164 protein-coding genes, 2 tRNA genes, 4 pseudogenes and 1 riboswitch are annotated in these 192,929 nt (G+C 61.0%); of the genes and pseudogenes, 124 read left to right on the top strand and 46 right to left on the bottom strand.

The annotated features are described in order from the left end of the window. Nucleotides 1-186 precede the first annotated feature (186 nt). Nucleotides 187-816: pseudogene (locus AB5Z20_RS00850) on the top strand (DUF4143 domain-containing protein); the annotation flags it as partial. A gap of 137 nt (nucleotides 817-953) precedes the next feature. On the opposite strand, the gene AB5Z20_RS00845 reads toward AB5Z20_RS00850, so the two are convergent. Continuing rightward, a complete protein-coding gene (locus AB5Z20_RS00845; protein WP_255413426.1) occupies nucleotides 954-1,079 on the bottom strand; it encodes a hypothetical protein in 126 nt (41 codons plus the stop codon). Nucleotides 1,080-1,345: 266 nt separating this feature from the next. Between AB5Z20_RS00845 and AB5Z20_RS00840 the strand changes: the two genes are divergently transcribed. Next, nucleotides 1,346-2,080, top strand: a complete 735-nt coding sequence (locus tag AB5Z20_RS00840; protein WP_368155874.1) for an exonuclease domain-containing protein — start codon at nucleotides 1,346-1,348, stop codon at nucleotides 2,078-2,080. 110 nt (nucleotides 2,081-2,190) lie between these two features. On the opposite strand, the gene AB5Z20_RS00835 is transcribed toward AB5Z20_RS00840, so the two are convergent. The 3 genes from AB5Z20_RS00835 to AB5Z20_RS00825 all read right to left on the bottom strand — a co-directional run bounded on the left by AB5Z20_RS00835 (nucleotide 2,191) and on the right by AB5Z20_RS00825 (nucleotide 4,721). Next, nucleotides 2,191-2,613, bottom strand: coding sequence for a hypothetical protein (locus AB5Z20_RS00835; protein WP_368155872.1), 423 nt, complete (start codon nucleotides 2,611-2,613; stop codon nucleotides 2,191-2,193). A gap of 8 nt (nucleotides 2,614-2,621) precedes the next feature. Continuing rightward, nucleotides 2,622-2,712: riboswitch (SAM riboswitch) on the bottom strand. Nucleotides 2,713-2,952: 240 nt separating this feature from the next. Then, nucleotides 2,953-3,945 carry a hypothetical protein gene (locus AB5Z20_RS00830; protein ID WP_368155871.1) on the bottom strand — a complete coding sequence of 331 codons (993 nt, stop codon included), beginning with the start codon at nucleotides 3,943-3,945 and terminating at the stop codon, nucleotides 2,953-2,955. A 122-nt stretch (nucleotides 3,946-4,067) separates the two neighbouring features. After that, nucleotides 4,068-4,721, bottom strand: a complete 654-nt coding sequence (locus AB5Z20_RS00825; protein ID WP_368155869.1) for a transcriptional regulator — start codon at nucleotides 4,719-4,721, stop codon at nucleotides 4,068-4,070. 277 nt (nucleotides 4,722-4,998) lie between these two features. On the opposite strand from AB5Z20_RS00825, the gene dpaL reads away from it, so the two are divergent. The 6 genes from dpaL (at nucleotide 4,999) to hydA (ending at nucleotide 12,375) form a co-directional block, all read left to right on the top strand. Further along, nucleotides 4,999-6,213 carry a diaminopropionate ammonia-lyase gene (gene dpaL, locus AB5Z20_RS00820; protein WP_368155867.1) on the top strand — a complete coding sequence of 405 codons (1,215 nt, stop codon included), beginning with the start codon at nucleotides 4,999-5,001 and terminating at the stop codon, nucleotides 6,211-6,213. Nucleotides 6,214-6,450: 237 nt separating this feature from the next. Further along, on the top strand, nucleotides 6,451-7,836 hold the full coding sequence (locus AB5Z20_RS00815) for a YgeY family selenium metabolism-linked hydrolase (protein ID WP_117746608.1): 1,386 nt from the start codon (nucleotides 6,451-6,453) through the stop codon (nucleotides 7,834-7,836). Nucleotides 7,837-8,037: 201 nt separating this feature from the next. Continuing rightward, on the top strand, nucleotides 8,038-9,240 hold the full coding sequence (ygeW, locus tag AB5Z20_RS00810; RefSeq protein WP_195544492.1) for a knotted carbamoyltransferase YgeW: 1,203 nt from the start codon (nucleotides 8,038-8,040) through the stop codon (nucleotides 9,238-9,240). A 14-nt stretch (nucleotides 9,241-9,254) separates the two neighbouring features. Continuing rightward, nucleotides 9,255-10,205: a carbamate kinase gene (arcC, locus tag AB5Z20_RS00805; protein ID WP_368155866.1), complete on the top strand. Its 951-nt coding sequence runs from the start codon at nucleotides 9,255-9,257 to the stop codon at nucleotides 10,203-10,205. Between the two features lie 178 nt (nucleotides 10,206-10,383). Continuing rightward, nucleotides 10,384-10,998 (top strand): nucleotidyltransferase family protein, encoded by a 615-nt coding sequence (locus tag AB5Z20_RS00800; protein WP_368155864.1) that lies wholly within the window; start codon nucleotides 10,384-10,386, stop codon nucleotides 10,996-10,998. A gap of 9 nt (nucleotides 10,999-11,007) precedes the next feature. After that, entirely contained in the window at nucleotides 11,008-12,375 is a 1,368-nt protein-coding gene (gene hydA, locus AB5Z20_RS00795) for a dihydropyrimidinase (RefSeq protein ID WP_368155863.1), read from the top strand. Between the two features lie 48 nt (nucleotides 12,376-12,423). Here the strand turns inward: hydA and yqeC are convergent, their stop codons facing one another. Then, complete coding sequence (gene yqeC, locus AB5Z20_RS00790) at nucleotides 12,424-13,161, bottom strand: selenium cofactor biosynthesis protein YqeC (protein WP_368155861.1); 738 nt, start codon at nucleotides 13,159-13,161, stop codon at nucleotides 12,424-12,426. A gap of 102 nt (nucleotides 13,162-13,263) precedes the next feature. Between yqeC and yqeB the strand changes: the two genes are divergently transcribed. The 24 genes from yqeB to AB5Z20_RS00670 all read left to right on the top strand — a co-directional run bounded on the left by yqeB (nucleotide 13,264) and on the right by AB5Z20_RS00670 (nucleotide 29,269). Next, on the top strand, nucleotides 13,264-14,058 hold the full coding sequence (yqeB, locus tag AB5Z20_RS00785) for a selenium-dependent molybdenum cofactor biosynthesis protein YqeB (RefSeq protein ID WP_368155859.1): 795 nt from the start codon (nucleotides 13,264-13,266) through the stop codon (nucleotides 14,056-14,058). Between the two features lie 9 nt (nucleotides 14,059-14,067). Beyond that, entirely contained in the window at nucleotides 14,068-15,111 is a 1,044-nt protein-coding gene (locus AB5Z20_RS00780) for an XdhC family protein (protein WP_368155857.1), read from the top strand. Nucleotides 15,112-15,238: 127 nt separating this feature from the next. After that, the gene (locus tag AB5Z20_RS00775) at nucleotides 15,239-16,552 is read left to right on the top strand and encodes a uracil-xanthine permease family protein (RefSeq protein ID WP_368155856.1); all 1,314 of its coding nucleotides are present in this window, start codon (nucleotides 15,239-15,241) and stop codon (nucleotides 16,550-16,552) included. 306 nt (nucleotides 16,553-16,858) lie between these two features. Then, a complete protein-coding gene (gene rplE / locus AB5Z20_RS00770; RefSeq protein ID WP_006235260.1) occupies nucleotides 16,859-17,416 on the top strand; it encodes a 50S ribosomal protein L5 in 558 nt (185 codons plus the stop codon). A gap of 79 nt (nucleotides 17,417-17,495) precedes the next feature. After that, the gene (locus AB5Z20_RS00765) at nucleotides 17,496-17,681 is read left to right on the top strand and encodes a type Z 30S ribosomal protein S14 (RefSeq protein WP_022094280.1); all 186 of its coding nucleotides are present in this window, start codon (nucleotides 17,496-17,498) and stop codon (nucleotides 17,679-17,681) included. Nucleotides 17,682-17,800: 119 nt separating this feature from the next. After that, nucleotides 17,801-18,199 carry a 30S ribosomal protein S8 gene (rpsH, locus tag AB5Z20_RS00760; RefSeq protein WP_006235262.1) on the top strand — a complete coding sequence of 133 codons (399 nt, stop codon included), beginning with the start codon at nucleotides 17,801-17,803 and terminating at the stop codon, nucleotides 18,197-18,199. Between the two features lie 33 nt (nucleotides 18,200-18,232). Then, nucleotides 18,233-18,769, top strand: a complete 537-nt coding sequence (rplF, locus tag AB5Z20_RS00755; RefSeq protein ID WP_006235263.1) for a 50S ribosomal protein L6 — start codon at nucleotides 18,233-18,235, stop codon at nucleotides 18,767-18,769. Nucleotides 18,770-18,844: 75 nt separating this feature from the next. Then, nucleotides 18,845-19,213: a 50S ribosomal protein L18 gene (rplR, locus tag AB5Z20_RS00750; protein ID WP_055252235.1), complete on the top strand. Its 369-nt coding sequence runs from the start codon at nucleotides 18,845-18,847 to the stop codon at nucleotides 19,211-19,213. Nucleotides 19,214-19,227: 14 nt separating this feature from the next. Then, a complete protein-coding gene (rpsE, locus tag AB5Z20_RS00745) occupies nucleotides 19,228-19,752 on the top strand; it encodes a 30S ribosomal protein S5 (protein ID WP_195364328.1) in 525 nt (174 codons plus the stop codon). Between the two features lie 2 nt (nucleotides 19,753-19,754). After that, on the top strand, nucleotides 19,755-19,937 hold the full coding sequence (gene rpmD, locus AB5Z20_RS00740) for a 50S ribosomal protein L30 (protein WP_006235266.1): 183 nt from the start codon (nucleotides 19,755-19,757) through the stop codon (nucleotides 19,935-19,937). A 3-nt stretch (nucleotides 19,938-19,940) separates the two neighbouring features. Further along, complete coding sequence (rplO, locus tag AB5Z20_RS00735; RefSeq protein WP_006235267.1) at nucleotides 19,941-20,390, top strand: 50S ribosomal protein L15; 450 nt, start codon at nucleotides 19,941-19,943, stop codon at nucleotides 20,388-20,390. Beyond that, nucleotides 20,384-21,670, top strand: a complete 1,287-nt coding sequence (gene secY / locus AB5Z20_RS00730) for a preprotein translocase subunit SecY (RefSeq protein WP_118270229.1) — start codon at nucleotides 20,384-20,386, stop codon at nucleotides 21,668-21,670. Before rplO ends, secY begins: the two co-directional genes overlap by 7 nt. Before the next feature lie 18 nt (nucleotides 21,671-21,688). Continuing rightward, on the top strand, nucleotides 21,689-22,315 hold the full coding sequence (locus AB5Z20_RS00725; RefSeq protein ID WP_006235269.1) for an adenylate kinase: 627 nt from the start codon (nucleotides 21,689-21,691) through the stop codon (nucleotides 22,313-22,315). Next, complete coding sequence (map, locus tag AB5Z20_RS00720) at nucleotides 22,312-23,100, top strand: type I methionyl aminopeptidase (protein WP_368155854.1); 789 nt, start codon at nucleotides 22,312-22,314, stop codon at nucleotides 23,098-23,100. Before AB5Z20_RS00725 ends, map begins: the two co-directional genes overlap by 4 nt. A 104-nt stretch (nucleotides 23,101-23,204) precedes the next feature. Continuing rightward, the gene (infA, locus tag AB5Z20_RS00715; protein WP_035137443.1) at nucleotides 23,205-23,423 is read left to right on the top strand and encodes a translation initiation factor IF-1; all 219 of its coding nucleotides are present in this window, start codon (nucleotides 23,205-23,207) and stop codon (nucleotides 23,421-23,423) included. Nucleotides 23,424-23,570: 147 nt separating this feature from the next. Further along, nucleotides 23,571-23,684 carry a 50S ribosomal protein L36 gene (gene rpmJ / locus AB5Z20_RS00710; protein WP_006363204.1) on the top strand — a complete coding sequence of 38 codons (114 nt, stop codon included), beginning with the start codon at nucleotides 23,571-23,573 and terminating at the stop codon, nucleotides 23,682-23,684. Between the two features lie 14 nt (nucleotides 23,685-23,698). After that, a complete protein-coding gene (rpsM, locus tag AB5Z20_RS00705; protein ID WP_022094275.1) occupies nucleotides 23,699-24,073 on the top strand; it encodes a 30S ribosomal protein S13 in 375 nt (124 codons plus the stop codon). Nucleotides 24,074-24,087: 14 nt separating this feature from the next. After that, the gene (rpsK, locus tag AB5Z20_RS00700; protein WP_006235274.1) at nucleotides 24,088-24,492 is read left to right on the top strand and encodes a 30S ribosomal protein S11; all 405 of its coding nucleotides are present in this window, start codon (nucleotides 24,088-24,090) and stop codon (nucleotides 24,490-24,492) included. Between the two features lie 19 nt (nucleotides 24,493-24,511). Further along, the gene (gene rpsD / locus AB5Z20_RS00695) at nucleotides 24,512-25,108 is read left to right on the top strand and encodes a 30S ribosomal protein S4 (RefSeq protein WP_006235275.1); all 597 of its coding nucleotides are present in this window, start codon (nucleotides 24,512-24,514) and stop codon (nucleotides 25,106-25,108) included. 32 nt (nucleotides 25,109-25,140) lie between these two features. Further along, nucleotides 25,141-26,082 (top strand): DNA-directed RNA polymerase subunit alpha, encoded by a 942-nt coding sequence (locus AB5Z20_RS00690; RefSeq protein WP_006235276.1) that lies wholly within the window; start codon nucleotides 25,141-25,143, stop codon nucleotides 26,080-26,082. Nucleotides 26,083-26,112: 30 nt separating this feature from the next. Then, on the top strand, nucleotides 26,113-26,580 hold the full coding sequence (gene rplQ / locus AB5Z20_RS00685) for a 50S ribosomal protein L17 (RefSeq protein ID WP_368155853.1): 468 nt from the start codon (nucleotides 26,113-26,115) through the stop codon (nucleotides 26,578-26,580). A 92-nt stretch (nucleotides 26,581-26,672) separates the two neighbouring features. Further along, nucleotides 26,673-27,497, top strand: coding sequence for a tRNA pseudouridine(38-40) synthase TruA (gene truA, locus AB5Z20_RS00680; protein ID WP_368155852.1), 825 nt, complete (start codon nucleotides 26,673-26,675; stop codon nucleotides 27,495-27,497). 161 nt (nucleotides 27,498-27,658) lie between these two features. Next, the gene (locus tag AB5Z20_RS00675) at nucleotides 27,659-28,699 is read left to right on the top strand and encodes a glycosyltransferase family 2 protein (RefSeq protein WP_368155850.1); all 1,041 of its coding nucleotides are present in this window, start codon (nucleotides 27,659-27,661) and stop codon (nucleotides 28,697-28,699) included. A 132-nt stretch (nucleotides 28,700-28,831) separates the two neighbouring features. Continuing rightward, a complete protein-coding gene (locus AB5Z20_RS00670) occupies nucleotides 28,832-29,269 on the top strand; it encodes an arginine repressor (protein WP_368155849.1) in 438 nt (145 codons plus the stop codon). A gap of 176 nt (nucleotides 29,270-29,445) precedes the next feature. Here AB5Z20_RS00670 and AB5Z20_RS00665 read toward each other — a convergent pair whose 3' ends face one another. Next, the gene (locus AB5Z20_RS00665; RefSeq protein ID WP_368155848.1) at nucleotides 29,446-31,629 is read right to left on the bottom strand and encodes a transglycosylase domain-containing protein; all 2,184 of its coding nucleotides are present in this window, start codon (nucleotides 31,627-31,629) and stop codon (nucleotides 29,446-29,448) included. 165 nt (nucleotides 31,630-31,794) lie between these two features. Here AB5Z20_RS00665 and AB5Z20_RS00660 point away from each other — a divergent pair, with 165 nt between their 5' ends. The 4 genes from AB5Z20_RS00660 to AB5Z20_RS00645 all read left to right on the top strand — a co-directional run bounded on the left by AB5Z20_RS00660 (nucleotide 31,795) and on the right by AB5Z20_RS00645 (nucleotide 38,204). Further along, nucleotides 31,795-33,798, top strand: coding sequence for a U32 family peptidase (locus AB5Z20_RS00660; protein ID WP_368155847.1), 2,004 nt, complete (start codon nucleotides 31,795-31,797; stop codon nucleotides 33,796-33,798). Nucleotides 33,799-33,894: 96 nt separating this feature from the next. Further along, nucleotides 33,895-35,106, top strand: coding sequence for a tyrosine--tRNA ligase (gene tyrS, locus AB5Z20_RS00655; RefSeq protein WP_035137437.1), 1,212 nt, complete (start codon nucleotides 33,895-33,897; stop codon nucleotides 35,104-35,106). 281 nt (nucleotides 35,107-35,387) lie between these two features. After that, complete coding sequence (locus AB5Z20_RS00650) at nucleotides 35,388-37,208, top strand: adenine deaminase (RefSeq protein WP_368155845.1); 1,821 nt, start codon at nucleotides 35,388-35,390, stop codon at nucleotides 37,206-37,208. Nucleotides 37,209-37,409: 201 nt separating this feature from the next. After that, nucleotides 37,410-38,204, top strand: coding sequence for a Cof-type HAD-IIB family hydrolase (locus AB5Z20_RS00645; RefSeq protein ID WP_368155844.1), 795 nt, complete (start codon nucleotides 37,410-37,412; stop codon nucleotides 38,202-38,204). A gap of 107 nt (nucleotides 38,205-38,311) precedes the next feature. Here the strand turns inward: AB5Z20_RS00645 and AB5Z20_RS00640 are convergent, their stop codons facing one another. The 6 genes from AB5Z20_RS00640 to AB5Z20_RS00615 form a co-directional block, all read right to left on the bottom strand. After that, on the bottom strand, nucleotides 38,312-39,154 hold the full coding sequence (locus AB5Z20_RS00640; protein ID WP_368155842.1) for a Cof-type HAD-IIB family hydrolase: 843 nt from the start codon (nucleotides 39,152-39,154) through the stop codon (nucleotides 38,312-38,314). Nucleotides 39,155-39,241: 87 nt separating this feature from the next. Continuing rightward, entirely contained in the window at nucleotides 39,242-40,660 is a 1,419-nt protein-coding gene (locus AB5Z20_RS00635; protein WP_368155840.1) for a citrate synthase, read from the bottom strand. Between the two features lie 77 nt (nucleotides 40,661-40,737). Continuing rightward, nucleotides 40,738-41,025, bottom strand: a complete 288-nt coding sequence (locus tag AB5Z20_RS00630) for an ACT domain-containing protein (RefSeq protein ID WP_006235289.1) — start codon at nucleotides 41,023-41,025, stop codon at nucleotides 40,738-40,740. A 234-nt stretch (nucleotides 41,026-41,259) separates the two neighbouring features. Continuing rightward, a complete protein-coding gene (locus AB5Z20_RS00625) occupies nucleotides 41,260-42,018 on the bottom strand; it encodes a site-specific integrase (protein ID WP_368155838.1) in 759 nt (252 codons plus the stop codon). Beyond that, on the bottom strand, nucleotides 41,919-42,170 hold the full coding sequence (locus tag AB5Z20_RS00620) for a helix-turn-helix domain-containing protein (protein WP_368155836.1): 252 nt from the start codon (nucleotides 42,168-42,170) through the stop codon (nucleotides 41,919-41,921). The genes AB5Z20_RS00625 and AB5Z20_RS00620 overlap by 100 nt, the downstream gene beginning before the upstream one ends. A gap of 9 nt (nucleotides 42,171-42,179) precedes the next feature. Beyond that, on the bottom strand, nucleotides 42,180-42,692 hold the full coding sequence (locus AB5Z20_RS00615; RefSeq protein WP_368155835.1) for a hypothetical protein: 513 nt from the start codon (nucleotides 42,690-42,692) through the stop codon (nucleotides 42,180-42,182). 134 nt (nucleotides 42,693-42,826) lie between these two features. On the opposite strand from AB5Z20_RS00615, the gene AB5Z20_RS00610 reads away from it, so the two are divergent. The 10 genes from AB5Z20_RS00610 (at nucleotide 42,827) to AB5Z20_RS00565 (ending at nucleotide 56,243) form a co-directional block, all read left to right on the top strand. Next, on the top strand, nucleotides 42,827-45,052 hold the full coding sequence (locus tag AB5Z20_RS00610) for a hypothetical protein (RefSeq protein ID WP_368155833.1): 2,226 nt from the start codon (nucleotides 42,827-42,829) through the stop codon (nucleotides 45,050-45,052). Beyond that, entirely contained in the window at nucleotides 45,049-45,798 is a 750-nt protein-coding gene (locus tag AB5Z20_RS00605; RefSeq protein WP_368155831.1) for an ABC transporter ATP-binding protein, read from the top strand. The genes AB5Z20_RS00610 and AB5Z20_RS00605 overlap by 4 nt, the downstream gene beginning before the upstream one ends. Before the next feature lie 279 nt (nucleotides 45,799-46,077). Further along, on the top strand, nucleotides 46,078-47,766 hold the full coding sequence (locus AB5Z20_RS00600; protein WP_368155830.1) for an ATP-binding cassette domain-containing protein: 1,689 nt from the start codon (nucleotides 46,078-46,080) through the stop codon (nucleotides 47,764-47,766). A 1-nt stretch (nucleotide 47,767) separates the two neighbouring features. Continuing rightward, nucleotides 47,768-48,112: a hypothetical protein gene (locus AB5Z20_RS00595; RefSeq protein WP_006235302.1), complete on the top strand. Its 345-nt coding sequence runs from the start codon at nucleotides 47,768-47,770 to the stop codon at nucleotides 48,110-48,112. A gap of 367 nt (nucleotides 48,113-48,479) precedes the next feature. Then, entirely contained in the window at nucleotides 48,480-48,905 is a 426-nt protein-coding gene (rpmE, locus tag AB5Z20_RS00590; protein WP_006235303.1) for a 50S ribosomal protein L31, read from the top strand. Nucleotides 48,906-49,246: 341 nt separating this feature from the next. Continuing rightward, nucleotides 49,247-52,054, top strand: coding sequence for a preprotein translocase subunit SecA (gene secA, locus AB5Z20_RS00585; RefSeq protein WP_368155829.1), 2,808 nt, complete (start codon nucleotides 49,247-49,249; stop codon nucleotides 52,052-52,054). Beyond that, nucleotides 52,054-53,202, top strand: a complete 1,149-nt coding sequence (prfB, locus tag AB5Z20_RS00580; RefSeq protein ID WP_368155827.1) for a peptide chain release factor 2 — start codon at nucleotides 52,054-52,056, stop codon at nucleotides 53,200-53,202. The genes secA and prfB overlap by 1 nt, the downstream gene beginning before the upstream one ends. Before the next feature lie 130 nt (nucleotides 53,203-53,332). Then, a complete protein-coding gene (locus AB5Z20_RS00575; protein WP_138375120.1) occupies nucleotides 53,333-54,223 on the top strand; it encodes a YitT family protein in 891 nt (296 codons plus the stop codon). Nucleotides 54,224-54,469: 246 nt separating this feature from the next. Next, nucleotides 54,470-55,300, top strand: coding sequence for a transketolase (locus AB5Z20_RS00570; protein WP_006235308.1), 831 nt, complete (start codon nucleotides 54,470-54,472; stop codon nucleotides 55,298-55,300). Nucleotide 55,301: 1 nt separating this feature from the next. Further along, nucleotides 55,302-56,243: a transketolase family protein gene (locus AB5Z20_RS00565; protein ID WP_368155825.1), complete on the top strand. Its 942-nt coding sequence runs from the start codon at nucleotides 55,302-55,304 to the stop codon at nucleotides 56,241-56,243. Nucleotides 56,244-56,359: 116 nt separating this feature from the next. Here AB5Z20_RS00565 and AB5Z20_RS00560 read toward each other — a convergent pair whose 3' ends face one another. Together AB5Z20_RS00560 and AB5Z20_RS00555 are read right to left on the bottom strand one after the other, a co-directional pair. Beyond that, on the bottom strand, nucleotides 56,360-57,541 hold the full coding sequence (locus tag AB5Z20_RS00560) for a hypothetical protein (RefSeq protein ID WP_368155882.1): 1,182 nt from the start codon (nucleotides 57,539-57,541) through the stop codon (nucleotides 56,360-56,362). Between the two features lie 21 nt (nucleotides 57,542-57,562). After that, nucleotides 57,563-57,628, bottom strand: a pseudogene (locus AB5Z20_RS00555) (zinc-ribbon domain-containing protein); the annotation flags it as partial. Between the two features lie 417 nt (nucleotides 57,629-58,045). On the opposite strand from AB5Z20_RS00555, the gene ftsE reads away from it, so the two are divergent. From ftsE to AB5Z20_RS00525, 6 genes are all read left to right on the top strand, one after another. After that, complete coding sequence (gene ftsE, locus AB5Z20_RS00550) at nucleotides 58,046-59,266, top strand: cell division ATP-binding protein FtsE (protein ID WP_368155824.1); 1,221 nt, start codon at nucleotides 58,046-58,048, stop codon at nucleotides 59,264-59,266. Continuing rightward, nucleotides 59,253-60,173 carry a permease-like cell division protein FtsX gene (ftsX, locus tag AB5Z20_RS00545; protein ID WP_368155822.1) on the top strand — a complete coding sequence of 307 codons (921 nt, stop codon included), beginning with the start codon at nucleotides 59,253-59,255 and terminating at the stop codon, nucleotides 60,171-60,173. The genes ftsE and ftsX overlap by 14 nt, the downstream gene beginning before the upstream one ends. A gap of 191 nt (nucleotides 60,174-60,364) precedes the next feature. Next, on the top strand, nucleotides 60,365-62,500 hold the full coding sequence (locus AB5Z20_RS00540) for a ribonuclease R family protein (protein ID WP_349089765.1): 2,136 nt from the start codon (nucleotides 60,365-60,367) through the stop codon (nucleotides 62,498-62,500). Between the two features lie 174 nt (nucleotides 62,501-62,674). Beyond that, complete coding sequence (locus AB5Z20_RS00535; RefSeq protein WP_368155820.1) at nucleotides 62,675-63,280, top strand: recombinase family protein; 606 nt, start codon at nucleotides 62,675-62,677, stop codon at nucleotides 63,278-63,280. A 120-nt stretch (nucleotides 63,281-63,400) separates the two neighbouring features. Further along, a complete protein-coding gene (locus AB5Z20_RS00530; protein WP_368155880.1) occupies nucleotides 63,401-63,967 on the top strand; it encodes a VanZ family protein in 567 nt (188 codons plus the stop codon). Further along, entirely contained in the window at nucleotides 63,919-64,449 is a 531-nt protein-coding gene (locus AB5Z20_RS00525) for an arsenate reductase family protein (protein ID WP_368155819.1), read from the top strand. The genes AB5Z20_RS00530 and AB5Z20_RS00525 overlap by 49 nt, the downstream gene beginning before the upstream one ends. Nucleotides 64,450-64,494: 45 nt before the next feature. Here the strand turns inward: AB5Z20_RS00525 and AB5Z20_RS00520 are convergent, their stop codons facing one another. Continuing rightward, nucleotides 64,495-64,905, bottom strand: a complete 411-nt coding sequence (locus AB5Z20_RS00520) for a hypothetical protein (protein WP_368155817.1) — start codon at nucleotides 64,903-64,905, stop codon at nucleotides 64,495-64,497. A gap of 276 nt (nucleotides 64,906-65,181) precedes the next feature. Between AB5Z20_RS00520 and AB5Z20_RS00515 the strand changes: the two genes are divergently transcribed. From AB5Z20_RS00515 to AB5Z20_RS00490, 6 genes are all read left to right on the top strand, one after another. Beyond that, nucleotides 65,182-65,255, top strand: a tRNA-Gln gene (locus AB5Z20_RS00515). A gap of 17 nt (nucleotides 65,256-65,272) precedes the next feature. Beyond that, nucleotides 65,273-65,346, top strand: a tRNA-Glu gene (locus AB5Z20_RS00510). A gap of 98 nt (nucleotides 65,347-65,444) precedes the next feature. Continuing rightward, nucleotides 65,445-66,362 carry a hypothetical protein gene (locus tag AB5Z20_RS00505; protein ID WP_368155815.1) on the top strand — a complete coding sequence of 306 codons (918 nt, stop codon included), beginning with the start codon at nucleotides 65,445-65,447 and terminating at the stop codon, nucleotides 66,360-66,362. Further along, nucleotides 66,352-66,822 carry an SsrA-binding protein SmpB gene (gene smpB, locus AB5Z20_RS00500; protein WP_006235325.1) on the top strand — a complete coding sequence of 157 codons (471 nt, stop codon included), beginning with the start codon at nucleotides 66,352-66,354 and terminating at the stop codon, nucleotides 66,820-66,822. Before AB5Z20_RS00505 ends, smpB begins: the two co-directional genes overlap by 11 nt. A gap of 209 nt (nucleotides 66,823-67,031) precedes the next feature. Further along, on the top strand, nucleotides 67,032-67,535 hold the full coding sequence (locus AB5Z20_RS00495) for a flavin reductase family protein (protein ID WP_117746556.1): 504 nt from the start codon (nucleotides 67,032-67,034) through the stop codon (nucleotides 67,533-67,535). A gap of 89 nt (nucleotides 67,536-67,624) precedes the next feature. Continuing rightward, the gene (locus AB5Z20_RS00490; RefSeq protein ID WP_055251878.1) at nucleotides 67,625-67,768 is read left to right on the top strand and encodes a rubredoxin-like domain-containing protein; all 144 of its coding nucleotides are present in this window, start codon (nucleotides 67,625-67,627) and stop codon (nucleotides 67,766-67,768) included. A gap of 308 nt (nucleotides 67,769-68,076) precedes the next feature. On the opposite strand, the gene AB5Z20_RS00485 is transcribed toward AB5Z20_RS00490, so the two are convergent. Then, nucleotides 68,077-69,333, bottom strand: coding sequence for an Nramp family divalent metal transporter (locus AB5Z20_RS00485; protein ID WP_368155813.1), 1,257 nt, complete (start codon nucleotides 69,331-69,333; stop codon nucleotides 68,077-68,079). Nucleotides 69,334-69,855: 522 nt separating this feature from the next. Here AB5Z20_RS00485 and gltB point away from each other — a divergent pair. From gltB to AB5Z20_RS00460, 5 genes are all read left to right on the top strand, one after another. Further along, on the top strand, nucleotides 69,856-74,556 hold the full coding sequence (gene gltB / locus AB5Z20_RS00480; RefSeq protein ID WP_368155811.1) for a glutamate synthase large subunit: 4,701 nt from the start codon (nucleotides 69,856-69,858) through the stop codon (nucleotides 74,554-74,556). A gap of 5 nt (nucleotides 74,557-74,561) precedes the next feature. After that, nucleotides 74,562-76,043: a glutamate synthase subunit beta gene (locus AB5Z20_RS00475; RefSeq protein ID WP_368155810.1), complete on the top strand. Its 1,482-nt coding sequence runs from the start codon at nucleotides 74,562-74,564 to the stop codon at nucleotides 76,041-76,043. Nucleotides 76,044-76,408: 365 nt separating this feature from the next. Further along, nucleotides 76,409-77,116, top strand: coding sequence for a hypothetical protein (locus AB5Z20_RS00470; protein ID WP_368155808.1), 708 nt, complete (start codon nucleotides 76,409-76,411; stop codon nucleotides 77,114-77,116). Between the two features lie 232 nt (nucleotides 77,117-77,348). After that, nucleotides 77,349-78,386: a hypothetical protein gene (locus AB5Z20_RS00465; RefSeq protein ID WP_368155806.1), complete on the top strand. Its 1,038-nt coding sequence runs from the start codon at nucleotides 77,349-77,351 to the stop codon at nucleotides 78,384-78,386. Nucleotides 78,387-78,713: 327 nt separating this feature from the next. After that, nucleotides 78,714-80,084 (top strand): amidohydrolase family protein, encoded by a 1,371-nt coding sequence (locus AB5Z20_RS00460; protein ID WP_368155804.1) that lies wholly within the window; start codon nucleotides 78,714-78,716, stop codon nucleotides 80,082-80,084. 99 nt (nucleotides 80,085-80,183) lie between these two features. On the opposite strand, the gene AB5Z20_RS00455 is transcribed toward AB5Z20_RS00460, so the two are convergent. From AB5Z20_RS00455 to AB5Z20_RS00440, 4 genes are all read right to left on the bottom strand, one after another. Continuing rightward, nucleotides 80,184-80,657: a hypothetical protein gene (locus tag AB5Z20_RS00455; RefSeq protein WP_346963759.1), complete on the bottom strand. Its 474-nt coding sequence runs from the start codon at nucleotides 80,655-80,657 to the stop codon at nucleotides 80,184-80,186. 114 nt (nucleotides 80,658-80,771) lie between these two features. Next, nucleotides 80,772-81,041, bottom strand: a complete 270-nt coding sequence (locus AB5Z20_RS00450; RefSeq protein WP_229071458.1) for a metal-sensing transcriptional repressor — start codon at nucleotides 81,039-81,041, stop codon at nucleotides 80,772-80,774. Nucleotides 81,042-81,178: 137 nt separating this feature from the next. Further along, on the bottom strand, nucleotides 81,179-81,400 hold the full coding sequence (locus tag AB5Z20_RS00445; RefSeq protein WP_225093789.1) for a heavy-metal-associated domain-containing protein: 222 nt from the start codon (nucleotides 81,398-81,400) through the stop codon (nucleotides 81,179-81,181). A gap of 79 nt (nucleotides 81,401-81,479) precedes the next feature. Further along, complete coding sequence (locus AB5Z20_RS00440) at nucleotides 81,480-83,825, bottom strand: heavy metal translocating P-type ATPase (RefSeq protein WP_368155803.1); 2,346 nt, start codon at nucleotides 83,823-83,825, stop codon at nucleotides 81,480-81,482. 560 nt (nucleotides 83,826-84,385) lie between these two features. Here AB5Z20_RS00440 and AB5Z20_RS00435 point away from each other — a divergent pair. The 8 genes from AB5Z20_RS00435 to AB5Z20_RS00400 all read left to right on the top strand — a co-directional run bounded on the left by AB5Z20_RS00435 (nucleotide 84,386) and on the right by AB5Z20_RS00400 (nucleotide 95,858). Then, nucleotides 84,386-86,635, top strand: coding sequence for a DEAD/DEAH box helicase (locus AB5Z20_RS00435; protein ID WP_368155801.1), 2,250 nt, complete (start codon nucleotides 84,386-84,388; stop codon nucleotides 86,633-86,635). Between the two features lie 668 nt (nucleotides 86,636-87,303). After that, nucleotides 87,304-88,065: a 4Fe-4S binding protein gene (locus AB5Z20_RS00430; RefSeq protein ID WP_346963756.1), complete on the top strand. Its 762-nt coding sequence runs from the start codon at nucleotides 87,304-87,306 to the stop codon at nucleotides 88,063-88,065. Between the two features lie 339 nt (nucleotides 88,066-88,404). Next, the gene (locus AB5Z20_RS00425; protein ID WP_040359255.1) at nucleotides 88,405-90,237 is read left to right on the top strand and encodes an NAD(P)-binding protein; all 1,833 of its coding nucleotides are present in this window, start codon (nucleotides 88,405-88,407) and stop codon (nucleotides 90,235-90,237) included. Continuing rightward, nucleotides 90,231-92,042 carry a [FeFe] hydrogenase, group A gene (locus tag AB5Z20_RS00420; RefSeq protein ID WP_438861062.1) on the top strand — a complete coding sequence of 604 codons (1,812 nt, stop codon included), beginning with the start codon at nucleotides 90,231-90,233 and terminating at the stop codon, nucleotides 92,040-92,042. The genes AB5Z20_RS00425 and AB5Z20_RS00420 overlap by 7 nt, the downstream gene beginning before the upstream one ends. Before the next feature lie 2 nt (nucleotides 92,043-92,044). Next, complete coding sequence (locus AB5Z20_RS00415; protein WP_368155799.1) at nucleotides 92,045-93,100, top strand: ABC transporter substrate-binding protein; 1,056 nt, start codon at nucleotides 92,045-92,047, stop codon at nucleotides 93,098-93,100. A gap of 3 nt (nucleotides 93,101-93,103) precedes the next feature. Continuing rightward, nucleotides 93,104-94,483, top strand: coding sequence for an ATP-binding cassette domain-containing protein (locus tag AB5Z20_RS00410; RefSeq protein WP_368155797.1), 1,380 nt, complete (start codon nucleotides 93,104-93,106; stop codon nucleotides 94,481-94,483). 215 nt (nucleotides 94,484-94,698) lie between these two features. Beyond that, nucleotides 94,699-94,920 (top strand): type II toxin-antitoxin system RelB/DinJ family antitoxin, encoded by a 222-nt coding sequence (locus AB5Z20_RS00405; protein ID WP_161144799.1) that lies wholly within the window; start codon nucleotides 94,699-94,701, stop codon nucleotides 94,918-94,920. 23 nt (nucleotides 94,921-94,943) lie between these two features. After that, on the top strand, nucleotides 94,944-95,858 hold the full coding sequence (locus AB5Z20_RS00400; RefSeq protein ID WP_368155796.1) for a lysostaphin resistance A-like protein: 915 nt from the start codon (nucleotides 94,944-94,946) through the stop codon (nucleotides 95,856-95,858). 8 nt (nucleotides 95,859-95,866) lie between these two features. Here AB5Z20_RS00400 and AB5Z20_RS00395 read toward each other — a convergent pair whose 3' ends face one another. Beyond that, the gene (locus AB5Z20_RS00395; RefSeq protein WP_368155794.1) at nucleotides 95,867-96,859 is read right to left on the bottom strand and encodes an AraC family transcriptional regulator; all 993 of its coding nucleotides are present in this window, start codon (nucleotides 96,857-96,859) and stop codon (nucleotides 95,867-95,869) included. A gap of 153 nt (nucleotides 96,860-97,012) precedes the next feature. Here AB5Z20_RS00395 and AB5Z20_RS00390 point away from each other — a divergent pair, with 153 nt between their 5' ends. Then, nucleotides 97,013-98,491 carry a family 1 glycosylhydrolase gene (locus AB5Z20_RS00390; RefSeq protein ID WP_161144796.1) on the top strand — a complete coding sequence of 493 codons (1,479 nt, stop codon included), beginning with the start codon at nucleotides 97,013-97,015 and terminating at the stop codon, nucleotides 98,489-98,491. An 11-nt stretch (nucleotides 98,492-98,502) separates the two neighbouring features. Then, nucleotides 98,503-99,873 (top strand): PTS transporter subunit EIIC, encoded by a 1,371-nt coding sequence (locus AB5Z20_RS00385; protein WP_368155792.1) that lies wholly within the window; start codon nucleotides 98,503-98,505, stop codon nucleotides 99,871-99,873. A 126-nt stretch (nucleotides 99,874-99,999) separates the two neighbouring features. On the opposite strand, the gene AB5Z20_RS00380 is transcribed toward AB5Z20_RS00385, so the two are convergent. Beyond that, on the bottom strand, nucleotides 100,000-102,135 hold the full coding sequence (locus AB5Z20_RS00380) for a YgiQ family radical SAM protein (protein ID WP_368155790.1): 2,136 nt from the start codon (nucleotides 102,133-102,135) through the stop codon (nucleotides 100,000-100,002). 268 nt (nucleotides 102,136-102,403) lie between these two features. Between AB5Z20_RS00380 and AB5Z20_RS00375 the strand changes: the two genes are divergently transcribed. The 3 genes from AB5Z20_RS00375 to AB5Z20_RS00365 all read left to right on the top strand — a co-directional run bounded on the left by AB5Z20_RS00375 (nucleotide 102,404) and on the right by AB5Z20_RS00365 (nucleotide 106,100). Then, nucleotides 102,404-103,120, top strand: a complete 717-nt coding sequence (locus AB5Z20_RS00375; protein WP_118377270.1) for a YoaK family protein — start codon at nucleotides 102,404-102,406, stop codon at nucleotides 103,118-103,120. Nucleotides 103,121-103,285: 165 nt separating this feature from the next. Further along, nucleotides 103,286-104,452 carry a lactaldehyde reductase gene (gene fucO / locus AB5Z20_RS00370; RefSeq protein WP_022094861.1) on the top strand — a complete coding sequence of 389 codons (1,167 nt, stop codon included), beginning with the start codon at nucleotides 103,286-103,288 and terminating at the stop codon, nucleotides 104,450-104,452. Nucleotides 104,453-105,056: 604 nt separating this feature from the next. Continuing rightward, complete coding sequence (locus tag AB5Z20_RS00365; protein ID WP_368155788.1) at nucleotides 105,057-106,100, top strand: M42 family metallopeptidase; 1,044 nt, start codon at nucleotides 105,057-105,059, stop codon at nucleotides 106,098-106,100. Between the two features lie 146 nt (nucleotides 106,101-106,246). Here AB5Z20_RS00365 and mnmA read toward each other — a convergent pair. Beyond that, nucleotides 106,247-107,350: pseudogene (gene mnmA, locus AB5Z20_RS00360) on the bottom strand (tRNA 2-thiouridine(34) synthase MnmA); the annotation flags it as partial. 179 nt (nucleotides 107,351-107,529) lie between these two features. Continuing rightward, nucleotides 107,530-108,468: a cysteine synthase A gene (gene cysK, locus AB5Z20_RS00355; protein WP_055250951.1), complete on the bottom strand. Its 939-nt coding sequence runs from the start codon at nucleotides 108,466-108,468 to the stop codon at nucleotides 107,530-107,532. 253 nt (nucleotides 108,469-108,721) lie between these two features. Between cysK and AB5Z20_RS00350 the strand changes: the two genes are divergently transcribed. Next, a complete protein-coding gene (locus tag AB5Z20_RS00350) occupies nucleotides 108,722-109,150 on the top strand; it encodes an Rrf2 family transcriptional regulator (RefSeq protein WP_368155786.1) in 429 nt (142 codons plus the stop codon). 144 nt (nucleotides 109,151-109,294) lie between these two features. Here AB5Z20_RS00350 and AB5Z20_RS00345 read toward each other — a convergent pair whose 3' ends face one another. After that, a complete protein-coding gene (locus tag AB5Z20_RS00345) occupies nucleotides 109,295-109,654 on the bottom strand; it encodes a phage holin family protein (protein WP_055285729.1) in 360 nt (119 codons plus the stop codon). A gap of 325 nt (nucleotides 109,655-109,979) precedes the next feature. Between AB5Z20_RS00345 and AB5Z20_RS00340 the strand changes: the two genes are divergently transcribed. The 14 genes from AB5Z20_RS00340 to AB5Z20_RS00275 all read left to right on the top strand — a co-directional run bounded on the left by AB5Z20_RS00340 (nucleotide 109,980) and on the right by AB5Z20_RS00275 (nucleotide 135,688). Then, nucleotides 109,980-110,279 carry a YerC/YecD family TrpR-related protein gene (locus tag AB5Z20_RS00340; RefSeq protein ID WP_022094855.1) on the top strand — a complete coding sequence of 100 codons (300 nt, stop codon included), beginning with the start codon at nucleotides 109,980-109,982 and terminating at the stop codon, nucleotides 110,277-110,279. A 183-nt stretch (nucleotides 110,280-110,462) separates the two neighbouring features. Beyond that, complete coding sequence (locus AB5Z20_RS00335) at nucleotides 110,463-113,558, top strand: PD-(D/E)XK nuclease family protein (RefSeq protein ID WP_368155784.1); 3,096 nt, start codon at nucleotides 110,463-110,465, stop codon at nucleotides 113,556-113,558. A 3-nt stretch (nucleotides 113,559-113,561) separates the two neighbouring features. Next, the gene (locus tag AB5Z20_RS00330) at nucleotides 113,562-117,188 is read left to right on the top strand and encodes a UvrD-helicase domain-containing protein (RefSeq protein WP_368155783.1); all 3,627 of its coding nucleotides are present in this window, start codon (nucleotides 113,562-113,564) and stop codon (nucleotides 117,186-117,188) included. A gap of 136 nt (nucleotides 117,189-117,324) precedes the next feature. After that, nucleotides 117,325-117,834, top strand: coding sequence for a DUF3284 domain-containing protein (locus AB5Z20_RS00325; RefSeq protein WP_250787438.1), 510 nt, complete (start codon nucleotides 117,325-117,327; stop codon nucleotides 117,832-117,834). Nucleotides 117,835-117,937: 103 nt separating this feature from the next. Next, nucleotides 117,938-119,137: an MFS transporter gene (locus tag AB5Z20_RS00320; RefSeq protein ID WP_368155781.1), complete on the top strand. Its 1,200-nt coding sequence runs from the start codon at nucleotides 117,938-117,940 to the stop codon at nucleotides 119,135-119,137. Between the two features lie 240 nt (nucleotides 119,138-119,377). Beyond that, entirely contained in the window at nucleotides 119,378-123,181 is a 3,804-nt protein-coding gene (dnaE, locus tag AB5Z20_RS00315) for a DNA polymerase III subunit alpha (protein WP_195361074.1), read from the top strand. A gap of 38 nt (nucleotides 123,182-123,219) precedes the next feature. After that, on the top strand, nucleotides 123,220-126,684 hold the full coding sequence (locus tag AB5Z20_RS00310) for a DEAD/DEAH box helicase (protein ID WP_368155779.1): 3,465 nt from the start codon (nucleotides 123,220-123,222) through the stop codon (nucleotides 126,682-126,684). 150 nt (nucleotides 126,685-126,834) lie between these two features. Next, on the top strand, nucleotides 126,835-127,197 hold the full coding sequence (locus AB5Z20_RS00305) for a desulfoferrodoxin family protein (protein WP_117786690.1): 363 nt from the start codon (nucleotides 126,835-126,837) through the stop codon (nucleotides 127,195-127,197). A gap of 117 nt (nucleotides 127,198-127,314) precedes the next feature. Beyond that, nucleotides 127,315-129,300 (top strand): hypothetical protein, encoded by a 1,986-nt coding sequence (locus AB5Z20_RS00300; RefSeq protein WP_368155777.1) that lies wholly within the window; start codon nucleotides 127,315-127,317, stop codon nucleotides 129,298-129,300. Nucleotides 129,301-129,437: 137 nt separating this feature from the next. Further along, a complete protein-coding gene (gene ruvC, locus AB5Z20_RS00295) occupies nucleotides 129,438-129,959 on the top strand; it encodes a crossover junction endodeoxyribonuclease RuvC (protein ID WP_368155776.1) in 522 nt (173 codons plus the stop codon). Further along, nucleotides 129,959-130,579, top strand: coding sequence for a Holliday junction branch migration protein RuvA (ruvA, locus tag AB5Z20_RS00290; protein WP_117735947.1), 621 nt, complete (start codon nucleotides 129,959-129,961; stop codon nucleotides 130,577-130,579). The genes ruvC and ruvA overlap by 1 nt, the downstream gene beginning before the upstream one ends. Further along, complete coding sequence (gene ruvB, locus AB5Z20_RS00285; RefSeq protein WP_368155774.1) at nucleotides 130,579-131,646, top strand: Holliday junction branch migration DNA helicase RuvB; 1,068 nt, start codon at nucleotides 130,579-130,581, stop codon at nucleotides 131,644-131,646. Before ruvA ends, ruvB begins: the two co-directional genes overlap by 1 nt. Nucleotides 131,647-131,792: 146 nt before the next feature. Continuing rightward, nucleotides 131,793-133,460, top strand: a complete 1,668-nt coding sequence (locus AB5Z20_RS00280; RefSeq protein ID WP_368155772.1) for a formate--tetrahydrofolate ligase — start codon at nucleotides 131,793-131,795, stop codon at nucleotides 133,458-133,460. A gap of 191 nt (nucleotides 133,461-133,651) precedes the next feature. Continuing rightward, on the top strand, nucleotides 133,652-135,688 hold the full coding sequence (locus AB5Z20_RS00275) for a zinc ribbon domain-containing protein (protein ID WP_368155771.1): 2,037 nt from the start codon (nucleotides 133,652-133,654) through the stop codon (nucleotides 135,686-135,688). Between the two features lie 87 nt (nucleotides 135,689-135,775). On the opposite strand, the gene AB5Z20_RS00270 is transcribed toward AB5Z20_RS00275, so the two are convergent. After that, nucleotides 135,776-136,012, bottom strand: coding sequence for a hypothetical protein (locus tag AB5Z20_RS00270; RefSeq protein ID WP_035137347.1), 237 nt, complete (start codon nucleotides 136,010-136,012; stop codon nucleotides 135,776-135,778). 138 nt (nucleotides 136,013-136,150) lie between these two features. Between AB5Z20_RS00270 and AB5Z20_RS00265 the strand changes: the two genes are divergently transcribed. Further along, nucleotides 136,151-137,140, top strand: a complete 990-nt coding sequence (locus AB5Z20_RS00265; RefSeq protein ID WP_368155770.1) for a hypothetical protein — start codon at nucleotides 136,151-136,153, stop codon at nucleotides 137,138-137,140. 12 nt (nucleotides 137,141-137,152) lie between these two features. Here the strand turns inward: AB5Z20_RS00265 and AB5Z20_RS00260 are convergent, their stop codons facing one another. After that, nucleotides 137,153-138,334, bottom strand: a complete 1,182-nt coding sequence (locus tag AB5Z20_RS00260) for a cation diffusion facilitator family transporter (protein ID WP_368155768.1) — start codon at nucleotides 138,332-138,334, stop codon at nucleotides 137,153-137,155. A 260-nt stretch (nucleotides 138,335-138,594) separates the two neighbouring features. Here AB5Z20_RS00260 and AB5Z20_RS00255 point away from each other — a divergent pair, with 260 nt between their 5' ends. Then, nucleotides 138,595-139,932: a hypothetical protein gene (locus tag AB5Z20_RS00255; protein WP_368155766.1), complete on the top strand. Its 1,338-nt coding sequence runs from the start codon at nucleotides 138,595-138,597 to the stop codon at nucleotides 139,930-139,932. Nucleotides 139,933-139,952: 20 nt separating this feature from the next. On the opposite strand, the gene AB5Z20_RS00250 is transcribed toward AB5Z20_RS00255, so the two are convergent. Continuing rightward, entirely contained in the window at nucleotides 139,953-140,585 is a 633-nt protein-coding gene (locus AB5Z20_RS00250; protein ID WP_368155765.1) for a restriction endonuclease subunit S, read from the bottom strand. 137 nt (nucleotides 140,586-140,722) lie between these two features. Here AB5Z20_RS00250 and xerA point away from each other — a divergent pair, with 137 nt between their 5' ends. Continuing rightward, nucleotides 140,723-141,679 carry a site-specific tyrosine recombinase/integron integrase gene (gene xerA, locus AB5Z20_RS00245; protein WP_368155764.1) on the top strand — a complete coding sequence of 319 codons (957 nt, stop codon included), beginning with the start codon at nucleotides 140,723-140,725 and terminating at the stop codon, nucleotides 141,677-141,679. Beyond that, complete coding sequence (locus AB5Z20_RS00240; RefSeq protein ID WP_368155762.1) at nucleotides 141,676-142,857, top strand: restriction endonuclease subunit S; 1,182 nt, start codon at nucleotides 141,676-141,678, stop codon at nucleotides 142,855-142,857. Before xerA ends, AB5Z20_RS00240 begins: the two co-directional genes overlap by 4 nt. On the opposite strand, the gene AB5Z20_RS00235 is transcribed toward AB5Z20_RS00240, so the two are convergent. From AB5Z20_RS00235 to AB5Z20_RS00225, 3 genes are read right to left on the bottom strand one after another with little or no spacing between them, the layout of a single operon-like run. Next, a complete protein-coding gene (locus AB5Z20_RS00235) occupies nucleotides 142,829-143,392 on the bottom strand; it encodes a restriction endonuclease subunit S (protein ID WP_368155760.1) in 564 nt (187 codons plus the stop codon). The two genes, AB5Z20_RS00240 and AB5Z20_RS00235, sit on opposite strands and share 29 nt — an antisense overlap. Then, the gene (locus AB5Z20_RS00230) at nucleotides 143,382-144,905 is read right to left on the bottom strand and encodes a type I restriction-modification system subunit M (protein WP_368155758.1); all 1,524 of its coding nucleotides are present in this window, start codon (nucleotides 144,903-144,905) and stop codon (nucleotides 143,382-143,384) included. The genes AB5Z20_RS00235 and AB5Z20_RS00230 overlap by 11 nt, the downstream gene beginning before the upstream one ends. 14 nt (nucleotides 144,906-144,919) lie before the next feature. Beyond that, on the bottom strand, nucleotides 144,920-148,009 hold the full coding sequence (locus AB5Z20_RS00225) for a type I restriction endonuclease subunit R (protein ID WP_368155756.1): 3,090 nt from the start codon (nucleotides 148,007-148,009) through the stop codon (nucleotides 144,920-144,922). Nucleotides 148,010-149,051: 1,042 nt separating this feature from the next. Between AB5Z20_RS00225 and AB5Z20_RS00220 the strand changes: the two genes are divergently transcribed. Then, nucleotides 149,052-149,408 carry a hypothetical protein gene (locus AB5Z20_RS00220; RefSeq protein ID WP_368155754.1) on the top strand — a complete coding sequence of 119 codons (357 nt, stop codon included), beginning with the start codon at nucleotides 149,052-149,054 and terminating at the stop codon, nucleotides 149,406-149,408. A 28-nt stretch (nucleotides 149,409-149,436) separates the two neighbouring features. Here the strand turns inward: AB5Z20_RS00220 and AB5Z20_RS00215 are convergent, their stop codons facing one another. The 5 genes from AB5Z20_RS00215 to AB5Z20_RS00195 all read right to left on the bottom strand — a co-directional run bounded on the left by AB5Z20_RS00215 (nucleotide 149,437) and on the right by AB5Z20_RS00195 (nucleotide 152,497). Then, nucleotides 149,437-149,745, bottom strand: coding sequence for a hypothetical protein (locus tag AB5Z20_RS00215; RefSeq protein WP_368155753.1), 309 nt, complete (start codon nucleotides 149,743-149,745; stop codon nucleotides 149,437-149,439). Between the two features lie 222 nt (nucleotides 149,746-149,967). Next, nucleotides 149,968-150,150, bottom strand: a complete 183-nt coding sequence (locus AB5Z20_RS00210) for a hypothetical protein (RefSeq protein ID WP_368155751.1) — start codon at nucleotides 150,148-150,150, stop codon at nucleotides 149,968-149,970. 676 nt (nucleotides 150,151-150,826) lie between these two features. Next, nucleotides 150,827-151,054 (bottom strand): hypothetical protein, encoded by a 228-nt coding sequence (locus AB5Z20_RS00205; protein ID WP_368155750.1) that lies wholly within the window; start codon nucleotides 151,052-151,054, stop codon nucleotides 150,827-150,829. Nucleotides 151,055-151,112: 58 nt separating this feature from the next. Continuing rightward, nucleotides 151,113-151,901, bottom strand: coding sequence for an ADP-ribosylglycohydrolase family protein (locus tag AB5Z20_RS00200; RefSeq protein WP_368155748.1), 789 nt, complete (start codon nucleotides 151,899-151,901; stop codon nucleotides 151,113-151,115). Between the two features lie 143 nt (nucleotides 151,902-152,044). Then, on the bottom strand, nucleotides 152,045-152,497 hold the full coding sequence (locus tag AB5Z20_RS00195) for a helix-turn-helix domain-containing protein (protein WP_368155747.1): 453 nt from the start codon (nucleotides 152,495-152,497) through the stop codon (nucleotides 152,045-152,047). A 197-nt stretch (nucleotides 152,498-152,694) separates the two neighbouring features. Here AB5Z20_RS00195 and AB5Z20_RS00190 point away from each other — a divergent pair, with 197 nt between their 5' ends. Next, nucleotides 152,695-152,964, top strand: coding sequence for a hypothetical protein (locus AB5Z20_RS00190; protein ID WP_368155746.1), 270 nt, complete (start codon nucleotides 152,695-152,697; stop codon nucleotides 152,962-152,964). A gap of 94 nt (nucleotides 152,965-153,058) precedes the next feature. Here AB5Z20_RS00190 and AB5Z20_RS00185 read toward each other — a convergent pair whose 3' ends face one another. Together AB5Z20_RS00185 and AB5Z20_RS00180 are read right to left on the bottom strand one after the other, a co-directional pair. Further along, entirely contained in the window at nucleotides 153,059-153,652 is a 594-nt protein-coding gene (locus tag AB5Z20_RS00185) for a hypothetical protein (protein WP_368155744.1), read from the bottom strand. Nucleotides 153,653-153,878: 226 nt separating this feature from the next. Continuing rightward, nucleotides 153,879-154,490, bottom strand: coding sequence for a hypothetical protein (locus AB5Z20_RS00180; protein ID WP_368155742.1), 612 nt, complete (start codon nucleotides 154,488-154,490; stop codon nucleotides 153,879-153,881). A 363-nt stretch (nucleotides 154,491-154,853) separates the two neighbouring features. On the opposite strand from AB5Z20_RS00180, the gene AB5Z20_RS00175 reads away from it, so the two are divergent. After that, nucleotides 154,854-155,705 carry a zinc ribbon domain-containing protein gene (locus AB5Z20_RS00175; RefSeq protein WP_368155740.1) on the top strand — a complete coding sequence of 284 codons (852 nt, stop codon included), beginning with the start codon at nucleotides 154,854-154,856 and terminating at the stop codon, nucleotides 155,703-155,705. Between the two features lie 302 nt (nucleotides 155,706-156,007). Here AB5Z20_RS00175 and AB5Z20_RS00170 read toward each other — a convergent pair whose 3' ends face one another. Beyond that, nucleotides 156,008-157,486 (bottom strand): InlB B-repeat-containing protein, encoded by a 1,479-nt coding sequence (locus AB5Z20_RS00170; protein WP_368155739.1) that lies wholly within the window; start codon nucleotides 157,484-157,486, stop codon nucleotides 156,008-156,010. A gap of 432 nt (nucleotides 157,487-157,918) precedes the next feature. Between AB5Z20_RS00170 and AB5Z20_RS00165 the strand changes: the two genes are divergently transcribed. The 7 genes from AB5Z20_RS00165 to AB5Z20_RS00135 all read left to right on the top strand — a co-directional run bounded on the left by AB5Z20_RS00165 (nucleotide 157,919) and on the right by AB5Z20_RS00135 (nucleotide 168,800). After that, a complete protein-coding gene (locus AB5Z20_RS00165; protein WP_349090028.1) occupies nucleotides 157,919-158,551 on the top strand; it encodes a cyclodeaminase/cyclohydrolase family protein in 633 nt (210 codons plus the stop codon). 2 nt (nucleotides 158,552-158,553) lie between these two features. After that, a complete protein-coding gene (locus AB5Z20_RS00160; protein WP_368155738.1) occupies nucleotides 158,554-159,408 on the top strand; it encodes a bifunctional 5,10-methylenetetrahydrofolate dehydrogenase/5,10-methenyltetrahydrofolate cyclohydrolase in 855 nt (284 codons plus the stop codon). Nucleotides 159,409-159,773: 365 nt separating this feature from the next. Further along, nucleotides 159,774-161,297 carry a C69 family dipeptidase gene (locus tag AB5Z20_RS00155; protein WP_368155737.1) on the top strand — a complete coding sequence of 508 codons (1,524 nt, stop codon included), beginning with the start codon at nucleotides 159,774-159,776 and terminating at the stop codon, nucleotides 161,295-161,297. A 148-nt stretch (nucleotides 161,298-161,445) separates the two neighbouring features. Then, a complete protein-coding gene (locus tag AB5Z20_RS00150; protein ID WP_368155735.1) occupies nucleotides 161,446-161,862 on the top strand; it encodes a hypothetical protein in 417 nt (138 codons plus the stop codon). Between the two features lie 8 nt (nucleotides 161,863-161,870). After that, on the top strand, nucleotides 161,871-163,634 hold the full coding sequence (locus AB5Z20_RS00145; protein WP_368155733.1) for an ABC1 kinase family protein: 1,764 nt from the start codon (nucleotides 161,871-161,873) through the stop codon (nucleotides 163,632-163,634). A 465-nt stretch (nucleotides 163,635-164,099) separates the two neighbouring features. Next, entirely contained in the window at nucleotides 164,100-167,882 is a 3,783-nt protein-coding gene (locus tag AB5Z20_RS00140) for a DUF4430 domain-containing protein (protein WP_368155731.1), read from the top strand. 9 nt (nucleotides 167,883-167,891) lie between these two features. Beyond that, on the top strand, nucleotides 167,892-168,800 hold the full coding sequence (locus AB5Z20_RS00135) for a DUF4430 domain-containing protein (protein WP_368155729.1): 909 nt from the start codon (nucleotides 167,892-167,894) through the stop codon (nucleotides 168,798-168,800). Nucleotides 168,801-169,201: 401 nt separating this feature from the next. On the opposite strand, the gene AB5Z20_RS00130 is transcribed toward AB5Z20_RS00135, so the two are convergent. Together AB5Z20_RS00130 and AB5Z20_RS00125 are read right to left on the bottom strand one after the other, a co-directional pair. Further along, nucleotides 169,202-170,059 carry an IS3 family transposase gene (locus tag AB5Z20_RS00130; RefSeq protein WP_368155727.1) on the bottom strand — a complete coding sequence of 286 codons (858 nt, stop codon included), beginning with the start codon at nucleotides 170,057-170,059 and terminating at the stop codon, nucleotides 169,202-169,204. Beyond that, the gene (locus tag AB5Z20_RS00125) at nucleotides 170,056-170,343 is read right to left on the bottom strand and encodes a transposase (RefSeq protein ID WP_368155725.1); all 288 of its coding nucleotides are present in this window, start codon (nucleotides 170,341-170,343) and stop codon (nucleotides 170,056-170,058) included. The genes AB5Z20_RS00130 and AB5Z20_RS00125 overlap by 4 nt, the downstream gene beginning before the upstream one ends. Between AB5Z20_RS00125 and AB5Z20_RS00120 the strand changes: the two genes are divergently transcribed. Both AB5Z20_RS00120 and AB5Z20_RS00115 read left to right on the top strand, forming a co-directional pair. Continuing rightward, the gene (locus AB5Z20_RS00120; RefSeq protein ID WP_368155723.1) at nucleotides 170,312-170,722 is read left to right on the top strand and encodes a DDE-type integrase/transposase/recombinase; all 411 of its coding nucleotides are present in this window, start codon (nucleotides 170,312-170,314) and stop codon (nucleotides 170,720-170,722) included. The genes AB5Z20_RS00125 and AB5Z20_RS00120 overlap by 32 nt on opposite strands. 41 nt (nucleotides 170,723-170,763) lie before the next feature. Next, nucleotides 170,764-170,922: pseudogene (locus tag AB5Z20_RS00115) on the top strand (IS3 family transposase); the annotation flags it as partial. Nucleotides 170,923-170,966: 44 nt separating this feature from the next. On the opposite strand, the gene AB5Z20_RS00110 reads toward AB5Z20_RS00115, so the two are convergent. The 5 genes from AB5Z20_RS00110 to AB5Z20_RS00090 all read right to left on the bottom strand — a co-directional run bounded on the left by AB5Z20_RS00110 (nucleotide 170,967) and on the right by AB5Z20_RS00090 (nucleotide 176,510). Beyond that, nucleotides 170,967-172,283, bottom strand: coding sequence for an ABC transporter ATP-binding protein (locus AB5Z20_RS00110; protein WP_368155721.1), 1,317 nt, complete (start codon nucleotides 172,281-172,283; stop codon nucleotides 170,967-170,969). After that, the gene (locus AB5Z20_RS00105) at nucleotides 172,284-173,306 is read right to left on the bottom strand and encodes a FecCD family ABC transporter permease (protein WP_368155719.1); all 1,023 of its coding nucleotides are present in this window, start codon (nucleotides 173,304-173,306) and stop codon (nucleotides 172,284-172,286) included. Nucleotides 173,307-173,328: 22 nt separating this feature from the next. Beyond that, entirely contained in the window at nucleotides 173,329-174,900 is a 1,572-nt protein-coding gene (locus AB5Z20_RS00100) for an ABC transporter substrate-binding protein (protein ID WP_368155718.1), read from the bottom strand. Between the two features lie 4 nt (nucleotides 174,901-174,904). Beyond that, complete coding sequence (locus AB5Z20_RS00095; RefSeq protein ID WP_035138217.1) at nucleotides 174,905-175,438, bottom strand: hypothetical protein; 534 nt, start codon at nucleotides 175,436-175,438, stop codon at nucleotides 174,905-174,907. Between the two features lie 145 nt (nucleotides 175,439-175,583). Next, nucleotides 175,584-176,510 (bottom strand): sirohydrochlorin cobaltochelatase, encoded by a 927-nt coding sequence (locus AB5Z20_RS00090; RefSeq protein WP_035138221.1) that lies wholly within the window; start codon nucleotides 176,508-176,510, stop codon nucleotides 175,584-175,586. Between the two features lie 458 nt (nucleotides 176,511-176,968). Between AB5Z20_RS00090 and cobM the strand changes: the two genes are divergently transcribed. Genes cobM through cobK form a run of 17 tightly spaced genes read left to right on the top strand, consistent with a single transcriptional unit; the run spans nucleotide 176,969 to nucleotide 192,817 of the window. Beyond that, complete coding sequence (gene cobM / locus AB5Z20_RS00085) at nucleotides 176,969-177,760, top strand: precorrin-4 C(11)-methyltransferase (RefSeq protein WP_138112457.1); 792 nt, start codon at nucleotides 176,969-176,971, stop codon at nucleotides 177,758-177,760. A gap of 1 nt (nucleotide 177,761) precedes the next feature. Further along, nucleotides 177,762-178,946, top strand: a complete 1,185-nt coding sequence (cbiD, locus tag AB5Z20_RS00080) for a cobalt-precorrin-5B (C(1))-methyltransferase CbiD (RefSeq protein ID WP_368155878.1) — start codon at nucleotides 177,762-177,764, stop codon at nucleotides 178,944-178,946. Beyond that, nucleotides 178,939-179,172 carry a hypothetical protein gene (locus AB5Z20_RS00075; RefSeq protein WP_195568111.1) on the top strand — a complete coding sequence of 78 codons (234 nt, stop codon included), beginning with the start codon at nucleotides 178,939-178,941 and terminating at the stop codon, nucleotides 179,170-179,172. Before cbiD ends, AB5Z20_RS00075 begins: the two co-directional genes overlap by 8 nt. Next, the gene (locus tag AB5Z20_RS00070; RefSeq protein WP_368155715.1) at nucleotides 179,173-180,306 is read left to right on the top strand and encodes a cobalt-precorrin 5A hydrolase; all 1,134 of its coding nucleotides are present in this window, start codon (nucleotides 179,173-179,175) and stop codon (nucleotides 180,304-180,306) included. It abuts the gene before it with no gap. Beyond that, on the top strand, nucleotides 180,306-181,049 hold the full coding sequence (gene cobJ / locus AB5Z20_RS00065) for a precorrin-3B C(17)-methyltransferase (RefSeq protein WP_368155713.1): 744 nt from the start codon (nucleotides 180,306-180,308) through the stop codon (nucleotides 181,047-181,049). Before AB5Z20_RS00070 ends, cobJ begins: the two co-directional genes overlap by 1 nt. Further along, nucleotides 181,037-182,386: a precorrin-6y C5,15-methyltransferase (decarboxylating) subunit CbiE gene (gene cbiE / locus AB5Z20_RS00060; protein WP_368155711.1), complete on the top strand. Its 1,350-nt coding sequence runs from the start codon at nucleotides 181,037-181,039 to the stop codon at nucleotides 182,384-182,386. Before cobJ ends, cbiE begins: the two co-directional genes overlap by 13 nt. Further along, nucleotides 182,383-183,765 (top strand): cobyrinate a,c-diamide synthase, encoded by a 1,383-nt coding sequence (locus AB5Z20_RS00055; RefSeq protein ID WP_368155709.1) that lies wholly within the window; start codon nucleotides 182,383-182,385, stop codon nucleotides 183,763-183,765. Before cbiE ends, AB5Z20_RS00055 begins: the two co-directional genes overlap by 4 nt. After that, the gene (locus AB5Z20_RS00050) at nucleotides 183,758-184,900 is read left to right on the top strand and encodes a nicotinate-nucleotide--dimethylbenzimidazole phosphoribosyltransferase (RefSeq protein WP_368155707.1); all 1,143 of its coding nucleotides are present in this window, start codon (nucleotides 183,758-183,760) and stop codon (nucleotides 184,898-184,900) included. Before AB5Z20_RS00055 ends, AB5Z20_RS00050 begins: the two co-directional genes overlap by 8 nt. After that, nucleotides 184,897-185,445, top strand: coding sequence for a bifunctional adenosylcobinamide kinase/adenosylcobinamide-phosphate guanylyltransferase (locus tag AB5Z20_RS00045; RefSeq protein ID WP_368155706.1), 549 nt, complete (start codon nucleotides 184,897-184,899; stop codon nucleotides 185,443-185,445). Before AB5Z20_RS00050 ends, AB5Z20_RS00045 begins: the two co-directional genes overlap by 4 nt. Continuing rightward, a complete protein-coding gene (locus AB5Z20_RS00040; protein WP_368155705.1) occupies nucleotides 185,442-186,209 on the top strand; it encodes an adenosylcobinamide-GDP ribazoletransferase in 768 nt (255 codons plus the stop codon). Before AB5Z20_RS00045 ends, AB5Z20_RS00040 begins: the two co-directional genes overlap by 4 nt. Beyond that, entirely contained in the window at nucleotides 186,206-187,207 is a 1,002-nt protein-coding gene (locus AB5Z20_RS00035; RefSeq protein WP_368155703.1) for a histidine phosphatase family protein, read from the top strand. The genes AB5Z20_RS00040 and AB5Z20_RS00035 overlap by 4 nt, the downstream gene beginning before the upstream one ends. Next, nucleotides 187,207-188,181, top strand: coding sequence for an adenosylcobinamide-phosphate synthase CbiB (gene cbiB / locus AB5Z20_RS00030; protein ID WP_368155701.1), 975 nt, complete (start codon nucleotides 187,207-187,209; stop codon nucleotides 188,179-188,181). The genes AB5Z20_RS00035 and cbiB overlap by 1 nt, the downstream gene beginning before the upstream one ends. Continuing rightward, complete coding sequence (locus AB5Z20_RS00025) at nucleotides 188,178-189,401, top strand: histidinol-phosphate transaminase (protein ID WP_368155699.1); 1,224 nt, start codon at nucleotides 188,178-188,180, stop codon at nucleotides 189,399-189,401. Before cbiB ends, AB5Z20_RS00025 begins: the two co-directional genes overlap by 4 nt. Further along, nucleotides 189,394-190,893, top strand: a complete 1,500-nt coding sequence (locus AB5Z20_RS00020) for a cobyric acid synthase (protein WP_368155698.1) — start codon at nucleotides 189,394-189,396, stop codon at nucleotides 190,891-190,893. The genes AB5Z20_RS00025 and AB5Z20_RS00020 overlap by 8 nt, the downstream gene beginning before the upstream one ends. Next, nucleotides 190,890-191,405 carry a cob(I)yrinic acid a,c-diamide adenosyltransferase gene (locus tag AB5Z20_RS00015; RefSeq protein ID WP_035138235.1) on the top strand — a complete coding sequence of 172 codons (516 nt, stop codon included), beginning with the start codon at nucleotides 190,890-190,892 and terminating at the stop codon, nucleotides 191,403-191,405. The genes AB5Z20_RS00020 and AB5Z20_RS00015 overlap by 4 nt, the downstream gene beginning before the upstream one ends. Continuing rightward, the gene (locus tag AB5Z20_RS00010; RefSeq protein WP_055286486.1) at nucleotides 191,406-192,047 is read left to right on the top strand and encodes a precorrin-8X methylmutase; all 642 of its coding nucleotides are present in this window, start codon (nucleotides 191,406-191,408) and stop codon (nucleotides 192,045-192,047) included. Beyond that, nucleotides 192,044-192,817, top strand: a complete 774-nt coding sequence (gene cobK / locus AB5Z20_RS00005; RefSeq protein ID WP_368155696.1) for a precorrin-6A reductase — start codon at nucleotides 192,044-192,046, stop codon at nucleotides 192,815-192,817. Before AB5Z20_RS00010 ends, cobK begins: the two co-directional genes overlap by 4 nt. Nucleotides 192,818-192,929: the final 112 nt, after the last annotated feature.

Genomic DNA, 192,929 nt, shown 5'->3' with positions numbered 1-192,929 from the left:
GGGTATCGGGTTCCCACATTCATCCGCACATGTGCGGATGAATGTGGGAGGTGTTCGGTTGAAGTTGATAATCAAGGAAAACCTTCAATGAAAATGGCGTAAAAACTACATTGAAAGTAGCGTAAAATCAGCATTGAGAATGGCGTAATTTCGCATATCGCATGATCGCCCGAGCTTGCACACGGCCTTTTGCGAGCTCTTGCCATGAACGAGAGTCAGGCTGTCACGTACAAGACGCTTATAAAGGACGCCTCGTACGGTGAGGCGGGCCCCGACGAGAGGACCATCGCTGCGCACCTGGATCTCTTCAACAGACTCAAGCTGACCGAGGACCTGTGCGGATGGGAGCCGCCCATGCGCTCGAAGGCCCGCGTTCGCGTGCGCCCCAAGCGCTACTTCTGCGACCCGTCACTTGCGGCGGCGTTGCTGGGGGCTACCCCTGAGCGGCTGCTTGGCGATATGCAAACGTTGGGGATGCTCTTTGAGAACCTCGTTCTGCGCGACGTGCGCGTGTTCCTTTCCACCTACGGCGGTGTCGACAACAGTGTCCATTATTTCCGAGATGAGAAGGCCCTTGAGGTCGATCTGAACGTTGAGCACGACGGGCGCTGGGGAGCCATCGAGGTCAAGCTGAGTGATGCGAAAGCAGACGATGGAGCGAGAAATCTCAGGGCGCCGGAGAGGAAAGTGTTCTCCAATCCTGCCGCCCAGAATGCCGCGCCGGCGTTTTTGGCGGTCGTGGTTGGAAAGGGGAGCATTGCCTACACACGCGACGACGGCGTGGCGGTGATCCCCATGGCGGCACTTGGGGCGTAGTGGTTTTGCGGGCGTGCCGTGCTTCCGTTACCGAAAATCCATTTGGTAAACCTGGCAGCCGTGGGTAGAATAAGGCTGACGGCAGCCCAAGGGTGATAGCTGGGCAGCGCCGTTACTTCGATTAAGGGGTCAATGCCTTAGTGGCGTCGACCCCTCTTTTTCTGCTTCGTACGCTGCTTGAGTGCCTCGGTAAGCCCGATAAGCGCCGTGAGGAGCGAGACCAAAGCGGTCAGGAGCTTCACGAAATCAGTCAGATCGGTCATGGGCATCACCTCCCGTCGCATGGAGGGCGCTGCCCGGCACATGGAGCTGCCGTCAACAATAACCAGTCTATCAAACTGCAGTCATAAATACGAATATATGTTCGCTAATAACAGCGACGTGGCCATCTCAAAGCGCGGCTTTACGCAAGGGTGCCGGGTGGCCGCGCTGGGCGATTTCATGTCCGCGCGGGCGCCTATCCTTACGGCAATATAGCCGCCTATGTAGCTATGTAGCAGGCGGCAGGCGACGGAGAAAGGCCATAACCGTGTCAGCTGAAAAGACGCCGTGTATCTCGGCTATCGATACGACGATCTTTGCGCGCCAGATTGTGCTGGACTTTGAGTTTGCGCCGGTGCCAAAGCAGCGCCAGCGCCGTGGACTGCGCAACGAGATTATCGAGGTCGGCGCCGTCAAGCTCGATTACCACGGCAACGTTATGGGTGAGTTCTCGCAGTTTGTGCAGACGGAATTTACCGAAGGCGTTGCGTTTCCCGTCCGCGAGCTTACGGGGATATCGGCCGTGGACACCGCGATGGCCGATCCGCTCTATGTGGTGATCAAAAGGCTCAGCGATTGGATCGGTCGCTACTCCGCCCAGATAGTTTGCTGGAGCGGGGCGGATCGTCGACAGCTTTTGACCGAGTGCCAGGCAAAACACGTCGACCTTTCCGCATTTCCTACGGACTGGGCCGACCTGCAGGCGTTTTACACCTCGATCATGGACGTTGGCAGCCACGGGCGCGTCTCGTTGGGCGACGCGGCAACGTGGTTTGGCATCGAGTTTGACGAGTCGACGGGGCACGCCCACAGTGCTCTGGCCGATGCGCGCATAACCGCCAAATTGCTCAGGCAGATGATGGACGGGGACTACCACGTGAGCCCGCGCGCCCAGGAAGTCCGCCAGCGGTGGGGGATGGGCGAGCGGGCCCAGACACGCCTTTCCAGCAAGTGCCCCGAGCTGGGCGACCTGCTGCTGAGACTGAAGGCGGAGGGGAGGTAGGCCTTTTGAGAACGCCATTCGGTTTGGCATGGCGGAGCTGTAAGCGCGACTCCGCCATGCTGTTTGAATCGAAACGTCAACCAGTATGACGAGCTGTCTGGTCTGTCTGCCTACACCCCCGCGATCCCGCGCGCGGCACTCAGCAGCTCGTACTCCCTCTGGTTCCACTGGCGCAGTTCGGCAGTCTCGACGGCATCGCGACACAGATCCAGGAACACCTCGGCGCCCTCGCAGTAGCACTCGCGGGCAAAGGCGCCGGATCCGTCCGCAACGCACGCGCCGTCGGCGAAGAGCATCCAGCTGGACGGCTCACGAGAGTCATCTCCGAGCAGCTTGATCTGCAGCACGTGCGGGTTGCCGGCGGTGCAGAGTTCTTCCTCGAGCTTTTGCACGGTAAAGCGCATCTGGTGGGAGAGGCTGCTCTTGACCATGGCCGAGACGTAGCCATTTGGCTTATCCAGAAGATGTATGTGATTCGGTTTGACGATCAGGTTGTGGAAGTTGCGCTCGTTGCGCACGGAGAAATTGTCCATACGGACTCCTTTCATCGATGTTGGCAGGGCCACCGTGCCTCTTGGCCGGTTGGCGTCGGGATCGTGGAGCCAACTCTCTACCCCGACTCTGGATAAAACGCGCCCGCTCCTTGCGGGCACGATGGAGTCTATCAGCACGCGCGGACAGAAATCAAGCGCCGCCTGCGAAATGATGTGCAGACGGCGCTTGATTACGCGGCAATTATTCGGCAAACATCCGGAAAAGTGTCGAAATCAGCCGTATGAAAGTACGGAAAAGTGTTAAATTCGAGCCGCCCAAATTACGGAAAAGTGTAAAACTGCACGTAAACGGGGGTGCGGCATAGCTTATGTTCCAACCTAGCTGTTGGGGTCGCCCTTGAGGGTGTTGATGTCCAGGTACTGGTTGTCGTCCTCTGCTTTCTGCGTTGCCGATTCGGATGCGGTTGGGCCGCGGAATAGCTGGAATCCCTCAAACGCGATCACGCCGAGCAGGGCGATGATGATGGCGATAAAGACAACCTTTGCCGCCTGCGAAAACTCCGAAAAGTGCGGCGGTTTTTCTTCGGTGTGGTAATCGGCAGCGCGCTTATCGTCGGTGCCGTGGGTATACGACGATGCCGAGGCTGCCTTTACGCTCGCTTGGTTGTAATCGGCAGCGGGCGCGGCAGCAAACGGGTCACGAGAATAGCCGCGCGACGCTTGGCCGTAATCCTCGGTTTCGATGCGGCCGGCGCGAGCCTGTTCGCTCGGGCGGTTGGCGTACGCTGCGGTGTTGTCGTATGCGGAGTTGCGTTCCTCGGCAGCCGCAAACAGGGGGTTTACCGGAATGTCGAGTGCCGGCATACCGGCCGAGGTCTCGTCCAGATCTATCGCCGTCCAGGAATCAAAGGCAAACTGGCGGTTGGAAAGATCATCCAGATCCATGACAGGCGGCTCGAGCTCGGGTTCGGGAGCCGTGTATGCCGACTGCTGCGGGGCAGCGTAGCGAATCGTGCTATCTGCCGTGGGGCGCTGTGCCGCTGCAGCAAGAAACGCCGCCGTCTCGGACGGATCGCTAGCAGGACGGGGTGCAGGGGCGGCTTTACGCGTCGTCTGCACGATGGGGCGGGTGGCAAAGTCGTCCGCGGGCACGGATGCCGGCGCGGACGTGGCGGAAGGTGCGGGCTTTGCACTTGTCGGGCGAGCTCCGCCGCCCATGAGTTCCTCGGCGGTCCAGGGGCGGTCGCTCATCACGTCGTCGAGGCTAAGCGCAAAAAGGCCCTCTTCGCCCTCGCCAAACGCGTGTTTCGCATGCCTGGCGCCAGAAACGGTGCCTCCGCGGCCGTTGCGCGATGCGTTGCTCGACCCCATCTTGTTCCATCCTTTCGAAATACTCACATTCATCGATTATATGGAACTTGTCTTGCGGCCGACTCTCGGATTCATGCATTCCAGAACTCGCGCCCAAAAGGGGAGGGGTGCAGGCACGCTGACTATTTGTCGCCGGCGGCAGCCTTTGCCTCGTTGAGGTAGCTATAGAAGCTGTACTTAGAGATGCCAAAGAACTCGCAGGCACGCTCGCTCGACTTGGAAATGAGGAAGGCGCCGCGACGGTCGAGGTAGCCAATGGCGCGGATGCGCTCGTCTTTGGTCATGAGCGCCGCGGGCTTGCCCACAAACTGTTCGCACTCGCGCAGCAGGTCTTCGAGCAGGTCGCCGATGTTTTTGGTAATGGGCTCGGGCTCGGTGTAGCCCGTGCCGCCGGTGCCGGTAAAGGCATCGAGCGAGCGCTCAAAAGCCTTCATAAGTGTAATGTCAAAGTTAATGCCCAAAATGCCGACGGGTTTGCCCTCATCGTTGCGGATAAAGATCGTCGAGGACTTGAGCAGCTTGCCATCGGTGGTTTTGGTGAGGTATGGCTCGCGGTCGTGCACGTCGGTGGTGCCCTCGTGCATGGACTCAAACACAATATGGCTGGGGCCGTCACCCAGCTTGCGCCCGCTGACGTGGCCGTTTTCGATCACTACGATGGAGTGGTCCACGTCCTCGGTCTCCAGGTCGTGGACGACGATTTCGCAGTTGGGGCCAAATTGGAGCGCCAGGCCGTGTGCAAGGCGCTTATAAAACTCAATCTGTGCGGGGGTCATAGGTGCCTTCCTAAAAATTAGTTTGGGCACACTTTGCCATAAACCCCACTTGTTCGCAAATAACGAAAGCGTCGCTGCGTTATGTGACCGTTCGGCGGCGAAAAAGTACCGATTACGGCAACAAACAATTTGTTAGGTATACCAATCAAAAAGTGTGATAGAACAGTGCTAACAAACTTTTTGTTTGGCATCCACATAAAAGTTCAGCCGTGTGAATGGGATCGGGCTGAAACGCGTATGCGGGGGCCGGCAAGAGAGGACTTAAGGAGTTCACCGTATGGCCGATAAGATCCAGTGGGCGGGCAACACGATGCCCAAGAGCGATGACAAGCACTTGGGAATCATGAGCCTCGACCACGTGAAGAAGGCCCGCGCCTTCCACCAGTCGTTCCCTCAATATACCGTCACTCCGCTTGCCCGCCTGGATGGCCAGGCCGCGCGCCTGGGCCTGTCCAACCTGTGCGTTAAGGACGAGAGCTATCGCTTTGGCCTCAACGCCTTTAAGGTTCTGGGCGGTTCGTTTGCCATGGTCAACTACATTGCCGACGAGACTGGCAAGGACGTTGCCGAGTGCACCTTCGATTACCTGACCTCCGATCAGCTTGCCAAGGACTTTGGCCAGGCCACCTTCTTTACCGCCACTGACGGCAACCATGGCCGCGGCGTGGCATGGGCTGCCAACAAGCTGGGCCAGAAGGCTGTCGTGCACATGCCCAAGGGTTCCACCAAGCCCCGCTTCGATAACATCGCTGCCGAGGGCGCCACGGTGACCATCGAAGAGGTCAACTACGACGAGTGCGTGCGCATGGCCGCCGCCGAGGCCGACGCCTGCGAGCGCGGCGTTATCGTTCAGGACACCGCCTGGGAGGGCTACGAGAAGATCCCGTCTTGGATCATGGAGGGCTACGGCACCATGGCTTCCGAGGCTGCCGAGCAGCTGCGCGAGATGGCCATCAACCGCCCGACGCACGTCTTTGTCCAGGCCGGTGTAGGCTCGCTGGCCGGCGCCGTGGTGGGCTACTTCACCAACCTGTATCCCGATAACCCGCCCACCTTTGTCGTGGTCGAGTGCGCTCCGGCCGCCTGCCTGTACAAGGGCGCTGCCGCCGGCGACGGCGACCCGCGCATCGTGGACGGCGACATGCCCTCCATCATGGCCGGCCTGTGCTGCGGCGAGCCCAACATCCTGGGCTGGGATATCCTGCGCAACCACGCTACCGCCTTCGTGTCCTGCCCCGACTGGGTCACCGCTCGCGGCATGCGCACCCTGGGCGCTCCCGAGAAGGGCGACCCGCGCGTCATCTCCGGCGAGTCCGGCGCTGTGACCACCGGCCTGGTCGAGACCCTCATGCTCGATCCCGAGTACGCCGAGCTCAAAGAGCTCATCGGCCTGGACAAGACGAGCTCTGTGCTCTGCTTCTCCACGGAAGGTGACACGGATCCGGATCAGTACCGTCGCATCGTCTGGGAGGGCGAGTATCCGACCTGCTAGCAGACTGACCTGTCCGGAGGCAGCCGGAGGACTTTACTCCCTGCTCGGACAGTCCTGCTCGCACGGAGAGCACATTAAGTGCTCTCCGGCTCGTGCGGAACTCGCGACGGAGCAAAGTCCTCCGTCCGCCTCCTACGTTTACTTGCTTGCCGGGTACTCGACCTCACACTGCTTGGCACAAGTGATCTATCTGAAATATCTACCTGTAGGTAAACCCTTGTAGAAAGGTTGACTGTTATGACTAAGGAACTCGATTTCGAGGCAATTAAAAACGCTGCTGAGTCTCATCGTGCTGATATGACGCGTTTTCTTCGCGCAATGATCTCCCACCCCTCTGAGTCTTGCGAGGAGGGTGAGGTTGTCGCTTGCATCAAGGCCGAGATGGAGAGCCTTGGCTATGACGAGGTCAAAGTCGACGGCCTGGGCAACGTTATGGGCTTTATGGGCGAGGGCGACAAGATTATCGCCATCGACTCTCACATCGACACCGTTGGCATCGGCAACATCGATAACTGGGATGCCGATCCTTATGAGGGCTACGAGACCGACGAGATTATCTATGGCCGCGGCGGCTCCGACCAGGAGGGTGGCATGGCTTCTGCTACCTACGCTGCCAAGATGATGAAGGACATGGGCCTCATCCCCGAGGGCTACAAGATTATGGTCGTCGGCACCGTCCAGGAAGAGGACTGCGACGGCATGTGCTGGCAGTACATCTACAACAAGGACGGCATTAAGCCCGAGTTCGTCATTTCCACCGAGCCCACCGACGGCGGCATCTATCGCGGTCACCGCGGCCGCATGGAGATCCGCGTCGACGTTCACGGCACCTCCTGCCACGGCTCTGCTCCCGACCGCGGCGACAACGCCATCTACAAGATGGCCGACATCATCGCCGACGTCCGCGCCCTCAACAACAACGGCTGCGACGAGTCGACCGACATCAAGGGCCTCGTCAAGATGCTCGACCCCAAGTACAACCCCGAGCACTTCGAGGACGCCCGCTTCCTGGGCCGCGGCACCTGCACCGTCAGCCAGATTTTCTACACCAGCCCCAGCCGTTGCGCCGTCGCTGACTCCTGCGCCATCTCCATCGACCGTCGCATGACCGCTGGTGAGACCTGGGAGTCCTGCCTGGACGAGATCCGTAACCTGCCGGCCGCCAAGAAGTACGGCGACGACGTGAAGGTCTCCATGTACATGTACGACCGTCCGTCCTGGACCGGCGAGGTCTACGAGACCGAGGCTTACTTCCCCACGTGGATCAACAAGGAGACCGCTCCGCACGTCAAGGCCCTCGTCGACGCCCACAAGGCCATGTTCGGTGACGAGCGCATCGGCTGCGAGCCCAGCATGGACAAGCGCACCGGTCGTCCGCTGTGCGACAAGTGGACCTTCTCCACGAACTGCGTTTCCATCCAGGGCCGCTACGGCATCCCCTGCGTCGGCTTTGGCCCGGGTGCCGAGTCTCAGGCTCACGCTCCCAACGAGGTCACCTACAAGGACGACCTGGTCACCGCTGCCGCCATGTATGTGGCTGCCCTGAACCTCTACGATCCGAGCCAGGCCGATGGCGATGCCACCGTGTTCCGCGCCGGTCTGACCAACAACAAGATCGACTAGTCCCATTCCTCGATCTTGTTGAGCCGGGGACAGTTTATGCCCCCGGCACCCCCTGTTGACTTGGGGCCCGCGGTCGTTATCTCCCATGCTTCCTCAACGGTAGCGGGTCCTCGTCATGGTGCTCTGCATGTTCTAGCCACGCGCGCATGCCGGAGCACATCTACTCATTGCGATCGTTTCATCTTTAGAAAGGACATTTCCATGGACGCCAAGTTTACCGAGCTCGTCGAGCAGCTGAACGGCCTCGATTTTAAGGGTATGTACGGCAGCGACTTCCTGCACACCTGGGACAAGACCACCGATGAGCTCAAGGCGCTCTACATCGTCGCCGACGCTCTGCGCGAGCTGCGCGAGAACAACGTTTCGTCCAAGATCTTCGACTCCGGTCTTGCCGTCTCCCTGTTCCGCGACAACTCCACTCGTACGCGCTTCTCCTTCTCTAAGGCCGCCAACCTGCTCGGCCTTGAGCTGCAGGACCTGGACGAGAAGAAGTCCCAGATCGCTCACGGCGAGACCGTCCGCGAGACCGCTACCATGATTTCCTTCATGGCCGACGTCATCGGCATCCGCGACGACATGTACATCGGCAAGGGCGACGCCTACATGGCTGAGGTCTCCGAGTCTGTCCAGCAGGCTTACGAGGATGGCGTTCTGGATCACCGTCCCACGCTCATCTCCCTGCAGTCCGACTCCGATCACCCCACGCAGTCCTCTGCCGACATGCTCTACCTCATCAACGAGTTTGGCGGTCTTGAGAACCTCAAGGGCAAGAAGGTTGCCGTCACCTGGGCCTATTCGCCCTCTTACGGCAAGCCGCTGTCCTGCCCGCAGTCGCTGATCAGCCTGCTGCCCCGCTTTGGCATGGACGTCACCCTGGCTCACCCCGAGGGCTACGACCTCATGCCCGAGGTCGTCGAGCGCGCCAAGACCTATGCCGCCGAGTCCGGCACCACCTTTAAGCAGGTCAACACCATGGCCGAGGCCTTCGAGGGCGCCGACATCGTGATCCCCAAGAGCTGGGCTCCGTTTGCCGCCATGGAGAAGCGCACCAACCTGTACGCCGAGGGCGACGACGCCGGCATCGCAGCGCTCGAGAAGGAGCTGCTCGCCCAGAACGCCACCCATCAGGACTGGTGCTCCACGACCGAGCTCATGGAGAAGACTGCCAACGGCCAGGACACCATCTTTATGCACCCGCTGCCCGCCGACATCTCCGGTGTCTCCTGCGAGCACGGCGAGGTCAACGCCGACGTCTTCGACATGCACCGCGTGGGCATGTACAAGGAGGCCAGCTACAAGCCGTACGCCATCGCTGCCATGATGTTCCTGCAGAAGGTTGCCGATCCCGCCGCTACCCTCAAGGCCCTCGACGAGCGCAACACCGCCCGTTGGTTCCAGGCCTAAAGCTGGGCTGAGAAATGGCTAAGCGTATTGTTGTCGCCTTGGGCGGAAACGCCCTCGGCGCCAACCTTCCCGAGCAGATGGAGGCCGTCAAGACGACTTCCAAGGCCATCGTCGACCTGATCGAGGAGGGCAACGAGGTCGTCGTCGTGCACGGCAACGGTCCCCAGGTGGGCATGATCGCCAACGCGATGGCTGAGCTCACGCGCTCTAATCCTCAGAAGTACGTTCCCTGCCCCTTGTCCGTTTGCGGCGCCATGAGCCAGGGCTACATTGGCTATGACCTGCAAAATGCGCTGCGCGAGGAAATGCTCGACCGCAATATCGACAAGGGTGTCGCGACCGTGCTCACCCAGGTCGAGGTTGCGGCGGACGACCCGGCCTTTGCCGACCCGGTCAAGCCGATCGGTCCGTGGATGAGCGAGGCCGAGGCCAAGGAGCTGGAGGCCGATCGCGGCTATCAGTTCATCCACGACGAGAAGCAGGGCTTCCGTCGCGTGGTTGCCTCGCCCAAGCCCGTGAACATCGTCGAGCTCGACACCATTAAGTCGCTCGTCGAGTTCAACCATGTGGTGATCTCCTGCGGCGGCGGTGGCATTCCCGTCACCAAGGCCCAGGGCAACCACCTTAAGGGCGCTGCCGCCGTCATCGATAAGGACTTTGCGGCCGAGAAGCTTGCCGAGCAGCTCGACGCCGATGCCCTGGTTATCCTGACGGCTGTGGAGAAGGTTGCCATTGGCTTTGGCACCGACCACGAGCAGTGGCTCGACACGCTGACCGCGGCTGACGTAAAGCGTCTGTCCGAGGCCAACGAGTTCGGTCGCGGCTCCATGCTGCCCAAGGTCCAGGCGGCCTCGACATTTGCCGAGAGCAAGCCGGGCCGCACGGCGCTCATCACGCTGCTCGAGAAGGCGCGCGATGGCCTTGCCGGCAAGACCGGTACCACGTTTACCGGCGACGCTGAGTAGGCATATCTGCACCATTGAGGAGGGTGCCCTGCGTCGCGGGGTGCCCTCCTTTGTGCTATGGAGAGCCAAGGGGCGTTCGCTGGAAAAACGAGTGCGTGCCTGTTCCGACGGAGTGTGAGCTTGGTATGGTGGGTATAGCAACTATGGTGTCCAAGGTGGCCAGGGGAGGTTTGCTGAGATGAAACTCGGTTGCGTGATTATGGCTTCGGGCGAAGGCAAGCGGTTTGGCTCTAACAAGATGCTCGCCGATATCTATGGCGAGCCGCTGATTGCCCGGACCATCGATTCGGTTCCCCGGGGCTTTGACGTCGTGGTTTCGACGCGTTGGCCCGAGGTCGCCCAGATTTGCGAGGACAAGCATTGTTCGTGCGTGCTGCACGATGGCGAGCTGCGCAGCGAAAGCGTCCGTGCGGGCCTTTCGTGGGGAGTCGAACGCAACTGGAAAGGCTGCCTCTTTTTGCCGGGCGACCAGCCGCTCGTGAGTTCGGATTCTTTTGATGCCATGGTTCGTGCATTTGACGAGCGTGGCCGCAAGCATCCGGTGCGTCTTGCGTGCAACGGTGAGCCTTCGAGCCCGGTGCTCTTTCCGGCGGAACTGTTCGATGCGCTTATGTGTCTTGAGGGCAAGGACGGCGGCGGTTCGATCCTCAAGGACCGTACCGACGTGGTGTTGGTCGATGCGCGTGCTTACGAGCTGTGGGACGTCGATACCGCCAAGGGACAGCGACGCATAACGGAGCATATCGCCGCCTGCTCGTATTTTGATCGCGTGGCCAACAGCATCAATCAATAAGGAGCAATTATGATCATCATCAAAAACGGCGCGCTCGTGACGCCACAGGGACTTCGCCGCGCCGATCTTGCCATGGAGGGCGATAAGATCGTGCGGATCGCCGCGGCGATTGAGCCTGCCGAGGGCGATACCGTCGAGGATGCCGCGGGCTGCTGGGTGTTTCCCGGCTTTATCGACGGCCACACGCACATGCAGTGCTGGACTGGCATGGATTGGACAGCCGATAGCTTTGAGACCGGCACGCGTGCGGCTGCCTGCGGCGGCACGACGACCATCGTGGACTACGCGACGGCCGATCGCGGCGTGACTATGCCCGATGCCTTGGCCGAGTGGCATCGCCGCGCCGACGGAACCTGCACGGCAAACTACGCCTTTCATATGGCACTCGCCGAGTGGAACGAGCGCAACCGCGCCGACCTTTCGGCCATGCGCGAGGCGGGCGTATCGTCGTTCAAGACTTACTTTGCCTATGACCACCTGCGCTTGGACGATGCCGAGACGCTCGAGGTGCTCGAGGAGCTCAAGCGCCTGGGCGGTATCCTGTGCGTGCATTGCGAGAACGGTACGCTGGTGAATGAGCTGCAGAAGCGCGTGTACGAGCAGGGTATACACGGGCCCGAGGGCCATGCGCTCAGCCGTCCGGATGTGTGCGAGGCCGAGGCGGTGAGCCGTCTGCTATATCTGGCGCACCTGGCCGGCGACGCACCGGTCAACGTGGTGCACCTTTCGACCAAGCTGGGGCTCGAGACCATTCGTGCCGCCAAGGCGCGCGGGCAGAAGAATATCTATGTCGAGACCTGCCCTCAGTATCTGATGCTCGACGATACGTGCTACTTGGAGCAGGGAGAGGACGGCTTTGCGGGTGCCAAGTATGTGATGAGCCCGCCGCTGCGCCATGCGGGCGACCGTGCGGCACTGCGCGAGGCGCTTGTGGCCGGCGAGATCGATACGATCGCGACCGACCACTGCAGCTTTAACCTGCACGGGCAAAAGGACCGCGGGCGCGACGACTTCCGCGCGATTCCCAACGGCGGACCCGGTGTGGAGCATCGCCCCGTCGCGATTGCTACGAGCTTTGAGGGGCAGCTGGGCCCCGAGGATCTGTGCCGCTTGATGAGCGAGAACCCGGCGCGCGTCTTTGGCATGTATCCGCGCAAGGGCTGTCTTGCCGAGGGCTCCGATGCCGACGTGTGCGTGTGGGATCCCAAGGCGCGCTGGACGATCAGTGCCGCGACGCAGCACCAGGCTGTGGACTACACGCCGCTCGAGGGCTTTGAGGCGCATGGTCGCGCCAAAGCCGTGTTTGTGAACGGCGTGCTGGCTGCGCGCGACGGCGAGCCCACCGGAGCCCAGCCCGGTCGCTACGTCCCCCGCTAGCAGCAAGGATGCCGTCAGGGTAGCTAATTTGGGACGGGGCTCTTTTAGCTACCCCTGGAGGCTGGTGGCGACGATGGGGCTGCCGAGGGCTGCCTCGAAGCAATCTGCCATCGTTGGGTCGGCAAGCGTGTCGACTTGGTTGAGCATGATGCGGGCATTGTTGAGGTTCAGCATTCGCAGCTCGGCATTGAGCACCATGGCGACGCGCTCTGGGGTGGCAGCGTCGGTGGGCTCGCAGCCGCAGCGCTCGCAGAAGAGCTCGGGGCGGTGGGCAACCTCGGCGACGGGCTTGCCCAGCCCCGAAGCGCCGACGACCCAGACAACGTTTGCCGTGGCGTCGGGAATTACCGGCTCCCAGGCGGCATGCGCCTTGAGCGGGAGTCGCTTGCTGCCATCTGCCTCGGCCAACACATAGTCAAAGCGCTGCGCCAGTTTGCTGAGCGGCTCGGCGGGGGCGGAGAGCTTGCCTGTCTCCGGGTCCAAGACGCCTGCCTGGCAGATGCTTCCGCGGGCAAGTCCCGTGCATGCCTCGCAGGTGCAGCCGGGAACATGCAGGGTCCCCGGCTTCCAAGGCGCGGCGTCCAGGCGACGGTTCGACCCGTCCCATGGCACACCGGCGACGGGAAACATGTGCGTGGTGGTACAGAGAAGTACCCTGCCGCCGGCGCGCATGAGCTCGAGACCCAGCGTTTTCAGCAATGTCGACTTGCCGCCACTGCCGATAATTGCGGTAATGCCCGGCTCGATCTTGAGCGCGGAGGCAAGGTTTCCGCTCGTCGTTTCCATCTGTTCACCGCCGTATAATACTGTGATAATAAATAATCATCAGAGTAGCGGTCGAACCGCTTTTGCTCTGCTCAAACCGTAGCACAGGGAGGTGCCCCGGGAATGCTCGTTTATGTTCGCGGTGCCGGCGATATCGCCACGGGCGTCGCCGCTCGCTTGGTGCGCGCCGGCGTGTCGGTCGTTATGGCCGATATTGCGGTTCCCACGTGCATCCGCCGCACAATCAGTTTTTGCGAGGCCATTCGCCTGGGCGAGGTCGAGGTCGAAGGCATTCGCGCTCGCTTGGCACAGACGCCGGCTGAGGCGCTTGCGATTAACGAGGCCGGAGACGTCGCCGTTGTGGTGGACCCCCAGGCCAAGATGCTCGGTGAGTTGAAACCCGCGGCTGTGGTCGACGCGATTTTGGCTAAGCGCAACTTGGGTACCACGCGCGACATGGCGCCTGCCGTCATCGCCGTGGGGCCGGGCTTTACCGCGCCGGTTGACTGCGATGCCGTGGTCGAGACCATGCGCGGGCATTTTCTCGGCCGTGTCATTACCCAAGGTTCGCCCCAGCCCAACACGGGCGTGCCAGGCATTATCGCCGGCTATGGTAAAGAGCGCGTTATCCACAGCCCCGCCGCCGGCGTGTTTCGGTCCGACCACGCAATCGGCGACATCGTGAGCGCCGGCGATGTGATCGGGTATGCGGGTGATACTCCCATGGTCACGCAGATTGACGGCTGCTTGCGCGGCCTTTTGGCCGATGGCGTGCAGGTGACTGAGGGCTTTAAATGCGCCGATGTCGATCCGCGCGGCGATGCCAGCTATATCAACTACATTTCGGACAAGGCGACGTCGGTCGGCGGCGGCGTGCTCGAGGCACTCGCTATGCTCACCGGTGTATTCCAGGGATAGGAAATTGCAATGGAAAAGCTCGATGTGGTGAATGCTGCGCTTGGCGCTCTGAAGGCCGGTAAGACGTGCGAGTTGGTGGTAGTTGCCGGCACGGCAGGGTCGTCACCGCGCGGTGTGGGCGCATGGATGGCCGTCTTTGCCGATGGCAGCCAGGCGGGCACCATCGGCGGCGGCAAGATTGAGCTCTTTGCGCTGGACGAGGCGCGCGAGCTCCTGAGCGCGGGTCAGTCGCGTCTGGTCCGCTACACCATGGGCGGCGAGAACTCCGATACCGGCATGATCTGCGGCGGAGCCATCTGCCTGTGCTACCTGCATCTGGATGCGACCCAGGCACCGTTGTTCCAGGAAATTGCCGACGTCTTGGCCTTTCGGCGCATCGGCGACTTCGTCATCGACTTTGAGCCGTTTATCGCGAGCGCGCTCGAGGGCGATGTGGCCGAGTACCATGGCGAGGAATCGCGCCGCACCATTGCGGGCTGCCCCGGGCTTTCGCTGGTGGAGGAGGGGAGTAAGGTCACCTACACCAACGCCGCCTCCGAGATTCCCCCGGCGCACATCGAGACGCTCTGCCCCGAGGGCCTGACCTACATCTTTGGCTGCGGACACGTGGGCGCCGCGACGGCGCGGGTGCTCACGGCGGCGGGCTTTGCCGTCGTGGCTTGCGACGACCGCCCCGGCACGTTGACCCCCGAATGGGTGCCCGGTGTCTACGATCGTCGCCTGGTCGATTACAAGAACCTGAGCAAGCAGTGCCCCATCGGCCCGCGCGACCTGGTGGTCGTCGCCACGGCGGGTCACAAGTCCGATATAGACGTGGTGATTCAGGCCATGCGCGCCAAGCCTGCCTACCTGGGTTGCCTGGGATCGCGCCGCAAGACGGCCTTTGTGCGCGCCCGCCTGGAGCAGGAGGGCTTTACGCAGGAGCAGATCGACGAGCTGCACCTGCCGATCGGTGTCGCCATCGAGGCCGAGGACCCCGAGGAGATCGCTATCTCCATCGCCGCCGAGATGATCCACCTGCGCCGCACCAAACTCGTCCCCCGCAAACGCTAGTCGCATCCCAAATGAGCTGCCCCGGCCCTCTGCCGCATGCGGGTCAAAATGCTACCTGTGCCATATGCCCTATAATGTCCGCCCGTTGGGCGGCATAGGGCCGCTGCCTAGAGTATGGGAGGCGCAAATGGCAGAGTCGGCAGCAGGGGACGCCCTGTTCGAGCGTACGGGAAAAGTATCGTTTGTGCAGGTATTGCCCCATGCGTTGCAACATGTGCTGGCGGCGTTCGCGGGCATCGTCACGCCCGCCATCATCATTGCGTCGGTCTGCGGCTTTACCCCTCAAGAGGAAGCCGCCGTCATTCAGGCATCGCTGGTTCTCTCGGCGCTCGACATTTTCCTTCAACAGTTCCCCATAAAAGGTGTCGTCGGTTCGGGCCTGCCCATCGTGATGGGCGCGAGCTTTACTTTCGTGCCGGCGCTCAAGGCGGTCGGTCTCGAGCTTGGCTTTGAGGCCGTGCTGGGCGCCCAAGTAATCGGCGGCGCGCTCGTCGTGCTTTTCGGCTTGCTGTTTAGGCGCGTGAGTTTTCTGTTCCCGGCCCCGGTGCTCGGCACCGTCATCTTTGTCATTGGCCTGTCGCTGTGCCCGGTGGCAGTTGCCTCCATGGCGGGCGGGGAGGGCGCTGCCGATTTTGGCAGCGTCACCAACTGGGCCGTCGCGCTCGTGACGTTTGTCGTCACCTTTATGGCGGGCAACTATGGCAAGGGCGCCCTTAGGCTGGGCAGCATCCTGGCCGGTATCTGCGCGGGCTTTGTTTTGGCTGCGGTACTGGGCATGGTCGATTTCTCGGCCATCGCGACCGCCAGCTGGTTCGCCCCGCCGGCCCTAGGCGCCCATCGCCTGGTGTTCGATCCGGCCGCGTGCGCCGTCGTGGGCGTTGTCGCCATTGTTAACGCCGTGCAGGTCATGGGCGAGTTTGCCGCCGTGTCTTCCGCTGCGCTCGATACCCCTGCGACCGATAGCCAGATCTCGGGTGGCCTGATCGCCAACGGCCTGGTCGGTATGCTGTCGGGCTTCTTGGGCGGCGTCCCCACGGCAACCTTTGGCCAGAATGTGGGCATTATCGCCGAGAACAAGGTCGTCAACCGCATGGTCTTTACGCTTGCCGCCGCCATCTTGCTCATCGCGGGCCTGCTGCCCAAGTGCGCGGCAGTGCTCACATCCATTCCGCAGCCAGTAATCGGCGGCGCCACGATCGGAGTGTTCGCGACCATCGGCATGAACGGCGTGGTCATGTTTGCCCGCCACGGCCTGTCTCAGCGCGATACCACGCTCATGGGCCTCTCTATCGCCTTTGGCACGGGCATCGAGCGCACGGCCGGCGCGCTTGCCGGCGCTGGATTTCCCGCATGGGTCGGCACCGTCTTTGGCGGATCCTCCATTGCCGTCGCCGCACTTGTCGCCGTCGTCCTCAACCTGGTCCTGCCTCGCCAAAAATAACGCCCATATATAAGTTGCGGTGAAATAGGGACTGTTTAAGCCTGTTAAGCCATCAAACAGTCCCTATTTCACCGCAACTGCTTTTTGGGACCCATTTGTGCGGGGGAGTTGTGGAGTTGTGCAGGCAGACGAGGTTTTTCTGGAAATACACACCCAATGCGCGTATAGTACCGATTGTTTTGTCGGCTCCTGCTGCGTCGAGTCCAAACCGCGAAATGCCATGAGCGGCGCGGATGCAGCCAGGAGGCACGAGGACAACCCACCGTGGCCACGCCCCGTGCTTAAAACCCCAAGAAGGAGTGAACAATGGCAGAAGAGAAGTATGTGCCGCGTCTGAAGACCAAGTACAACAACGAGGTCAAGCAGCAGCTTCAGGACAAGTTCCAGTACGAGAACGTCATGATGATCCCCAAGTTTGAGAAGATCGTCGTGAACATGGGTGTCGGCGAGGCCGCTACCGATTCCAAGGCCATCGACGGTGCCGTGCGCGACCTGCGCGCCATCACCGGCCAGCAGCCGATGATCACCCGTGCCCGCAAGTCCATCGCTACCTTCCGCCTGCGCGCTGGTATGCCGATCGGCTGCAAGGTTACCCTGCGTGGCGACCGTATGTGGGAGTTCTTCGATCGTCTGACCTCCGTCGCGATCCCCCGTATCCGCGACTTCCGCGGCATCTCCGCCAAGAGCTTCGACGGCCGTGGTAACTTCTCCATGGGCGTCACCGAGCAGCTCATCTTCCCCGAGATCGACTTCGATTCCGTCGATCACCAGCGTGGTATGGACATCACTTTCGTGACCACCGCCAACACCGATGAGGAGGCCAAGGCCCTTCTGGACGCCTTCGGTTTCCCGTTCAAGAAATAGGTTCACCTGCCCTATAAGCGCCGTTCCCACAAAGGGGCGGCGTTTGGGGCGAACAATACTCTATGTGAGGAGGATATAAGTGGCTAAGACATCGATGATCGTCAAGTGCAATCGCAAGCAGAAGTTCTCTACTCGTGAGTACACGCGCTGCCAGCGCTGCGGCCGTCCGCACTCTGTGTACCGCAAGTTCGGCCTGTGCCGTGTCTGCTTCCGTGAGCTTGCACTCAAGGGCGAGCTTCCCGGCGTTAAGAAGGCCAGCTGGTAAGTCACTACCAGCGTTTCAAGCATCCGTTTGGAACAGGGAAAACGCGCTAGTTAGGCTTTGCCGTTAAGGGCGGCGAAGAACCAAGAGCACGTGTTCATCAAGAACGAAGGAGAATCTGTATGAACCTTACAGACCCGATCGCAGATATGCTTACGCGCATCCGTAACGCTAACTCTGTGAACAAGGCCACGGTCTCCATGCCGAGCAGCAAGAAGCTCGTCGAGATCGCTCGTGTTCTGCACGAGGAGGGCTACATCGAGGGCTACGATGTCGAGGACACCGTTCCCCAGAAGACTCTGCACATCACGCTTAAGTATGGTCCCAAGAAGGCTAAGGTCATCAACGGCATCCGCCGCATTTCCAAGCCGGGCCTGCGTAAGTACACCGGCGTTGCCGACATGCCCCGCGTCCGCGGTGGCCTTGGTACCGCTATTATTTCCACCAGCCATGGCGTCATGACCGACCGCGATGCTCGCAAGCACAACGTCGGCGGCGAGATCATCGCTTACGTCTGGTAATTCGCTCGGTAGGTAGAAGGAAAGGAGATCACCGTGTCTCGTATCGGTAATAAGCCTGTCCAGATTCCCGCCGGAGTCGAAGTGGCAGTCAACGGCAACAACGTTGTCGTCAAGGGCCCCAAGGGCCAGCTCGAGCTCGATGTCTTTGAGAAGCTCGCTATCAACGTCGAGGACAACGTCCTCACCGTTTCCCGTCCCGACGACGAGCGTGAGACCCGTGCCCGCCACGGCCTCACCCGCGCCCTCATCCACAACATGGTTGTTGGCGTTTCCGAGGGCTTCGAGAAGAAGCTCGAGCTCGCCGGCGTCGGTTACCGCGTGCAGCAGAAGGGCAAGAACCTCGAGTTCTCCCTGGGCTTCTCGCACCCCGTGATCGTCGAGGCTCCCGAGGGCATCACCTTCGAGGTTCCCGACAACACCCACGTGAACGTCAAGGGTATCAACAAGCAGCAGGTCGGTCAGATCGCCGCTGAGATCCGCGGTCATCGTCCTCCCGAGCCTTACAAGGGCAAGGGTATCCACTATGTTGGCGAGCACATCCGCCGCAAGCTGGGTAAGGCCGCCAAGTAGTCGTAACCGACTCACTCGCATAAGACCAGCACCCCGTCAGGTGCTGGCAAGATCAACCTTTTTAGGAGTTTACGTATGAACAAGCATAAGGCGAAGCTGGAAGGCCTCAAGCGTCGTCAGCGTCGTGTTCGCGGCAAGGTCTCGGGTACCGCCGAGCGTCCGCGTCTTCGCGTGACCCGTACTAACGCCAACATCTATGCCCAGATCATCGACGACAGCAAGGGCTCCAGCCTGACGCTCGTCTCTGCCTCGACCCTCGAGGCCGAGTTCAAGGGCACCCACACCTCGAACAAGGAGGCTGCGGAGAAGGTCGGTCAGCTCGTTGGCAAGCGCGCCATCGAGGCCGGCATCACCAAGGTCGCCTTCGATCGCGGTGGCCGTATCTACCATGGCCGCGTCAAGGCCCTCGCCGACGGTGCTCGTGCCGCCGGTCTCGAGTTCTAGGAGGTATGTAGCACATGGCTCGTAATCAGAAGCAGCAGCGCGAGGCCTCCGAGTTCGAGGAGCGCGTCGTTTACATCAACCGCGTGTCGAAGACCGTCAAGGGTGGTCGTCGCATGAGCCTCGTCGCTCTCGTCGTCGTTGGCGACGGCAAGGGCAACGTCGGCGTTGGCATGGGCAAGTCCGCTGAGGTGCCCCTGGCCATCTCCAAGGCGTCTCTCGATGCCAAGAAGAACATGTTCCACGTGCCGGTGACCGATCAGGGCACCATCCCGCACGAGGTTCTCGGTCACTTTGGTGCCGGCCGCATCATCATCAAGCCCGCTGTCGAGGGTACCGGCGTTATCGCCGGCGGCGCTGTGCGCCCCCTCTTCGAGCTTGCTGGCATCAAGAACGTCCTGTCCAAGTCCCTCGGTACCGACAACGGCCTCAACATCATCAAGGCTGCCGTCGAAGGCCTCAAGGAGCTCTCCAGCCCTGAGGACGTCGCGGCTCGCCGTGGCCTGACGGTCTCCGAGATGTTCGTCGGTAAGGAGAACTAAGCATGGCTGACACCATCAAGATCAAGCAGGTCCGCAGCACCAACGGTTGCAAGCAGGACCAGGTCCGTACTGTCCGTGCCCTCGGTCTCCACAGGATCCGCGAGGTTCGCGAGATTGCTGACAACGAGTCCGTCCGCGGCATGATCTTCAAGGTTAAGCACCTTGTCGAGATTGTAGAGGAGTAGCAAATGCAGCTTCACGATCTTACTCCCGCGCCCGGTTCCACCAAGAACCGCAAGCGCGTCGGCCGTGGCAATTCTTCGGGTCACGGCACCACTTCTGGCCGCGGCCAGAAGGGCCAGGGCTCTCGCTCTGGTGGCACCAAGGGTGCCGGCTTCGAGGGTGGCCAGACTCCGCTGGCTATGCGCCTGCCCAAGCTTCCGGGCTTCCGCAACCCCCGTCGTATCGAGTACACCGCCGTCAACGTTGAGCGTCTCGAGCGTAAGTTCGAGGACGGCGCTGTGATCGACGGTGCCGCTCTTAAGGCCGCTCGCATCACCAAGAGCGAGTTCGAGCCCGTCAAGGTGCTCGGCAATGGTGAGCTCACCAAGAAGTTCACGGTCAAGGTCGACAAGGTCAGCGCTTCTGCGCAGGCCAAGATCGAGGCCGCCGGCGGAAAGGTCGAGCTGCCGTGCTAAATGGTCTTAAGAATGCTTTCCGCATCAAAGAACTGCGCGAAAAGATTCTTTTTACCATAGCTATGCTCGTCGTGTACCGCATTGGTGCGCACGTTCCTGTGCCCGGCATTCCCTTCCAGGGGATGCTGGGCCTTTTCTCGACCGGGAGCAACTCGGTCGCCGCAGGTGCTATGGCCCTCCTGAATCTTTTCTCTGGTGGCGCGTTGAGCTATGTCTCGGTGTTCTCTTTGGGCATCATGCCGTACATCACGAGCTCGATTATCCTCCAGATGCTCCAGGCCGTCGTGCCTTCCCTGCATGAGCTTGCCCGCGAGGGCGAGGTCGGTCAGACCAAGATTACGCAGTATTCGCGTTACCTTACCTTGGCTCTGGCAATCCTCAACTCCGTGGGTTACCTCTTCCTCTTTAAGAGCTTCGGCATCAGCTTTAATGGCGCCGGCGCTCCCGAGATCATCTTTGACCTCATGATCGTCGGTACGCTCACCGCGGGCGCCATGCTGATCATGTGGATTGGTGAGCTCATCACCCAGCGCGGTATCGGCAATGGCATGTCGCTGATCATCTTCGCGAACATCATGGCCGGTCTTCCGCAGGCGATCTTCTCCAGCACCGAGGGTAACGCCGGTGGCATCATCACCATGGTGATCATCTGCGCCATCATCTTGCTGGTCATCCCGCTGATCGTTTTCCTTGAGCGCGGCCAGCGCCGCATCCCGGTCTCCTACGCCAAGCGCGTCGTGGGCCGTCGCATGATGGGTGGCCAGACCACCTACCTGCCCATCAAGGTTAACACCGCGGGCGTCGTGCCGATCATCTTCGCTTCGGCGCTGCTGTACTTCCCGGCCCAGATTGCCGTGTTCTTCCCCGGCATCGGCTGGATCCAGGCAGTTGCCTCCGCGCTTTCGACCGGTTGGCTCAACTGGGTGCTTAACGTTGTCCTCATCGTGTTCTTCGCGTACTTCTACACCTCCATGGTGTTCAACCCCGATGACACGGCCGACAACCTTAAGAAGCAGGGCGGCTTTATTCCGGGCGTCCGTCCGGGCAGGGCTACCGCGGCCTACATCAAGAACGCGCTCAACAAGATTACGCTTCCCAGCGCTGTCTTTTTGGCGCTCATCGCCATCGTGCCTTCGATCATCTTCTCTTTCACGGGTAACCATCTGATCCAGGCATTTGGCGGCACGTCCATCCTCATCATGGTCGGCGTCGTGCTCGACACGGTCGATAAGCTCGAAGGCCAGATCAAGATGTATGATTACGATGGATTCTTTAAATAGGCTAGAGGAGGATTGCTCATGAACCTCGTATTGCTCGGAGCTCCGGGTGCCGGTAAGGGCACCGTCGCACAGGAGCTCGTCGCCGAGTTCGGCGTCGCTCACATTTCCACGGGCGACCTGCTGCGTGCTGCCGTCAAGGGTGGCACCGAGCTTGGTATTCAGGCTAAGAAGTACATGGACGCCGGCGAGCTCGTTCCCGACCAGCTCGTGATCGACCTTGTCAAGGAGCGCCTTGCCGCCGATGACGCCCAGCAGGGCTTCATTCTCGATGGCTTTCCGCGCAACACCGCCCAGGCTGTGACGCTCGATTCCGAGCTCTCCGCCATGGGTCGCGAGATCGACTGCGCCCTTCTGGTCGACGTGGCCCCCGAGGTCATCATCGACCGTCTGTCTTCGCGTCGCACCTGCCGCGCCTGCGGTTACACCGGCACCGCTGCCGATGCTACCTGCCCCAAGTGTGGTGGCGAGATGTATCAGCGCGACGACGACAAGCCCGAGACCATTAAGAACCGTCTCGACGTCTACGAGAAGTCCACGAGCCCGCTCGTCGACTACTATCGTGGCCAGGGTCTGCTCAAGTCGGTCAACGGTGACCAGGCTCGCGAGACCGTGTACGGGGATGTCAAAGAGGCTCTCGGTCTATGATCAAGATTAAGTCTGCAACGCAAATCGAGCAGATGAAGAAGGCAGGAGCGCTATCTAAGATGGCGCTCCGCCACGTTGGAGCCATGGTTCGCCCTGGTGTTTCGACCTTTGAGCTCGATCAGCTTGCGGAGCAGATTATCCGCATGCATGGTGGCACCCCGGCCTTTAAGGGTTACGGCGGGTTCCCGGGGACCATTTGCGCATCGATCAACGATGCCGTTGTCCACGGTATTCCCAACCCCGACATGATTCTGCGCGATGGCGATATCATCTCCATCGATACGGGAGCCGTTGTCGACGGTTGGGTCGGCGATAACGCTTGGACGTTTTTCGTCGGTACCCCCACGCCCGAGGCCAAGGCCCTGTGCGAGGTTACGCGCGATTGCCTTAAGGCTGCAATCGAGCAGGCTGTTCCCGGTAATCATATTGGGGACATTGGTTATGCCGTCCAGTCCCTCGCCGAGTCTCACGGCTATGGCGTGCTTCGCGATTATGTGGGGCACGGTATCGGCCATGTGATGCACGAGGACCCCAACGTTCCAAATTATGGAAAGAAGGGGAGGGGCGTTCGTCTCCAGGCCGGTATGGTCATTGCCATCGAGCCGATGGTTACGATGGGATCCAATCATGTGAGCACGGGCTCCGATGGTTGGATCGTTACGACCAACGACCACCTGCCCGCCGCGCACTACGAGAACACCGTCGCCATCACCGATTACGGCCCGGTGATTCTCACCACCGATGCGCAAGGATCCTGGTGTTCGCTCCAGGGCGGAGAAATGTAACAAGTTCCACGTAGTTGTGGAGCCATTACGAAGTTATTACGATGCGTGCATACGTGTTGTAGAATACTCAATCGCTGTCGTTTTCTAGAGAAAGATGATTGCTTGTGAAGAAGGAAGACGCAATTGAGCTCGAGGGTACGGTAAAGGAGCCGCTGCCCAACGCCATGTTTAAGGTTGAGCTCGAGAACGGTCATTCGGTTCTGTGCAACATTTCTGGCAAGATCCGAATGAATTACATCCGCATTCTCCCCGGTGACAGGGTTGTCGTGGAGCTTTCCCCGTACGACCTGACCCGCGGTCGCATCACCTATCGCTATAAATAGCGACACACATACACGCTCTTTTCCGACTGCAGGCTTAGCTCAACCTACGGTCGGTTTGCGTGTGAAGACCAGCCATAGTTTTAAACGCCTGCGGCTGGGCGAGTAGATAGTAGGGAAGTAGTTTGAGCGCTACCGAAAGGAAGAACGATGAAGGTACGTCCTTCGGTCAAGAAGATGTGCGATAAGTGCAAAATCATTAGGCGCCATGGCAAGGTCCTCGTCATTTGCGAGAACCCCCGTCATAAGCAGCGTCAGGGTTAAGAGAGGAGACTACGTTGGCCCGTATTAATGGTGTCGACCTCCCGCGTGAGAAGCGCGTTGAGATCGGTCTGACCTACATTTACGGCATCGGCCGCACCACTGCGACGAAGATTTGCGTCGAGTGCAACGTTAACGTGGATACGCGCGTTAAGGACCTCACCGAGGATGAGGTTAACGCCATCCGCGATTATATCGACAAGAACCAGATCATGGTTGAGGGCGACCTCCGCCGTGAGCGCAACCAGAACGTCAAGCGCCTTATGGACATCGGCTGCAACCGCGGCCTTCGTCACCGCAAGGGCCTCCCGGTCCGCGGCCAGCGCACCCACACTAACGCTCGTACCCGCAAGGGCCCGAAGCGTCAGATCGGTGCTAAGAAGAAGAAATAAGGAGCGCTAGATAGATGGCTACTGCTAAGAAGAACGTTCGCGCTGCCCGTCTGAAGCGCGCGGACCGTAAGAACATTTCCGTGGGCCAGGCTCACATTCGTTCTACGTTCAACAACACGATCGTTTCGATCACCGATCCCCAGGGCAACGTCATTTCCTGGAAGTCGGCTGGCCAGGTGGGCTTCAAGGGCTCCCGTAAGTCCACGCCGTTCGCTGCCCAGATGGCTGCCGAGGCTGCTGCCAAGCAGGCCATGGAGCACGGCATGAAGAAGGTTTCCGTCTTCGTCAAGGGCCCCGGCTCCGGTCGTGAGACCGCCATCCGCTCCCTCCAGGCTGCTGGCCTCGAGGTCTCGAGCATCCAGGACAAGACCCCCATCCCGCACAACGGCTGCCGCCCCAAGAAGCGTCGCCGCGTGTAACTGAAAGGATCGTATCAATATGGCAATCGACAGGACTCCTGTTCTTAAGCGCTGCCGTCAGCTCGGGATCGATCCCGCTGAGCTCGGTTACAGCAGCAAGAAGGAATCTATCCGTCAGCCCAAGCGCCGTCGCAAGGAATCTGAGTACGGCATGCAGCTGCGTGAGAAGCAGAAGGTCAAGTTCATCTATGGCGTTCTGGAGAAGCAGTTCCACGGCTACTTCAACAAGGCCCGTAAGATGAACGGTGTCACCGGTGAGAACCTCATGATCATCCTTGAGTCTCGCCTTGACAACGTCGTCTTCCGTCTTGGCTTCGCCCGCACCCGCAAAGAGGCTCGTCAGTCCGTCCGTCACGGTCACTTCACCGTGAACGGCAAGCGCGTGGACATCCCGTCCTACCGCGTCAAGGCCGGCGACGTCGTCGCTGTCGGCGAGAAGTTCCGTGACCTCCTCCCCATCAAGGAGGCCCTGATTTCCTCCGAGCGTTTCGAGGTCCCTGGCTGGCTCGAGGTCGATATCGAGAAGCTGTCTGGTAACGTGCTCGCTCTGCCGACGCGTGAGCAGATCAGCGGTGATATCAACGAGCAGCTCATCGTCGAGCTCTACTCTAAGTAGTCCATCCGGGCTGCTGAGGCTGGAGGTAATACATGTCAGAATTCATTAGGCCTCAGGTTCAGGTCGAAGAGATTAACGAGACGTCTGCTCGTGTCTCCGTTGAGCCGCTCGAGCGTGGCTACGGCGATACGCTGGGTAACTCCCTTCGTCGCGTTCTTCTGTCCTCGCTCGAGGGTGCCGCCGTCGAGGCTATTCAGATCGATGGCGCGCAGCACGAGTTCATGACCATCCCTAACATGGTCGAGGATGTCACCGACATCGTCCTGAATGTCAAGGGTCTTGTCTTCAGGGCTCTCGGCACGACCGACGAGGCGACCGCCACCATTTCGGTTGACGGCCCCTGCGAGGTCACCGGTGCGGACTTCTTTATTCCGTCCGAGTTTGAGCTGGTCAACCCCGAGCAGCACATCGCTACGCTCACCGAGGGTGGCCATCTCACCATGAGCATGCGCATCGGCTATGGCCGCGGCTATGTCTCTGGCGAGGCTAACAAGCGCGACAACGATCCCATCGGTGTGATCCACGTCGACTCGCTGTACTCGCCGGTGTCCCGTTGCGCCAAGCTCGTTGAGGCTTGCCGTGTCGGTCAGCATACCGACTACGACCGCCTTGTCCTCGAGATCGAGACCAACGGCTCCATCGCTCCGCGCGACGCCGTGGTCCAGGCTGCCAATATCATCAACCAGCATATGGCTGCCTTTATGAACCTTGCCGAGACCCCCGAGGTCGAGGAGGAGGCTTCGATCTTCGCTCCCGAGGTCACCAACGACAACGCCGAGCTGGACAAGCAGATCGAGGATCTGGACCTTTCCGTCCGTTCCTACAACTGCCTTAAGCGCGCCAGCATTCACTCGGTCCGTCAGCTCGTTGAGTTCTCGGAGAACGATCTGCTCAACATCCGTAACTTCGGTGTTAAGTCGATCGAGGAAGTGAAGGACAAGCTTGAGTCCATGGGCCTGAGCCTGAAGGCTTAATGCTTCGCATATTTGAGGAGAAACTAGACCATGCGTCACAACGTTAAGAAGGGCCTGAAGCTCGGCACCGATGCGAGCCACACCAAGGCCATGAAGAAGAGCCTGGCCAAGGCCCTCTTCGAGAACGACCGCATCAAGACCACCGAGACCCGCGCTAAGGCGCTGCGTTCGGTCGTCGATCCGATCATCACCTGGGCCAAGAAGGGCGACCTGCACTCTCGTCGTCTGGCCATCGCCAAGCTCGGCGATAAGCAGCTCGTTGCCGAGATTTTCGACAAGGCTGCTCAGGGTATGTGGCAGGACCGCAACGGCGGTTACACCCGCATCATGAAGCTCGGTAACCGTAAGGGCGACAACGCTCCTATCGTTATCATGGAGCTCGTCACTGAGCCTTGCACGCCTAAGGCCAAGAAGGCTGCTCCGGCCCCCAAGAAGGCCGCTGCTCCCAAGAAGGTCGAGGCTGTCGAGGAGGCTCCTGCTAAGGAGACCGCTGAGTAGACAATCCGTCTGCATAGGCTATATTCGAGGGGTACGTTCGCGTACCCCTCTTTTTTTGTCGCGATACCGTTTATTGTTTGTTGGGAGCGCCCATGACCGCGCCGTCTGATTTCAATTCGATTCTAGAGCTCGATGCCACACTCGTTTTCCGCGTGGCTTACGATGGCTCGTCCTATAGCGGATTTGCCGAGCAGCCGGGTCAGACGACCGTTGCGGGCGAGTTGCGCCGCGCTATCGAGACGCTGCTGCGCCGCCCAATCGATCTGACGTGTGCGGGGCGTACCGATGCCGGCGTGCATGCGGTAGCGCAGTATATTAGCGTGCCCGTAACGGACGCTGAGCTGGCGTGTACGCGCCGTAGATGGCTGAGGGCTATGGATGCCCTCCTGCCTAAAGATATCGCCATAAACGAGGTCTACAAGGCCCGTAAGGGCTTTTCTGCGCGCTTTGACGCGCGGTCGCGTACGTATACGTACCGCATTGCCGATCGCGATGCACGCCCCGTGCTCTCGCGCGGTGCGGTGTGGTGGCATCGCTACCCCTTGGATGTCGATGCTATGGCTGCCGCGTGCCCTGCGCTCTTGGGCGAGCAGGACTTTAAGAGCTTTTGCAAGGTGGCGTCTGCCGTGGGCAAGCCCACGCACCGTTGCGTGATGCGTGCCGAGTTTGGCCACGAGGTCGCTTTTGGCGAGGATATCCTGACCTTCACTATCGAGGGCAACGCGTTTTTGCATTCGATGGTGCGTACTATTGTGGGCACGCTCGTGGAGATTGGCATGCATCGCCGCGATCCCGAGTGGATGCGCGAGGTCATTGATGCCTGCGACCGTACCGCTGCGGGTCCCACGGCGCCTGCCTGCGGCCTTACGTTTATGGGTGTGGATTACGGCCCCGCCGAGCTTGTCGTGCTCGACTAGGGGAGTGCTCGGCGCGTCCGTGCCTGGCTCATACTATGTGTGAGCTGCGCGTGTGCAACATCTGTTCTTGGCGTGCAACATGTTAGGCGGCTCGTTGCTTTTATAGCTCGGGTGTACCATGAACGACGGTTTGATTTGGCGCTGTCGAGAGGACGGAAAACTTGGTTCGACGTGGTTCGCATCCGCGACTTTCGGTGATCCTTATTGTCGAGGGTTCGCCCAGCTATGCGATGCGCGCGCTCGAGAGCGTCCAGAACCAAGACCTCTATGACCTGCAAATTGTCGTGGTTTGTCGCGACGTTGCGCCGGGCGTGCACCATTCGCTCGAAGTTGCCGCCGGCAGGGATATTCACATCGATTTGATTGACGTCGAGGATTCGGCGCACGGAGCATGTCTCAAGGCTGGTTTTGCCGCCTCGCGTGGATTGCAGATTGTTGCCATGAACGCCGACGAGTGGTTTGCCCCACAGTCCCTTTCCAAGATGGTCGATGTTGCGTGCGATGCTGCGGCAGACATGGTGATTCCCACAGCATCGCTCGACCGCTATGACGCTCATCGTGAGCGCCATTCGCGCGTGCTGGATGCCAGCTCTCTTGCGATCGATGACCGTGCTTCTTTGGCGGCTGGTCTGTCTCAGATGATTTCCGGCGGCCTGATTGCCCAGACTTCCGGTGTGATGTACAGCCGCTCGTTGTTCGAGACGTGTTTGTCGCGCGGCCGTGCGCTTCGCTCGATTGGGTTTATGACATGCGCCCTTTCGCAGGCGCAACGCATATCCGGGTGCGGTGGCGCTTGTTTCCATGCGGTAGCGCCACAGCTTACAGATGCTTTTGACCCCACATTGTTTGCCAAGCTTACCGATGACGCCCGGGCGCTCGACGAGCTTACTGATTCGCTTGCAGAGGTGAGCGATGGCACGCAGCTAAAGGTTGCGAGCCATATGTTTTACTTCGCCGGGCTGGTCGCCTGCATCGAAAATTTGTGCTTGAGCCCGCATGGGGTTTCTTCAATTGAGCGTTCCGCTCGAATGCGTGATATGCTCGAAGCATCTCGAACTCGTCAGATGGCCGCGGCACTCAAGGATAACCATCGTGGACTCGGCCTGTTGTTTGGACCGATTGCCAGTGCCAAGCCTGCGCGTTGCGTGATGTATACGCACCTGGCAGCTTTTTTTAACCGGACGGGCGTCAAAACTGCTTAAGACGGCTATGTTCGAAACAATCTTGCATGGAATTGTTTCGAAATGCGTTCTTATTCACAAATACCATCAAATAGCGCTAAACTATTCAATCACTGATTGATTGTCTCCGCCATCTATGGAGTGAGGTTTTGTATGGCTAAAAAACGCAATGGGCGCCAGGATGCCATCAGAGATATCGTGCGCAACAAGGATGTTCGCACGCAGCGTGTGCTGGTGGACGAGCTTCGCGCTATGGGTTTCGATTGCACACAGGCAACCGTTTCGCGCGATATCGCGGATATGGGGCTTCGTAAGCTTCCCGAGGGTATTTACGTCCTAGCCGAGGACTTGCACCTGCAGCGTATGCTTTCCGAACTGGTAACGGGCGTTCTGCGCACCGACAACCTGGTTATGATCAAGGCCCAGCCCGGTACCGCTTCGGGCATTGCCGCTGCGGTCGATGCCGCCGAGCTGCCCGATGTGCTGGGCTCGCTCGCCGGTAATGACACCATCTTGGTTATCGCCCAGACCGCCGAGGACGGCGAGCGCCTGGAGGCCCTCATCAACAAGCTGAGCAACTCTCGTAAGTAGGCGAGAACCGCGTCGTGCAGGCGGCTACAGAGCCTTGTAAGGGGGCGTCGACGATGGTCGGCGCCCTTTTTTATTGCCGTATCGTGTTGAGGCGCGTGCGAGGTTTCTCGTGACAAAAAGGCGCCCGAGCAGCATTTGATCTGCTCGGGCGCGTTTGATTGGCTATGGTTGGATGCCTACTGACCCGTAGAGGGATCGGGCGTGGGCGTAGGCGTTGGAGTGGGGGAACCGCCCTCGCCGCCGCCTTCGCCACCGCTACCGTCGCCGCCGGTCGAGTCGCCGGTCGTTCCGGTGCCACCCGTGGTGTTGCCGCCCGTGGTCTCGGTGGTCGTGGTCGTAGTCGTGGTTGTCGTAGTCGTGGTCTCTTCCTCGTCTTTGTCCTCGGTGTCGCTATACGATTTCTTGGTGTTGCTGGTGCCGTAGAACTTCCAGACGTTGTTGTTCTTGTACGTGGGGGCAGTGCCCGTCGGGAACTCCTCGCGGCTGGTGTCGGCAAGGACGGTGTTCATGAACTTCTTAAAGACGGGCAGGTTAGTGCTGTCGCCCAGCAGGTCCGTGCCGTACTTTTGGATGGGAATCTCACCTGCGGAGTAGCCGGTCCACAGGGCGCATGCCAGCTGCGGGGTGTAGCCGCAGAACCACAGGTTGGTGGTGTTGTCGGTGGTACCTGTCTTGCCGGCATAGGGCTGGTTCACGCTCAGAGCGCCGGCGGCACCCGTGCCGCTGCCCTGCATGACGCCGGTCAGGACGTCGGTCACTGCCGCGGCCTCGCCGGTGGAGAGCACCTGTGTGGGGTTATCGGTGTGCTGGTACAGTTCCGAGCCGGTTCGCGAATCAATCTCGGTGATGGCGATCGGCTGGCGATAGTAACCGCCGTTGGCAAACGTGGCATAGGCCGCGGCCATCTCGAGCGGCGAGATGGAGCCGGTGCCGAGCGTCATGACGGGAACGTCCTCGATATTGTCCTTAGAAGGATCGATGCCGAGCTTTTTGACGAGCGACATGATCTTGTTATTGCCGATAGCCTCTGCAACCTGGATATAGCCGGTGTTGGAGGAGTATGCCGTCGCCTGCTTGAGCGTGATGGTGCCGTAGCTTTGGTTGGCGTAGTTTTGCACCTCGGTCGTGGTGCCCTTGGCCTTGAGCGGCGAGTTGCAGTTGAGGGTGACGTTGGGGTTCATGCCGTTTTGGATGGCAGTGGCCAGCGTAAAGGCCTTAAACGTGGAGCCCACAGGACGCTTGGCCGTGGCGTGGTTCACGTGGTTCTCGTCGGCGTTATAGTCGTAGCCGCCCACCATGCACTTGATGTAGCCGGTCTTGGGGTCGACGACGACCATGCCCATGTCCAGGCCGTCGAGCGAAAGCGTGTCGAGCTGGGCACGCACGGCCTCCTCGGCAGTCTGCTGCATCGTGGGGTCGATGGTGGTCTTGACAGTTAGGCCGCCCTTAAACAGCACGTCGGTGGAGAACTCCTGCTCCAGCAGCTGCTTAACATAGGCGACAAAGTAGGGCTGCGAATACACGTCGACGCCGCTGCCCGAAATCTCGGTTACGTTGAGGGTGATGGGCTCTGCCTGCGCGGCGTCGTGCTCCTCCTGGGTGATGTGGCCCAGGCGCAGCATGTTGTCGAGAACCTTGTTGCGGCGAGACAGTGCCAGATCGGGATTGACCGTGGGGTCGTACTGCGAAGGCGAGTTGGGAAGGCCGATGAGCAGCGCGGCCTCGCTCAGGGTGAGGTCGGCGGCGCTCTTGGACAGATACGTCTCGGCTGCGGCCTCGATGCCGTAGGCACCGTGGCCGTAATAGATGGTGTTGAGGTACATCATGAGGATCTCGTCCTTGGAGTACATCTCCTCCATCTTGATGGCGATATAGGCCTCGCGCACCTTACGCTCGATGGTCGAATCGAACTGCTCCTCCTGCAGGATGGTGTTGCGTACCAGCTGCTGGGTGATGGTCGATGCACCCTCGTGTCCACCGGAGACGGTTGCCACGGCGGCACGCGCGATACCCCACAGGTCGATACCGCCGTGCTCGTAGAAGCGCTCGTCCTCGACGTCGACGGTGCCCTGCAGCACGTACGGAGAGACCTGGTCCTTGGTGACGGACTTGCGGTTTTGCGTGTAGAAGCTCGCGATCTTGTTGCCGTTGCAATCGACGATCTCGGTGGGTTCACTCACCAGATAGGCGTTGGCGTCGGTATAGTCGGGCAGATCGGACAGCCAACGGTTGACGTTGCCGATCATGCCGATGCCAAACGCTACGCCCGCGATGAGCAAAAAGCCCAAGAACGAGAGCAGAATCATGGGCAGGGCATGCGTCTTGGAACGACTGCGTCCCTGTCGTTGGCGAGGACCCATATATTGACCTCCAGGTATGTCGTGCCGGGCGGCGGGTGCGCCGCTGGGGCAGGATGGACATAAGTTATTACACGATAAACCAAACGAGGCGCGCGAGGCCTCGTGTATGCTGGATGACGGCATTTTTCAGAGTGAATGCATACCTTGTTGGTAAGGAGTTTGCCGATGGCGATTCGGACGATGGAGCCGAGCGGACAATGCGATAACGAGCCGGGGGCTGCCGAGGCGGCGCTGCCCGAGCTGCTGGCGCCTGCCGGGGGACTCGATCAGATGCTCGCGGCGATTGCGGCGGGCGCCGATGCCGTCTATGCGGGCCTGGGCGGGTTTAACGCCCGCGTGAGCGCACACGGCTTTACCGACGACGAGTTTTTGCGCGGCTGCGTCGTGGCGCATGCGCACGGCGTGCGTGTATACGTGACGCTCAACGTGTTTGTGTTCGATGACGAGTTGGCCGACGCGGTGGCGCTGGGGGCGCACGCGCATGAGTTGGGTGCCGATGCCTTGATCGTGGCGGATGCCGGTCTGGCCTGCGCACTGCGCGCGGCGATTCCCGGGGTCGAGATTCACCTGTCCACGCAGGCGGGCGTCCATAGCGAAGGCGCCGTGCGCCTGGCTGCCGACGAGCTCGGGGTCGAGCGCGTGACGACCGCCCGCGAGCTGGCGGTCGACGAGATTGCCGCTCTGTGTGCTACCGGCGTGCCTATCGAGGTGTTCTGCCACGGCGCGATTTGCATTGGATATTCGGGCGCCTGTGAGTTCTCTGCCCTGCGGCGTGGACGATCGGCGATGCGCGGCGACTGTACGCAGCCGTGTCGCTTGGCGTACGACCTGGTGGATGAGACGGGGGAGAGCGTCGTTTCTGTGGAGGGCGATCGTCTGCTGTGCCCGCGCGACTATCTGGGCATTGCACACCTGCCCGAGCTTGTTGGGGCCGGGGTGGCGTCGCTCAAGATCGAGGGGCGCATGAAAAACCCCGACTACGTGTTCAACGTGGTGCGGGTGTGGCGTCGTGCACTCGATATGCTGCGCGATGGCGCGTGGGATGCCGCTGCCGTGTCGGTGCTCGAGCGCGAGTTGGGCAGGTCGTTCAACCGCGGGTTTACCGATGCATATCTGCGGGGGCGATCGGGTGCTGAGCTCATGAGCTTTGAGCGTGCGATTAACCAGGGCGTGCGCGTGGGCCACTTGGTGACGGTGGGTCACGAAGAGGTGACCGTCGAGCTCGATGCCGCCGTGGCGGCGGGCGACACGCTCGAGATCCGGTTCTATCCGGGTGCCGATGCACGCCCCGATGTGCCCAAGCGCTGGCCCCAGGTGCCCTGCCCGGTGGACGCGGCAGCGGGGGAGCGCGTTGTCGTGCACTGCAAGCGTAAGGTGGATGCGGGATGCGAGGTGTACCTGATTCGCAGCGCCGGCGTGTTGGAGCAGACGGCCGACGTACTGGAGCACATGCGAGTCGAGGCGGACGCGGTCGTACCCGTTGCACGAGCCGTTGAGATGCTGCCCTCTGAGGGCGCCGTGACTGTTGGCGACGTGCCCGAGGCGGCGTTGACGGAGCCGACGGAAAAGGGGGCTTCCGTTCGCATGGTCTTTGCCTGGCAGCTGATGGATGCCGACCCGTGTGGCGAGCGCGATCTGTCCGATGCGACCGTGGTGCTCGACGAGGTCTGTCGCGCAGCCGATGCCTCGCGTACCCGCTCGCTTATGCGGCGTGCCGGGCGCGTCGTCTGCCGTAATCTGGGACAGGTGGCGATGGCGCGTGAGCTGGGCGTGGCGTTTGACGTTGCGGCACCGGTGTTTTGCGCGAACCGGGTTACGCTTGCCTGGCTACGCGGGCTCGGTGCGGGCCGTGTGTATTTGCCTGTCGAGCTTGTCGCCGACGACGCGGAGCGCGTTGCCGAGCTCGTCGCCGACGACGCGGAGCGCGTTGCCGAGCTTGCCGCTTGCCCCGGCGTCTTGGGTCCGGTCGACGCCAACCGTCCCGGGCTTATGGTGTGCGAGCACTGTCTGTTGACCGCCGAGGGCGTCTGCGCCACCGATGCGACGGGGCAGGTCCGTTGCCGCGACTGCTTGCGTCGTCGGCAGGTGCGCTATCTGGTCGAGCGTGACGGTACACGTCTGCCAGTTGCCATCGACGCATGCGGCAGGACGAGGATTTTCCTGTCGTAGGTGCCGCGTCGCGTCAGTTTGTTATCATATGAGAGTTTATGGACTTCCAGCACCGCCGTTTTCGGCGAGGGTGCTATAGCAAAAGGAGGATACCCAATGCTGTCTGTTGACGAGCAAATGCGTATCATCACCTCGGGCGCCGCACAGATCGTCCCCGAGGCCGACCTTCGCAAGAAGCTTGAGAAGGGCGAGCCCCTCAACATCAAGCTTGGCGTCGACCCCACCAGCCCCGACCTGCACTTGGGCCACGCCGTGCCGCTGCGTAAGATGCGTCAGTTCCAGGACCTGGGCCACAACGTCACCCTCATCATCGGCAACGGTACCGCGCTGATTGGCGACCCTTCGGGCAAGAACTCCACCCGTCCTCAGCTTTCGCAGGAGCAGATCGAGGCCAATGCCGAGACCTACGTGAGCCAGGCCATGAAGATCCTGGATCCCGAGAAGACCACCATCGTGCACAACGGTGACTGGATCTTGTCGATGGACCTTGCCGGACTGCTGCAGGTGTGCTCCAAGTTCACCGTCGCCCGTATTCTTGAGCGCGATGACTTTACCAAGCGCTACCAGTCTCAGACGCCGATCGCCCTGCATGAGTTCCTGTATCCCGTGATGCAGGCTTTCGACTCCGTGCAGATCAAGGCCGACGTGGAGATGGGCGGCACCGACCAGCTCTTCAACCTGCTCGCCGGCCGTGAGCTCATGGAGAAGATGGGCATGGAGCCCCAGATCGCGCTCACCATGCCGCTGCTCGAGGGTACCGATGGCGTGCGCAAGATGTCCAAGTCCTACGGCAACTACATCGGCCTGACCGACGCTCCCAAGGATATGTTCGGCAAGACCATGTCCATCCCCGACGAGATGATTGGCAAGTACTATCGCCTGGCCAGTTCGCTCACCCCGGCCGAGGTCGACAAGATCGACGCTGCTCTGGCCGACGGCTCTGCCGATCCCTATGAGCTCAAGCGTGCTCTGGGCCGCGACCTGTGCGACACCTACCACGGCGCCGGTGCCGGCGACGAGGCTCAGGCCGAGTTCGATCGCGTGTTCAAGGAGGGCCAGCTCGCCGACTTCCCCGAGAAGCACGTTGAGCTGACTGTCAACGACGAGGGCCAGATCTACCTCGCCGGCCTGCTCAAGGACCTGGGTCTTTCGGCGAGCGCCGGCCAGGCCCGTCGCGATATCGACGGCGGTGGTGTCAAGATTAACGGCAAGGCCGTGGCTCCCAAGAGCTACAACATCGACCCCAGCGCCCTCAAGCTGGGCGACACCCTCTCCGTGGGCAAGCGCAAGGGCTTTAAGCTGGTCTAGCAAGTAGGTCAACCTAACATGTGCAATAGGGCCGCAGCCGGAACTCCCGACTGCGGCCTTTTGAGTTGCGGTGAAATAGTTCCTAAAAATGCCATACGGGCGCCCAGGTAGGAACTATTCCACCGCAACTTTTTTCCTCCGTCCCCAAGGGATCATTTGGCGGTGCCGTTAAGCGGAAGGGGCGTTATCGGCGGCCTCCTTTTGGGCATACAATTGCTATTGGCTTGCTGCGGTGAAGGTTTGTCCGCCCCGCAGCGTTTTCTACGGTTAAAGGAGTATGTATGTCCGTTGAGGTCGTGAGGTCTGTGATCGAGGCCGCCGAGGGTCGTGTGCCCGTCGACACGCTGTTTGCCAACGCGCAGATCGTCGATGTGTACGGCCAGCGCGTAGCGCCCGGTAGCGTTGCCATCAAGGATGGCGTGATCGTCGGTGTGCTCTACGATGGTCGCGACGATGCCGCCGGTACGTATGAGGCTGCCGAGGTCATCGATTGCCAGGGCCGCTATCTTGCCCCCGGTTTTATTGACGGACACTTGCATATCGAGTCTTCGAACATCCGCCCTGCCGAGTATGCGCGCATGGCGGCGACGCGCGGTACCACTACCGCTATTGCCGACAGCCACGAGATCGCCAATGTTTCCGGCTTGGACGGCCTGCGCTTTATGATCGAGGACGGTCGTCGTGCTCCTATTTCCATCAAGTACATGATGCCCTCGTGCGTGCCCGCACTGCCCGACGAGCAGGCTGGTGCCGTCATCACTGCTGCCGATATGCAGGCGTTTTTTGCCGAATATCCGGGTGATGTCTTTGGTCTGGGCGAAATGATGAACCTGCCGGGCGTCTTTATGGCCGATCCCGAGACCTGCGCTCGTATCGACGCTGCCAACCAGACGCCGTCCAAACAGGTTGACGGTCACGCCCCGCTCGTTGCCGGCAAGGACCTCAACGCCTATGCCGCGGCTGGCATTATCGCCGACCATGAGTCGACGATTCCCGAGGAGGCACTCGACAAGCTATCTCGCGGCATGTATGTGATGCTGCGCGAAGGCACGTGCAGCCATGACCTGGCCAACCTGTCGCCGATGCTGCTGGAGAATCCCGCGCGTGCCCGCCGCTGCTGCTTTGCGACCGACGACCGTGCCCCTTCCGATGCGCTTGCGACCGGCATGATCGACAATGCCTGCCGCGTGGCGATTGAGGCCGGTATCGACCCCGTGGTCGCTATCTCTATGGCGTCCCTCTCCACGGCCGAGGCGTTTGGCCTGGACCACGGTTGCCGCGACCCGCACGAGCTGCGCGGTGCGATTGCCCCGGGCAAGCGTGCCGACCTGCTGGTGCTCAATGACTTGACGTTTGCCACGGCTCCGCATCGCGTATATGCCGCCGGTGTGCTCGTCGCGCAGGACGGCACCTTTGTGGGCAAGATCGCACCCGAGATGGCCGAGGTTGCGGCCCTTGCCGATGAGCTGCGCGCCTCCGTTAAGCTGCCGAAGCTTTCGCTCGACGTGTTCGACTATGCCTTTAGGCCAGGCGAGGCCGTGATTGACGTGGCGCCGGGTAAGGCCATCACGGGTATGGCTCGCCCCGAGACCGACGAGGACTTGCGCCGCATTATGTTGATTGAGCGCCACGGCCGCGGCGTGTCGCTGCAGGCCGAGGGCGCCGACGGCGACGGCCCCGCTGGACTGGGCCTGGTCGGCAAGCATATCGGTCGCGGCTGGGTGCGCGGCTTCACCATCACCGGCGGCGCCATTGCCTCCACGATCGGTCATGACTCGCACAACGTGTGCGTGGTGGGCGACAACGCCGCCGATATGATGGCTGCCGTCGAGGCTGTAGGCCAGGGCGGTCACGTGCTGGTACGCGATGGTGAGGTCGTGGCGCGCATTCCGCTGGCGCTCGGTGGCCTTATGAGCGAAGGCACGGCCGAGGACGTTGCCGCGCAGCACGACGACTTTATGGTCAAGGCGCGTGCCATGGGCATCGAGCCGCCGCTCGACCCCATCATGGGCATTATCTTCCTGCCGCTGCCGGTCATCCCGACGCTCCGCATTCGCCCCGAGGGCATGTTCGACGTCACCACCTTTACCTACGCCGACTAGTCATTGGGTGTTCCTAAGCGACTAGTTGTTGGGGACACCCTTTGGCTTGTCGAGTGCTGCGGACGCGCACTGCCTGGTGCATGTGAAGCATATGCTAGGCCCTTGTAACGTTTTTGCCTGCGGGGTCTTATTTGAGCTTCCTTTGGGTACGGTGAATTTGGATACACACCTGATTTCATCAAGCCCGAAGGGAGCTTTTCTATGATCAAATTGATTGCATCCGATATGGACGGCACGCTGCTTGACGAGAATGGTCAAGTGCCGCCCGAGACGTACGAATTGATTCTGGCGCTACGTGAGCGCGGTGTGCATTTTGCCGCATCGTCAGGCCGCCGTTACGATCGCCTGTGCGAGTTCTTTGCGCCCGTTCGCGACAAGATGGACTTTGTCGCAGCTAACGGTGCCCAGGTCTACGCCGACGGCAAGATGGTAGACCGTGAGGTGTATTCGCACCTGGCGATTCGAAAGCTCGCCCAGGCCGTCGCGACGTTTCCCAATCTGCATCTTGCGCTCTTTGACCGAACCAAGTCCTTTTTGCTCGATGACGAGAGCAAGTTCGTGCGCGAGGTCGATAAGGACCTTCCCAATGCCGAGCGCATTTGGGAGCTGCCTGATCCCAGCGTAAATATCATCAAGGCGAGTATCTTTTGCGATGACGGTGCCGTTATGGACAGCGCCTACGTACTGCAGCGCGAGCTCGGCCAGCTCTTTACCTTTGCGCCTTCGGGCAACGCGTGGATCGATGCCATGCAGCCCGGTGTGTCGAAGGCCTCGGGCATCGCACAGCTCGCGGAGCATTACGGCATTGGGCGCGACGAAGTTATGGCGTTTGGCGACTCGATGAACGACTACGAGATCATTCGCTTTGTCGGCACGGGCTGCGCGATGGAAAACGCGCGCTCCGCGCTCAAGGCGGTGGCCGATTGCGTGGTGGGTCGTAACCGCGACCACGCCGTCCAGCAGGAGCTCCGTCACGTGCTGGAGAGCATATCCTAGTCCGACACCTGGGGACGTTCCTTTTCTGCCGGCAGCTGGGGACACTCCTTGTTGCTTGTGGCAAAGACTGTCCCCAACGACCAGTCGTTTAAGAACGTCCCCGATGACTAGGCGAGGGCGGCCATGATGGTGCGGGCGACGCCGTCGTGGTCGTTGTCGAACTCGGTGATGGCGTCGGCGGCGTCGCGGTCCTCGGGCTCGCCGTTGATCATGGCCATGCCGTGGCCTGCTGCCTGCAGCATGGGAATGTCGTTGATGTTGTCGCCGAAGGCCCAGGCGCCGGCAAGGGGCTCGCCCAGGTGCTCGCATAGCCACGTGAGGGCCGTTCCCTTGGTGGCTCCCTCGCCCATGACCTCGATATTCATGGCGTACGAACGCGTGACCTCAATGCCTCCGAGCGCGTCGAGCTCCGCCGCGATGGCGTCGCGATCGGCCGGGTCGTGCCAGTACATGGCGATGCGTTCGAGTGTCTCGACCTCGTCGATCTTGCTGTCGATATCCATGTCGATCGGTGTTCGTGTGCGCTTGAGCGAAGCCGCGATGTGGGGGTCGCCGCCGCAGAATTCGTCCAGGCGCGTGTAGAGCGAGCGGGGGAGGAAGCACTGCCCGTCCGCGAAGATATCGAAGGTGACGTCATGGCCGGCGGCAATGCTATGGACGCGGTGAGCGATGGCGCGGTCGAGCGGTCGGCTCAAGATGCACGTGGCGCGTGAGGCATCGGCAGGCACATCCTCGTCGAGCTGCCAGACGCTGGCACCATTGGCGCAGACCGCGTAGTGTACGGCGGGGTGAGCGAGGATGGGCTCAAACACGCCCGACAGCGGACGCCCCGTGCAGGGCACAAACTCAATGTCGCGATGTGCAAGCTCGTCGAGCATCGCCCAGGTGGCGTCGCTCATCTGCTTGTCGCTCGTCAACAGCGTTCCATCCATATCGGAAAAAACAATCATTCGATGCAGCCCTTTCTGCTGGCATAAAAAGCGTGGCCGAGGGCGGTGATACCCTGGCCACGCTCGAGTTCTATAACGGTCCGCGTCCTAGCGGTCGGCGAGCGGCTTGTACTCCAGCGGCTCGATCACCGGACGGTATGCCGGGCGGATGATGCGATGCGCACAGAAGAGCTCTTCCATGCGGTGTGCCGACCAGCCGGCCATGCGGGCGACGGCGAATAGCGGCGTAAAGAGCGTCTCGGGCACACCGAGCATCTTGTAGATAAAGCCTGTGTACAGGTCGATGTTGGCGCAGATAGGCTTGGTCATGCCGTGGTCGCGCATCACCTGCGGTGCCAGGCGCTCGATGCGCTCGATGAGCGCGAACTCATCGCCGAGGTCCTTCTTGGCGGCAAGCGTGCGCGCGTAATGACGGCACACCTCGGCGCGCGGGTCGCTCAGCGTGTAGACGGCGTGGCCCATACCGTAGATGAGACCCGTGCCGTCGAAGGCCTGCTTGTCGAGAATCTTGCCCAGGTAGGCTGCGACCTCGTCCTCGTCCTCCCAATTGGAGACATGCGCACGGATGTCCTCGTGCATGGATACGACCTTGGCGTTGGCGCCGCCGTGGCGCGGGCCCTTGAGCGAGCCGATGGCCGCGGCGTAGGCGGAATACGGGTCGGTGGCCGAGGAGGACAGCACGCGGCAGGCGAACGTGGAGTTGTTGCCGCCGCCGTGCTCGGCATGGAGCATAAGCATCACGTCGAGCAGCATCGCCTCGTCGCGGGTAAACGCCATGCCGCCGCGCAGCACCTTCAAAATGGTCTCGGCCGTGGACAAGCCGGGCGTGGGGTGCGGTACATGCACCTCGGAGCCGCGACGCTTGGCGACCGAAGCCATGTGCGCGAAGGCGGCAATACGGGGCAGACGGGCGAGCATGGAGATGGCAACATCGATCTCGTGCTCGGGGGTGATCACGTCGGGCTCGGCGTCGAAGGCATAGAGCAGCAGCACGGCGCGCTGAAGCACGTTCATGATGCTCGACGACACCGTGGTCATCGGGAATTCCTTGACGTACTCGTCGCTCAGGTGCCTAAACGCGCCCAGGCGTCCGCAAAAGCCGTCGAGCTCATCCTTGCTGGGCAGCGAGCCCGTAATGAGCAGGTAGGCGACCTCTTCGTAGCCATAGCGGTCCTCTGCCTGGGCATTGTTGACGAGGTCCTCGATGCTGTAACCGCGCAGCGTGAGTCGGCCCTTGTCGGGCACGACCCGGCCGTCGACCTTGTTGTAGCCGTGCACGTCCGAGATGCGGGTGAGGCCCGCGACCACGCCCGATCCGTCGGCATTGCGAAGACCGCGCTTAACATTGTGCTCGACAAACAGGCCCTCGTCATAAGGGTCGGTGGGCATGCCGTAATACAAATTTTCGCTTTCGGGCGCAATCTGGCGGCTGGCCTCATAGTCCAGGACCAGGCGGCTCAGATGGTCATCGAAGCGGTAGTAGATTTTCTTGGCGTCGTAGGCCATGCGCGCTCCTCTCCATGCCACGTCGGGACGGTACGCTTGGACGCAGAAGCGCCCGTCTGCCCCGGGCGGCTTGTTCGCTACAGGCGGTACATAAAGTTAAAGACGTCCTCGCGCTGGATGGACACGTTGACGCCCGAAAGCTCGCCGGCCTCAGCCAGCGCCTTCTGCAGCTCGGCGAAGTCGAGCTTGGACTCGGCGGTGTCGGCCAGCATGGTCATGGTGAAGATATCCTCGATAATGGACTGCGTAATGTCGCGGATGTCGACATTGGCCTCGCCCAGGACACGGGTGACGCCGGCGACGATGCCGGGGCGGTTCTTGCCAAGGACGGTGATGACGATGCGGGAGGACGAGATCTCGGCCATGGGAAACCCTTTCGCGTGTTGGCGGCGCGCGCGGGCGCTCCGCTACGGTACAGTGTTCATCATTGTACCTGTCTGACGCAAAAAAGGGCGCGCTCGCTGCGGCGTTACATGTCTGCAACATGAGCGTGAGGGGGCAGGTCACACGGTGAAGAGCCGTCTGGCGCCCGTCCAGCTCGTGTTGGGTTGATTTTCGATCTCAGCCGAACACTTTGAGCGGATAGGCCGTTCCCGCAGTCAGCCGAACGCCTGGAGCGTCTCGATGGACTCCTGGATCCTCTCTTGGAACATGGGACCCGAATCGACTCTCGGCCCGAGGTACCCGCGCCAAAGGCACGGCGAGACGCGCAGCATGTTATGGATTTTGGAGATGGGCTCGATGTCGGCGTAGACGTTGAGCGTCACCATAGCGTCCTTGTGCCCGAGGATGGATTGGAGCGCCTTGATATCGCCGCCCTGGCGGATCCGCTGCGTGGCGAACGTGTGGCGAAGGCCGTGGGACGTAATCAGCTCGTCGTTGGTGCCCATGAGGCCGTTGGTCTTCGAGAACGTCTTGAACGCCCTGCGGATATAGCTGGTCGTCGCGAAGGTCGCGCCCGGCCCCGACAGGACGTAGCAGTCCCCAATTCCGACCGACCCGACGAGGCCACGCGAGCGCAACTTCCCATGATTGATCTCGTGAATCTCCTTCAGGAAGGGGAGAAGGCCGACCGGGTCGATGGGTATGGCCCTGGAATCATGGGTCTCGGTGCCCTTGATGAAGGAGCCCATCCCCTTCGCGTACGCCACCGAGCGCCTGACCGAGATCAAGCCCGTCTCGAAATCCACATCGCACCACCGAAGGCCGCAGACCTCGCCGATTCGCAACCCGTGTGCAGGGCGAGCACGACCGCCCTCTAATCCTCGGCGGACCAATCGAGTCCGAACTCCTTTTGGGCATCCTCTTCGCTCATGACTTCGAGAAGGTCTCCGGGTTGACAGCGAAGGGCGAGGCATAGCTGCTCGAGCGTGTTGAAGCGAATGCCGCGAATATGCCCTTTTTTAATACGGGACAGGTTCACGGGCGTGGTTCCAATCCTTTCGGCAAGTTCGTTCGAGGAAATCTTTCGCTCGGCCATGATCTTGTCGAGGCGAACAATTACGGGCATGGCGTTTCCTTACGCAATTTCGTCGGAGTCGAGGTACAGCTCTCGAGCGTACAAGAAGAGTTGGGAAAGCATGAACAAGACGATGCCGAGAACCAGAGAGGTCCAGTCGAATGATGAAGCGATCTCTTGGGCGCCGACGGCCCCCTCGCCGCCAAACATCGAAACGGAGGTTTCGAGTGAGCCGGCGTAGAGGCTGGTGGCAGCTTGAACAACGAAGAGAATGCCGAGCACCTTCAAGCATGTCGCAGACCCTTTCTTGAAGGGGTCTCCGCTCTTGATCGTCCACACGAGAACGGCGCTGAGGATGGTCGTAGCGATACCGATGACGGCAGGGGCCAATGTCGAGATCGCAAGGGCTGGATACGCGGGGGAGTCTGCAATTACAGGGTTGTCGAGCACTTCGATTGCTGGCTTTAAGGAGAACGCCACTTGTGCGATGGCGGTGACGCAAAGGGCCGCAGAGGCTATCGCACATGCGATGCGGAAGGAATGAAGCCGGGGAGTGCGATTGTCGGAACTCATAATAACCTCCGAAGAATTTAAAAAACTTAGGTTACTTTTTAACAGTTTATGTTAAATTGACTTTGCCGGCAAGTAATCAAAGCAGCTGCAATCGTAACCCCGCGCATCGAGTTGAATCGTGTTGAAACGAGCTGGTGATACGTATGCTCAAAATCTCGAAGGCAATCTTTAGGTCGCTCCTCTCCTCCAGGTCGCTCTGTGTTGCCGTTGTTGCGTTGATGGTTCTTTGTGCTTTGCCCGTCTTCAGGAGCGCGGCTGGCATCGACGGACGGGTTGAATACCTCGAGTCGGGAATAACCCGTGTTGAGCAGGAATTGTCAGCATCCTATGCGGATGCGCTTGTGAATGCGGGGGAGGAGGGCGTCTATACCTCTTCATCAAGCATGCCCGCGCTTCTGTACCCTCTTGCCGCGGGGCGTCTTGTCTTGGCGCCGCTCTCTCCTCTGCTTCCGTTTCTGCAGGTATCGGATGGAGCGTACTCCTTTTATGACGGATCGAAGGAGTACTTGCTATGGGCCGCAACGGCCGTTGCCGTCTCGTTCCTTGCCGCGCGTCTTAACAAACGCGAAAAACTCATCATCCAGGCACCGATGGGTGAGCTGGGCAGGCTTGTTGCATCGAGCGTATGGGCGAGTGTTTTTGCGATGCTTGCCGTCTTCGCCGTCAATCTTCCAGGGATAATCGCCGCACTTGTGAAGAATGGCCCGGGCTCGCCGTTCTATCCGATAGGCTACGTTCAATATGCGACTCCGGTTATCAAACCGGCTTGGCTGGTGTTCGCACAGACGGCCATCTTGCAATTCTTGGTGGCGGCGTTCATCTCGCTCGTCGTTCACCTTGCCGTGAAGATTGCCAATAACCCTACGCTTGGAATCGTGTTCGTATGTGCCCTGATGGGGGCGACGATGGTTCCCGGGTATTACGGAAGATCCATCGCTTTACGTGAGTTCGCCCTGTTGAATCCCCTTACGTATGCGAACACTGAGTTGACCGTCGGCGCCTATAGCCCGTACCCGACAACGCAGATAGTGAATCTGCCTGGACTTTGCTTCGAGCGTGGCGCGATTACCCTCGTATGCGCAATCGGGATCGAGGTGCTGGCAATTAGCCTGCTTTGCGTTGCTGGAAAGAGCGGCTGCGCGCGCCCGATGTCCCCGATTTGTCTTGAGAGAGGTTCCTTCACCGCATCGAGAACGACAGCCCGTTCGAGCGCTTGTGCCTCCGCCGTTGCATACGTAAGAACGATGGGGAAGCTGCTCCTGCATTCTCCTGCCCTCGCCGTATGCGCGATTGCAATGTCGACGGCGATGCTGGCCCCGGCTCTGGTCGAGGTGTTTCCTGACGCTGGTGACGTTTCCGCTGTTCGGTATAGGGATGGGGAGCTCCGTTCAATAGATCGGTATCTAGAGCAGGACGCTGCGAATATGGACGTCGAGGGCAAAGCGGCCCTGGAAGGCATGCGAAATGCTCTTTCGGGTTTCGTGTACGCGCCCACGCCTGCGGAGGGGTTTCGAAGCCTTGCGACGTACGAGCGCGCTCGAGGCGAGCTGGGCGCGGCAGATGCGACCCTCCTGCAATCGATCGGAATCGAGCCGGAGACTCCTTCTCGTGTGGAGGCGCGCGCCCTTCTGCTCGAGTCGATCGCGAGCTTGCCGGACCCCAAGGTTTACGAGTTAAGTACGAAGATGCCCCCATTAATCCTCCTTTCCTATCTCCAGGCAGCGCTTCCTTCCTTGTTTTGGCTGTTGCCCGTGGTTGTCACATCGCTTGCGTGCACCCACCTGCGGTGCCGTTCCCTTCTGGTTTTCCAAGTCCCCGCAACAGCGCATGTGCGTTTTCTGACGGCTGTTGCGCTGTCTCTCCTGCTTGGCTTGGCGCTGCTTTTGGTGTCGATGGTTCCCGCTGCGGTTGTGTCCTTGATTAAGAACGGTGCGGGTGGATCGGAGTATCCCGTCGCTCTCATTCGAGCGGGGGCTCCGACAACGTCTACGGTGGAGGAGGCGGTGTTACGTAGCATTCCATTGCTGGTCATGACATACGGCGTGATTTCCGTCGCCGCTGCGTTGGCAGCAGCGATTAGCCGCAACCCCGTTGTCGCTGGAGCGGTCTGCGCGGTTCTTTTGGTGTTGGGTTCGTTGGGCGCTCAGGTTGAAAGCGCGGGCAAGGGCGCCGCGCTGCTGGCTCCATTCGCCTCGTTTGATCCCGCTTCCCAGGTGGGGACGATTGGGTTTCTTGGGCGAGGGACGAACGCGATGCCTTTTGGAGAGGTCGTCGGCGCATCGGGCGCTCTGCTGGTGGTCTTGGGCGCCGTATCTCCGTTGATGGTGCGCCTGGGTGTTCCAAAGATCGAAAGGGGATGATCTCGATGATTGGCCTTCAAACGCTGACGATCTCTTATGGAAAGAAGGTGCTCGTAGATTCGGTGGACGCTGAGTTTGCCCCGGGTACGGTCTACGGTCTCGTCGCTCCGAACGGGCATGGAAAGACGACGTTGCTGCGTGCGATGGCAGGTTTGCCGGGTCCTCGCGTGGACGGGAGCATCGTTCTGGATGAGGTGCAGGGTACGGGTGCGAGAGAGGTCCGTTCTATGATCTTCTATGCACCTGGTGAGGGGACGCTGCTGTATCCCGGATTGCGTGCGGAAGATCACCTCAAGATGGTTTGCGATATGTGGCCGCATGCTCGCGATATCGAAGAGATAGTGGAACAAACGCAGATAGGCGAGTTCGCGAAGATGAGGATCCGCACTCTGAGCCAGGGCATGAAGCAGCAGCTTACCCTGGCGATTGCGTATGCGACGGGTGCGCGGTACCTTCTATTAGATGAGCCCATGAACGCGCTCGACCCCAGCAGGGTGGACTTGCATTCCGAGATTCTCAGGAAGCTGGCCGATTCTGGTACGTGCATCATCATGTCATCCCACATCTTGGATTCGGTCGATAGGCTGTGCGATGAGATTCTGTTTTTGAAGGATGGGAGGCTCATTAGAAGCATTCCGCAAGATGATGCTGCGCCGAAGTCTCCTGGATCCCATTTCGCAAAGCCTGCCGGACGCGCCGAGGGTGCGCTAAGCACGTATCGGCGACTCTACGAAGAAGGCGGGTAGAAATGCAAGTTAATAATCTATGTGGTCAATATAATACCGTTGAACCCGCATATCGATACCGCTCGGCCATTCGCCTCGCCCCCGTCGCACGCATCTTCATTCGGTCTGTCATCATTAATCTAACGATTCTTTGAGGAACGTAGGTGCTTCTAAATGTACTGTCGACTTCTTCTCAAACTAATCCTAAGAGACAGGGCCGTATGGATCTCTACGCTCGTTCTCGCCGCAGCCTTTTCCGTCCCCATTGCGTTCAATTCACCCATCTACGGGCCCTTCTTTATGAAACAGGGCATGCAGAGCTTTGTCGACGCATTCAATACGCGCGCGCCCCAGGCCAGCGGCACAGACCTATCTCCAGAGCAGCAAAATGACGCGGAGCTTGCAAGATACGCGAACGCCGCCCTCGCCGCTCAAACCGACGCCGCCTTTCTCGATTCTGCCGAGAGCTACTACGCGCTCATGGGCGAAGGCTTCCAATCCGGGTCCATCGTGGGAGGCCGAGAGGCCAATGACGCAGCGCTCGCATATTGCCGTGCCCTGAGCAGCTCCGGCATCACGGATATCCCGGCCTCCGCAAGCGACCTGCCATTCCTTTCCTTCCTGCCTTACGCCATTGCCACGGCGCCGTCTTTCCTTCCCTTCATCCCCTTCCTTCTCTCGTCGATACTCCTGCTCGGGGCCACAAGGCCCGGGACCCTGGCGGCGAAGGCGCCCGTGCCCAAATTCCGGCGCCTTATCCAGATCGTGTTTTCGATAATCGCCGCGGGGACCGCGATGCTCCTCGCCGGCCTCGCACCCGGGGGCATTTACGCCTTGGCCCTAAACGGCTTCGGGCAGATCGGGTATCCGGTCGCCCTCTTCCATGACGGCGCGCTTGCCACCACGACCGCGGGAAACGTCTTCACGACCATACTTCTCGCGCTGCTCGCGGGCGGAACCTTGATATCCGTTTGCTCCGCCGTCCTATCGACCGCAACGAGGCGCGTCCTCGCGGGCCCCCTTACCTCCGCGCTGCTTGTCGCGGCCCCGGCATTCCCGTTACTGTCCGATTCGGCACTGGGGCATAATGCCGCGCTCGGGCTCCTGCCGCTGGCCGTGTTCTCGCCTATCGAGGCAACGGGTTACGTGGGATGCTTCCCGACGGAATTCATTGGCTCCGGTTCAGGCAGCGCATCGATGCTTGCCGTGGCCCTGGCATACGTCGCGGTCCTTTTTGCGGTCGGCGCCGTTGCGGCACGTTCCCCCAAACAGCCTGGACCCGCGAAAAAGCACCATGGGCTCGAGCTTCTGGACGCGAGCGTGGGATACGGGAGCACGACGATACTTTCAATCGGGTCGCTTTTCCTGAGCCCGGGAACGGCGGCGGGCCTCGTTGCTCCCAACGGCTCGGGGAAAACCACCTTTCTTGAAGCGCTGTCGGGCCAATTTCCCACCCGCATCCGCTCGGGAAGCCTGGCGGCAGACGGAATCTGCCAACGTCGATCAGCCGAATTTGCAGAACTCGTCTACCTGAGCTCTTCAGGCGGCGCGGATCTCTATCCCACGCTATCGGCCATCGAGCACCTTGCTTTCGTTAGGGAGGCGTGGAAATCGGCTGCCGACATCGACTCGCTCTGCGACTCCCTCGGAATCTCCCCATATCTCGACAAGCCGACCCGTAAACTCTCGACAGGAATGAAGCAGCAGGTAAAGCTTGCCATGGCGATATCGACCGGTTGCCCGTACCTTATCCTCGATGAACCGCTGAACGGCCTCGATCCGGGAAAGCGGAAAACCTCCTGCGACGCGATGCGCAGCGAGGTGGCGCGGGGACGAAGCGTGCTCATTTCAAGCCATCTGCTCGACGACCTGGCAGACCTCACCAACTCGTTCTACTTCATCGAGGCCGGCACGCTCGTGGAAAAGATCAAGTCGTCCTCGCAGACGCTCAAGCAGGAATACCTCGATACATACGAAGGAGGTGAATGACATGAAACTATTTGAACAGCTGAAGTCCAATGCGTCGCGCATGGCTGTCTACGCCATCCTCGTGGCAACGGCTTTATGCGGAATCGCGGCACCCGTCTATGCGCTCAACGGGGAGAAAGGCGATGTCGAACCCGCGTACATGGCTTCGACGGTTAAGGACCGGTACAAAGCCTTCTCTGGAGACACGTTTTACGTAGCAGAGTACGACACGACCTACCGTCAGCTTCGCTACAACAAGGGCTATGACTATCTAGGCGCAGAGGCAATCAGCTATACGTCGGGTTGGTACCGCTCCAACTATGGACACATAACCCAGTTCAAGTGTAACTACCGTGTGTACAACTAAAGCAACCGGTCGGGACGAGGGGTGACGCAAAAGCGTCGCCCCTCGTTTTTAACCATGTCAACTGAACCTAGTTCAGTTTGGTTGATTTCCGATCTCAGCCGAACACATTGAGCGGAAAGGCCGTTCCCGCAGTCAGTCGAACGTCCCCGGGGCCCTTCTCAGGCCCCGGGGACGGCATTTTCCCAGTTGAAGGAACGGTGGAGATGTGTTTCGATGGGTCAGATTCGTGTCGTTCCGAAAAGACCGTGAACCTTTTGTGGGACACGCGGCGCCGTGGTATCATAGCCGAGTTTGTTGTCTTGGTCGGAAACCAAGACGCCTTATGCGCTGATCGGTAACCAGCGCCTGACTAATAAGGAGTCCTACCATGAAGCAGGGTATCCATCCCCAGTATGTCGAGTGCACGGTGACGTGCTCCTGCGGCAACACCTTCAAGACGCACGCTACCGTGTCCGAGATGAAGGTCGAGCTTTGCAACGAGTGCCACCCGTTCTACACCGGCCAGCAGAAGTTCGTCGACACCGGTGGACGCGTCCAGCGCTTCGCCGACAAGTTCGGTGGCGCCGCTGCCGCCCAGCTCAAGAAGGCCGAGGAGGCCAAGGCTGCCAAGGCCGCCAAGGCTGCTGAGGCCGAGGCCGCTCGCAAGGCCGCCGCTGAGGCTAAGGCTGCCGAGAAGGCTAAGCGTGCCGCTAAGTTCGCCGAGGAGGCTGCCAAGCAGGCCGCCGAGGCTCCCGCAGAGGCTCCCGTCGAGGAGGCCGCTGCCGAGGCCGAGACCACCGAGGCTGCTGAGTAAATAGCTCGCCGCGGAAACACTCGCATTCATGGCATGAGGGCCGCGCACCCATTTGGGTGCGCGGCCCTTTTCATTTTATTGGTGCAAACCAACCTGTCCCCATTGCACCAGATTGGTGCGAAGGGGACAGGTTGGTTTGCACCAAATGGCAGAGAGACAGCGTTTTCCCAGATAAAAGCTGCCAAAATAAACCAGTCCCTTTTTGGCAGGTTGGTCGTAGTTATTACGTGGCGGTTGAGGTCGACCGCATAGGCGGTGCCTTGTTTGGCTAAAGTACAATTATCTGTGTTTAACTCGCCCAAGGTTTCACGCCGCGGGCGATGGCCAAAAAGGAAAACCACATGGGATTCATGTCAAAGCTGCTGTCCTTTGGATCCGATAAGGACCTGAAGCGCTACTACAAGATCGTCGACGAGATCAACGGTCTTGAGCCCCAGTTTGAGAAGATGACCGAGGAGGAGCTCCGCGCCCAGACCGATAAGTTCCGCGAGCGATACGCCAACGGCGAGTCGCTCGACGATATGCTCCCCGAGGCTTTTGCCACCGTGCGCGAGGCTTCAAAGCGCATCACGGGCATGCGTCACTTTGATGTACAGCTTATCGGCGCCATGGCGCTTCACGAGGGCCACATTGCCGAGATGAAGACCGGCGAGGGCAAGACGCTCGTCTCTACGCTGGCCGGCTATCTCAATGCCATCTCCGGCAAGGGCGTGCACGTCGTTACCGTCAATGACTACCTGGCCAAGCGCGACTCCGAGTGGATGGGTCGTATCTATAAGTATTTGGGCATGACCGTCGGTCTGCTGCAAAACAACATGCCGCTCGAGCTTAAGCGCCCGGCCTATCAGGCCGATGTCACCTATGGTACCAACTCCGAGTTTGGCTTTGACTACCTGCGCGACAACATGGTCACCCGCCCCGAGCAGCGTGTTCAGCGCGGTCACAACTACGCCATCGTCGACGAGGTCGACTCCATCCTGATCGATGAGGCCAGAACGCCGCTCATCATCTCGGGCGCCGGCACCAAATCGGCCAGCACCTACAAGGATTTTGCGCGTGCCGTGCGCGGCCTGGAGCGCGGCGAGGACGTGTCGCATGACATGCTCACCGCCACCGAGGACGTGGAGCCCACGGGCGACTACGTCATGGATGAGGCCAAGCACACCATTGCCGCCACCGAGCGCGGCCTTAAGAAAATCGAGCGCCGCTTAGGGATCGAGGATATCTACGCCGACCTTTCGGGCCAGCTGGTCAACCATCTGCAGCAGGCGCTGAAGGCCCAGTACATGTTCCATCGCGACAAGCAGTACGTGGTCACCAACGGCGAGGTCAAGATCGTCGACGAGTTCACCGGCCGCATTATGGAAGGCCGCCGCTATTCCGAGGGCCTGCACCAGGCCATCGAGGCAAAAGAGGGCGTGCTCGTGCGCGAGGAGAACCAGACGCTGGCGACCATCACCCTGCAGAACTACTTCCGTCTGTATGACAAGCTCTCCGGTATGACCGGCACGGCACTCACCGAGGACGCTGAGTTCCGCGAGATCTACAAGCTGCCCGTCGAGGTCATCCCCTCCAACAAGCCCGTGCAGCGTGTTGACCACGAGGACCTGGTCTACCGCACCATTCAGGCTAAATACAACGCCGTTGCCGACGACGTTGAGCGTCGTCACGCCAAGGGCCAGCCGGTCCTGGTGGGCACCGTCTCCATCGAGAGCTCCGAGAAGCTGTCTGCCGCCCTCACCAAGCGCGGCATCGCGCACGAGGTCCTCAACGCCAAGCACCACGAGCGCGAGGCCCATATCGTGGCCCAGGCCGGACGCTACGGCGCCGTGACCATTGCTACCAACATGGCCGGCCGTGGTACCGACATCCTGCTGGGCGGCAACCCCGACGAGCTGGTGCGCGAGCGCCTGGAGTACGAGGGCCTGACCATGGAGGATGTCACGCCCGAGCAGCTCGAGCAGTTCAACGCCGAGGCCAAGGAGACCTGCAAGGCCGAGCGCGAGCGCGTGCTTGCCGCCGGCGGCCTGACCGTTATCGGCACCGAGCGCCATGAATCTCGCCGTATCGACAACCAGCTGCGCGGCCGTTCCGGCCGTCAGGGCGATCCGGGCGAGACCCAGTTCTACCTGTCACTCGAGGACGATCTGATGCGCCTGTTTGGCGGCGACAAGATGGACCGCGTCTCCAAGATGATGGTCACGGCCGATATGGGCGACGACATGCCGATCCAGCACAAGATCATCTCCAAGGCCGTCGAGAGCGCCCAGCATAAGGTCGAGAGCATTAACTTCTCCATGCGTAAGAGCGTTCTTGAGTACGACGACGTCATGAACAAGCAACGCCAGGTCATCTACGCCGAGCGCAACAAGATCCTGGACGGCAAGGACCTGACCGACCACATCACCGAGGTCATGCACGATACCGTGTACCGCTGTGTTCAGGAGTTCTGCACCAAGGACAGCCACGAGGGCGAGCGCGATCTTGAGGGCCTGCGTAAGTGGGTCGTCGAGCTGACCGGGCATATCGATACCCCTCAGTTCCCCGACGAGGACTTTGAGGCCCTGGCCGCCGATGTCCTGGCCTATGTTGAGAAGTGCTACAACATGAAGGCCGAGCGCCTGGGCGAGGACCTGATGCGCGAGCTCAATACCCAGGTCATGCTGCGCGTCATCGATACGCGTTGGATGAACTACCTGCAGGAAATGGACTACCTCAAGACCGGTATCGGCCTGCGCGGCTTTGGCCAGCGCGACCCGCTGGTTGAGTACAAGACCGAGGCCTACGGCGCGTTCCAGATGCTCGTCGATACCATGTACGAGGATTACCTGCGCACTGTTCTGCGCATTGAGCTCAAAGCTGCCCCGCAGGCTGTGGAGCACAAGGAGGACCCCGCCCTTAAGGGCGCGCACTTCTCTGGTCCCGCCGAGGTCGATGGCGACAACAGCGATTCGGTACTGCGCAAGCAGGCTCAGGTGCAGGCCCGCACCGCCGTCCAGGGTGGTCCGGCTGCCGTTAACAACGGTGGCAAGGTGACGACCTACCGCAAGTCCGAGAGCGATGACCCCTATGTCAACGTGGGCCGCAACGACCCGTGCCCTTGCGGTAGCGGTAAGAAGTTTAAGTATTGCCACGGCAGGAATCGTTAATGGCCGAGACTCTAGAGGTAACTCCCGCCGAGTTGGACGCGTTTGCGGACCGACTCGGCGAGGTCGAGTCGTATCTCCATTTGGACGAGAAGCGCACCCGCGTAACGGAGCTCGAGGCCAAAAGCGTCGCCCCGGGCTTTTGGGACGATGCCGATGCAGCTCGCGCCACGATGGAGGAGATTGCGCGCGCCAAGGAGGACATCGCCGCCGTGGATACCGCGCGCGGAGAGCTTTCCGATGCTCGCGCCGCGTTGGAGCTTGCCGAGGAAATGGGCGATGACCCCGATGCCACTGCGCTGCGTGAGGAGGCTGCCGCCACGGCGGAGCGCCTATCCCGCGCCATCGACGAGCTTGAGCTTGCGAGCTGGTTTACCGGGGAGTTCGACCATGGCGACGCGATTGTGACCATCAAGCCCGGACAGGGTGGCTTGGAGGCCCAGGACTGGACCTTCATGCTCTTTAAGATGTACATGAAGTACTGCCAGCGCCGCGGTTGGAAGGTCACCATCAACGATTGCCCCGCGGCCGAGGTCATCGGCATCGATCGCGCGACCTTTACCGTCGAAGGCAAGGATGCCTTTGGCATGCTTCGCGCCGAGGCCGGAGTTCACCGCCTGGTGCGCATTAGCCCCACCGACGACAAGAAGCGCCGCCAGACCACGTTTGCCGGCGTCGAGGTCATTCCGGTGCTACCCGACGATATCGATATCGAGATTAATCCCGATGACATTCGCGTCGACGTATACCACGCAAGCGGCCCGGGCGGTCAGGGCGTCAACACCACCGACTCCGCCGTGCGCGTGACGCATTTCCCCAGCGGTATCGTGGTCACGTGTCAAAACGAGCGCAGCCAGATTCAAAACAAGGCCGCGTGCATGCAGATCCTCAAGGCGCGTCTGTACGAGATTGAGCTCGAAAAGCGCGCCGAGGCGCTCGACGAGATTCGTGGACCCAAGACCACGATCGGTTTTGGTAACCAGATTCGCAGCTACGTGCTCTACCCGTATCAGATGGTCAAGGACCTGCGCTCGGGTGTGGAGACCAGCAACGTCGAGGCCGTTCTTGACGACGGCGATCTGGATCCGTTTGTGATTGGCTATCACCGTTGGGCTACCGGCAACGCTGACGCGGAAGGCTCGGACGCCTAGGCACATGGTTGGTTCCGGGTCGATGCAAACACTTCGCAGGGGTGGTATTTGCTCGGTGAATCGGTAGAATCGAATACAGCAAGAAGTTCAAAGCGCACTCGTTTGGGTGCGCTTTTTTGAGGGAGGCAGCATGGCATATCGTCTGGACATCAAGCGCATTCTTTCGATGAACTTCTTTCACGATCTGCCCCAGATCATGTTGGGGTGTGCCTTGGCCGCCATCGCGACCGACCTGTTTTTGATTCCCAACGGCCTTGCAGCCGGTGGCGTTACGGGCCTTGCGACTATTATCCAGGCAGTCGGCGCAGCGCGAGGCGTGTCGCTTCCCGTCGGTATCCAGACCATCGTGATGAATGCCTTGCTGCTACTGGTCGTTATGCGCGAGGGCGGCATGTTCTACGTGGTGCAGACGGCGACGGGCTTTGTGCTGCTGGGCTTCTTTACCGATCTGTTTGCCCCGTTTGTTGCGCCTCTGGCACATGCTGACCTGATGCTTCCCGCTATGTGGGGCGGCATTATCACGGGCATCGGTTACGGCATGGTATTGCGCGCCGGCGCCAACACCGGCGGCTCGGACACGATTGGCCAAATCATCTCGCGTAACACCTCGCTGCCGGTAGGCTCGACCGTCATGGCAATCGACGTTGCCGTATGTGCGGCATCGGCTCCGGTCTTCTCGCTCGAAAATGCTCTGTATGCAGGACTTTCGATGGTGATCAGCGGCTATGTGATTGATGCCGTGGTCGATGGCGGCAATAAGCGTCGTATGGTGCTCATCATCTCGGATAACTTCCCCGATATCGCGGCCGACATCATGTATGGTCTGGGCCGCGGCTGCACCAAATTAAAGGCGACCGGTATGTATTCGGGCGTCGAGAAGCCGGTGATCATGGTGATCGTTAGCCGTCGAGAGCTCAACACCCTTAAAACGATCGTGCGCGAACGCGATCCTCACGCCATTGTGACGGTCGCCGACGTTACGGAAGCCTTCGGTGAAGGATTCAAGGACATTAACGCGTAGGCTGAATTTCGGTTTGCGGATCATTTTTGTGCCGGGGCGAGAGGCAGCCACCGCATCCAAAAGACGTTCACATTGATAAACCGTTTCATCAGCGGTTCTGCCTGCTAAATTGTTCAAATAATGATAAAAACTCTGGTAAAGCCATCAGTTTCCAGCATAATGAATGACGTACGTGCATTGCGGCTGTGTTGGGATTACCTTCGGTGCCGTGCGCATTTTGTCTAATGAGGATGAAAGGAAGGCACAATGAGCGACGAAGAGCTCAAAAAGGTTGCCAACGAGGTAAGGAAGGGCATCGTCACCGGCGTGCACGCTGCCAAGTCCGGCCATCCGGGCGGTTCGCTCGGCGCTGCCGACATCATGACCTATCTGTACTTTGAGGAAATGAACGTCGACCCGGCCGATCCCCGCAAGGCCGATCGCGATCGCTTCGTGCTTTCCAAGGGTCACTGCGCGCCTGGTCTGTACGCCGTGCTTGCCGAGCGCGGATTCTTCCCCAAGGAGGATCTCGAGACGCTGCGCCACATCGGCAGTCACCTGCAGGGTCACCCCAACATGAACGACACCCCGGGCGTCGACATGTCCACCGGTTCGCTCGGCCAGGGCATCTCCGCCGCCGTGGGCATGGCGGTTGCCGCTAAGCACTGGGGCGATACTTACCGCACGTACGCCCTGCTGGGCGATGGCGAGAGCGAGGAGGGCCAGGTCTGGGAGGCCGCCATGTTTGCCGGCAACCAGCAGCTCGATAACCTCTGCGTGATCGTCGACCACAACGGCCTGCAGATCGACGGCCCCGTCGAGGAGGTCAACGACCCCATGCCGCTCGCCGACAAGTTCCGTGCCTTTAAGTTCCACGTGGTGGAGCTTGCCGACGGCAACGATTTCGACCAGATCCGCGCCGCCTTTGCCGAGGCTCGCGCTACCAAGGGTCAGCCGACCGCCATTATCGCCGAGACCATGAAGGGCAAGGGCGTCTCCTTTATGGAGAACCAGGTGGGTTGGCACGGTAAGGCCCCCAACGATGAACAGTTTGAGCAGGCCATGGCAGAGCTCACGGCCGCCGGAGAGGAGCTCTAGGATGGCAGACGTCAAGAAAATCGCCACGCGCGTAAGCTACGGCGAGGCCCTCGTCGAGCTCGCCAACGAGCACGATGACTTTGTGGTCCTCGACGCCGACCTGGCCGCCGCCACGCAGACCGGCAAGTTTAAGGCCGCCTGCCCCGACCGCTTCTTCGATGTGGGCATTGCCGAGAGCAACCTGATGGGTGTTGCCGCCGGTATCGCAACCACCGGTCGCGTTTCCTTCGCGAGCACCTTTGCCATGTTCGCCGCCGGTCGCGCCTTTGAGCAGGTCCGCAACTCCATCGGCTACCCGCATCTCAACGTCAAGATCGGCGCCACGCACGCCGGTATCTCGGTGGGCGAGGACGGCGCCACGCACCAGTGCTGCGAGGATATCGCCCTGATGCGCGTCATTCCCGGCATGACCGTCATCGTTCCCGCCGATGACGTCGAGGCCCGCGCCGTGACGCGCGCCGCCTACGAGTGCGACGGTCCCGTGTACATGCGCTTTGCCCGCCTGGCCTCGCCGGTCATCAACGACCCCGAGACCTACAAGTTCGAGGTAGGCAAGGGCATCGTCATGCGCGAGGGCACCGACGTTACCATCATCGCCTGCGGCCTGATGGTCGGCGAGGCCCTCGAGGCCGCTGAGCAGCTTGCTGCCGAGGGCATCGATGCCGAGGTCATCAACATGCACACCATCAAGCCCATCGATGCCGACCTGATTGTCAAGAGCGCCACCAAGACCGGCCACGTCGTGACCGTCGAGGAGCACTCCGTGATCGGCGGCCTGGGCAGCGCCGTCGCCGACGTCCTGTGCGAGCAGTGCCCGACGCCGCTCAAGAAGATCGGCGTCAACGACACGTTCGGCGAGTCCGGCCCGGGCGCCGAGCTCCTGCACAAGTACGGCCTGGACGCCGCCAACATCGTGGCGACCACCAAGGAGTTTCTGGCCTAAGGCATTTTGCTTTAGCTTTACCTTGAGAGCCGCTCCCGCATTGGGCAATAAATAAGCCGGGGTGCCTTCCATGTGGAGGCACCCCGGCTTTGTGTTTGGGGGAGGCAGATAAGAAACTAGAGGAGCTTCACGGTTGGGGCCAGGGCGTTGGCGAAGATGCCGTCTGGCCAGCATACCGCTGCGACATTAGCGTCATTTGCCGCAACCATATCAGCAAGAATGGAGTCGTAGGAGATTGTCCCCAACGATTGGAGGTCGACTATCTCGCGTGCGGCATCATCTGAACACAAGTTAAGACGATATTCAGCTTTTGATAAATGGTCTTGCCCCGCATCAAAGGCCCAACGATAAATTACTAGTTTTACATAGTGGTTTTCGTCGAGCTTGATGTCGCGAATACGGCCGCACTCGATATCTCCCGCGTTTCCATACGGTTCATTTTTCATGGCAAGATATCCAAGCTCTTTATCTGGAAAGGCAGTCGAGTACAGCCCTATCACATCTCCGTCGACTTCTGCTGTCACCCTACCATCCCAGTACTCGGGCAGGTCGACACTGAAGGTTTGGGCCTCGATGTGGCGTGCGGCGGCTTTGCGCTGTTCCTCGGCTTGGCGCGCCGCTTCCTCTTCGGCGGCTTTCTTGGCCGCGACGGCGGTGTCGCGGCGGTTCGTTGCGGCGTGTTGCAGCGCATCGACGTTGGGCGCGTCCTTGCCCTTGTATGCCATGGCGAGCGTCACGGCGTCGTTGATCTCGTCGTCAGTCACGTCGACAGCATCGATGGGCGTAAAGTCCAAAACCGAATCCTGCTCGGCGAGTTCTGCCAAGTCGATCTTCTCGCCCTTAGCAAAAGCGTCGTCGATCGTGAGCTCGGCCTTTGTGCAAGGCACCTGGTAGATGGTGCCATCGGCGGCGATGGGGGAGCCTGCCGCCTTGAGCGTGTACTTGCCCTGGATAAGCTTGATGCCCGAGCCGTCAGAAGCGACATATTCGACCTTGTCGACCTTCTTTCCGTCGACCGTCTTGCCCTTTACGCGCACCGGCACACGAGAAGCGCCGTTATCGGTGTCCCAGCCTTCAGCCTTTACACTCACCACGAGCGCATGCTTGGAATGAGCCGACTCATACTGCTCCTGCTCCTGAACATGCTGCTGATACAGGTGATACGCCAGCCCGCCGCCCCCGCCAACAACGATTACCGCCGCGCAGACGATAGCGATCACGACGCCTTTCTTAGGCTTCTTGCTGGGGACGGGCGAACCCACAGGTACCGGCGCAGCCGCAGGGTTGGCTACGGGCATAGCCTGTGTCCCGTCAAGCGCGGCCCCACATCCCACGCAAAACCGAGCCTCATCAGCAAGCTCAGCACCACAATAAGGACAAACCATACCAACCTCGCAATAAGCCGAGAACCATCTTTCTAACTCAACTGTAAAGCGAAAACCCCAACCCAAGTTGCGCAACAATGAGCCCCAATATAAGTTGCGGTGAAATAGGGACTGATTAGGGCTTTTAACTGCTAAAACAGCCCCTATTTCACCGCAACTTCTAAAGAAGCCCCTTAGTAGCCGCAGGCCGGGCACAGGGTTACCTCCCAAATCTTTCCGCAGCGCAGGCCGGCGTTTGTCCGCAGCTCCGCAGGAGCAGGACAAATGCCGGCCATGCGCGAGGACGATTTGGGAGGTAACCCTGTGCCCGGCCGGACAGAACCCAAAGCCCGCCATGCTTCTTATGTGCAGCAAAGGCAATCCTGCTAAAATACAAAGCGCTCATGTAGTTTAAACGCACGACGATAAGGAGCACCAGTGGGTAACCACTTCCGTACCTCCGGTGCGGGCGATGAAGCCCCCAAGACGCAGCCGAGCGCCGCGGGCAGTCGTTTCGCCACTCCGGATTCAGAGGATCAGCTGTTTAGCCCGATCCCCGCACAGCCGGCAGATCAGGCACAGCCGGCGGCAGATCCCTTTGCCTACAACCCCAACAACGATGTTGCGCTTTCCGGCACGGCTGGCTTTGAGCCCGTTCAGACGGTGACCGCCCGTGTGGCTCAGCCTCAGATGAGCGCCGCCACGCCGCAGCCGACCATGGCCGGCATCCCCGATCCCATGGCCCCTGCGGCTCCCGCGCCGCAGCCCGCGCAGTCCGGTCTTTTTGCCGGCATTCCCGACCCCACGCAGCCTGCGGCTCCCGTGGTCGAGCGCGATCAGGCCGCCGAGGTCGCAAGCCTCGACAACGCGCTCAACAACCCCGATTTCACGTCGGTGTTTGCGCCCATCGACCCGCAGGCCAGCCGTAAAAAGATGGCCAAGCAGGCCGGTGTCGAGCCCGTCATCCTTATGGAGCACGTCACCAAGATCTATCCGGCGCAGCCCAACAAGCCCGCACTCGACGACATCAACATCGAGATCTATCCGGGCGAGTTCGTCTTTTTGGTCGGTCACTCCGGCTCGGGTAAGACCACGCTGCTGTCGACGCTCAACCGCGACGTCAAGCCCACAAGCGGTCGCATTTTGGTCGCCGGCCAGGATCTCATGAAGATCAAGAACCGCAAGGTTCCGTTCCTGCGTCGTCAGATTGGCGCCGTGTTCCAGGACTTTAAGCTCCTGCCGCAAAAGACCGCTTACGAAAACGTGGCGTTTGCCCTGCAGTGCATCGGCAAGCCCAAGGGTGTCATTCGCAGCCAGGTGCCCGAGGTGCTGCGTCTGGTCGGTCTGGCCGATCAGATGGACTCGCTGCCCGATCAGCTTTCCGGTGGCGAGCAGCAGCGCGTGGCCGTTGCCCGCGCTATGGTCAACCGCCCACCGCTGCTGATTTGCGACGAGCCCACGGGCAACCTCGACCCGGCGATTTCGCTGGGCATCATGAAGTTGCTCGAGCGCATTAACCGCACCGGTACCACCGTGATCGTCGCTACGCACGACCGCGAGATGGTCGATAGCATGCACCGTCGCGTGATCGCCCTCGAGGGCGGCCACGTAATCCGCGACCAGGAGAGGGGAGGTTACGGCAACTATGGCACCAACTAACGTGGGCTACTCGCTCAAAGAGGCAATCAGCCACTTCTTCCGTAACTGGACCACCTCGCTCGGCGCCGTCATCACGATTTTCCTTTCGCTGTTTATCATCGGCCTGTTCATTATGGGTTCCGCGATGCTGAACTCCGTGATCGGCACCGTCGAGGATCAGGTCGTCATCAACGCCTTTATTAGCGATGACGCCGACCAGGCAGATGTTCAGGCCTTTGAGGCCGAGCTCAAGACGTGGAGCAACGTCAAGTCCGTGACGTACAAGGACAAGGACGACGCGCTGGCCGAGTACACGAGCAAGATGTCGGGTAACGCCGACGCTACCATGAGCGCGCTCGACGGTCAGAACCCGCTGCCGGCTTCTTATGCCATCGAGATGGACGATCCGTCCAAGGTCGAGAGCACGGCCCAGAAGCTCAAGAAGAACGCCGATTTTCAGAAGATTGCGGACGACGGCGACGTCAACGCGAGCGTTCTGTACGGCCAGGAGGAAGTGAGCCGCCTGTTCCAGGTGACGAACTACATCCGTATCGCCGCTGTGGTGCTCGTCGGCCTGCTGACCTTTATCGCGTTCATTTTCATTAACAACACGATTCGCCTGTCCATTACGGCGCGTCGTCGTGAGATCGCGATCATGCGCCTGGTGGGCGCAAGCAACGGCTTCATTCGCGGGCCGTTCATTACCGAAGGCGTGCTGCAGGCCATTTTGGGCTCGCTGCTTTCCATCGGCGTGCTGGAGCTGCTGCGTAACCTGATGGTTCCGCGTCTGCAGGAGAGCATCGGCTGGATGTCGTTTGCGCTGCCGATGCAGTACTACCTGGTGACCTACGCCGCGCTGATTTTGGTCGGCGTCATTATCGGTCTCTTTGGTTCCGCCATCGCCATGCGCCGCTATCTGCGCGTGTAAGCGTGCTTGGAATTCGTTCCTTCAACGGGTCGTCTCTTTTGGGGCGGCCCGTTTTTTGATCCCTAGGGGACGGTGGAATACGGATCATCGTGGCGCTGGTCTATCTATGCGATCCGCAATCCTGCCGTCCCCTAGGGATCATTTGGGTAGACTCTTGGGGTGTAAACGGCCATCGATAGTAAGGAGGCGCCATGGGGCGCAATAACAAGCATAAGCGTGGAGCACGCAATAAGCGCGGGCCGGTGCGCAGCGAGCGTCGCCCGAGTCTGACCGGACGCGTGCAGCTCCATGAGCATAGCGCCTACGTTGTAACCGAAAACGGCGACTACAAGGTCATGGGCCGCGGCAAGCGCGAGATTATGGACGGCGATACCGTTGCCGTGAGCATTAAGAACAGCCCGCATGGCGAGCGACGCGCCGTAATCGAGGGCGTCGTCGAGCGTGCGGCCATTAGTGTGGTGGGCACGTACCAGACCGCCGGCCCGCTCGGGGTGATCGAGCCGCTTGATTCTCGACTTAAGGCCGATTTCTTTATTCTGCCGGAGGACACCTCGGCGGAGCGCTTGGGCGTTCATCCGGGTGATGCGGTCGTCGCGCGCATTCTGACATATCCGACGCGCCTGGAATCGGGCACCGTGACGATTGAGCGCCGTATTGGCGGCGATGATGCGCCCGATTTGGGCGTTCAGTATGTGATGGCGCGCTATGGCTATACCGATACGTATCCCGAGGCCGCGCTAACCGAGGCCGAGGCACTTTCGCTCGATGTGGCCTCGGCACTCAAGGACCCGCTCCGCCGAGACCTGCGCGACCGCTTTGTCATTACGGTTGACCCGGTCGACGCGCGCGACTTTGACGATGCCATCTCGCTGGAGCGCACGCCCGAGGGTGGCTACAAGCTGGGTGTCCATATTGCCGACGTTTCGCACTATGTTGCCTGGGACGGACATATCGATCTGGAAGCCCGCCATCGCACGACGTCGGTGTATCTTGCCGATCGCGTGCTGCCCATGTTGCCCGAGCGCCTGTCGAACGATTTGTGCTCGCTGCGTCCCGACGAGGACCGCCTGGCGTTTACCGTCGACATTGAGCTCGACGCGCAGGGTCGCGTGCGCCATTACGATCCCTATCCCAGCGTGATCCGCTCGCGCGTGCGCATGGACTACGACGGCGCCGAGGCGCTGCTGGTACGTGCCGGTGCGGTGGAGTATTCGGTGCTGGAGGGTGCCGCCGAGGATGTTGCCGCGGTTGAAGCCTCGCGCGAGGAAGCGCTTGAGCGCGGGCTTGCGTGCGAGGAAACCGCTCGCGGCTATAACGTCGACTTGGGGGATTTCCTCGTAGCTGCCAACGAGCTCGCCGAGCTTCGCCGTCGTATTCGTCGCGCACGCGGTTCGGTCGACTTTGATACGGCCGAGATCCGTGCACTGCTGGACGAGAACGGCGTGCCCGTGCGGATCGTGGCACGCGAGCGCTCGTGTGCCACGTCGCTGATTGAGGAAGCCATGCTGCTGGCCAACGAGTGCGTGGCGGAGTGGCTGGCCGACCGCGATATCGAGGCCTGCTATCGCGTGCACGACGATCCCAGTCCCGACAGCCTGCACGGCGCCGCCGTGGCGCTGGCACAGCTGGGCATCATCGATGACCGTCGCGCGGCAGGCATTGCTCTGGGAAGCCCCGACGAGCTGCAGGCGGCGGTTGATGCCGCAGCCGGTACGGCCAACGCGCCGCTCGTCAACACGTTGCTGCTGCGCAGCATGCAGCGCGCACTGTACAAGCCGCGCAACGAGGGCCACTTTGCACTTGCCGCGCCGTGCTACTGTCACTTTACGAGTCCCATCCGTCGCTATCCCGACCTGGTGGTGCACCGCGTACTCAAGCTGCAGTTGGCCTATGAGCAGCTCGGCGGCAAGGACGCCTTGGTACGTACGCCGCGGCTGATCGGTAAGGGTCGCGAGTCCCTGCCGCGCATCCTGCCGCAAATCTGCCGCGCGTGCAGCGATGCCGAGCGTGCGGCCGACGCCGCCAGCCATGCGACGCAAAAGATCAAGATCGCCCAGTACTACGAGGACCGCCTGGGCGAGCGCTACGCCGGAACGATCTCGTGGGTCAGCAGCATGGGCCTCTTTGTGCGCCTGGATCTGACACAGGTTGAGGGTTTGGTTTCGATCAAGAGTCTGGGCAACGAGTGGTTCGAGTTTGATGAGGACGCGCTCACGCTCACGGGCGCCGACACGGGGACTCGCTATGAGCTGGGGCAGCGTGTGATCATCGAGGTCTCGCGCGTCAACACCACGCGCGGGCACTTGGATTTCAGGCTTATTCATTAGCCGGAATTTGGTGATTGATAGAGAACGGGGCGGTCTTTTGGGGCCGCCTTTTTTGTGGCGCATCAATCGCCTTGCCGCTCGCGCGCTTGCGTCTTCCGCCTGCTATAGGGGAGATAAAACCTACCAAAATAAACCTGTTCCTTTTTGGGAGGTTTTCGAGAGAGCGGGGATGAGATGACAACGGTGTACGGGTATGCGCGGGTGAGCTCGCGTGATCAAAATCTGAATCGGCAGCTGGATGCGCTGGGCGCCTATGGCGTGGAACCGGCGAATATCTTTGCCGATCGTGCGAGCGGCAAAGACTTCGATCGGCCGCGGTATCGCGAGCTGCTGTGCGCGTTGGATTCCGGTGATGTGCTGGTGGTACTTTCCATTGATCGGCTGGGCCGTAACTACAGTGAGATCCTCGAGGAATGGCGGTGCATAACCAAAGAGCTCGGCGCCGCCATCGTGGTGCTGGACATGCCATTGCTCGACACGCGCGCCAGAGACTGTGGCGGGTCGGACGTGACGAGTGCGTTGATTGCCGATATTGTTTTGCAGCTGCTGAGCTATGTGGCGCAGGTGGAGCGCGAGAACATTCACCGGCGCCAAGCCGAGGGCATTGCGGCGGCGCGAGCGCGCGGCGTGCGTTTTGGCCGGCCCCGCAAGCCCTGTCCCCCGCAATTCGAGCTGGTGCGCGATACCTACGAGGCGGGTGATATCACGCGGAGTCAGGCGGCAAAGCAGCTAGGCGTGTGCGTGGGAACGTTCGATCGCTGGATGCGCGAGATGGAGTAGGGGCGCCACGGTCCTTTGGCGCCCCGATTCGAACATTTTGGATTTCGCTACGGCGACAACTGCATTTGGGGGTACACTCGCTGCTGCTCAAAAAATGACGGAGGTTAGCCCTTGGCGCGTGTGAAGCACATAGTCGGATGGATTTCGGTTGTCCTGCTGGTCGTGACGCTGGCAAGTATTTGGATGCTGACGGAGCAAAACGTGGAGCAGACGTCGTCGCTCAGCGAGTCCACCGCGCGTGCGGTGGAAGGACGGGCTGCGGACGTGCGGCCCGACGCCGCGCAGGAGTCCCAGGCGGGGGATGCCGTCGAGGGCGCGGATTCAACGACTGCCACCATTCATCCCGACCCGCTTGCGCCCGTTCGTCTGTGGATGGGTGCCAACATTCGTCGCGTCGCACATACCGTTGAGTTCTTCTTCGTAGGACTGTTTGCTTCGTTGGTGGCGGTGTGCTTGGATAAGCGCGTGCCGATCACCCGATTGCGGTGTGTGCCCGTCCTGGCCTTTTGTGCCGTATGCTCCGTCGGTGACCAAGTGCACAAGATCTTTGTTCCTGGTCGTCATTTCGACATGATCGACCTGTGCTTCGATGCCGCGGGCTATGTCACCGCCATGCTGTTGGTATTGCTGGTCTCCGCATGGGTGCACCACGTGACGCGCCCCATTGGCGCCCATGCGAGACGTTAACCTCAAGATGGAAAACCGCGACCGCCTGTATGTCGGCGCTGGCTACAATATCGGCATCGGTCGCAGATGGCCATCGATGCGCTGTTTGCCAGACACTTGTCTTTTCTAAGAAGGGAATCCCCATGACTGTACTGTTTGTTGAATATCCCAAATGCTCGACGTGCAAAAAGGCCAAGGCCTGGTTGGACGAGCATGGGGTTGAGTACGTCGATCGCGATATTGTTACAGACAATCCTTCGGCTGAGGAACTTGCGACCTGGATTGCTCGTTCGGGACTGCCGGTGCGACGCTTCTTTAACTCGTCGGGCATGAAATATCGAGAGCTTGGTCTGAAAGCGCGCCTGGATGCGGGCATGACGGACCAGGAATGCTATGAGCTGCTGGCGACTGACGGCATGCTGGTTAAGCGCCCGCTGCTGGTGGGCGATGACTTTGTGATTCCTGGCTTTAAGGAAGCAGCTTGGACCGAGGCGTTGCTGTAGCGGCTTCGGAAAGTGCGTCCCGTTTCGAGTGCGGGCCTGCCCCAGTCAGTCCTCCAGCTGCGCCCATTCGTGTGGGTCGTAGATCTTTGTGTGCTTGTCGGGCGTGTCGCTCCAGTACTCTTCGTCCATAAAGGGCAGGTATGCCTGAATGCCGGGGCAGATAAACGGAATCCGCTGCCGCTGCAGGCGCTCGCGCTGCCGCCGCTCCAGGTTCGTCTCGGATATGACGGTCGGCATGCCGGACAGCTCGACGAGGCTTGCCTGGATGCGCTTGAGGTCGGGGAGCGCCGCATGCCATGACGTCCGCATGATCAAAAATGAGGCGTGGCGGTAATTTGCCTGCATCACCGTGATGGCGGGGCGCAGCGTGGGATGGATTTTGTCCCGTTCGGGCCAAAGGTCGGCAGTGATCTCGAGGCCCAGGGTCTCCCATAGGTAATCAAGCTCTTCGTCCATGGCGCCTCGATATCTACGCGATCATTGATACTTCGATTGTGTTGCCTGGTGCTATCGTTTTCGCAGTAGAATCTGCCAACGGTTGACGGCTACCGCTCGCGGCGTTTTGCCCTTCGTGTACAGCGGTCGGCTTCACAGGTCCTTCACGGGTTGGACGAAATTAGGCCAATTTGACCGAATTTCAAAAAAGTCAAAATTGGGGCTTGCGTCATGGCGTGACTTCCCGTATATTTCTTTCTTGCGCAAAGGCACAGCCGAGCGCAGCGATGCAGTCATTGGGATGTCGTCTAATGGCAGGACAGCGGATTCTGGTTCCGTCAATGGGGGTTCGACTCCCTCCATCCCAGCCATTGCATTTGCTACATATGGCCCGTTCGTCTAGCGGTTTAGGACGCCGCCCTCTCAAGGCGGAGATCACCAGTTCGAATCTGGTACGGGCTACCCACAAATGATTGCCCGGGCCTCGCAAGAGACCCGGGTTTTGTGTATCGACCGTATATACGGCGTCTGCCGTGTTTCGCTCAGATCGAGGAGTAGCCATGGATCTGCCCATCAGCTTGCAAGACATCACGTATGCCGAGAACTATCTGGCGCAGGGCGACCTGGCTACGGCGACGCCGCTGTTGGAGCGCCTGGTGGAGCTCGCCGAGGAGTATATCGACGCCGAGTGCAAGACGGAGGAGAAGCGCCAATACTTTAGCTTCGATAGCAAGTTTGAGCGCTTGGCCTATCGTCGCGTGGAGAAGGATCCGCGCGAGCTCGTGCAGGTCGAGGTGCCGTTTGACCGCCTGTACTCTGACATGGCGTTTGCCTACATTCGCCAGCAGGATTATGTGAGCGCTCGTAATGCCCTGATGCAGGCTGTGCGTTGGGACCCCATGAACTGCAACTATCGCTTGGACTTGGCCGAGCTGTTCCGCGCACTCGAGGATAAGCAGGAGTGGGCTTCGCTTTCGTTTTCGGTACTAGAGCGTGCGAGCGACGGCAAGTGCGCCGCCCGCGCCTACGCCAACTTGGGCCAGTATTTCCTTGAGCCCGAGATCGAGAACGTCTCGGCGGCCGTGGGTTGCGCGCGTCTGGCACTGCGCTTGGCCCCTGGCGATGCACATACGACGCGCCTGCTCAACAAGATTCATACTGCCTATCCCGATGCCGCCGATGAGAGCGACGACCACGTGATGGGTGAATTGGCCCTGCAGGGCGTGCCGACCTCGCCTTCGGCCGAGATTGCCATCTGCCTGATTATGTGCGCGACCGATGCTGCAAGCGACGGCGACAAGCAGGAGGCGACGCGCCTGACAGTGCGTGCTCGCGACTTGGTGGGCGAGGAGGCCTGCGCGGCGATTATCAAACTGGTGCGCGAGAGCGACGCCGAGCTCAATGCTGAGCGCAAGGCAAAGCGCGACGCTGCGGGCTCAAACGCCGATGGAGCCAAGGAGGCCGGCGATGCCCAGTAAGCGCGAGCGCAAGCTTATCTCCAAGAATCGCTCGGCACACCACGAGTACTTTATCGATGAGACCTTTGAGTGCGGCATTGAGCTGAGTGGCACCGAGGTCAAGTCGATTCGCGAGCGCGCGTGCCAGATCACCGACACCTTTGCACTGATTCGTGGCGGCGAGTGCTGGCTCGTGGGCCTGCATATTCACCCTTATAGCCATGGTGGTGTGTGGAACCGCGACCCTGATCGCCGCCGTCGTCTGCTGCTGCACCGCAAGGAGATCGACTTTCTCGACGGCAAGCTGCGTAATCGCGGCTATGCCCTGGTGCCGCTGGAGCTCTACTTTAATACCGACGGCCGCGTAAAGCTGCTGCTGGGCCTGGGCCGCGGTAAGAAGCTTTACGACAAGCGCGAGGATATGGCCAAGCGCGACGTTCAGCGCGAGATTGACCGCGCGCTTAAGGAGCGCAACCGCTAGGCGCTCTGTATAAGTTGCGGTGGAATAGTTCCTGTTTGAGGCCAAATAGCCGACAAGCAGGAACTATTTCACCGCAATTTGGTGGAGGGACTTGGCTGACCTGCAATCTTGGCACATATGTGTATGGGGCGGCGTCCGTTATGGGCGCCGCCTTTTTTGTGGGTACATACATCCATGAGGTTCCAACCCGGGTTAGGGGAGTGATTGTTATGGACAAAACTGCATTCTTTACCATGCCGAGCGGTCTGTACGTGGTGAGCGCCGCGGCAGACGGGCTGCGCGCCGGCTGCGTCATCAACACGGCGGTGCAGGTGACGTCCATGCCGCCGCGCATTTCGGTTGCCGTGAACAAGGACAACGTTACCTCGGGCGTCATCGCATCGGCCAAAGCGTTCGCGCTGACCGTGATCGATCAGACCGCCGACATGCTCTACATCGGTAACTTTGGGTTCCGCACCAGCAGCGACTATGACAAGTTTGCCAAATACGAGACCCGCGAGACGGCTCTGGGCATGCCCTATGTGCCCGAGCACGCGGCGGCCCTGTTTAGCTGCCGTTTGATCGACACTGTGGATGTGGGTACGCATCTGCTGTTTATCGGCGAGGTCGAGGATGCCGAGCGCCTGAGCGACGAGACGCCGCTGACGTACGACTACTATCACAAGGTTCTGAAGGGCAAGACGCCTCCGAAGGCCTCGTCCTATCAAGGCTAGAATTGTTGTAAAAACACTTGCATTATTTTATTGAGAACATATACTAATAAGCGAAGTACATCACCAGTCGCGTTCGAGAGGAGAACATCATGGCTGAGGAGAAGAAGACGTATAAGTTCGTGTGCGTCGTTTGCGGTTACGAGGTTGAGGTCGATACGCCCGAGCTGCCCGAGGACTACGTGTGCCCGGTGTGCGGCGTCGGTCCCGATCAGTTTGAGCTCGTCGAGGAGTAACTCGCAGGCACACGGCGAAAGCCGAACATAGCTCTGTCCAAGGGCCCCGGTCGGTCACCCCGGCCGGGGCCCTTTTCTTCCGTCCCCAAGGTATCACGGCTGCTATTAGCAGATCCTGCCTGTTGTGAGTCCGGCCGACTGTTTGTCTCAATCTGTAACATGTGGCGGCTCAAAAAGGGTCTACGTGTTACAGGTTGAGACAAACGGAGCTGTCCCTCGGAATGATCTCGATTTGTAACATCTAGACATCAAAAGCGGGTCTAGATGTTACAAATCGAGACGTTTGCCTGAGTAGGTACCCCGTCCCATTACATCCCGGTCAACAGCACGGCATCGAGCGCCGTTACGACAGCACCGATCCCTACGAGCAACGCGTTAAGTGGGCGCGAGTTGGCGTATTTGCCCATGACGCGGCGTGAGCTGGTGAGCCGTATGAGCACAAAGACCGTAATCGGCAGCTGAAGCGACAGCAGCGCCTGACTCCAGATGAGACCCTCAAAAGGATTTGGGACGACCAGGCACGCCGCCACTGCGCCGACGAAACAGGCCGCCACCCCGATCGAGGAATGTCGGTCTTGGATGTCGTATTCCTCGTCGAACACGCCCGCGGTGATGGTGCCCGCCGCCATGCCCGCCGTCACACTACTCGAGAGGCCCGCAAACAGCAGCGCCACGGCAAAGATGGTCGAGCTTGCCGGGCCCAGAATGGGGGAGAGCGTGGCCGCTGCGACAGCGAGGTCGTCTACGACAATGCCGTGCGCAAAGAAGGTCGTTGCGGCCAGGATGACCATGGCCGAGTTGATTGCCCAGCCCACACCCATCGAAAAGAGCGTGTCGAAGAGCTCATAGCGCAGGCGTTCTTCGATAACTTGCTCGCCTTGGCCTTCGAAGTGCATGGATTGGATGACCTCGGAGTGCAGGAAGAGGTTGTGGGGCATAACGACCGCACCCAGGACACTCACGATAATCGTGGCAGAGCTGGTGGGCATACTGGGTGTAATCCAGCTTGTGGCGGCCTGCGGCCAGTCGACCTTGACCAGCGCAAGCTCGGCCAAAAACGAGAGCCCTACCACGCCTACGAAGGCGATGATCCATCGCTCGGCGCGCTTGTAGGAACTCGTCATGAGCATCGCCATCGATGCTGCCGCCACGATGACACAGCCCGCGCGCACGGGCAGCCCAAAGAGCATTTGAAGGGCAATTGCGCCACCCAGGACTTCGGCCATGGCGGTGGCGATGGTCGCGAGATAGGCGCTGACGAGTACCGTGCGTCCAACGAAGCGGGGGAGGTAACGTGTCGTGGCCTCGGCAAGACAGGCGCCCGTGGCGATACCCAGGTGTGCCGCGTTGTGCTGCAGCACAATGAGCATGATCGTGGACAGCGTGACGATCCACAGCAGCGCGTAGCCAAACTGCGAGCCCGCGGCCATATTGGAGGCCCAGTTGCCCGGGTCGATAAAGCCGACGGTCACGAGCAGCCCGGGGCCGATGTGCCGCGCAATATCTAGGCCTCCGTGACCACCGGTGCGTCGGGAGCCAAAATGATGTTTGAGATGGTTGATCATGGTGCGCTCCTGCGTGCCGTTTGCTTGACGCCGCAAAGGATACCCGTTTTAGGCTAAAAAGTTAACCAAGACTAACAAGATTGTTGTATTTGAATAGGATGGTGAAAGGGGATTGCCGAAATGTCTTGATCTGTAACAACTAGGGATGGAAATTGGGTCTAGGTGTTACAGATCGAGACAGGAAGAAATGGTCCTATGGAAAATCTCAATCTGTAACAGCTAACCGCCAAAACCGGCCCGTCGTGTTACAGATCGAGACAAACCAAAACCGTCCTGCAGAAAATCTCAATCTGTAACATCTAGGCGCCAAAATTGGGTCTTCCTGTTACAGATTGAGATGTTTGAAGCGGTGAGCTTGCAGGCCGAACCTGGGGTCCTTGTTGTCGCCCTTGAGGTCGGCGGCACCCACTCGTAGGGCGTGCGTTACGCGATTGTTTCGAAACGGGTGGGAAACACAACGGGCCGGCGATGCTCCTAGTATGCCTACTCAACTGACTGTCTAATATCTAGGGGAGGATCGCGATGCAGGCAGATTCCGCTCAGCAGCAGGGCCTTTATCGCCCCGAATTCGACCACGATGCATGTGGCATCGGCGCGCTTGCCGATATCAACGGTGAGCGCCATCACCAGATTCTGGACGATGCACTGTCCATTCTGGTCAACTTGGAGCACCGCGGCGGCACGGGACTCGAGAAGAACACCGGCGACGGCGCCGGCATCCTGTTCCAGGTTCCGCATCACTTTTTCCGTAAAGAGGCTCAAAAGTGCGGCCAGATTCTGCCGGCAGAGGGCGACTATGGCGTGGCCATGCTGTTCTTCCCGCAGGACGACAAGGGCGTAGAGGACGCCCGTCGCGTGTTTGAGGAGGGCTGCGCCGAGGCCGGCGTGCCGCTGCTCTTTTGGCGCGAGGTTCCGGTCGACCCGCACGACCTGGGCGAGACGGCCCGCGCCTGTATGCCTACTATCCTGCAGGCCTTCCTGGGCCGTCCGGACGACACACCCGCCGGCGATGCCTTTGAGCGTCGCCTGTACGTGTGCCGCCGCACCATCGAAAAGAAGGCCGACGCCGAGTTTGCCCTGCGCGACAAGATCTTCTACGTGTGCTCCATGAGCTCGCGCACTATCGTGTACAAGGGCATGCTGGTCGCCACGCAGATGCGCCGCTTCTTCATCGATCTCAACGACGCCGCCGTCAAGACGGCCGTGGCGCTCGTCCACTCGCGCTACTCCACCAACACCACGCCCAGCTGGGAGCGCGCGCACCCCAACCGCTTTATCATCCACAACGGCGAGATCAACACCCTCAAGGGCAACGTCAACTGGATTCGCGCCCGCGAACCCAACCTGTACAGCCCCGTGCTGCAGCACGATCTTGAGCGCGTGATGCCCATCATCAACCGCGAGGGCTCCGATTCCGCGATTCTGGACAACGTGCTCGAGTTTTTGGTCATGAACGGTCGCCCGCTTACGCGTGCCGCGTCCATGTTGCTGCCCGAGCCGTGGGACCACAACGACAGCCTGAGCGAGGAGCGCCGCGCCTACGACGCCTACCAGTCCATGCTCATGGAGCCGTGGGATGGACCGGCGGCCATCGCCTTTACCGACGGGCGCACCCTGGGCGCCGCCCTCGACCGTAACGGCCTGCGTCCCGCCCGCTACTATGTGACGCGCGACGGTCGCTTTATGCTGGCAAGCGAGGTGGGCACCATCGAGGTGAGCCCCGAGAACATCCTGACGAGCGGCTGTCTGGGACCGGGTCAGATGCTCGAGGTCGACTTTGCCCGCGGGCGTGTCATCTACAACGAAGAGCTGCGCGCCCGTTACGCCAAGGAAAAGCCCTACCGTGATTGGATTGCCGAGGAGACGCTGACCGTCGACGCGCTCGATAGGCCTGCCGCGGCGACGCCGGCCGAGGACGCCGAGGTGCCCGCCGCCGTGCGTATGGCTAAGCTCGGGTATCACTGGGATGATGTTGACGAAGTCGTGCGTCCCATGGCCCAGCAGGGCAAGGCGCCGCTCGCCTCGATGGGTATCGATGCGCCGCTGGCCTGCCTGTCCAAGAAGACGCGCTCGTTCTTCGACTACTTCTATCAGCTGTTCGCTCAGGTCACGAATCCGCCCATCGACGCTCTTCGCGAGCATATGGTCACCTCGACCACGCTCTACCTGGGCAACCATGGCAACCTGCTCGAGGACTCCCGTACGGCCTGCCAGCTGGTTCGCTTGGAGCGCCCGTTGCTCAACGAGGAGGAGTTCGAGCGTATCTGCGCCATCGACCGCGTGGGCTTTAAGACCCGCCGTTTCCGTGCCGTGTACCGCCGTGATGCCGGCGAGGGCGCACTGCAGGCTGCGCTCAAGCAGCTTGCAGAGGACGTTGAGGCTGCGGTCCGCGACGGCGTGAACATCGTGGTGTTGAGCGATCGTGCCGCTGCGGGCGAGGTGCCCGTGCCGTCGCTGCTCGCCGTGGGCTGCGTGCACAACCACTTGATCCGCGCCGGCGTGCGTACCTTTGCCGACATCGTGGTGGAGTGCGGCGACGCCGTGTCCCCGCACGACTTTGCGGCACTGGTGGGCTACTCCGCGAGCGGCATCTATCCGTACAACGCACATGCGTGCATCCGCGATCTGGCGGCACGCGGCGACCTGGACGTGACGGCCGAGCAGGGCATCGCCAACTACAACAAGGCTGCGACCGCCGGTATCGTCTCCATCATGTCCAAGATGGGCATCTCCACGGTGCAGAGCTACCATTCGGCGCAGATCTTCGAGGCCGTGGGCTTTACGCCGGAGTTCGTCAACGCGTACTTCGCCGGCACGGTGAGCCGTGTGGGCGGTATGGGTGTCGAGGACGTTGAGCGCGAGCAAAACGAGCGCTACGACGCCGCGCTCGCTATTCTTAAGAGCCCGGCTCCCGATCAGCTGCCCACGCTGGGTCTGACCAAGTGGCGCCCGCTCGGCGGCGAGGATCACCTCATCGATCCGCAAACTGTCTACCTGCTGCAGACCGCCTGCCGTGAGGACAGCTACGACACCTTTAAGGAGTACAGCGCCCGCCTGCACCGCACCGGCCGTGCCGTGCGCCTGCGCGACCTGCTGGACTTTGATGCCAGCGGCCGCACTCCGGTGGCACTCGACGAGGTCGAGTCCGCACTCAACATCGTCCGCCGCTTTAACACCGGCGCCATGTCATATGGCTCCATCAGCAAAGAGGCACACGAGTGCATGGCCATCGCCATGAACCGCCTGCACGGCCGTTCCAACTCCGGCGAGGGCGGCGAGGATCCGCGTCGCGAGACCCCGCTGGCTAACGGAGACTCCAAGAACTCCGCCATCAAGCAGGTAGCAAGTGCGCGCTTTGGCGTGACGAGCCGCTATCTGTGCAGCGCCTTCGAGATTCAGATCAAGATGGCCCAGGGCGCCAAGCCCGGCGAGGGTGGCCACCTGCCCGGCAAGAAGGTCTACCCCTGGATCGCCGAGGTCCGTCAGTCTACGCCCGGCATCGGCCTGATCTCGCCTCCGCCGCACCACGACATCTACTCTATCGAGGACCTGGCAGAGCTGATCTTTGACCTTAAGAACGCCAACCCCGGCGCGCGCGTGTCGGTCAAGCTGGTCAGCGAGGCTGGCGTCGGCACCATCGCCACCGGTGTGGCCAAGGGTGCTGCCGACAAGATCTTGATCAGCGGCCACAATGGCGGCTCGGGTGCCGCTGCGCGCGACTCTATCTGGCATGCGGGTCTGCCGTTGGAGCTTGGCCTCGCCGAGGCTCAGCAGACGCTGCTGCAAAACGGCCTGCGCTCGCGCGTGGTGCTCGAAGCCGACGGCAAGCTCATGGACGGCACCGACGTCGCCGTCGCCTGTCTGCTGGGTGCCGAGGAGTTTGGCTTTGCGACCATGCCGCTCATCTCCATGGGTTGCCTCATGCAGCGCGACTGCCAGCAGGACACCTGCCCGGCCGGCATCGCTACGCAAAACTGCCGCCTGCGTCGCGGCTTCCGCGGCAAGCCCGAGCACGTTGAGCACTTTATGCTCTTTGTTGCCGAGCAGCTGCGCGAGGTCATGGCGAGCCTGGGCTTCCGCACCGTCGACGAGATGGTCGGTCATCCCGAGTGCTTACGCCAGATCGAGGTCCCGGGCAACCGCAAAGCAAACCTGCTCGATCTGTCGCCCGTGCTGGCGAGCGCGACCTGCGAGTTCGGTGCGCATATTCCGGGCGCCGACGGTCGCCACTTCCTGCCGCAGATGGCCGCGGACAGCGAGCTCGACAAGACGCTCGACTCCACGTTGTTTGTGCCCTATACGGCCGATGCCCGTGCGCACCTGCGTCCGATTCGCTTCCGCGCCGATATCGCCAACGTCAACCGCTGCGTCGGCACCATCTTGGGCAACGCGGTGACTAAGGCGCATCCCGAGGGTCTGCCCGCCGGCTCCATCACCATCGATTGCGATGGCTCGGCCGGTCAGAGCTTTGGCGCCTTCCTGCCGCGCGGCATTACGCTCAACGTGTGCGGCGACGCCAACGACTACTTTGGCAAGGGCCTTTCGGGCGGCGAGGTGTCGGTGCGCCCCAACCCGCATGCGACCTACAAGTTCGACGAGAACATCATCGTGGGCAACGTTGCGTTCTTTGGCGCCACGAGCGGCCGTGGCTTCATTAACGGTCTTGCCGGCCAGCGTTTTGCCGTGCGCAACTCCGGTGCCACCGTGGTGGTCGAAGGCTGCGGCAACCATGGCTGCGAGTATATGACGGGCGGTCTGGCGCTCATCCTGGGCGAGGTCGGGCAGAATTTTGCCGCCGGCATGACAGGCGGCGTGGCCTATGTCTTTGACCAGTACGGCACGCTCGATGCCCGTGTGAACCACGAGAGCGTTGAGCTCAAGGCCCCGACGGCCGGCGAGCTGGCGCAGATTCGCGAGCTCATCCAAGAGCACGTGGACGCGACGCAGAGCCCGCGCGGCATTAAGCTGCTCTACAGCTTCGACTCGATGAGCAAGCACTTTGTGAAGGTCATTCCGACCGAGTACGAGCGCGTGCTGGCGATTGTCGCTGCGGCCGAGGCCGTGGGCAAGACGCATGCGCAGGCCGAGGAGTTGGCGTTTGACATTGTGACCGGTCGCGCGAGCGCCGCGGATGTCGCTCGCTTTGATGCCGCGGGCGGTGCGGCTGGCGCTGCGCCCGTGGCCGCTACCGGTTCTGTTGCTTCGACCAAGAAGGAGGCGTAAGTGCCATGGGTAAGCCCGGTGCTTTTCTTGATATCGATCGCGTGACCCACGAGCTTCGCCCCGTGGAGGAGCGCAGCCATGATTTTGATCCGCTGTACGTGGAGCTCGATGACGACGCACGTCGCGCCCAGGCGAGCCGCTGCATGATGTGCGGTGTGGCGTTTTGCCAGATGGGCGCGAGCTTTGGCAAGGCACGCCCGAGCGGCTGCCCGCTGCACAACCTGATTCCCGAGTGGAATGAGCTGGTGTACCGCGGCCGTTGGGACGAGGCTGCCGAGCGTCTGTCGCTCACCTCGCCCATGCCCGAGTTCACGAGTCGCGTGTGCCCGGCGCTTTGCGAGGCTGCGTGCAACCTGGGTTCGGTCGACGGTCAGCCCACGACGATCCATGACAACGAGCGTGCGATCAGCGACCATGAGTGGGCAAATGGCGGTCCGCGTCGCTTTGAGCCGGCAGGGGAGGGCGCACCCACGGTTGCCATGGTGGGCTCCGGTCCTGCTGGTCTGGTGGCGGCATGGGAGCTTGCGCGTCGCGGCGCCCGCGTGACGGTGTTTGAGCGCGACGACCGCCCGGGCGGCCTGCTCATGTACGGCATTCCCAACATGAAGCTCGAGAAGTCCGTGGTCGAGCGTCGCGTGGCGCTCATGCGCGAGCTGGGCATCGTCTTTGAGCTGGGCGCTGATGTTACGAACCCTGCGGTAGCGGCCAAGCTCAATGGGTTTGACGCCGTTGTGGTGGCTGCCGGTGCTCGTGCGCCCCGCGGTCTTTCGGCTACGAATGTGGATGCCCCGGGCGTGGTGTATGCCGTGGACTACCTGACGGCTTCGACCGTCTCGGTGCTCGATGGCGGCGAGCCCGCGGTGAACGCGCGCGGCCTAGATGTTGTGGTCATTGGCGGTGGCGATACCGGCAACGACTGCGTAGGTACCGCGGTGCGCCAGGGTGCACGCAGCGTGCGTCAGTTTGAGTTCTTGCCGGCTGCGCCCGATAAGCGCGCGGCGAGCAACCCCTGGCCGCAGTGGCCCAACGTTAAGAAGACCGGCTACGGCCAGCAGGAGGCTATCGCTGCGATGGGTGGCGAGATGCGTGCTTGGGGCGTGGATACGCTCGAGGTGCTGCTGGACAAGAAGGGCGCGGCCGCGGGCCTGCGCGTGGCCGATTTGGATTGGTCGGCCGGCAAGCCCGAACGCATTGCGGGCTCCGAGCATGAGGTGCCGGCGCAGCTGGTGCTCATCGCCTGCGGCTTTACGGGTCCCGAGCACGGTGTGTTCGAAGCTGTCGGCGTGCCTGTTGCCACCGTTGGTCGTCCGCTGCCGGTGATGGCTGCCGAGGGCTCGCACCTCGCGGCTCGCGCGGAGGGTGTCGCCGCGGATGCCGCGCCGGTGTATGTGGCGGGTGATGCCCGCAACGGCAGCTCGCTCGTGGTGAACGCCATGGCCGATGCCCTGGCCTGCGCAGCCGAAGTCGCCGAGGCGCTTGCGCTGTAAAGTAGTCATTTAAGAACGTCCCCAACGACTAGTCATTGGGGACGTTCTTTTTTGTCTAGTCGTTGGGGACACTCTTCACGGGGCGCCTGTTCGTTTGTCGACGTATGGGTGTTCATTTGTCGACTTCTTGGGCTGTGGTCACCTGTTGTTTCTGTGGTGGCTGCGGGCATCTGGCTCAAAAGGGCGGGTTGGCTGTCTATGTCTACCTGCGGTTTCTTTGCGGTGCGCTCATTCGGTCAAGTGTCCCGTCAAGTGTTTGGTTAGCATCTGGTTTGCAGTCGAAGGCCTATTTTGCCCGCGCTGACAGTGGCTGCTCGCCCTCCTCGTAAGCTCAAATTGAGGTTCATCAGTTTGAGGAGGATGCCATGACTGACCAAGTTTTTGACCGAGCACAGCTGGCCGAAGCCGTCGGCAGCGATATTGCCGACATGGCTCACTTTTGGATGCTGCGGAAGTTTCAATTCCTGGAGCCGGCGCGCGAGCGGTTCGAGATTATCGTCGATCCGTGGCTCAGCTATTGCGAGGAACCTTCTCAAAACGAAATCATGGCCTACAACATGGCGTTTACCGATTGGCTGCTGTTTGAGCGCCCCTATTACCACGGCAAGACGCTGTTGGAACTGTATGTGGACGAGCCGCCAGCGTCAATTTCTCCAGCTTCGCTCGGGCGACTTAAGCGGGTGCGTGACACGCAGTATTTCTCGCGCTTTGGCATTTTGGACAAGGATCCCGCGACTGGCATGGTCGTGCTGGAGGATACGCGCACCGACCGTCGCTTTGACGTCTACGACCCACATATCGTGCAAAAGGAGCACTGGAACGATGGCGCGATTGCGGTGCGACTCGCGTGCGTCGACGATGTCTGGCTGACGGCGGGGCAGCTCTACCTGTATGACGTCGCGCGGCTGAGCGACACGGCGGTCGACGGGCCGGGCGCGGTGCATCCCGAGGACCTAGAGGACGGTTTCGACACCTCGTGCATCAGCTTCTTTTTGCGCCTGGTCCGCGACATCATGGGTGCTCAGGGGCGCTACGTAAAGTCGCTCAATATTTACGAGCAGGAGTGGGAGTAGGGAGTGGGCTGTCGCAGCGCCGCCGCCTGTCTATTTGTCTCGATCTGTAACGTTTAGGGACAAAAAACCGGTCTACCTGTTACAGATCGAGACAGAGGTTAGACGCACGACTGAAAATCTCAATCTGTAACAACTAGAGGCTCAAAGACTGTCTTCCTGTTACAGATCGAGACGTTTGCCGACAGCGGCAACGGTGACAACGGCCCATTTCCCTGATGTGGTGGTGATGAAAGTGTCTAATACCGTTCTTAAACACAAGCAGGCGACACGTAACACCTTGGCGCGGAATAGGATGCTTGCCAGGCTCACGGAGGCGGCTGAGCAAGGCGTGCTGCTTGTGACGCACGACAATGCCGAGCTCATGTGGCTGCGGCGTCATGTGGGAACCGATGATATTGCGGAGCCCGAGCCGTATTTGTTCTGCTTTCAGCATGATTGGGTTGTACTGACGCCGGCGGAGCGAGCGCTGCGGACCATTAAAGGGCTTGCGGAGTTTCATCCAGACTGGGCGTTTTGGGGTTATGACGCGGCACTTTTGTGGGGTCTGGAGGTGCCGAATGATCTGCTCGGGCCGCGATTTCTTGTTAAGACAGGTTGCTCGGTGCCGCTGAGTGCAGGATGCCGACTGTTGCGTCCGCAGACGGCGGGTGCGCTCGAGAGTGTTGACGGCGTGCAGGTTACGTCGTTTTGGCACACGGTAGAGGATTGCCTGCTGCGTGCGCCGTTTTCGTATGGCCTGGCGATTGCCGATTCTGCGTTGCGAGCAAAGGGCGTATCGCGCGATGACTTTTGTGAGCGGCTTCGTATGGATTGTGAAGGCAAGCGCGGGTATCGCAGAGCGCAGGTGATTGCGTCGTATGCGGACGGGCTGTCCGAAAACGGCGGCGAGTCTCGTTTTCGGGCGTTCTTTATTGCGTACGGCTTTCCAGTTCCGGAACTGCAGGTGGAGTTTCGTGATCCGCTCGATCCGAGCCAAGTGTTTCGCGTTGATTATTTTTGGAGGCTCGAGGACGGAACGTGCGTGATTGGCGAGCTGGACGGAAAGGGGAAGTATGCCTTGCAGAACGACGAGGGTCGGGAGTTGATCGACCCATTCGTGGCAGAACGTCAGCGAGAGTCTCATCTGACGATGCTTGGGCACAAGGTGCTTCGGTTTACGTTTGATGAGCTCAAGAATCCGGGGAAGCTGGTTGAGAAGATGAGGCTGGCGGGAATTCCACAGCGGGCCGATTTGGCTGAGGAATGGAGATGCCGGTGGTATGGGCGCTGAGGGGTGCAGCTGATGCGGATGTGGTTGTTCCTGTCGAGTTTGTCTCAATCTGTAACAACAAGGGACCGTTTGGCCTCGTAACTGTTACAGGTCAAGACAGAAGGTTGGCGCCTGCTGAAAGATCTCAATCTGTAACATCTAGAGGCTGAAAACCTGTCTATTTGTTACAGATTTAGACGTTTGGCGACGGGGCTGGAGTGGGGCTGCAACGCATTCCGTTCCCCGCATCTCCTTCTTCTTCCCGTTAGCCGATATGTCCGGCTTTAGTTTGCTGCATTAGGTGATAATGGACAAATGTTCAAGTTAATCGTGAGGGAGGAGCTCGATATGGCGACTGCCGATCGTCCCACGTTGTTTATCAATGCGACCGTCCTGGATGGCTCGGAGCATATGGAGCCGCAGCCCGATATGGCCGTGGCCGTTGAGCGCGGTGTCATCACCTGGATTGGCCCGAGCGCCGTGGCGCAGGCGCCGGCGGGTGCCGAGGTCATCGACCTGGCGGGTGCGTATCTCATGCCGGGTCTCATCAATATGCACGTGCATCTGTGCGGTTCGGGCAAACCGGTCTCGGCGGGCGATGCGGGCGCGCTGATGAAGAAGCTCGATAATCCGGTGGGCCGCGCCATCGTCCGCCACATCCTCAAAGGCAGCGCTCAGCAGCAGCTGGCAAGCGGCGTGACCACGGTGCGCGGTGCAGGCGACCCGCTGTTTGCCGATCTGGCCGTGCGCAACGCCATCGACGCCGGCAAGTATCAGGGTCCGCGTCTGGTAGCACCGGGAACGGGTGTCACGGTGCCGGGTGGTCACGGTGCGGGCCTCTTTGCGCAGGTGGCCAATACCCCCGACGAGGCGGCCGAACAGGTGCGCGATCTGTATGCGCGCGGTGCCGACGTCATCAAGCTGTTCGTGACGGGTGGCGTGTTCGACGCGACCGAAGTGGGCGAGCCGGGCGTGCTACGCATGCCGGTCGAGGTTGCCGCTGCGGCGTGCAAGGCGGCGCACGAGGTTGGCCTTCCGGTCATGGCCCATGTCGAGAGCACCGAAGGTGTGAAGGCCGCGCTTCAGGCTGGCGTCGACACAATCGAGCACGGCGCTCCGATAACCTCCGAGATTCTGGAACTGTACCGCGGCGCCGCGGGAACACAGCTCGAGGGACGCGCGCCGAGCGTGACCTGCACGATCAGTCCGGCGCTGCCGTTTGTGTTGCTCGATCCGGAAAAGACCCATTCGACTGATACGCAAAAGAAGAACGGCGACATCGTGTGCTCGGGCATTATCGAGAGTGCTCGTGCGGCGCTGGAAGCCGGTATCAAGGTGGGCCTGGGCACGGATTCGAGCTGCCCGTTCGTGACACAGTACGACATGTGGCGCGAGGTGGCCTATTTTGCCGAGTACGTGGGCGTGAGCAATGCCTTCGCACTGCATACAGCCACGAAGGTCAATGCTGAGCTGCTGGAGCTGGGCGGCGAGACCGGTACGATCGAGTGCGGCAAGGCGGCTGACATTTTGGTGACGCGCGAGAACCCGCTCGATGACCTGTGCGCTCTGCGTGAGCCGATGCACGTGATGTGCCGCGGTGACCTGGTGCGCAAGCTGAAGGTCAAGCGCATCCCCGAGGTTGACACCGAGCTCGACGCGATTATGGCCATGCCGGCAGAAGCCCTGGCAGAGGAGCTTGCCCGCGATGGCGTAGCGTAAACGCTGGTGCGACAGCTTCATCGAATGATGTCGCTCCATGCAAAAAGCCGAGGTCTCAACGCGAGGCCTCGGCTTTTATTTTGTCCTATGGTGTAGCGGCTAGGAGCGCGTCTCCATCTTGGCGTGGCACTTGGGGCAGGTGACGCGGATCTTGCCCTTGCCCTTGGGGACGGACAGCATCTGGCCGCAGTTGGGGCACTTGAGGTAGGCCGTGGTCTTGCGACCCTTCCACATCTTCTTGGCCGTTCGCTTGGCGCGCTCAAAGTCCTCCTTGCTGGTACCAGCGGCACGCGAAGCGTTTGCGGCCGCAGTCCCGCCGCCCAAGCTAGCGACGAACTTGCCGAGGCCGGGGACGTTTGCGGTCGCCGTAACAAAGGCGTCGTTCTCCTTGCGGCGCGCGTCGATGTTTTTGGACAGGCCGCGCAGCACGCCAATCACGATAACGGCGATGGCGATCCAGCTGAGCCACTGAATACGGGCCATCGATCCGATCATCGCGATGACGATTCCAGCAAAGCCCATCACGATGGTGAGCTCGTCGGCGCCGTTGCGACCCTTCATAAAGTCATTCATGCAGAACTGCCTTTCATTTCGCTGTGCTGCACGCTTTTATACCCCTTTTGGTGCAAGGGGGACAGGTTAATCTGCACCAAGGTGGTGCAAACGTACCTGTCCCCCTTGCACCAATTACTTGGCGAGCTTGTCGACGACGCGCTCTATCTCGGCGAGCTTGGCGGCTTTGAGCTCCTCGTCGCCCGATTCGATGGCCGAGGCGACGCAGCCCTCGATGTGTGCCTTCAACACATCGGCGTTGATGCGGGCGATGAGCGCCTGCGTGGCCATGAGCTGCGTGGAGATGTCGACGCAGTAACGGTCCTCCTCCACCATCCGCAGGATGCCGTCGATTTGCCCGCGCGCCGTCTTGAGCATGCGGGTCACCGATTTATGGTCTGCCATCATGGCGGGTCCTCGTTTCTGGTCGATTTTCCGGATGCCCCGTCAGTTGCGGTGAAATAGTTCTTGTTTGCAGGCTTGAAGCGCTAAAACAGGAACTATTTCACCGCAACTTCTGAGGATTGAGTAGGCGGCGCCTGCTACGCGGCGGTCACGGACAGGGCGTGGAACTTCTCGCCCGCGCCCTCGACGGCGGCGGCGAGCTGCTCGGCGGTCACGGTGTCGGCGCACTCTACCTGGACGGTCTGGGTCTCGTGATCGGCATCGGCATCGGTCACGCCGGCTACGTTGAGCAGCGCGGTCTCGACAGTAGCGTCGCAGTGGCCGCACATAAGGCCAGACGTTTTAACGATGTAGTTCATGATTATCTCCTTTTCGTTGAGTACCTAAAGTTGCGGTGGAATACGGACTAAATAGCGGTTTAGCTAAGCATGTTACGCCTTATTTCACCGCAACTGATGGTTTAAAGGTTCGCAGGCGCAGGGCATTGCTTACGACGCACACGCTCGACAGACTCATGGCCGCGGCGCCAAACATCGGCGAGAGCTGGCATCCGGTGAGCGGGAAGAACACGCCCGCGGCGAGCGGAATGCCGATGCCGTTGTAGAACAGTGCCCAGAACAGGTCCTGCTTGATGTTGCGGATCGTGGCGCGTGAAAGCTCGATGGCGCGGGCGACGTCCATGAGGTCGCTGCGCATGAGTACCACGTCGGCGCCCTCCTTGGCGATGTCGGCGCCGGTGCCGATAGCAAGGCCCACGTCGGCGCGCGCCAGGGCGGGGGAGTCATTGATGCCGTCGCCCACCATGGCGACCTTGCCGCCCGCATCCTGCAGTTCGCGCACGTGGCGTTCCTTGTCGGCGGGGAGGACGTCGGCGATGACCTGTTCGCTGCTCAGCCCCACGCGGCGGGCGATGGCCTCGGCCGTCACGCGGTTGTCGCCGGTGAGCATGCGCACATCGACGCCGAGCGAACGCAGCGCGGCGATGGCCTCGGCACTCGTCTCCTTGACCTCGTCAGCCACGGCGATGGTGCCAACGAGCTCGCCGTTCTTGGCAAAGAACAGCGGCGTCTTGCCCTCGGCAGCGAACTGCTCGGCAAGACTGGCGGGCACCTCCGCGCCCAGATCGTTCATCAGACGAACGTTGCCGGCTGCGATGATATTCTGCCCCTCGCGCGCCGTGACGCCGCGACCGGGCACGGCGGCAAAGTCCTCGACCATGCGTGCGACGATTCCGCGTGTCTCGCACTCGGCCATAATCGCTTCGGCCAGCGGGTGCTCGCTCGAGCGCTCCAGCGCGGCGGCCAACTTGAGCAGCGCCTTTTCGCTCATGGCGGGCGAGCCATCGGCGCGCGTGGCTACCACGATATCGGTTACGGTAGGCTTGCCGCGGGTGACGGTGCCCGTCTTGTCGAGTACCACGGTGCCCACGCTGCGCAGGTTCTCCAGCGCCTCGGCGCTCTTAAACAGGATGCCCATCTCGGCGCCCTTACCGGTGCCAACCATAATGGCGACGGGCGTGGCCAGGCCCAGCGCGCACGGGCAGCTGATCACCAACACGGCCACGGCGGAGGTGAGCGCCTCGTTTATGCTGCCGGTCAGTGCCATCCACACCGCAAAGGTCACGGCCGAGATCACGAACACCACGGGCACAAACACGCCGGCGACCTTGTCGGCCAGGCGGGCGATGGGCGCCTTGGTGGCGTTGGCGTCCTCGACGAGCTGGATGATCTTGGCGAGCGACGTGTCGGCGCCCACGCGCGTGGCACGGAAGGTAAACGATCCGGTGCGGTTGACGGTTGCGGCGTTGACGGTGTCGCCGGCGGTCTTTTCCACGGGGATGGACTCGCCGGTGAGCGCACTCTCGTCCACGGCCGAGCTGCCCTCGAGCACCACGCCGTCGACAGGGATAGACTCGCCGGGGCGCACACGCAGCACCTGGCCGGGAAGGATGCTGTCGACGTCCACGGTGGTTTCGGTGCCGTCGTCGGCAACGACGGTCGCGGTCTTGGGTGCCAGGTCGATCAGCGCCTCGATAGCGCCGCCGGTCTTGGATTTGCTGCGCGTCTCGAGGTATTTGCCCACGGTGACGAGCGACAGGATGGTGCCGGCGCTCTCAAAATACAGGTTGTCCATGCTCGTCATCATGGCCTCGCGCACCTGACCTGCGGCCAACTGGTCGGCCATGATGAACATGGCGTAGAGCGACCAGGCGATCGACGCGGTGGCGCCGACGGCGATGAGAGCGTCCATGGTGGGCGCGCCATGCACGAGCGACTTGAAGCCGTTGATAAAGTACGCGTCGTTGATGTAGACGATGGGGATGAGCAAGACGAGCTCGGTGAGGGCAAGCGTCATGCTGTGGACGTGGTCCGTGAAGATGCCGGGCAGCGGCCAGCCGAGCATGTGCCCCATGCCTATGTAGAACAGCGGGATGAGAAAGATGATTGAGATGATGAGACGGGTGCGCATGGCGGAGGCAGTGGCCTCCAGCTTTTTGGTCGGCGACTCCATATGGGCGGCGCCGGACCTGGCTTGCGCGCTGCCGCTTGAGCTGGTGGCATCGGTGTCCGCGCTGACGGGCGAGGCCGAATAGCCCGCGCGGTCGACGGCAGTGCAGATATCGTCGGGGGAGACCTGCGCGGGGTCATAGTCCACCAACATGGAGCCGGCGAGCAAGTTGACCGCGACGCTTTGGACGCCGTCGAGCTTGCTGACGGCGCGGTCCACGTGCGCCTGGCAAGCGGCGCACGTCATGCCGCCCACGTCAAACTTATCTTGAGCCATGGCTTCTCCTTTCTGTAGTTCGGTGTTGGAATTGTTAACCTGCCGATACTATACACCCATACCCCCTGGGGGTGTCTAGTCCAGAAAGAAATGTATGACATTCCGATACAGATGAGGGCGGCTGCTCAATCGTTGTCAGCCCCTGTCAAACATCTCAATCTGTAACATCTAGCAGGGAAAATGAGCTCTAACTGTTACAGATCGAGATGTTGTTTTGCGTGGCTGAGCTCTGTCTTGATCTGTAACGGTTCGGCCGGTTTTTGCTGAGCAACTGTTGCAGATTGAGACAATCGGCCCAGACCCGCCCCGTCCGCCCCGTCATCTGTGGTTTACGTGGGGGCATGCGAAGCGCGGGTATACTAACCGGCGGCGAATCTGCTCCATCGCTTAGAGCTGCTGCGTCTGGACGGCGCGTGATAGGGCTGCCAAAGCGATCGCCGGCGTGCTGAGCAACGTCCTCTCTGTGCGCACCTGTTTTTGTATGTATTAGCGCACTACCAAGCACGCCCGCGCGGCCGCATGCCGCGCCCATAACGCGTGCAGATAAGGAACAACAACATATGCGTAATTCTGTATCCGACGTCACGGACGCCGAGATTCTGGACGAGACCCGCGAGGCCATGACCCAGGCTGCCTTCGATGCTGCCGACGAGGCCAGCGCCGCCGAGACCGTCGAGTCCGCGACCGAGAGCCTGCCCGCCTTTGACGAGCTGGGACTTTCGGACGAGATACTTCGTGCTATCGAGAACCTGGGCTACACGGCGCCCACGCCCGTGCAGGCTGGCTCGATTCCCGTGGTGCTCGAGGGCCGCGACCTGCTTGCCGCCGCTCAGACCGGCACCGGCAAGACGGCTGCCTTCTTGCTGCCGACCATGAACAACCTGGAGCACATCGCTCCGCCCAAGCCCGTGCGCGAGCGTGGCGGCCGCAACCGCCGTCGCGGCGCCAAGAAGCCCGAGGGCAACGGCCGCGGCCCCGTGATGCTCGTCATCACCCCCACGCGCGAGCTTGCCCAGCAGATCGATGAGGTCGCCAGCAAGATCGCCGACGTTACGGGTCATGTTGCCGTGACCGTCGTGGGCGGCGTGAGCTACAAGCCGCAAACCGCGGCGCTCAAGTACGGCTGCGACATCCTGGTCGCCACGCCGGGCCGTCTGGTCGATCTGATCGAGCAGGGCGCCTGCCACCTGGACGAGGTCAAGGTGCTGGTGCTGGACGAGGCCGACCGCATGCTCGACATGGGCTTTTTGCCCGCCGTTCGCCGTATTGTGCGCGAGACGCCTGCCGAGCGCCAGACGCTGCTGTTCTCGGCCACGCTTGACGAGGAGGCCGTGGGCGAGATCACCGACCTGGTGAGCGACCCGGCCCGCGTGGAGATCGCGCCTGCCACGTCGACCGCCGACACCGTCGACCAGTTTGTGTTCCCGGTGTCCATCGAGGCCAAGAACAACCTGCTGCCCGAGTTCCTCAAGAAGGAGGGCCCGGAGCGCACTATCGTCTTTATGCGCACCAAGCACCGCGCCGACAGCTGCTGCCGTCGTCTGGAGCGTAAGGGCATCAAGGCTGCCGCGATTCACGGCAACCGCAGCCAGGCCCAGCGCGAGCGCGCGCTTTCGGCCTTCCGCGACGGCACCGTCGACGTGCTGGTGGCGACCGACGTGCTCGCCCGCGGTATCGACATTAGCGACGTGCGCTACGTCGTGAACTTTGACGTGCCGGCCGAGCCGACCGACTACATCCACCGCATCGGCCGCACGGGCCGTGCCGGCGAGCTGGGCTGGGCCATTACGTTTGTGACTGAGCAGGACGTCGATGAGTTCTACGAGATCGAGAAGCTCATGGACAAGACGGCCGACATTTATGACGCCGGCGACCTGCATGTGGGCCCCAATCCGCCCGCGGTTGACCCCGAGCGCGATCCTGCGGCCTTTAAGGTGAAGAAGAAGACCAAGCGCGGCAAGTCCAAGAGCAAGAAGAAGCTCGAGCAGGCACGTCGCGACGGCAAGCGCAACGGCGATGACTACGGCGATGTGGCCGGTCGTTCCAACCGCGGTCGCGACGAGCGTCGCGGCGACGGCGAGCGCCCGAGCCGTCCCAAGCGCGGCGGCAAGACCCGCGTGCGCGAGGGCGTTCAGGCTCGCGTGGACGAGGCCGTGGAGAGCGTGGCCCGCGAGGTGGCTGCCGAGGAGCGTGCCGGTGCTGTTGAGCAGGGCCCGCGCGGCAACCGTGCCGAGCGTCGTGCCAAGCAGTTCCAGGGCGAGGCGCACCGCCGTCGTCGTGAGGACGAGGACCGTGGTGGCCGTCGTCGTGTTGAGCGTGAGGATGAGGGCCGTGGCTCGCGCGGCGGCAAGCGCGGTTCGGGTGACCGTCGTCGCTCCGGTCGCGATGACGAGCGCGGCGGGCGCGATGAGCGCCGTGGCGGCGAAGGCCGTGGTTCGCGTGACGAGCGTGGTACCCGCGGCAGCAAGCGCTTCGACGAGCGCGGGGGTCGCGAGGGCGACCGCGGTGGTGAGCGTCGCGAGGGCGCTCGTGGCAACGGTGGCCGCAGCGGCGCCGGTCGTTCGAATGAGTCGCGCGATCGTCGCGACCCGCGTGCCAGCCGCGATCGTCGCGATGACTGGCGCAACTACGACGACACCCGCGAGGAGCGCCGTGGCGGCTATCGCGGCGGGCGTGGCGGCAACCAGGCCGGCTCCCGTGGCGGTCGCGCCGGCGGTCGCGATGACCGTGGCAGCTATGGTAACAATCGTGGCGGCAAGCGCGGCGGCAGCTCCCGTCGTCCCGGCGACGGCGGCGGCAAGCGCAAGTAACATACGCGTCGCGCGCTAGAGCGAGGCGAACTAAGGGCCCCGAGCAACTACGCTCGGGGCCCTTTTGTTTGCCGCATCCGACCGTTGGTCCGGTGTGATTTGCTCAGGAATGCACCTGGAGGATGCTGAAGGCCCGTTTTCAGCCATGCGGCAATGGGTCCCATGGGGTGCGCCGTGCATTTTTTGGAGTATTCTGCAGATCGAGTTGCCTGCATACGATTCGACGTCGCCAGCGGTGGCCTTCGGATATCCCTAGCGAGCGTTTTGAGTCAGACTTTTCCGTTTTCCGTTTTCCGTTTTCCGGTGCAAAGGTGCGTCATTCTCGTTATAGCGGAACCCAAAATGATGCAGCGCCCTACAGTTTTGCCCGCTCGCGGCGGTGTTGGCACGAACGCGTTGCAGAATACTCCGTTTTTTGCACGGTCCGGGAGGGGGTACCTCAGGAGAACACAGCGGTATCACGTAAATATATGCAATCTGTAACGGAAATTATGCAAATCGATGAGGCAGACAGCATAGTTTGGTGCAAAGGGGTCAGGTTAATCTGCATCAGGTTGGTGGAAACAAACCTGACCCCTTTGCGCTAAACCGGGGTGTCCCCGCGCCGTATACTCTGTCTAAGCATGCGGGCGGCTTGGTGTGTTACCAAGCGTAGGGGAGGATGTTCGATGAGCATGTTCGAAATTGTGTTTAGTCCGACGGGCGGAACGGAGAAAGTGTCTGGTCTTGTGACCGGGGCGCTGGATGGGAATATCGTTACCGTCGATCTGAGCGATAGCGGGTTGGATTTCCACGGGGTCTCGATGGCGAAGGGCGACGTTGCGGTTATCTCCGTCCCATCATATGCTGGCAGGGTTCCAGCTGTGGCGGTTGAGCGACTGGGAATGGTGCGTGGCAACGGAGCTCGGGCTGTTTTGGTTTGTGTTTACGGGGGCCGCGCGTTTGAGGATACGCTTATTGAGCTGGAAGACGTTGCGAAGCGTGCCGGATTTAGGGTGGTTGCAGCGGTTTCTGCCATTGCTGAGCATTCCGTTGCTCGTCAGTTTGCTGCTGGGCGACCGGATGCGCAGGATGTGGCGCAACTTTCAGAGTTTGCGCAGCGGATCCGGCAAAAGCTACTGGACGGGGCTGCGTCCGAGCCCTCTATTCCCGGCAATCGTCCTTATAAGCAAGCTGGAGGCCACAGTATGGTGCCCCATGCAACGGAGGATTGCGTCTCCTGCGGTGCTTGCGCTGCGTTGTGCCCTGTTCGAGCTATCGACAAGGACGATCCAAGGCAGGTGGATGGCGAGGCGTGCATCTCCTGCATGCGTTGCGTCTCCGTATGCCCGCAGAATGCCCGCGAGCCTAATCCCGCTGCGCTTTCCGCCGTTACCAAGATGTTGAGCAAGGTTTGCGTTGTGCGGAAGGAATGCGAGCTCTTCATCTAGCGCAAGTGAGATTGGTGCAAACAAACCTGGCCCTTTTGCACCAAAAACGATCCGTTTTCCTCCGTTCCCAAGGGATCATGTGATCCGAAGGGGACGGAGGAAAACGGATCAAAAAGGAAAAATAGTAAGGCGCTCTTTTTCACATTGAATATTGCAATTTGGTAACGCGTTTATCAAATATGGCATTTATCTGCGGTAATGTTCTATTTCACCGCCGAGGGTGACATTTCATACCGCCTGCCGAACTGCGTGGAGACCTAACAACTTTTTAGGTCAGTGTTGTGCGTGTAGCAACTTCGCCCGGCCTCGCCTCCGGGCTGCCGCATGAGAGGGGATCTTATGGCACGACTGCACGTAATGGAACGCAGCCACGCTCAGGCCGTCATGGACGACCTGCACGATGCGCTTGGGCGCCGTCTGGCGGTGAGTTCGCTCGCCCCGTGCCCCGTTGAGTTTACGGCGGCGCTCGTCAACCTGTGCTCCACCCAGAGCTGCGGCAAGTGCACGCCCTGCCGTGTGGGCCTGAGCGCGCTGAGCGATCTGCTCGCCGATGTGCTCGAGGGCCGCGCCGACGAGTCCACGCTCAATTTGATTGAGCGCACGGCCCGCACCATCTACCTTTCGAGTGACTGCGCTATCGGCTACGAGGCCGGCGCCATGGCACTCACGGCCATTCGCGGCTTCCGCGACGATTTTGAGCACCACATTCGCGAGCACTCCTGCGGCTTTGACCGCGAGGCCCGCGTCCCGTGCGTCTCGGGCTGCCCGGCGCACGTCGACATTCCCGGGTACATTTCGCTCGTCGAGGCCGGCCGCTATGCCGATGCCGTCAAGGTCATCCGCAAGAACAACCCACTGCCGCTCGTTTGCGGCCTGGTGTGCGAGCATCCCTGCGAGATGCACTGCCGTCGTGGCATGGTCGACGATCCCATGAACATCCTCGCCCTCAAGCGTTTTGCCGTTGAGCACAGCGACCTCAACGATTACAAGCCTAGAGTGGCCGACAACACCGGCAAGCGCATCGCCGTGGTTGGCGGCGGTCCGGCCGGCCTTTCCTGCGCCTACTACCTGGCCGTGATGGGCCATAAGGTGACCATCTTTGAACAGCGCCACCACCTGGGCGGCATGCTGCGCTATGGCATCCCCAGTTACCGTCTGCCGCGCGAGCGCCTGCAGGCCGAGATCGACTGGATCTTGAGCGCCGGCATCGACGTGGAACTCGACCACTCCGTCAACGGCGAGGAGCTTGCCCGCCTGCGCGACGAGTTCGATGCCGTCTACCTGGCCATTGGCGCCCACAGCGATAAGAAGCTCGGCCTTCCGGGCGAAGAGGCGCTCGGCGTGGAATCGGCCGTCAAGATGCTGCGTGCCATCGGCGACGACGAGCTGCCCGACCTGAGCGGCCAGCGCGTGTGCGTCATCGGCGGCGGCAATGTGGCCATGGACGTGGCGCGCTCTGCCGTGCGCTGCGGTGCCGAAAAGGTGAGCATCGTCTACCGCCGTCGCATCTGCGACATGACGGCCCAGGATGCCGAGATTGCCGGCGCCCAGGCCGAGGGCTGCGAGGTTCTGGAGCTCACCGCACCGCTCGCTATTGAGACGGGCGAGGAAGGTCGCGTGAGTGGCCTGCGCGTGCAGCCGCAGATTATCGGCGAGCCCCGTCGTGGGCGTCCGGCCCCGCGTGCCGCCGCCACGCCCGAGCGCGTCATTCCCTGCGAGCGCGTGTTTGTGGCCATTGGTCAGGACATCGACTCCAAGCCGTTTGAGGACATGGGCATCGCCTGTAAGTGGGGCTGCGTGGTCACCGATTCGGATGGCGCCGTGCCTAACTTTGATGGCCTCTTTAGCGGCGGCGACTGCCAGACCGGTCCCGCCACCGTCATCCGGGCCATCAACGCCGGCCGCGTTGCTTCGGCAAATATCGATCGCTATCTGGGCTTTGACCACAAGATCAAGCTCGACGTTGAGCTGCCGACCGTGCAGTTTAAGGGCAAGCACGAGTGCGGCCGCTGCGAGCTGGGCGAGCGCGAGGCCGGCGAGCGCATCCACGATTGGAATCTGGTCGAGCAGGGCCTTACCGAGGAGGAGGCACGCCAGGAGGCAAGCCGCTGCCTGCGTTGCGACCACTTTGGCTTTGGCGCGTTCCGCGGAGGGAGGAACCTGGAATGGTAGGGCTCAACAAAACCACTGTCAGCGACAACACCGAAAGCGGAGCACTCAACATGGTCAAGCTCACTATCGATAATTGCGAGGTCGTGGTGCCCGAGCACACCACGATCCTGGACGCGGCCAAGTCCGTCGGTATCCAGATTCCCACCCTGTGCTACCTGCGCGATCTAAACGAGATCGGCGGCTGCCGCGTGTGCGTGGTCGAGGTTGAGGGCTGCGACCAGCTGGTTGCCGCCTGCAACAACTACGTGCTCGACGGCATGGTGGTCCGCACCAACAGCCCCAAGGCCCGCGAGGCGCGTCGCACCAACGTGCAGCTGCTACTGTCCCAGCACGATTCGCAGTGCACGAGCTGTGTGCGCAGCGGCAACTGCAACCTGCAGACCATCGCCAACGACCTGGGCATTTTCTATCTGCCGTATCAAAGGCATTTGGCGGGCGAGGGCTGGGATTTCGATTTCCCCATCATCCGCGAAAACGACAAGTGCATTAAATGCATGCGCTGCATCAAGGTGTGCGAGAGCGTGCAGGGCCTAGGGATTTGGGACCTGACCAACCGCGCCACGCATACCGCCGTGGGTACCCGCGGGCGCGCACCGATCGGCAAGACCGATTGCGTCGCGTGCGGCCAGTGCATTACACATTGCCCGACGGGCGCACTGCGCGAGCGCGACGATACCGAGACCGTGTTTGACGCGCTCGCTAATCCCGACAAGATCGTGCTGGTGCAGATCGCGCCTGCCGTGCGCAGCGCCTGGGGCGAGGAACTCGGCATATCTCGCGAGGAGGCCACCGTTGAGCGCCTGGCTTGCGCGTTGCGCCGCGTTGGCTTTGAGTACGTGTTCGGCACCGATTTCTCGGCCGACCTCACCATTATGGAGGAGGGCTCCGAGCTGCTCGAGCGCATGGGCGCCGCCGCCAAGGGCGAGGGTGACAGCCACGGCTGGCCCATGTTTACGAGCTGCTGCCCGGGCTGGGTGCGCTATGTGAAGGCGCGCTATCCGGAGTTTGTCGATAGCCTGTCCACGTCCAAGTCGCCGCAGCAGATGTTCGGCGCTATCGCCAAGACCTATTACGCCAAGGTGCTGGGCGTGGAGCCCGAGCGCCTGTTCGTGGTGTCCGTGATGCCTTGCACGGCCAAGAAGGCCGAGTGTGCACTGCCGAGCATGGTGGGCGAGGGCGGTGCGCCCGACGTAGACGTTGCGCTGACGGTGCGCGAGATGGTGCGCATGATCCGCGCGAGCCACGTGAGCGTGGACACGCTGGTCGAGGAGCCGCTCGATACGCCGCTGGGCTTTGGCACGGGCGCGGGTGTGATCTTTGGCGCCACGGGCGGCGTGATGGAGGCCGCCGTGCGCTCGGCATATTACCTGGTGACGGGCAAGAACCCCGATGCGGATTTCTTTACCGACGTGCGTGGGCTGGATGGCTGGAAGGAAGCCGTCGCCGATATCGATGGCACCAAGGTACGCGTCGCCGTGGCGCACGGGCTGGGCAACGCCGCCCGCCTGCTCGATGCGATTCGCGACGGCCGTGCGAGCTATGACTTCGTTGAGGTTATGGCGTGCCCGGGCGGCTGCGTCGGTGGCGGCGGTCAGCCCATCCATGACGGCTGCGAGCTGGCGGCCGAGCGCGGCCAGGTGCTGTGGGGCCTGGATGCCGCTGCGGACATTCGCTTCTCGCATGAGAATCCCGATGTCCAGGCGTGCTACCGCGAGTTTTTGGGCGAGCCGCTCTCGCCGCTGGCTGAGGAGCTGCTGCATACCGACCATCACGCATGGACGATGCCTAACGAGGGGACGTGCTAGCGATGCGCGCGTTTGATTTTGAGATGTCGCGCCGGGGGTTTGCCTCGGCGCTTGCCGCGGGTGCGCTGTCGCTCGCACTCGCGGGCTGTGGCGGCGGGGCTGCCGGTGCCGGGTCCGCCGCGGGCTCGGCTGCCACGGACGGCGCCGGTGCTGCTGCAGAGCCGGTCGAGGTGCGCGTCGCCTCGCTCAAGGGGCCGACCTCGATTGGTCTGGTGCAGTTTATGGACCGGGCAGCCGATGGCGAGACGGACAATGAGTTCGACTTTGCGATCAATACTGCCGCCGATGAGATTGTGCCCAAGGTCATTCAGGGCGATATCGACATTGCCCTGGTGCCCGCCAACGTGGCGAGCGTGCTCTATAACAAGACTGAGGGCGCGGTGCAGGTCATCGACATCAACACGCTGGGCGTGCTGAACGTTGTGACGGGCGACGCGAGTGTGACCTCGTTTGGCGATTTGGCGGGCCATACCGTCTATATGACGGGCAAGGGCACCACGCCGGAGTACGTCATGAACTACCTGCTGGGGCGCGCGGGCCTGGCCGGCCAGGTGGCGCTTGAGTTTAAGAGCGAGCCTACCGAGGTACTCTCGGCTCTGCTTGCCGACCCGACTGCCGTGGGCGTGCTACCCGAGCCGTTCAAGACGGCGGCCATCGCCAAGAGCGAGGGCAAGCTGCCGGCACCGGTGAGCCTGACCGATGTGTGGGACGAGCTGGCAGGAGACACGGGCTCGCGCTTGCTGACGGGTGTGACCGTGGTGCGCCGTGCCTTTGCCGAGGAGCATCCCGAGGCCGTGGCGGAATTCCTGAGCTGCCATGTTGCGAGCGTTGAGGCCGTGAACGCGGCGCCGGCGGACTGGGCGCAGGCCGTGGTCGATGCGGGTATCGTCGATAACGCCGCGATTGCCGAAAAGGCGATTCCCGGGTGCATGCTCGTGTGCCAGACGGGGAAGGATATGAAGGCGGCGCTCGGTGGGTACCTGCAGGTGCTGGCCGATGCGGACGCGAGCGCCGTGGGCGGCAAGCTCCCGGCTGATGATTTCTACTACATGGAGTAGCCCGTGCGTGCGTTTGCTCGACAAATGACAGAGCGTATGAAGGCGGTGGCGGCAGCAGGTGCCGTTGCCGCCTTTTGGCTTGCCGTGTGGGTGCTGATGGCGGGTTTCGTGGCGCAGCCGTTGATTTTGCCGAGGCCGGGCGCTGTCGTGGTGGCGTTGCTGCGACTGGTATGCGATGCCGGCACATGGGCGATTCTGGCAGGCTCGGGTGCGCGAATCTTGGGCGGGCTGGCGCTTGCCGCGGTGTGCGGCGGCGTACTGGCGGGAGTCTCGGTGCGATCGCTGACGTTTGCCCGCTTGGTGGCGCCGGCGCTTTCGTTTGTTAAGGCGACGCCGGTTGCCTGCGTGGTGGTTCTGCTGCTCATTTGGTTGGGGTCGGCGCGCGTGAGCATTGCAGCGGTCTTTTTGATGGCGCTGCCGGCCGTGTATTTCTCACTGGTCGAGGGCTTGACGCAAGCGGATAAACCGCTGGAGCAGATGTTTCGTCTGCATGGCGTGCGGGGCTGGCGACTGTTTTGTGCCCACACCTGGCGCGAAGTCCTGCCGTTTGTGCTTTCGTGCGCCCGCGCTGTGATCGGCATGAGCTGGAAGGCCGGCGTGGCGGCGGAGCTGATCGGCATGGCGGTGGGCACCGTGGGCGAGCGCATCTATCAGGCGAAGCTTTTGATCGAGACGGCGGACCTGCTGGCGTGGACCGTGCTGGTCGTTGTCGCCTCGTGGGCGTGTGAGCGCGTGCTGGTGTGGCTGCTGCGGGTTTCGGGACCCGTGGCGTGGCGCGCGGTCGTGCGGGCGCATGGGCGCGGCGCTCGCGGTTGTGTGGGAGGCTCTGCTGGTGGCGGGGCTGCGGCGGGGCTTGCGCTCGCCGTGGGCGATCGCGCGCCCTGGGCGCCGGCGCTGTACGGTCTGGTGCTCAACGTGCCTGCGGGTGGGCGCATCTGTGTGATGGGTGCTTCGGGCATGGGCAAGTCGACGCTGCTTTCGTTGGCAGCGGGGGAGTGCTCGCCGTGCTCGATGGTGTTTCAGGATGCACGCTTGGCCGAGTCCGCCTCGGCGCTGGATAACGTGCTGGTGTGCGCCGATGCGCGTGTGGACGCTTCGAGCGCCGCGGCATTGCTGCGCCTGCTGGTGCCGGGAGTCGATGTGGATGCTCGCGTGGCCGAGCTTTCGGGCGGGCAGCGCCGTCGCGTCGAGATTGCCCGCGCCCTGCTGTGCCCGGGCGGCGCGGTGATTCTTGACGAGCCCTTTACCGGCCTGGATGCCGCCGCGCGCGATGCGACGACCAAGGTCGTGCTCGACCTGCTCGACGGCCGCACGCTCTTGCTTGCCACGCACGACGCCGCCGACGCTCAGGCCCTCGATATCTCGGACATCATCACGCTCTAAAAACTAACTCAGCAACAAAATGATTCGTTTTCCTCCGTCCCCATGGGGTCTGGTGTGGTATTCTATCTGCGGGGTAATACTTAGGAATACCAAGTAATACCAACGCCGCAGAAACAAACTCCAGATGCGGGTCAATCGGGTTGCCTTCACAGCCCGTCGCCCAGCCGCGTGGCCCGCATCTATCCGCACCACCGTCGTTTCAAAAAGGAAGCGCCATGGCAGAACACATGACCCCCGTAGTCGCGAAGGTCTTGCCCGAGGAGAAGGCAGCCTTCGCGGCGGCAACCCAGCTCGTGGGCACCACGCCGTCCAACGCCATCCGCATGTTTATCGCCGCGTTCAATCGCTGCGGCACCTTCCCGTTCGACATCTCGCCCAACGGGGCCTTTGGCAAAGAGTGTCCCCAACAGCTAGTCGTTGAAGAACGTCCCCAATGACTAGTCGTCGGGAGGAGGTTGGCATGCTCAATGCGATGATTTGGGCGCTTGCCTGTTTTGGCGTCGTCGCTGCCGATATTGCCCTGAGCGTCGTTTTGTTTTCCGCCCTTGGCGTCGCATCGGTGTTCATGGGTTTTTCGATCGATGGCCTCGACATTCAATTGCTTCAGGCTGCCGCGCAGATGGCGTCGTTTTTGATGGCGCTGCTGTGGTGGCGTTATCTGTGGCCGCGTTCGTTTATGGCACGCCGGCAAAGCGAGCACCCGCTCGGCGGGGGAGCGCGTGGGGCGTGGAAACGCATCGCCTGCGTTATCGTGATTGGCCTTGCCCTGCAGGTGGTCGTTGGCTACGTGACCGACGCCGCGCTGTCGCTGTTGCCCGAGGCCGCGGCCGACTACAGCGAGCTTGTCGAGGAAACAGGCATGGGCGACACCAGCTATCTCGCCGTCCTGACTACTGTGCTCGGCGCCCCATTTTGTGAAGAGCTGCTGGTGCGCGGCATTATTATTGAGTTTTCGCTCCGAGCGTTTAATCCGCAGTGCCGCCCACTTTGGAAGCGCCGGCGTCGTGCGAGCGCGCAGGACGGCGCCATGGTGCCCTGGGCGGCCCCAAGTACGTGGGGTATTGCCGCGGCGATTGTGCTGCAGGCGGCAATCTTCGGTTTTATGCACATGAATTGGGTGCAGGGTTGCTACGCGGGTGCCGCCGGCCTCATCTTTGGTTGGGTGCTCGTGACCACCGGAAAGCTTCGCTACACGATTCTGCTGCACTTTGCGTTTAATGCCGGGTCGTATCTCATGGGGCTGCTGTGGTTTGTGGGCACACCGCTCGACGTTGTGGTCACGGTTGGCATCGCCGGCTTTGTGCTGGTAGAGGCGATGCGCTCGCTGCTTCGATTGCGCATTCCCGTGTCGCGCGAAGCTGATCGGTCTGAGTAATAACGCCTTTAATTAGACCGATGCGTCCTGAACGCACCTGGCGTTTCGCCGAATGCTTCTTTAAATTTTGAGTAAAAGAATAACATGTTGGAGATGCCGACTTTTCGGGCTACATACTGCACGCTGCGCTCGGTGTTATTGAGAAGATATGCCGCCTCTGTGAGCTGTTGGTTGAGCTTGATTTGCGAAAACGTTTTGCCGGTTTTTTGCTTGATCAAGCTGCTGAGATAGCTGGTGCTATAACCCGTATCGCTCGCAATGCTTTCGAGTGTGCAGTCGCCGTAGCTTCGCTCAATATGATTCAGAATCGACACGATGCGTTCGTCCGACATGATCGCCTGGTTATCAGTTGCGGAGCGTCGGTACAGTCCTCGAATGAGAACAAGGAATAGGCTGACGGCGAGGTGCCTCATGAGTTCGTTGGAATAGGCATCTTTAAAGTGATATTCGATAAAGAGCATCTCGATGAGGCGTCGCGCATGTCGGGCGTATTCCTCTGGAAGAATGAGATATTTTCGGGCCTCGCGGTTTTTGGACACAAAATCAAATAGAAGATTCGTTAATGGTGACGCGCCGGGTAGCTGGCTCAGGAACAACGAATCGAACATTTCTTTTTTGAAGACGATCGAAATGACGATATCATGCTCGCCCTTAACGTATGGAACGCTTCTGACTACGCCGGTGTTGCAAATGAGCACGTCGCCCTTTTTAAGGAGTAGTCGCCGTCCGTTGACGATAAACGTGCAGACGCCGTCGTACACGTAGTTAAGCTCCATATCCCGATTGATATGAGGAGGAATATCGGTAAAGCGCGACTCCTTGATAAGGCCCACGGGGTTTTCGTCGAGAGTTTCTTTCCAATCAAACAGATAGACCTCTTCGCCGTTAATGGTTGTGGTTTCCACTCTGTTATATCGCGGGCTGAGCTCTCCTGGATGCGTGCGATGCCACTCTTCGGTCTCGGTATGCGTGTAGAGCAGCTGTTTGAGATTCGAATCCATGGGGTGCTCCAGGGGTGAACGGTAGAATCGGTGCCTTAAACGGTATTATATCTAAAAAAATGTTATAAACCAACGCTTTCTATGCGATATCTTATGCATCTTGTTCTCCCTAGTATTGGGTTATCCGCTGGAGCATCCGATCAAGGAGGGCAAATGAGTAAGTTAAAACGTGGGTTTGACTCCGACTTTTTATGGGGCGGAGCCATATCGTGCTCGCAGGCCGATGGCGCCTGGAATGAGGGCGGAAAGGGAAAGTCGACGCAGGATTGTCGATGGCTGGATGGCACCTGGACTCATGACCAGATTGAGGACAAGCATCAAAACAACCCCTTCTGCCATGACGAGCTAATGAACGCTCTCGCAGATGATGGCGTTGAGTTCTACCCGTTTAGGCGCGGCAACGACTTCTATCATCACTATCGTGAGGACATCGCGCTTTTTGCGGAGATGGGTCTCAAGCTGTTCCGCACCTCTATTTGCTGGAGCCGAATCTATCCTAACGGAGATGACCTTGAGCCTAACCGCGAAGGCATCGAGTGGTATCGAAGCATGCTGGGTGAGTGCAAAAAGCACGGCATTAAGACCTTCGTCACCATGCTCCACTATGACATCCCGGTAAATCTTGTCACCACATATGGGGGATGGAAGAATCGCAAGACGATTGATTTCTTCGCCCGCTATGTCGAGACAATCGTTACGGAATTGGGCGATCTGGTCGATTTCTGGCTGCCTTTTAACGAGTTCAATGCAGCGCGTTTTTCGCCTTGGGACGGGGTCTGTCTGGTCAAAGACGAAGAGGGGGAGAACTTCGATCGAGCCATCTTCCAGTGCCTGCACCACGAGTTCGTTGCCAATGCGCGCGCCGTCGAGATTGTCCATCGTCTTTCGCCCGATACTCCCGTTGGCGGCATGATCGCTCGATTCTGTACGTATCCTGCCACCTGCCGTCCCGAAGATAACATGCAGGCTATTCACGACGACCAGTATTCCAACTGGTTCTATACGGACGTGATGGCTCGTGGAAAATACCCCGCTTACATGAATCGCTATTTCGATGCGTGCGATATCGAGATTCAAATGGAGCCGGGCGATGAGGAGCTCATCGCTCGCAACACGGTCGACTTCCTGGCCTTCTCGTACTACTTTTCCCAGGTATCCACCTGCGATCAGGGATGGGAGAAGACTGCGGGAAATCTGGTCATGGCAAACAAGAACCCTTATCTCGAGACGAGTGAGTGGGGCTGGCAGCTCGATCCCATTGGCCTGAGGGTTACCCTTAACCAGATGTATGACCGCTATGGGCTGCCCCTGTATATCGCCGAGAACGGCCTCGGTACATCTGATGTAGTCGAGGAGGATGGCAGCATCCACGACGAGTATCGAATCGATTATTTGCGCCAGCACATAAAGTGCCTTAAAGAGGCAGTGATCGATGGCGTTGACGTGCGCGGATATATGATTTGGGGATTCATTGACCTTGTTGCCTGCGGTCCTCTTACGATGGACAAGCGATACGGGCTTATCTATGTCGATCTGGATAATTGCGGCAACGGCACTGCGGAGCGCTTGCGTAAAGACTCTTTCTATTGGTACCAGAAATGTATCGCCACTAATGGCGAGGATCTTGGGTAGGAGTGATTGTTGTGGCAGACAAGAAGGAACTGGCCGCTCGTGTCCTCGAGCTCGTGGGCGGCGCCGATAACGTTGTTGTGGCAACGCACTGCATTACAAGGCTCAGATTCAACCTGAAGGACGATAGCAAGGCAGATCTGGAGGCCCTTAAGACGCTTGACGGCGCCTTGGGCGCGCAGGTTAAAGACGGGCAGTGGCAGGTTATCATCGGCGCCAGCGTGGGGTCGGTATATGACGAATTGGAGCCCATGCTAGGCGACAGGATGGGTGGCGAGGTCTCCGCCGACGCCGAGCAGCCTGAGCTCCAAAAAGGTTCGGCTCGCGTATTCGATATCATCACCGGCATCTTCTCCGCTATCATTCCCGCACTGGTGGCGGGAGGCATCGTAAAGGGCATCCTGGCTGCTATCGCGGCTTTTGGAATCGACACGGGTGCCGGCGACTTTGCGATATTCAATATGATTTCGGATATCCCGTTCTACTTCTTGCCGTTTTTGCTGGCAATGTCTACAGCTGATAAGTTCCGGGTCAACCGTTCGCTTGCGCTTTGTGTTGCCGGATCGCTGATGTACCCGACCATTGTCAACGCTGTCGGTACGGGCGAGACGCCCCTTGCGCTGTTCGGTTTTGCGGTGCCGATTTTTAGCTACGCCGATTCCGTGTTCCCGGTTATCTTTGGCGTCATTGGCTTGTCTTTTGTATATCGTGCAATCGACAAAGTCGTGCCGGATCTTTTTAAGCTCGTTGTCGTTCCGGCGCTCTCCCTTGCTATCGTGATTCCCGTCAACCTGTTTGTGCTCGCTCCGATTGGTGCCTGGTGCGGTCTTGGTCTTGCCAACGGTATCGTTTGGCTATTCTCGACGTTAGGCCCCGTTGCCGGTTTTCTGCTGGGCTTCTTTATGCCGCTTATCGTGCTCTTCGGCATGCATCAGTCAACGAGCCCTATCCAGATTTCCAATATCGCAACGCTTGGGTATGACTATCTGCTCCCGATCTCTTTCTGCCATAGCCTCGCCGAAAGCGGTGCGTCTTTTGGTGCAGCCCTGCGCATGACCGACGAAAAGCTCAAGTCCGCTGCAATGACGTGCGCCTTCTCAGCATTTATGGGAATTTCCGAGCCCGCCTTGTTTACCGTTCAGGTTCCTAACAGGACTCCGCTTATCGCTGCGATGATTGCGGATGGCATTGGCGGTGCGCTTACCGTTGTTCTCGGCGCAAAGTGCTTCGGCTTTGTTATGCCCGGCATTACCTCGTTGCCCGTTTATGCCGATCCAAGCGGCAATCCCATGAACCTGATCATGATTGTCGTCTGCATCGCTTTGACTTGGGTTATCTCTGCGGCGCTCTCGTTTGCGCTCTATGGTCGTTTCGACAAAAAGTAACGACGTTTTGAGATAGACAATATTAATCGGCCGCTCGCCGGGGAATCGTTCTGCGACGCCCCAGCGAGCGGCATTTTATTGGTGGGGCGTGTCGTGTCGCCAACGGCGGCATGCCGCCTCGCCGCGCTAGCTGCGTCTGCCGCCTCCGTTGGCGCCCTGACGCCCCTGTGCCGCGCGATTGCGACCGGCAGTGTTCTGCGCGCGGGACATACCGCCGTGACCCTTGCTGCCCTTGGGCCCCTTGCCGGCGGCGCCACCGTGGGCCTTGCCGCCCTTCTTGCCGGTGCCATGCCCACCGCCGGCAGACGTCTCGCCCGGGCGTGGCGGCACGGGGCGAATCAGGCAATGCTTGGTATAGCCGATCAGATCACGACGCCCGGCCTTCTCTAGCGCCTCGCGCACGAGCTTGTAGTTCTCGGGCTTGCGATACTGGATGAGCGCACGTTGCATGGCCTTCTCGTGCGGGTCGCGCGCCACATAGATCGGCTCCATGGTGCGCGGATCCACGCCGGTGTAGTACATACAGGTCGACATGGTGGACGGCGTGGGGTAGAAGTCCTGCACCTGCTCGGGCATGTAGCCCATGTCGCGCACGGCTTCGGCAAGGTCCACGGCTTCCTTCATGGTTGAGCCCGGGTGGCTCGATATCAGATACGGCACCACGTACTGCTTGAGTCCGTATTCGCGGTTCAGGCGTTCAAATTTACGGCAGAACGCGTCGTAGACGGCGCGGCTCGGCTTGCCCATCACGGACAGCACCGCGTCGCTCACATGCTCGGGCGCTACGCGCAGCTGGCCCGAAACGTGATGCTCCAGCAGCTCGCGCAAAAACTCGTCCGAGGCGTCGGCCATGGTGTAGTCAAAGCGGATGCCGCTGCGCACGAAGACCTTCTTGACGCCCGGCAGCTGGCGCAGGTCGCGCAGCAACTGCGTATAGCCGCTCTCGTCGACCACCATGTTCTTGCATACGCTCGGCCACAGGCAGCGCTTGTTCTTGCACACGCCGTGCTTGAGCTGCTTGTCGCAGGCAGGGCGGCTAAAGTTTGCCGTCGGTCCGCCCACGTCGTTGATATAGCCCTTAAACTCAGGATCGCGCTTGAGCAGCTCGGCTTCGCGCATGATCGAGTCGTGGCTGCGCATCTGCAGCACGCGACCCTGGTGGAAGGTGAGGGCGCAAAACGAGCACTCGCCAAAACAGCCGCGGTTGGAGCTAATGGAAAACTTGATCTCGGCAAAGGCCGGCACGCCGCCTGCCGCGTCGTAGTCGGGATGCCAATCGCGTGCATAGGGGAGCTCGGCCACCTCGTCCATCTCATCGGTAGTGAGCGTCGCCGACGGCGGGTTCTGCACCACATAGACGCTGTTGGGGTAGGGCTCTACCAGGCGATGCCCGGTGATGGGATCCATATTCTGCTGCTGCACGTTAAAGCTGCGCGCGTAGTTGAGCTTGTCGGCGGTAAGGTCGTCCCAGCTGGGCAGCAGGTCGTAGTCGTAGACCTCGTCGAGCGAACCCGTGCGGTAAACGGTGCCGTTGATATAGGTGATCTGATCGACGGTCAGCCCCGCGTCGAGCGCGTCGGCGATTTCGACGATCGCGTGCTCGCCCATGCCGTAGATGAGGATGTCGGCGCCCGAGTCGAGCAGCACCGAGCGCTTGAGCTTGTCCTGCCAATAGTCGTAGTGGGCCAGACGGCGCAGGCTTGCCTCGATGCCACCGATGATGATGGGAGCGTCCTTGAACGTCTGGCGGATGAGGTTGCCGTAGACCGTGACGGCACGGTTGGGGCGGTGGCCTTCCTCGCCGCCGGGGGTATAGGCGTCGGTGTGGCGGCGGTGCTTGGTCACCGAATAGTGGTTGACCATGGAGTCCATGTTGCCGGCGCTGACCAAAAAGCCCAGGCGCGGCTCGCCGAGCACCGTGATGCTGGCGGGGTCGGTCCAGTCGGGCTGGCAGATAATGCCCACCTTGTAGCCGTGTGCATCGAGTACGCGGCTGATGATGGCCATACCAAAGCTGGGGTGGTCCACGTAGGCGTCGCCGCAGATGTAGACAAAGTCGCACTGGTCCCAGCCGCGCGCATTCATATCGGCGCGACTGACGGGGAGAAACTTGTCGCGGCCCGGACGCCAGGGACGGACGGGCGCTGCTGGGGTATGCGTGGTGTGCCCACCCTGTGCCTTGCCGCCGCGCTTTTGTTGCTGGCCCTGTTTGCCCTGCTGACTGCGCTGGTTGTTCTGAGCGTGCTGAGGCTTTTTTGCCACGATCCCTCCCGGTGTTTGTATGCTGCACGTAATTGTAACCAGTCTTTTTGGGACGGGGCTAAAAAGACTGGTGGAGTACACGAGCTGGCGGATCGGCGTGTCGATGCGGGTGCCGGCGCCGCGCCCGCTGTTTGTTTCCAGACTGTGTATCTGCGCGTTGGAGAACCCGTCTCGCGCGCACGCCATGTTGTCAATGGGTTACAGTATGAACGGCGGCTATGTTTCCGCCAACGCACGAGAGGGTCGTCAACAAGGAGGATGCACGGCGATGCAGCGTGCCAAACAGATATCGGAGTCTATTGAGCTGGGCATCATCTTGGCGCTCGCCGGTGGTTTTATGGATGTGTATTCGTACATTGGGCGCGACCATGTTTTCGCAAACGCGCAGACGGGCAACATCCTGCTCGTGGGCGTGAGCATCTCGGAGGGCAATTGGGCACTGGCGGGACGCTATTTCTTCCCCGTGGTGTCGTTTGCCGTGGGCATTATGCTTGCCGACCTGGTACATGAGCGGTTTGGCAGCGTGATTCACTGGCGCCAAGTGACGGTGTTCTTTGAAGCCGTCATCTTGCTGGGCGTGAGCTTTATCCCCGGTGGCGGTTACAACCTGCTCGCCAACTGCCTCACCTCGTTTGCCTGCGGCATGCAGGTCGAGAGCTTCCGCAAGATCCACGGTCACGGCATCGCTACGACCATGTGCATCGGCAATTTGCGCAACGCGCTGCAAAACGTGGACGATTACATCATCACCCACAGGCGCGGCTTTTTGGAAAACGGCCTGCTGTACTTTGGCGTGATCTTTACCTTTGTGTTTGGCGCCGTGTTGGGCAACTGGTGTATTGAGCGCATGGGCCTGCACGCCATCGTCGTGGCGAGCTTGCTGCTGTTTGTCGCGTTTGCCATCATGTTCATCGACCGCGAGCGCGACTTGCGCTTACGCTGGAAGGTTGCGGCCGAGGCTTGGAAAGAGGGCTGCCGAAAGTAACCGAATGCGGCAAAGGGGCTGTCCCTTTGCCGCAACATTATTCATCATCTGTTGAAACGTTTTAACACCTTTGACGTTCTCACGCGTTTTTTGTTTCAAAAGCGTTAGGATGGGACTTATAGCGCGGGGCGTAATGGGTGCCCCGCACACGATGGGAGGCTATCAATGGCTAATCGTTTCGTTCTCAATACCATCTCTTATCATGGTTCCGGCGCCATCAAGGAGATCCCCGGCGAGCTCCAGCGTCGCGGCTACAAGAAGATCTTCGTCTGCTCCGATCCCGATCTGGTCAAGTTTGGCGTTACCGCCAAGGTGACCGACGAGCTCGACGCCGCCGGCATCGCTTGGAGCCTCTACTCCGAGATCAAGCCCAACCCCACCATCCAGAACGTCAAGGACGGCGTCGAGGCCTTCAAGGCCGCCGAGGCTGACGCTATCGTGACCATCGGTGGCGGCTCCTCCATGGACACCGCCAAGGCCATCGGCATTATTATCAACAACCCCGAGTTCGCCGATGTCCGCAGCCTCGAGGGCGTTGCTCCCACTAAGAACCACGCCGTGTTCACCATCGCTGTGCCGACGACCGCCGGTACTGCTGCCGAGGTGACCATCAACTACGTCATCACCGACCCCGAGAAGGTCCGCAAGTTCGTGTGCGTCGACACCAACGACGCCCCCGAGGTCGCCGTCGTCGATCCTGACATGATGGCTTCCATGCCCGCCGGCCTGACCGCTTCCACCGGCATGGACGCTCTGACCCACGCCATCGAGGGCTATACCACCAAGGGCGCTTGGGAGCTCTCCGACATGTTCCACTTTGAGGCTATTAAGCTGATCAGCGAGAACCTGCGCGACTCCGTCGCCGAGGCCAAGTCCGGTCAGCCCGGCTCCGGCCGCGAGGGCATGGCCCTTGGCCAGTATGTCGCCGGCATGGGCTTCTCCAACGTTGGCCTGGGCATCGACCACGCCATGGCTCACACCCTGTCCGCTCACTACGACACCCCGCACGGCGTCGCTTGCGCCATGCTGCTGCCGATCGCCATGGAGTTCAACAAGCCGGTTTGCGCTGAGCGCCTGGCCAAGGTTGCCGTCGCCATGGGCGTTGACACCACGGGCATGAGCACCGACGAGGCCGCCGACGCCGCCATCGCCGCCGTCAAGCAGCTCTCTGCCGACGTGAACATCCCGCACGTCTGCGAGGCCATGAAGGCCGACGAGATCGAGGTCCTGGCCAAGGACGCCATGGCCGACGCTTGCTTCCCGGGCAACCCGCGCGAGGCGACGCTCGACGACGTCATCGAGCTCTTCAAGAAGATCTGCCCGGCTGCCTAGCCCAGTTTGGTGGCCCTTCGCCCGTAGGCGTATGGTCTTTTGACTTGCCGCTGGCCCCGCCGTGCTACGCACGGCGGGGCTTTTTGTGCTGCGTCGATGCCCCGAGACGGGCAAAACCAAGGCATACTGCCCGCTGCGGATAGGTGGCGCACTTCCCAGCGTGCATTTTTGGGAGTATTCAGCAAGCTCTTAAAAATGCATAACGTTTTGAATGGGCCGTAGTGGCCCGCAGGCGTCCATCGACAGCCCTTGTGGGTGGGCTATCGATGGACGGAGATGGCTGTCGCCGCGTTTTTGGTTTGCGTTGGCCTGCAACACTGCTGTAACCGCGTCGTTTTGTCGTTTGTGATGGGGCCGTTGGGGCCCACGGTGCTGAATACTCCGTTTTTTGCACGGTCCAAAGTGGGGTACCCTGAGACGAAGCAAGAAGATGCCTCATTTTTATGCAAATACCGATAGGATTTATGCATGATTGGGATTGTAAGCCGTGCGCGTGCGCAAAATCGGCGCGAGGACGTCTAGAGGTGGCTCGGCTCCCAGAGCCTTGCGCGTGCAGAACGGTTAAAATCGGGATTCGGTCTTAGTTTTGCTTGGAAGGATGCACATGGCTTCTGTAATCGATGCTTCTCTAGAGGAGACGCTCTCCTATATCGCGGGACAGCTTAAGACGCTGACTTCTATTGCTTCGCCTACCGGCTATACCCGTGCGGCGACTGATTATCTAATGGAAACGTTGCGCGATATGGGCTTTGGCCCCGAGCGTTCCAATAAGGGCAACGTGCTCGTTGAGCTTGGCGGCGAGGGCGAGCCGCTCGTGTTGGCGAGTCATGTCGATACCCTGGGCGCCATGGTGCGCTCCATTAAGGACAATGGTCGCCTGCGTCCCACGACGCTCGGCGGGCATCAGTGGTCTACGGCCGATGGCGAGAACTGCACCGTCTACACGCGTGACGGCAATGCGTACACGGGTGTGGTCCTCAATACCGAGCCTTCGGCGCACGTGGCCGACGAGCCGGTCAAGACCATCGAGAAGAACATGGAAATCCTGCTCGACGAGAATGTCGACAACAAGGACGATGTGCTCGAGCTGGGCATTCAGACGGGCGACATCATCGCTATGGATCCGCGTACCACGGTGACGGAGAGCGGCTACATTAAGAGCCGCTTCCTGGATGACAAGCTGTCGGCGTCGATTCTGCTGGGTCTGGCCCGCGCCGTTGCTGACGGCGAGGTGTCGCTTTCGCGCAAGGTGTCGCTGCTCTTCACCGTGTACGAGGAGGTCGGCCACGGCGGCGCTTTCGTGCCGGCCGACACGCGCGAGATGATCAGCGTGGACATGGGCTGCGTGGGCGACGACCTGGGCTGCACCGAGCGCATGGTGTCGATTTGCGCCAAGGATTCGGGTGGCCCCTACAACTACGATCTGGTGACCACGCTGTCCAACATCGCGCGCGAGCTGGAGCTCGATTACGCCATCGATGTGTACCCGCACTACGGCTCCGACGTCGAGGCCACGCTCTCGGCCGGCTACGACATTCGCCATGGCCTGATCGGCCCCGGCGTGTACGCGAGCCACAACTACGAGCGCAGCCACATGGACGGCGTGCGTAATACCTTTGAGCTGGTTCGCGCCTACGTACAGCGCTAGCAATGCAGCGGCCTCGGCTGACACAGCAGTACCGACCGAGGCCGTCCTCTCTAAGTTGCGGTGAAATAGGGACTGTTTGGCGGTTTTAAACGCTTAAACAGTCCCTATTTCACCGCAAGTTATGGAGGGGATGGGGCGAGGTGCTGCTATTTGATGGCTGTCGTAACGGTGCCGCCGCCGAGGACGATGTCGCCGCGGTAGATTACAACGGCTTGGCCGGGGGCGATGGCTCGTTGCGGCTCGTCAAAAGTTAGCAGCATTTGTCCGTCGGCGCCATGTGTAAGGGTCGCTGCCTGGTCTTTCTGACGGTAGCGGTACTTGGCACCCACGCGAATGCCGCCGGACGTGAGCTCTGCCTCCATGCGGTCGGCAGGGGCACTCCAGATCCAGTCGTCGGCCGTGAGTGCTGTGGCCGTTAGGTCCTCGGCCTCGCCCAGATGCACGGTGTTGTTGGCGGCGTCGACGCCCGTCACATACACGGGATGCGCCATCGCGACGCCCAAGCCCTTGCGCTGGCCGATGGTATAGCGCAACGCACCGTTATGGCGTCCGACCACGCTGCCGTCGCGCCATACAATATCGCCCGGCTCGGCGGCATGTCCGCAGCGGCGCTCGATATAGCCCGCGTAGTCGCCGTCCGCGATAAAGCAGATGTCCTCGCTCTCGGCCTTCTTGGCGTTGATGAAGCCCTGCTCGGCGGCAATGCGGCGCACGTCGCGCTCTTTGTCCAGCCCGGCCAGCGGAAAGATTGTGCGCGACAGCCGCTCCTGCGTGAGCGAATACAAAAAGTAGCTCTGGTCCTTCTTGGGGTCTTCGCCGCGATGCAGCTGCCAGGTGCCGTCGGACGCCTGGCTTGTTTTGGCGTAGTGACCTGTGGCGATGTAGTCGCAGCCCATATCCAGCGCCGCATCCAGCAATGCGCCAAACTTAATGTGGCGGTTGCAGATGATGCATGGGTTGGGCGTCAGCCCCTCCTGATAGGCGGTCACGAAGCGCTCGATAACATTGCGGTCGAAGGTCTGCTGCAGGTTAAGTACATGGTGGGGTATCCCCAGGCGCTCGGCGACGGCCTTTGCATCGGCGATGTCGCGGTCGACCTTACTCGTGCTCGTGACGGGATCGGGCGCGGGGCAGGTGAGGCGCATGGTGGCGCCGACACATTCGTAACCCTGGCTTTTGAGCAGATACGCGGTCACGCTGGAATCGACGCCGCCACTCATGGCGACGAGCACGCGCTTGTTGTGCATGGGGAGGTTCTCCTTGGTGGCATGTGGCCAAAAAAGAAAAGCGGCGCGGGAGACTGGTTCCGCGCCGCAGACATTGTAGCAAGTTCGGGCGTCCTGTGGGACGCCCTAATGAGATGGGCTCAGACTGCCGGGAGAGAGAGGAGACCGGCTCGTCCGTGGGCTCAACCTATGGGCGACAGGCTCTAGTCCTGGAACAGTGCCGTGGACAGGTAGCGCTCACCGGTATCGGCGAGCAGGGCCACGATGGTCTTGCCCTCGTTCTCGGGGCGCTTGGCCAGCTGCAGCGCGGCCCACACGGCGGCGCCGGACGAAATGCCCACGAGCACGCCCTCCTTGTGGCCCACGGCGCGGCCGGTCGCAAAGGCGTCGTCGTTCTCGACGGGGATGATCTCGTCATAGACCTGGGTGTCGAGGACGTCGGGCACAAAGCCGGCACCGATACCCTGGATCTTGTGCGGGCCGGCCTGGCCCTTAGAGAGCACCGGGGAAGTGGCGGGCTCAACGGCGACGACCTGAATCTCGGGGTTCTGCTCCTTGAGGAACTCGCCCACGCCGGTCACGGTGCCGCCGGTGCCGACGCCGGCGACGAAGATGTCGACCTTGCCGTCGGTGTCATCCCAGATCTCGGGGCCGGTCGTGGCCTTGTGGATGGCAGGGTTGGCGGGGTTTACAAACTGACCGGCGATAATGCTGTTGGGTGTCTCCTTCTGCAGCTCCTCGGCCTTGGCGATGGCGCCCTTCATGCCCTTGGAGCCGTCGGTGAGCACGAGCTGTGCGCCGTATGCCTGCATAAGTTTGCGGCGCTCGACGGACATAGTCTCGGGCATGGTGATGATCACCTTGTAGCCGCGAGCCGCCGCCACCGAGGCGATGCCGACGCCGGTATTGCCGCTCGTGGGCTCGATGATGGTATAGTCGCCGCCGCGCACGAGCTTGCCGGCCTTCTCGGCCTCGTCGATCATGTTCTTGGCGACGCGGTCTTTGACGGACCCGGCGGGGTTGAAGTATTCCAGCTTGACGAGCACGCGGGCCTTGAGGTCCTCATCGGCCTCAAAGTGAGTGAGCTCCAGAAGCGGGGTGTGGCCGATAAGCTGATCGATGGACGTATAAACATTGCTCATGGTGAACCTCCAAAGTGTTCAAATGACTGGATGCCGTGTGGTTTTACGGTGTGTGTAGCAGCGAAACCCACAAACCCTATAGGTTGTTCGTTTTGCTGTTGGCAAGCATAGTAGACGCTAAAGCCTAGTAACGCAATAGGAAATATAAGATTATGACGAGTCGATTAACCATCTTGACGGGAATGGGTATTTTCAAAACCAATTTTTCGGCTAGAATTTCTACGGACTAAATGACCGAAAGGCAGCACTATACATGTTGGTTTCTACTAAGGGCAGATATGCCCTTCGCGTTATGGTCGACCTGGCCGAGCACCAGGCAGCCGGTCGTATCCCGCTCAAAGAGATCGCGGCGCGACAGGGGATTTCCGAGAAATATCTCGAGAACATCTTGGCTACGCTTGTGCGCGCCAACATGCTCTCGGGCATGCGCGGCAAGGGCGGCGGCTACGTGCTTATGCGCCCGCCCGAGCAGTATACGGTGGGCGAGATCCTGCGCCTGACCGAGGGCAGCTTGGCGCCGGTCGCATGCCTGGACGGCGACTGCAAGGGCTGTTCGCGTTCGGACGAGTGCCCCACGCTCGACGTGTGGAAGAACCTGGACAAGCTCATCAACGACTACCTCGACGGTGTGACGCTTGATCAACTTGTCGCTCCCAACCATGGCTACGACTACGTCATCTAACCCATACCCGCCATTTGGGGACGGAGCGGAAATGGTAGATTCTCTCGCCCTTTGAGACTTGACAAATAAGAAGGCCGCCCATTTTTGCGATGGGCGGCCTTCGTTTTGGGTCGATATGACGGTTCGTATTGAACAGTTCTAGCCCTAGGCGATGCTATCGAGAATGCTGCGCATGATGGATACCAGGATGCTGCCCATAAAGGCCGATCCAAAGCCGGCAATGGAGATACCAGCGCCCAACAGATTGACCGACAGGTAGCTGGCCAGCTCGAGCATAAAGCTGTTGACTACGAGCTGAAAAATACCAAGCGTAATAATAGTGAGCGGCAGTGAGATGACCGTCAGGAACGGCTTGACGAGCGAATCGACGATGTTGAGGAACAGTCCCACAAAGGCGAAACAGACCCAGGCCTCGGCAAAACCGAAGGGTTGGATGCCGGGGACGAGGAACGTGGCGATCGCGATGGCGATCGAAGTAAAGAGCCAGTTAAGCATAAAGCGCATGGTAGGGGGTCCTTTCTTGCGCGGGGAGAGTTAGTGACGCGTGAAGCAGCTTGCCGTGGCGACTTGGACGGCTGCGCGAACGCGGGGCCTTGCCTGGATGCCCATTGTCGCAAATATTCGTGGAGCTTACGTGCGCATTCGATTTCAAAACGGCGTTCGTCCTGAAAAACGCGCCGCTGACAGAGAGTCTTGTCGCTTTAGTTTGGTGGTGTGCTACACTGCTACGGGCAAAAGCCACAGGCGTTGCCCTATTGCATAGAACGGGCGAACGATGCCCGATGTCAGTATCAACTTCGATGCCTTTTGGCGGGTTTGGCGGTGATCGATGAATATCGAGAACATGTTTGACAAGCCTGATGTCAAGCAGCTGGTCCACGCATTTAGCCTTTTGGACGACGAGAAGGATATCCAAGCGTTTTTGACCGATATCTGCACGCCGCGCGAGATTTGCGATCTATCGCAGCGTCTGCAGGTCGCGCGTTACCTGGATGAGGGCGAGCCTTATGTTGAGGTTCAGGCCCGCACCGGCGCTTCGTCCACTACGGTGAGCCGCGTTTCAAAGGCGCTGAACGGCGAGTACGGCGGCTATCGCAAGATCCTCATTAAGCTGGAGGATGGCGAGTAGGCGGCGCAAAAAACGAATTGTACAAAACCGCTCCTCCGGGGGCGGTTTTTATATGCCTGCAATCGGCTGGTGCGTTGGGGTCAGGTTGCTTTGTACCAAAAGATGGAGCTGCGGTGGCAATGTGTCCGCTTGGGCGGGTAGGATGGATGCATTGATTATTGCGAACAGTTTGAGCGGAGGACCATGCCTGTTCGAATCTATACCACCAATGCCGGCACGGATTTGAGTGATGCCGAGTCGGCGCTGCTTGCCGACCTTGTTGGCTGCCACGGACGTGCCGTGCTGCTGGCACCTACGTTTGCCGAGCTCGACCTGTGCCGTCATGATGCGGCGGAAGCCGGGATTTCGCTGGGTATTGACTACAAGACGCCTACATCGTGGCTTCGCTCGCTTTGGGAGCTTTTGGGCGACGGGCGCGGTTTCGTCGACAACCTGCAGCGCCAGATGCTGTTCTCGGACATGGTCACGCGTCTCGACGATGTCGACCTGCAGCCGCTTTCGCGCAGCCAGGGCACAGTGCGCATGCTCGCGCGCATGGCCCGCGACGTGTTGCCGGGCGTTGCGGGGACGGGTGCCGAACGATGCCGTGGCGACAACTGCCAGCCTGAGCCAAAAAGCGATGCCGAGGCCCGTGTGTTCGAGCTTTTGCGCGCCTATGCGGGCGGTTTGGACCGTCGAGATATGGTCGAGCCCTGCGAGGCAGCTGGCATTATGACCAGTGTCCTGGCCGATAGCCTGCCGGCGTGCACTCGCGCCGTATGCGTGCGCGGTATCACGTCGTTTACGCACGGTCTGCTCGAGCTGCTGTCTGCCGTGGCGAACAATGGGGGAGAGGTCGTCGTGCTGCTTGCACGCGAGCAGGCGGCGATGCGCGAGGAGCTTGCCGCGGCATTTGATGCCCGCGATGTGTTGTTTGAGATCGCGCCGCTGGGGAAGAACGCCGTCGCGCCTGATGCCGCTTGCGGGATCGCCGCTCAGCCTGCCTTTATTGAGGTCGCCGGCCCCCATGCCCGTGCTCATGTCTATACGGACGCAATTGATGATCTGGTAAAAGCGTGCCTGGGTTCCGAGGTCGCCGGCGCCGCGACGCCCGTCGACCCCGTGCGCGTGCTCGTTGTTTCTGCCCGGGCATCCCAGCTGTTCGGTGAGCTCGCCTCTCGTCTGGCGGCTCGTCATATCGCTGCCGAGACAACTGAGTTCACGGCGTTTTCCCAATCCATTGCGGGCAGGCAGTTTGCGGCGCTTGCCGGCCTGATCGAGCGCATGAAGGCCGCCGATGAGGGCATGGCGTCAAAGACCGAGTGGTGGCCCGCGCCGGAGCTTACCGACTGGATCTACAGTCCGCTTTCGGGTGCCGACGCCGCGAGCGCCCGCGGCTTCGACAAGAACATGCGCTTGTCGCGCAGCAAGACCGCTGTGGGCATCAAGAGCCTGCTGCAGAGCGTGCAGGGCCAGGTGAGGGGCGCCCGCAAGGCCGCCAGCGACGATAGCTGGTTTAAGAATGTGCCGTGCGTAGTCTCGGACGTGTTCCAGGCGCTGTGGCGCGACAAACCCGTGACGGCGCTCAAGGCCATGCTCGCCGTTGCCGAGGCGCTGCCCGATCGCGCTCTAGGCGGCCTTGACGGCCAGGCCCGTCGCCAGGCAGAGACGGCTTTGCTGCGCCATGCCATCGACATCCTTATGAACGATGCTCGCGCGCTCGACGTGTCGCAGGCCGCGACCGTGCCGGTTCTCGACGGCGTTCGAACCAAGGTGGACAAGCGCAGTACCGCATACGATTACGAGACCTACGAGGTCGATCGCACGCCACGGGCGCAAGTGCGCTTCGTGTCGCTTGCCGATGCGTCGGTTTTGCGTCCTGGCGGATACGATGCCGTGCTGTTTGCCGATGTCGACCTGGACAGCTATCCGCTTTCGCACGAAGAGGGCCCGCTTGCCACGTTGATGGCCGAGCTGCGCCGCGACGGCGTGTCTTTGGAGCCCGCTGCCCTGTTGCGCGTGCGCTTTGGCCGTGCGATGCAGGCGGCGAGCGGTCCGGTCGCGCTCGCCCGCGTGACACACGATCGCCAGGCGCGCGAGTGCTACCCGGCAGCCGTATGGACCGAGCTGCGGGCACATGCCGAGGCCGCTGGCGCTGCCAAGCCCACGTGCGTAGGCGAGGGCGATATCATCGCCGACTTCGATCCCGCGGCAGGCGAAGGTCTCAAGCGCGAGCGCGTGACCTGTGAAGCCCCCCAGCATCTGAGTGCCGAGGCCGTGCCGTATCTGGTCCTGCGCCGTCGCGATGGCGAGGGCGAGGATGCGCCGCTGGTGCCGCGCCTGACGTCTGCCTCGCAGATCGAGGCCTATTCGACCTGCCCGCTATGCTGGTTCGTCTCGTATCGCGTCAAGCCCCAGTCGATCGACGCCGGCTTTGGCAATATGGAGAAGGGCAACTTTGTCCACGACGTGCTGGAGCATCTGCACGCCCGTCTGCCCCAGGAAGGCATGGAGCGCGTGACGCCCGAGAACCTGCCGCGCGCTCAGGAGCTGCTGCGCGAGGTCTTTGACGAGACATTGGCCGAGCACGCCGGCAAGCGTGGCAACGAGGGTCCGCTCGTGCCGCTCTCTCCGGTAGAGGAGCGCCAGGTGGCTGAGATTCTGCCGCAGCTGGAGGGTGTGCTTGCCTATGAAGCCGAGGCGCTGACTCCTTTTGCTCCGCGCTACCTGGAGTTTGCCTTTAACGATCTTAACGTTGAGTATGCCGGTTGGCCGCTTGGCGGGCGCATCGACCGCGTAGATGTGGATGCCGAGAATCGCGCCGTGGTAATCGACTACAAGCATCGTTCGGGTGTCGAGGAGTTTAAGCTTGCCGACCCCACGGTGCGTGACGAGGAGACGGGCGAGGCTCCCATCGACGACCCGCGCTGGCTGCCGCCCCATACCCAAACGCTCATCTACGCGCAGGCCATGCGTCGGGCGCTGGGCTTGGATACCCGTGCAGCGCTCTATTTTTCGACCAAGGGCGGCAAGCCCGCGCTGCGCGGTGCGGCGAGCGCCGAGTTGCTCGAGGAAGAGCGCGGTGACGGTCGCATCCCGGGCCTCAAGAAGGGCTTCCCGGGCGAGGGCGGCAGCATGGACTTCGATGCCCTGCTCGATCGCGTGGAGGCCGGCATCGCCGAGCGCCTGCGCGAGCTCGAGGCGGGCAACGTTGCCGCCGTCGACCCGGCGTCGGCTCAGGCCGCGCATGCGCGCTGCTCGTATAACCACGAAGGAACGTTTGTAAGGAGGGACGTGTAGACCATGGATCTTTCGACTTTGATGCCGCAACAGCTGCAGATTGTCAAAACGCTCGACCGCCCGCTGTTTGTCTCGGCGGGCGCCGGTTCGGGTAAGACCTTTACCCTCACGCGTCGCATCGTCTATGCGCTCTCGCCCGAATCCGGTCCGTTCGTTGAGCATCTGGACCAGGTGCTCGCCATTACCTTTACCAAAGATGCCGCGGCCGAGATTCGCGACCGCGTGCGCCGTGCGCTTATCGACGAGGGCATGGACGAGGAAGCACTGACCGTCGACGACGCGTGGATTTCGACCATTCACGGCATGTGCTCGCGTATCCTGCGCGCGCACGCGCTGGAGCTGGGCATCGACCCCGAGTTCACGGTGCTCACCGATACCGACGAGCTCATGGACCAGGCTGTTGAGCATGTGCTGGGTCGCGCGACGGCACCCGATGCCGCCCCCGAGCTCGCGGCATCGCTCAAGGCCCTCTATGCCTGGTATCCCATGGCGGGCGAGGGCGGTTCCTTTGGCGGCGGTACGACCATCAAGGGTCTGGTGCGCGACCTGCTGGAGCTGTCGAGCCAGTTGCCGGGCGGTATGGACGACGCGCGCGTGGCGCGCGGGCAGGCCGATACCTCGGCACTCGCCGATGCCTATCGCGCGGCGCTGGGCGCAAGCAAGGCCGCGACCGAGAAGGCGCAGACGGCGCTCGATGCCATCGACGCGTTTGAGGCGAGTGGCAAAACCATGGAGGATGCGGCGCGACTCATGATGTCGTGCACCATGCCGCGCGCGAGCAAGGCATTCCCCAAGGAGCAGGTCGAGCTGCTCAAGGCCGAGGCCGCCGATGCGTTTATCAATATCGTGCTTGCCTGCGGTGGCCCGGCGCTCGATGCGCTGGTGGGCCTGGCCCGTTCCGTCGAGGCCGAGTATCGCGCATTGAAGGCTGCCCAGTCCGCCCTCGATAATAACGACCTGCTGCGTATGGCCTACGAGGCCCTGCGCGATTACCCAGCCATCCGTGCTGCGTACGAGGGCCGCTTTAAGATGGTCATGATCGATGAGTTCCAGGATACCGATCAGATGCAGGTCGATTTGATTCGCTATCTGACGGGCGCGGGGGAGCGCGCGCTGTGCACCGTGGGCGATGCGCAGCAGTCGATCTATCGCTTCCGTGGCGCCGAGGTCGAGGTATTCCATCGCCAGGAGCGCAAGGTGGGCTCGTCTGCCGCGCCCGAGGCGACTGCCGTGACCGACACCCCCGCCGGCGAGCTCGTCAAGCTCGTGCGCAACTTCCGCAGCCATGACGAGGTACTGCGTTATGTGGCACGCGTCTTCGACGGCGATGACGGCGGCCTGATGCAGGGCTTTTTGGACCTTGAGGCGAGTGACGGACGCAAGGACACGCTGGTGGCAGACGCCTCGCGTCGCCAGGCCCTCTTTGTTGCCGGCGGCAGCACGCAGGAGCGCACACAGGCCAAGGCCCGTGCGATCGCCGAGCGATTCCGCGCGCTTGCCGATGCCGGCCAGCCCCAGGGCGGCATGGTGCTGCTGCTGGGCCGCATGACCAATGCCGACGTCTACGCCCAGGCCTTCCGCGACCAGGGGCTCGACTGCGTCATCGCGGGCGGCTCGGTCTTTTCCCAAGCCGCCGAGGTGCAGACGGTGCGCGCCCTGGTCTGCGCGCTCGCCAATCCGGCCGATACGGCGCAGGGCCTCATGCCGTTGCTGGCCTCGCCGATGTTTGCGCTCGGCGTCCAGGAGTTCCTGGCGCTGGCGACCAAGCTCGATAGCGAGACGGGGGAGACCTCGCGCCGCAACATCGATGCGGGCATCATGAGCGATTCCGATGCGCCGGGCCTGCAGGACCTGCCGCTCGTGACGCGCGCCCGCGAGGTGCTGCGTTATGCGCTTCGTCGCGTGGGCCGCGATTCGTTCGCCGCCATCGCGCGCGACGTGGTCAACGCTTCGGGCTGGTTTGTGCGTCTGGCGCAGCGTGGTCCCGAGGGCAAGGCCATTGCCGCCAACGTGCTCAAGGCGCTCGATGCCGTGGCCGAGGCGGAGGCCGAGTTCGGCAATTCGCCGCGTTCCATCGCGCTGGCCTTCGACCGTTTCTTGGCGGGCAAGGAGGCCCCGGGTGCCCTCAACGAGGAGGGCGACGGCGCGGTGCGCATCATGACGGTCCATGCCTCCAAGGGTTTGGAATATCCGGTCGTGGCGGTCGCCGAGTGCTTTGGCGTGCGTAAGTCCTCGGGTGCGGCACAGATGGGTCGCGTCGAGGGCGGAGCACAGGTCGTGGCACTGCCGGCACGCTTCGACGGCGTTAAGCTCGCCGATGGTACCTTTGTGAAGGGCGACGACGTCAAAAAGCAGTTTGAGCATGCGTTTAAGGGCAAGGGCACGTCGCTGTGGCTGCCGCCGGAGCTCATGGAGGACGTCTGTGCGACGGGTTCTCCCGCCGAGGCATTTGCCCGCCTGCGCAACGACGACCTGCAACTTTCGCTTGAGGAGCGGGCTCGTCTGCTCTATGTCGCCATGACGCGAGCGCGTGAGCTGGTCATTTTGGCGATGGACGCCGGCGTGAGCCGCGGCAAGGTGACGGCGCCGACCTTCGATGTCGAGACGGATCTGACTTACGACGTGCTGCGCCGCATCCTGCCGACCGGCAGCCTGGACATGCCGCAGCTCGATAGCGACCGTTTAGCGTTCGACAACTCCAAGCCGGGCGACTACGAGCTCATCTCGCTGGCGGACTTTACGTTTGGCGAGCAGGTGTTTGAGGCCAACGCTTCGCTGGATGTCGAGGGCAGGCTTGTTCGTGGCGATGCCGATGCCGCCGATAATGCTGCGCGCTCAACCGTTCCCGGTCCTGCCGACCCCGAGCCCGATTCGTTTGAGCTTGTGTATCCCCAGGCAGTGGGCGTGCGCATGGGCACCTGTCCATTCCCGGCGCGTGACTCATATAGCTACTCGTCAATCGCCGCGGCACTGCATGCCGAGACGGAAGACCGTGCCGCCGAGACGCGCGTGCCCATGGACGAGGCTGGCGATGATGCGGAGTCGGATGGTTCCGAGATGACGGATGCAGACGTGGCCGCCGTTGAGCCCGCCGGCAATCCCATGGCCTTGGGTTCGGCCTTCCACGCCGCCTGCCAGTGGCTCATCGAGATGGGTGCCGATGCGCTGCCCGCTGAGCGTGCCGATGCGCTGGCGCGTCTGTGGTGCCTGACGCCGGAGCAGCGCGAACGCTTCGACGTTGCCCTGGACCGCTGGCTCAAGTCGGCTGTTCGTGCCGACCTGCTCGCGTGGCCGTGCGTTCGCGCCGAGGTGCCGTTCTTTTCACTGGGCTGCGAGGACGAGGACATTGCCCGCTACGGTGTCTATGCCGAGGGCGCCATCGATGCACTGGCGACCGACCCGGCCGATCCGTCGCGCGCACTGGTCATCGATTACAAGACAGGTGGCACGCCGGATGAGACGCCGGACCAGCTGCTCGAGAAGCACGCCCTGCAGGCGCGCGTCTACGCCGATGTGTTGCACAAGGCGGGCTTTGAGGCCGTGACCGTCAAGTTCGTCCGCGTGGAGCAGGCGAATCCAGCCATCTTCGTCGAACCCGCCGAACCTCAAGTGGTCACCTACAACCTCTAGCCACCTCAGGCTTTACGGTGCTATTTGGGTAGTTTTGCGGCTGTAAAGCCCTCAATCGTCCAAATGGCACCGCAACGCATGGGAGAGCCTGGGGCGTTACAATGACTCGAACGGTTCAAACGAATAAGGAGCCATCATGCAGCTCACCAAAACGCTTAAGGTGACACCGGAGGAGCTTTTTGACGCTCTGGCGGGGTCCATCATGCAGGATATCGAGAACGCCACGGGCAAGCGTCCCAGCCGCAACAAGCTCAACGGCTATAAGTACGAGAAGCGCGCCCAGTCCGCAAAAGGCAAGGCCAAGGGCACGGCGATCAAGGTTAAGATCAAGCACTTTGACTACCCGTGCCTCTATGAGGTCCGTTTTCAGTATGCGGCGGGCATCAATACCATGCGCTATGAGGCTGCACCTGCTGGCGATGGTGCCTGCGAGCTCACCTATACCGAGGATTTTCAGGGCGTGGGTGGCAACACGTCTGGCACGCGCGGCAAGCTCGGCCTCTTCTTCTATGAGCGCAAGCTCAAGAGCCACGCCAACCAGACGATTGATCAAATCGTCAAATACATCGAGGGTGAGCGCCGCGTAAAGGCTAATCCCGCCTTCGCCGATGATACTGCCGAAAACGCTTCGGATGTACTCCATTGATACCCTGTGCAAAAGCTTTACCGCTCTTCACATCAACTGTGAACACTTCAGGTTTCGAATCAGTAGCGAGCGGCCCGACAAAAATAGTTGTTGGTAGTGCCAAATGAATAAGAATGCCACTACGCAACTGCACGTCTATTCCGCCTTTTTCGTTCTCACGGGATTTGTTTTAAATCGGGGAGTGTTTCTACTTTTCCTTGCGGAGAAAGGAATGTCTGTCACGGAAATCGCGCTTTATCAAGCCCTGTTCAACATAGCAACGGTCGTCCTCGAGCTGCCAACAGGGCTGATAGGCGATTTCTTTGGAAAGAAGTTTTCGATTCAAGTGGGCGTGCTGCTGCTTTTCTTCCATACCGCCGGCATGCTGTTGCTCTCAGGCCCCTTTCTTGTCGTGCTTTCCCTTGTTGAGGCACTCGCCTACTCCCTTCAATCGGGATCCGAACAAGCACTTTTATATGAAATTGCCCGAAATGCCGGTCAAGGAGAGCGCTTCCTCACCATCAACGCTCGGCTGCTTGCCGCGCAATCAATCGCTACGGGAATGGCAATTGTGCTCGGATCTTTCATTGCCCAAGTATCTTGGAGTGCCCTCTACGTATGTGTCTCCGTTTTCTATCTCCTGCAGCTTTTCCTTCTGTATCCCATTGAGAGGACGGAAACGACCCGTTCTGAAAGATCAGAAAAGGGGAGGTTTGACGCAGCCAAGATGTTCAGGCGCGAGACCTGGCGCGTTGGAGAATCCGCTTTTGCGGTATTGCTTCTCCTCATCGGCACAAGCATGCTCGACGGATTCTACGGGAGTTATTACAACTTGAATCAGTTGGTATTCGACGCATTTGATGCTCCCGTCTCCATAATAGGAATCTTTTTCGGTGCATCCTATGCAGTAAATGCGACGGCCTACATTGCAGCAGATTTCTTCTCATCGCGTTTCGGGAAAAGAAATACCATGCTCGTCTCGATGCTAATCGAGGCTGGCCTTTTCTTGATTCTTCCGTGGCTCGCTTCAAATCCTCTGTGCTTGTTTGGCCTTAGCATGGTGCTTTGTTTCCTCCCAGAAGTGGTGTACATCACTTCGGAAAACTTAATCCAAGACGCGATAGCGGACGATCTCCGCGCGACGATCCTTTCCGCCGCGTCTCTGGTAAGGGCCCTCTTTTCCGCAATGTTTTTCTCCATATTTGGACATGTGTTGGGGTTATATCCCATTCAGATAGCGCTCGGTATTATTGGTGCAATCGCGATAGCAATTACCGCCGTTGTTTCATTAAAAATGGTAGGAATGCAGGTCTCCAAGAATTGATATATCGATTGACGAGCTATCCGAAGCGTCGAGCCTTCTTGATGGACATGACTATCCGTCACAAATCATTCCGCGCATCGCCGGGGTTCCAGTAATACTCGATATATCTGGATGCCCTCATTCCCCTTTTTGAGGGTCCCAAAAAGACTACCCGTGTGGGTTTGGCTAGGTTCGGGTGCCGTCCGCGCCGTGCGGTAAAATCGTTCAGTCAGAACACGAACCCGCATCGGAGCTCATCACATGGCATTCGTCCATCTGCACAATCACACTGTTTTTTCCATGCTCGACGGCGCAACCCGTATCCAGGATATGGTCAACCGTGCCGTTGAGCTGGGCATGCCCGCCGTGGCCATCACCGACCACGGCTACATGTACGGCGTGCCCGACCTGGCGCTGGCCTGCGACGCCGTCAACCACAACACGCCCGAGTACAAAACCTGGAGCCACGACAAGGCCTTCTTGGAAAAGGACCGCCGCGACGAGCTGGTGGAGCCCGATCCCGAGGAAAACCCGCGCGAGCATGCCCAGTATGTGAAGGACATGGCCATGTGGGACGAGAAGGGCAACATCGACGAGCTCAAGCCGCCCCTGGTCATCAAACCCATCTTTGGCTGCGAGGTCTACTTTACGCCGGACGAGACGCTCGCCCGCGACCACAAGCCCGAGCTCTACCACATGATCCTTCTGGCCAAGGACCAGGAGGGCTACGTCAACCTGATGCAGACGGTCTCCGAGGCCGCCGTACAGGGCTTTTACTACAAGCCCCGTGTGACGCTCGACAACCTGCGCCGCCACGCCAAGGGCATGATCTGCACGAGCGCCTGTATCGCGGGCATTATTCCCAAATACATCGACCGCGGTGACATGGAAGGCGCCATCAAGTGGGCCGAGACCTTCCGTGACACCTTCGACCCCGGCGACTTCTATATCGAGATTCAGGAACACGGCATCACCACCGACAACGGCCTGACCGACGAGCAGATGGACCGCACGCTCATCGACATTGCCAAACAGGTGGGCGTCAAGGTCATCGCCACCAACGACTTCCACTATCTGCGTCGCGAGGACGCGCCCGTGCAGGACGTCATCATGTGCATCGGTATGAACGCCAAGGTCGACGACCCCAACCGCATGCGCATGACCGGCTCGGAGTTTTACATGAAGACCGAGGAGGAGATGCGAGCGATGTTCCCGTATTGCCCCGAGGCCTGCGACAACACGCTCGAGATCGCCGACAAGTGCTACGTGGAGCTCGACTGGGACTCCATCATCCTGCCGCGCTTCCCGTTGCTCGACCCCGGCGAGACGCACGAGAGCCAGTTCCGCCGCGAGTGCGAGAAGGGTCTGCGCCAGCACTATGGTGACGACTGGGCCACGCGCGAGATCGGTGGCGTCAACATCAAAGAGCGCTTTGAGTACGAATACAAGGTCATCTGCGACAAGGGCTTTGCCGCCTACTTCTTGATCGTCGCCGAGTACGTGCAATGGGCCAAGGACAACGGCATCGGCGTCGGCCCCGGCCGTGGTTCTGCCGCCGGCGCTATCGTCGCCTACGCCATGAACATCACCGCGTTCGACCCGCTCGAGAACGGCCTGATGTTTGAGAGGTTCCTCTCCCCGCAGCGTACCGAGATGCCCGATATCGATATGGACTTCGACGATGAGCGGCGCCTCGAGGTCGTGGAGCACGTTCGCCAGCTCTACGGCCCTGAGAAGGTCACCCACGTCATCACCTACTCGACCATCAAGGCCAAGCAGGCCATCAATGATGCCGCGCGCGTCCTGGACTACCCGGTCTACATGGGCCAGCGCCTGTCCAAGATGGTCTCGAGCGACCCCAAGGTCAAGCTCAAGCAGGTGCTCGACAAACAACCCGGCAAAGAAGATCTGTTTAACCCCGATTTTGCCGAGGCCTATAAAAAGGACGACGACGCCCGCCGCATCATCGACACGGCGCTCTCGATCGAGGGCCTCACCCGTGGCGAGGGCGTGCACGCGTGCGCCGTTCTGATCTGCCGCGACCCCGTCAACGAGCACGTGCCCACCAAGCTTGATACTAAAGGCGGCGTCGAGATTACCCAGTACGAGGGCCATACCGTTGCCGACATGGGCCTGCTCAAGATGGACTTCTTGGGCCTGCGTACGCTGACGGTTATCTCCAAGGCCAAGGCAAACATCAAAAAGAACTTCGGCATCGACATCAAAGAGGAAGAGATTCCCTTTGACGACCCCGAGATCTTTAAGCTCATGGGCTCCGGTCACACCGCCGGCGTCTTCCAGGTCGAGTCCGCCGGCATGACGGCCACGATCAAGAACATGAAGCCTACCGAGTACAAGCACGTCGTGGCATTGATCGCCCTGTACCGCCCGGGCCCGCTGGGCGCCGGCATGGTCTCGTCCTACATCAACCGTATGAACGGCAAGGAGCCGGCCGTCTCCTACGACGACCGTCTGGACGACATCCTGGGCGAAACCTACGGCACCATGGTCTACCAGGAGCAGGTTATGCTCATCTCCGTCGAGATGTGCGGCTTCTCCAAGGGCGAGTCGGACTCGCGTATCCGTAAGCCCGTGGCTAAGAAAAAGATTAAGCTGCTCACGTCGACGGTGCTCCACTGGGAGGATGGCTCGGACGAGACCACCTACGACCACTGGATGAACGGCGCTATCAAGAACAACTACACGCGCGAGGTCGCCCAGAAGATTTGGGACGATGTTCTCGAGTTCGCGTCCTACGCCTTCAACAAGTCGCACTCCGCCGGCTACGCCATCCTGGTTATGCAGACGGCATGGCTCAAGGCGCACTATCCGCACGAGTACATGGCGGCCGTTCTGACGTCCTACACGGGCAAGACCGACAAGATCGTGCACTACGTCTCGGCATGCCGTCACGACGGCATCCCCGTGCTTTCGCCAGATGTCAACGAGTCCGGCACCGAGTTCACGGCTACCAAGGAAGGCGTGCGCTTTGGTCTGGCCGGCATCCGCGGCGTGGGCACCGGCGTGGCGCAGGCGATTATCGCCGAGCGCGAGGCGGGCGGCCCGTTTAAGACGCTGCATGACTTTGTCGAGCGCGTGGACTCGAGCCAGGCCAACCGCCGCGTGATCGAATCGCTGATCAAGGCAGGTGCCTTCGACTCCACGGGCTATCCGCGCCGCCAGATGATGCACTTTGTGGACAAGAACAACCCCGAGAACATCATCGACGCCGCGATAAAGCGCCAGAAGGACCGCGCGAGCGGCCAGACCTCGTTCTTCGACATGTTTGGTGATGTTGAGGGCTCGGGTTTCGAGGTCAGCGTGCCCGATCCGGACGGCCAGGAATGGGACCGCCACCTTAAGCTGAGCCAGGAGAAGGAGGTTCTGGGCATCTATGTCTCGGACCACCCGCTGCGCCCGTTTGAGTATGCGCTCAGCAAAGCGCGCGACTTCTCGTTCTCGCAGATCGACACCGGCTACGAAGTTCAGAATCCTACGGGCGGCACCATCAACCAGGAGATTCCCGAGGGCAAGGCGCTGTGGTGGGCCGGCATGGTCTCGAGCGTGTCCAAGCGCGTGACCAAAAACGGCGACCCCATGGGCATCGTGCAGCTCGAGGACATGGAAGGCGAGGCCACCGTCGTGGTGTTCCCTAAGACCTACAAGGAGGCCGAGGGGTACCTGTACGGCGAGGTCGATCCCGAGACGGGCGCGCAGCTGTCCGACGCCTTTGTGCGCATTAAGGGCAAGCTCGAGCGCTCGGACCGCGGCGACCAGATCATCGCGCAGGAGATCGTGCCGCTGGAGCTCAACGAGGAGAACAACAAGCCTAAGGTGTTTGAGGTCATGGTACCCAACAGCCGCTTTAGCCAGGGCAATATGGCCCGCCTGGCCACGGTGCTCACCACTAACCCGGGCGGCGACCGCGTGGAGATCTTTATCGAGCAGGTGGACGGGCGCGTGCTGCGTGCCGAGGTGCCTGCCAAGGTCAACGCGCGCTCGATTCCGTTGCTGGCCGAGGCCAAGGCCATCGTGGGTAACCAAGGCAGAGTGACGGTGATCTAAAGGCGACCTTGCTGGTCCGCGCGAGATTGGAGGAAGTGATGGCGCAGGGGACGTTTGTGCAGGCGCTCCGGAAAGAGGCGGCGCTGAGCGGCACCTTTATGAAGGGCCGCTCGCTCATGCTCAACGGCGCCGTGCTGTCGATTGAGGACAGCGGCTCGCGCTTCTCCAAAAACGTGACGGTTGAGGGTGCAGTGCGTGGCTCGCGCGGCGACCTGTACAAGACGCACGTGGCGCTCGACATGGACGAGCACGAGGTGATCGACTACGACTGCGATTGCCCCGCTGCCTATCGCTACCCCGGCATGTGCAAGCACGCCATCGCCACGGCGCTGGCGTACCTGGATGCCAGCGGCATTGAGCCCGTCGAGGGGCTGCGCACGCCGGTCCGCACGTTTACGGCGGCGCCCAAGCAAGCCGCGCGTCCCTCGTCCGCCGCACCGGCCGTCAACCCTAACTTTCCCTTCCCGGCGCCAGTTCCCACGAGCCCGAGCCTCATGAAGGCGCTCTCCGATCTTTCGGACGCGCGCATGGATGAGTTGGCGGGCATGCGCCGCAAGCTCGCCGGCACTGTCGACCCCGATGCCCCCAAGGCGGTGTTGGAGCCCTCGCTGGTGCCGTACTACAATCCGCTGTTTGCCGACCGGTTTAGCTGGGCGCTCGAGCTTCGCATCCGCTGCGGCTCGGTGTCCTACGTGGTCAAGGACATCGACGGCATGGCCGCCGCCTACGTGCGCGGCGGCACGTTCTCGTACGGCAAAAAGCTCACATTCCTCCATGCGCCCGAGGCCTTTGACGAGGTTTCGGTGCGTCTGCTCGACCTTGTTGTGGCAACGGTTGTGTATCTGAGCGACATCACAAGTTCGCGTTCGGCGTCGTACGATTTTGCACGCAGCGGCTTTGTCGCCGAGCGCCAGCTGCCGCTGTCCGAGCATGACATCGTATACATGCTGGACTTGCTGCGTGGCCGGACCATTTCCTTTGAGCCCGCCTGGTCGCGGGGAACGACGACGCATCGTTCCTACGAGGTGGCGGTTGAGTTGTCGCCGGTGGGGGAGGACGAGGTCTCGGCAAAACAACCGCCGCTCCTTGCCGCCAAGATCGCGCCGGCGGCTGGTGGCAGCTACGACCTGCGCCTGCCGGCCGATACGTACTGCTTTGTCGCAGGCGACGCAGCCTATCTGGTCGACACGCACCGCGCGCGCCGCGCCGATGCAGCGTTTGCCCAGCATGCCGCACCGTTTCTGTCGCGTCTGCTGCCTTGTCGCACGCCGGTCCATATCGCCGCCGAACAGGTGGGCGAATTCTGCCGCATGGCACTGCCCGTGCTGCGCGAATACACCGATCTCACCGCTCCCGCCGTGCTCGACACCGTGGCGCCCGAGCCGAGCTTTGCCATGGCAATCGGTGTCGACGACGAGCTCGTGACCTGCAAGATTACGGTTGCCTACGGCGATTGGTCGGCAGATCTCTTTAGCCTGGGTGCTCCGGGAAGCCCCTTCGAAGAACAGCGCCCGGGCGTGCCGCCGCGCGACGAGATAGCAGAGTTTCGCGTTATGGATACGGCGGCCCTGTATTTCGACTTTTACGAGGGCGGCTTGGCGTTTGAGGAGCGCGACGACGAGAGCCTGTTCCACTTGCTGACCGAGGGCTTGTCTGCCCTGTCCGAGCTGGGCGAGGTCATGCTCAGCGACCGCCTACGCCAGATCTCGGTGCGCCCTGCGCCCAAGCTTTCGGTGTGCGCGACCGTCAAGAGCAACCTGCTCGATGTCGAACTGGGCGCGAGCGGTCTTTCGGCGGCAGATCTTGCCATCTATCTGGACTCGTACAAGCGCCACCAGACGTTTGCGCGCCTGACGTCCGGCGACATCGTGCGCCTGGACGAGGGTGCCCGCGCCGCGTTTGGTCTTGCCGAGGACCTGGGCGTCGATGCCGTCGATCTGCTCGACGGCGTGTCGCTTCCCGCGTCGAGTACCCTGTTTGTCGACAGCATGCTCGCGCGCACGCCGGCGCTTGAGGCCGATCGCGACGCTGCATTCCGTCGTACCGTCGAGCGCTTGGATACGCTCGGCAAGATGGACTTTACGGTGCCGGTCTCGCTCAAGGCCACACTGCGCGGCTATCAGGTCGACGGCTACCAGTGGCTCGGTTCGCTCGAGCATCTGGGCCTCGGCGGCATCTTGGCCGACGATATGGGCCTGGGCAAAACATTGCAGATGATCGCACATATCCTGGCGCGCGTGGAGGCGGGGGACGCTAGGCCCACGCTTGTGGTGTGCCCTGCGTCGCTCGTGTATAACTGGACTGCCGAGCTGGAGCGCTTTGCGCCTTCGCTCGACGTGTGCGCCATCGTGGGTGCCAAGGCGCAGCGCCGCGTGCAGATAGCCGGCGCTGACGAGCATAACGTGGTCATAACGTCGTATGACCTCATGCGGCGCGATATCGACGAGTATGCCGAGCAGGACTTTGCCCGTGTGGTGCTCGACGAGGCCCAGTACATTAAAAACCCGCTCACGCAGGTGGCGCACGCCGCCAAGCGTCTGCCTGCCGGCGTGCGCTTTGCCCTGACGGGCACGCCCATCGAAAACCGCTTGTCCGAGCTCTGGAGCATCTTCGACTTTTTGATGCCGGGCCTGCTTGGCTCGCGCGAGTCGTTTGCCAAGCGCTTCGAAAGCCCGGTCGAGCACGCCGAGGGTGACAGCGCCGCTCGCTTGCAAGCGCTCGTGTCGCCGTTTGTGCTGCGCCGCGTTAAGGAAGACGTGGTGGCCGACCTGCCCGAGAAGATCGAAGACACCGTCATGGCACAGCTCACCGGCGAGCAGCGCAAGCTCTACCTGGCCAACCAAGACCGTATCGCCCAGCAGGTGCAGCATCGCGAGGCATCCGAGTTTAAGAAAGACAAGCTCAAGGTGCTCGCCGAGCTCACCAAGCTGCGCCAGATCTGCTGCGACCCGCATCTACACTACGAGGACTACAAGGCAGGGAGCGCCAAGCTCGACGCTTGCATGGAGCTCGTGCACGGTGCGCTCGACGGCGGGCACCACATTCTGCTGTTCAGCCAGTTCACGGGCATGCTCGATATCATTGGCAAGCGCCTGGCCAAGGAGGACATCGGCTTTCTTAAGCTCACGGGCGCATCGTCTAAGGAGAGCCGCGCCAAGATGGTCGCGCAGTTCCAGGCGGGCGAGGTGCCGGTGTTTCTGATCTCGCTCAAGGCGGGCGGCGTGGGCCTCAACCTGACGGCGGCCGACGTGGTCATCCACTACGACCCGTGGTGGAACGTGGCCGCGCAGGACCAGGCGACCGACCGCGCGCACCGTATTGGCCAGCAACATACCGTGACCGTGTACAAGCTCATCGCCAAGGACACGATCGAGGAGCGCATCATGCAGATGCAGGAGTCCAAACGCGACCTGGTCAACAGCGTGCTCGGCGGCGACGGCATCTCCTCGGCGCTGTTTACCCGCGAGGATGTTCTGGCACTGCTCGGCGGCGACGGGCGCTAACCCGCTCGGGTGGGGCCGCCAGGGCGGATAGCGCACGTTGCCCCATCGTCCCCGCTCGTTATGTGTTCATTTGCGATGCCGTGGATGGTTCGCTTGCCTTTGGGCATAAGAAGCATCGAGAACATCGGCACATCAGCAAAGGAGAACATTATGGCGAAATTCTTTAAGGACCCCGACGGCAAGCTCATTGCCGCCCTTGGCAACGACGTTGCAACCCCCGCCGGCTGCACAGAGCTGACCGCGAACACCGAGGACGCGGCGCACGAGAAGCACGTGCCGGTCGTCGAGAGCGAGCGCGACGGTCACGTGATCCGTGCGCGCGTGGGCTCGGTCGAGCACCCTATGGTGCCCGAGCACTACATCGAGTGGATCGCCCTTGAGGCCGAGGGCCGTCTGGAGGTCCATTACCTTGAGCCCGGCATGAAGCCCGCAACGTTTTTTGCCGGCGGCTCCAAGACCGGTACCGTCTATGCCTATTGCAACCTGCACGGGCTGTGGTCCGCGACGTTCTAGGAGCGCGCCCCCGCTCGGGGTATCATAGCTAGCATATGCACATGCGAGCGCCGACTGCATCATGCGGCCGGCGCTTTTACTACGACAACGATGGTTTACGACGGAAAGGGCTGAGCCATGAAGCTCGCACTTGCACAGATCGATATGCGCCTGGGTGATATTGAGGGTATCTGCGGTCGCATCGAGGACCAGGCGCGCCTAGCCCACGAGCGCGGTGCGCGCGTGCTGTGCGTGCCGGCTCCGCTCTTTATGGGAACCCTGCCCGGCGGCCTGGTGGGCGCTGCCGACTTTGAGCACGACATGCTTGCCGGCTTGACCGGCGTCGCCGAGCGTATCCAGGAGCTCGACATGATCTGCATCGTGCCCGCGGCGGTTTCGTTTGAGGGCCAGCCCCTGCTCGACTACATGATGCTCAAGGACGGTCATGTGGTGCCGGCCCGTTCGAGCATTGCCCTGCAGCGCGGTGGGAACGGCGATGCCCGTTGGGCACCGCCGGTGTTTGACGTGGACGGCGTGCGCATCGCGGTGATCTTCGACTTGGACCGCGAGCTCGAGATGCTGCCGACCGGCGTCGACCTCATTGTCTATTTCCAGTTCAACGCGTTTGATATGACCGACCGCGAGACCGCCGCGATCGCCGCCGTGCGCAGCGGAGCCTATCGCAAGATCGCATCTAAGCGCAGCGTGTGGTTTGCCTGCATGGCGCCGGTCGGTGCGTACGACGAGTCGGTGTATACCGGCGGGTCGTTTGTACTCGACGACTGCGGCCGCGCGGTGGCCCAAGCGCCGTGTTTTGAGGAGAGCCTGCTGGTTCAGGAGATCCAGCGCGGTGTGATGCTCGATGCCTTGGAGGACCACGAGCTGCCCGAGTTTCGCTCCGAGGAATGGCTGTGGCAGGCGCTGGTGCTCGCCGTTCGCGATAACGCCCGCGCCCGCGGTACGTCGCGCGCCGTGGTGGCGCTCGAGGGCGACCTGCCGTCGTCCCTGCTGGCGGCGCTTGCCGTCGACGCCCTAGGTCCGCGCAATGTGGTCGGCCTGGTGTTGGGACGCAACCGCATCTTTACGCCGGCGCAGGAGGAGGCCGAGGCTGCTCGCTGTGCCGCCGTTCGCGCCATTGCCGAGCGCCTGCATATTCGCACGGTTGAGCGCGATGCGCCGGATGCCGCGCGTGTGCTCGACCGCGATGTGTCGGCGGGCGACGCCGAGCGCCTGCGCTCTCGCACGCTGGGCCTCATGCTGGAGGATACGGCGCTCGAGCTGGGTGCGATGGCGCTGAGTCCGCTGTCCAAAACTGAGTACGCGCTGGCGGCGCCCGCGCTTTGCGGCGGCTACCAGGGCGATTATGCGCCCTTTGGTGACGTATACCTGTCGACGCTCGAGTTTGTGGCGCGCGTGCGCAACCGCACGTCCGCCGTGGTGCCGCAGGAGCTCGTGACGCTCAACGCGGTGGAGGATTGCATGGAGCGCGTGCTGGCGCGGGCGCTCTCGACGCTCGACGGCCCGGTCGACATGCTCGATCGTGCGGCGCAGCTGCTCGGCGGACTTGAGCCGGGCGAGGTCGATGGCACGCTCGAGTCGCACGTCGACCGCAACCGTCCCTTCGACGACATTCCGATGGCTGCCGGCAAGCCCGAGGCCTGCTCACTGCTGCTGATGCTCGTGCGCCAGGGAGAGGCGGCTCGCCGCCAGCTGCCGACGGCGCCGATCGTCTCGGCCCGGTCGTTTGCCGAGCGTGCCTGGCCGTATATGCTCGCGTGGTCCGACCTGGGGCTCGACGGCAAGGAACGTATGACGGTCGATGCGCTGGCGCGCGCCGAGGTGAACCGCTTTGCTGACGAGGATACAAGCGAGCGCATGCGTGGTGAGATGATGGGCATACTGGGTGACCTGCTGGGTATTTCGCCCGAGCAGATGGAGGAGCTGCGCTCCGAGGACGGCCAGCGCCGCCTGCACGAGGGCATGAAAAAGTTTGAGGGCGAGGTCCAGGACGCCATCGATAAGATGATGGGCGGCCAGGGCGGACCGCAGGGTGGGCCCCAGGGCACGCCGATGCCGCAACCGCCGGTTGATCCCCGACAGTTCCCATTCTTCAGCCAAAACTAACTATGGGATGGGATTCGCTCCCAACCCCGATACTTCAACTAAGCATCTTGGCCCCGTTGTGTTATTCTAGAACAGACGTTCGTGAATGATGCGTGGGGCCTTGCCTTGCGCCGTGCTTGTGGCGAGGGGAGGTTGGCTTGGTCATTTTGGGTATCGACCCCGGTTTGGCCCATACGGGTTGGGGGATTATCGAGGAGCGGCGCGGCGAGGTTCGCTGCCGTGCCTACGGTTGTATTGAGACCAGTGCCGGAAGCCCGCTCGCGGTGCGCCTGTCTCATATCGCCCGCGACCTCAAAGGCGCCGTGGAGCGTTATCGACCCGATACCGCTGCTATCGAGAGCATTTACTTTGGCGCCAACGTTCGCTCGGCCATCCCTACTGCGCATGCCCGCGGTGCTGCACTCGTGGCGCTTTCGGAATGCGCGCTCGAGATCGGCGAGTACACGCCTATGCAAATCAAGCAGGCTGTGGTGGGCACCGGTGCCGCAGATAAGCGGCAGGTCGCCTACATGGTGCGCACGCTCACGCAGCTCGACCATGACCCGCATCCCGACCATGCCGCCGATGCCCTGGCTTGCGCCATCTGCCACGTAAACCTCAGCCGCACCCGGGCGCTCACCGGTGGCGAGTTCTATCAACAGAGAGGAACCGGATACTGATGATTTCCCAGCTCCATGGAACGCTTGTCGAGGCCACGATGAGCTCGGCCGTCGTCGATGTGTCGGGCGTGGGCTTTGAGCTCGGCATCTCGGGCAGCACTGCCGCCACGCTGCCGACGCCCGGCGGCGAGGTTCGCCTGTATACCCGTATGCAGGTGCGTGAGGACGCCATGACGCTCTTCGGTTTTGCCTCCAAGGACGAGCGCACGATGTTCGATCGGCTCGTGTCCGTCTCGGGCGTCGGTCCGCGCCTGGCGCTTGCCGTGCTCTCTACCTATACCGTGGGACAGCTGTATTCCCTGGTAATGGCCGAGGACGACAAGGGCATGGCCAAGGTGCCCGGTGTGGGCAAAAAGACCGCGCAGCGCCTCATCTTGGAACTCAAGAGCACCTTTGCCAAGGACAAGGGCTTTGTGCCGGTCGACGTGATTCCCGGCCAGGTTGCGATGCCGGTCCCCGCCGCCGCTCCCTCGGCGATCGATGACGCCCGTGCGGCGCTCCTTTCCATGGGCTTTAGCCCGCAGGAGACCGATGTTGCCCTGAGCGGGTATGATGGGCAGAATATGCGTGTCGAGGATCTGCTCGGCGCGGCGCTTAAGCGACTCGGAATGGATGCGTGATGTGGGAAGCCGATGACTCTCAGGACCTGTGGGCGACGCCCGGCACCTCGCCGGCGGCATCCATGGCGCACGGTGAGCGCATGGTGGGCTCGGAGCTGACGCCCGAGGACCTCGATGTCGACCGCACCTTGCGCCCCCAGCGCCTGGATGACTACTGCGGTCAGGAGCATATCAAGCAGAGCCTTCGCGTGCTCATCGAGGCGGCGCAGAGCCGCGGCGAGACACTCGACCACGTGATTTTCTCGGGCCCTCCGGGTCTGGGCAAGACCACGCTGGCCACGGTTATCGCCAACGAGCTGGGCGCTCAGATCAAGACGACGAGCGGTCCGGCCATCGCGCGCACCGGCGACCTGGCTGCAATCCTTACCAACCTGCAACCGGGCGACGTGCTGTTTATCGACGAGATCCACCGCCTCAACCGTTCGGTCGAGGAGGTCCTGTACCCTGCGATGGAGGACTTTGCCCTCGATATCGTGATCGGCAAGGGTCCGGCGGCGCGCTCGATTCGCCTGGATATTCCCAAGTTTACGCTGGTGGCGGCCACGACCCGTTCGGGCATGTTGACCGGCCCGCTACGTGACCGCTTTGGCATCTCGTATCGCTTGGATTACTACACCGTCGAGGAGCTCGCCCAGATTGTGACACGCTCGGCGACCATTCTGGGTGTGACGATCGACCATCCCAGCGCGCTCGAGATCGGCTCGCGCTCGCGCGGTACGCCGCGTCTTGCCAACCGTCTGCTCAAACGCGTGCGCGACTATGCGCAGGTGCGCGGCAACGGTCCTATTGAGCTCGATATTTGCCGGCAGGCGCTCGAGTTCTTCGAGATCGACGAGCTCGGCCTGGACTGGATGGATATTCGCATCTTGGAGACACTCGCCAAGACGTTCTCCGGCCGTGCCGTGGGCCTGACGACGCTTGCCAGCGCGGTGGGCGAGGACCCGGGTACGCTCGAGGATGTCTATGAGCCCTATCTGCTGCAGTGTGGCTTGATGATTCGTACACCGCAGGGTCGCCAGGCAACCCTTCGCACATTCGAGCATTTGGGTATTGAACCGACCCTGTAGGAATGGGCTTGTTTTAGCGCATCTGTAGGCTATCGCTGGGCATCGGGTAAACATATCGCCGTTCGTCGGTTACGGGCGTTTTACTATTGCGCGCGCGTGCTATGCTGGATTGGTCTTTTTCTCATCCGGTAACGAAAGGACCGCCCATGCCTACTGACATCGAAATCGCACGTTCTGTTACGCCGCTGCCTATTACCGAGGTGGCCAAGAACGCCGGCGTCGACGTTAAGCATCTGATTCCGTATGGCTTCGACAAGGCAAAGGTCGACTATTCTCTGCTCAACGAGCCGACCGACCACCAGGCCAAGCTTGTCCTCGTGACCGCTATCAATCCCACGCCCGCAGGCGAGGGAAAGACCACCACGACCATCGGCCTGGCCGACGGTCTGCGTCGTCGCGGCGTCAAGAGCGCCGTGGCCCTGCGCGAGCCTTCGCTCGGCCCCGTGTTTGGCGTGAAGGGCGGTGCCGCCGGTGGCGGTTGGGCCCAGGTCATCCCCATGGAGGACATCAACCTGCACTTTACCGGCGACTTCCATGCCATCGGTGCCGCCAACAACCTGCTGGCAGCCATGCTCGACAACCATATTCAGCAGGGCAACCAGCTCGGCATCGACGTTAAGCGCATCACCTGGAAGCGCGTTGTCGACATGAACGACCGTCAGCTGCGTCATGTCATCGACGGCATTGGCGGCAAGGCCCAGGGAGTGCCGCGCGAGGACGGCTTCGACATCACTGTTGCCTCCGAGGTCATGGCAATCCTGTGCCTGTCCACGAGCATCAATGACCTCAAGGAGCGCCTGGGCGAGATTGTTGTCGGCTACAGCTATGCCGGCGAGCCCGTCCGCGCCCGTGACCTTAAGGCTCAGGGTGCCATGGCGGCCCTGCTCAAGGACGCGCTCAAACCCAACCTGGTTCAGACACTCGAGGGCACGCCTGCGTTTGTCCACGGCGGTCCCTTCGCCAATATTGCCCACGGCTGTAACTCCATCATGGCCACGCGTATGGCCATGCGTTTTGGCGATGTCGCCATTACCGAGGCCGGCTTTGGTGCCGACCTGGGTGCCGAGAAATTCCTGGATATCAAGTGCCGCATGACGGGCGTTCGTCCCAGCGCTGTTGTGGTCGTCGCCACTGCCCGCGCGCTTAAGTACAACGGCGGTGTTGCCAAGGCCGACCTCAACGAGGAGAACCTCGAGGCCCTCAAGGCCGGTATGCCCAACCTACTGCGTCACGTCGACAACATTCAGAATGTCTACGGTCTGCCCTGCGTAGTTGCCATCAACCGCTTCCCGACGGACACTGAGGCCGAACTCGAGCTCATCGAGTCCGAGTGCCAGAAGCTCGGTGTCAACGTTAAGCTGTCCGAGGTTTGGGCCAAGGGCGGCGAGGGCGCGCTCGACCTGGCCGATGAGGTCATGCGCCTGATCGAGCAGCCGAGCGAGCTCAAGTTTGCCTACGAGGACGGTGCCGATGTGGCCGACGCCCTGGAGGCCGTTGCCACCAAGGTCTACCGCGCCGATGGCGTTGACTTTACGCCGGCTGCCAAGCGCCAGCTCGCCGAGCTGCGCGAGAACGGCTTTGGCAACCTGCCGGTGTGCGTGGCCAAGACGCAGTACAGCTTTAGCGACAACGCCAAGGCGCTGGGCGCTCCCGAGGGCTTCCGCATCACCGTGCGCGAGCTCAAGGTTTCCGCCGGTGCCCACTTTGTGGTCGCGCTGACCGGCAGCGTTCTGACCATGCCCGGCCTGCCCAAGGTTCCCGCGGCCGAGAACATCGACCTCGACAACGACGGCAACATCACCGGTTTGTTCTAATCCTGCTGCTCATAGCCGCTTGCCCGCCCCGCCGCGCCTACCAAGGCCCGGCGGGGCTTTTTCCTCCGTCCCCAAGGGATCATTTTTTGCGGCGGTAATGTTGCGCAACAAGAATCACGATTTCTCCCGTACGGTGTAGTTGGAAGAACTGCGCGGGCGCATTGCGGCTGCGGCGAGAGACGGGAGATGCGATGTATTGCACCAAGTGTGGAGCTCAGATACCCGATGGCTCCGCGTTTTGCACGAGCTGCGGCGCTCGCATGGGCGGCGCCGAGGACCAGGCGGAGCCTGTGGCGTTTCCGGTGGAGGACGCGCCGGCGTCCGCCCCTGCGGGACAGCAAGCTCCTCAGGGTGCCTCGGCTCATATGGCGGCGCAGCCTCGTTATGAGGAGCCTATGACCGAGCCTGCCGAGGCCTCGCAGCCGTTTGTTCCGACGCCGCAGCCCAAGAAACCCAAGCACAGGGGTCGCATCGTCGCGGCCGTTATCGGCGGCGTGGCCGTTGTCGCCATTGTCGCCGCTATCGTGATCGTGCCGCGTATTGGCGCGTCTTCCGAGGTAACCTCGGGTGGCAAGGGCTACGTTGTCTGCGCGTGCGAGACTAAAGTGCTGCCCAAGAACAGCAAAGGAAAAAAGCTCAAGAGCTATACCGTCGAGCTGGCGCCGGTGTCCGGCAAGGGCAAGAGCTACACCATCAAGGTCGATGGCGAGGACGGCTTTGCCATGGAGGACTTTGGCGAGCTGCCCGATCAGAAGTACCAGATGACCATTACCTCGGGCAAGGGCAAAAAGAAGAGCACGACCACCATGAAGGTGGACTATGCCAAGGAAGGCTCGGACGCCCCTAAGAACGTTGAGCTCACGCAGTCCAAGAAGGAGGCCAAGGCTTCTGCCAAGGCAGCGGTCAAGACGGCAGATGAGCTGTTCACCGACAAGATCCTCGAGTATCAGAAAAAGTACGGCGAGGGTGAGGCTGTCGAGATTGATGATTCTTCGATGTTTGGAACACAGGGTGTTGCCTACGCTAAACTTATCGATTTTGACGGCGATGGCCAGGACGAACTGCTGATTGAGTACTCTGACGAGCCGATTGAAAACGACAATGGCGCCACTGCTGCCAAGGTAGAGGTCTGGGCTTATCGCGATGGTGGGATCGAGGAGGTATACGAGCCCGATACTCTGGTCTACACCATGTGTGCCGGCGTCTCGCTTCGCGTGTGCGAATATGATGGCACCTATGGATTCAAACGGTATCTGCATGATGGGGAGACAATTAATTTCAAAGAAGTCCCTGATGGCTTTAACCAATCCCATGATGGCTACGAGTGCGAATTCAACGCCTATGACGGCAAGTCATTTAGCGCCATTGTTGGCCCTGCGTCGATTGACGATTCGAAGGTGAAAGATATCAATGAAGTGCGTGAGTTTGACGCTGAGTTGTTCAGCAGCGAGGAAGTTGTAGCAAAAAGCATCGCAACGGTGGCCACGACGCTGGAGCAGCTGAAGTCGAAGGACGCTGGCGATGATGCGCAGGCGAGCTACGAGGCCGTCTCCGCCACGCAGGATGTCAACTTTACGGCTGCGGTTGGCGAAGGCCCGCTGAATCCGTCCCCCGATGATACGTGCCAGATTTCGGCTACGTGGACCTATCCTCAGGTGAAGGGCCAGGGCGTGGGTGTCGCCAAGTTTAACAAAGATATGGTTCAGCTGGTCGCGGATACGCTCGAAGCGAGCAAGCAGGCCTCGATGGATGACGAGGACAGCCGCGTGACCATGATGTACACTGCCGAGATCGTCTCGATTGACGGCGATATCGCTTGCGTGCGTACGTTCACCAGCAGTTATCAGCCTCCGTATCGATCGGTGCAGAAAACGAGGTCGGCGTACTACAACCTCAAGACGGGTGAGCAGGTTTCGCTCGAGGACTCGCTTGCGCAGCATGGGCTCTCGTTCGATACCCTCAAGAGTGAGGCCAAGCAGGCAATTAAGACGGCAAAGCCGGATATGGACTCTGTGTCCGAAGACAACATCGACGATGACGATAACTACACCGAGGACCATTTCTACTACGACGGCAAGGGCTATATCGTTGTCCTCGATACTGGCGAGTTTGACTGCATGGCATGGGATACGCACGACTTGGTTGCGCACGCATTCGACTCGAGCTATTCCAGTGGTCAGGACGTGACGCCCGAGCGAGCCAGGGCTACGTACGTACCCAATGAGTAAGGTGGACCGCGAGGGATAAATTGAACTGTCCCCGGTGGCGCAAAACGCAGAGCCACCGGGGACTTTTCCTCCGTCCCCAAGGGATCGTTAGCCGCGCTGGAGGCCGAAGAGTTTGGCGTTGCGCTCGGCGACCATCATGTTGATATCGGCGATTTCCATCTCGCCGTCAATGTAGGGCTGGTAGGTGCCGTACGGGTCGCCGGCTCCCAAGCTGCAGCTGCCGCAGTTGTCGCAACTGCCGTTGCCGCAGCCAGCGAGCGCTAGCTTGATGATTTCCTCACGTTCGGCACGCGTCGTGTCCTTGATGAGCTTGCTTTTTGCCATGACGTATCCTCGATTCGCTTGTAACCGTCAGCCGCGCATGTCTTGTAGATACCGACGGACTCTGCCCATCATAGGCTTTTGCGCTGGTAGAATGCATGGATAACTTGATGCTTACAGGCGACGGAAAGGAATCGTTGCATGGATCAGGACAAGACAACCGTGATGGGCGGCTACGGTTCCGCGCAGGCTGGCGATAGCGCCGATGCGCCCCGCGTTGTTCCCAACCTCGGTTATGTCGACCCCGCCGCGACGCAGCCTTCTGCCGAGCCCACACGAGTTATGGGCTATGGCGACGCGGCGCAGGACCCTTACGCTGCATCTCTGCAAAGCCCCTATGGCAACGCGGCGGCAGACCCGTTTGATTACGCGCCGCAGGATTCTTATGCCGCCTCGACGCCGAATCCCTATGATGACCTGCCGCAGAATCCCATTCCGCAGCCTCAGCAGACGACGTATATGCCTCGCACGGCGCAGCCTCGCTACGAGTCGCGCGAGCCGTATCGCGAGTACCCCAAGTCGATTCCGCAATATGGCGAGGACGAGGAAGAGGCGCCGTCGCGTTCGTCGAGCGTGATTAAGAAGATCCTCATCGTGCTGGCGATCTTCTTTGCGCTGTCGGTTGTGTTTGCCATCGTGTCGGGCATGCTCAACAAGCGAGGGAGTTCAACGGCCGATACCACTGCCGAGCAAACCGAGTCCGCCTCGTCTAGCACCGTCGATCTGAGTGATATCCCGGGGCAGTACTGGTCCAACGCCAAGAAGATCCTCAAGTCGCGCGGCGCCGATCTTTCGAATGCCGTGGTCCTGACTGATGATGGCTCAACGCCCGTCGTCGATGCCAACTGGGTCGTTACTTCTGCCTACTATAACGACAACGGCAACCTCGAAATTCAACTCACGCACAAGAACAGTTCGGGCAACTCGTCCGACGGCCAAAGCGGTACCGACAGCTCGAGCTCCAATACGCTGGAGGACTTGAGCAACAAGGCGCAGGAGTTGGGAGACAAGGCGCAAGAGCTGGGCGATACGGCACAAAATCTGGGCGATACCGCGCAGAACTTGGGCGACATGGCGACGGATGCCTGGAACGCCCTACAAAACGGCATCTCGGGCGCGCAGGGAAACTAGCTGTTAAGTGGGCTACAGCTGCTCGGCCGGACGGTCGGGCGAGCTAAAGCCCGAGTCAAACGTAACGACGCATGAGGCATCGGGTCGGCGCTCGTGCACGATGCGCGTGACGAGCTCCAGCAGCTCCTCGTCGGATATGTCAAAGCCGTCGGGACGCACCAGGTCAAACGAAACGAACCCGTCGTGCTCGTGCAGATCGTGGATGGAGAGCGCGGGATTGATCTGCATGACGCCGCGCTTGACCCAGCCGCGCAAGTCATCGCCGGTTGTCGCGATGGGGTCGCAGTGCAGCGTGATACCAATGCCCATCTGATGCTTGATGTCGTGTTCGATGGTGTCCAGGATCTCGTGATGTTCAAACGCATCGCCCTCGCCGGGCATTTCCACGTGCGCACTGGCAAATTGCCGACCGGGGCCGTAGTCGTGCACCATCAGGTCGTGCGTGCCTAGGACCTGGGGGTACGACATGATCTTGTCGCGGATTGCCTGGACGAGCTTGGGGTCGGGCGCTTGCCCCAACAGCGGGCTGATGGCGTCGCGCACCAGGCCCATGCCGCTGATGCAGATGAAGATGCCCACGCCCAGGCCCGCCCAGCCATCGAGGTCAAAGCCGGTCGTCTGCGAAATAAGCGCTGCGGCCAGGACCGAGGCCGAGGCAATGACGTCGTTTTTGGAATCCTGCGCCGTGGCGATGAGCGTCTCGGAATCGATGCGGTTGCCCAGCGTGCGGTTGAACGCCGCCATCCAGAACTTGACGAGCATGGACAGGACAAGGGCTGCCATGGAGAGCGCCGAATACGCGGTGGGGGAGGGCTTGATGATCTTGGTAATGGACTCGAGCGCCAGGTTGATGCCGACGGCGCAAACGAGAACGGCGACAAACAAGCCGGCAAGGTACTCGTAGCGGCCGTGGCCATAGGGGTGCCCCTCGTCGGCCGGGCGGCTGGCAAGGCGAAATCCGAGCAGGCTCACGATGTTGCTCGAGGCGTCCGAAAGGTTGTTGAAGGCATCGGCGATAAGCGAGACGGAGCCCGCGAGCAGACCAGCTATGCCCTTGGCCAGGCACAGCGTGATGTTGAGGCCGATGCAGATGAGGCTTGCGGCAAAACCCGCGTTGGTGCGGCAGGAGGTATCGACCGGCTCGCTTTCGCTGCCGGGAACAAGCGTATGTACCAGCCGATTTACAAATAGCATGGCGTATCTCCTCGCATTCTTATTAAAGGGATAGTGTAGCTCGCACAGACGCAACGTGTGCCGATGCTCAGAAAATGCAGCAATGGTCTGCCGGCGCTAACGGGCGCGAGGCGGAGGGGGCGACTATCCGCGCGCCTCCGAGTTCACTGCGCCTTCCCGTCCGACCGAGTGCTCCATTTTGGGCCACATGGGTATGGGCATGTGCCTGCCTGCCCGACATACTTAATGTCGACAGCCCCTGCGCAAAGGAGGACGTTTCCATGGACGAGATGTTTGCCATTAAATGCCAAAACTGCGGCGGCCCCATGTATTCGCACCAGGCAAAGCGCAGCTTTGAGTGCGCCTATTGCGAAACGGTTATTCCGTGGCAAGCGGACGCCGGGGAGCCCAAGAGCGCCCTGGGTATCCGTCATACGCCGCTGACGGTGGTTGACGGGCTGCTCAAGCTCACACATGTGTCGCAACTCGAGCGCCCAGAGGACCCGGACTGGTATTTCTTCAATGCGCACTGGCGCAACCAGTCGGTTCTGGAGCATCTGCTGTGGGAGGACCGCGGCACGGCGCAGGAGTTCCAAGAGGCGACGCGCGTGAGCATTCCCTGCCCCTTCTGCGGCGCGTCCTTTGAGGGGTCATCGACCCAGCGCGTGTTTGAGTGCCCGTCGTGCGGCAACAAGATTGGCGTGGCCGACCTGCTCAAGCCCGGTACGTTTAGTAAGCGCCTGACCATGGGCGTGGGTGCCGAATACGTTCCCGAACAGGGCGTCCCCTGTGAGATATCGCCGCAGCAGGCACGTGCCAACGCGCTGCAGCTGGTGCGTCAGTATCCCGATGCCTTTGCCGGGCACGATGTAGAAGACGCAATCCAAAACGACATGATGCTCTTCTATTTCCCCATGGCGTTGGCGGATTTGCGCATGATGGCGTCCTTCCCGGGCAAGGGCCTGAGCAAGGAGACCCTGGTGTACTACGAGGTGCTCGACTGGGCGTATCCGCGGGCAAACTACCTGGACGTTCGCCTTGTGGGCATTTTGGAGCCGTGGGATTTTGGCAAGGTGGGGCCGTTCGATCCTGCCATGCAGGAAGGTGACTTCCGCGTCGTTTCCGTCGATGCGTCTACCAAGGACCAGGTGGTCATTGATAAGCTGGCGCTCGATATTGCCGGCAACGATGCCGAGGCGGTGCTGGGGCTCAATAAAAAGAGCATCCGCGCCTGGGCGCGCAAGGCCCGCAAACATAAGGACGGCCTGGTGATGGTACCGGTCTACTTTGTCGATCGCCCGGCGTCGGATAGCCGCGACGGCGAGCAGGTGCGCATCGCCGTGAACGGCCAGACGGGTCGCGCGGCCGCGGTGGTGTTTAGCGACAAGCGCGAGACGCATGTGGTGGCACCGCTCAATCCCAACGTGTTGCTGTCGAGTGAAAGCACCGTGCACGCCACGCCCATCGAGGTCAAATACGTTAAATCGCCCTTCCTATACCAGATTGTACGCCGTGGAGGCGGCGAGCCACCGCGCCAAGTGGCAGCAACTGCCGAGGGCTCTTACCGAGAGGAAAAGCCCAAACGCCGCGGCCTGCTGGGTGCGCTATTTGGGAAGTAGGGGAGTGGTGCTGGTTAGTCTTATGACGCGATAGCTAGGGGTGCGGGGCAGTTTGCAGAAGCGCGAGCTGCCCCGTTTTTGTGCGGCGAGACATGGCGTCCGAGCTGCCGTAGAGACTTAGCTAAATGGCTATTTAGCTGCTTGAGATCGACCTTTGAGACGTCGATTTCTCCTGACATGAGTTTAGGGAGAAGGGCGTCGCGGAGTGCGGCAAGCAGTTCATTTTCAATTGCATTGGCGCAAATCGCTGAATAGTATGGCTGAAGCTGGTCGTCAAAAGCGTGCAGGCTTTCTTTTGGAGGAATCGGAACCGGAAGGGCATTAAGAATCTTTGTGGTCATACTAGGAACGGCTGAACCAGAATTCATGGATGCCAAATCGAGTCGCTTGATGAACTGATATGCGTACTTTGCAACGTTGGGGCTTTTAGGCACTGCATAGAACATCGTGTCTACCGTCCAAAACTTTTTACTAACATACATGACATTATTCAACGAACCCTTTCTTGGAATCAGGACAGATTCGCCACTATAGAGGAAGCGATCGACGGAACGCATATAGCCACCGGAGCCATAAACGGGGATATTTCCATCATTAAGTTTTTTGTGATCCTTGCCATACCTGATCTCAAGTAGATCTTCCAGCGTGCCCATTGGCCACCCTGCAGCTTGTTCGCCAGCCGTATAGTTCGAATACAGAACGTCGCACGCCTTTACTAAATAGCCATTTACTTCACTATGTACAACGCGCCGTCCACACTGTGGCTATCGTACTCGACGAAAGGAGCAGCGTGGAAACCGTTATCAATACCGTGCTTTCGGAAATGCAGGGCCTTCTCGACCCACACCAGCTCAAGCATCTAGCCATCACACTTAGGCAAACGCTTGGACCAAAACAGGCAGAGCCAGGGCAAGACCTGCTCTCGCTATTTCTCACCGCTAAAGAAGTTGAGGGATGCTCGCCTAAAACTATTGCATACTATGAGGCAACTTTGCGGCATATGAACGCGGCACTTGCTAAGTCCTATACGCAGATCGAAAGTGATGACCTGCGACGCTATCTCAATGATTACGAGATGGCTCGCGGTTCCAGTAAAGTCACAATCGATAATATACGTCGCATCATGTCGAGCTTCTTTTCGTGGCTTGAGGATGAAGACTATATTGTTAAAAGCCCTGTAAGGCGTATTCGCCGCGTCAAAACTGCTCAAATAACCAAAGAGGTGTTAAGTGACGAGGAGCTGGAGATCTTGCGAGATGCATGCGAATCCAAGCGGGACCTTGCCATCGTTGATCTTCTCTCTTCGACCGGCATGCGCATTGGCGAGCTTGTGCGACTCGACAGGAAGGACGTCAATTTGCACGAGCGCGAATGCCTTGTAATGGGAAAGGGAAATAAACAGCGCCCTGTTTACTTCGACGCGCGCGCCAAGTTGCATCTCACGGAATATCTTGCGAGCCGTGCCGACAAGAGTCCTGCGCTTTTTGTCGCACTCGATTCCTCAGCTCGACGTATTACGGTTGGGAACATAGAGCTCCGCTTGCGTGACCTAGGCAGAAGCGCTGGCATTAATCGCGTTCATCCGCATAAGTTTCGCCGTACGCTTGCTACCCATGCTATTGACAAAGGAATGCCCATAGAGCAGGTGCAAAAGCTGCTAGGCCATGCGAAAATAGACACCACCATGCATTACGCCATGGTAAACCAGAACAATGTAAAGGCTTCGCATAGGAAGTATTTGGAATGATTGCCGAAAGTGAAGAAGTATGCGTTGAGGATCTTATTGATGAGATTGCAATGGGACCCTTCGGCTCAAATATTAAGACTGATTGCTTTGTCAACTCCGGTATTCCGGTATTTAATGGATCGAATCTAACTGGCTTTGAGACGAACGACACTGCGCTGCGCTATGTCACTCCAGAAAAAGCAAATTCCCTGGGCAACGCATTGGCCTCGCGTGGCGATATCGTAATAACACACCGTGGAACGTTGGGCCAAGTCGCGATGGTCCCCTATGACTCCAAGTATCCTCGCTACGTCATTTCGCAAAGCCAATTTCGCATTCGCTGTAATGACAAGGTGCTACCGAAATTTTTTGTCTACTATTTTCATACTCGAGAGGGGCAATGGCGGTTACTTTCGAATAAAACGCAAACTGGCGTTCCGGCGTTGGGGCGTCCAACGAGTACTTTTCGCAAGCTGTCAATGCCATTGCCCACTTTTGAGAAGCAAGCAAAAATCGTTCAGGTGATTGATACCATCCAAGAGAAAATCAAGAACAACACAAAGCTAAATGGCTATTTAGAAGAACAGTGCGAAGCGGTTGCCAATCACGAAAAAGGCCTCGCTGTCGAGCTTTCCTCGCTATGCGATTTAGTGAAAGTAAAAGCCGATTACAATGAGGCTGACTTTGATACCTACGTTTCAACAGAGTCTCTGCTCCCTGGCAAGAAGGGTAGGCAGGCACCGTCGTCCCTGCCCCAAACCGGAAAAGTTACGGTCTACAAGGCCGGGGACATTCTGGTTTCGAACATTCGCCCATACTTTAAAAAAATTTGGTATGCAGACCGAACTGGAACCTGCTCGGGTGATGTCCTAGTGTTTAGAGCCAAGCAGCCGGAGCAGTCCGGTTACCTCTATTCATGCATGCGCAGCGATGCTTTCTTCGATTACGTCATGAAGGGCGCAAAGGGCACAAAGATGCCAAGAGGGGACAAAAAGCAGATGCTCACTTATAAAGTTGCGAGTAATCCAAGTGGAGCAACCGTTGATTTTATTGAATCAGCGCTTAGCCAAGCATCAAGCTCAAGTAAAGAGAACCATCGTCTTGCCGCTCTTCGTGACAATCTCCTCCCTAAATTAATGTCAGGAGAAATCGACGTCTCGAAGGTCGATCTCAAGCAGCTAAATAGCCATTTAGGTTAGCGTTGGCTTCGATTTTTTTTGTTAGAAGTTCAGCTATTAACGCTATTTTTCTCTGCTGTTCAATATCTGGCAATTCGAGCCTAATTCTTTTGAAATTCTTTGTTGGCTGGGCTAAGGCTGGTACTCCCGTTTGATTTGCAAATGCAAGAAGCTTGCCTCGTCCCTCTCTGGTGTGAAAATAGAAAACGAGATATGGAACATATACTTTTGAAGTGTCGAAGGTCACCTTAAACTGCCGTTGAGAGCACAAATATTCTTCGTAGGCAGAATCCTCTGGGATATAGGCGATTTGTCCGAGTGTGCCGCTGATTGTGACAACTACATCACCTCTTTTAGCAATTGAACGCGAGAGTGACCTCGCTTTTTCTTCAGTAACAAACTTCGTAAGGTTGTCTGTAACCTTAAATCCCTTTAGATTTGCGCCATCAATAATGGGGAAACCAGATGGGACAAAACAAGATACCTTTAGATTTGAACCAAAAGGTCCTGCTGCAATATCGGTGATTACATCGGAAAGAACGATCTCAGAATCCATACCCAATCGCCTCCAAGTTCTTCTTAATTTGCTCCTGCAAGCGGTTGGACTCTTCAAAGCACTTTGAAATCTCGCTGGTCAGGCGTGCCATCTTCTCTTCAAATGGTTCGCCGTCGTCTTCGGTTTCGGCAATGCCTACGTAGCGGCCGGGTGTCAGAATGAAATCTTGTTTAGCGATTTCGTCTAAATCAGCTATAGCGCTGAAGCCTTTCTCGGGTTCGAGCTCGCCCTTACGGAAGGCGTCGAAAGCGCCCGCGACCTTGTTGATGTCCTCTTCGGCAAACTCGCGCAGCTTGCGCGTCACCATCGTTCCCATCTCGCGTGCGTCGATGAACAATGTCTTTCCTGGTTGAGCCTTTTTCTTATTCAGAATCCACAGGCATACGGGAATTTGGGTGCTGTAGAACAGCTGCCCCGGCATGGCTACAATGCCCTCGACCAGATCGTCCTCTACGATAGCGCGTCGAATATCGCCCTCGCCGCTCGTCTGGCTCGAAAGCGACCCGTTTGCCAATACGAGGCCAATCTTGCCCGTGCCGTTAAGATGCCAAATCATATGCTGCATCCAAGCGAAGTTAGCGTTGCCCGTGGGCGGCATGCCGTACTTCCAACGTACGTCTTCCTGCAGCGCTTCGCCGCCCCAGTTCTTGAGGTTGAAGGGTGGGTTTGCCAACACATAGTCAAACTTTTCATTCTTGTGCTGGTCGGCGCTGAAGGTGTCTGCATAGTTGCCCAAATCGGCCTCGATGCCGCGAATACCGAGGTTCATCTTTGCGAGCTTCCACGTGGTAGGGTTGCTCTCCTGGCCAAAGATGGTGATGTCCTGTACCACGTTGCCGCCATGGTGCTCGACGAAGGCGGCGGACTGCACGAACATGCCTCCGCTGCCGCAGCAGGGGTCGTACACGCGACCGTGGAAAGGCTGGAGGATTTCAACCAGCGTGCGCACGATGCACGACGGCGTATAGAACTCGCCGGCGTTTTTGCCCTCCATTGATGCGAATTTCTGCAGGCAATATTCGTATGCGCGCCCTAACAGGTCTTTCTCGCTCTCGTTATCGGTCATTTGTACGTTTGTGAATAAGTCAACGACGTCGCCCAAGCGCCTCTTGTCTAGTTCGGGACGAGCGAAGTTCTTGGGCAGCACGTCTTTGAGCTTGTCGTTCTCGCGCTCGATGGCGCGCATGGCATTGTCGATGATCTGGCCAACTTCGGGCGTATGCGCCGCCTGTGAGATGTTCGCCCAACGTGCTTCTTCGGGAACGAAGAAGACATTCTGCTCCATGTAGCAGTCACGATCTTCCTCGTCGCCGTAACCCTCTGCGACGAGCTCTAGGTAACGTTCGTCGAAACGGTCCGAGAGATACTTCAGGAAAATGAGGCCTAATACGACGTTTTTGTACTCGGCAGCGTCCAAGTTGCCACGCAGCACATCTGCAGCGTTCCACAGTTGATCCTCAAAGCCAACGTCGGCAGTGTTCTTCTTGGTGTCCTTAGCTTTGCTTTTAGCCATGCTGTTTTAGCTCCCTATGCTGCATTGTCGGCCCAGAGTTCGCACTGATCCATCACGGTGGCCAGTGCCGACTCCATGCCCTCTGGCGGATACTTATGATGTTTGAGCAGACGCTTAATTGCAACACGCATAGCAGCGCGTGCACTTTGCTTCTTCTGCCAATCGACCGTGCGCATTTCGCGCATCTTCGCAGCGAGCTCTTGTGTGATGGCGACCAGCTCGTCATTCCTCTCGCGATAGTAATCGGCGACTGCTTGCGGTTGTGTTAGCGCCTCGTAAAACGCAAACTCTTCTTCGCTAAGCCCAAGCTCCTTTGCCTTTTGGTTTTCGGAAAGCATCTCTTTCGCCATCTTGAGCATTTCTTCGAATACCTCAGCGTTTGTGAGCTGTCCATTTAGATAGCTATTTACCATGCTTTGCATGAGTTCTGAGTACTTCTTTGCCTGCGTTACGCTCTTCTTACGGTAGCCCTTGATCTGGTCGTCGATGAGTTTTTTCAATAACTCGTAAGCCAAGTTCCTCTCTTTCATACGCGAGAGGCTCGACAGAAACTTGGGATCAAAAATCGAAACCGTTTCGTCTTCCACCTTAAACAGGTCTATTACGCCGTCGGTATGGACGATGTTCTGTTCGAGCAGTGCATTGATGCGCTCATTTACCTGCTTAAGGGTAAGTTTGCCTCCGTTTTTGCTGCGGGTGCCGCCCTGCTCGGTGAGCTGAAGGATGAGCTCTCGAACAACCTGGAAATAGCCAGCCTCGATGCGCTGCGTGTCTGTTGCGCGACTTTTGGCGAGTCCATAGGCTTTGAGCATGACTCCTGCCTGCTCAGCAAAGTCGCGGACGGTATCTTCGTCGCCGGGTGCAAGGATATGATTTACTCCGCCCGTTATGAGCTCGCTTCGACGTGCGGCGGACTCGGTGCTCATGAATTCCGAATAATCGTACCCAAACATCTTGTCGCGGCAGACCGCCAGTTTTTCCAAGAACTTTGGATAGGCGGTTTTCCCGATATCCATGTCGCCGTATTTCTTTTGGTCGCGTTTGGTGTAGTCCTTCATGGCGCGTTTAAGAGCGTTGGCTATGCCTACGTAGTCAACAACCAATCCGCCAACCTTGTCTTTGTATACTCGGTTTACGCGTGCGATTGCCTGCATCAGGTTATACCCGCGCATGGGTTTATACACATACATAGTGGCAAGGCTCGGCACGTCAAAACCGGTGAGCCACATGTCCACGACGATTACGATTTTGAGCGGATCGGCGTCATCCTTAAAGCGCTTTGCCATCTCCTTCACATGGGCCTTATTGCCTACGACGTCGAACCACCACTCAGGGTCCTGATTGCCCATGGTCATGACAACGCCGAGCTTGCCCTCGTCCTTCCAAGAAGGTCGCAGCTCGCATATGCGTTGATATATAGCCATGGCGGCGGGGCGCGAATACGCGACGATCATCGCCTTGCCGGTGAGTTCGTGCGCACGGTTGGTCTCGTAGTGCTCTACGATGTCCTGGCATAGGGCATCGATGACTTCGGGTGCACCTAGAACGGCGTCCAGATTTGCAAAGTTACGCTTGCTTGCGTCGATGGTTTCGGCGTTAGCCTGTTCGGTGAGCTTTTCGTACTCATCGTCAACTTTTGCAAGGATGCTCTGATCCAGTTTGAGCGCGACGACGCGGCTCTCGTAGAATACGGGTCGAGTTGCGTCGTCCTCTACTGCCTGAGTCATGTCGTAGACGTCAATGTAATCGCCGAAAACCTCGCGAGTCGATCGATCTTCGGCAGAAATAGGGGTACCGGTGAAGCCGATGAAGGTCGCATTCGGAAGGGCGCGGCGGATGAGCAACGCGGTGCCCGTGTGCTTCTTGCCGTCACGGTCGTATTTCTCCTCGAACCCGTACTGCCCGCGGTGCGCTTCATCCACCATCACGACGACGTTCTTGCGCTCGGAGAGGGCGATGACCTCCTCCTCGAATTTCTGCATAGTGGTGAAAATGATGCCGTTGGCGCGGCGGCTCGAGATCTGCTGCGCAAGATCGGCGCGGCTCTGCGCCTGAACGGGCATCTGGCGCAGGAAATCTGAGCATCTGGAGAACTGCGCGAACAGTTGCGAGTCGAGGTCGTTGCGGTCGGTAATCACCACGATGGTCGGGCTGTCGAGTTTCTCTTCGAGCAGATGGGCAAGGAAAACCATCGAAAGCGACTTGCCCGAGCCCTGCGTGTGCCAGAAGACGCCGCCCTTGCCGTCGCCGCCGATGGCCTCATGCACGCTCTCGAGCGCTTTGTTCACCGCGAAGTACTGATGGTATCCCGCGAGGATTTTCGCGTCCTCGGAGAACAGAATGAAGTTCTTCAGGATGTCGATGAGCCGCTCCTTGGGGAACATGCCGTCCAGAGGGGTTTTCCAATCGGCGTACTGGGTGGCCTCGTAGCTCCCATCGACGCTCTTCCACTCAACGAAGCGTGACTCGTTGGCGGTGATCGTGCCAACCTTGGTGTGAAGCATGTCACTGGTGACGCAGAAGGCGTTGTACACGAAAAGCGATGGAATCTGTCGTTTGTAGTTTTGAATCTGTTGGTAGGCATCTTCGCTGTCAGCGTCGGCTCGAGCGGGTGACTTCAATTCAAAGAGAACGAGCGGAAGCCCGTTGACGAATACGATGACATCTGGACGTTTGTTGGTGCCACACTCGATGTAGGTCCACTGGTTAACAACGTGGAAGCTGTTCTTTTCGGGATTGCCGTAATCGACTAAGCGCACGATGTCTGTATGCTCTTCTTTGCCGTCAAACCAGCTTGTCTCCACACCGTTCTGGAGCATGTCCATAAAGATGCTGTTCTTGGCGATGAGGTCGCTGCCCTCGATTTCCTTTAGTTTGGTAATTGAGGCATCAATCGCGCGTCGATTGAGCGTGGGGTTAATGCTCTCAAGAGCGGGCCCAATGACGTCAGGTAGGAAGGCATCGTCAAACGCGTCGGAGGAACGAGCGACATCAGGTCCATAGAGGTACTCGTACCCCAGATTCGTTTGCAAGTGGTCAATGATGCCTTGTTCGAAAGCATCCTCATTAAATGACGTTGAGGAGCTGTAATCGACAGCAATCATGCGCACTCCTTACCTTATGCTTCCACGACGTTGGTGAGCCTGTCCACCATTGCATTCTAGCAGTTAATCTTGCATATATTGGTATATCTGACACCCGTTAGTTGCCATTTGACTTATCGGTTGATCGCGCCAGAACGACAATAGGTGGCAAGGCTTTCTCAGTTATTTAAATCGACTTCTCTTTATGGGCGCTCGTGTTGTGACAGCTGCCCAAGCGCTTGCTTAAAGCTGTTGTTGGTGATCTTGAGATCGTTTCCCGCTTGCATTTTAATGAGTTTCGGGCCGGGGGCGATGACGGGTGTGGTGCGATGGTGCCAAGAAAAGCGCCTAGACCTGGGTGAAGAACCGAGGCCGCGGGCGCTTTTCTATTTCTTTGGTCGCATGGATTGTCTGTTCTGTTGGCCGCGCCGGCGTTGTTTCTTTGCTCTCTTTCGCGCGGTATCCGCTTGTGGCGGTGGATGTAAATAAACGGTGGAGCGACTGCAAAAGAGCCGCTTCGCTGGGTAAAATCAGGATGTGCCGCGGAACCCGCTCCTCAGCTAGTCACACTTCGGAAGCGCGGGCAACGCAGGTGCTATCGTCTAAAGGGCCGGCTGCAACCGGCCCTTTTCATGACTCCCTTCGCTATCCGTTACTGCTTATATTCCCGCCAGATCGAGTAGAGGTTCTGGGCAATGCCGGTCACATGCATTGAGAGGCGCAGGATTTCAAGAAACAAGTTCATAGGCTTCACCCCAATCGGAGATCGGAGCGTTGCCCGCAGGCGGATTCCGCGGCGGCCAGGATTTCACCTCACAGGCCGCGGTGGGAGATATCCGACCTCTGCGTTGGAGCGGTGCCAATCTGGCTGGTAATCAATCGAAATGACGCGACGGAATGAGGTTGGATGCCATCGACGAGTACGATATCGTTGAGTTTGTCGGTTATGCAGATGGCAAAAAAGGACAGTATTGTGCCGTCTGCTTCTGTGGTCGTGACATTGCCATTGTCAGCCTAGACAAGTACGTACGTGTTGCTCTGTTCAAATGCAAGGAGGGCTACAGTGATTGCTACGCCTCACTATGGAATAAGGTACACAAGTGATCTGACCGGTGAATACAGCGAGTACGTCATCGACTCCGTTGACCTCCTCAACCTACAGCTTGCGCCGCATGGGATGAGCTTCTTTTTCGACACGATAGACGTTCACCAGCAGATTATCGGCGGTAAGCACTGCTGGGACATGTTCGGCTGGGCCATCCCAAACGACGAGGTATCCGAGTTTGAGCCGATTTGGCTGGCCGGCGAGGACGAGAAGCTTGAAGGCTACAACGGCTATGTCTGTGCAAGCTGGGAGGACCGCGACGGTCGGCCCTATGCCGTCATCGACGGCAGCCTTCTCGAAGATGCTTGCGCGTGACCGCTTGGGAACGGGTGGGCCTCCAGCCCTATTCGATGTCGTCGAATTGACGTCTATTCATTTGGCTTTTTGGGCAGTGCTGAACTTGTTGGTAATCAAACTCGTCCCAGCCTTCGAGCATCGAGACGATCTTGTCTAGGTACTCATCCGTCAAGCGTTGATAAGGCTCGTTGTCCCTGATGTCCAGGGCCGTTAGCTCATGGTCCGGCTCTGGAATCTTCGCAATCTCCGCCTTCAACTCGTCGACGAGGCGCTCATATTCCGCGACCTGGTCGTCGGTCGCACTGTATTTTTCCCTTGAATAGTCAGCGTAGCCATTTCTAGTCAGCCATTCCATGACGTTGTGCTGTTGATCGTCGTTCGCTTAGAACGACATGTCATTTCCGTATGCTCTACTATAGCTTGCAAGTGCCCTGCTGCCGGCAGTCAATTCGTAGTCGCGTGCCTCGTCAGCGTGTTTTGGGGCAGTGCCGATTTAACTGACAATTAAACGGAGGATGGTCGCGCCGCGTTCACGCGGCATGAAAAAGGCCCCGCCGGGGCGAGACCTTAAACTGTTCTAGTAGAGTGCCTCGGGCTCAGGCTTGAGCTTGGATGGCTTACCGATCTTCAGGCACTTCTCTATCTCGGCGATAGGGTCGCTCATGCAGTGGGCGTAGCACCTCTCATGGAAGGTCTGCTCATACTCACGCATAAGGCGCTCCAGCTTCGCGCTGTCCTCCTTGCTGAGGTAGATGTACATGTCAGCCTCTTCCCAACTTGCCAAACATCTCATTGAATAATTTATCCGATTTTATGAAATAACGCCTTAGCTGATCGGCGGATTCTGGGCTGGTTAAGCCAGCACTGAAGAGCCTGACAAACGCCTTGAGCGCGATAAAGTCGTCGTCCCAGCTATAGCTGGGACACGACGTTCCGTTTTTGCATCGATTGTCAGCGATGCCGGGAAGGCGTCCGATGTGTCGACGTCGGCTCGTCCTATTAAGTGGACTCAAAAGCGTCCAATTCGATGCCAAGAGGGGGCTTTGTTAAGGGCATGCGATTGCCTTAAATCGGCAATAAAAAGCCGTCCCGGGGGACGGCTGTCGGCAAGCGCCCGGATTTGAACCGGGGTTTCCTCCATCAAGGGCACTCCAGGCTGTGCTACTACTTGCCTTGTCTATATTTTTCCCAGTCAGATAGGACCCTGTCAATCATTTATCGCTCGCTAGCCAACAGACGCGCTGGCTTGCCGCTGGGTGAGTTCTCATTGTGCAGAATGCGCGGAAAGTAGCACAGTATGAGGAGTTCCCTTGATTGAGGAGACGTAGGTGCAAATCCTACCGCCGCGTAAGCCGTCCTTCAGGACGGCTTTTTATGTGGATTGGAGATGGGCCGGCTGCAACCGGCCCTTTTCTGTGGCAGCCAATGGGCCTGCATCAGACGAACGTCGCGTTTTTGCCTGCCAGATCGTGCTCGCCGGCTATAGCGAGGATATCGTTGCCGGCGTCCATGACCGGTATTGTTTCGTAGCGTATTCCGTCTACCACGATGGCGCGCCATTCCTTTAACGGCAGCGGGGCTTCAAAGACTAGGACGGTGTATGGGCCAACGGTGCCCCGTTCTGTGGCAAACGGCCCCATGACGGTGCATTCTGCAATCGTCATTTGTCCGGTTCCCTCATGCCCCCATGTTGGCTGATGCCGCCTGGGCTGAAGTTACTCCCTAAAACAGGCACTGCTCAATCAGCTCCTTGCCGCGCAGGGTGTCGATCCACTCTTGCGGAATTGCGTCGATACCGTATGCCGTGCCGGCGAGGGCGCCTGCGACGGCTGCGGTGGTGTCGGTGTCGTCGCCCAGATTGACGGCGGCAAGCACGCAATCTTCGTAGCTGTTAGTGTTGACGAAGCACCAGGTGGCTGCCTTAAGCGTGTCGCGCACGAAGCCGCCAGACCTGATTCTACGCTCGGGCACGCCTTTCAGATGGAGTGCCCACGAGGGGAGCGCGTCGTTCATCACATCCCTCATCAGCTCGACAAATATGACGCATGCATCGGTCGACGTTCTGTGGGCGTGCGTTATCGCGGAGACCATGCTGACCTCTTCGTCCGTCGCATCGGTGAACGCCAGGGGAGCGATGCGCATGAGCGATCCGTTGCCGTTGTCGCGTTCGCCGGAGCCTCCTTTGCCGGCATGCAAGGCGCGGGCGGTCGTGCCGCCGTAATCGAAAACGCCGTCGATCGTATACTCGCCACGAGCAATCCAGCTTACGAACTTGTCGCGCATGTCTGCGGTGTCGATATACCCGAGCTCCCTAATCGAGTCACAGGTAGCAAGCGTCATAGATGTGTCGCCGCTCCAGGTTCCGGCGGGCTGCCCATGCGTGCCATAGCCGATCATGTCGGTGCATTCGAATGTGCCCCGAGGCCTGAACTCGTAGGGAACGCCCAGCGCGTCGCCGACGGCAAGCCCATAGATGCAGTCGCGCAGTGTTGTTTTCGGTCTGTCTGCCATGGGAAACACCTCTCGTACTTTGGATTGAGGATGTGCAGCTACCTGCGGCAATGTGTCCAGCCCAATTCGGAACGCAGTGAGTTCCGAATTGGGAGAGCTTGTCAGCTAATCTGACAAATGAAAAAACCCGCAACGCTATTGCTTTATACAGCAATAGGGACCTCTTTTGGGCGCCCTGCCTTTGGTGCGTCGGCGAGTCGTGCCTCGATGGAAGCTTTGGACACCATGCGCTTGGCGCCGTCCTTCCATGAATCCAACATTCCTGCATTTATCAGTTGCGATACCCGTGCTGAGCTAACACCGAGCATACGTGCGGCATCCGCTGCGGTGACGGCGGGGATGTCGCCGAGCTCGCGGCTGACGGCCACGGCGATAATCTTGCCGCCGTGTTGTGGCTGGTGTCCAAAGTCCGGCGCGGGAAGATCGACGCCGCCCATAAGGTGATCGTCGACCATACATGCGAGAAAATCGGCGGCGCTTTCGACGGCGTCGTTTAGGTCGGATCCGAACGTTCCTCCTCCGCCCAGCGAGTCACATGGCACAGCATCGACAATGCCGTCCGAATCAAAGAACTCGAATTCCCATACGTAAACCATGTAAGACCTCCTCCGATGCCGGCGATTTGAGGAACATCCTAAGAGCCCACCAAGCGCATCGAACACCTTTATTGTCTCTAGTTTAAAGCCTCGTGCGGACACGATTTGGCGCTCTGCGCACGACCGCGAAAAGGGTTTGCGGTGACTAAAATGTGGTCATAGAGATGGTTTTATCGAACTCCATGGGGGTGGCGCGCGTGGATAACAACACGTTGCTGTTTCACGATAAGGGTGCCGGCGTTTTCAAGGGAATAAGCATCTATCCCAATCGCATCGAGGCGGTCGTGAAGAACGACTTCTTCGGTACCCATACCAAGATCGTCTACCTCAAGGACATTACGGGTGTCAACGGGGTCAAGGGTAAGCGCGTGTTCCTCCGTAATAGGTTGCTGACCGCCTGTTCCTACAGGCTGAGCAGTCACTCCCAGGCTCAGGAATTTGTCAGCGTGCTCAATATGGTGATGTGACCGGGCGCTTTCGAACACAAAAAACCGGGATGCAAGGAGTCGCACCTTGCATCCCGGCTGAGCTAAAACGGCGCTGCTGCATGCCGTTGGAGCTTTAGCGCTTAATCTCGATATCCTCGAGCTTAACGTCCATGGCCTCGGTCTTGGCCTCGGCGATATCATCGGCAAACTCCAGGGACTTCATCATGGTCTCGACGGCGTCCTTGTGCTCCTCGACATTGTCGATGCGCACGTACACGCTGCCGCCGTCAACGTCGGTGAAGTACTCGGTCGTCACACCGCCCGAGTGCGTAAAGTAGGCGCTGCGCCAGGTCTTGCCGTTGTACTTAACGGGATCGCTCTCGGTCCATCCGGAGTTGGCCTTCCACTTTGCCTCGTAGTCAAACAGTTCATCGGCGTTCTTGTCAGGATCGAAGACGGGGATGAAGCGGTCGCTGGCATGCTCGCTCTCGGTGAACTTAAACTGGGCCCTGTCGGCCGTGTCGCCGGCAACGTCCGTGATTTCGACGCCCTCGGGGACTTCGACCTTAAACCAAATGAAGTCGGTCCTCATATCCACGGCTGGCTTTTCTGCTCCGCCGCCACCGCCACTTCCGGTAGCGCCGCCGCTGCCACCGCAGCCCACCAGGGCAACTGCGGCAAAGAGACTGATGCAGAGGGTGAGAATCGCAAAGGCCTTCTTTTTCATGGTCGTGTCCTCCTCGATCTGTAGCCGCCCATGGATTACCTGCCTTTACTGTACGCGCGAGCGGCTCGTTCAGGTGGGCCATGTGTCCCATTCTGGGGGCCTGATTTGCGCCGACAAGTGGCAATATGCTCGGGCGTAAAAGAGGGGAGGGCCGGCCGATCCGATCCTACCCTGGCTGGGCGTCCGATCATTTAATGACTGCGCATGCGATGCTGCGTGCGATCCCCTAATGCTTGATCTCGATGCTCGAAATCTCGACTTCGCGTGCCTCGGCAACTGCCTTCGCCATGTCATCGGGAAACTCGATGGAGTTGAGGAGCGCCTCGGCTTCTTTCTTATGCGGATCGAAGTTCGAGATGAGGACGTAGACGCTTCCCGGCTCAACGTCGGTAAAGAGGAGGGTTGAGACGCCGCTGTTGTCCTCGTACGTTCCGACGAGCCACGTCCTGCCGTTATACTCGACGGACCCGCCGTCCTTCCACTGGAACGTATCACCTTTCTTTTCTGCCTGGTCGGCGTGGGATTCCTCTGCCGTCAGCGCTTTTTTCCAAACGGGGATAAAGCGATCGGCCGAACCGTTCTCGTCTTCGGGGAAGGTGAGCTGGACCCTGTCGGCATTCTTGCCAGCGGAGTCGCTTACGCCAACGCTCTCGGGCATCTCGACCTTAAACCAGATAAAGTCGGTCTTCTTGGCGACGGGAGCTTTTTCCTTGCCCTCGCTCTTGGATGCGCTGCTGCCCCCGCCTCCGCTTGACGCACTTCCGCCGCAGCCGACAAGGGCAAATGCGGCAAAGAGGGCGATGCAAAGGGAAAGGATCGATAGGGTCTTTTTCTTCATGGTGGCGTCCTCCTTGTCTGCCGATGACATCACGGCGCCGCATGCTGTTGGGGTGCTGATTGCGCTGGCGGCGGATGTCTCTGTGTACTGTGCGGCTTATACCTCCGTCCATCGCTTGTGGCCGTTGCGCGGCCGTGCCCCAACGGGTTCCTTACTTATAGATATGCCCCAGCTTGTTCTGTCCGGGAGTCTCGAAAGGTGGGCCATATGTCCCATGTTTGCGTGTGCGGGCTTGCCGCAAGGTGGGCCTGGTGCTGGGCAAGCGTGCGGTTTGGTTGATGCTCCCAATGTTGCGCAACAGCGATGCTGGCTTGAGGTTTTAGACTTGGCTGTGACAAAAGCTAAACCACGAAAGGTCGAACGATGTTCTGTCAAAAATGCGGACAGCAAGTTCCCGATGGATCGACGTTTTGCACGCATTGCGGGGCGTCGCTTGCGGGTGGCTCCGCGCCGACGCCTGCGGCTGCTGCTCCGACTTCTGCGCCCACGGCCGGTCCGGGCCTGACCCAGTCGATGCCGTCGGTCGCGCCTGCACCTCAAAAGCCCAAGAGCAAGGCGCCGGTCATTATCGCGGTGGCGTGTGCCGCCGTGGTACTCCTCGGGGGTGGCACGGTGTTTGCGCTTACGATGCTCAACGGGTCCAAGAGCTCTGACACGCAGATTTCGGTGATCGATACCGGATCTTCGGACGAGAAAGATTCTTCTGCCAAGAAGAAGAGCGACAAGTCCAAGGCCAAGGAGTCTTCGTCGTCGGATGACGAAGCCGTTCCCGAGGACGAATCGGCATACTACGGCTCGGGCGATTCGGACGATTATCTAACCGACGTGTATACGTACACGAACGACATGCATCCTTATAGCATGTCGATTCCCAATCGCTTTGAGATGGAAGATACTCCCAGCGGCAGTGGCGCCAGGTATGAGGATCCGGAGACGGGTTTTGTGATCAACCTATTTGGCTACGTCAACATTAACGACGAAACTGCACACGAGATGTTCGTCGACGTGGACACCTCGGGCAAGGCCGACCTCTATACCGCAGAGGGCGACAACTGGTACGTGGTCTCGTGGTGTGAGGACGATACGATCATTTACGAAAAGACGATCGTCACGGATTCGACGATTGCCACGGCGCATTTGGAGTACTCGACTGCAAACCGCGACATGGGGTCGAAGATTATCGACACGCTGCTGCCGACGTTTCAGGTGGACTAGGCGCCCGTGCCTATAGCCGGCAATCGGAAACGCCGATAGCCAGAGCTCCTGATCTGTTACCGCCTATGGATTACCCGCCTTTACTGTACGCGCAAGTGACTCGTAAGGGTGGGCCATGTGCCCCGTGTTTGGTGCGGTGGGGCGGAGCGTGGCCGGGGCTGCGAATCTTGACGACGGACGCAGCCGGTTAGTCATCGTGGGTGCCTCGCCACAGCTTTTTGTGCAAAAAGGGGTCCGAACCTTTTGCGGTGCGGACCCCTTTGCGTTGCAACAAGTTGCTGCGGCGTGTTTCGAAGTTGAAATTACTTGCGAACCTTAGACGCGACAGCGCTGGCGGCAAAGCAGACAATCGCCATAACACCCATTGCAGCGATGACGCTGGAAGTGCCGTCACCCGTTTTGGGCAGAGCCTGCTCGTTTGCCTTGGTCTTATTTGCAGGCTTGCCGGCAGGCTTGTTGTCGGAAGGCTTGGGCGCGGGCTCGTCCTTCTTCCACTGGGCGAACAGCGTCACAGGAGCGGAAAGCTCAACCGTAACGCCCGCGGCATAGCTTGTGCCGGAGCCATTCTTTGCGGTGTTCCAGCCCACGAAGGAGTAGCCCTTGCGCACCGGCTGCTCGGCCGTAACCTCGGCTTCGGTGACGCACTTAACGGGTGCGAATTCGGCAGCCTGCTCATCCTCGGAGCCGTTCAGGTCGTAGGAGAGATCGTAGGCCTTCTCCACGAAATCAGGCTTGACGAAGCCGCAGTACTTGCACTTAGGGGTCCCCGTGCGAGTCCAAGTACCGGCATTGTCAGAGGCCCACTCGGTGTAGGCGACATCGTAGGCGTTGTCATGCTCGCCGTCGGTGTAGCTGTGGGTTTTCTTCTCGCCTTTGAACGTCTCGCCTTTTTTGGACCACACGAGAGTGCCGTCAATCTTGACATCGGTACGGCCGGTGTTGTTGCCCGACTTGCCACCAAAGCCAAAGAGCTGCGAGCAGGTGGTCCTGTCGCGCGCAGCCGTGACGGTATTATTGCCAGTAATGTTGAGGATGAACTTGTGGTCCCCCATAAGAGAGTCGTTGATATTCAACGCCTGCTTGTCTTTGTCGCCATTCGAGTTGAACGTGCAATTATTCACGTTAACGGTGATGTCCTGCGTGCTGGCTTCTCTGTAGACGTTGATGACCTTACCGGTTGCGTTAAAGGTGCAGGTGTCAAACGTCATGACCGGCGAGCTGTAGGTCCACAGGGAATAGTCTCCATCAGGGGCGTTGAACGTAGTGCTGTTGAACTCAGCGGAGGTGTAGCCCCAGTAGAACGTCTTGCCGTTAATGACACAATGGTCAACGACAGTCTTATTGGCGCGGATGAAGCCAAGGTAGTCTGCGTTGCCGGAACGCAGCGTCATCTTCTCGAACGTTACAGTGCCGGCGCCATCGAAGGAATAGTCGCCGTTGTACTCGGTGCCAAAGTTGGCGGGATCGGGCACGAGTGCGCCGATGTTCCATGCGGTTTTATCGTTTCCCTGGCCCACAAAGGTGAGGTCCTTGTCCTTGGTGTGGCCCACGGAGCTCACGCCGTAGAGGGTGTAGTTGCCCTCGCCGAGCTTGATGGTGTCGCCGCTTTCCGCCTCGGCGGTGGCGGTGGCAAGATCGTTGTAGCTTGCACCGGTGCGGGCATTGGTGATCGTGCTGGTAGCGCCGTCTGCAAAAGCAGGCGACGCGAGGCCTATCAAGACAAACGCAGCGGTAACAAACGCAGCGATCGCACGATATGCCGTTCTGGTTAACGACTTCATGCTGACACTCCTTTTATTCCGGTTTTAGCCAACATATATAGTTTAGATTCTGTAAATTTTTTTCCGAGCGTGTTAAAAATTAGATTGCCGATAAGTTATAACCACACAGTAAAAACACAGGAATTTGTAAAATGTTGCAAGTGTTTTTGCAACAAAATTGCGTCAGCGACAGCATTTTGGGCGGTTGCAACGCTCCCGCCTCTTGGGTGGATCGCTTGCCGACTGCGCGACGGTGCCACTTTAGGTGGAATTTTCTATTGCCGGCAATCGAAAACGGCGATAGCCGAGGCTCCTGACAGCCGCTTTCTTATGGGTTAGACTGGGCTTCGAAAAATCCGATGAATGGGACAACTGCCTCCTGGCATCGTTGCCCCATTTTTATTTTGGCGTGTTATGGCCTCGACTGCCGGCACGCCAGATAGAGGTGTTTCGATGAGCCAAGAGATGATGGATAAAACCTGTCGCGGTTTTGCCGAGGCGTTGGCTGCACGCGAGCCGGTTCCCGGCGGCGGCAGCGCCAGCGCGTTTGTGGGAGCGCTGGGTGCCTCGCTGTGCGGGATGGTTGCTCGCTATGGCGCGACGAACCCCACGCTTGCCGATCGCGCAGGCGATCTGACGCGTGCATTTGCCCAAGCGGATGAGTTAGCGCAGGAGCTTGTGGGTCTGGTCGCCGAGGATGTTCGCGCCTACGGGCAGGTGTCGGCAGCGTATGGTATTCCGCGTGAGGACCCGACGCGTGCGGCTGCAATTCAGGATGCGTTGCACGTGGCCGCCATGCCGCCATATCGGATCATGGATGCCTGCGGGCGCGCGCTGGCGCTGCTCGAGGACATGGCCGATAAGGGCTCGCGCCAGTTGCTGTCCGATGTGGCCTGCGGTGCCGTGTTCTGCCGCGCCGCCATGCAGGGCGCGAGCTTGACGCTCTTTGCGAACACCACGTCTATGAAAGACCGGGCACGCGCCGAAGAGCTCGAGGCGGCGTGCGATGAACTGTTGGATACGTGGCTGCCGCGCGCCGATGCGCTGGCGCGCCGCGCTGCTGACGCCGCAAGGAAGAGGGGATAGCCATGGCAGAACTGCTGAAGGGTGCTCCCGTTGCCCGTGCTTTGACCGAGGAGCTCGCTGCTCGCTGCGCGGCTTTGCGTGAGCGCGGCGTTGTTCCGACGCTTGCTATCGTGCGCGTGGGCGAGCGCGAGGACGACCTATCCTACGAGCGCGGTGCCCTCAAGCGCTGCGAGAAGGTTGGCATTGAGGCTCGCCGCGTATTGCTTCCCTCCGATGTTTCGCAGGATGAGCTGCTGGCGGCCATCGAGGGCATCAATGCCGACCCTGCTGTTCACGGCTGCCTGCTGTTCCGCCCGTTGCCCGCTGGGCTTGACGAGGATGCAGTTGCCGCGGCACTCGATCCCGTCAAGGACGTTGATTCCATGACGCCGGCCTCGCTGCTTACCACGCTTTCGGGGCGAGGCGAGGGCTTTGCCCCCTGTACGGCCGAGGCCGTGCTGGCTTTGCTGGACCATTATGGCGTGGAACTGGATGGGGCAAAGGTCGCAGTCGTCGGTCGATCGCTGGTGATTGGCCGTCCCGTTGCCGCCATGCTTACGACCCGCAATGCCACAGTGACGACGTGTCATACGCATACGCGCGACTTGGCTGCCGAGTGCCGTTCTGCCGACATTGTTGTTGCTGCGGTTGGACGTGCGCGCACGATTGGCGCGGATGCGGTTCGCGAGGGCCAGACAACCATCGATGTGGGCATTAACTGGGACGAGGCCGCCGGCAAGCTGGTCGGCGACGTCGATTTTGATGCTACGGAGCCGATCGTTAACGCCATCACGCCCGTGCCGGGCGGCGTGGGGGCTGTAACGACAGCGGTTCTTGCCAAACACGTGATTGAGGCGGCGGAGCGCGCATCGAAATAGGCGTTTTGGGCTGTTTGAGGGGGTTAGACATATACCACGTGGGCAAAAAACGCCAAATATGAGTACTGTTGCCAAGATAGTCACATATGTTTTAGGTCATTTTAGCTCTCTATCGGTATTTATTATCGATAGAGAGCCTATTTTATTGGACTTATGAGGAATTACATTGTCAAGCTTTTGAACAAATGTAGATTATCGACACCTGCATTCGCTTAAATTGCTGCTACTAAATTTGTGACAGTACTCATATTTGGCATTTTTTGACCACAGGGATCTCGAGGGGCTCGAGGGGTCGCGGTTTCGCCCTTTTTGCTCCGAAGCGATACACTGTTGCCGTTTGATTTCTTCGCTCAAGGAGGATGCGCATGCCGTGCACAACGATTTTGGTTGGTAAGAACGCGAGCTACGACGGGTCGACGCTTGTTGCCCGCAATGAGGACTCGTCCAATGGGGTATTCGAGCCCAAGCACATGCGCGTAGTGCATCCCGACGAGCAGCCGCGTGTCTACACGAGTGTCCTGAGCCACCTGACCGTTGAGCTGCCCGACAATCCCATGCGTTACACGAGCGTCCCCGACGTTGTCCCGGGTCATGGCATTTGGGCCGAGGCCGGCTTCAACGAGCTCAATGTTGGCATGTCCGCAACCGAGACGCTTACTACCAACGAGCGCGTCCGCGGCGCCGATCCGCTCGTGGACTACGTGCCCGCCAGGGGCAACGAGGGCGAGGACGGCTATGTGCCGGCGCAGCCCGGCGGTCTGGGCGAGGAGGACATGGTGACCCTGGTGCTGCCGTACGCCAAGTCCGCCCGCGACGGCGTGCGCATTCTGGGCGACCTGCTTGAGCGCTACGGTACCTACGAGAACAACGGCATCGCCTTTAGTGACGTTGACGAGATCTGGTGGCTCGAGACCATCGGCGGCCACCACTGGATCGCCAAGCGCGTGCCCGATGACGCCTATGTGACCATGCCCAACCAGCTGGGTATCGACGGCTTTGACCTGGACGATGCCGAGGGCACCCAGGCAGATCATATGTGCTCTGCCGACCTGCGCTCCTGGATGGCCGAGTGGCATCTGGACCTGACGCTGGGCGTCGGGGGCGACGGTCCGGCGACGGTCTTTAACCCGCGCGAGGCCTTTGGCTCGCACAGCGACAGTGACCACGTCTATAACACGCCGCGCGCCTGGTATATGCAGCGCTGCCTCAACCCCAGCGATGTATGGGACGGTCCCGACGCCGACTACACGCCCGAGAGCGACGACATCCCTTGGAGCCGCGTGCCCGAGCGCAAGGTGACCATCGAGGACATCAAGTACGTGCTTTCGAGCCACTACCAGGGCACGGAGTACGACTGCTACGGCAGCAAGGGCACGCCCGCCACGCGCGGTGCCTATCGTCCCATCGGCATCAACCGCAACAGCCAGCTTGCCGTGTTGCAGCTGCGTCCCTATGTACAGCCGGCGTATCGCGCCGTGCAGTGGATGGCGTTTGGCTCTAACTCGTTTAACGCGCTCGTGCCGCTGTACGCCAATGTCGAGACCATGCCCGAGTACTATGCCGACACGCAGGCTCGCGTGACGTCCGAGAATTTCTATTGGGCAAATCGCCTGATCGGTGCCTTGGCCGATGTTCGCTTCCATGAGTGCGGTCGTGCGGTCGAGGATTATCAGGAAAAGGTCGGCGGCATGGGCCACAAGCAGATTCACGACGTTGACGCTGTCGTGGCCGCGCTGCCCGAGGCCGAGGTGCCCGCCGAGCTTGCCCGCGCCAACGAGGAGTTTGCCGAGCGCGTGCGGGTGGAGACCGATGCTCTGTTGGGCAAGGTCCTCTACACCACGAGCTGTGCCATGAAGAATTCCTTCGCGATGAACGACAATGTGAGGTAAAGCCGACCTTGCAACGAGCGAGCGGGGCAAACGCCGTCGAGGGCTTTGCCCCGCTCGATTCCTACCTTGGCGGTAAAACGATTTTGTGTCGTTCGCCCAATCTTGGGTACAAGAAGGCCAATGCAGTTGTTCATGATTGGAGCCAACCATGGTTATGAAACTCGATCAGCTTGTTAACGGTGCCATCAACGTGGGCTTCGGCGCCGCCGCCGTTGCCGTCGAGGGCGGCAAGAAGGTCCTTGACGACCTCAATACCAAGGGCGAGCAGGTCCGCAAGGATGCCGGCACCCCCGATATCGCCCGCAGCGTGTCTGACATGTTCGAGCAGGCGGGTGGCACCATCTCCGACCTGACCGAGCGCCTGGGCATGCAGGGCGAGACTGCGGCGCAGCGCGTGCTCGACGAGCTCATCCTGGCCCGCGTCCGCGTTATGACCGCCCCTGAGCGCACGGCCTTTTTGGCCCATGTGCGCGACATCGTCGATTCGGTCGAGGACAACGTGACCTCGGTGCCCGTCGAGTCCGTTGAGCCCGACGACGCAGAGGACGCCGAAGAGGCCGAGTAGCAGCGCAGATGGCAGATTCCACCACCGATTACAACAATCTAGATCCCTTGGGTGACGAGACGGCGGTTGTCGATGAGGTTGAGGCCGCCGTCTCGGGCGCTCGCAAGAAGCCGCGCGCTGTCGATATGGTCCCCGAGGAGCCCGACGCGATGGCGCCGGACGAGGAATACCAGCTCACGCCGGCAGGTCGTCGTGAGCGCATTGGGCAGATCGTTCGCCTGATCAAAAAGTATCGCGTATGGGATAACCTCACGCCGGTGCGCCTGCGTCGTCTGCTCGAAGAGCTCGGCCCCATGTTCGTTAAGATGGGGCAGATTCTGGCCAACCGCTCCGAGATTTTGCCGCAGCGGTTTTGCGACGAGCTGCGTCGCCTGCGCTCCGACGTAGAGCCGGTGCCGTATGAGGTAGTGCTCCGCTGTCTGGAAGAGGAGTACGGCCAGCGCTTGGGGCAGATGTTCGACGCGATCGACCCCAACCCGCTCGGAAGCGCGTCGCTCGCGCAAGTTCACCGTGCCCGTCTGGTGACGGGCGAGGACGTGGCCGTTAAGGTGCAGCGCCCCGGCGCGCAGCAGGTCATGGCGCAGGACATCGACATCATTCGTTCGGTGGTGCGCATCGTTTCCAAGTTCGTCAACACCGACCAGTTTGTTGACTTGCATGCCGTCGTCGAGGAACTGTGGGCCTCGTTTCGCGAGGAGACCAACTTTTTGGCTGAGGCCAAAAACCTCAACGATTTCTATGAGTTCCATAAGAGCGTCCATGGCGTGTCGTGTCCTAAGTCCTACCTGGACCTTTGCACCGAACACGTGGTGGTCATGGACTACATTGACGGCATCTCGATTGCCGATCCCGAGCGCCTGGTGGCCGAGGGCTATGACCTGGAAAAGATTGGCTCGGCGATTGTCGAGGACTATTCGACGCAGGTGCTCGATGATGGCTTTTTCCATGCCGACCCGCATGCGGGAAACATCATTCTCAAGGACGGCATCGTCTACTTTATCGACCTGGGCATGGTCGGGCGCATGTCGAGCCACGACCGCGGTATCGTTAAGGACATGATTTTCGCCGTGGCCGAGGGTGACGTTCCCAAGCTCAAGGACTCGCTTATGCGCTTTGCCGTGACGCGCGGCGACTCGGCCGAGCTTGACCATTCGGCCTTTTTGTCCGATCTGGACTTTATCGTTGCTGACTTCGCGGGTCTTGACCTTAAGGATCTTGATATCGGCGAGTTTTTGACCTCGCTGCTAAATTTGGCGCGCAAGAACGATGTTGAGCTGCCGAGCGTGGTGACGATGTTCGCCCGCGGCATGGTGACGCTCGAGGGCCTGCTGACCGAGTACATGCCCAACGTCAACATGATCCAGATCATCCAGACGCATATCAAAAACGAGAAGAGCACCTATGCGCGCGTCCGCGAAATGGGGCGCGATCTTGCCGCGAGCAGCTATCGCGCGGCAAAAGGCTCGCTCGAGGCGGCCGAGTATCTGGGCTTGGCGTCGCGCATGCTCACGCGCGGCCAGCTTAAGCTAAACACACAGATCATGAGCAGCGATAAGGCGCTGCGACAGCTGGGCGGAATTATCGACCGCATGTCGATGGCAATTGTGATCGCCGGTCTGTTTATCGGTTCGTCGGTGGTGTACTACGCGCGCATCGAGCCGGTTGTGTTCGGTATCCCGGTCATTGGCTTTATGGGCTACGTGAGCGCGCTGGTGTTGGCGCTGATGCTGGGCCGCGAGATCTGGCGCAACAGTCACGGCGGCAAGCGGTAACGATTTTCCGGGGTTGGGGAAACGGGTTATTTTGCTCGGCACTCCATCTTCACCCTTTTCTATCGCAAACCATAGCTTTTACCTTGGGCTTCGCCTGTGTGCGGGGCCCTTTTGCGTGATACCATACTGACAGTAATAATCGATGGCCTAGATGGTGGTGCGGAGACGCACGAATGCGCAGTTTTCCTGCGCGTTTGGGAGAATCGGGGTGCAAATCCCCGGCTGTACCAGTAACCGTAATTCCTCTTGGCCCGGGATGGTCGCGTCGCAGATCGGACGGCGCGCCCGGGTCGGTAAGGTTAAGTCGGATCGCCTCCCATCTTGCACGCGGCCGCGGCGCATGCCGCCGGTACGCGTTGGGCTCTGGAGGGAAGGGGGACCCCGATGGGGGTGCTCGAGCGCGATATGTGCGATGACGTGGGGCGGCCGCTGGGCAATGCCCCAAGTTCAGACAATGGGGGACAAATGGATATGTTTGAGGACGAGCGCGAGCGTGCCTCGTTGCATCGCCGTGGCGCGATTGCACGCGGTGTAGCCAAGCGCGGCCTGGTGGCATTCCTGGCCTTCGCGATGGCTTTCAGCACCACGCCGGCTCAGCTGTGGGCCGAGGGCGCCGAGGGCATTGCCGAGGCTGTGGCTCAGGCTGCGACGCCGGGCGAGGACGCAGCGCTTGCGGGCGGTACCGCTGAGCAGAGTGGCGCCGAGGTTTCGGATTCCGTGGGCGCGCCTACAGCTAGTGCCGCCACAACAGAGGCAGCAACTGGCGACGAAGGCTCGACGACGGGGGAGAGCCCTGCCACGAGCGAGCAGTCTTCGACGGCATCCGCTGGCCAAGCAGGATCTGCCGCCGCGGCTGCCGTTCAGACAGAGAACCCGACAGAAACCGGCGATGTCGTCAAGAAGCAGGTCGAGGTCTCGTTCTCGATCATCGGCACCGATGCCGACGGCAGGGCTCAGACCTGGGTGGCACCTACGCAGCTTAAGCTCGACGAGGGCTCGACGGCTGCGGATGCCTTCGTTAAGCTGCAGCAGAAGACGGGCTTTAAAGCGGATTACGAACCGAACACGGCATACGGCTTCTACCTCAAAAGCATTACGTCCCCGACAGATGGCCGCACGCTTGCCTACGATCCGACGACTTATGCCTTCTGGCAGCTGTTCGTCGACGGCGCGTCTTCCTCGGTTGGCGCGAGCAGCGTTAAGCTCACCCAGGGGCAGAAGATTGAGTTTGCCTATACGGCTGGTAGCGCGTCCCCTGTCGTTAAGGACCAGGTTGCCGCAAATGTGACCGTCATTGGTCGCGATGCCCAGGGCAAGACTCAGACTTGGGTCGATAACGCGCAGTATGTGGTGACGTCCGGCTCGAGCGCGCTTGATCTTACGAAGGTCGCGCTCGAGGCGGATGGCATCGACGCCGTTGCTGCGGGCTCCTTCATTCTGAGCCTTAAGTACAACGGCGTTGAGCTGGGTACGCCGTTCGATTATTCGACCTATTGGCAGCTGTTCATCAACGGCAAGTCGAGCGACTATACGGCAGACAATGTCACCATCCATGCCGGCGATACCGTCACGTGGTTCTACGGTGGCTGGGGCGACCAGCTGCCCCCCGATTCTGTCCATGCTTCCGTTCAGGTCCTCGGTAAGGACAAGGATGGCAAGCAGCAGGTTTGGGCTTCGACGGGCCAGACGAGTCTCAAGGCGGGCTCTACTGCCAAGGATCTCCTTGAGCAGACCGGCCTTACTCTCGATGCTGGCGAATCGTCTTGGGGCTGGTTCCTCAACGGCATTACTTCGCCGTTCGATGGTAAGTCCTATGGGTATGATCCTGCGACCAATAGCTATTGGCGCTTCTATGTAAATGGCAAGTTCGCCGACGTTGGCGCCGGTAGCTACGAGCTCGGCGAGGGCGACGCCATTACCTTTATGTATGCTGGCGACAGCGATGCCCTCCCTGGTCAGGTGCTTGGATCCGCCGATATTATCGGCCCCGATGTCAACGGGAATGATACGCGTTGGGGCACGGCGAGTAACGTTTCTCTGCCCGAAGGCTCCACGGCCCAGAACCTTATTGAGGCAGTTCTGAAGGCCAAGGGCGTTGCGTACAACGGCTCCCAGATTGGTGAGCACTGGTTCCTTAATTCCATTACTTCGCCGTTCGATCACAAGCCATATGGCTGGGATGCTGCGACCAATAAATATTGGCATCTGTATATCAACGGAGAGCCCTCATCTCTCTGCGCCAACCAGGTCACGCTCAAGAGCGACGACAAGGTTACGTTTGCCTACACCACCGATAATTCGCCCATGCCCGATCCCGACAAGATTGTCGTGGACCCGAGCGCGACGACTCCTGATTGGGATGCCGAGTGGGCCGGTTACGGCAACAGTGGCAACGGTTCGACCGTAACGGATGCCAAGACGCCTGCGCAGGCCGCCGGTCTTAAGTGGGCCTTCGATTGGAAGGCCGAGTCTGGTCAGCAGTATGCCAACTGCAGCGAACCTGTCATCGCTAACGGCTTTGTCTACATCGCGACCGAGAACGAGCTCATTAAGATCGATTCGTCCACGGGCAAAAAGGTTGCCTCTGCGCCGCTTGCCTCTAAGGTGAGCTATACCTCTCGTCCGATCTATACCAATGGCCTTCTCATCGTTCCGCTCAACGGCGGTGCGGTCCAGGCGATTACTGCGGACAAACTGATTTGCAAGTGGCTGACGCCTGGTTTGACGGACTTGACGCAGAGCTCCTGCACCGTCGTTTCGGACGGCGAGTACGTCTATGTAGGCTCGGTCGATATTTCGTATGACGAGAATTACAACGCGACCTACGGCAACGGCTCCTTTGCGCGCATTAAGATTGCCACGGGCGAAGTTTCTTGGCAGAACATCGACCCTGCCGAGGGCTATTACTGGACTGGTGCGGCTTTGACGGATAAGTATGCCATCGTTCCTACGAGCGCGGGTACGCTTAAGTGCATTGATAAGACGACGGGCGATGTCGTTTCGACCATGAAGCTCGGCGCTGTCGCAAATGCCGATTGCATTGCCGATCCGACCAATGGTTCGACCTTCTATCAGATGACGCACGACGGAAAGCTCCATGCGATTTCGCTTTCGGCGAAGGGCGTGCTGAGCGAGCAGAAGACGGTTGATCTGGGCCTCACAAATAACATGAGCGCCCCGGCGGTGTCTGGTGACAATCTGATTGTCGGCGGACAGACGGCTACTGGCTCTGCTCTGGTTCTCTATAACCTGAAGACTGGCAAAACCACGATGGTCACTGCTGCCGACGGCAAGGCGCTGCCGGCTGGTTTCAACGGTATTGCTGCTACTCCGCTGGTGAGTGTTCAGGGCGGCAAGACCTATGTGTATTTCACCGTTAACAGCGCGGATAGCAAGGATTACGTCAACTACTCTGCTGGTGGTGGCGTGTATCGCTATACGCTCGGCGATGCAGAGGCGACGCAGATTTATGATGCGGCTGGCCATTACCAGTACTGCGACTCTCCGGTCATTGCCGATGCATCTGGCAACCTGTACTACATCAATGACTCGGGCACGCTGTTCAAGCTTGGTGCCGTTGAGTCGTGGACGGTTGCCTTTAATTCCAACGGCGGGTCTGTTTGTGACACTAAGTTTGTTGCTACGGCAGATGGCAAGCTGGTCAAGCCGGCCGATCCGACGCGCGATGGCTACACTTTCGGCGGTTGGTATACCGATGAGGCTTGCACGCAGGCGTATGACTTCGGTACGCCGGTGACGGCCGATCTGACGTTGTATGCCAAGTGGACCAAGAACGCCGTTAACCCTGGCGGCATTGGCGGTTCTGGTTCCAATGGCGGCAATGGTGGCGCTGGTAACGGTTCCGGTGCTGGCACGGGCGCTGGCACGGGTTCCGGCTCCGGCACGAAGGGCCAGCAGGCTGGCGGCGCTGTCGCCCCGGGTCATAAGCCGACGACCAAGACGACGGTGTCGACCAAGACCGAGACCAAGGACAACAAGTCCGACAAGAAGGACTCCGATAAGTCCGATAGGAAGGACGAGAAGAAGTCTGACAAGAAGGACAGCAAGTCCGACAAGAAGTCCGATTCCAAGTCCGATACGGGTGCTGTTTCCACGACTACTGCTAAGAAGTCCTCTAGTGCTTCCGAGCAGGAGACTGGCACCAACCCGCTCGCCATCGTTGGCATCGCCGCCGGCGTGATCGGTCTTGCCGTCATCGGCGTGTTCGTGTTTACCAAGCGTCGGTAGGTGAGGGCTGTGTCCAATAAGCCACAGGACGCCGAGTCCAAGCGGCCCGACTCGTCGTTCATTCAGCTTGACGATGCAAAGCAAAAGGGCGCCGCTTCGGCGGCGTCCGGCCCTCGGCGCAAGGCGCTTGTTGGCGTCCTGACAGCCGCCTGTATTGCACTCATTGTCGTCTCGTTGGGTTTTGTCCACCCCTCTACCAGCGGTGCATGGTCCATCGACTGGATTGCGCGGGCTGTGACAGGGGAGAGCATCGTTGCTAAGGATGTGTCGGTTTCCGGCTCGACTACCGCTTCGGGTAAGACTGGAGTCAAGGGCTCAAAATCTTCAGACAATGCGAAGGACGGGTCGAAGGATTCGGATGAATCTGATTCCAAGGACAAGTCTGAATCTTCGGACAAAAAGTCAGACAAGGGCTCGAAGGCGAAGAAGTCCGAAGACAAGGGCGGCAAGAAGTCAGGGGACAAATCGGGTTCGCAGAATTCTGATTCCACTGGCGGATCGAGTTCTTCTGACGGCTCTTCTTCGGGCGGTGGCTCGGTGTCTGGCGGTGGGTCTGCATCCAACGGTGGCGGCGCCTCTGCGGGCAATCAGGACGGCTCGCAGCAGTCTGGTTATGTCACAGTGACGGTCTCGGTTACGTCGAGCGCCGTGGGCAATCCTGTGTCTTCTGGAGGCACCTTCACCTTTAACGAGGGCGCTACGGTCTACGATGCCCTGTGCGCTCTGGGGCTTTCTGTCAATGCGCACGGCTCATCATACGGCACGTATGTCGCCGCGATTGGTGGTCTGGCCGAGAAACAGTACGGCGGCACGAGCGGCTGGATGTACTCCGTCAACGGCACAACGCCCATGACGGCCTGCAGCAACTACGTTCTCTCAAACGGCGACAACGTAGTCTGGTATTACGTAATAGGCTAGAGGCCTCGACATAGCGCGCCAGACGGGCGGTTCGGACAAACACCCGGGCCGCCCGTTTTTATGCGAATGGGACGTCGTTTCCCAATCGAGGTTCAACCGGAAAATGCATCCCGCTCTGTAGGCGAATTCCGGGACACAGTTTCCGCATCAGCATCCATCGGGAAAGCGGGGACCTCGGACGTTTTCCGGACCATGTCCCGGCGCTATGCCGCATGGCCCCTCTCCTCGCGATACTCCCTAATGGTCTTCCATCCTAGGTCCTTCGTGAGCTTGCTGTCCCTATATCACTCGATATATTCGCCGAGCAGGCGGGAGAACTCGTCGAACGGCACGCCGGTCCAGTCCCTGCCCTCGAAGAAGTCGCACTTGAGCGTGCCGAAGAACCCCTGGATTGGCAACACCTATTTGGACGATTCCGGGAGGGACAGCCCTGCCTCCCTGAACTCGACCGGAGACATGTAGCCCAGCGTCGAGTGGATCCTGAAGTTGTTGTACCAGTGCACGTAGTCCGAGAGCTTGGCCCGGAGCTCGCGCGTCGTGCCGAACGTCTCGCGGTGGACGAGCTCGGCCTTCAGTATCCTGTTGGTCGACTCGTCGACGGCGTTGTCGTAGGGGCAGCCCTTGGCCGACAGCGACCTCTCTATGCCGAAGGCCTCGAGCATCAGGTCGATCTCGGCGTTGTCGAACTCGCTGCCGCGGTCCGTGTGGAATACCTCGATGTCCGAGATGGGGAAGGAGAGCGTCGCGAACGCCGACTTGACCAGCCGGGCGTCCTTCCTGGGCCCGGCGGAGTGGCCGACGATCTCCCTGTTGTAGAGGTCGACGAGCAGGCAGACGTAGTTCCACGAGGCCCCGACGCGCACGTAGGTCAGGTCGCTGCATATATGGGTGCGCGGCGCCCTGCCGCCGAAGCCGCGCGCGACGACGTTGGGCACGTCGGCCTCGTTGACCGCCCCGGGGTGCACCTTGAACCTCTTCCTGCCGTATGCGCTGACCAGGCCGTTCTCCCTCATGATGCGGCAGACCCGGCGCCGGCTGACGGTGACGCCCGACCTCCCGGGCGACGCCTTTATCTTGCGCGAGCCGTACCGGCCCTTGCTGGCGGCGTGGGCCGCGACCACGGCCGGCGCGGCGGGGTCCGGCGCGGCGGGCCGGCCGGGCCGCGAGCGCATGGAGTAGTACGTCGACCTCGCGACGCCGAGGAGCCTGCACTGCGCTGATATGGGGTAGCGGCCCGCGTTGGCCGCTATGGCCCTCACTTTCGAGCGTATATCAGCGCCGCTTGTTTTAAGACGTCGACCTCCATCCGGAGCCTTCGGTTCTCGCGCTCGAGCTCCAGGATCCAGTTCTGCTCGGGCGTGCGGTTGTCCGCGGCGCGCGGCGAGCCGGTCGCGTTTATCGACTCGACCCGCCTCTCCACGGTGCTCTTGCCGAGGTCGTACTCGTCCATGATCTCGCGCTTGGGCTTTCCGGCGTTGTAGAGGTCGACTATCTGCCTCTTGAACTCGTCGGTGAAATGCCTCGGGTGCCTGGGGTCCCTCATATACGGCCCTCCCGTCTCCTGCGCCCCTCCCGGAACTGTCCACATCAGTGTAGCCAATCCACCGGGAGACCCTCGGCTGAACCTGGAAGAGCGCGCTTTCTCCGTGGGCGGGCGCAACAGGCTTTGGGTGGGCGACATCACCTGCATACCCACAAGAGAGGGGTGGCTCTATCTCGCAGCCGTGACAGGCGCCTTCTCCCGCAAGGTCGTGGGCTGGTCGATGTCCGAGCACATCACCGAGAAGGTCGCGATCGACGCGATAGAGCAGGCAGTTGGCAGGGAGGGTCCGCCAGATGACGGCAGCCTCGTCTTCCATGACGATCAAGGCGCGCAGCACGCCTCCCGTTCCTTCCACGATGTCTGGACTCGCATGGCGTAATCCGGTCGGTATCAAGGCCCGGCACGCCGCTGGACAACGCGGTGGCCGAGTCGTTCTTCAAGACGCTGAAAAGGGAATTGGCGGAAGGAAGGAGCTATGGGACGAGGGACGAGGCCAAGCAGGACATCTTCAAGTACATAGAGCTCTATTACAATAGGGTGCGCATGCATTCCACCTTGGGCTACATGTCTCCAGTGGAATACGAGCGACAGTACGCTTTAGGATCCTTAAAAGAAAGTCCAGTTTATCCTTCCCACTCCAATTGGGAAACCTCCGATGCGCCTTCGCACGCTCGCATGACCTCGATACCATGCGAGCGTGCGAAGGCGACGAGCTCTGCGTTGCGGGCGTTTATGGTGCCGAAGGCGGCGGGGCACACGATAAGGCGCGCGCAGTGGACGAGGAGCTCTTTGGCGCGGGCTATAGTTTTATCCCCTATCGGCTCGAAGGCGCGCTCGGCCACGCATTCCGCTGCCAGGTCGCGCGCGAGCTCGCAGTCGATGTCCCCTTCGTGCAGAACGCCCGCGTAGAACGCCTTGCCCTGCCGGATGAGCTGGCGAAACACAGCCGACCCCGTACCTGCGCCGGCGATGACGAACGTGTGCGCATCGCCGTGCGGGCGCCCAATTTCCACGCTGCCGAAGCGCTCGTTGAAGGTGCCATGTTGAAGGCCGTAGAGCTCGCCAATCGTCTCGCGCGTGAATATGTCCTCGGGTGCACCGGCGCGGAAGACCCGGCCGTCCTTCACGCAAATCACCTTGTCAGCGCTTTTCTGCGCGAGCTCAAGTTCATGGACGGACATGATGACAGCCACATTCCGCGATTTCGCAAGGTGGCGAAGTATTCGCAGCAGGTCGATCTGGTAGCGGATATCGAGATACGACGTGGGCTCGTCGAGCACGAGCACACGCGGATCCTGCGCGATGGCGCGTGCGAGCATGACGCGCTGGCGCTGCCCATCGCTTATCTGCATGAAGTCGCACTCGGCGAGCTCTTCCACATGCGCGGTTTTCACGGCCTCGTCGACCCGGCTATGGTCGTCGGGCGAGAGTGTGCCCATTCGCCCGGTGTAGGGATGCCTTCCCGCCTCTACGATATCGCGGCAGGTGAGGAGCTCGGTCCGGGGTCGATCTGTCAGCATAACGGCAAGGTTCCTTGCGAACTCCGCCGTCTTCCATCGGGAAATCTCCCGCCCGTCGAGCTCGACGGCGCCGGCAAGCGGTGCCAGATGGCGTGTGATGGTTTTCAAGATGGTTGACTTGCCCGAGCCGTTCGGCCCGATGAGCGCCACGACGTCGCCCGCGCGAACCTTCAGATCGACGCCTTCGACTACGACCTTCTTGTCGTAGCCCGCCGACAGGTCACTTATGCGGAAAAGCGGCGCTCCGTCAGCCTGCGCTTCGACCGGGGTTTCGAGGTTCGACTCCACTCGGAGGAGGCGTTCCGCGCGCAGTTCCGCACGAGCCGAAAGTGCCTTCTGGCGCTTTCGAGCGAGCTCAGGACTGTCTAAGCATGGAATGTCCCCTCCGAGCGTTTTGGGCCGCGGCACGAATTCCCCCATCTACCTCACCCGCTTCTTCAACATGAGCGCGATAACCACCGGCGCGCCGAAGATGGCGGTGACGGCGCTGATGGAAAGCTCGACGGGAGAGAACAGTGTGCGCGCGATCAAATCGCAGCCCGCGCAGAAGATGGCGCCTCCCAAGAAGCACGCAGGAATCACACGGATGGGCTTCGATGACTTTAGCGCCGACTTCACGAGATGCGGAACCGCGATGCCTACGAACGACACCGGACCAGCGAACGCGGTCACGCAGGCAGAGAGCATGCTCGCTAGAAGGACGAGCACCACGCGGAAGCGTGCGACGTTCACGCCGACGCTTTTCGCGTAGGCTTCTCCCAGCTGGAAGGCGGAAAGGGGCTTCGATATCGCGAATACGCATGCGCTCACGGTGATCACCACGACTGCGATGACCGCGACGTCGTCCCAGCTCGAACCCGAGAAGCTACCCAAAGACCAGTTGTGCAGGTTCACGATGGACTGGTCGTCGGCGAAGGCGATGAGGAAGTTCGTCGCCGCCGAGCAGATGTATCCCACCATGACGCCCGCCACGATGAGCATGGCCATGGAACTTATACGCCGTGCGATGAGGAGTACGAAGCCGATGGTGATAAGCGATCCCAGAAACGCTGCGGCCACCATGGCCGGCGAGGACATGGCCTGGTTCGCGCCCAGAAGCACGATCATCGTAAGCGCGACGACGAACTTTGCGCCCGAGGAGACGCCCAAGATGAACGGGTCGGCGATGGGGTTGTTGAAAAACGTCTGCAGCAGGAACCCGGAGAGCGAAAGTGCCCCGCCGAGAAGCACGGCTGAAAGCACGCGCGGCAGGCGAATCTCCCAGATGACTTGGCTTTCCATGGAATTGGCCGCGCCGCCCGAAAGGATGCCGGGGATGTGGTCTGCGGGCACGAGCACGCTCCCGATGCACAGGTTGGCCCCGACGAGCACGATGAGGACAACAGCGAGCAGCGCCGTCACGACGCGACACCGCGCGGCGCGCCCCGATTCGTCGTATGTCATGGAAAGCCGGCTTCTCATGACGCTAGCCAAGCTTCCTCAGATAATGGAAGTCGCTCGCGTCATCGCCGGTGAACGCCCCGTGCAGCTCGTCGATAATGTCGGCGGTAGAAGTCATCTGCTGGTACATGTCGGCGTTTGTGACCCAGACGTTGCCGTTCTTTACAGCTTTGAACTGCGACAATAGCGCGTTTTTGCCTACGAAGTCTTTCAAGGTGGCAACCGATTCGTCGATGGTGCCGTTGTAGACGATGATGTCGGCATCCTTCGCCGTCGCGTAGAAGCGCTCCATTTCGAGCGTTACTGACGAACCTGACGTCGACGCCGTCTGCGCGTCATCGAGCGCGTAGCTGCCGCCTGCAAGCTCGATCATCTGCGCCACGTAGTCGCCCGCCCGCCGCGTGACGGCGGCCCCGTTCGAGTTAATGTAGAAATACGCCACGGTTTTACCTGACGACGCGAGCCTCGACGTTTGCTCGACGCGGGCCTTCTGCTCGTTGAACAGGTGCGCGGCCTCGTCTTCCTTGTCGAACAGGACGCCGAAAAGCTTAATCCACTCGACGCGCCCGAGTGCTTCGGGCTCGCTCGACGACTGTTCGGTAAGCACGACGAGCCCGAGCTTCTGCAGCTTTTCCTTCACATCGGGCGTGTGGTTGATCATGGTGTTCTCGATGGCGAGCGTGCAGCCCGAGGCCGATATTCGCTCGTAGTCGGGCGCGCTGTACTTGCCGCCGTAGGCGATCGCCCCACTTTCGAGCGCGCTTTTGAAGCCCGCGACCGAGCAATCGTCGGCCTTCGTGCCCGACATGAGGATATTGTCGTTCGCATCGAGCGCGTCGACCAGGCACATCGTCGCCGACGACACGAGGTACACCTTGTCGGCGGGGCGCCTTATGACCGCGATGTCGGAGCTCAACCCATCAGGTACCTTTGCATTTTGCGGCACCACGAGGAAGCGCTCCCCGTTCGAAATGCAGATAAGCCGCAGGCCGCCTTCGTACTCGTCGACAGTGAAGTGCTCGGCGTATTCAAGCTGAAGCGTCCCCGTCGGCTTCCAGCCGCAGCCCAAATCGGCGTTGTGGAAGTCGGCCGCGGCGTTTGAAGCCGTTCCCGCAGGGGAGCCGCCGCTTGCTTCGTCGCCCGATTTCTCCTTCATGGTGGATGAATCGAAGTGGAGCGTGTAGTCGATGGTGTGCGGCGTCGACATGGCGACGGTCTCGGCCGACACGGCGATGTCCTCGTCGAGCGTGACGGGTATCTCGAACGTGGAGTTGCCGCCGTCGTTTACGGGCGCGTAGTCCACGCCGTTGACGGTCATTTTGTCGTAGTTCGAACTCGACCAGGTGATGGTCGCGGTGTAGGTGTCGCCATCCTTCACAATTGTGGTGGGTGAGGCGATGCTTGCGCGCCCTGACCCGCCGGAGAGCGAGACGCTCACAGTGTATTCCTGAGAGCCTGCCGTGCCACCGGTCGCGTTCGGGCTCGCACTGCACCCCGCGAAGGGAAGCGCGAGCAGGGCGACGAGAACGCAGGCGATCGCGCGCACCGCGATGCTGCGACGCTTCCTGCTTTCCCCCTTGGGAAGAATCGACCGCATGGCGTTACTTCAGTGCGTCGGCGCGCAGATCGACGCCGGCGGATTCGAACACGAGCGTGCGGTCGTACCACTGCTCTTTTCTAATACTCCACGCGGCGCAGGCGGTGTCCTCGTCGAGCGCTTCAACGGGCACATCGTAGGTGTACTTGCCTTCCGCGTTTTCCACATAGGGGATGAAGTCGGCCTCGCTCGCGGCGGCAGCCTCGTCGCCCGTGCCCATGAAGAGCTTGCCGTAGCCCGTGCCGGAAAGCGTCATCACGCAGTGCATGGAGCCGTTTTCCACGATGAGCTGGGCGTCTACAATCCTGAACATATTCGAGCTGGAATCTACGGTGATCGGATAGGTGCCGTCGGCCACCTTGTCGGCGGTGATGGGGGCAGCGCTTGCGCCCTCGGGCGCATCGGCCGCCTGTTCGGTCTTTTCCTGGGAATCGGCATCGCTTGCCTTTGCGCTGTCGATTGAATTTCCGCCGCAGCCGGCGAGCGAGAACGCGAAAAGCGCCGCTGACAGGGCGAAGGCGAGGGTTTTCTTCAACATGGAGGGGGTTCCTTTCAATCGCTTCGACCGTCCGCGCCGTGCGGTGGGCGGGCGGGAGGCGAATGCAACGGGCATGCGCCGTCGGTCGGGGAAGGCGCATGCCCGTTGCACGGGGACGCGACCGGCGCCCCCGTGCGCGGCGAGTTTACAGCTTGGCGATGGCGTCGTCCACGTGCGAGACGTAGATGTCGTCGACCGCGGCGTTCTGTCCCAGACCCTGGAGCAGGCACGTCACTTCGAAGCCAGCGGCCACGAACTTTGCAGCCCAGCTGTCGGGGTCGGTCTCGTCTGCCATGTCGTTGTTCGCGTGGTCGCCCGCGACCACCATGAACGGCGCGAGCACGGCCTTCTTGTACCCTGCGGCGCTCGCGGCGGCGATAACATCCTCGCAGGTCGGCTCAGCCTCGACGGTGCCGACGAAGAACTGCGTCAAGCCCTCGTTCTTGAACACTTCCTGCATCTTGGCATAGTCGGCGTTGGAATCGGCTTCGGTGCCGTGGCCCATGAGGCACAGCGCCGTCTTGCCGTCGTCGAAGGACGCCATGTTCTCCTTAATGGCTGCGGCCACCTTCTTGTAGTCGTCGTCGGAGGTGAGCAGCGGGTCGCCGAGCGAGATCTTGTCGAACTTGTCGGCGTACTTGTCGAGCTCGTCTTTCACGTCGGCGTATTCCAGGCCAGCCATGAGATGCGTCGGCTGCACGACAATTTCCTTCACGCCGTCTTCCACGCAGCGGTCGAGCGCCTCGGTCATGTTGTCGATCGTGATGCCGTCGCGCTTCTTCAGCTTGTCGATGATGATCTGCGCGGTGAAGGCGCGGCGGATGTCGTAGTCCTGCCAGTACTTCTCGCGGATAGCGTCTTCGATGGCGCCGATGGTGATGTGGCGCGAGTCGTTGTAGCTCGTGCCGAAGCTCGTGACGAGGATGACCGGCTTCACGGCCTTCTCCTTTTCGCTCGATTTCTCGGAACTCGCGGAGGTGCTGGAGCAGCCCGCGAGCGCGACTCCGGCGAGCGCGAAGGCTCCGGTTGCTGCGGCGCCCATGAAGCCGCGGCGTGACATCTGGTCGGACATGGTTTTTCCTTTCCTCGGTTTGCCGGTCCCCCGGCGACAGTTGCTTGTCGGCACAAGCGAAAGAAAAGCGCGCCCCTCGGGGTTCACAAGGAGCTAACGCCACGGCGATGCCGTGAGGAAAAGGCGAAGCAGTCTGGCTTGGGGCGCGAGGCGGTTCGCCTGCGCGTCCTACACAGTAATGTCCCTTGCCCAGGATTCCCACCTGGTTCCCTCCGCAAGCCAGCGCGGGCTGTGCGGGCGCCGCGCCGGTCATTTCCTTTTATCCGATTGTCATATGCTCGTTGCCGAAACTTTTACTATGATAGTGGGCACTTGTGAACGTGTCAAAGCCAGGGCGGGCGGCATTGCGCCTCCTGCCTGCGTATTTGCGCCGATTGCCGCTGCGGGCGCCGTGTTTTGCCCGCTGCGCAAATGGCGGCGTAAACGGTTGCGATGAGAAACGGGAAGGGAAGGCTCGGATGATTCATATCGTTGGCGCAGGCTCGGGCGCCGCCGACCTTATCACGCTGCGCGGGGCGCGCCTTCTGCGCGCGGCCGACGTGGTCGTTTGGGCGGGAAGCCTTGTGAACCCCGAGCTGCTCGCTGAGTGCAAGGAATCCTGCATCGTCTACGACAGCGCGCATATGACCTTGGAGGAAGTGCTCGATGTGATGTGCGCGGCAGATGCGCGGGGCGAGGAAGTGGTGCGCCTGCACACGGGCGACCCGTGCCTGTACGGCGCCATCCAAGAGCAGATGGACGCGCTCGACGCGCGCGGCGTGGACTACGAGGTGGTGCCCGGCGTGTCGAGCTTTTGCGGTGCCGCGGCGGCGCTTCGCCAGGAATACACGCTGCCGGGAATCAGCCAGTCGGTCGTGATCACGCGGCTTTCCGGACGTACCCCCATGCCCGCGGGCGAGGGCATGCGCACCATGGCGGAAAGCGGCTCGACTATGGTCATCTTCCTGAGCTCGGGTATGCTCGCCGAGCTTTCCGCCGAGCTTTTGGCCGCGGGCCGCAGCTCCGACGAGCCGGCGGCGCTCGTGTACAAGGCGACCTGGCCTGAGGAGCGCGTGGTGCGATGCACAGTGGGCACGCTCGCCGATGCGGGCGCGCGAGAGGGCATCGACCGCACGGCGCTCGTGGTGGTGGGCCGCGTGCTCGGAGCTCGCGGCGGGCTTGCACACAACGGCGCGCAAGCGGAGTCGTACGAGCGCAGCAAGCTTTACGACCCTTCGTTTGCCACGGGGTATCGGAAGGCGAGCAGCTAGCGTGGCCTTCGAGCACTACATATATACCGGGACGACCCGCCTGCGCTGCGGCTACACCACGGGGAGCTGCGCCGCGCTCGCGGCGAAGGCGGCCTGCGGGATGCTCTTGTCACGAAAGCCCGTCGGCCTCGTTTCGATCGTCACCCCCGGTGGGCTGCCCGTCGAGGCGAACGTGGTCGACGCATGCATCGGCGAGGGGTGCGCCCAGTGCGCCGTGCGAAAGGACGCAGGCGACGATGCCGATGTGACCGACGGCGTGCTCGTGTACGCGCGCGTGGAACATGCGGGTTCGGGCACGGGTGCTGCGGGCAGCAAGGACGTGCCCGCGCACGAATCGGAAGTTTCCGTCGATGGCGGCGTGGGCGTGGGGCGCGTGACGTTGCCCGGGCTCGAGCAGCCGGTGGGGGCGGCCGCCATCAACGCGACGCCGCGCGCGATGATCACTTCGGCGGTGCGCGAGGTGTGTGCCGCGCACGGCTTTTCTGGAAATATTGCTGTCACGATTTCGGTACCCGAGGGTGTTGCCCTTGCCGAAAAGACCTTTAACCCGCACCTGGGGATAGAGGACGGCATCTCCATCCTGGGTACGACGGGCATCGTCGAGCCGCGCAGCCTCGCTGCCTTGCGCGACAGCATCGAGCTCGAGATCCGGCAGCATGCGGCTATGGGGCGGCGCGGAGTCGTGCTCACGCCCGGCAACTACGGCGGGCAGTTCATCTCGGGGCATTTTCACCTAAACGGTGCGCCGGTGGTCTTCATCTCCAACTTTGTGGGCGATGCGATTGATTGCTGCGTTCGCGAGGGATTTACCAATGTCCTTCTTGTGGGACACATCGGCAAGCTGGTGAAGGTCGCGGGCGGCATCATGGACACCCATTCGCGTACCGCCGACTGCCGCGCGGAGATTCTGGCCGCCCACGCGGCCATGGCCGGCGCGGGCGCGAAGACCGTGCGCGAGATCATGTCGTCGGTCACGACCACGGCGGCGCTCGAGGTAATCGAGGCCGCCGGCGCGGGGGACGCAGCGCGCGCCTCGCTCGCTGCGGCAATCGAGGACAGGTTGCGCCGCCGCGCGGCGGGCGCATGCGACATCGCCGCGGTCGTGTTCGACGCCGAGCGCCGCGAGCTTTTCCGCACGTCGGGCGCCGATGCAGTTATCGGGGAATTGGGGGCGACGTATGAGTAAAGGCGTTCTGTACGGGGTGCGCCGCGCAATCGGCTGGCCGGGGACGAAGGTGGTCATGAAGGCGCGCCGCTCGCTTGCGGACACGAAACGCATCCTTCGCGAGGAGGGCGCCTTTGACGGTGCCGAGCTCGTAGAGGACTGTGGGCTTCCGGGCGAGCGCGTGTACCGCTCGCTCGATGATGTGCCCGATCGGGGCAGCTACTTCTCGACGATGGTGGTGCGCTAGATGAGGGTTTCCTGCATAGCGTTCACTGAGAGGGGGTATGCGTTGGCGGAGCGCACCGCACGCGCGCTTTCCGATTGCGCGCAGACAGGTGAAGATGACCCTGGCTGGGACGTTTCCGTTTCGCGCGGGTTCGGCGAGGGGAAGGCCGACCTGCGCACATGGACGGCGCTCGCGTGGGAAGCGTCGGACGCGCTTCTGTTCGTGGGCGCGGCGGGCATCGCCGTGCGGGCGATCGCGCCGCATGTCGCCTCGAAGGCAACCGATTCCGCGGTTGTGGTGATTGACGAGGCGGGGCGCTTTGCCGTCCCGCTTTTGTCGGGGCATTTGGGCGGTGCGAACGAGCTTGCGCAAACTGTGGCACGCGCGGCAGGGGCCATCCCCGTCATCACCACGGCGACCGACGTCCGCGGCGTGTGGGCGGTGGATACGTGGGCGCGCTGTGCGGGGCTCGCCGTTTCGAATCCCGAGGCCATCAAGCGAGTGTCGGCGCGGCTGCTTTCGGGCGGGCGCGTGGCGCTCTATTCCGACATGCCGATTTTGGGACAGCCACCTGAGGGGGTTGACATTGCGTCCGACCGCGCTCGGGCCGATATCGTCGTGTCGCCGTTCGCTGGCGCGAATGCAGGTGCGTCCGTTCGCGCGTCGGAGACAACGGGCGAGGTCGTGTCCGCCGGTGAGACGTGGAAGCCGGCGGGCGTGCGGGCGCAGGCGCCTGCGCCCGAGCCGCTTCGCCTTGTCGTGCCCTGCATCGTTGCGGGCATAGGGTGCCGTCGCGGTTCGTGTGCCGAAGCCATCGGGGAGGCGTTTCTTCTCGCGTGCGGGCAGGCGGGCATCTCGCCTTCGGCCGTGCGCGAGGCGGCGACGATCGACGTGAAGGCGCACGAGGAGGGTCTGCTCGCCTTCTGCCGCGCGCGCAATATCCCGCTTGCGACGTATTCCGCAGAGGAGTTGTCGCAGGTCGAAGGCAGCGTTTCGCCATCTGATTTCGTGCGTGCGACGGTGGGGGTCGACAACGTGTGCGAGCGCGCGGCGCTCGCGGACGGGGGCAAACTTATCTTCCCGAAGCTCGCTCACGGCGGCGTGACCGTCGCGTTTTCCAAGGTAACTATCGAACTTTCGTTTAAGGAGCGGTGATGGGAAAGCTCTTCGTGGTGGGGATCGGCCCGGGCGACCCCGACGGCATGACGATTGCGGCCCGGCGCGCGCTCGAGGCGGCCGACATCGTTGTGGGGTACACGAAATACGTGGAGCTCGCGCTCGCCGCCGTGCCCGACGCGGCGCATCTCGCGACGCCGATGATGCACGAGGTCGAACGGTGCCGCCTGGCGCTTTCGCGCGCGCAGAGCGGAGAAGCCGTGGCGCTCGTGTGCAGCGGTGACGCGGGCGTGTACGGCATGGCGAGCCCCGTGCTGGAGCTTGCGGAGGACTACCCCGATGTAGACGTGGAAGTTATCACCGGGGCCACCGCGGCTCAGAGCGGGTCGGCGGTGCTCGGCGCCCCGCTTGCCCACGATTTCGCGGTCGTGTCGCTCTCCGACCTGCTCACGCCATGGGAGGTCATCGAGCGCAGGCTCGCCGCCGTGGCGAGCGCCGACTTCTGCATCTGTTTGTACAACCCGCGCAGCAGAAAGCGCGCCGACAGGCTCTCACGCGCGGCGAAGATTATGCTCGAATGGAAGGCCCCCGACACGCTCTGCGGCTGGGTACGCAATATCGGGCGCGAGGGGCAGCAGTCGGGCATGTGCAGGCTCTCTGAGCTGGGGGAGATCGACGCCGACATGTTCACCACCGTGTTCGTCGGCAACGCGAACACGAAGCTCGTAGGCGGCCGTATGGTCACGCCGCGCGGGTATCGGGAGATTCCATGCGAAAGGTAACGATCATCGGGGCGGGGCCCGGAAACCCCGACTTGCTCTCGCGCGCGGCACTCGACGCTATCGACTTCGCCGACTTGGTCATCGGCGCTCATCGCGCGCTTGCCGGCATCGACGTGCCGCCCGACGTGGTGAGATGCGAGCTCGTGAAGACGGCGGACATCGTCGCCGCGCTCACCGATGCGGCGTCGTGGCGGCGCGCCGTGGTCGTGATGACGGGCGATGTGGGGCTGTTCAGCGGCGCGCGCCGCCTGGTGGAGGCGCTCTCCGGCGATGCGCAGGTGGACGTGCGCGTCATTCCCGGCATAAGCTCAGCGTCTTATCTCGCCGCGCGTCTCGCGCGTCCATGGCAGGATTGGCGCTTCGCGAGCGCTCACGGCGTGGCGTGCGACATCGTGGCCGAGGCCGAGCGCTCGGGCGAGCTCTTCCTCGCCACGTCGGGCGGGGAAGACCCCTCGCGGCTTTCGGGCGAGCTTGTGCAGGCGGGCTTCGGGGACGCGCGCGTGACGGTGGCCGAGCGCCTGTCGTACCCCGACGAGCGCATCACCTGCGCGACCGCAAGTGAAATCGCAGGTCAGACGTTCGACGACTTGAACGTGATGCTTATCGAGTTCGCAGGCGGCGCCGGGTCGCCTGCGGGCTCTAGCGCAGCCTCCGAGGCGCCGGCCGGCGCGTCATCGCCCGCGGCGGCTTCTTCCGCGGCGGACCCTGCGGGCGCATCCCGCGCCGTGAGCTCCCGTTGGCCGTACGCTTCCTCGGGCATTCCCGACGAGCTCTTCATCCGCGGCGACGTTCCCATGACCAAGCAGGAGGTGCGCGCCGTCGCGCTCGCGAAGCTGCGCCTTACCGCTACCGACACCGTGTGGGACGTCGGAGCCGGCACGGGGAGCGTGTCGATCGAGGCGGCGCTCGTCGCGCGAGCGGGGTCGGTATGGGCGGTCGAGCGCAACGCGGCCGGCGTGCGGCTCATCCGAGAGAACGCGGATGCATTCGGGTGCGGCAACGTGCATGCGGTCCCCGGTGTCGCCCCCGAAGCGCTCGCGAATCTGCCCGTCCCCGACGCCGTGTTCGTCGGCGGGAGCGCGGGCGAGCTTCCCTCTATCGTGGAGGCGGCGCTCGAGAAGAACTCGCAGGTTCGCCTGTGCGTGCCATGCGTCACCGTTGAGACGCTCACCGAGGCGTGCGCGCTCCTCTCGGGTTCGCGCTTTAAGGGGTTCGAGGCGTGCCAGGTGTCGGCCGCCCGCGCCGAGGCTGTAGGCTCGCACCATCTTATGAAGGCGCAAAACCCCGTGTTCCTCGTCAGCGCGCGTGGTGCAGGTGGGGAAGGCGGCGTCCGATGAGCACGACCATCCCGCGCTTCATGGTCGCTGCGCCCTCGAGCGGGGGCGGCAAGACGGTCGTTACGTGCGCGCTCCTGCGCGCGCTCGCGCGCCGCGGCCTCGCATGCGCGGCCTTCAAATGCGGCCCCGACTACATTGATCCGCTCTTTCATCGCCGCGTCGTGGGTGCGCGCTCGGGCAACTTAGACGGCTTCTTCACCGACGCCCCGACGCTGCGCGCCCTGCTCGCACGCGGCGCCGCGGGCGCGGATGTCGCGGTGCTCGAGGGGGTCATGGGCTTCTACGACGGCATGGCGCCCGGCGTGTCCGATGCGAGCAGCTACCAGGTTGCGCGCGACACGGAAACGCCGGTCGTTTTAGTGGTGAACGGGCGCGGGGCGTCTTTATCGCTCGCCGCCGTAATCCGCGGCATCGCCGAGTTCCTGCCTTGTGCGAACGTGCGCGGCGTCGTGCTGAACAAGACGAGCGCCGCTGCCTGCGCCTACGCAGCGCCTGCGATCGAGAAGCACACGGGCGTCGCGGTTTTGGGGAATATCCCCGCCGACGAGGCGTTCTCGCTCGAAAGCCGGCATCTGGGGCTTGTGACCGCCGGCGAGGTCGAGCAGCTCTCCGCGCGCATCGATAAGATGACCGAGCTGGTGGAAAAGAGCGTCGACGTCGACCGCTTGCTCGAAATAGCGGCGACGGCACCCGATATCCGCGAGGAACCTTACCGGTTGGAGCCGATCGCGGGAGCGCGGCCCATCGTCGCCGTCGCGCGTGACGAGGCGTTCTCGTTCTACTACGAGGAGAACCTGCGCGCGCTCGAGGACCTGGGTTGCGAGCTGGCCTTTTTCAGCCCCCTGTGTGATAGCGAGTTGCCCCGGGGGACAAGCGCCCTCTATCTGGGAGGCGGCTACCCGGAGCTCCATGCGCGGCAGCTCTCCGAGAACGCGCCGATGCGCGAGGCGGTGCGGCGCGCGGTGGAATCCGGCATGCCGACGGTCGCCGAATGCGGTGGGTTTCTGTACCTGCAGCGCGAAATCGCCGATAGCGAGGGGCGGCGCTGGCCTGTTGCGGGCGCCCTTGAGGGCGCAAGCGAGAACGGGGGAAGGCTGTCCCATTTCGGGTACGTGGTGCTCACTTCTCAACGCGACGGGCTCTACGGGCCGCGCGGCACACGCATCCGCGCGCACGAGTTCCACTACTGGCAGTCCACCTGCCCGGGCGGCGACTTCTGGGCGCAGAAGCCCCGGCGCGACAAGGGCTGGCCGTGCATGACGACCGCCCCGTCCCTGGTTGCGGGCTTCCCGCATGTGTACTATCCTGCGAACCCCGACGTTGCGCGCGCGTTCGCGTCTGCCGCAGCGTCGTTCGCAGAGAGGAGACGGCATGGCTGAAGCAACCGAAACCGCGCTTGCCTGCATCCGCGAGGAAGTCGAGCGCGCTTTCTCGTCGGCGCCGGGCGCCGTGCTCGAAGCTGCGCTCTCCCGGATTGCGCCCGCAGACGAGTGCGCCCGCGCCGCCGCGTACGCCGCGTGGGACTCCATCGCGCACCCCTTGGGGGGATTGGGCGACCTTGAAGACGCCGTCGCATGTATCGCCGCAGCTCAGGGGAGCGCCGAGGTGGCCGAGTTTCCCCGTGCGCTCGCGGTATTCTTCTCCGACAACGGGGTCGTTGCCGAAGGCGTGGCGCAAAGCGGGCAAGACGTGACGCGAGCCGTCGCGCGCAACATGTGCGAGGGGGCCACGAGCGCCTGCCGCATGGCGGCGTTCGCGGGTGCCGAGGTCGTGCCCGTCGACGTGGGTATGGCCCGGGGCATAGAAGACGCGCGCATGGTGCGCGCGAACGTGCGGCGGGGGAGCGGCAACATCGCGCACGGCTCCGCCATGTCTCGCGATGGGGCCGTGCGCGCGATCGAGGTCGGAATCGCCGTCGCGTGCGGGCTTGCCCGCGCCGGCGTGCGCCTTCTTGCCGCGGGCGAGATGGGCATCGGCAACACGACCACTTCGGCGGCGGTAGCCGCAGTGCTCATCCGGGCGGACGCGCGGAGCCTCGTCGGGCGCGGCGCGGGGCTCTCGGACGCCTCACTCGCGCGCAAGCGCGACGTGGTCGAGCGCGCTATCGACGCGAACTCGCCCGATCCCGCCGACCCGATCGACGTGCTCTCGAAGGTGGGCGGCTTCGACATCGCGGCGATGTGCGGCTTCTACCTGGGGGCCGCGGCCTCGAGGGCGCCGGCGCTCCTCGACGGGGTCATATCCTGCACGGCGGCCCTGTGCGCGGCGCGCCTGTGCCCCAACGCCCTGGGCTACCTCGTGGGCACCCACGCATCAAGCGAACCCGCAAGCCAGGAGCTCCTTCGCGAGCTCGGCATAAAGGCACCCCTCGACGCAGGCATGCACTTGGGCGAGGGCGCGGGCGCCATGGCGTATCTGCCCCTTCTGGATTCGGCGCTGCGCGTGTACCGGGATGGGAAGACGTTCACGGCGACTGGTATGGATGCTTACGAGCATTTCGAGGCCGGAAAATGACGGTGACGCTTGTCATCGGCGCCGCCGCGAGCGGCAAGAGCGCCTACGCCGAGTCCCTGTGCCTCGGGCACGACGGCCCCCGCGTGTACCTGGCAACGATGGAGCCCTTCGGGGAAGAGGGCGCCCGCCGCATCGCGCGCCATCGGGCACTGCGCGAGGGTAAGGGGTTTTCCACCCTCGAGCGCACGCGTGACGTGGGCGCCGCAGCGCCCGGGCTTCCGCGCGGCTGCACGCTTCTTTTGGAGGACGTGGGCAACCTGGTTGCGAACGAGCTCTTCGCGGAAGGCGGCTTGTCCCCACGTGACCCCGACGCTGCGGCGCGCGAGGTGCTCGGAGGCATCGAATGGCTCGCTCAGGCCGCTGCGTATACGGTGGTGGTCACCGTCGACGTGTTCGCCGATGGGATGCGCTACGATGAGGGGACCGAGGCATGGAGGCGCGCGCTCGCGCGCGTGAACGCGGGCGTGGCGGCGCTGGCCGACCGCGCAGTCGAAGTGGTATGCGGGATTCCCGTGTGGATGAAAGGCGAAGGACCTACAAGGTGAAGATAGCAGAGGCAATCGGCGCGGCGTTCGGAACGTTCTCGCGCATCCCCGTCCCGAAATCGGCCTGGACCGATTTCGGGTCAACCCACGCGCTTGCCGCGTTTCCCCTGGTGGGCCTTGCGGAAGGCTTCCTCATGACGGCGTGGGGGCACGTGGCGAACCTGCTCGGCGTGCCTGCGACCATCGTCGCGGCCGTGCTCGTGGCGCTGCCTGTGGCGGTGACGGGAGGCATCCACCTAGACGGGCTCTGCGACACCTCCGATGCGCTTGCAAGTTGGGCCCCGCGCGAGCGAAAGCTCGAGATCATGCACGACCCGCGGGCGGGCGCCTTCGGGGTCATTGGTGTTGTCATGTACCTTATTCTGCAGTTTTCCCTGTTCACCGCGCTGCCGCTTACGGCGGGGGCGTTCCTCGCGCTTTTATGCTCGCTCGTGTTCTCCCGCGCGCTTTCGGGGCTCGCCGTAGAATGCTGGCCTGCCGCGCGGGCGGACGGCATGGCCGCGGGTCTCTCGCCTGCGAAGAAGCGCGCGGCGATCGTCGTGCCGCTTTGCGCTTTCGCTGCGGCTTCGGCTGCAGGGATGGTCGCGTGCGCTCAGGTCGTCGGCGCCCTTATGGCGGTGGCGGGGCTTTTGGCGCTCGCGTGGTACCGCCATGTTGCCCTGTCCCGCTTCGGCGGGGTGACGGGTGATTTGGCCGGATGGTTTCTGCAATGGGCCGAGCTCGCGATGCTTGCCATGCTGGTGGCGGGGGGCATGCTCCTATGATTCTCGTGGTAGGTGGCGCGCATTCGGGGAAGAGGACCTTCGTGCGCGAAAAGCTCGGGTTCGCGGCGGACGATTTCGTCGACGCGGCGCAGCTTGCGGAGGGCGGCGTGCCCGCGGCTTTTGCCGGCCGTGTCGCGTACCGTGCTGAGGAACTCGTACGCGCGCTCGACGCTGACCGGGCGCTCGAGCGGCTGATCGGCTTCGACGCAGTGATTCTGCCCTTGGTCGGCTCGGGGGTCGTCCCCATGCGTGCGGAAGACGCCCAATGGCGCGAGCGCGCGGGGCGCCTGGGATGCGCGCTCGCTGCGCGCGCCGACGTCGTCGTGCGCATGACGTGCGGGATTCCCCAGGTCATCAAAGGAAACCTTACCGATGCGCCTCGAGGGACGCAGGGCGCGGGCGCGCCTTTGGAAGTCGTCTTCGTGCGCCATGGTGCCACGGCGGGCACGGAAGACCATCGCTACAGCGGGGCGGGCACCGACGAGCCCCTGTCGAGCGCGGGCGAGCGCGCTTTGCGCGACCTCGCGTGCGATCGTGACGTGTTCCGTGTTATCACGAGCGGCATGGCCCGCACCGACCAGACGGCGCGCATTCTCTTCCCGAACGCGGAGCTTATGGCGTGCCCCGGTCTGCGCGAGATAGATTTCGGCGACTTCGAGGGGCGAAGCGCCGCCGAACTTAAAGAGGATGCGCGTTACCGCGCCTGGGTAGACTCCTGGTGTGAGACGCGCTGCCCGCATGGCGAGGGCAGGAGCGATTTCACCCGCCGCGTCGTCGCGGCGTTTCGGGAGGCGTGCGAATCGGAGCGCGCCCAGGGGAGTGGGCGCGCCGTCTTCGTCGTTCACGCGGGTACCGTGAAAGCGCTGCTCTCCGAGCTGGCTGTCCCGAAAATGGGATACTTCGACGTGCATACCGAGCCGGGCGGCGCATGGGCCGCCACCTGGGATGGGCGCTGCCTTCGCGACGTTCGCCCCGCTTCGGGGGGCGATGCCCGGTGATGACGATTCTTGCCGTCGCCGCCGGGTTCGCGGCCGACCTTGCCTTCGGCGACCCGCGCTGGCTTCCCCATCCCGTCGTCGCCATGGGGCGCGCGATCATGTGGGCCGAAGGCCGCCTGCGGGGCGCATTCCCGCAAACGTCCGCGGGCACGCGCGCCGCAGGGCTTGTGCTCGCCGTGGCGCTTCCGCTTGCGTGTGGACTTTTGACCTGGGGAATCCTGCATCTTTGCGGCATGGTTCACTCCGGCTTGCGCTTCGTGGCCGAGGCATGGGCGAGCTATCAGATTCTCGCGGCATGCGAGCTGCGCCGCCAGAGCCTGGCCGTGGCCCGCGCGTTCTCGAAGGGCGGCCTTGTCGCGGCGCGCGAAGCCGTCGGGCTCATCGTGGGACGCGACACGTCTGTTCTCGACGAGCAGGGCGTCGCGCGCGCCGCTGTGGAAACGGTGGCGGAGAACGCGAGCGACGGCGTCATCGCGCCGCTGTTCTACCTTATGATCGGGGGTGCGCCCTTGGGCATGGCGTACAAGGCGGTGAACACGCTCGACAGCATGGTGGGCTACAAAAACGAGCGCTACATCGACTTCGGCTGTGCCTCGGCGCGCCTCGACGATGCGGTGAACTGGATTCCCTCGCGCTTATCGGCCCTGTTCATGATCGCCGTGTGCCCGATCGTCGGGCTCGACGCGTGCGGGGCGGCGCGCATCTGGCGCCGCGACAGGCGTCGCCATGCGAGCCCGAACGCGGCGCAGACCGAGTCAGCGTGCGCGGGCGCGCTCGGGCTGCGCCTGGCAGGACCCGCGGTGTATTTCGGCAAGCTCGTTGAGAAACCGACGATAGGCGACGCGTCCCGCGAAATCGAGTGGGGCGACATCGCCCGGGCGACAAGGCTCATGCTCGCCGCGTCCGTATGCGCGCTCGTCGTCTTCGGCGCCGCGCACGCGGCGGTCGTGCTCGCCGTGGGGGCGATGGTATGAGGGAAGACCACGCCGCGCCCCGGGCTGCCGGGGGAATCCTGCGCGCCCGTACGCATGGGGGCAGCTCGCAATCGCTCGGCATCGCTTGCGAAGGGGGCGCATCCGACCTCATTGACTTCTCGGTGAACGTGAATCCGGCAGGCCCATCGCCGCGCGCCGTCGCCGCAGCTTGCAAGGCGCTTTCTCGAATCGACGCCTACCCCGATAGGGAAAGCCTCGCTCTCGTTCGTGCCCTAGCGCACACCCAGGGCATTCCCGAAGATACTATCGTTTGCGGCGCGGGCGCGTCCGACATCATCTGGCGGCTCGCCGCGGCGGTGCACCCGAAACGCATCGTCGTGTGTGCGCCGACGTTCTCTGAATATGCGGAGGCGGCATCGTACTACGGCGCATGCGTGCAGGAGTTCCCGCTCTCCGAAGCGGATGACTTCGACGTGCCCGCCTCCTTCGCCCGCGCGATCGAGGGGCCGGGAGACGTGGCGTACCTCTGCAATCCGAACAACCCGACGGGGCGCCTCGTCGACCCCCGCGTGATCGATGCCGCGGCTTGCCGCTGCGAGCAGGTGGGCGCGCTGCTCGTCGTGGACGAGTGCTTCCTCGGATTTGCGCCCGACGCCCGCGAAAGGAGCGTGGCCGCACGCGCCGCGTGTTCGCACCATGTGGCCGTGCTCTCCGCGTTCACCAAGCTCTACGGAATGGCAGGGTTGCGGTTGGGGTATCTGATCAGCGGAAACGCCCAACTCATCGAGGGGATTCGTCGGGCGGGGCAGGCGTGGCCCGTCTCCTCGGTCGCCGAGGCCGCGGGCATCGCCGCCCTGGAAGACGTCGAATACGTCTCGCGCACGCGCGATGTATTGGCGGGCGAGCGAGCGTGGCTTTCCCACGAGCTCTCCTCGCTCGGGCTTTCCGTCGTGCCGTCGGATGCGAACTTCCTTTTAGTCTGCACGCCGGCGAAAGACATCCCCGAGCGCCTGTATAAACAGGGGGTTTTGGTCCGCACGTGCGACTCGTTTTCGATACTGTCCCGTTTCTGGTGCCGCGTCGCCGTGCGCACGCACAAGGAGAATGCCCGGCTTGCGATGGCGTTCAGCCGCGCGCTTCGGGCGGAAGGTGCATCGGGCGAAGGCGAACCCGACGAACGGGGCGGCGCTTCTTGCAGCGGCGCTATGGCGGGCGCGGATGGCCGAGGCTCGGCGAAGGAGGTCGATACCCGTGGGTAGGGCGAAGCCCATCATGATCCAGGGCACCATGTCGAACGCGGGGAAGAGCCTGCTTGCGGCGGGGCTGTGCCGTGTGCTTTCGCAGGACGGCCTGCGCGTGGCTCCCTTCAAGAGCCAGAACATGGCGCTCAACAGCGGTGTCACGGCCGACGGGCTCGAGATGGGGCGCGCTCAGATCATGCAGGCCGAGGCGTGCGGCATCGCGCCCGACGTGCGCATGAACCCCATCCTGCTCAAGCCCGAAAGCGATCACCGAAGCCAGCTCATCGTGGCCGGCAAGGCGCAGGGAGCCTTCGCCGCGAGGGACTACTTCGCGCGAAAGAAGGCGCTCATGCCGCAGATTTTGGAGGCGTTCGATTCGCTCGCGGAGGAAAACGACGTCATCGTCATCGAGGGCGCCGGCAGCCCCGTCGAAATCAACCTTGCCGAAAACGACATCGTCAACATGGGGCTCGCGCGCGCCGTGTCCTCCCCCGTGCTGCTCGCGGGCGACATCGACCCAGGCGGGGTGTTTGCCCAGCTCTACGGCACGGTCGCGCTCCTTGCGCCCGAGGATCGCGCGCTTTTGCGGGGGCTTGTGGTAAACAAGTTCCGCGGCGATGTGGAAATCCTGCGCCCGGGTTTGGCTCCGCTCGAGAAGATGTGCGGGGTTCCCGTCGTGGGGGTCGTGCCGTATCTTACGCTCGACCTGGACGACGAGGACTCGCTCGCGCCGTGCCTAACTGCCCGCGAGGCGCGCGGCGTCATCGACGTCGCCGTCGTGCGCCTTCCGCATCTGTCGAACTTCACCGACTTCGACCCGCTTTCGCGCGTGCCCGGCGTGGGCGTGCGCTACGTTTCCTCGACGACCGATCTGGGCCGACCCGACCTGGTGGTGCTCCCCGGCTCGAAGACCACGCTCGACGACGCGCGCTGGCTTGCGGCTAGCGGCATCGGAGCCTGTGTACGCGCGCTTTCGGGCGCGGGCACGCCGGTGCTCGGCATATGCGGAGGCTACCAGCTTTTGGGAGACGAGCTTTCCGACCCGCATGGCAGGGAAGGCGCTGACACCGCGCGCGGGCTCGGGCTCATCCCTGCAAGTACGGTGTTCAAGGAGGAAAAGCGCCTCGCCCAGTCGGAGCTGCGCATCACGGGCGCCCAAGGCGCGTTCTCGGTGTGGAACGGCATGACGGCGCGCGGGTACGAGATTCACGACGGCGTAACGACCGTCTTCTGCGCCCCTGCGGGCACGATTGGCGGCAAACCAGAAGGCGCGGCCTGCGGAAACGTGTTCGGAACCTATCTCCACGGCCTGTTCGACGAACCGGGGGTGGCGCTCGCCCTCGCACGCTCGCTCGCGCGCATGCGCGGCCTGCCCGAGAGCGTCGTGGGTGCTGAGGGCGCGGTGTCCGCGGCCGATCACCGTGCGCGCGAGTTCGACCGCCTGGCCGACTCCGTGCGCGGGGCGCTCGACATGGAGTATGTCTACCGCATTATCGAGGAGGGCGTATGATCCACGTGTATCATGGCGACGGCAAAGGCAAGACCACGGCGGCGATGGGCCTCGCCCTTCGCATGCTCGCCGCAGGCCGCCGCGTCGTCGTCGTGCAGTTCTTAAAAGACGGCGAAAGCGGGGAAGCGCGCCTACTCGCCGAGCATTTCGGCGTGCCCGTGTTCGCGGGGAAGGCGTCGGACAAGTTTACCTGGTCCATGACGTCGGAAGAACTTGCCGCGACGCGCGAGCTGCACGATGGGAACCTCGCTTCCGCGCTCGCCGAGCTCGAGGGCGCGCAGGAGGGGCTGCTCGTGCTCGACGAGGCGCTCGACGCGCTTTCGAAGGGGCTTGTCGACGAGGCGCTCGTGGACCGCGCGCTCGATATGTCCGCGCGCGGCGTCGAAGTAGCGCTCACCGGGCGCGCGCCTTCCCGCAAGATCGTGGAGAAGGCCGACTACATAACCGAGATGCGGTGCGAGAAACACCCCTACGAGCAGGGGATATGTGCAAGGGAAGGAGTGGAGTACTAGATGGATTCCAAGGAGATGGCGCCCGGCGACATCGAGCGGCGCAGCTTTGAGATCATCACCGAAGAGCTCGGCGGCCGCACGTTCCCGCCGCTCGAAGAGCCCGTCGTGAAGCGCGTCATCCACACCACTGCTGACTTCTCGTACGCCGATTCCCTCGTGTTCACCCATGACGCCGCGCACTGTGCGCTCGACGCACTGCGCGCAGGGGCCACGGTGCTCACAGACACGAACATGGCGCTCGCAGGCATAAGCAAGCCCGCGCTCGCGAAAATCGGCTGCCAGGCCGTGTGCTACATGGCCGACCCGGATGTCGCCGCAACGGCGCGCGCCGCGGGCACGACTCGCGCCGTTGCGAGCATGGACAAAGCTTGCGGTATCGAGGGTCCGCTCATCGTGGCCGTCGGCAACGCTCCCACAGCACTTCTGCGCCTCGCCGAGCTCATGGACGCGGGGAAGATCTCGCCCGCGCTCGTCGTTGGGGTGCCGGTTGGGTTTGTGAACGTGGTCGAGGCGAAAGAGGAGCTACTCGCGCGACGCGTGCCGGCCATCGTCGCGAGGGGTCGCAAGGGCGGCTCGACCGTGGCGGCCGCCATTATGAACGCGCTGCTCTACGAGATCACGCGCCCAGGCGGCCCGAAGTGACGGCGCCCGCATCCGCGCCGGCGCTGCGCATCTTCGCCGGCACCACCGAGGGCCGCCTTCTGTGCGAATGGGCGAGCGGGGCGGGCATCCCCGCCCGTGCCTACGCGGCAACCGAGTACGGAGGCGAGCTTTTGGGTGAGCTTCCGGGCATCGAGGTGCATGCGGGCAGGCTCGACGAGGCCGACATGGAGCGCGAGCTTTCCGGCGCGCGCATCGTCGTCGACGCCACACATCCCTTCGCTACGCTCGCAAGCGGCAACATCCGGGCCGCTTCGCTCGCCGTGGGTGCACGATGCCTGCGCCTTGCGCGCCCGGTCGAGGCGCTACCCAAAGGCGTCGTGTCGGTCGCGTCGATCGCCTGCGCGGCGCGCTTTCTCTCCGAGAACCCGGGTCGCGCGCTTCTCACGACGGGAAGCAAGGAGCTTGCTCCCTACACGCGCGTCACCGATTTCGCGGAGCGCTTCTTCGTGCGTGTGCTCCCGCTGCCCGGTGCTATAACGAAGTGCATCGACGCGGGGTTTTCGCCGTCGCACGTCATTGGCATGCAGGGGCCCTTCACCCGCGAGCTCAACGAGGCGATGCTTCGGCAGGTGGGCGCCCAGTGGCTTGTGACCAAGGACTCGGGAACCGTAGGCGGCACGGCCGAGAAGCTCGCCGCCGTGCGCGACGTGGGAGCGCGCTGCATCGTGGTCACCCGTCCCGCCGAGGGAGGTGGGGCCCTTTCGCTTCGGGAAGTGGAAGACGCGCTCTTACGGGAGTTCGCGCGCTAGGCGCTCGCCGCGCCTGCGCGCCCTCCCGCCCGCGTGGGGGGTGTTCCTATAGTTTTGTCAACTGGGAAATGCTGCCCGCGCGACTGAATCGCGGCATGCTGACGCCAGGCCA

Origin of the sequence: Collinsella aerofaciens (assembly GCF_040910245.1) — a bacterium.
Taxonomy (GTDB): Bacteria; Actinomycetota; Coriobacteriia; order Coriobacteriales; family Coriobacteriaceae; genus Collinsella.
Note: the sequence above shows the minus strand (reverse complement) of the source record. Positions and strands in the feature narration are given on the sequence as shown.

Coding starts and splice junctions, on each gene's coding strand:
- AB5Z20_RS00845 (WP_255413426.1), bottom strand. CDS start 1,079: ATGACCGATCTGACTGATTTCGTGAAGCTCCTGACCGCTTTGGTCTCG.
- AB5Z20_RS00835 (WP_368155872.1), bottom strand. CDS start 2,613: ATGGACAATTTCTCCGTGCGCAACGAGCGCAACTTCCACAACCTGATC.
- AB5Z20_RS00830 (WP_368155871.1), bottom strand. CDS start 3,945: ATGGGGTCGAGCAACGCATCGCGCAACGGCCGCGGAGGCACCGTTTCT.
- AB5Z20_RS00825 (WP_368155869.1), bottom strand. CDS start 4,721: ATGACCCCCGCACAGATTGAGTTTTATAAGCGCCTTGCACACGGCCTG.
- dpaL (WP_368155867.1), top strand. CDS start 4,999: ATGGCCGATAAGATCCAGTGGGCGGGCAACACGATGCCCAAGAGCGAT.
- AB5Z20_RS00815 (WP_117746608.1), top strand. CDS start 6,451: ATGACTAAGGAACTCGATTTCGAGGCAATTAAAAACGCTGCTGAGTCT.
- ygeW (WP_195544492.1), top strand. CDS start 8,038: ATGGACGCCAAGTTTACCGAGCTCGTCGAGCAGCTGAACGGCCTCGAT.
- arcC (WP_368155866.1), top strand. CDS start 9,255: ATGGCTAAGCGTATTGTTGTCGCCTTGGGCGGAAACGCCCTCGGCGCC.
- AB5Z20_RS00800 (WP_368155864.1), top strand. CDS start 10,384: ATGAAACTCGGTTGCGTGATTATGGCTTCGGGCGAAGGCAAGCGGTTT.
- hydA (WP_368155863.1), top strand. CDS start 11,008: ATGATCATCATCAAAAACGGCGCGCTCGTGACGCCACAGGGACTTCGC.
- yqeC (WP_368155861.1), bottom strand. CDS start 13,161: ATGGAAACGACGAGCGGAAACCTTGCCTCCGCGCTCAAGATCGAGCCG.
- yqeB (WP_368155859.1), top strand. CDS start 13,264: ATGCTCGTTTATGTTCGCGGTGCCGGCGATATCGCCACGGGCGTCGCC.
- AB5Z20_RS00780 (WP_368155857.1), top strand. CDS start 14,068: ATGGAAAAGCTCGATGTGGTGAATGCTGCGCTTGGCGCTCTGAAGGCC.
- AB5Z20_RS00775 (WP_368155856.1), top strand. CDS start 15,239: ATGGCAGAGTCGGCAGCAGGGGACGCCCTGTTCGAGCGTACGGGAAAA.
- rplE (WP_006235260.1), top strand. CDS start 16,859: ATGGCAGAAGAGAAGTATGTGCCGCGTCTGAAGACCAAGTACAACAAC.
- rpsH (WP_006235262.1), top strand. CDS start 17,801: ATGAACCTTACAGACCCGATCGCAGATATGCTTACGCGCATCCGTAAC.
- rplR (WP_055252235.1), top strand. CDS start 18,845: ATGAACAAGCATAAGGCGAAGCTGGAAGGCCTCAAGCGTCGTCAGCGT.
- rpsE (WP_195364328.1), top strand. CDS start 19,228: ATGGCTCGTAATCAGAAGCAGCAGCGCGAGGCCTCCGAGTTCGAGGAG.
- rpmD (WP_006235266.1), top strand. CDS start 19,755: ATGGCTGACACCATCAAGATCAAGCAGGTCCGCAGCACCAACGGTTGC.
- rplO (WP_006235267.1), top strand. CDS start 19,941: ATGCAGCTTCACGATCTTACTCCCGCGCCCGGTTCCACCAAGAACCGC.
- AB5Z20_RS00725 (WP_006235269.1), top strand. CDS start 21,689: ATGAACCTCGTATTGCTCGGAGCTCCGGGTGCCGGTAAGGGCACCGTC.
- map (WP_368155854.1), top strand. CDS start 22,312: ATGATCAAGATTAAGTCTGCAACGCAAATCGAGCAGATGAAGAAGGCA.
- rpmJ (WP_006363204.1), top strand. CDS start 23,571: ATGAAGGTACGTCCTTCGGTCAAGAAGATGTGCGATAAGTGCAAAATC.
- rpsK (WP_006235274.1), top strand. CDS start 24,088: ATGGCTACTGCTAAGAAGAACGTTCGCGCTGCCCGTCTGAAGCGCGCG.
- rpsD (WP_006235275.1), top strand. CDS start 24,512: ATGGCAATCGACAGGACTCCTGTTCTTAAGCGCTGCCGTCAGCTCGGG.
- AB5Z20_RS00690 (WP_006235276.1), top strand. CDS start 25,141: ATGTCAGAATTCATTAGGCCTCAGGTTCAGGTCGAAGAGATTAACGAG.
- rplQ (WP_368155853.1), top strand. CDS start 26,113: ATGCGTCACAACGTTAAGAAGGGCCTGAAGCTCGGCACCGATGCGAGC.
- truA (WP_368155852.1), top strand. CDS start 26,673: ATGACCGCGCCGTCTGATTTCAATTCGATTCTAGAGCTCGATGCCACA.
- AB5Z20_RS00670 (WP_368155849.1), top strand. CDS start 28,832: ATGGCTAAAAAACGCAATGGGCGCCAGGATGCCATCAGAGATATCGTG.
- AB5Z20_RS00665 (WP_368155848.1), bottom strand. CDS start 31,629: ATGGGTCCTCGCCAACGACAGGGACGCAGTCGTTCCAAGACGCATGCC.
- AB5Z20_RS00660 (WP_368155847.1), top strand. CDS start 31,795: ATGGCGATTCGGACGATGGAGCCGAGCGGACAATGCGATAACGAGCCG.
- tyrS (WP_035137437.1), top strand. CDS start 33,895: ATGCTGTCTGTTGACGAGCAAATGCGTATCATCACCTCGGGCGCCGCA.
- AB5Z20_RS00650 (WP_368155845.1), top strand. CDS start 35,388: ATGTCCGTTGAGGTCGTGAGGTCTGTGATCGAGGCCGCCGAGGGTCGT.
- AB5Z20_RS00645 (WP_368155844.1), top strand. CDS start 37,410: ATGATCAAATTGATTGCATCCGATATGGACGGCACGCTGCTTGACGAG.
- AB5Z20_RS00640 (WP_368155842.1), bottom strand. CDS start 39,154: ATGATTGTTTTTTCCGATATGGATGGAACGCTGTTGACGAGCGACAAG.
- AB5Z20_RS00635 (WP_368155840.1), bottom strand. CDS start 40,660: ATGGCCTACGACGCCAAGAAAATCTACTACCGCTTCGATGACCATCTG.
- AB5Z20_RS00630 (WP_006235289.1), bottom strand. CDS start 41,025: ATGGCCGAGATCTCGTCCTCCCGCATCGTCATCACCGTCCTTGGCAAG.
- AB5Z20_RS00625 (WP_368155838.1), bottom strand. CDS start 42,018: ATGCCTCGCCCTTCGCTGTCAACCCGGAGACCTTCTCGAAGTCATGAG.
- AB5Z20_RS00620 (WP_368155836.1), bottom strand. CDS start 42,170: ATGCCCGTAATTGTTCGCCTCGACAAGATCATGGCCGAGCGAAAGATT.
- AB5Z20_RS00615 (WP_368155835.1), bottom strand. CDS start 42,692: ATGAGTTCCGACAATCGCACTCCCCGGCTTCATTCCTTCCGCATCGCA.
- AB5Z20_RS00605 (WP_368155831.1), top strand. CDS start 45,049: ATGATCTCGATGATTGGCCTTCAAACGCTGACGATCTCTTATGGAAAG.
- AB5Z20_RS00600 (WP_368155830.1), top strand. CDS start 46,078: ATGAAACAGGGCATGCAGAGCTTTGTCGACGCATTCAATACGCGCGCG.
- AB5Z20_RS00595 (WP_006235302.1), top strand. CDS start 47,768: ATGAAACTATTTGAACAGCTGAAGTCCAATGCGTCGCGCATGGCTGTC.
- rpmE (WP_006235303.1), top strand. CDS start 48,480: ATGAAGCAGGGTATCCATCCCCAGTATGTCGAGTGCACGGTGACGTGC.
- secA (WP_368155829.1), top strand. CDS start 49,247: ATGGGATTCATGTCAAAGCTGCTGTCCTTTGGATCCGATAAGGACCTG.
- prfB (WP_368155827.1), top strand. CDS start 52,054: ATGGCCGAGACTCTAGAGGTAACTCCCGCCGAGTTGGACGCGTTTGCG.
- AB5Z20_RS00575 (WP_138375120.1), top strand. CDS start 53,333: ATGGCATATCGTCTGGACATCAAGCGCATTCTTTCGATGAACTTCTTT.
- AB5Z20_RS00570 (WP_006235308.1), top strand. CDS start 54,470: ATGAGCGACGAAGAGCTCAAAAAGGTTGCCAACGAGGTAAGGAAGGGC.
- AB5Z20_RS00565 (WP_368155825.1), top strand. CDS start 55,302: ATGGCAGACGTCAAGAAAATCGCCACGCGCGTAAGCTACGGCGAGGCC.
- AB5Z20_RS00560 (WP_368155882.1), bottom strand. CDS start 57,541: ATGCCCGTAGCCAACCCTGCGGCTGCGCCGGTACCTGTGGGTTCGCCC.
- ftsX (WP_368155822.1), top strand. CDS start 59,253: ATGGCACCAACTAACGTGGGCTACTCGCTCAAAGAGGCAATCAGCCAC.
- AB5Z20_RS00540 (WP_349089765.1), top strand. CDS start 60,365: ATGGGGCGCAATAACAAGCATAAGCGTGGAGCACGCAATAAGCGCGGG.
- AB5Z20_RS00535 (WP_368155820.1), top strand. CDS start 62,675: ATGACAACGGTGTACGGGTATGCGCGGGTGAGCTCGCGTGATCAAAAT.
- AB5Z20_RS00525 (WP_368155819.1), top strand. CDS start 63,919: ATGGGTGCACCACGTGACGCGCCCCATTGGCGCCCATGCGAGACGTTA.
- AB5Z20_RS00520 (WP_368155817.1), bottom strand. CDS start 64,905: ATGGACGAAGAGCTTGATTACCTATGGGAGACCCTGGGCCTCGAGATC.
- AB5Z20_RS00505 (WP_368155815.1), top strand. CDS start 65,445: ATGGATCTGCCCATCAGCTTGCAAGACATCACGTATGCCGAGAACTAT.
- smpB (WP_006235325.1), top strand. CDS start 66,352: ATGCCCAGTAAGCGCGAGCGCAAGCTTATCTCCAAGAATCGCTCGGCA.
- AB5Z20_RS00495 (WP_117746556.1), top strand. CDS start 67,032: ATGGACAAAACTGCATTCTTTACCATGCCGAGCGGTCTGTACGTGGTG.
- AB5Z20_RS00490 (WP_055251878.1), top strand. CDS start 67,625: ATGGCTGAGGAGAAGAAGACGTATAAGTTCGTGTGCGTCGTTTGCGGT.
- AB5Z20_RS00485 (WP_368155813.1), bottom strand. CDS start 69,333: ATGATCAACCATCTCAAACATCATTTTGGCTCCCGACGCACCGGTGGT.
- gltB (WP_368155811.1), top strand. CDS start 69,856: ATGCAGGCAGATTCCGCTCAGCAGCAGGGCCTTTATCGCCCCGAATTC.
- AB5Z20_RS00475 (WP_368155810.1), top strand. CDS start 74,562: ATGGGTAAGCCCGGTGCTTTTCTTGATATCGATCGCGTGACCCACGAG.
- AB5Z20_RS00470 (WP_368155808.1), top strand. CDS start 76,409: ATGACTGACCAAGTTTTTGACCGAGCACAGCTGGCCGAAGCCGTCGGC.
- AB5Z20_RS00460 (WP_368155804.1), top strand. CDS start 78,714: ATGGCGACTGCCGATCGTCCCACGTTGTTTATCAATGCGACCGTCCTG.
- AB5Z20_RS00455 (WP_346963759.1), bottom strand. CDS start 80,657: ATGAATGACTTTATGAAGGGTCGCAACGGCGCCGACGAGCTCACCATC.
- AB5Z20_RS00450 (WP_229071458.1), bottom strand. CDS start 81,041: ATGGCAGACCATAAATCGGTGACCCGCATGCTCAAGACGGCGCGCGGG.
- AB5Z20_RS00445 (WP_225093789.1), bottom strand. CDS start 81,400: ATGAACTACATCGTTAAAACGTCTGGCCTTATGTGCGGCCACTGCGAC.
- AB5Z20_RS00440 (WP_368155803.1), bottom strand. CDS start 83,825: ATGGCTCAAGATAAGTTTGACGTGGGCGGCATGACGTGCGCCGCTTGC.
- AB5Z20_RS00435 (WP_368155801.1), top strand. CDS start 84,386: ATGCGTAATTCTGTATCCGACGTCACGGACGCCGAGATTCTGGACGAG.
- AB5Z20_RS00430 (WP_346963756.1), top strand. CDS start 87,304: ATGAGCATGTTCGAAATTGTGTTTAGTCCGACGGGCGGAACGGAGAAA.
- AB5Z20_RS00425 (WP_040359255.1), top strand. CDS start 88,405: ATGGCACGACTGCACGTAATGGAACGCAGCCACGCTCAGGCCGTCATG.
- AB5Z20_RS00420 (WP_438861062.1), top strand. CDS start 90,231: ATGGTAGGGCTCAACAAAACCACTGTCAGCGACAACACCGAAAGCGGA.
- AB5Z20_RS00415 (WP_368155799.1), top strand. CDS start 92,045: ATGCGCGCGTTTGATTTTGAGATGTCGCGCCGGGGGTTTGCCTCGGCG.
- AB5Z20_RS00405 (WP_161144799.1), top strand. CDS start 94,699: ATGGCAGAACACATGACCCCCGTAGTCGCGAAGGTCTTGCCCGAGGAG.
- AB5Z20_RS00400 (WP_368155796.1), top strand. CDS start 94,944: ATGCTCAATGCGATGATTTGGGCGCTTGCCTGTTTTGGCGTCGTCGCT.
- AB5Z20_RS00395 (WP_368155794.1), bottom strand. CDS start 96,859: ATGGATTCGAATCTCAAACAGCTGCTCTACACGCATACCGAGACCGAA.
- AB5Z20_RS00390 (WP_161144796.1), top strand. CDS start 97,013: ATGAGTAAGTTAAAACGTGGGTTTGACTCCGACTTTTTATGGGGCGGA.
- AB5Z20_RS00375 (WP_118377270.1), top strand. CDS start 102,404: ATGCAGCGTGCCAAACAGATATCGGAGTCTATTGAGCTGGGCATCATC.
- fucO (WP_022094861.1), top strand. CDS start 103,286: ATGGCTAATCGTTTCGTTCTCAATACCATCTCTTATCATGGTTCCGGC.
- AB5Z20_RS00365 (WP_368155788.1), top strand. CDS start 105,057: ATGGCTTCTGTAATCGATGCTTCTCTAGAGGAGACGCTCTCCTATATC.
- cysK (WP_055250951.1), bottom strand. CDS start 108,468: ATGAGCAATGTTTATACGTCCATCGATCAGCTTATCGGCCACACCCCG.
- AB5Z20_RS00350 (WP_368155786.1), top strand. CDS start 108,722: ATGTTGGTTTCTACTAAGGGCAGATATGCCCTTCGCGTTATGGTCGAC.
- AB5Z20_RS00345 (WP_055285729.1), bottom strand. CDS start 109,654: ATGCGCTTTATGCTTAACTGGCTCTTTACTTCGATCGCCATCGCGATC.
- AB5Z20_RS00340 (WP_022094855.1), top strand. CDS start 109,980: ATGAATATCGAGAACATGTTTGACAAGCCTGATGTCAAGCAGCTGGTC.
- AB5Z20_RS00335 (WP_368155784.1), top strand. CDS start 110,463: ATGCCTGTTCGAATCTATACCACCAATGCCGGCACGGATTTGAGTGAT.
- AB5Z20_RS00330 (WP_368155783.1), top strand. CDS start 113,562: ATGGATCTTTCGACTTTGATGCCGCAACAGCTGCAGATTGTCAAAACG.
- AB5Z20_RS00325 (WP_250787438.1), top strand. CDS start 117,325: ATGCAGCTCACCAAAACGCTTAAGGTGACACCGGAGGAGCTTTTTGAC.
- AB5Z20_RS00320 (WP_368155781.1), top strand. CDS start 117,938: ATGAATAAGAATGCCACTACGCAACTGCACGTCTATTCCGCCTTTTTC.
- dnaE (WP_195361074.1), top strand. CDS start 119,378: ATGGCATTCGTCCATCTGCACAATCACACTGTTTTTTCCATGCTCGAC.
- AB5Z20_RS00310 (WP_368155779.1), top strand. CDS start 123,220: ATGGCGCAGGGGACGTTTGTGCAGGCGCTCCGGAAAGAGGCGGCGCTG.
- AB5Z20_RS00305 (WP_117786690.1), top strand. CDS start 126,835: ATGGCGAAATTCTTTAAGGACCCCGACGGCAAGCTCATTGCCGCCCTT.
- AB5Z20_RS00300 (WP_368155777.1), top strand. CDS start 127,315: ATGAAGCTCGCACTTGCACAGATCGATATGCGCCTGGGTGATATTGAG.
- ruvA (WP_117735947.1), top strand. CDS start 129,959: ATGATTTCCCAGCTCCATGGAACGCTTGTCGAGGCCACGATGAGCTCG.
- ruvB (WP_368155774.1), top strand. CDS start 130,579: ATGTGGGAAGCCGATGACTCTCAGGACCTGTGGGCGACGCCCGGCACC.
- AB5Z20_RS00280 (WP_368155772.1), top strand. CDS start 131,793: ATGCCTACTGACATCGAAATCGCACGTTCTGTTACGCCGCTGCCTATT.
- AB5Z20_RS00275 (WP_368155771.1), top strand. CDS start 133,652: ATGTATTGCACCAAGTGTGGAGCTCAGATACCCGATGGCTCCGCGTTT.
- AB5Z20_RS00270 (WP_035137347.1), bottom strand. CDS start 136,012: ATGGCAAAAAGCAAGCTCATCAAGGACACGACGCGTGCCGAACGTGAG.
- AB5Z20_RS00265 (WP_368155770.1), top strand. CDS start 136,151: ATGGATCAGGACAAGACAACCGTGATGGGCGGCTACGGTTCCGCGCAG.
- AB5Z20_RS00260 (WP_368155768.1), bottom strand. CDS start 138,334: ATGCTATTTGTAAATCGGCTGGTACATACGCTTGTTCCCGGCAGCGAA.
- AB5Z20_RS00255 (WP_368155766.1), top strand. CDS start 138,595: ATGGACGAGATGTTTGCCATTAAATGCCAAAACTGCGGCGGCCCCATG.
- AB5Z20_RS00250 (WP_368155765.1), bottom strand. CDS start 140,585: ATGGGCACGCTGGAAGATCTACTTGAGATCAGGTATGGCAAGGATCAC.
- AB5Z20_RS00240 (WP_368155762.1), top strand. CDS start 141,676: ATGATTGCCGAAAGTGAAGAAGTATGCGTTGAGGATCTTATTGATGAG.
- AB5Z20_RS00235 (WP_368155760.1), bottom strand. CDS start 143,392: ATGGATTCTGAGATCGTTCTTTCCGATGTAATCACCGATATTGCAGCA.
- AB5Z20_RS00230 (WP_368155758.1), bottom strand. CDS start 144,905: ATGGCTAAAAGCAAAGCTAAGGACACCAAGAAGAACACTGCCGACGTT.
- AB5Z20_RS00225 (WP_368155756.1), bottom strand. CDS start 148,009: ATGATTGCTGTCGATTACAGCTCCTCAACGTCATTTAATGAGGATGCT.
- AB5Z20_RS00215 (WP_368155753.1), bottom strand. CDS start 149,745: ATGGAATGGCTGACTAGAAATGGCTACGCTGACTATTCAAGGGAAAAA.
- AB5Z20_RS00210 (WP_368155751.1), bottom strand. CDS start 150,150: ATGTACATCTACCTCAGCAAGGAGGACAGCGCGAAGCTGGAGCGCCTT.
- AB5Z20_RS00205 (WP_368155750.1), bottom strand. CDS start 151,054: ATGACGATTGCAGAATGCACCGTCATGGGGCCGTTTGCCACAGAACGG.
- AB5Z20_RS00200 (WP_368155748.1), bottom strand. CDS start 151,901: ATGGCAGACAGACCGAAAACAACACTGCGCGACTGCATCTATGGGCTT.
- AB5Z20_RS00195 (WP_368155747.1), bottom strand. CDS start 152,497: ATGGTTTACGTATGGGAATTCGAGTTCTTTGATTCGGACGGCATTGTC.
- AB5Z20_RS00185 (WP_368155744.1), bottom strand. CDS start 153,652: ATGAAAAAGAAGGCCTTTGCGATTCTCACCCTCTGCATCAGTCTCTTT.
- AB5Z20_RS00180 (WP_368155742.1), bottom strand. CDS start 154,490: ATGAAGAAAAAGACCCTATCGATCCTTTCCCTTTGCATCGCCCTCTTT.
- AB5Z20_RS00175 (WP_368155740.1), top strand. CDS start 154,854: ATGTTCTGTCAAAAATGCGGACAGCAAGTTCCCGATGGATCGACGTTT.
- AB5Z20_RS00170 (WP_368155739.1), bottom strand. CDS start 157,486: ATGAAGTCGTTAACCAGAACGGCATATCGTGCGATCGCTGCGTTTGTT.
- AB5Z20_RS00165 (WP_349090028.1), top strand. CDS start 157,919: ATGAGCCAAGAGATGATGGATAAAACCTGTCGCGGTTTTGCCGAGGCG.
- AB5Z20_RS00160 (WP_368155738.1), top strand. CDS start 158,554: ATGGCAGAACTGCTGAAGGGTGCTCCCGTTGCCCGTGCTTTGACCGAG.
- AB5Z20_RS00155 (WP_368155737.1), top strand. CDS start 159,774: ATGCCGTGCACAACGATTTTGGTTGGTAAGAACGCGAGCTACGACGGG.
- AB5Z20_RS00150 (WP_368155735.1), top strand. CDS start 161,446: ATGGTTATGAAACTCGATCAGCTTGTTAACGGTGCCATCAACGTGGGC.
- AB5Z20_RS00145 (WP_368155733.1), top strand. CDS start 161,871: ATGGCAGATTCCACCACCGATTACAACAATCTAGATCCCTTGGGTGAC.
- AB5Z20_RS00140 (WP_368155731.1), top strand. CDS start 164,100: ATGGATATGTTTGAGGACGAGCGCGAGCGTGCCTCGTTGCATCGCCGT.
- AB5Z20_RS00125 (WP_368155725.1), bottom strand. CDS start 170,343: ATGAGGGACCCCAGGCACCCGAGGCATTTCACCGACGAGTTCAAGAGG.
- AB5Z20_RS00110 (WP_368155721.1), bottom strand. CDS start 172,283: ATGGGGGAATTCGTGCCGCGGCCCAAAACGCTCGGAGGGGACATTCCA.
- AB5Z20_RS00105 (WP_368155719.1), bottom strand. CDS start 173,306: ATGACATACGACGAATCGGGGCGCGCCGCGCGGTGTCGCGTCGTGACG.
- AB5Z20_RS00100 (WP_368155718.1), bottom strand. CDS start 174,900: ATGCGGTCGATTCTTCCCAAGGGGGAAAGCAGGAAGCGTCGCAGCATC.
- AB5Z20_RS00095 (WP_035138217.1), bottom strand. CDS start 175,438: ATGTTGAAGAAAACCCTCGCCTTCGCCCTGTCAGCGGCGCTTTTCGCG.
- AB5Z20_RS00090 (WP_035138221.1), bottom strand. CDS start 176,510: ATGTCCGACCAGATGTCACGCCGCGGCTTCATGGGCGCCGCAGCAACC.
- cobM (WP_138112457.1), top strand. CDS start 176,969: ATGATTCATATCGTTGGCGCAGGCTCGGGCGCCGCCGACCTTATCACG.
- AB5Z20_RS00075 (WP_195568111.1), top strand. CDS start 178,939: ATGAGTAAAGGCGTTCTGTACGGGGTGCGCCGCGCAATCGGCTGGCCG.
- AB5Z20_RS00070 (WP_368155715.1), top strand. CDS start 179,173: ATGAGGGTTTCCTGCATAGCGTTCACTGAGAGGGGGTATGCGTTGGCG.
- cobJ (WP_368155713.1), top strand. CDS start 180,306: ATGGGAAAGCTCTTCGTGGTGGGGATCGGCCCGGGCGACCCCGACGGC.
- cbiE (WP_368155711.1), top strand. CDS start 181,037: ATGCGAAAGGTAACGATCATCGGGGCGGGGCCCGGAAACCCCGACTTG.
- AB5Z20_RS00055 (WP_368155709.1), top strand. CDS start 182,383: ATGAGCACGACCATCCCGCGCTTCATGGTCGCTGCGCCCTCGAGCGGG.
- AB5Z20_RS00050 (WP_368155707.1), top strand. CDS start 183,758: ATGGCTGAAGCAACCGAAACCGCGCTTGCCTGCATCCGCGAGGAAGTC.
- AB5Z20_RS00045 (WP_368155706.1), top strand. CDS start 184,897: ATGACGGTGACGCTTGTCATCGGCGCCGCCGCGAGCGGCAAGAGCGCC.
- AB5Z20_RS00035 (WP_368155703.1), top strand. CDS start 186,206: ATGATTCTCGTGGTAGGTGGCGCGCATTCGGGGAAGAGGACCTTCGTG.
- cbiB (WP_368155701.1), top strand. CDS start 187,207: ATGACGATTCTTGCCGTCGCCGCCGGGTTCGCGGCCGACCTTGCCTTC.
- AB5Z20_RS00025 (WP_368155699.1), top strand. CDS start 188,178: ATGAGGGAAGACCACGCCGCGCCCCGGGCTGCCGGGGGAATCCTGCGC.
- AB5Z20_RS00015 (WP_035138235.1), top strand. CDS start 190,890: ATGATCCACGTGTATCATGGCGACGGCAAAGGCAAGACCACGGCGGCG.
- AB5Z20_RS00010 (WP_055286486.1), top strand. CDS start 191,406: ATGGATTCCAAGGAGATGGCGCCCGGCGACATCGAGCGGCGCAGCTTT.